This window comes from Chryseobacterium viscerum, assembly GCF_025949665.1.
GTDB classification, from domain to species: domain Bacteria; phylum Bacteroidota; class Bacteroidia; order Flavobacteriales; family Weeksellaceae; genus Chryseobacterium; species Chryseobacterium viscerum_A.
On record NZ_JAPDFT010000002.1, the window covers coordinates 345,770 to 576,455 of the forward strand.

Sequence of the window (230,686 nt, forward strand, 5' to 3'; positions counted from 1 at the left end):
ACTGTAAGGCTTGAGCTGTAAGTAATTGAGCTTTTCCCTGCACGCCCTTTTTTAGTCGTAATCAAAATAGCACCATTCCCTCCGGCAGAACCATACAGTGCAGAAGCAGAAGCTCCTTTCAGGAAGTTGATGCTTTCAATATCATCAGGATTGATGGAGCTCAGTACATCTCCCGGATCCGGCATATTGGAATACTGTCCGATATCTGCAGATTTTCCTGTTCCATTGATAATAGGAATTCCATCAATTACATACAGTGGTTGAGCATTGTTTACAGACTTATTCCCTCTCATGATCACCCTTACGGAGCTACCTACACCATTGGTTCTGTTGATCTGTACGTTGGAAACTTTTCCATTGATCGAATTTAATAGATTGGGAGTCTTCACTTCTGTAAGCTCATCCCCGCCAATCTGCTGACTGGAATACGTCAAAGAGCGGGCCTGCCTTTTTATCCCCAAAGAGGTGACTACGACCTCCTCAATAGTGTTTGTCTTCGTAGTGTCGGCTGATTTTTTCTCCTGTGCATTCGCAGTAAGTGAAAAAACAAACAGAACGGGTATAACTGCTTTTCTCATAAGGTATAGATTCGTTAGATTTAATTGAGAATCAATTACATTGCTTTATTTTTCAATACAAAAAAAATTATTGTTTTTTCAACAAAATTTTGCCGTTTATGTATTAAATTATTTAAAGTTTTGTTAAGATTTAATTCACATTCACAAATCTAAATTTTGTAACCAGTCTGATATAATACTATTTTATCATAAAACGATATTATTTTTTCAGCAATTTTATTTAAACCCGATTAAACCTTTAAATATCAACAAAATACACCTGTTTAAATTCTATCAAAAAAAGAGGATTTATCTTACTTTTTTATCGAAAAAACCGGATATAAATACCCGGTTTTTTATTTTTTTTTTGAATTAATCATGCATAGAAAGCGAATTTTAAAAGCGTGTTATTCAATTTTTTTCACTCCTTTAAATTGCTCTTTAAATTCAGTAGGAGTTGTCTTTTTGATAGACTTAAATACTTTATTGAAGTTGGCAATATTATTAAACCCTGCTTCAAAAGCGATTTCAAAAACGGTAAGGTTTTTTTCCATCAGCCAGCGTGCTGCATAGCTGATTCTTATTTCATTCAGATAGTTAATAAATGTTTTCCCAGTTCTTTTTTTGATAAATCTGTTGAATGTAACATTGCTCATATTCACCAATGAAGCTACTTTATCCAGGGTTATCTTATTTTCAAAATTTTTGTGTACAAAATCATGTACAACTTTCATTTTATCATTATCAGCAAAGGTTTCAAGTTCAATGCTATATGATGACAAAAGCGTTTTATTTTCTGCAACTGCCAGCTCATTCAGAATCTTCATAATTTCTATGAAAGATTCAAAACTGTTCATTTTTGATAAATTGAGAAACGAATCTTTTAGTTTCTCGGCAGTTTCGGAAGAAAAAAGTATTCCTCTGATGGAGTCTTTCATCATATTGTTAATGGGTTTCAGAATATTTTTCTCCATCAGTGACTGTTGAAAGAAATCCTGGTTAAATTGTATTGTGATTTCGTGGGTTTTCCTGTTTTTGCATCTGTAATTGGCCCAGCAATGTGGTAAATTGGGTCCTACCAAAACCAATTCAATGTTTCCTATTTCTCCGGTGTGATCTCCAACCATTCTGCGGTATCCTTTTCCTTTGTAGATAAAGTTGATTTCAATTTCCGGATGATAGTGATACGGAAAGTCAAATGAAGCCTTGATCCTGTCAAACACAAGAAAACTGTCCTCAGGAGATAGTGGAGTTATTTCTCTCAGAATATTTTCTAATTCACTCATGCAGGCAGTTTTGAAAAAAGGGTTAATAATATAGGACGTAGTACAAATCTTTGTAAAAATGATAAAATAATATCAATGTAAAAATATATTTCCGATTTATTTTATTCCAATTCCGCATGATTGGTTTCAGAAATTTACGTTTCAATAATTTAATAGAGTCAAAATCATGCTTTTTTGTATCTTTAAACTAAAGTTAAAGTATGCCGCAACAGCTTATTTTTGAAGATCACTATAAAAGACTCGGACTGGAAATATTTTCAGAAGAAAACCTGGAGAACTTCAATGGAAATCATTTCAGAACTGATATCAAAGTATTTTTCATTCCTTCAGGATACGAGCTTACGGTAGACTTTAATCATTATAAAACCAAGAAACCTTCACTGTTGTTTCTGACCAATCAACACCTAAGCATCCAAAAAGGTAAAGATGAATCTATTCTTCTTTTCTACAACCGTGATTTTTACTGCATTCAGATTCATGATAAGGAAGTAGCCTGCGATGGACTTCTCTTTCATAATGTATTTGAAATTCCTTTCGTAGAGCTTGACCCTTCCGAAACGACTCTTATAAAAGGTCTGTTTCAGAATATTAAAGATGAGCTTGAATGGAAAGATTCGTCTGCGGAAGAAATGATCAGAACCTATGTAAAACAGATCATCATCCGGGCTACCCGAAAATGGAAAAAACAAAATTTAGATAATGACACCCTCAGAATACCAGGCAGTGAACTTGATATTTTCAGAGATTTCAGCAGACACCTGGAAATTCATTTCAGAGAAAAGCATAATGTAGCAGAGTATGCTGAACTGCTTCACATAGCTCCGAAAACCTTAACTCATAAATTTAAAAACTTAAACCTGGATTCTCCCAATCAATTTATCATCAACAGAATTTTATTAGAAGCAAAAAGGCTACTTTTTTATACAGATAAACCTGTGAAAGAAATTGCCTACAATCTCGGATATGAAGATCCGGCCTATTTCAACCGGCTTTTCACCCATAAAACAGGAAGTACACCTTCTAATTTCAAGAAAAATTATTCGTCGGGAAAAAAGTACAATATTTAAGTCTTTTTATCTATTGAAAACACCCCATCACCGACATACCTTTGTAACATCAAAATCAAACAATACTAAATACAAAAACAAACATTATGAGACGTAACGCAACAGCCGTTTGGAACGGTACCATCAAAGAAGGAAAAGGACACTTAACTACTCAAAGTACAACTTTAAATCAGACTCAATATTCTTTCAACAGTCGTTTTGCGGATGGTGTAGGGACAAACCCTGAAGAATTATTGGCCGCAGCTCATGCAGGATGCTTTACTATGAAACTGGATGCAGAATTATCACAGGCAGGCTACAACCCTGAAGAATTAAAAACAACTTCTGTAATCACTCTTGACCCAAACATCGGAAAGATTACAAAATCTGAACTGACTTTAACGGCTAAAGTTCCGGGAATCTCAGAAGAAGAATTCCAGAAATTTGCGAAGATTGCTGAAGAAGGATGCCCTGTAAGCGCAGCATTCAACTTTGAAATTACATTGAGTGCTACTTTAGAAAATTAAGATTCAAAGCATTTATATCAACAGGAGCGGGCTTTGGCCCGTTTTTCTATTTTAAAAACCCACCTATTGGCTTTAGCCAAAAATTAAAGATCAAACTATTTTACAATCTAAACTTTTCAAATAAAATATACCGAGTGGTATATTTTTGTATATTTGCATAGTATTTAAACATTTATAATGTCGAAGGCAGAAAAAACAAAACAGCATATCATCGAGAAAACAGCAACTCTTTTTAATACGAAGGGTTATATTTCCACATCGCTGTCCGACATTACACAGGCAACCGGACTAACGAAAGGCAGTATTTATGGAAATTTTGAAAATAAAGATGAAGTAGCAATTGAAGTTTATAAATATAACGCAGGATTACTGGGCAAAACCCTTAGTCGCTCTTTTAGTGATGAATATCCTAAATCCCTGGATAAGCTTCATGCTTTTGTAGATTTTTACCGGAAAAACTGGAAGTTTGTCTTTTCCAACGGCGGATGCCCATTAATGAATGCTGCAACAGAAGCTGATGATTCTTTTCCTGCATTAAAAACTCAGGTTAAAAGGTCCTTCGAACAATGGATGACTAAAATTTCAGGCGCAATTGCTGAAGGACAAAATAATGGTGAAATTGATAAAAAAATCAATGCTGAGCAATATGCATCCCTATTCATCATGCTCATTGAAGGCGGAATTCTGCTCTCAAAAACAATGGGTGATCAAAGCTTTCTAAACCATGCATTAGATAAAATCACCCACATGATTGATCATGAACTCAATATTCTTCCATCATAAATTATACAATATGGAAACAAAAAAAGTGGCTATTGTAGGATACAACAGAATTCCTTTTGCCAGAATGAATACTGCTTATTCAGAGCAGGGAAACCAGGCTCTACTACTCGCCTCTCTGAATGGGCTGATAGATCGTTATCACCTTAAGGGAAAAAGACTCGGAGAAGTTGCCGGCGGTGCAGTGATTAAGCATATTTCAGAAAGTAACCTCATTAGAGAAGCCGTTATGAATACGACTCTTGATCCAGCAACTCCTGCATGTGATCTTCAGCAGGCATGTGACACAGGCATTGAAGCAGCTATTTATATAGGAAATAAAATTGCGTTAGGCCAGATAGAATGTGGTATTGCATGCGGAGTGGAAGCAATGAGCAACATCCCATTCGAATCTTCACCAAGATTAAGAAAAGCCTTGTTAAAGGCCAATAAAGAGAAATCGGCATTTGGAAAATTAAAACAATTGCTAAGCCCAAGACTGAAAGACTGGATGCCTATTCCATACAAAGGACAGGAACCTAAAACAGGTCTGGTAATGGGTGAACATACAGAAATTACAGCAAAATATTACAAGATATCAAGAGAGGAACAGGATCAATTAGCTTTGAAAAGTCATCAGAATATGGCAAAAGCTTATGATGAAGGATTTTTTGATGATATGATGACTCCAGCCTTTGGCTTAGATAAAGATAATAACCTGAGACGTGACAGTAGTTTTGAAAAATTATCCCAGTTAAAACCTGCTTTTGATAAACAGAACGGAACTTTGACAGCAGGAAATTCAACACCATTTACCGATGGAGCTTCAGCAGTCTTGTTGGCCAGTGAAGAATGGGCAAAAGCCAACAACCTTCCCGTTTTAGCATATATCAGTTTTTCAGAACTTGCAGGAATAGAATATGTAGAAAATAAACAGGACTTACTTCTGGCACCAGTTTTTGCCGCAGAGAGAATGCTGAAAAAAGCAGGTATGAATTTATCAGACTTCGATTATTATGAAATTCATGAAGCATTTGCTGCACAGGTTTTAGCCACCATAAAAATCTGGGAAAATGATGAGCTTGCGCAAAAATTCGGATTGGAAAAAGCCCTCGGAAAAATAGACAGAAGCAAACTGAATGTAAAAGGAGGAAGCCTTGCAGCAGCCCATCCATTCGCAGCAACAGGAGGAAGAATTATTGCAACACTGGCCAAATTACTTCATGAAAAAGGCAGCGGAAAAGGGTTTATATCCATTTGTGCTGCGCGTGGACAGGGAGTAACCATGATTTTAGAAAAGTAAAAAGCTCAAATATGGATAGATTAGCACAATTACAACAATTCATAGGAAAAGAATTTGACCAGTCACCATCACCTTTTATGAAATGGCTCAATCCTATTGTTCTTTCCGTAGAAGAAGGACAACTGGAATTTCAATATACCATAAGACCGGAATGGCTGAACCCAATCGGAAATCTTCATGGTGGAGTTACTGCAGCCATTATAGATGATGTCATCGGTGCCACTATGTTTTCTTTAAATGAAAATTCTTTCATTACCACTATAAATAATGTCATTGATTATTTTTCAACTGCAAAAGAAAATGATAATATTGTAGCTGAAACTAAAATCATTAAAAGAGGTAAGCAATTCGTAAACGCACAATGCGAGATATGGAATGCAGACAAAACACGATTAATCGCAAGAGGAACCTCTAATTTATTCAAAATCAATAACTAAATATGAAGAGAGTTGTCATTACAGGTCTTGGCGCAGTGACGCCTTTGGGAAATAATGTCGAAGAATTTTGGCAAAACAGTATCAATGGAGTGAGTGGAGCAAACAAAATCACCCATTTTGACACAGAAAAGTTTAAAGTACATTTTGCTTGTGAGGTTAAAAACTTTGATCCAAAGGTTCATTTGACACACAACGAAATCAAAAGAAGTGATTTATTTTCACAATATGCAATGTACTCCACTGCGGAGGCATTAAAAGATTCCGGGCTTGAACTGGAAAATATGGATCCGTTTGATATAGGTGTTATCTGGGGAACAGGACAAGGTGGAATGTGGACTTTCGAAAGTGAGGTTATGAATTTCGCGGCTGGAGACGGAACGCCAAGATTCAATCCTTTTTTTGTACCGAAATTCATTGCCAATATGGCTTCGGGAATGATTTCCATGAAATATGGTCTTCAGGGAATCAATTACACAACGGTTTCAGCGTGTGCAACAGGAAATACGGCATTGATGGATGCCTTCAACTATATCCGTCTTGGAAAAGCAAAAGTAATTGTGAGCGGCGGTTCTGAAGCGGCTATTTCTCCGGCTTCAATAGGAGGTTTTTCCATTATGAAAGCCATGTCTACAAGAAATGACGACTTTGCAACAGCCAGTCGTCCTTACGATGCAGAAAGAGATGGTTTTGTAATGGGTGAAGGTTCAGGAACTCTAATTCTGGAAGAATATGAGCACGCCAAAGCAAGAGGAGCAAAAATCTACGCAGAATTGGTAGGTGCAGCAATGACAGCAGATGCCTATCATATGACAGCACCTCATCCTGACGGTGTTGGAGCAATCAAAGCAATGCAGCTTGCTCTTAACGAAGCAGAGATCAATGTAGATGATATTGATTATATTAATCCTCACGCAACCTCTACTCCTCTTGGAGATCTTGTTGAGCTGAATGGGATTAATAAATTGTTTAAAGGAAGTAAAAATCTTGACATCAGTGCAACTAAATCCATGACAGGCCACCTGTTGGGAGCTGCCGGAGCTGTTGAAGCAATTCTTTCTATTAAAGCCATTCAAAACAGAATTATTCCGCCAACCATCAATCTTCATTCTATAGATGAGAATATTCCGCAGGATATCAATATTGTTTTTGGAGAAGCAAAAGAAAAAGAGATTACCTATGCTTTAAGTAATGCTTTTGGGTTTGGAGGACATAATGCTACATTAATTTTTAAGAAATTCAGCTAATCCTGAAATCAAAATAAATTGTAATCCCTGTGTTTTTAAAGCACAGGGATTTTTTATGTATAAAACTTTTTGTAAGTTAGCTTCATTACAAAATATTTTATGAAGAAACTTCTCTATGCATTATTAATTCTCATTTCAAATTGTATTTATTCTCAGAATAATTTTGAAATTGATCTCAGGTCAGATTCATACATTAATGACAGCCTCATGTTGGGTGCTCCAATGACGAGAAACGGATTTGGAGATCTTTATACATTCAAAATACAAACGAATGATAATGTTTCTGATTTTGGTAAAAAAATCAAGATAGCTCATTCAATTTATTATTTTAAAATTCAAAAGAAAAATATTGTCAATGGTTTTATAGAATATCCTCAACCCGTAGCATTTGGCTACATAGGAAAGAAAGGTGAGCCCATTTATAATACAAAAATATTTTTCTTAGAAAAAGGAAAATATAAAATTGACTTACCTCAAAACATTAACAATATAGAACTTAATATAAATTCCCCGGCCAATAGAGAATATAAGACTTTACAAGCATCATTGGAACAGTTTTATATAAAATCAAAAACTCCTCATCAGCGTGATAGTTTGATCAACATGAACAAGAAACAGGAATTTTTAGGAGAATATATCAGGAAAAACCCTAATTCGTATATCGCATTATGGGAGATTGTGAATGATTATACCCTTGAGGATTATCATCCTGCTTATTTGAAAAACTTAAATTTATTTTCAGCAAAATTTAAACAAAACAAATTATACAAAGATGTTGAAGCTCGTTTAAAAGCAGAACAATCTACATCCATCGGACAAAAAATACCTGATATTTATTTTGACAAGCAGAATAAATTAACTTCGGAAGACTTTAAGAAATATAAATTAACCTTTATTGACTATTGGTCAACCACTTGTGCTCCCTGCATAAAAGGTATGCCTGAAATTGTGAATCTGTATTATGAATATAAAGATCAAAATGTAAATTTCATCACGATCACAGACGAGCAAAAACCCAATAGAATGGAGGTTGCCAGGAATATTTTAAAGAAAAACAATGCAAATTGGATGAATTTCTTTGATACAAACAAAGACTTCCAAAAGAAAGTGAATGCTACAAGCTACCCTCTTCATTTTATCATCGACGAAAATGGAAAAATAATTGCCCGAATCAGCAATAGTATTGAGGAAGCCAGAACTATTATTAAAGAATATTTACAATAATTTCTTCAAAAGAAAAAAAGCAGCTAAAACTGACTGCTTCAAAACATAACGGATTATATATTCTCTACGAAAAGAGCCTTATATTTAAAATTATTGAGCGTCCGGAATAAAAAAATCATCTGCATTTTCCGAAATCGGGATATAAAGTCTTTCCCATTTCTTACCTTTCACCATATCCCAGCTATGTCCCGCACCTTTAAGATCTTCAGCTAAAAGGATGATGCCTGGTTTAATAATAAATGTAGTACCATCTGTTACTTTAAATCTTATATTCCCTTTGATGGTAATTACATATTGCCTTCTGGGTGCTGGATGGTCATTTTTTTCCCACTCTTCCGTTTCATTACTTATCCAGAAACCCTTTGCATTTATATATTTAAGAGTGGACATTTTACCTTTCTCAAAAGTACATGAGCCATCAGGATTATTAATCAGCCTTATGGCTGGAATGAATCCTATAGATGTTTCCAGAGCTACACTTATATTTTTGTGATTTTCATTTTTTCCATTCATCATTCTATTATACTTTAAGGCAAAAGGTTGATATAAATGTAATTTTTATTTTCGAATTGCAGGAGACTTATTTTAAAAGAAAAAGAGCAGTCAAATCTGACTGCTCTTTTAATCTTTACGCTTTCAACCATTCTGAAGAAGAAAGATAATTCTGATCAGGATAATAGATGAACAGACAGTTTTTTCCTTTAATCGTATTGATTATAGACTGCGTCAGTTCTCTTGGGACGGCAGGGCATCCCCAGCTTCTTCCAATTCTTTTGTGCATCGAAGCAAATGCATCACTTACATAATCCGCACCATGCATTACAATTGCTCTTCTGTATGCAGCATCATTAAAGCCCTTATCCATTCCCAATAACTTCAGAGAATATCCGTTATCACCCTGATATGTTGCATCCGTGATATAAAATCCCAGACTGCTCTGCAGCGAACTTTCCTTGTTTGAAAAATTCGTCGCAAATTCTTCGCCGGTATTTTTTCCGTGTGCCACTAATGAGTTGAACAGAACTTTTTTATCTTCCAGATCAATGATCCAAAGTCTTTTTGTGTTGGAAGACATAGAAAAATCGCAGATAGTCAATAAATGTGAGTCTTGGGTAAGCAATCCTGCTTTTTTTAAATTTTCATAGCCAGTCAATGCTTTGGAGAACACTTCATAATTAAGTTCATGTTCCGGGTCAAATGCAATAGATTGGTACAATGCTTCTGATGAAGACACGGTAGTTGCGCCCTTCTCAGATTTCGTTTCAGCTACTTTTTCAGTTTTCGTTGTTTTTACATTCTCACTTTTCGCCGCTACTCTTGGGGAAATGTAGAATGAAGTCGTCACCATGTAAACAAGGCCTAATACGCTATAAAATCCTTTCATTCAATACTGTATAAATCCAAATTAGTGGGGCAAAATTATAAAAACATAATTACCAAGGGGTTATAACTCTAAAAAGTTTAACGCTATTTAAGAAACTTTAACGTCCTGATTCTGTGAATTAAAAGTCTTATTTTTGAGTATCCGCTACAAATTCCAGGCTTACAGAATTCATACAGTATCTCAATCCTGTAGGTTTCGGACCATCATCAAAAACGTGTCCCAGATGGGAATCACATCTTTTGCAAAGCACCTCTACACGATCCATTCCATAAGACTGATCTCTTACATAATAGACTCCTTCTTTATCAGCTTCAAAGAAACTAGGCCAGCCGCAACTGCTGGAAAATTTTGATGTAGAGCGGAACAAGTGGTTTCCGCACACCGCACAATAATATTCTCCTATCTCATCAAATTCATTATATTTTCCGGTAAAAGCTCTTTCTGTTGCAGCTTCTCTGGCAATTGCATACAAGTCAGGAGCCAGTATTTTTCTCCATTCATCATTGGAAATATTAAGTTTTGCAGTATCAGTTCTGGAATAGTATGGATTGTTTTTTGCTTCTGTATTTTCCATAGAGGAGGTTTTAATAGATTCGTATTTCTGCGTACAAGCCTGCAGAAAAAATAATAGGGTGATTGAAACTAAAAATTTCATCGTAAATTTCATTCTTTAACCGCAAAAGTTTTGAGGTTTAAAAGCTTTTATTAAGATTAAACGGTTTCATAACCAAATTTAGTAAATTTGAGAATATGAATGACGAAGCAAAAAGAAAACAACTGAGAAAATATAAAGCATTTGCCACAGGATTATTTGTTCTGATGGCCGTTATTTTCATTGTTACCACTATTTTACAGAAGTCTAACAGCTCTCATTGGATCGGTTATGTTCGGGCCTTTGCTGAAGCGGCGATGGTAGGTGCCCTTGCAGACTGGTTTGCTGTAACAGCATTATTCCGTCATCCGCTCGGGCTTCCAATTCCCCATACCAATCTTATTGAAAACAGTAAACAAAGACTGGGAGACAACCTTGGAAATTTTGTAGTGGGTAATTTTCTTTCTCCTCAAAATATACGTCCTTACATCCAGAAGCTGAAAGTTTCCAATTTTGTAGGAGAATGGCTGGCAAAAGAAAAGAGTCAGGAAATTTTGATTAAAAACCTTTCAGATATTGTACTTGATATTCTTAATAAACTGGATGATTCCACAGTAAGCCAGTTTATCAGCAAAAAGGTGTCTGAAATGACGGATGATATTAAACTTAATAAAGTAGTTGGAAACGGGATAGGTTATATTCTGGAAAAAAATGATCATCAGAGAATCATCACCAACCTTTCAAAACAGATCAAGGAATATATTATTGAAAATGATGAAATGATCCAGGAACGAGTAAAGAAAGGCAGTTATTCATTCATTCCATCTTTTGTAGATAATAAAATTGCGGATAAAATTGCCGACGGACTTTCTGATTTTTTCAAAGAAATAGAAGAAGATCCTCAGCATGAAGTAAGAGGATTGATTACGCAGAAAATTCATGAATTCTCCGTTGATCTGAAAGAAGATCCGAAATGGGATGAAGAATTTAAAACCATCAAAAACGGACTTCTGAAAAATGACAAACTGGATGAATATTCCAATGACATCTGGGTTTCCATCAAAAACACATTGATGAAAGAACTCCAGGAAGAACATTCCGCTTTGAAAAATTACCTTTCTAAAAACCTGAATGAGTTTGCACAAAACTTAAAGACAGATGAAAACCTTCAGAACAAAATTGACCATTGGGTTCGGGTGACGGCTTATAAATATATCCTGAAAAACACCCATCAATTCGGGAGCCTCATCAGTACTACCGTTGGGAACTGGCAGGGAAAAGAGCTCAGTGAAAAACTGGAGCTGGAAGTAGGAAAAGATCTTCAGTTTATCCGGGTCAACGGAACACTGGTCGGCGGTCTGGTAGGGCTTATTATCTACACCATCGCCCATTTCTTCCTCTAAAAAACTAAGACAGCCAACCATGAAAAAAATATTTACTTTATTATTTTCTTTAAGTCTCACATTTTTTCTCAGTCAAAAAGTTGAATTAAAGAAAGTAACTGATTCTTCACAGATTTTCACCGGAGAGATTGGAGGAATACCTATCACCATGCAGCTCAACTACACAGGAATGGTAGATTGTGACCAGTATCAGCATTACGTTGACGGATGGTATTATTATGATAAATACAAAAAGAAAATTCCGCTCACCGGAATATATGATTATTATGGTGATTTGTCTTTATATAATTTCGGGGCAAAGCAGAAACAAAATTCCAGAATTCTAAAAGAGCAGATCACTTCCCTCCAAAAAGTAGAAAAAACGAATGAAACGGTACAAAAACTAGCTCCCCAGGAGTATATTATATTGGAAAAAATCAGTATGAAAAATAACCCTATTCTTGGTCATTTTTATCAGGGTAAAAAAAATATGCCTGTACAATTATTCACCGGTAACGCAATGATCTACCGTCTCAATAATTATCTGTTTCTACCCAATAATAAAAAGATCAATACATTTGATTTCATTAATAAAGCCGGAGGAAATGAACTGGTTTCCTATTCTTCAGGAGAAAATGGAAACAGGGTTCTGCTCTATTTTGAACAGACTTCAAATTTTAATGCCTGCGGACAATGTGGAGCCAGTGATGGTGAAAAAGGTTACAGAGTTCTTTATTTTACAAAAGACTGGAATTATAAAAATTATGAAGAATTCCTGACCGAAAGCTGCTGGGAAAACATTTATGATACTAAGAAAACGAAATCAAAGGACAAGGAAACAATACAATATAAAGTAAGTAAATCTTACTCTTCTCCGGCGTATACATTTACTGTGGATCTGAAAAATGCTTCCATTGTAAAATCAAAATAAAAAAGAGAGCTGTGTAAACTCTCTTTGTATTTTTATCTTGGTAATCTGCTTGCTCTTTTCAGAAGTTCCTGATTGATTTCGTTGATCAGTTCCGGACCTTCATAAATAAAGCCTGTATACAGCTGAACCAGTGTAGCTCCTGCATCTAGCTTCTCCATAGCATCTTTTGCAGAATGTATTCCACCTACTCCAATGATCGGGAATGCTCTGTTACTTTTATCGGAAAGATATTTGATCATTTTTGTACTTCTTTCACGGATTGGTTTTCCGCTTAATCCTCCGTTTCCGATCTGTTCTAAAACTTCCGGAGAGGTTTTCAGACCTTCTCTGTTCACTGAAGTATTGGAAACTACAATACCATCAATTTTTGTTTCAGCAATCAGTTCAATGATTTCATCTAATTGATTGTTATTAAGATCCGGTGCAATTTTCAGGAGTATAGGTTTCTGTACGGATTTTGATTGGTTTATTTTCTTTACTTCAGTAATCAGCTCTCTCAGATATTCTACATCTTCAAGTTTGGCGTGGCTTCCTACATTCGGGCAGCTCACATTCAGTACAAAGTAATCTACATGAGGATGAAGACCTTCGAAACAATCCAGATAATCCTGGGTATAATTTTCCGGGCTTGTATCTGTATTTTTTCCGATGTTTCCACCGATGATTATTTTTCCTTTGTTGGATTTCAGTTTTTCAATAGCTGCTTCCAGACCGTCGTTGTTGAATCCCATTCTGTTGATAATCCCGCCATCTTCTATCAAACGGAACAATCTTTTTCTGGGATTTCCAGCCTGAGCTCTTGGGGTTACCGTCCCGATTTCTACAAATCCGAAACCTAAGTCTCCCAATTCGTTAAACAAAACTGCATTTTTATCGAAACCGGCAGCCAGTCCTACAGGATTTTTAAATTTCAATCCGAAAACTTCTCTTTCCAGACGTTTGTCTTCAACAGGTTTTGGGAAAAATAATTTAGTGATAAATCCAAAATTCTTAAGCATTGAAAATGTAAAGTGATGAACATCTTCAGGATCAAATTTGAAAAGAATCGGACGAATGAGCGATTTGTACATTGAAAAAAAGTTTTACAAAATTACTCATTTTAAAATTAATGCTCGATTGATGTATGATATTTTATCAAAATGTCTGATATATAGTATCTATAAGATAATCAACAACTGTAAATTTCTAAAATCAGTGAGATTTTTTAATGCTACGATCGCAAAGAAATATGACAATCCTGAAAACATTTTGTTCGCAAGGGCGTTTCACTAAGCGAAGTACGCGCTATCAGCCTTGCTGAACGAAATGTCTTTGCGATCGGAAATAAAAATCATTAATTAAACTTTGCGAACATTGCGTTAAAGCAATAGAAACAGAGAAATACCTCCATCATCTTTGTCAAGGTTTAAAACCTTGACAAGGGTATTTATATTTAAAATCTTAAAGTTTTAATGAAGAGTATGCACTCAGATCCAATTTCAGAATATCTCCTACTCTTTTAAATTCATCATCTATAGCAGCATTTACGGTAATTCTTTCGTTAGAAATAGGATGATTAAAAATCAATTGATGTGCATGAAGCGTCATTTTGCTGATCTCAAATGTTTGAAGCCACAATTTATTTTGTTTATTACAACCGTGTTTTCTGCAGCCTAAAATAGGATGCAGGATATGTTTAAAATGTTTTCTCAACTGGTGAAATCTGCCCGTTTCAGGAATAGCTTCCACTAAACAATATCTCGAAGTCTGATGTTTTAAAAAAGGTAAATCTATTTCCGAAGTCTGCAAACGGCGATAGTAGGTAACTGCATTTTGTTTAACTTCATTTTCATTAACCAAATCATAGTCAATTGTTTCTTCTTCTTTTGCCCAGCCACGAAGAATTGCCAGATATTTCTTCTCCACTTCGCGTGATGCAAATTGTTCGCTCATGATTCTAAGGGTATCTTTATCTAAAGTAAACAGCAAAACCCCTGAAGTTTTTCGGTCTAAACGGTGTACGGGATATACTTTTTGCCCAATCTGTTTCTTCAATTCCTGAATAGCATAAGTATCGGCTTCTCCCGCATAGAATGATTTATGAACCAGTAATCCGCTGGGTTTGTTGATGGCAATAAGATGCTCGTCACGGTAAAGAATTTCTAACATCCGGCAAAAGTAAAGATTTTCGACTGATATTATATGCTGCTATCTTTGTAAACCTAACAGGTTTTGAAAACCTGTTAGGTTTAGACATTCCTTTATCAATAGCCCCGATCTAAGAGAAAATCCCGCAGTGAGGCGGCTGCGCGAAGCAGAGCCGCCGAGCGAGGAATTGCAACGGAGAGCGGGTTCCCGGCTCCTTAAAAATTAAATTGTAAATATTTGCCTGTTTATGAATGCTTTTTTTATTGAATCTCATGATTTTGGATCCAAATTGCTATTTTTGCATTTCAGACGTTTAAAAAAATTATGGCAAAGCAAGAAGATGTTTTCAAGAAAGTGATTTCTCACGCTAAAGAATATGGTTTTATTTTCCCATCAAGTGAGATCTATGATGGTTTATCCGCTGTTTATGATTATGGACAGAACGGGGCCGAACTTAAAAATAATATCAAACAATATTGGTGGAAAGCTATGGTACAGCTTAACGAGAATATTGTGGGTATTGATTCGGCAATTTTGATGCACCCAACAACATGGAAGGCATCAGGCCACGTAGACGCTTTCAATGATCCATTGATTGATAATAAAGATTCTAAGAAACGTTTCAGAGCAGACGTTTTGGTGGAAGACTATTGTGCTAAAATTGAAGATAAAGAGAACAAGGAAATCGAAAAAGCAGCAAAAAGATTCGGGGATGCTTTCGATAAGGATCAGTTTGTTGCTACGAATCCAAAAATTCTGGAATACAGAGCAAAAAGAGAGGCTATTCTTTCAAGACTGGCAAAATCTCTGGAAAATGAAGACCTTGCTGATGTAAAAGCTTTGATTGAAGAGCTTGAGATTGCAGATCCTGATACAGGTTCTAAAAACTGGACAGAGGTAAGACAGTTCAACCTGATGTTCGGAACAAAACTGGGGGCTTCTGCAGACAGTGCGATGGATCTTTATCTGAGACCTGAAACGGCTCAGGGAATCTTCGTTAACTTCCTGAATGTACAGAAAACTTCACGTCATAAGCTTCCTTTCGGTATTGCACAGATTGGTAAGGCATTTAGAAATGAGATTGTTGCAAGACAGTTTATCTTCAGAATGCGTGAATTTGAACAGATGGAAATGCAGTTCTTCGTTGCTCCGGGAACCGAACTTGAATTCTATGAGCAGTGGAAACAAAAACGTCTGAACTGGCACAGAGCTTTAGGTTTAGGAGATGATAACTACAGATTCCATGATCATGAGAAATTGGCTCACTACGCGAATGCTGCTGCTGATATTGAGTTTAACTTCCCATTCGGATTTAAAGAACTGGAAGGTATTCACTCAAGAACAGATTTCGACTTAAAGGCGCATGAAGAATTCTCAGGAAGAAAGCTTCAGTTCTTTGATCCAGAAAGAAACGAAAACTATGTTCCTTATGTAGTGGAAACTTCAGTAGGTTTAGACAGATTATTCCTTTCTATATTCTCTCACTGCTTAAAAGATGAAGTATTAGAAGACGGTTCAGAAAGAACGGTTTTATCTTTACCTCCGGCATTAGCGCCAATTAAAGCGGCTATTCTTCCATTGATGAAGAAAGACGGTCTGGCTGAGTATGCAGAAAAAATCTTCAATGATCTGAAATACGACTTCAACTTATTCTACGAGGAGAAGGATGCAATTGGAAAACGTTACAGAAGACAGGATGCTATCGGTACTCCATACTGTATCACTATTGATCACGACTCTCTTACGGATCATACGGTAACCATCAGAGACAGAGACACGATGCAGCAGGAAAGAGTTCCTGTTTCAGAGTTGAGAAGAATCATTGATGAGAAAACGAACTTCAGAAATTTACTTTCTAAAATATAGTTGAAAAGCCCCAAGATCGGGGCTTTTTTATTTTTCGCAACATATGGGTTAATTTATTACATTTATCCCTCAAATTTTAACCATGAAAAAAATAACTCTGATCATGTTTGGACTCATCCAGACATTTGCATTTTCCCAAACCCAGGATCTGACAACACTTGCCGCTGGGGATCATGTGGGAATGAATGCTTTATTCGATGATAAAGACAACCTTTACGGTTACGTTTCTCTATATTCTTACGGAAAATCCGGTGATAAAACCAAAAAGTTTGAGTATGTAATCCTGGACAAAAATCTCAACCCTGTTGCCAATAAAGAGTTTGAAGGAGATATCACTGCTGCATCTTATTTAGGATATGTTGATTTTAAAGGACAGATTATCTTAAAACCTTCCATGATGGATTATTCTCTGGTCAAAAGCAGAGAAGTATTCACTCCTGTTTCTATGGTGATTGACCCTAAAACAAACTCTATTACCAGAAAAATATATTATGACTATCTGGAAAACGGCACTTTCAAAGAAATCAACGAGCCGAAGAGCTGGAAAGAACAGCGTAAGGAAAATCGTGAGGAAAAGAAAGATAAAGGATACAACTATGTTTCTGCCGTAGGGGAGCTGAAAGAAGGTGGTTACTTTGCTGTAGAGTATAAAGATTACGGAAAGTATGAAAATAACAACAGCCTTATGAAGTTCGATGAAAACAAAAAGGAGGTTTGGAGATATAAATACAATACTGACGGAAGCAAGAAAATCTACACCACCCTGTCTGTGCTGGAAAGAGATGAGAATTATATGTACTGCATCATGAAGAAAGTGAATGAAAAACAGAAAACATTCAGTCTTCTTGTTCTTGATATGAAAACCGGAAAAGAGACTTCCAACAAACCGGTAACCGGGTTATCTGATGATACCATAGACAATATTGAATCCTTCTACTCCAATTACAGAAAGATTGATAATGATAAAGATTTTGATGATAAAGTGGTTCTGCTGGGAAGAAACTATGATGATTCTGAGTCAGTGGGATTTGCAAGAATGATGGTAGACAAAAAAAACTTTACTGCAGATACCAAAACAATCAATTATGAACCGAATATCTCAGCCTTCCTTCCAAAAGTGAATAAAAATGGCATGGTGGAAAACGGATATATGCTTCAGACTAAGGATATGTATTTTATGAATGACGGAAGCGTAGGAATCTTATCTGAAAAATATAAACCTGCAGGACAATATAATGCCCCCAAAACAACAGACCTTGTTTACATCTACACAGATAAAGATTTCAAAGTGAAAAATGTACAGGTTTTTGAAAAAGAAAAATCAAAATGGGTAAACAGCGATTATCTCTTTTCGCAGTACCTCAACGGTGGAAAAGACGTAGTATTTTTCTACCGCGACTATCAGAAAGATGAAGTAACAAAGCAGAAAAGATGGAATTTGTTCATCAATACCATTATTGATGGAAAATTCAAACAGGAGATTATTCCTATTTCTGAGAAAGATAATTATGCAGTCACGCCATATGTAGGAAAAGAAGGCTATATCCTGCTTCGTGAGTATAATGAGAAAGAAAAATTCAATAAGATCCGTTTGGAGAAATTGAATTACTAATACAAAGAAGAATCCTGATGCAGATCAGGATTCTTCTTTTTTAAGTTTTGGCTAAAGCCCGTTCCTATTAAAATCAGTTTGCTTTTGCTATAGTTTCATTTGTCTGGTAAAAGTCTGCAATATTTTTTATTTCATCCAGACTTAAGTTCCACATAAAGTTCAGAAACTGCTGGTAACTTTCACTCTGATTTTTGGGTTCTATACGATCCAGATACCGGTTCAGATTATAGTTTTTTCTAGCTTCATATATTTTGGAAAAGCATCTTCCCAGCCAGCTTTTATAATATTTTTCTTCTTCTTCATCCTGCAGAAACTGCATAGCTGCATAAATTCCCTGTCCATAGTCTTCCGAGTGGAAATAGTTGGGCAAAATTTCCATTCTTGCTGTTTTCTTTAATGTTACAAACAGATCCGAAGGTTTTTCCGGAGCCATTGGGCTTTTAAGTTCTGTAAATGTTTTTTTTAGCATTTCAATTCTTCTGGACACTTCCGGGTGTGATGCAAGGGAATCTTTGTTCAGCTTTTCTTTGTAAAAATTATAATTGTACAGTGAAAAATCTTCCTTCTTCATCCATTTTTCATTAAAGGCCTGCTTTGGAAGGTTAAAAAGCTTTTTATACGTTTCCATCTTCAGCTCTCTTGGTGAAATAGTATCAAAATCCTGCAGTCTTTGAAGCGCATTTACAAATTCTGTTTTCTTAAAATCACTGTTTTTAAAAATAACATATCCCAAAGAATCCGCCTGCATTTCGCTTTGCCTCTTTTCCACACCTTTTTTATACACTGTATTTTTAAAGATATCGAAAGCTTTCTGATTCTGGCTCTGACTGCGGCTTGTAGTGGTTGATTTTATATTTTCAACCACAATTTTATCCAATTTATCCTGTTGGATAATTTTTAAAAAGGTCTTCAGGGAATGTTCTTCTATTTTATGCCCCAATTCATGGGAAATCACAGCTGCAATCTGCTCTTCATTATTGAGCCAGCTGTAAAGCCCCATATTGATTACAAAAGTTCCGTCAGCAAGGCAGTAAGCATTGGGAGTATTGTCTTTTGCGATCAGAATTTTCAGGTCCTGAGGGATTGTAGGGTTATTCTTTTTAAGACGCTGGATCACAGACTGTATGCTGATTTCAAATTCAGATTTAAAGATAAAATCCTTATTCTTCACCTGCTTTTGAAAATCAGTTCCGAATTCTTTATAGATTTTGGATAATTCAGAGCCCGTTTTCCCGGAATACTGAGATTTTAACCTCTTTACAGTCGCTTCATTATTCCCTTCAAAATTCTTTAAAAATGCTTTTCTCTGTATATAATCTGCGGTATCTATCGGTTTATAAATCTGGGCTGTTTGCATGATTGAAAATAGGAAGCATCCCAATACAATAAGTTTTCTGGTCATAGTTTTCATCAAATAAGAACAAAAATAACTTATTTGATGATTCATTTTAATTTTTATAGTCAAATTATTCTAAATTTGTTAAAGACCCATTTATGAAAAAATGAGAATACTAAAGTATATGATAGGCGGAGCTGTAGCCGGTGCGGCAGCGGCTTATCTTCTGGGATATGATTATTTATTTAATGGTATTTCCAAAACCTATCTTAAAGGAAAATCAAGTGCACATATTGATGACGGAAATCTTTTCCCAAGCAATCCTATTGCCACAGAAGAACCTAAACTCTGGGAAGAAGATCCGGATTATAACAAAAAAGATTTACCTAAACATTTAGTTGAAAACTTAAAACACTCCAGGACAGCAGCTTTTGTTGTAATACGGAATGGTAAAATTCTTCATGAGCAATATTGGAATGGTTATAATCAGCTTTCACAAACCAATTCTTTTTCGATGGCAAAAGCAGTGACTGTGATGCTGTTGGGAAAAGCTTTGGAAGAAGGTATTATTCCGGCTATTGATGAAAAGCTATCTGATTTTTATTCTGAATTTAAAGATAAGCCATTCGGAAATGAAGTAACTCTTAAAAACCTTGCCCAAATGGAATCCGGGCTGGACTGGGATGAAAATTACAATAATCCGTTTCTTCCCAATGCCAAAGCTTATTATGGAAAAAGCCTTGTAAAAGCTGTATTCTCAAGAAAATTTAAAGAAGAACCGGGAACAAGATTCGAATACCAGAGCGGTTCTACACAGCTTCTTGGTTTTGCCTTACGAAAGGCTCTGAATCAACCATTAGCGAGCTATTTATCAAAAAAATTCTGGATTCCTTTGGGAATGGAACAGAATGCTAAATGGAGTACGGATGATTATGGAATGGAAAAAACGTATTGCTGCATTCATTCCAATGCAAGAGATTTTGCTAAGCTGGGGCAGCTGTTTCTGAATGATGGAAAAGCCGGGGATCAACAGATTCTCAATGCTGACTTCATTGAACAAATGAGAACTCCTACTGAAAAGTCTGAAAACATTTATGGAATGGGACTGTGGATCAACCATGACAACCCTATCAAACATTATTATTTCCTGGGATTAAAGGGACAGTATATTATTATGGTTCCTGAACACAATATCGTTATTGTAAAAACCGGAAGCTACTCCAACAACCCTAAAAATGACAGAGGAAGACCTGATCAGGTGAAATTCTTTGTGAATGAAATTGTACAATTATTCCAATAAACACTATGGATAAACACAGCATAAAAGTTGATGAATACATTGAAAAATCTCCGGATTTTGCAAGGCCTATCTTAAATTACCTCCGTGAAACGATTCACGAAGTCTGCCCTGATGCGGAAGAAGCGATCAAATGGAAATTTCCTACGTTCATGTATAAAGGAAAAATTCTTTGTTCCATTACGGCTTTCAAACAGTATTGCAGTCTTGGATTCTGGCTGCATCAGGAGATGAAAACATTAAAGGAAATAGAAACAACTGCTGAAAGAAGCTCAATGTTCAGCTTAGGAAAAGTAACAAGGATTGAAGATCTTCCGTCAAAACCTCAGCTAAAAAAAGCCATTAAAGAAGCAATGGAGCTTACGGAAATGGGAGTTACAATGAAGAAAGCTCCTCCCTCCAAAACAGAAATGGAAATCCCTGGTTATTTTCAGTCAGCTTTAGATGCTCATCCAAAGGCTCTCGATATTTTTGAAAAGGCTTCACCATCCTTCAGAAAAGAGTATATTGCATGGGTTATAGAAGCCAAAACAGATGCTACCAGAAATAAAAGATTGGAACAATCTTTGGAGTGGATAGCCGAAGGTAAAAGCCGTAACTGGAAATACCAAAAAAATAAAACACAAAAACACAATGAAGAAAAAAATTATTCTCTTTTTCTTCCTTATTATTTCGATTTCCGCATTCTCTCAGTCATTTGATTTTGAGGGACAGTACAAGTATGCCCGTACTCTTTCATCCAAGAATCCGGACAGTTCGGAAATCGTTCTGAATAGGATTATAGATTCAGCACAGAAAAGAAATCTCCCTGAATTTCTTGCAAAAGCTTATTATTTGAAATCATTCAACAGCTATTTAAAATCTGATGCTGAGAAAAGTCTTGATTTTGCAGATAGAGCCCTTAAAATATCTACCCAAAACGATTATACTATCGGGAAAGCTCTGGCTTACAGGATGCAAGGTACCCAATATGCAAAGATCGGACTGCTTAAAGAATCTTCCAAGAGCCTTCACAACGCCCTATCTGAGGTAAAAAACAATAATACAGAGGAAGGACATGAGCTGAAGGGAATGATCTTTAATTCTTTTTTGATCCTTCTTAATCAGAATCAGTATAAAGAGAAAGAGTTTTACTCTAAAAGTGCCATTCAGGAATTTCAGAAGCTTAAAAATGCAGCCCGGCGAAATGAACTGCTGATCTCCGCTTATACCAATATGGGGTATAACTTATCAGAAGTAAAAAGATTTAAAGAGGCTAAATATTATTTTGTAAAAGCCCTTTCTTTGGTTAGAGAAAACAATTATTATCTGCGGTCTACTATACTGAATGATATCGGATTCTCTTTCTCAAAACAGAATAAGCCGGACAGTGCTGTGCTTTATTACCAGAAAGCATTAGCTATTGTAGATCAGTATGGTTTCAACGAAAAAAAGATTGAAGTCACCAAAAACCTTGAGGAAGCCTACACCCAGCTTCATGACGAACCCAATACGGAGAAATATAAACTTGAAAATCTTAAATTAAAAGACAGCATCGCCTATAACAAAGCAATGGCTGTGAACAAAACATTATCCAAAAAAGAGGAATGCTTTGATCAGCAGCTCAATGAAAGTCATTCCATTTCAAAAAGGCTTATTATAGCTTGTCTGGCTCTGATCATTGTTTTGGGGATTGTTATTTTTAACAGCATACGTCTCCGCAAAAAACATAAAGAAGCTGTTTCCAAAATTTACAGAGAAGGTATTTCTCCAGTGGTTTATGAAGAAGATCCTCAGGAAATTTCTGATGATATCCAAAATAAAAATACCCCTACTCCCACAGAAATAAAAATTTCACCTGAAGTAGAGGAAAATATTTTGAATGGATTAAAAACCTTTGAAGAAAGTCTTGAGTTTAATAACAAGAACATTTCACGTTATAATCTTGCAAACACTCTGAATATCAACACAAAATACCTTTCAGCGGTCATTAAAAAACACAAGAAATTCAATTTCAACCAATACATTAATCATCTGAGGATCAATTACATTGTCAACCAGTTGAAAAACGAACCACAATACAGAAAGTATAAGATCAACCATCTTTCTGAAATCACAGGATATTCATCCCACAGTGCTTTTTCTCTTGAGTTCAAAAGAATCACGGGCCTGCATCCGTCAGCATTTATCAAAACGCTGGATGAAATCACCTGATTTACTGTTCTGCAATGGTAAGATTATTATAACCACCTGTATTATTTAATGAGAAATTAGCAACAATTGAATTATTTAAATTAAACCAAATGTAAGGCATCAGCCTCTGCCCTGCAGTCATGTAAAATGAGGCAGTACAATTACTTCCTGCATCAATATTTCCTACACTGTTTGAGGACATGGTATTAACGCACTTTACCGTATTTACAATATTGGTAACTGCCAATCCTGCCGTATTATCATAGAGCTGCCAGATCGCTTCTATCTGAATAGGATTTAAAGGATCTGTAGTATAATTAATTGCTAATGGAGCCAGATCTGTAGTGAAAGAAGCTACATAAATTCCGTTTCGGGGTGCAGTAAAAATACCTGTGGCAGCATTGAAATTTGTACCGGAATTACTTTCAAATGTTTTACTCCAGTCTACAAGATAATTACTTGCCCTGTTCTGCAATCCTGTAGTTACCGTCGGAATAGACGGAGTGGCCAGTTTTACATTATTATTGGTTTTAGCTGCAATAACAATTACTTTATTATTTGTGGGTTGTGCTGTGAGCAAAGGAAGCCATTCATTTCCATTAGAATATTCCACTCCGTTGTTATAGCGTACTGCTCCCTCATCAGCGGCAAGCGCAGTTAGTGAAGAAGTTCCAAAGCCAATGGCTCCGTTTCCGGAATTTCTGGCATCAATTTTTGCAACCGGGATGAGAGTTCCCGCTCCTATTTTTCCGGTACTATTCACAAGAATATCATTACTCTGCTGAGCTGGGGTAAATGTTGACCCTGAAACAGGATTATCTTTTTGTCCGTCAATATGCAGAATACCTTGTGGATTTGGAGTATTGATTCCAACCTGTGAAAATACACAGTGGAAGCTTAAAGTCATTAAAATCAGTAAACAATTTTTTTTCATCATCTGTCTTTTTATAATCCGAAAATACTTAAAGAAGTAAGTGTAGCATCAGTATCCAAAGTTTTTGAACTTCCCAGTTTCTGATTCAGGCTTACTGTAATATTATCCCCCTGGTTCAGGTTAAAAATTCCTGAACAGTTTCCCGCAACACGGTTTCCAATGGTATTGGTTCCGGGATAGCTTCCTACACACTTGAACACTTTATTGGTAGTGGAAGATGTTGAATTGGTTTGAATCAAAGTTTCATACCTTGAATCATTGGCAATGCTTCCGGATGCTAATGAAAAGGTAAAGGACACAATATATACTCCTGTTTTTGAGGCTGTAAAGATTCCTGTACCAGCATTAAAGCTGCTATTTACATCCGTTTTTTTAGTCCAGCTGGTAACAGCGGTCTGCACTCCATCACCAAAACTTTGTGTCGAAGAGTTTTCTGCATCTACAAAGTCATTAGAGGTCTTATGAGCCAGAATGATCCATGAGGTTCCATTAGAATAGCTCAGATCCTGTGTTCCGGAGTTATACCTCAGCGCTCCGGCCTTAGCTGCAGAAGCAGATTGTGAAGTTCCCCCAATTCCGATTGCATTTAAACGTTCATTGGATCTAAGATCCAGTCTTGTTTTGGGAGATTTTGTTCCTGCTCCTACATTTCCTGCAGGAGTAATCACTATATCATCATAATAACTGGAAGGTATTGAAGCATTTGTGTTTTTCTGTCCGTCTATATGCACCGTTCCTTCCGGGGCAGACATATTGATTCCTATCTGAGCCTGCATCCACATGCCGCAGCCCATACATAAAGCCAGTCCTAATTTTTTTCTCATATCAAAGTGTGTTATTGTTCTAAAATAGAAAGATTTACAAAGCCATAATCATTGCTTGCAGAAGATAGATCTGTCCTCAGACTTAGATTACCATTATAAACAGACTGGTAGATATATGGCTGAAGAGTATCTCCCTTATTCAGCTGAACTCCGGCTACACAAGAACCTGCAACCTGTGCCTGTTTTGAAATATTGGAGAAAGATTTCACACATTTTTTAACAGTATTGTTTCCGTTCACTACATATCTCGCTTCCGAAAAATAGCCTGAAACTATAGGGATTCTCACAAAGTCATAGGTAAAAGAGACAAGATATACTCCGGTTCTTGGCGCTGTAAAAATACCTGTTCCGGGAGTAAAGTTTGCCGTAGGATCAGAAATCTCCGTCCATCCGGCAATACCTGTAGAAACCTGATAAGGAATTTTAACAGCAAAGTTCGCTGCCTGAATATTAGCTACCACTACAGCTTTGGTAGGGGAAGAAATAAGATCCTGCCACACAACGCCATCTGAGTACTGCATTTTTCCGCCATTCAGAGGGTTATATCTTACAGCACCTCCACCTGCTGATGAGGCCGTCTGGCTGGTCTCACCTATTCCTATTGAATTATCTGTGTTGACTGCAGACCGTGTATCTATCTTAACAGCAGGAGATAATGTTCCAATCCCTATTTCTCCTGTAGAAGTTATGACAACATCATTAGCAGCCTGTGTGGTAGAAGGAACTCCGGAGGTGGGATTATCTTTTGCCCCATCCACATGGAAAGTGGATTGAGGATTTGAAGTATTAATACCAACCTGCGCTTTTGAATAGCTGATAAAGCACAAGGGAATCAGTATTCCTTTCATCCAAATACTTAGATTTTTCATTTGATTTGTGGTTTAAAACGTGTACAATTCTCGGCCAAAGATAAATGTAAAAGCACATCATGTACAATAGCAGCCTTTAAAACAAAAACACATAAACCACTGAAAACAAGATAAGTAAGCACTTATTCCACATTATCAAAATACGGAATTTTACTATTTAAAATAAAACTACCCTTCTATTTTATGGGAAATTTTTAAAGTATTCTTATTTTTTAAAGAAAAATATTATTTTGAAGGCGCCATTAGAAAAAAAATCAGAAAGTCATGAATAAGTTCGTGGTATGATTTTTTGTCTCCCGATTTCAATATTTTACCTGTTTCGAGTTCTTCAATAATAATATCATAATGATTGCTTTTAGAATAGCTGAATGTTGAAATATAGACAACAACATTTCCTTTCTGCAATCCTAACGCTGTAGTATCTGCATCCCAATAATCAACAATCTTGTATCCGGAAAGATTTTCCCGGGATAATTGCTGTAATAGATTATTGATCTCAGTCGTTTTATTTTTCATTCAGTAAGAATGACGAAAATAAACAGAATTTTTGAATTAGGAATGGCTTTAATGAAACCTGAAATTAGCTTCCGGCAATGTATTTTTTTTCAGGAAAGCTTCATATTCCGGAGACAGTTTTGCACGTCCAAAGGTGTTTTCACCACTCATGCTTCCAAGGCGGACTTTATCCTTCCCAAATTTTCGGTTCATGGCATCCATGGCTTTCATCACGGGAAGATGCTGGTTTTGTATATCTTCTTCGAAAAGGCTGATTTGTCTCTGATCTTCGGGTACAAAATCATTCACCATCACCCCTGCCCTTTTATAATGAAATCCGTCTCTGTAAATAACTTCAAAAAGTTCATTAACCACTCTTCCTATTAAGATTGAGGAATTGGTAGGATTGGAAAGAATCCGGGTCATTGCATTTCTGTATTCAGGCAGATCTTTCCTAAAACGGTTGGTCTGCACAAAAACCGTAATCATTTTACAACAGGTATTCTGCTTTCTTAATCTTTCTGAGCAGTACATTCCAAAAGTTTCTACCCTTTCCCTTACTTCTTCTTTTTTTGTAAGCATCTGCATAAAACTTCGGGTAACAGCAATAGATTTTTTAGGAGAAGGAGCGTCCAGTTCCAGCTGACGAATTCCCTTCAGTTCATTAATCATCCTTACGCCATGAATTCCCATCATCTTCCGAACCCATATTTCAGGTTTCTGAAGAAGATCCCAGGCTTTATAGACGCCACTGTCGTTCATTTTGACGGCCAGTCTTCTTCCGATTCCCCAAACATCTGCGATATTAAGCCACTTCAATGCTTTTTCAATTTTTTCAGGAGAATCCAGAATATAAACGCCATTAAAATTATCCGGAAACTCTTTTACAATTCTATTCGCAACTTTACATAAAGTCTTAGTGGGAGCAATTCCGATACTTACGGGAATATTTTCTTTCTCATCAATCTCTTTTTTGATTTTAGAACAATATTCATGAATATCGATATACTTAAATCCTGTTAAATCAAGAAAAAGCTCATCAATACTGTAGACTTCATAATCAAGAACATAGGATTTGGCAATATTGATCACCTGCTGGCTTTTATAATTATACAATTCAAATTTTGCAGAAAAACTTTTCACATCATACTTTTGAAAAAGCTCCTTGTACTTGAATGCCGGGGCTGCCATAGGAATTCCAAGATCTTTTGCTTCTTTACTTCTGGATACAACACACCCATCGTTGTTGGAAAGAACCACAACGGGCTTGCCCTCAAGATCAAGATCTAAAGTCCTTTCACAGGAAACAAAAAAGTTATTACAATCTACAAGTGCATACATGACAGTTGTATGATAAATATCTACACAAAATTAGAGTTTTTAAAGAATAAAATAATCTTTTATACCATAATTAACATCATATTTAACAGTCTGAAAAACAAATGAATAAAATTATTAAATACGACACATTTTGTCGCATTAGTGTTTTAATTTTGGATTCAAAAACATTTATTTAATCCTATTCCACAGGCCTGGTCATTCTCAAACACTCAGGAACATCTCACACAAAAAATTAAATAAAACACGTCAAGTTTCGTCGCTTCCGCTCTATACTTTTGTATTATAACAAAATAGGAAATATGGACAAAGTAACCTTGGAACAAATTCAGAAACTTCATCCGCTGGTAAGAGATGAAGTGAAGCAAATTATACAAGAATGTAATGAAGCCCTTACCGGAAGGGCCAAGATAAGAATCACCCAGGGATTAAGATCTTTTGAAGAGCAGGAAAAGCATTATGCGATCGGAAGAATTACTTCCGGAAAAAAGGTGACCAATGCTAAAGCAGGGCAAAGCATCCACAATTATGGTCTTGCCGTAGATATCTGCCTGGTGATTGACCGAAAAACGGTAAGTTGGGATACAGTAAAAGATTGGGATAATGACAAAGTTGCCGATTGGTATGAGTGTGTAAAAATCTTTGCCCGCCATGGCTGGGACTGGGGTGGAAGCTGGAAAACCTTCAAAGACCTTCCCCACTTTGAAAAAAAGAACATTCCCTCTAAAAAAGGTTCCGTAAAAACCAGATGGAGAACACTCTTAAAGATGCCTAGAGATAAGCAGAATTATGTTGTTTTTTAACTCTCATTTATCAAACCATTAAAAGACTAACTCTCTGATTTGAAGCTCCATTTTTTTGATAAAATTAATTAAAATCATTTATAATACGACAAGTTCTGTCGCTTCCTCCGTCTATCTTTACTTTATAAGAAAACACCAAAAGCAATCCTTATAATAAGCTGAAACCAATAGATATTTTTCGGAAATCTATTGGTTTTACTTGTCTAAAGCTGCTAAATGTTTCTTTAAAAAAATGAAAAAATAACATGAAAAAGACAACCATTCTTTCTTTGGACGGAGGTGGAATAAGAGGAATCATCACCTGTATTATTCTGCGTTACATAGAAGAGCAGCTCCAGTATTATGATAAGCCAACAGCTAAGCTTGGGGATTATTTTGACCTGGTGGCAGGCAGCAGCACCGGAGGTCTGATTGCTTCTATTATTCTATGTCCCGACGAAACCCGAAAAGCAAAATATTCTATTCAGAAAGGATTAGAATTATATGCAGAAAAGGGCGGCGATATCTTCCAGGTTTCCTTTTGGGAAAAACTGGTTAATCCATTCGGATTATTGAATGAAAAAATTCCACAGGAATCACTTGAAAGGAATTTAAATGACTTTTTTGGAAATTTAGAATTAAAAGAATTAATAAAACCATGTTTAATAACAAGTTATGACATTGAGAACAGAAGAGCAAAACTTTTCAATTCATGGAATGCCAACCTCAGCACAGATAACTTCTACGTAAAAGATATCTGCAGGGCAACTTCAGCCGCACCTACCTATTTTAGTCCGGTACAGATCAAATCCATGTATGGACAGATCTTCAGCCTGATTGACGGAGGAATGTTTGCCAATAATCCTGCCCTTTGTGCTTATGCAGAGGCAAGAAAAATTCCTTTTGCCGAAATTTTAAAGAACCATCAGAAAGCCAACCATCCGAGTGTAAATGATATGATTATTGTTTCTATCGGAACAGGAATTGAAGCCAGACCTTATCCTTTTAAAAAACTGGAAAAAGCCGGGAAAATTGGCTGGGTAAGCCCGATTATTGATATTTTAATGTCTGCCAATGCAGAAACAGTAGATTATCAATTGGAACAGATGTTTCAGACACTGGGTTTGAGAAATCAGAAAAACTATTACCGCCTGAATCCCTCACTGAAAAACGCATCTCCGGCAATGGATAACGTAAAAAGGTCTAATATTGAAAACCTTATACAGGCCGGATTGAGCTATATTGATGACAACAGAGAAATCCTGAATCAGATTGTTCAAAAACTCATTAGAAATAAAATATAAGCCCTGAACCTTATAACTATCTAATATAAGCTTTAAAGATTATATTTTAAAACTGGAAAATATTTTTTAAACACGTCAAGTTTTGTCGTTTTGCCCCGATATCTTTGGAGTATCAAAAGATACAAAACAAGAATCCATAAAACTTTAAAAAGCCTTTGAATTCAACATTCGCCTATGCTGAACAACCTGAAGTATGTTCAGAATGTAACCAACATCTTATAACACAAAACATGGAAACACCCGATACCAAATTACTCTTTGACGCAAACCTCTTTACAATAGAATGGAGCGACATAGAAAATGCTGAGATAGATTATGAAAACTATCTGAACGACATTGACAACTTCCTCAGAGAAGATTTTGAATAAGATACTTTTTAGATAAAAAATAAAACACGACACGTTTTGTCGCATTAACCGCATATATTTGTCTTATAAAACTTTATCATGAAACGCAGTTCTGCTGCATCCTAAAAAAAGAGAAATGAAGAAAGATTTTTATCTGACAAGATATGCCTTAATAATTAAAAGATTAGAAAGTTCTCCGGCTACCTATTCCCAGCTGGAGGACTATCTTTTAAATTCTTTTGAATTCCAGGATGCCGGAATCAAGAGCTACTCTATCCGTACCCTGCAAAGGGATATCCGGGAGATTTCCGATCTTTTTAATCTTTCTATTCACAACAAGAAAAAGGGGGATAACCGATACTATATCGAGAGCCGACCAATCATGGAAGTGGATGAGTACAACCAGAAATTACTGGAATCTTTTCAGGTAAGTAACGCTCTGAATCTTCATCCGGATTTTTCAGATTTTATATTTTTTGAAAGCCGCAAACCAACCGGTGTGGAACATTTTTATGATCTGTTCTTTGCCATCCGAAATAAAAGGGTTGTAAGCTTTGAACATTACAATTATAAAAACAAACTGATGACCTCCAGAAAAGTTCATCCTTTAGCCTTAAAAGAATCCAAAGACCGATGGTATCTTATTGCTATTGACACCAAAGATAAAGCTTTAAAATCTTTCGGGCTTGATAGAATCAACTATCTTGACGTAGCCAAAAATCAGTTTAGAGAGAAGTACAAATATAATTTCAGAGAGCATTTCAAAAATGCATTCGGAGTAATGAATCTGACGGAGCAGAAACCACAGAATATTGTATTGAAATGCAGCCGCCATCAGGGAGAGTACATCAGAAGCTTTCCTCTTCATCAATCGCAGAAAGAGACCAAAGAAACTCCGGAAGAGATTTATTTTGAGTTCTTCCTTCATCCTACTTATGACTTTATGCAGGAAATTCTTTCTTATGGAAAAGAAGTAACTGTTCTGGAACCTAAAGGTTTAGTTGATGACATCCGTAATCATTTACAGGAATCTTTGAACCGTTATCTTGAAAGCTGATCATAAAAAACACATTTCATATTTTTTGTTATATTTACATAAATATACCCTTATTGAAAACTTTATTTGTTGGCATCAGCTGCTTTATTTCCACCTTTTTTCTGGCACAGCAGAAAGAAGAATTCAGGCTTGTAAAGAGCTATTATAACCAGCACAGAAATATGCTGAATAAAGAGTTCAAAAAAAAGTTTGATGCTGAATCCAATATGGATAAAAAAGTGGCAATAAAAGGAGATTTTCTCTTTTTCATGAAAAAAATGGACAGCATTGAAAACAATGCCTTGATCGGGGCTTTATTAAAGGTTAGAAACCTGGAAGACCTCCAAACCATCAGGAATCCTAAATTAAATCCATCCGAAAAATTTTCTGATGCAGAAAAGGTTGCGGATTATCCCGGAGGGCTTAATTCTTTGAGACAGGAAGTTGCCAATCTGCTATACGTTGATGGGGTTTATTCCTTAGAAAAAATGATAAAAACAGATGTTGATTTTATTGTAGAAAAAGATGGTACAGTAAGCAATGTTCATGCACAGGGCGATAATTTCACCTTCAACAGACAGGCAGAAATTGCATTATATTCTCTTGCAGAAAAGTTCTCTCCGGCAATGATAAAAGGAGATCCTACCACTTATCGTTTTAAATTACCTTTAACTTTAACGATCACCGATTAAAAAATGTTTACTGACGAATATTACATGAAAATGGCCCTGCAGGAAGCAGAAGCCGCTTTGGAAAAAGATGAGGTTCCTATTGGATGTGTAGTAGTTTCCAATAACAGGATTATCGCAAGAGCCCACAATCTTACCGAAACCCTGAATGATGTTACTGCTCACGCAGAAATGCAGGCCATCACTTCAGCGGCCAATTTCCTTGGAGGAAAGTATTTAAAAGACTGTACATTGTATGTAACAATGGAACCATGCGTGATGTGCTCAGGTGCACTTTCCTGGTCTCAGATTTCAAAAGTGGTGATTGGCGCACGGGATGAACAAAGAGGGTTTATCAATAAACATCTTTCTCTGCACCCGAAAACAGAAATCATTACAGGCATCATGGAAGCCGAATGTTCTTCTATTGTTAAAGATTTTTTTAAAAGTAAAAGATAACCTTTTCATTGAAAGAATTTGATTCGTGTCTTGGTGGACTTTAACCTTTTCCCAATAGTTTAGATAATAATAGTATAAAAAGCCAGAGAAAATTAAAATATTCTCTGGCTTTTGTTTTTATAGAATCAGGAATGTATTCATATTCCTTACAATCAGTCTTTAAAAATAGAGTATCTCACTATATCAAAATATTCTCCATCTTTCTTCATTTCCTGCTTTAAAACAGCTTCCTGCTCCATTCCTATTTTCTCCATTATTCTTCCGGATGCCGGGTTGTGAAGAAAATGGGTAGCAAAGATCTTATGGAAACCCAGGTCCTTAAAACCAAAATCTACAATTGCTCCTGCTGCTTCAGTTACATATCCTTTATTCCAATAAGGTATTCCTATCCAGTACCCAAGCTCCGCTTTATCATCATCCCTGTCATGCAGTCCGATAGCACCTATGATATGTCCTTCTTTGTTCCTGATAGCAAAAGTATATCCTGTTTGATTATCAAAAGCTTCCTTTGACATTTTCAGCCAGGATCTGGCATCATTTTCTACGTAAGGATACGGAATATTAGAGGTAAGATCAGAATAAATCCTATGTTGAAGATATTCAACAATAAAAGGAACATCCTTTTCTTCCAGTTGTGAGAGAATAAGTCTTTTGGTTTCTATGATGGGAAATTTTTCCATTGTATTAAGGTTAAAGTTAAGTGTAAGATAAGATATGACTTGAGCTCAACCCAGCCTTAATCTTTTAATTTATAAATCTTTCCCCAGGAAATAAAGGCCTTTCAATGTATGAAGCCTGTCCATCACATGAATCTTATCTGTCAGAGGTTTATAGATATGGGAGACACCTCCCGTTGCTACTACGAAACAATCGTCATTTACCTCCTCGTTGATGCGGCTTACAAAGCCTTCTACCATTCCCAGGAAGCCATATACCATTCCGCTTTGCATACAGGTTACTGTATCCAATCCCAAAACAGATTTTGGCTTTTTCAGTTCAATGTCCGGAAGCTGTGCGGTCTGGTTGATCAATGAATTTAAGGAAGTAACAATTCCCGGAGCAATAATCACTCCCAGGGTTTCCCCTGTTTCTGTCACACAACTGGCTGTAAGAGCGGTTCCGAAATCTATAACAATTTTCTTCCTGTTAGGGTACAGATTGTGTGCCGCCACAAGATTTGCATAAATATCTGTTCCCATCTGCTTAGATTTCGCCTGGACTCCTGAAGGAGTTGACCTATCAACAATTACAGGAGTAGTTCCGTGAATCTTTTTGATACCGGAGCTCATTACTTTGGTAAGCTGAGGTACTACTGACCCAATAATTACTTTGTCGATTTCTGTTGGCTCAATTTTATAAGTTTGATAAAGCATCAGCATCTGTACGTAAAGCTCATCTGCCGTTCTGTAAGGTTTTGTATTGATTACCCACGAAATATCACAATTATCACCATTGAAAAGACCAAATCTGATATTGCTGTTTCCTACGTTTATTACGATTGAATTCATTGATATATTTTTCAGAAGAAATTCATGATTTATAATTGAAATTCCTGCTTGATTTTGAGGGACTAAATTTAATCATTTTTATAAAAACTAGCCTTGGATCTCTTATAAATTAAGTCTATCTTAAAAATATATCTGTACATATCAACATGTGCCAGCCAGTCCTTTCTTTACAATAAACGGCGCGGAAATTTTATTTCCGCGCCGTTTATTGTATTATTTTGTATTCATTATTTTACTTCCACAAAATTATCTTCCATATTTACATCTGCAATTCTCTGGCTGAAATCAATTCCAAGAACAGATAATTGAGATTTGGTGTAAGGAATGGTAAGAGTATATTCTTTTTGCGTCCAGGGCCAGTAAGGCATTGTTTTAAGATCACCATAAATATCTTTTTGTTTCCATGTGTGAGTCATATTCAGCGGGATCTGATAAGTCACTATTTTCTTATCGGTTGTCATCACTCCGAAATCTATCGGCATTGGAACCTGACCATTGTTGATTAAGGTAATAGTTGTAGATTTTGCATCGTATTTTACATCTTTTATTCCGTAATCAATTGTTTTTGTAGTGTTGATCCAATAATTATGGAACCATTTCAGATCCATTCCGGAAACTTTTTGTGCAATGTGAAGAAAATCCCTGTCAGAAGGATGTTTCATACTCCATTGGTCATAATACTGTTTCAAGGTTTCTGCAAGGTTCTGTTCTCCCATAATATATCCAAGCTGCACCAGGTATAATTCTCCTTTTACATAAGATGCATATGTATAAGATGTACCATTATCATGGTGATCCCCCAGCCATACTGCAGGTTCTTCTATTCCTTTTTTAATAAATTTTCTGTAGGCATCCAATCTTTCCATAAAAGGATTCGGCAGATCTTCAGGAAATAGCTGATACATGGTATATCCTTCCGCATAGCTTGTAAAACCTTCATCCATCCATGGACGTACAGATTCATTGGTAGCCAGCATCTGCTGATACCATGAGTGAGATCCTTCGTGAGCCATTAAGCCCATTAAATCTTTAACGTTTTTCGCTTCACCTAAAATCATGGTACACATTCCGTATTCCATTCCGCCGTCACCTCCCTGAATGAATGCATAAGTAGGATATACATATTTTCCAAAGTGGGCATTCATAATCTGGAAATACTTAGTGATATAAGGCTGTGATTCGCCCCATGCTTTTGTTTTATCGTTTTTCTGATATACCAGATAGACTTTCGGACCTTCCGGAACATTGAAGCTTTCTACAGAATAATCTCTGTCTGCACTCCACGCAAAATCAAGAATGTTTTTTGCCGTCCATTTCCAGATTGCTTTTTTGTCTTTTTCAGTTTTTATTTTAGCATTGGCATCATATCCTTTTACTTCTGTTGGGTTTTCAAGGATACCTCCTGCTCCTACAACATAATCTTTGTTGATTTTAATAGTAACATCAAAGTCTGAGAACGGAGCATGAAATTCTCTTCCCAGATAATCAAAGGTTGCCCAGCCGTCATAATCGTACTCAGCAATTTTCGGATACCACTGCGTCATTGTCATGTCTACTCCTTCCCTGTTATTTCTTCCGCTTCTTCTGATCTGCTGAGGAATCACGGAATCCCAATCCATTGTAAAAGTAGTTGTAGAATTCGGTTTTATAGGTTCTGCCAGGTATACTTTCATAATGGTTTCCTGAACTTCAAATTTCAGGTCTTTCCCATTTTGTTTAATCCAATGGATATTCTGAGCTCCTTCCTGATCTTTTGGAATAGAAGCAAGCCTTGAGATCCCATCTTTCTGCAACCTTCCGTCACCATTCTTGCCTTGGGAAGCCACTCTTTGATCCATCATGGAATTAGGTTTGAAAGCATTCCAATATAGATGGAAATATACCACATTCAGCTCATCCGGCGAATTGTTGGTGTATTCTAAAGTCTGTTTTCCCTGATAGGTAAATTTTTCAGCATTGACATCAATATCCATCTTGTACTTCGCAGCCTGCTGATAATAAGCTCCTTGCTGAGCCTGAAATTGTGAAATGATAAACGCAAAAATGATTGCAGCCGATTTTCTCATTTAAAATTTTATTTTTTTTTAAAGGTAGTAATTTAAACAAGATCCTCAAATAGGAGTTATTTTGAGATTTTAGTCTGTTTAATATAGCTTTAGATGAATATTAATCGAGATTGTTAAACTTTTTAGGGGCTTTATTTGAACATCACCTTGCCAAGGTTTAAAACCCTGACAAGGTGATGTTATTTTAAAAGTAATTTTTACTGGTTCTTCAACAGTTTTTTGATTAGAGTAATCTGTCCCAGGTGATAGTAGCTATGTTCGATCATTCCGTCTATATTTCTGCGGTAAGACCCATATTTTTCATCAACAAAAACTTCATCAAGTTTAGAATCGGGCATCTGTTCAAGTAATGCAGCAAACTTTTCAGAATCTATCCAAAGTTTATTTAACAGATTTTCCCATTGTTCCCGGGATTCTATGGGAGGAAGATCAAAACTGAATTTATCTTTAATCTCGAGATCTCCTCCTTCAAAAACATTGACAATTCCTGCAATATAATAATCGATGTGAAAAGTGAGCATAGCAATCGTATTTAAAGAATCTACCTTCTTCACAGCCTGTTCCCAGGTTACATCTGAAAGCTGATCCTTAAAATTGGTATTGGCAATCCAGAAACCGTCAAGCAGCACTTCTCTGAATCTTTTTGATAATTCTGATACTGAACTCATTGTGTAGTATTTTGTTTTCTAAAGATAGGCAATTGGATAATCATTTTTAAACTTCCTTCAGGTTTTGCAGATAACACAGAGGCTCATAAGTTTTCTCAATATAAAAAACCTCAAATGCAAAATACATCTGAGGTTGATATTATACTATTGAATTACAATTATTTTTTAGTTGAAGCTTCTTTCTTTCCGCTTCTTAGAATTTTCTCAAGGATTCTTAAAGTAATCAGATAAGTTGGTTTTACTCCTGTAAGCCCAAGCCCTCCTGAAGATAATGTACTTCCTGTTTCCAATGGATTATCAGAAGCGTAATAAGCATACATTACAAACAGATCCGGTGAAATATGGTGTCTGATCTTCGACGCTACCTGAATCGCTTTCTGATAATGTGCTCCTTCCATTTCCAGACCAATCGCTTTCCATGAAGTATTCATAAAGTAGGATAAAATATCTCTGTTTTGCAGTGAAGTTCCTAAAACAGTAATCATTGGGCCTTCAAAAGCTTTTAATTCATCATCTTTGAAATCTTCCAGCTTCAATGCATTCTCAAATGGATAGTTGTCCGCAGTTCCTTCAAAAATATGAGAAGTAGGAATCATAATATCTCCTTTTTCTCCTGTAAGAATTCCTGCTTTCCCCATAATAGAGACAGATTTCACTTTCATCATATAGATTTCCCCTTTGTGCTCAAAAGGTCTTAAAAGCTCATCCATTACCTCAAAAGCCTGCTCTCCGAATGCATAGTCAAAAACCATTACTACATCATCTCCTCCGAACTTGCAATCTGCAAATGGTGTATTCTTTAGATCTGTTTTGCTGAGGTCTATAATCTGAACATCTATATTACTTCCACTTTTATCGGCAATATGAATCATCCCTTCATCCAAAGCATACTTTAAAACTTTATCACGAAGTTCTTTTTTGTTCGAAATATCTTCGTACAGTTTATAATCCACTTCATGATGCTGTTTCTTTTTAAGTGCATTATTGGCATACAGCATATTTTTCACAGAGTGCATATTGGCAGAAATAATATGCAGCGGACGCATGTGAAGATTGTTTTCAAATAAAACCTCTTTCACTTTATTCGCCCATTTCTCACCAAAATAATGATGCCCTACTCTTTCCTTTAATATAGAACTGAAATGAATTTCTCTTTCTCTGCTGCTTTTAGCATCTTCAAGACTTACCTTTCCTAAGTTGTAGATAATTTTGAATAAACGGTCAGGATTATGATCATCACCAAAAGTATTATAAGCTCTTAGCGTTTCATCAAAAGATCTTCCTATTAAAGAAGAAAGATGAATAAGTGCCACTTCTTTTTCTTTTCTGCTGTATTTCTTTTCACCCTTCACCACTTCTTCAATAATTTTGAAGGCACGTGTCGGTTTCCAGTTTTCGTCCTGGATGAATGCCAGGTTACGGATTTTATCAGCTTCTATAAAAAGGAAGGTAAGATGGGTAAGAATGTCATAAATTTCGGAACGGCCCAAAAGAACCTCAATATTCATCTGGTGTTCGTCTATTCTATAACAGTTTCTTCTTCTTTTCTTAGGAACAATAGGTTCGAAACTTCCTTTATCAAACCCTTCATCTGATGTAAGATGAATAAAAGCACATTCTTCAATCCCTTCCGGAAGTCTGTCTAAAACATACATCAACCCGTCAAGTTCCAATTTGCTTGGAATATTCATGGTACCATAAATCTCTGGGTTGATTGTCTTCAGCAAACTTCTGATGCTCTCTCCTGAAACTCCTCCTGGCTTGAAAAATCCTCTATAAAATAAGTGTCTCATAGAAATGTACAGTCTTTCAATAGCCTCCGTTGTTTCTCTTGCTCTAGAATTTGTCATAAAATAAATTTCACACAAATATACAAAATCTCCACTCAACTTATTTTAACTATCTTTTAATAAGTTGTTTAAAACCTATAGATAAGCGGGTTTTATTTTGGAATATTTTAACCCGTTCTATTATTTTGTCTGATACTTATTGTAGTATTATTTTGAACCTGTACTGTATTCACTTTCCATTTCTCTTTCATCTTTTCACTTATTTCAGAAAAAAATCAAGAATTAGTTTAAAATAATTGTAATTTTAATGCTATACAATTCCATACACCATCGGATTGTATATTCTCTTTTTGCACGGCTAAAGTTAATATCTCTGGTTTTTCAAGCCTGCGAATGTTAACTTTTAACCACAAATCAGCAACACACCCCAACAAAAACACCCAAACAAGCGTTTAAATTATATAAATTTTCAAAATACCCCTAAAATTTTTAGGGTTAAAATATTTTCAATTCATTTTTTTTGTAAATTTGCCCTGTAAAAAATCAACCCAATTATGTCAACCTTAAGATTCAAAGCATTAGAAACCCTTCCATTTAAGGATTTCAGAAAAGACAACTCTGTTGAAATCCCTGCGAAATTATCAGAGCTATTCTGTAAAAATGTTTTCTCAGAAGAAACAATGAGAGAATATTTAACTAAAGAAGCATTCGGTTCTATTATGGATGCTATTAAAAAAGGAACTAAAATCCAGAGACACATTGCAGACCAGGTAGCTGTAGCAATGAAAGACTGGGCAATGAGCAAAGGTGTAACACACTACACTCACTGGTTTCAGCCTTTGACGGGTACTACTGCAGAAAAGCACGACTCATTCTTCACTCCAATTGAAGGAGGTAGAGCTATCGAGAGATTCAGTGGAAACATGCTTATTCAGCAGGAGCCTGATGCATCGTCTTTCCCGAACGGAGGTATCAGAAATACTTTTGAAGCAAGAGGATATACAGCTTGGGATCCTACATCTCCGGCATTCATTATGGGAACTACATTATGTATTCCTTCCATCTTCATCTCTTATACAGGAGAAACATTAGATTACAAAGCTCCTCTTTTAAGAGCTTTAAACGCTGTAGATGAAGCTGCAACTAATGTAATGCAGTATTTTGACAAAAACGTAACGAAGGTAACTCCTACTTTGGGTTGGGAGCAGGAATATTTCCTTGTAGATTCAGCATTATATCAATCTCGTCCGGATCTTGTATTAACAGGTAAAACATTACTTGGACATTCACCGGCAAAAGGACAGCAATTGGATGACCACTATTTTGGTTCTATTCCTACAAGAGTAATGAACTTCATGAAAGAGTTGGAAATCGAATGTATGAAATTGGGAATTCCTGCAACAACAAGACACAACGAGGTTGCACCAAATCAGTTCGAGCTTGCACCAATGTTTGAAGAAGTAAACGTTGCTGTAGACCACAACTCATTGTTGATGGATATTATGGCAAGAGTAGCTCACAAACACCACTTCCACATTCTTTTCCACGAAAAACCATTCGCTGGAGTAAACGGAAGCGGAAAACACAACAACTGGTCTTTAGCTACAGATACTGGAGAAAACCTTTTAAGCCCAGGAAAAAATCCAAAGAAAAACTTACAGTTCTTAACATTCTTTGTTAACACCATTAAGGCGGTTCACGAATATGCAGATCTTTTAAGAGCAAGTATTGCTTCTGCAAGCAATGACCACAGACTTGGCGCCAATGAAGCTCCACCGGCAATTATTTCCGTATTCATCGGAACTCAGCTGTTCAGCGTATTGGAAGAACTTGAAAAAGTAACGAACGGAAAATTATCTCCGGAAGAGAAAACAGAATTAAAATTAAATGTAGTTGGAAAAATTCCTGAAATTTTATTAGATAATACTGATAGAAACAGAACTTCCCCATTTGCATTTACAGGAAATAAATTTGAAATTAGAGCGGTAGGTTCTTCTGCAAACTGCGCAGAGTCTATGACTGTAATGAACACTATTGCAGCAAAACAGCTTAATGATTTCAAGAAAGAAGTTGATGCTTTAATTGAAACTGGTCTTAAGAAAGATGAAGCTATCTTTAATGTATTGAGAGAATACATCAAGCAATGTAAAAACATTATGTTTGAAGGAGACGGATATTCTGATGACTGGGCTAAAGAAGCTAAAAAAAGAGGATTGAACAACCTTAAAACAACTCCGGAAGCTTTAAAGCAGGAAATGGATAAAAAATTCTTAGACCTATATGAAGAGATGGGAATTTTCAACCATAGAGAAGTAGAGGCAAGAAATGAAATTAAATTAGAGAAGTACTCTACTGTTATTGATATTGAAGCAAGAGTGCTGGGTGATATCGCAAGAAACCACATCATTCCTTCTGCATTAAATTATCAGAACAGATTAATTGAAAACGTAAAAGGTCTTAAAGAAATCTTTGGTGACAAAGAATTCAAATCGCTAGCTAAAGAACAGATGAGTTTAATTACAAGCATTTCTGAAAATGTTTCTAAAATTAAACTTGGTGTTGAAGATCTTCTTAAAGCAAGAGAAGCAGCAAAAGGTATTTCAGACAGCCAAAAACAGGCAGAAAGCTATTGTAACAAAGTAAAACCATTATTCGATCCTATCAGAGAGGCTTCTGATGCATTGGAAATGATGGTAGACGATGAGCTTTGGCCAATGACAAAATACAGAGAAATGTTGTTTACAAAATAACGTCCTGTAAAGTTCCATATTAGTTTAAATTCCTCGGTTTTCCGGGGAATTTTTTTGTTTTATTAACAGTCTTGAAAATGAGAGTTTTAAATTACAAAACCTGATATATAGAAGAAAATCGATTTAGTTTGTTAAAGAATCTTAATAAAAAAAACCGCACACTTACCAAAAATAGGCCGTTGCGGTTTATTTTTCTTTAACATATGCAAATTATATGTTAAAATGTGTTAAAATAAGATCCTGACAATTATCATATCAGGGGTCTTTTATTCGGAATCTCTACTTTTGTATTGCTTTTGAAAATAAATATTCCTTTTTAACACGGATAATCAAATATATATGAAGAAAAGAGTTTTGTTTTATTTAGTTGCTTTAGTTACTACAGTTTCATTGCAATCGTGCGCTACAAATTATGTGGTTTCAAAACCAGCAACTTACACAAAAGAATACAAAACAGATGCCAAACTAGCTTCTATAGATAACAAAAGAATAGAGCAGGATAAGCAGAAACTTATCGACTCTTTCCTTGCTGAAAAAGCAGCATCTATCGCTAGTGCTAAAAAAGCAGTTAAGAATTCTGAGATTGCAAAAGCAATCAAACATAATAAAACCATTGATGGTATCCTTGAAGAAGCTGAAACGTACCTTGGGACTCCTTACAGATACGGAGGAACTACAAGAAACGGTATAGATTGTTCAGCTTTTGTTCTTTCTGTATTCGGAGCAGCAGCAGGCCTTAGCTTACCTAGAGTAGCAGCATCTCAGGCTCAGGAAGGGGAAAGAATTGAAAAAGGAGAACTACAGAAAGGAGATTTGATTTTCTTTTCTCACGGAAGAAGAATTTCTCACGTAGGTATTGTAGAAAGTGTTTCTGAAGAGGGTGAGATTAAGTTTATCCACGCAGCAACATCAAAAGGAGTAATGATTTCTTCACTGAATGATTCTTATTGGGGACCTAAGTTCAGATTCGCAAAGAGAGTAATCAACGAAGAAGGAGACGCTTACAATAACTTAGCAGCAACTACTCCCGCTACACCAGCAAATTTTTAATTTTATAAATAATTGATTTAAATAATGAAGCCATCAGAATTCTGATGGCTTTTTTATATGTTTGAAGTAAGGCTAAGTTTCGGCTAAAGTCAAAGGAATATGTATTAAAAATAAAATCGGCTACAACCCACTCCTACTGAATCAATATTTATATCTTTTATAAGCAATCGTTATACGGCCAAAGACATCAGCTATTCTTATCAATTTCAATATCCAGCTTATACAAGAGTCCATATATTTCAGAAAGCGAAAATTTGGCCTTTTTAAGCCTGTTTAAAGCCGGATCTATTGAATAGTTAACCGAAGTCCTGAAATCTGCCTTTTCAAGGTTTGCAGCATCGAAAACAGCGCCTGAAAAATCACAATTATTAAAGATAGCATTTGATGCATCGCATTCTGTGAAATCTGCTTCAATCAATCTGGAATTTTTGAAAACCGTTTTCTTAATGGATGTCTGGTAGAAAACTGAATTATTCAAAGCACATCCTTCAAATGCAAAAGATAATCCGAATGCATTACAATCAGTAAACTGAAGACCAAACATTTTACATTCTTTGAAAATCACATTATGAAAAGCCGTCCTCACAAGCTTTGCCATGCTGAGGTTACATTCTATCCATTCACAGTCTGTAAAGCTGAATCCCGAAAGGTTTGCATACTCAAAATTACAGTTCCGGAAAGTACAGTTTTCGTACTCTCCTTTTTCTAAAGAATGCTGTGTGAAATCTTTGTTCTCGAAATTTTCGTCGGAGAAATATGACTGTTTCATAAAAAATTGTGTTGATGAGTGTTATTTTTCTCTCACTGATTTTGCAGATTCCGCTGATTTATTTTGAAACGAATTCAAGCAGAAAAATTGTAACCCTCCACCAACCAGCTTCTAAATTCCGTATTCTACACCAAACTGTTTTTATCAGAATAATTAAGTTTAAAGAAAATAAAAGTCATCATAGAGAATGCCAGCAAAGAACTTCCTCCATAACTAAAATACGGAAGAGGAATCCCAACTGTAGGAAAAAGTCCCATAACCATCCCTAAATTGATTGAAAAGTGCATTAGCAGAATTGAGGCAAAACAATATCCGAAGACACGGTTAAAAGTAGATTTCTGCCTTTCTGCGAGATAATATATTCTTCCGATATAAATCATGTAACATAAGATAAGAATTGCACTTCCTAAAAAACCCCATTCTTCTCCTACTGTACAAAAGATATAATCCGTTTCCTGCTCGGGTACAAATTTTCCCTGGGTAACTGATCCTTCACGGTATCCTTTACCCCAAAGCCCACCGGATCCGATAGCTGTTTTGGAATATAACAAGTTGTATCCTGAAGTATCTCTAAATGCCTTTTCACCTTTATAAAGAACATCAATTCTTTCTCGCTGGTGTTTAGGAAGTTTTTCTAAAATAGTTGGAGATGCAAAAGCCAGTCCGCACAGTAAAAGAACAGATCCTGAAATCCCTGAAATAGAAATTACATCCCAGGACATTCTATGATAATTCATCGCTATCAGAATACCGGCAATTACCAGAACAGCCACTGCAACATAAACAGGAGGAACTGCTAATGAAATCAGAAATACTCCGGCAAAAAGGAATCCTATTCCAAACAAAAGACCACTCAGTCCTTCTCTGTATAAAGCAATGAAAAATGCAATAAATACAAGCATGGAACCTACATCCGGAATAGCAAGAACAACAACCGCCGGTACACCAATAATGGCTAAGGTAGTCCATAATGACTTCCGGTTTTTAAGGTTAAAATCAGGTCCGGAAACATAGTTGGCAAGCATCAGCGCAGTTCCTATCTTCGCAAATTCTACAGGCTGCATGGTAAAACTTCCAAATTTATACCAGTTTTTCTGTCCCAGAATTTCTTTTCCAAAAGGAAAAAGTCCTATAAGCAACAAGACTCCGCCAATGTAAATAATCCCGGCCATATTTTCAAAGAACTTACTTCTGCTGAAAAATATGATAAGTCCTACAAATAATGAAATACAGAAAAAGATCAATTGCTTTTCCCCTAGTTTCTGGTCAACACTGTAAATATTTGCAATGGCAAAAACACAAAGCAGGAAATACAGCCCAAGGCCTAATTTATCTATTCCTTCAGTCCATTTCATTGCTTGACAGTTTTTTTAGCCGTGTTATTCTTTTTAGTTTCCTCTTCTATTTTTTTCTGTAGTTTGGCTTTTTGCTGTTTTACCAGCTCCAGACTATCTTTTATTCTTTTTTGCTTAATTGAATCCGGTTTAGGATCAACGTATAACCCTTTACGTTTCAAATCTGCAATCCACTGCCTTTTATACTCTGGCATGAAACTCGAGGTGATCATTTTTTTATAAAGATTTTCTCTTTTCAAATCACCAGTAATATATTTTTCAGCAATTACCGTACAGGCCGGCCCAGCCCATGTTGCCCCGAATCCTGCATGCTCCATTACTGCTACTACAACAATTTTCGGCTTTTCAGCAGGAGCAATCAATACAAAGATAGAGTTATCCTTTCCTTGCGGAACCTGTGCTGTACCTGTTTTTGCTAATTGTGTAAAGTCATTGGATTTCAAACCTCTTGCCGTTCCTCTCAAAACTACAGCTTCCATCCCTTTTAAAACGGGCTCAAAATGTTTTGGATCAACCAGCGTTTGGTGTTTAACCTTAAATCTTGGATCCGGGTTTGCCTTTCCGTCAATTGCTTTTACGATATGAGGCGTATAATACCATCCTTTGTTAGCAATAGCTGCTACATAGTTGGCCAGCTGAATAGGAGTTACCAAAACATCTCCCTGCCCCATCCCATTATAGATAGCACCAGTTGACATTTCATCCCAGTTTTTAAAATCAGTTCGTTGAGAACCGCTTGCTTTCATGATAGCTTTAAACCTTTTTTCGTAAAAATCTCCTGAAGGTATTCTTCCTTTTGCTCCCACAGCAAAATCATTATTCAAAAATTCTCCCACTCCAAAGCTGCTCATGATCTTTTTCCATTCATCAACACCTTTTGAAGGATTTCCTGGATATTTCTTGATAATAGCAATAAATGCATAGGTAAAGAAACAGTTACTGGAAACCTGAATGGAAGGAATTAGCGGATCAGCTCCACCATGCCCCTTAATTCTTTTCCCTTTATAGAAAAAACCGCCACCACAAGGGAAAATAGTCTTTTCATCCATTACTCCCATTTGCATTGCCGCCAGAGCAGTCAATAATTTGAATGTTGACCCCGGAGGATATCCTGCCTGTAAAGAACGGTCAAAAGTGGGCTTATTTTCGTAAAGCGTATCTTTTGACAGGGCATATAAATTTTTTGATTTGTAGGGTCCGGTGAAAAGATTCGGATCAATATCCGGTCCGGTAGCCGCAACCAGTACTTCCCCATTATTAGGATCTAAAGCTACAATTGCACCATGTTTGTTTACAAGCATTTCTTCAGCTGTTCTCTGAAGATCATAATCAATAGTTAATGTAATATCTTTACCGGTAATCACATCTTTATCCAAAGACCCGTTTTTATAAGAACCGATATTTCGGAGCCTGATATCTTTTTGGATGTATTTCACTCCTTTTACTCCACGAAGTTCTTTCTCGTAGGATTTTTCAACCCCTGTTTTTCCGATAAAATCTCCTGGTAAATAGTATGCAGAGTCTTTTTTTATTTCACGTTCATTTACTTCGCTGGTATATCCCAGAAGGTTACCTGAAGTAGAAACTTCATATTGACGCTGAGGTCTTTGTACAATATTAAAGGCCGGGTATTTAAAAATAATTTCCTGAACTCTTGCTATGTCTTCTCTGCTCAGATCCTTCAGGAAAGTCATTGGAGTCAGTTTGGAATAATATTTTTCCTTTTTAATAACATCAATTCTTTTGATAAAATCTGCCTTGGAGATCTTCATCAGACTGCAAAAACCAAGAGTATCAAAATCCGGTCGCATTAAGGCCTGTGTAAAAGAAACTTCATAAGCAGGCTGGTTTCCCACCATAATTTTACCATTCCTGTCAAAAATGACTCCACGCTGTGGAATAACATATTCGGTTTTGATGGAGGTATTTGCAGCATTTAATGCATAACGGTCTGTAAACAACTGTAAATAGGCGAGTCTCGCCACAAAAATAAGGGCGATGACAACGAGGATGGAAAAAATTTTAAAATAACGTGTGTTCAAACTTTTTGTTTGATTTTAAATATTAATGCGTAAATGACTATAAATATAAATGAAATTACACTAGTCACCAACACATTAAACAATATTTCGAAAAATCTGCTAAACTTGAAGAATTCTATATACTGTACCAAAAGCTGGTGCAGAAAAATACTAGAAAATAAAAACAGTAAAAACTGTGCCCATTGAAGGGACTGAAAAGAGAAAAAGTCCGTAGACGTATCGGTAGAAGTTCTGAAAATCAGCGTTCTGAAATAAGCAATCAACGTTGTCGCAAATGCATTGATCCCCCACGAATACAGAAAACCGTCAATAGACAATCCTATTAAAAAGCTCAATGCCAGGAACTGAAATTTATTCCTGAAAAAAGGATAAAACATGACAAATACGGGATATAATACCGGAGTATATTTCCCGAAAAGCGTAATCCTGTTCAATACAAATATCTGTAATGCCACAAGAAAAATCATGATCAATATATCAGTAAATAAAGTCCTGCTAATCATTTTCTTTTTTTATTACAGCCTGCATAGTGTCCTGAATCTTCTGCACTTCTGCTTTCTTAAGATTCTTCACTACATACACTTTATTCAACGCTCCCATTTTTTCACTCAGCTCAACGGAGATGTCCCAGAAGCCGGTTTTATTATCTACAGAATATCCTGCAATAGTACCAATAGTTACTCCCTTAGGGAAGATTGCAGATTTACCGTCTGTAACAACAGTATCACCTACTTTTAACGCAACATACTTTGGAATATCTGCAAGGTGCATCACTCTGGAGTTATCACCATTCCACGTTAAAGTACCGAAATATCCTGAATTTTTGAGTGCTGCATTAATTCTGATCTTGTTGACACTTAAGACCGACTGAACTAATGCATAACTGTCTGTAGAATTAATTACAATTCCCGCAATACCTCTTGGCGCCATTACCCCCATCTGAGGAAAGACTCCATCTCTACGGCCGCGGTTGATTGTAAAATAGTTGTTCCTTCTGTTGATACTGTTGAAAACAATTTCTCCATCAACAAAAGTATAGATCTGCCCACCACCAATGGTATCATGAACTCTTTTGAAAACAGGATTCTTTGATCCGTCTTTTCCGTAGAGTTCAGTCATAAGGGCTTTATTCTGAACCACAAGATCTTCGTTGATCTGTTTTAGTTTCAGATAAGAAACTCCTTCATCAATATATCCTGAAACCCAGGAATTGAACGCAGCTGTCTGCCCCGCTATCCAGGATTTCTGCATGGCATTTCTGGAGAATATCAAAACCAGAGCAATAATTTGCAGAAATATAAAGAAGACGAAAAGAGTATTCTTCGAAAATAATCTCAGCAAAAATCCCATTCAGATATAAAGTCGTAAAAAGTTAAAATTATTTAATTAAGAAATTGAACTTATCCATATTCTTAAGGGCAATACCTGTTCCGCGAACTACAGCTCTCAACGGATCTTCCGCAACGAATACAGGAAGACCTGTCTTTTTGTGGATCCTGTCCGCAAGACCTCTTAATAACGCTCCTCCTCCGGCAAGATAAATACCTGTTTTGTAAATATCAGCTGCAAGTTCCGGTGGTGTAAGAGAAAGAGTTTCCATTACAGCATCCTCGATTCTGATGATCGATTTGTCTAATGCTCTTGCAATCTCTTTGTATCCAACCATAATTTCTTTAGGTTTACCTGTAATAAGGTCTCTTCCCTGTACCGGGATATCCTCGATGTCTACATCAAGATCTTCTACTGCAGAACCTACTTCAATTTTGATTCTTTCAGCAGTTCTTTCTCCGATATAAAGGTTATGGTGAGTTCTTAAGTAATAAGCAATATCATTAGTAAATACATCTCCTGCAATTTTCACAGATTTATCGCATACGATACCTCCTAAAGCCACTACAGCAATTTCTGTAGTACCTCCACCTATATCGATGATCATATTTCCTTCAGGCTTCTGTACGTCTATCCCTACCCCAATTGCTGCTGCCATTGGTTCATAGATCAATCTTACTTCTTTTGCATTTACTTTTTGAGCAGAGTCTCTTACAGCTCTTTTTTCAACTTCAGTGATACCAGAAGGGATACAGATTACAATTCGTAATGCCGGTTGAATGAATTTACCTTTGATTCCGGGAATTTTTTTGATAAATTCCTTGATCATGTGTTCAGAAGCATGGAAGTCAGCAATAACACCATCTTTCAAAGGACGGATAGTCTTGATATCCTCGTGAGTTTTACCTTGCATATGCTTAGCCTGTTCCCCTACAGCAATGGGTTTACCCGTAGAACGTTCAATTGCAACAATTGACGGTTGATCTATAACAATTTTATTATTATGGATAATAAGGGTATTAGCCGTTCCCAGGTCTATCGCAATTTCTTGCGTAAACATATCAAATAAACTCATATTTTTCTTCTGATTTTAAGATTACAAAGATATAAATTTAAGACTACTAAAGAAATTTCCCATCAACTTAATTTGGTTAAAATTTTATTAAAATTTATAATTCTTTATTAACTTTGAGTTTAGATATTTACAGACTTTGAGTTAAACTAAAATTAATGGGTTGTTAAAAGGGTGAAAAAGCGAAATCACGGAAGGATGAAAAAGCAGAGACAGAAGAGACAAACGGGCTTTTAAGCAGCCCAGCCTTACATTTAAAAATTTTTATTTACTTCTTAAAAAATCAATTAATAAAAATAATTAATAGTAAAACTTAAGAAACTCCCCCTAGTAGAAGTAAATTCACTTTTTATCACTCTGCCCCTTCATCTTTAACTACCTTATAGTTTTTTACGATAATTATCATATACACTATCTGAGAGTGATTAATTAAAAAAAGCGTAAATTTGCGACTGCTTATGTTACAGTATTCCAACATTCATCGAACGTCAAATTTTGCCGTGCTTTCTATAAGTTACGAGAAAGCCGACGTAGAAACGAGAGGAAAGTTTGCATTCTTTGATGAAAACATCAAAAACTTTGTTTCCAGAGTCCACCAGGAAGATCTTGGAGATGCATTTGTGGTTTCCACCTGTAACAGGACCGAAATTTATACTACTTCTCCCAATTACCTTTTAGTTGCTGAAGAATATTGCAAAACCATTGGAGTACATCTTACGGATTTTCTTCAGTTTGCCAATATTCTCACCAAGGAAGAAGCTCTGATCCATCTTTTCAGAGTTGCAGCGGGACTTGAAAGTCAGATTATCGGAGATTTTGAAATTATCGGACAGATCAAAAAAGCATACAGCCGTTTCAAAAAAGAGAGACAAAATTCTAATCCTTATCTTGAAAGAGCTATCAATGCAGCTATTCAAATCTCGAAAAGAATAAAAAACGAAACCGGCATCTCCAATGGTGCAGCTTCTGTTTCCTATGCAGCGGTTCATTATATTTTAAACAGCCAGAAAAGAATTGCCGAAAAGAACATTCTTCTTTTGGGAGTAGGTGAGATTGGACAGAACACTGTTGAAAATCTTGTAAAGCACGTCTTTCAGCCGAAAATTAAAATTGCCAACAGAACTCAGGAGAAAGCTGAAAAGATTTCCCAGAAATATAATATTCCTCATGTTGATTATTCTGATTTTGACAAGGAATTAAAAAACACCGATATTCTTATTGTGGCAACAGGAGCCAAACATCCTATTGTCAACCAGTCTCATTTCCCGAACGGAAAAGAAACACTGGTCATTGATCTTTCTATTCCGCATAACGTCGAAAAGAATGTTACCGAAAATGAGAACGTAACATTGATTGATGTAGATGAGCTTTCAAAACAGATCCAGGAAACGATTCAACAGCGTGAAAGAGAAATCCCGAAAGCTGAAAAAATCATCAAGGAACTGATGAAAGACTTTATTGAATGGGAGAAAAAGAGAAAGCTTGCACCGAATATCCACCATTTCAAAGCCGTTTTAAAGAACATGGAACGCAATGAAATGCATAATTTTTATAAAAAAAATAAATACATAAACATCACGGACATGGAACTTTCTGATAAAATGATCCAGAAAATCACCAACCGTTTTGCAAAATATATCATCGATAACCCTTTAAAAGCCGAAGAAATTAGTAAATTAATGCACGAAATATTAGTTGAACAACCAAACAACGAATTCAATGAAAAGCATTAGAATCGGAACGAGAAATTCCGCACTTGCACTTTGGCAGGCAAGAGAGGTTGCAAGGCACCTTCAAAACAACAATTATTTAACGGAGATTGTTCCTATCGTTTCTTCTGGCGATAAGAATCTCAATCAACCTTTATATTCTTTAGGAATCACCGGGGTTTTCACAAGAGACCTTGATATTGCCTTATTGAATGACGAAATTGATATTGCTGTACATTCTTTAAAAGACGTTCCTACTCAATTGCCTCAAAACATTGAGATGATCGCTTATCTTGAAAGAGATTACCCGCAGGACATCCTGATCAGAAAAGAATCTGCAAGGAATAAAGAATTCCATGAGCTTAAACTGGCTACCAGCAGCTTAAGAAGAAGAGCTTTCTGGCTGAGAAATTATCCGACTACTGATTTTTCGGATATCCGTGGAAATATTCAAACCAGACTTCAAAAACTGGAAGACGGAAATTTTGATGCGACCATTCTATCTTTGGCCGGAATCAAAAGAATGAAAATGGAAATCGATTACGAAATGCTTCCATTAATGATTTCTGCTCCATCACAAGGAGTAATTTCCGTAGCAGGACATACTGACAAACCTGAAATCAACGAGATTGTACGTCAGATCAACCACAATCCAACCCAAATCTGTGTAGAAATTGAAAGAAATTTCTTAAGTACTTTGGAAGGAGGCTGCACTGCCCCTATCGGAGCTTTTGCAGAAATCATCGGGGATCAGATCCGCTTCAAGGCAGCACTTTGTTCTTTGGATGGAAAAAACTGCATTGCTGTGGATGAAAACTTTGTATATACTCCGACAGAAAATTTTGGAGAAAAGTTTGCAAAAGTTGTTCTTGAAAACGGAGGAAAAGAATTAATGGCAGAAATCAAAAGCCAGATCTGATATTTCAGATTATAAATTCTTTCTGCTCATCTTTTTCATCTTCTTAATTTTACAGACATGAAAATCTTATTTACCAAAAATATAGACCAGACGATTATATCCAAAGAATTAGGAGAGGATATTTTGGCCGACTGTGTTGAGGTAATTAAGACCAAACCTATTATGATCAGTCCTTTTGATCTGAAAAATTACTCATTGATTTTTACAAGTGCAAATGGAGTCATTTCATTTTTTAAAAACAGATTTAAACCTAATGAGGATTTTACAGCCAGGAATTATAATAAGATCTATTGTGTTGGTGAAAAAACGAAGAGAGAATTAAGAAAACACGGCTTCGGAACATTTAAGGTTTTGAAAAATGCTGATACTCTTTCCCAATTCATTATCGGAAAATGCCAGCATGAGCAATTTCTTCATTTCTGCGGCAACCTTGCCATCAACGTTCTGGATAAGGAACTTCCCTTACAAAATATTAAGTACAAAAAAGTTACGATATATAACACTGAGGAAACTCATCCTTTAATAAATGAAAAATATCATGCTGCAGTATTTTTTAGTCCGAGCGGAGTTCGTAGTTTTGCAAGGCGAAATTCTCTGGAAGGCATGAAGATATTTTCAATTGGCGAAACTACTTCCGGTGAGTTGAGAAATTATACGCAGGAAGAAATTTTTACTTCTGAAGAAAATACACTGACTTCGATTTTTGAACTGATAAGAAGAGAAATCAGAAGTAGAAATTAGAATATTTGTTACCAAAATATTGACGGTAATATTAGTTTAAATAGATTATGATAAAAAACGACCTATATTTAAAAGCACTTCGCGGAGAAACCGTTGAAAGACCTCCTGTCTGGATGATGAGGCAGGCTGGAAGATATCTGCCGGAATTCATTGCCTTGAGAGATCAGTATGATTTCTTTACAAGATGTCAGACCCCTGAACTTGCGGCTGAGATTACTCTACAGCCTATCCGCAGATTTCCTCTAGATGCAGCGATTCTGTTTTCTGATATCCTGGTAGTTCCACAGGCAATGGGGATTGACTTCAAAATGAAAGAATCTGTTGGACCATGGTTAGATACTCCTATCAGAACAATGGAACAGGTTCAAAATATTGAAACTCCGGACGTGAATGATACTTTAGGCTACGTTTTTGATGCTATTGAACTTACTCTTCAGAAACTGGACAATGACATTCCATTGATCGGTTTTGCAGGTTCTCCATGGACTATCCTTTGTTATTGTGTGGAAGGAAAAGGAAGTAAGGCGTTTGATATTGCAAAATCTTTCTGTTTCCAACAGCCTGAAGCTGCTCATTTATTACTGCAAAAAATTACAGATACTACGATTGCTTATTTAAAGAGAAAAGTAGAAAAAGGAGTTTCTGCAGTACAGGTTTTTGATTCATGGGGAGGAATGCTTTCTCCTACAGATTATCAGGAATTCTCATGGCAGTATATCAACCAGATTGTTGAGGCACTAAGTCCGCTTACTCATGTGGTGGTATTTGGAAAAGGATGCTGGTTTGCATTGGAAGATATGACTATGTCTAAAGCTTCTGCTCTTGGTGTAGACTGGACTATTAAGCCGGAGTTTGCAAGAACACTGACAAACCATACAATGACTCTACAGGGGAACTTTGATCCTGCAAGACTTCACTCAACGCCTGAAACGATTAAGAAGATGGTGAATGAAATGATCAACCGTTTCGGAAAAGACAGATATATCGCCAACTTAGGCCACGGAATTCTACCAAACGTTCCTGTTGAAAACGCTGAGGCATTCATCAGAGCAGTCGTTGACTGGAAACCGAATTTATAAGATTATTTCTTTTGAAAATATACAAAACCTTATAGGATATTCTATAAGGTTTTTTTATGGCTAAGTTTACTATTTGATTCTAACTATTTCTTGATAATCTTCTTCTTCAGAACTTCTTTTTTATTATTTGTGATCATGATAATATAAGTCCCTTTAGGTATATCTGATAAATCATATGCATCGGATTCCTTATCAAAGATTTTAACAAGTTTCCCTGATATATCAACAACGCTGACTTTTTCAAGCTTACTTTGAGAGCCCAGTTTAATATGAATATTGTCTCTTACCGGGTTTGGGTATACATTTATATGATCAGCATGTAAAGCCTCTGAGGTTGCCAAAACCCCACCTGTTATCGTCACATTGTCTACGATAACACCGAAAGAATAATCTCCGACGTCATCATAAACAAACCTGAGCTTAAAAGCAGCGTTGGCATATGGCGCCAAATCTATATTGGATGCTGTCGCATACGCGATTAATACGTATGACAGGGTATTTAAATCAATATTCCAAACTCCGGCTTCGCCTGAAAAGGTAAAAACCTGAATCCAGGAAGTGCCATTGAAAACTTCAACTTTTAAAGTAGAATCCAGATTATAAATCATATTGGCATAATTAAACGAAAGTTTTGGGCTCGCAACCCCCGTAAGATTAACCACAGGAGAAACCAGCCTGGCATTCGTATTAATTCCGGTTGGTCCTGCATTATCATCATCAAAAAAAGCCGCCCCATCAGGAAAGCCCGCAAAACCGTTCTGTGTACCCACACCCCAGTTATAAGACGTATCCGGATTTTCTACCGTCCATCCGGTTGGCAAAATATTACCGTTGAAGTTTTCAGAAAAAACTTGTGCATGACATATTCCATAAATGGATAAAAATAGAATAAATAGTTTTTTCATAATAAAATATTTGTTGTTTGTATAAAATTAACGAATTATATTTCACAAAATATAATTATACATAAAATCAATACATTACATAAATTTTAAAAAGAATCAGAATTTCTATCTATAATTTATATCTTTATATTTAACCAAAAATCATTTCATATGAAAAAACTAAACAAAGAAAAAATGAAAAGCATTATGGCAGGAGGAGAAATCTGCCTTGAGTGCGCTATTGGATATTATCAGGTTATTATTGACGGCCGGTGTTATTGCATTCCATGGGAATAATAAAAAAAGCAGCTCAACAGCTGCTTTTAGTTTATATGATAAAGAATTAATTAGCTCAACATCCGTTGTGCTTTCTTCACTCCTTCTACCAGAATATCAATTTCCTCAAAAGTATTGTAAACGGCAAAGCTTGCTCTTACTGTTCCTGCAATATTAAAGAAGTTCATGATTGGTTGTGTACAGTGATGTCCTGTTCTTACAGCAATTCCCATTTTGTCAAGGATCATTCCTACGTCAGAAGCAATCCCCACTCCTTCCAGATTAAAGGAAACAACGCCGGTTCTGTTTGCTTTTTCACCATAAATTTTAATCCCTTCTATTTCCAAAAGCTGTCTTTGAGCATACTCCAGCAACGCATTTTCATGATTCTGAATATTGGCATGACCTACTTTATTCATGAAATCAACAGCTGCCCCTAAAGCAATATTTCCACCTACATTGGGTGTTCCTGCTTCATATTTAAATGGAAGACCTGCATAAGTAGTTCCTTCGAAAGAACATGTTGCAATCATCTCCCCTCCTCCATGGAATGGTGGCAAAGCTTCCAGTATTTCACGTTTCCCATATAAAATGCCTGTTCCCATCGGAGCATACATTTTATGACCTGAGAATACAAAGAAATCACAATCCAGTTTCTGAACATCAATATTGAAATGCGGAGCAGACTGAGCACCGTCTATTACAATGTAAGCATCAGTATTCTTTCTTGTTTTGGCTATAATCTCTTCAATAGGATTCACAATTCCTAACGCATTAGAAACCTGGTTTACAGAAACAACCTTTGTTTTTTCACTTAAAAACTGATCAAAATGGTCCATCTGAAGAATTCCGTTTTCATCAATTGGAATCACTCGAAGTTTTGCTCCTGTTCTTTCGCAAAGCATCTGCCACGGAACAATATTAGAATGATGCTCCAGATATGAAATGATGATCTCATCATCTTTCTGCAGTTTCTGTGTTAAAATATAAGCGATAAGGTTCAACCCTTCTGTGGTTCCTTTTGTAAAAATCACTTCAAAATCGTGCTCAGCATTAATGAATTTCTGAATCTTTCTTCTTGAAAGCTCCATTTCTTCCGTTGCCAGCTGGCTTAGGGTATGAATTCCTCTGTGAACGTTGGCATTAAGTTCTGTATAATATGCGTGACAGACTTCCAAAACCGAATTTGGCTTTTGAGATGTAGCTGCATTATCCAGGTAAACCAATGGTTTACCATTCACTTCTCTGTCCAATATAGAAAACTGGCTTCTTATTTCCTGAATGTCAAACATTTATTTATTTTTTAAATTAAGACGTTCTTATTTAGAACACTTCAAATTTACGGCTTTTTTTCCGAAAGGAAGCATGAGGCTGAGAGCTGATAGTTGTCAGTTGATAGAAATATTCAATGGTATATAGTGGAAAAGCCAATAAATGATGAAATAAAGATCATTTATAAATCCTCTTATTTTTCTGACATCCTACAAAAAAACCCGTCAAAAAATGACGGGTCTTATATTGTTTAAATAAGCAATTCTTATTCTGCTGCAGTTTCTTCTGCTGGAGCTGCTCCTTCTTCAGTTGCAACTTCTTCTTCATCTTCATCATCCATTGCTGCTGCACCTCCTTTCATTGCATTTCTAGACATCTTAACAGCAACTACTACTGCATTGTCCGGGTGCATGAAAGAATATCCTTCTGTTTTGATACCTCCGATGTAAAGTTTGTTACCAATTCTTAATGGAGTAACATCTACAACGATCTCGTCTGGCAAGTTAGCAGGAATAGCTTTTACTTTTAGCTTTCTGAAAGACTGACGTAAAACACCACCAGCTACAACACCTTTTGAACGTCCAGTAATTCTTACAGGAACCTCCATAACTACTGGCTTATCGTCAGATAGCTGATAGAAGTCAATGTGAAGAATTTTGTCAGTGATTGGGTGAAACTGAATGTCCTGAAGAACAGCTGGAATTGTTTTTCCGTCAACCTCAATAGATACCGTGTGTGCTTCAGGAGTGTATACTAATCCTTTAAAAGCTTTCTCTTCAGCAGAGAAGTTTAAAGGTGCTTCACCTCCATAAACAACACAAGGAACTAATTCAGCATCACGTAAAGCTTTTGTAGACTTTTTGCCCACGTTTTCTCTTTTTGTACCTTGAATTGTAATAGATTTCATTTATAATAAATTTAAAAAATTATTCTTATTTGATTTGCAACTTATTTAAAATCAATTAAATAACAAACTTACTGCTAATTGATTTATGCTCATGAACCATGGTCATAACATCTGCAAATAACGGGGCGCAAGATAGCACTTTTATTTTAGATGACAAATTATTTTTAACAGGAATTGAGTCAGTTACAATAACTTCCAACAATTTTGAGTTCTCAATATTCTCGTAAGCCTTTCCTGAAAGTACTCCGTGAGTTGCCATAGCTCTTACTGTTTTCGCTCCTTTTTCAATCAGGATATCTGCAGCTTTGCAAAGCGTCCCTGCAGTATCAATCATATCATCAATAAGGATAACGTTTTTACCTGTAACATCACCGATAAGGAACATTTCTTCTACAACATTCGCTTTTTTTCTTTCCTTATAAGCAATTACTACTTCAGCACCTAAGTGACCTGCATAGTTTTTAGCTCTTTTCGCACCTCCCATATCCGGAGAAGCAATAGTAAGACTATCAAGATTTAAAGATCTGATATAATCTACGAAAATACTGGAAGCATATAAATGATCTACCGGAATTTCGAAGAATCCTTGAATCTGATCCGCGTGAAGATCCATTGTCATTACTCTTGTTGCTCCTGCTGCTGTAAGAAGGTTTGCAACTAATTTAGCACCGATCGGCGCTCTTGGTTTGTCTTTTCTGTCCTGTCTGGCAAGTCCGAAGTAAGGAATTACAACGGTAATGCTCTTTGCAGAAGCTCTTTTTGCTGCATCAATCATTAGAAGAAGTTCCAAAAGATTGTCTGCAGGAGGGAATGTAGATCCAATCAGGAAAACTCTTCCTCCTCTTACAGACTCATCCAAAACAGGCTCAAATTCCCCGTCGCTGAACTCCTGAAAGTTGATTTTTCCTAATTCTTTCCCATAATTCTGGGCAATTTTCTCTGCCAAGTCCCTGCTGGTTCTTGTACAAAATAGATAACTTAACTGATCGGCCATTTTTACTTTTTAAAAGATTTTGCAAATTTAAAAAAAAACCACAAGATTTACTCCTGTGGTTTCTAAGTTTTTATTTTATCAATTATTAAGGGAATTTAACTCCTGAATATTTGTTCGGATCTACCTGTGGAAGTGTAGACTTGTATTTTGCATTAATAGACTTAATAAATTCATTAGCAACAACACCATATCCGCGTCCTGTCAGGTGAACTCCATCCAGAGAGAAAGCACCTCCTCTTACAAATTGCGCAGTATATTTTACTCCGTCAAATATGATTCCTGACTGTGAATTCAGCTCAAGCATCTTAGCGTTTGCATCGACAAAGGCAAGGCCATAAGAATCAGCAAGCCCTTTTATAGAAGCATTATATGCCGTTGTTGCGGTTTTCACATAGCCGGCTTCTGTTTTTGTTAACACATGTTGGTTTTGTAACGGATAAGAAATTCCATAAATATTTACCGGAGCAGGAACACCTGCAGCAGTGCTTCCAATCACAGAACTTGTAGTAAGCAAAATATAATCATCTGCCGTTGCCTGTCTTGCCTGACCAAAGATTTGTCCAAAAGCAGTAGCCATAGGCAATCCTAAAGAAGGAGTAAGTGCTGCTGTAAGCTGAGCGGATAAATCTGTTAAAGCTACATCTTTAATTAAAACCGGGTTTGGTCCAGTTGCAGAAAGTAAATTAATTCTATCTCCAGCTCCAAAAGCGGTAAGCGCCTGCTTCAAAGGACCGTATAGACTTGTATTAAGAGTGGTTAAATTCGAGCCTAAAAGTTCAGGTGTCAAAGGATTGTAAGGTACCGTAGTAAAGAAAGGCACTGAAGTAACAGATGGAATATTGGCAATAACACCTTTTGTTGTTCCTACACTTTTAAGACCATCTAAAACTGCCTTAATAGACCCAGCCAAAAGTGCAGGATCGGAGATATCATTTGATTTATAAGTTGCAGGATTTGTATTTCCTGTCTGAACTGTAGCAATTGAATATGTTGTAACTCCTCCTACAGTCTGAGAATTTGTTCCTCCGTTGGTAGCATATGACAATACATCATTATTTCCTATCCAAAGAGAGAAGAACGTAGCTTTCTGAGTCATAGCATCTGCCAGCACACTTGTTGTAGCAGAGGAAGCAAACCTTACAAAATAAGGATTGGCAGTACCGGTTGCAAGACCTGCTTGACTACCGTATCCAGGAGCTACTAAATGGAATGACTTTGCACCAGGTACCCCCATATTATTATAAGTACCACCACCGGATAATACATCCAGTGCTGCTGCTGCCCCACTTGGCACAGGAGTCAAAGATCCGTTAACAACCTGAAGAGTTAATTTTCCAGGGAAACCAGGCAGATTATTGAAACCACCCACATCATTAGGCATTAATGGCTGTTTAAAGTCTCCGCCGCCTGCAAGTTTCATCTGTGCGGCAATCATGCTTGGATAAGATTCATTTTGACCGCTGCTGTACAGCGCCCCATCACGATATCCTGAAGTAAGGGAGTTTCCTAACGATATATATTTTGAAAAGTCTGCGTCTCCTTTTGTTACCGGGATATCTTTCACATCCGTATCGAAATCCGTATTACAGCTTGTTACTGTAAAAAGAAGTGCAGAAACTGCAATTGTCGATATTATAATTTTTTTCATAGTCTTCTAAAATTAAAATGGATTATAAGAGAAACCTAGACCAAAGTAGAAAGCTGTTGCTTTTGACTGTCCGTTAAGCCCTATATTAACATTGTTTACCTTTCTGTACTGAGGCATTGCATATCCTCCGGCAACATCAATTCCGAATTGTTTCAGCTTGAAGCCCACCCCACCTGTCACTACATAAGTATCATATGAAGGGGTTTCCGGGATAAAGTTATCCGTAGTATAAGGTGCTTCATCATAATAAGCTCCCAAACGTCCATAGATCATATTAGTGAACGCATACTGAGTTCCCAATCTGAAAGTTTTGGAGTTTTTGAAGTTCTTAGGATTGGTAAGAATAGTAGCATCCGACGGATTGTTTCCAATAGGAGCATTGTCGAAATCTAAAGTAAGCTTGCTATATCTTTCCCATCCGTGGTAGTTAAAGTCTGCAGAAACCTGCCATTTCGGTGTCACTTTATAGGTTAAACCAATTGTATACTCTTCAACCAATGGAAGAACTGCTGAGAAACCATCTTGCCCTGCTGCATTCAGTTTCAGCTGTGTATAAACAGATTGTGATGGAAACTGGAATGTAGCCGTTCCTTTTTTAGCTTTCATATCTATTGCTGAACGGTAGGCAATACTCACGTCTAATTTCGGATCAGGTCTGAAATAGAAACCGAATCCATATCCGTGTCCGGTTGCATTGTCATCATTAATATTAACTTTCCCGTCGAATTGCGTCACCGCTTTGTCCCAATCTACTTTCCCTCTTGCGTAGATATAGCTAGCACCAAAAGACACCCAAGGAGCCAGTTTTACAGAGACCATTGGCTGGAAATAGAAACTTTTCAATTCCATTTTCTGAACCAATTCTTTACCCTCCCAGTTTTCAGGCCATTTTATTGTACTTCCAAAAGGTGTTGTAACACTAAGACCTACGGTAAGTTTCTCTATTGGTCTATAAGTAATCGCCGCATAGAAAGGAGTCCCTATTGGGTTATCTGTTTCTGCACTTTGTAAAGTATTGAAGTTTTGAAAAGTAACTTTATTACTTGCACCAAACCCTCCTGCCACTACACTCAGTTTGGAAGGGATAAATGACATACCCGCAGGGTTAAAGAATGTCACACTCGCATCTTCGGCATGAGCACTAGTATGCGCCATTGCCAATTGTTTTACCCCTTGCAGGGAAACTCTGAAGCCTCCTGCGTAAGATAGAACTCCCGCCAATAAAGCAGTTGATACTAATATTTTTTTCATAGACTATTATTATATAAGCCAAATATAAAATTATTTTGAATACGTCTGTTAATATTTCCTAATATTTTAAACAATATATCAAAAGAAAACTATGTTTAAAATAATACCTTCAATTAAACAAAAGCCAAAATTTTCATTATTAAACATTTAAGAACATTTTAAAACAATCACTGTTTCAGTGTTTAACATTAAACAGTTGTTTAACTTCTAAGTTATCTTACCTCTGCAATTCAGAAAAAGGAATCAAATGATAATAAATGTTAAAGTTAAAAAATCTCCTATTCAATTATTTCCTTTATAATAAGCCTCCATAAGTCTCCAGCTTTCATTCTTGCTTAAAAAACATTAATGTTTTGTTCCGAATTCAGGTTATTTAAGTATTTTAGAATTGCATAAAGATAAAAATACATAAATTTGCAGATTATAAATAATAATAATAATATGAGTTGTGGATGTAAAACATCCGGCGATTCTGCACATTCTTGCGGCCCTAAGAAAACCGCAAATGGCTGTGAAAGTGTAAATACCTGCGGGAATAGTTATAAATTAAGTGTTTTTGACTGGCTATCTGACATCAACAATCCAGCGCCTAACAGGTGTGATTTTGTAGAAGTTAGATTTAAAAATGACAGGAAATCGTTTTATAAGAATGTAAATAATATTCCTTTACATATTGGTAGCGTAATTACAGTAGAATCAAGTCCGGGACACGATGTAGGCGTTGTAAGCCTTACGGGAGAATTAGTAAAGATTCAGATGAAAAAGAAAAAGTTTTCTGAAGAATTGGCACTCAAAATATACAGACAGGCCAACCAAAAAGATCTTGAGGTATGGCAGGAAGCAAGAAAAAAAGAAGATGGTGTAAAACTTGAAGCAAGAAAAATTGCTCAGAGAATAGGCCTTGAAATGAAAGTTACTGATGTGGAATACCAGGGTGACTCTTCAAAGATCACCTTTTATTACACCGCTGAAAACCGAGTGGATTTCAGACAGTTAATTAAAGATTACGCCGGAGCATTCCGTACCAAAATCGATATGAAACAGATCGGTTTCAGACAGGAAGCTGCAAAAGTAGGCGGAATTGGTTCTTGTGGACGTGAACTTTGCTGTTCTACGTGGCTTACGGATTTCAGATCTGTAAATACCAATGTGGCAAGATATCAGCAATTGAGCATTAATCCTCAAAAACTAGCCGGACAATGTGGCAAGCTTAAGTGCTGTCTTAACTATGAGCTTGACAGTTATTTGGATGCTTTAAGCAATTTTCCTTCTTCTTCAACTACTTTAGAAACAGAAAAAGGGAAAGCATTTTGTATCAAAATTGATGTTTTCAAAAAGAAAATGTGGTTTGCCTATGTAGACAGCTCCATTGCATGGTATGATTTCGATATAGATCTGGTGAAAAAACTGATTTCAAAAAATAAAAGAGGAGAAAAAACACTTCCTCTGGAAGACTTGAAACAGCCGGAAGCTTCTGCTCAAAATATTGATTTGATCCAGGAAAACAGCGTGGATCGTTTTGAAAAGAAAAACAGAGGAAACAGGAACAAAAACAACCAAAACAGGCAAAATCATAACCAACAGGGGCAACAAGGACAAAAAAGAACCAGACCGGAGAGACAAGACAGACCGGAAAGATCTGAAAAACCAGAAAATCCTAATGCTCAATCTGGAAATCAGCCCAGACCTCAAAAACAACACCCGCAGCAAAAAGCACCTGTGGAAAAAGTAGAGGGTAATTCTGATGCTGACAAGAAGCCACAAAACAACCCGAACAAGAAGAAATTTAAAAAGAAATATCCTCCAAAAAAAGATAATAATGCGTAAAATTTTAGGATTATTTTCCCTTATCCTTTTCTTTAGCTGTAACTCTTCCTCAGGAGGAGATGTCATCATGAATTCCGTTGACAACAAATGGAATAAGAAAAATGAGCAAAAATTTAATCTTGAAATTTCAGATCCGCAGAATCCTAAAAATATTATATTTGTCGTAAGAAACAACAATAGTTATCCCTACAGCAATATAAGATTTATTGTAAATTTCACCAATCTCCAGAACAAAAAAAAGGAAACTGACACCTTGAATTATGTACTGGCAAAACCCAATGGAGAATGGCTTGGTACAGGGTTTGGTGACACAAAGGAAACTTTGTTTCAGTATAAATTGAATTATCAGTTTCCGGGAAAGGGAAAATATGAAATCAGTCTGACCCAGGCGATGAGAAATGACAACCTTTCAGGAATTGAGGATATTGGGGTAAAAATAGAAACGGCTAAACCGTAACCATAAATGGAAGAAAACAAAAAAAATGCAGGAAATAAGGGGAAAACATTTCCTCTGCCTCCTAAAAAAAAGAAAGATACCTCCTGGAAAAAATGGGTCTCATTTATTTGGATTGGACTTGTTGCGGTAGTTTTGGGTATTTCGGGACTTTTCTTTGCGGTTTCTCAAGGATTCCTTGGGGAAATGCCTGATGTAAAAGAACTTGAAAACCCTGATATCTTTGTCGCTTCAGAAATCATTTCTTCAGACGGAGTTATGCTGGGTAAATTCGAAAAGGAAAAAACACAGCCTATCGTTTATAAGGATCTTCCTCCTTACCTGATCTATGCCCTTCAAGCTAAGGAAGATGAACGTTTTAAAGAACATTCAGGAATCGACTTATATTCTATTGCCAGAGCCGTAGCCTATGGTGGTGGCCGTGGTGGGGGTTCTACAATTACCCAGCAGCTGGCAAAACTTCTTTTTACAGGAAATGCTTCTCAAAATAAAATTGAAAGAGCATTCCAGAAATTAAAAGAATGGGTAGTAGCGGTAAGCCTTGAGAAAAGATATACCAAAGAAGAGATTGTTACTCTTTATTTCAACAAATTTGATTTCCTTTTCAATGCTAACGGGATTGAAATGGCTTCCAGAGTTTATTTTAACAAAAAAACTTCGGAACTTACATTACCTGAAGCTGCAACATTTGTAGCAATGCTTGAAAACCCAAGAAAAAACAATCCTTACAGATACCCTGAAAAGGCAAAAGAAAGAAGGAATGTTGTATTGGATCAGATGCAGAAAACAGGATATATTGATGCCGCCACCTATGAAAAAGCGGCCAACACTCCTATTGAAGTAGACTTCCACCCTATTAAAAGTATTACTGACGGGTATTCGGCTTATTACAAATTCTATCTGAGAAAAGAGATCGACAAGTATCTTGAAACTCATGAAAAAGAAACCGGTAAAAAACTTAACCTCTATAAAGACGGGTTAAAAATATATGTTACTCTTGATTCTAAAATGCAGAAGTATGCAGAAGAAGCAATCAAAGAACACTTAACGGACCTTCAGAAAAGATTTGATGCAGAACAAAGAGGAAGAAAGAACAGACCTTTCTACTATCTTAATGACAAACAGATCAAAGATGTGATGCTTCAGGCCATGAAAAGAACCGGACGATACAAGCTGTTAAAAGCTGACGGAATGCCAGAAGACTCCATTATGATGGAATTCAAAAAACCTATCAAAACTTCAAGATTCACATGGAACGGAGAAGAAGAAGTTGAAATGTCTCCTTGGGATTCTATCAGGTACCACAAACAAATTGCACAGGCAGGACTAATGTCTATGGTTCCGGGAACCGGAGAGATCAAAGCTTGGGTAGGTGGTATCGACTGGCAGCACTTCCAGTATGACCACATTAAGCAAGGTAAGAGACAGGTAGGATCTACATTCAAACCTTTCGTGTATGCCACTGCGATCATGAAACTGGGAATGACTCCTTGTTCAGCTGTTTCTAACGGAACTTATGATCATAACGGATGGCATGTACCGGGAAGAGGAGGAATGCTTACTTTAAAAGATGCATTAGCACACTCTCAAAACCCTGTTGCGGCAAGATTAATTGAAATGACAGGAGTAGATGCTGTAATCCAGACTGCAAGAGATCTTGGAGTAACAGAAGATATCCCGAGAAACAATACAATTGCTTTAGGTTCATCAGACATTACTATTTATGAGATGTTAGGTGCTTATAGTACTTTTGCCAATTATGGTAATCACAATAAGCCGGAAATGATCTGGAGAATTGAAGATGCCAACGGTAGAGTAATCAAGGAAGTAAATGTAGAACCAAAAGAGGTCATGAACCCAATGTACGCCTACACCATGATTGAATTGATGAAAGGTGTGGCACAGTATGGAACCGCTTCCGGAGAATTAGGAAGAAGAGGAATCTCAAAAGCAGTAGAAATTGCAGCCAAAACGGGAACAACTCAGAACAACTCCGACGGATGGTTTATGGGAATCACGCCAAAATTAGCAACCGGAGCATGGGTTGGATGGGAAGACAGAGCAACCCACTTCTTTGGAACCGGTGAAGGTCAAGGGGCAAAAATGGCATTGCCAATATGGGCAATTTTCATGAAGAAAGTCTGGGCAGATAAGAGTTTAGGAGTTACTCCTGATGATAAATTTGTGAAACCTTCCGATTGGAAAGACGGCTGTTCAAACCTTAAAGGCTTAAGCGGGGGATATGGTGATGACGGAAGTCTTCAGACCATCGATGAGATCAAAAATCCAAGACCGGTAGATCCTGCTCCTAAAAAACCTACAGAAAAGAAAGAGGACAACATCAATGAAAATCTTCACTCTAATGATGAAGTAGATTTTAATAAATAAATTCTCTTTTAGAAATACACAAGACCTTTCAATAATTTGGAAGGTCTTTTCTTTTATAATTAATACCTTTGAAGTATGAATATCGAACGTATCAGACAACCCTTTATAGAGCATTTTCCAGGTGATTTTTCAAATAACTCTATGCAGAGAAACACTCCAAAAGTTTTATTTGCCACCATCAAACCTGCCGGCTTTGATAAACCTGAACTGATTGCTTTTAATGAAGTTCTTTCCAAAGAAATAGGATTAGGAAAATTTGAAGATAAAGATCTGGACTTTCTGGTTGGAAATAACCTTCCGGAAAATGTTCAAACCTACGCTACCGCTTATGCAGGGCATCAGTTTGGAAACTGGGCAGGACAGCTCGGAGACGGGAGAGCAATACTTGCCGGTGAAATCACAAATGAAGCAGGAAAAAAAACAGAAATTCAATGGAAAGGTGCCGGAGCAACCCCATATTCCAGACATGCCGATGGAAGAGCCGTATTAAGATCTTCTGTACGGGAATATCTGATGAGCGAGGCAATGCATCATTTAGGAGTTCCTACAACAAGAGCACTCAGCCTGGCTTTTACGGGCGAAGATGTAATGCGTGATATTATGTACAGTGGAAATCCTCAACTTGAAAAAGGCGCAGTGGTTATCAGAACTGCTGAAAGTTTTTTACGGTTCGGACATTTTGAACTGATGTCTGCCCAAAGAGAATACAATACACTACAGGAACTGGCTGATTTTACTATTGAAAACTATTATCCGGAAATCACATCATCAGACAATCAGAAATACAAAGACTTTTTTGAAAATATCTGTACCCGTACCGCTAACTTAATGGTGGAATGGTTCAGAGTAGGATTTGTACATGGAGTTATGAATACAGACAACATGTCTGTTCTGGGATTAACTATTGATTATGGACCTTACTCCATGATGGATGAATATGATTTGAATTTCACCCCTAATACCACAGACCTTCCGGGAAGAAGATACGCCTTCGGAAAACAGGGACAGATTGCCCAATGGAACCTTTGGCAGCTCGCTAATGCACTTCACCCCCTAATTAAAGATGAAAAGTTTTTAGAAGATACCTTAAATAATTTTGGAACTTATTTCTGGGAGGCCCATGATCAAATGCTGTGTAAAAAATTCGGGTTTGATCAGCTTCAAAAAGAAGATGAAGATTTTTTCACCAACTGGCAGGGATTAATGCAGGAACTTCAGCTAGACTACACCCTGTTTTTCAGTCAACTGGAGAAAATAACTCCGGACACCGATATAAAACAACATTTTAAAGAGGTTTCCTATATCATGTTAAATGAACAAATGCTGACAAAGCTCAACAGCTTCATCAAGAATTATAATGCAAGATTAGAGTTAAATTCTATTCCAAGAGAGACTTCATTGGCCATGATGGAAAAAGCAAACCCAAAATTCATTCTTAGAAATTATCTTCTTTATGAATGCATTGAAGAAATCAGCAACGGCAAAAAAGAAATGTTAGAGAAGCTTACTAAAGCCCTTGAAAATCCATATCAGGAAGTATACTCTGAGTTCTCTGTTAAAAGACCATCCGGCTATGATGATACTGCAGGATGTTCTACACTTTCATGCAGTTCGTAATAAATTAACAACCAAACAGATACTTTATTAGTAAATGATTATCATATTAAATATTTTTACTACATTTAGAAAAATCTTTAACATGAAAAAAATTGTACTTTCTTTAGCATTGGCATCATGCTTTTACAGCAACGCACAGACCTTACTTTCGGAAAGTTTCGAAGGGGCTACATTTCCTCCAACAGGATGGACCAAGTCTAATACAAACGCATCAAGAGCATGGGATTTAACCAGTTCTGTTTTTTCCGGAACTTCAGCATCATCTATTGAGCTAAAAACGAGGTTTACAATTGCCGGAACTAATTCCGCCACTATTGATTGGATTTCAGGAGCCAACACAGCAAATCTTGTGAGCCCTTCATTCAGCTTAGTAGGAGCTGCAAGTCCAACTTTCAGCTTCAAGGTAAAAGTTGGCTGGGGTTATATGATAAGCCTGAACAAGGGCAACCTTCTTGCACAGATCTCAACAGACGGAGGATCCAGCTGGACTACTCTTTGGAATGAAGACAGCGAACCTGGTTTTACTGATGATGGTGACGGTAATATAGATACTGATTTTTATAACACAGTTACCGTACAGAAAAGCCTTAGCACATATATAGGACAAGCAAACGTAAAAGTAAGATTCCAGTATATTGCAAATGATGCTGATGCAGTTTCAATTGATGATGTACAGGTTATTGCTAACGGAACTCTTGGCACCAATGAGATTTCAAAAACAAAGAATAACAATCTTTCCGTTTATCCTAATCCATCAAAAGGAGAGGTAAATATTAAGACTGATAAAAAAATCAAATCAACATCCGTTATTGATATGTCGGGTAAGACCCTTAAGACGAACGATTCCGGAAATACAGATATTATTATGCTTCCAAAAGGAACTTATCTGTTAAAAATAGACTTCGCAGACGGAACGTCTACCACAGAAAAAGTAATCAAACAATAACAACGTTTATACAATCTTTACACAACCACCAACTTTGGTGGTTTTTTTATTTTACTTTTGCAAAAAATCCGACACGTGTCTTTTATCAAAACAAAAATCATCAATTTCTTTAAACTGATTTTTCCTTCCACTTATACCGAACTGGCAGTTTTTCTGTTTTTTATAATCTGTTATGGCATTTTAGGTTCATATATTGCCCTTCATTACAGGATTATATTTGACAGCAGAATTCCATGGGATGCTTATTTCAGTTTTGATAACAAATCTATCCTTATGACAGGGGGAAGTTTTGAAAGACATCCTCTATCCTATTATTTTTTCAACTGGGTAAGAGAATTTTCATTATTGATTTCAGGTGGAAAAATGGACGCTAACTTCAGACTTACACTGGCTTGGCTTAGCAATATTATCATCAGCTTAAACATTGTTCAGGTTTTTAAATATTTAAAGAATATTATATGCCTTCCTCTCTGGTTAAGTACTTTAATTGTCTTGTTTTTTGGAATTTTTTCAACCAATATCATATTATCCTTTACTCCGGAAAATTTCACCTACACGCTGTTTTTACTCTCATTATACAATTATTATGCAGCAATAAAACTCAGAAAGGAAGAAAAAATACCCGCTATTGCCCTTTCGCTCGCAGGAATTACTATTGGCGGACTTACTATTACCAATTTTGTAAAAGTTTTTGTTCCCCTTCTTTTTGAAAAAAATATTTTCAGAGATTGGAAAAAATTCGGAAATGTAGTGTTTAGAGTTGCAGTTGCAGTCATTTGTTTTGTACTGCTGTATTTGAACAGAATTGATTTTAAATATCAGAATATCTTTTCCAAAACCAACCAACAGTACGAAAAATTCTCTAATGTAGAATCAATGCCCACCTGGGACATGATTCTCTCCTTCTTTTTCGGGGGTAATATTCTTTTCCCTGGATTTATTATTTCGGATAAACATAATATGAAAGGATTTGACTTTAAAGGGCTTTATATGGACCTTTATTCATCTGCTTTTCCTTACTTTTTTACAGCTATATTACTGATCCTGATAATGTGGAGTTATTTTAAAAATTTCAGAAACAAATGGGTTCAGGTTATTGCCATTTCTTTTTTCGTTGACATTGTTATTCATTGTGTAATGAGGTTTGGACTTCATACTTCTTCTATCTACGGAGGACATTTTGTTTTCGTATACCCAATTCTTTTAGGATGGCTTTTTTACGCCTACAGGTCATCCCCTAAAATGATGTCAATCTTAACATTAACAGTGATCTTACTATTTGTATATCTACTGGCTAACAACCTGTTTCGAATGACTGAATTTTTCTGGTTTATGGAAACTTATTATCAATAAAAAAAGCTGAGAAAAATTCTCAGCTTTTTGTTTTTTATGTTGAAATGAGTCAATTCTATTTTGCTTCTGCACAGAAAATTCTGTACTGTACTGCTACTGCAGATTTGAAATATTCTCTGATTCTCGAAAGATCACTCGCTGCACTTTGTTTTGTGAAATAACTTCCTGCTAAAATCTTATAATTAGGTCTTAAAGAGGCATCTGTTTCCACTTTAAGGTTAGGGAATCTTTTTCTGAAATAAGACTTTACTTCATTGGCTTCCTCATTACTTTTCACCGTTGTAATCTGAATCTTAAAACCTAAAATTCTAGGATTTTTCTTACAAATTTCAGCATTCGTAAGTTCTCGGTTCGGCACAAAGATTCTCGGAGGTTTTGTATTTATCCCTGTAGAAACTCCAATATCGTTAGAACCGGAATCTTTAGAAGAATTTGCAGGAGTAACTTTAGCACATTTTCCTTCAATTCCTTCCAAAGCTGCATTTATTTTGGAATCCATTGTCATAACAAGCTCCGTACCCGAAAGGGTATCTTTTTTAACAACTTGCTGGGCTTCAATACTATAAAAACCAAATAGTGATAATATTGAAAATATTTTAATCAAATTTTTCATTTAAACTTGTTTTCGCAAATTTATACAAATTAAAAAACTATACCAAACAGGTTATTTAGAATCAATACAAATTAAACGTAAATGATATTTTCCCTTTTCGATATACCGTTAAATTCCTGTTAAAAATATTATTTTTGCCGAATTGATTGAATGTTCAATAATTTACTAACATAAGATAATTTAAATGATTAGTTGGAGAAAGCATTATAAAAAAACGTTGATCGCGATAGGCTTATTGCTATCAACCAGTGCTTCATTTTACGGGCAAGACGGCGATCCTAAAAACGGAGAGAAACTTTTCAAAGCGAATTGTACTGCATGTCACGCGCTGGACAAACAAGTTGTTGGACCACCATTAAAGGGGGTTGTAGAACGAGTAAAGACAGAAGGTGGTGTAGACAAAGATTGGCTTCACAAGTGGATCAAAGACAACAAAGCTCTGAGAGCTTCTGGGGATAAATACGCCAATGAGATTTTTGAAAAGTTTAACAAGACTGAAATGCAGGTCTTTCCAAATCTTACAGATAAGGATATTGACGACATTTTAGCTTTCACTACTAATCCTCCGGCTCCGGAGCCGCCAAAGGCAGATGATAAAGCAACTGCTACAGCGGGAGCAACTGCAGCACCTGCAGACAAAACTACTACAAACGTTGTTATCATTTCACTTTTAGCGATCGCAGGTTTATTGGTTTGGATCTTGGTAAAACTGAGACAATTGGTAAAACTGGGTCAATCTGAAGATTTAGCTGGACTTAACGAAACAAGAGTTCGTTCTTTCAGTGAAATGTATGAGAAGTTCCACTACATTGGTAAAGGTTTATTAGCAATCCTTGCTATCCTAGCGGCCTATGGAGTATGGAACTGGTTGATGTGGATTGGGGTTTACAAAGGGTACAAACCTGAGCAGCCTATCTACTTCTCTCACAAAATTCACGCTGGAGAGCAAAAAATTGACTGTCAGCTATGTCACTCTAGTGCTAAATACGGAAAAGTATCTGAAATTCCTTCTATGAACGTTTGTATGAACTGTCACAGAACAATTTCTGAATACAACGCAGATCACTACATGGAGCCAGGAAAAGATAAGGCATTCTATGATGGAGAAATCCAGAAGATCTACGCTGCAACAGGTTGGGATCCTGCAAAACAACAGTATACAGGAAAAACACAACCGGTTGAATGGACAAGAATCCACAATATGCCAGATTTCGTTTACTTCAACCACTCTCAGCACGTAATTGCTGGAGAACAAGCAATCATCAATTCTTTCAACAAAAAGAATCCTAACAACAAAATTGATGTTGTATGTAAAGCTTGTCATGGTAAAATTGATACAATGAATGTTGTTCAAATGGCTAACGACTTTACTATGGGATGGTGTATCGAGTGCCACAGAACGACTGAAGTTGATATGAACAACGGTTATAATAAAGAGTACTTCAAAAATCTACATGACAAGTTGAAAAAACAATATCCTCAAGATGGAGGTAAGATCACTGTAGATGCAATTGGAGGTCTTGAGTGTGGTAAATGTCATTATTAATAACTAAAAAATTAGAAGTATAAATGGCTTCAAACAAAATACAATTCAGAAGTATTCATGAACTTAAAGATCCAGCTTTGAATAATAAGCTGGCTCAGAAAGAGTTTCAGGAAGAAATTCCGGTAGAAGATTTCCTTGGAGATGCTGAGAAAAACGGATCAAGTACTTCAAGAAGAGATTTCCTGAAATTATTAGGATTCTCTACAGCAGCAGTTACATTAGCTGCCTGCGAAGCTCCGGTAATCAAAACGATTCCTTATGTGGTAAAGCCGCATGATATTATTCCGGGAGTCCCTAATTATTACGCTTCAACATATTTTGACGGTTTCGACTTTGCTAGTGTTTTAGTAAAAACCCGTGAAGGTAGACCAATCAAAATTGAACCAAACCCAGCTGGTGGTGATTTAGGTAAAACTAACGCAAGAGCTCAGGCAAGTGTACTTTCTCTTTATGATAATGATAAAGTAAAGCAGCCTAAACTAGATGGTAAAGATGAAACTTTCGATAAAGTAGACAGTTTCGTGATTAAAGGTTTAGAAGAAGCTAAAGCGTCTGGCAAAAAGATTGTTGTTTTATCACACTCTTTTGCTTCACCAACTTTCAAAAAGTTATTCGCTGAATTTAAAGCTAAATATCCTACAGCTGAATTAGTAACTTATGATGCTTTCCCTTATTCTGCAGGATTAGATGCAGCTCAGGAAGTATTCGGACAAAGAGCATTGCCTGTTTATGACCTTAAAGGTTCTGAATTGGTAGTTTCATTCCAGGCTGATTTCTTAGGAGACTATAACGCTTCAAGCTTAGAAACTTCTTATGCAGCAGCTAGAAAACCGGGAGCAAGCATGTTGAGACACATCCAAGTGGAATCTAACATGTCATTAACTGGTGCTAACGCTGACTCAAGATACAGATTAAAGCCAAGTGCTGTAAACAAAACATTAGTTGAAGTTTACAATGCTATCGTAGGAGGTGGTACTTCTGATAAGACTGCAACTGAAATTGCTAACGAATTGAAAGCAAAAGGCAGCAAAGCTGTTGTTTTTGCTGACGGTTCTAAAGGAGCACAGGTTTTAGCACACTTAATCAACCAGAAATTAGGTTCAGTAGCTTTCACAGGTAAAGCAAACTTACTGAAAGAATTTAACGGTACAAGATACCAGGAATTCTTAGGATGGGTAAACGGTGGACAAGTTGGTGTATTGGTTACAAACAACGTAGACCCTATCTACTCTCATCCAAAAGGAGAAGATTTCAAAAAATCTTTATCAAAAGTTCCTTATGTAGTTGCTGTAGCAGATAAGAAAAATGAAATGTACAAAGCAGCGAAAGCTGTAATTCCTGTAGCTAACTGGCTAGAATCTTGGGGAGATATCGAACCACAGACAGGGGTATATTCATTGATGCAGCCTACTATCCAGAAAATCTACAAATCAAGACAGATTGAAGAATCTCTATTGGTTTGGAAGAATGGTAAAAACAATGCAGCAAACAACTACTACGATTATTTAAAAGCAAGCTCTGCTTCACTTTTAGGTGGTACTTCTTTCAACAAAGCATTGTACAACGGTATTAACGCTTCTACAAACGCTGCAACTTTATCTTATGGAGGCGGAAACGCTGCGCAAGCTGTTGCTGAACTAGGAAACTTCAAAGCTTCTGAATTAGAATTAGTATTATACACTAAGACTTCAATGGGAGACGGTACTCAGTCGAACAACCCTTGGTTGCAAGAATTACCTGACCCAATTACAAGAATGTCTTGGGATAACTACCTTACAATTTCTCCTAAAGATGCAGAGAAATTTGCAATTGACAACGATCTTAACGCGAGAATGCAGTTAGATGGTTCTATTGTAAACCTTACTGTAAACGGAGTAAAAATAGAAAACGTTCCTGTATTTGTACAGCCAGGACAAGCTGAAGGATCTGTAGGTCTTGCGCTTGGTTATGGTAAGAAAAACTCAGGAGCAACTGCAGATACTGGTGTAAATGCTTATCCTTTATTCGATGGTTCTAACCTTGTTCTTTCAGGTGTTAAAATCGAGAAAACAGGAGAAGATCACGAATTTGCAGGGATCCAGCTTCAAAACACATTAATGGGCCGTTATGAAATCGCGAAGGAAGTTCCTTTAGCTGAATTCATTAACGTTGCTTTTGATGATGAGCACAAAGGATGGAATAAGCCTTTGGAATACCACACGATCAGCGGAGCACTTCCAGCGAGAAAAATTGATCTTTGGGATGCTTTCGATGATACGGATGGACCTCACTTCAACTTATCTATCGACTTGAACTCTTGTACTGGTTGTGGAGCATGTATTATTGCTTGTCAGGCAGAGAACAACGTTCCTGTAGTAGGAAAAGAAGAGGTAAGAATGTCTAGAGATATGTACTGGTTAAGAATTGACCGTTACTATTCTTCAAGACAAAAAGTAGAAGTATACGAAGGATTGAAAGAAGGAATGGCTGTACCTGAATTGTATGGTACTGCATTCGGAGACGGAGGTGCATTAAACCACCCTGCAGACAACCCGGATGTAATCTTCCAACCTGTAATGTGTCAGCACTGTAACCACGCTCCATGTGAAACTGTATGTCCGGTAGCGGCTACTTCACACGGTAAGCAAGGTCAAAACCATATGGCTTACAACAGATGTATCGGTACAAGATATTGTGCAAACAACTGTCCGTACAAAGTAAGACGTTTCAACTGGTTTACTTATAACCTAAATGACAAGTTCGATTTCAACATGAACAACGATTTAGGAAGAATGGTACTTAACCCGGATGTAGTTGTAAGAACTAGAGGGGTAATGGAGAAATGTTCAATGTGTATCCAAATGACTCAGAATACTATTCTTGAGGCTAAGAAAGAGGGAAGAAAAGTGAAGGATGGAGAATTCCAGACTGCTTGTTCTAAAGCTTGTTCTACGGGAGCAATGACATTTGGAGATATGAATGATAAAGATTCTGCAATTAGAGAGCAATATGCTTCTAACAGAAGATATTATTTACTTGAGGAGATCGGAACAAAACCAAACGTGTTCTATCACACTAAAGTAAGAAACAGAGTAGAAAAATAAAGTTTAAATAATAAATAGGTAAAAAATGTCAGGACATTACGAAGCTCCGATAAGGGAACCTCTAATTATTGGTCACAAAACTTATCACGATATTACAGAAGATATCGCACGACCTATCGAAGAAAGAGCAGGTAAATTATGGTGGATCTCACTATATGCTGCACTAGTTCTATTCCTCTATGGATTCGGCTGTATTGCGTACACTATCGGGACAGGTATTGGAGCATGGGGGCTTAACAGAACTATTAACTGGGGTTGGGATATCACCAACTTTGTATGGTGGGTAGGTATCGGTCACGCCGGAACCCTAATCTCAGCAGTATTATTATTATTTAGACAGAGATGGAGAATGTCTGTAAACAGATCTGCAGAGGCGATGACGATCTTTGCGGTTGTACAGGCAGCAATCTTCCCTGTAATCCACATGGGTAGAGTTTGGGTTGGATACTGGGTATTCCCTTTACCAAACCAATTCGGTTCTCTTTGGGGGAACTTCAACTCTCCTCTACTTTGGGACGTATTTGCGATCTCTACGTATTTCTCAGTATCAACTGTATTCTGGTTCATGGGACTAATCCCTGACTTTGCAATGATCAGAGATAGAGCGAAAACGCCTTGGACTAGAAAAATTTATACATTCCTTGCATTCGGTTGGGGTGGTAAAGCAAAACACTGGCAAAGATTCGAAGAACTTTCTTTGGTTCTTGCAGGTTTGGCAACTCCACTTGTATTCTCAGTACACACTACCGTATCTTTTGACTTCGCAACTTCAGTTATTAAAGGATGGCACTCAACAATCTACCCTCCTTACTTCGTAGCTGGTGCGATCTTCTCAGGATTTGCAATGGTACAGACACTATTGTTAATTGCAAGAAAAGTTTGTCACTTAGAAGAATATATTACAATGTATCATATCGAAATTATGAACATCGTAATCGTTCTTACAGGTGGTATGGTAACCGTAGCTTATGCTACTGAATATTTCATCGGATGGTACTCAGGATCTAGATTTGAAGATTTTACATATCTTTCTCCAGGTGCTGCTGTAGGACCTTACTGGTGGGCATTCTGGTCATTGATTATCTGTAACCTTGTAATTCCGGCTTCATTCTGGTTCAAAAGAGCAAGAACGAACATTATCTGGACATTCATTGTTGCATTAATCATCAACATCGGTATGTGGTTTGAGCGTTTTGATATCATCGTTATCAACCTTTCAAGAGACTACTTACCAGGATCATGGACAATGTTTAAGCCAACGATCATTGATGTAGGTGTATATTTGGGAACTATCGGATTCTTCTCTGTATTATTCTTATTATACGCAAGAACATTCCCTGTAATTGCACAGGCTGAATTAAAATCGATTTTGAAAATCTCAGGTGAAACTTATAAAGCAAAAGAAGGAGATGAGCACCACTAAAATTGTATACGGACTTTATGCCGACGACGACGATTTAATGAACGGCGTTAAGGCATTCAACGATAAAGGAATCGCTATAAACGAAGTATATACTCCGTTTCCGGTTCACGGGCTAGACAAGGCTTTAGGGTTAAAGAAAACCAGAATTTCTGATGCTGCATTCTTATATGCTCTTTACGGTGTTACTATCGGTGCTACTGTAACTTGGTATGTGATGAACCATGACTGGCCTCAGAATATCGGTGGTAAACCAGCTTTCGACTGGGCACACAACATGCCGGCATTCGTAGTTCCAATGTTTGAACTAATGGTATTCTGTGCTGCTCACATGATGTCTTTAACTTTCTTGGTTAGAAACAAAATGTATCCGGGAGCTCCTGCTCAGAACCCAGACCCGAGAACTACTGATGATAAATTCATGATGGAATTTGTAACTGAAGATGTAGAATCTGTAAAACAGTTGCTTATTGAAACTGGAGTTGAAGAAATAACTGTTAAAGACGCTTAAAATGAAAAAGAATGTATTAAAAATTACAGCAGTTTTAGGTTTAACAACGGTTTTACTTAACTCTTGCGGACCAAAGGAGAATACTCCGCTGGTATATTTCCCGGACATGTATTTTCCGGTAGCTTATGATCCATTGATGAAAGCACAGGATGCTTATTCAGATCATGAAAATGAAATTCCTGCTTTTGTTAAAAATAGTGGTGCAACAGGTCTTTCTCCGGTAGAAGGATCAGTTTCTCAAAATAAAGATGGCGTTTTTGAAGAAAGCTTACTACCTAAAAATGTTGACGAGTACAACGCTGGGTATGATGCTTCTAAAAAACTTACAGTATCTCCTCTAAACCCAGCTAATGCAGCTAAGGATATTGAAAGAGGAAAAATATTGTTTGATCACACTTGTGCGGCATGTCACGGAACAGGAGGTGATGGACAAGGACCTATCGTGCAAAGTGGGGCATTCTCTGGAGTACCTAACTATGCAGACAGAGAAATTACTGTAGGATCTGTTCATTATGTATTAACAAACGGTAGAAATGCAATGGGATCTTATGCGGGACAATTGAATGCAGGAGACAGATGGAGAGTAGCATTGTATGTGATGAGTGCTTTCAAAAAAGGAGCAGCAGCACCGGCAGCAGCTACAGCGGCGGCACCAGCAACAACTGAAACGACTACCGAAACTAAAAAATAAGAAAAGAAATGTATAGTTTTTCACCAAAATTAAAATCAACTTCTATAATACTTCTTGTTGTAGGTTTAGTTCTTTTCGGTATTGGTTTCTTTATGAACAAAGGAATTTCTACTGAGAAAATAGAACAAATGATGGAAGCTGTTCATGCTTCTGGTCATGATGCTCCTACACATTCAAGTGAAATGGTTGGACCACAGGATCACGCAGCTCATTTAGAGCATGCTGAACTTCAGGTTCACAACCAGCCATTAGCATCGCTGCACTTTGTAGCTGTCTTTTTCTTTGGAGTAAGTTGCGCTGTACTGTTTTTCTACTGTATTCAGCACGCTGCTCACGCAGGATGGCCTATTATCATCACAAGAGTAATGGAGGCTATTGCATCTTATATTCCTTACGGTGGTGCAATCCTGGTTATCTTGATGATCTTAAACATCACTCATAATGGCCATTTATTCCACTGGATGGATCCTGAATTGACAAACCCGGAATCGGCACATTTTGATGTGATCCTATTTGAAAAGAAAAGATTCTTAAATATTCCTTTCTATGCAATAAGAACTTTAATCTATGTGATTGGTGCTTCTTTCTTTGCTTGGAAATTAAAAGCTCAGTCTAAAAAAGTAGACGAGACAAAATCAAAAGTAGAATATCAATTCCTTTACAGATGGGCAGTAGGATATATCGTATTCTTCGGATTTGCTTCTGCAGCATGGGCGTGGGATTGGTTGATGTCTATTGACCCTCACTGGTACTCTACAATGTATATCTGGTATTCAATGGTTAGCTGCCTTTCAAGTGGTATTGCTGTAATCATTTTACTAAGTGTATATCTTAAGAAAAACGGATTCCTTCCTCAGTTCAATGACAACCACTTACACGATTTAGGAGTTTTCCTTTTCGCTACAAGTATGCTTTGGACATATACATGGTTCGCTCAGTTCATGCTTTACTGGTATGCAAACGTTCCGGAAGAGGTTAACTACTTCTTCGGTAGATTCCAGCACTATGGTACTACATTTTTACCAATGCTGATTGTTAACTTCTTATTACCACTATTGGTATTAGTAAGCAGCAGCATCAAGAGAAATTACAAAGTAGTTACCACAATGGCTGTAGTAGTTATCTTAGGACACCTTTTAGATTACTTCAACATGGTAATGCCGGGAACGGTAGGACCATACTGGAACACTCCTGAAGTATTCTTGTTAATCCTGGGAGCAGTTCTATTCGTAGCTGGACTATTTATGTTTACTGTTCTTTCAGCTTTATCTAAACTGAAGTTGATTCCTACAGGAAACCCATTCTTACACGAATCTGAAATTTATGAGTATCCTTTCTAAGGAATTGTAACAAAATAAAATTACAAAAGACTGATTGTTAAACAATCAGTCTTTTTTTATGCCATGACGTAAATAAGAATTTTCAGGCAACCATTTTCTGTTTTTCTCGTCTTTATATAAAGTCTGTTTTACTATTAACACCGAAAATAACGTTCTGCTATGAAAAGAATTCACCTTTTTTACCTTCTGTTCTCTCTGATCTCCGTATTCACAAATGCACAGGTCATTACTTTTGTTTCTGAAAAAAACAATAGCCCTCTTCCCCGAGTTTCCGTATTTGGCAAAGACGGAAGTATACTCGCCTACTCTGACATTGATGGTAAGATTGACAAGCAGTCTCTGTCACCCTCTCAGGAAAAATTTCAGCTGGTCTATAATAATTTTCCCGTTGCCACTCTATCCTATTCCGATTTTGATCAGTCGGTCATTAAGATCAATGACCAGGTAAAAGAAATTGAAACGGTTGTTATTAAAAATAATAAGCCTGCCAAATACATTTTCATCAAGGGAAATTTTAACACTTATGTAACGGTAAACAATAAGCTGAATAGTTATGCAGACGGAGTTGTAACCTACATTTTTGATAATAAATCCAAAAAACTGAAAAGCACCAATGTAGAACAGTACAGAGTTTTCAGACTGACAGAACCTAAAAATGAGAAAAAAGAAACTTCATCATGGGATTATGGCAATTCTCTTCAGATTCCAAAGCTTAAAAATGTAGGAAATCCGGAAGAATATAAAACAACAAAAAATAACATTAAAGAATTAAAAGGTGACCGCAAAGATCAGATTGAGGTAACAGGCGGCGTACTTCAGGAAAAAGAATTTTCATTCTTTGGATATAGATTTTATGATCTAAGGACAATACTAAATATCTCTTTTGAAAAAGGATCAGAAAAAACGCTTAAAGATTTCCTGGAATATAATGAGCTTGCTTTTGTAAAATTGAAACATAAAAGTGAACCCAATTACAATCAGCTAGCAGTATATACTAATTTCTATCCAACAGAACTTAGCTTCAGTAATGACAATGATGTTGAGAAAGTGAAGTTTGATAAAGACAATAGCAATTACCAAACCTCTTACTGGCAGGATTCGTCATTTCCGAATATGCAAACTATTTTCAGCAGTTTTTTCAAAGGTGATTTAAAAGAACAAACCAATAAAAAATAATGAAAACTCTGCTCAGACTCACTTTCCATATTATTAATATCACTATTGAATTCTAAAATTAAAAGAACAGCATCTATTTCCGGAAAACAACAACAAATAAGCAAAAAACATAAAGTAAAAAATAAAATCCAGTATTAATAAAGGTTTTATTAAATTTGCAACAAACCAAATAAAAATGAAAAAGTTTTCTTTTCTACTTGTTTTCAGTCTGTTGCTTTTTACAGCATGTAAGAAAGATCATGTAGATGCTACGAATACTAAAACACTGCAGTCAAGTATCAATGATATGACTTCCAGTTTACCAACCATTAAGCAGATTAAGTTTAATGAGGCTCTTTATATCCTTAAAACATTTGGCGTAGAAGCAGATGGTGATGTAAACGAGCTAAAAGCCCTTGGAAAACTGATCAATGGAAAAAAAGTTCCTGAGATTATGTCTCTGGCAGACGAAGTTGCACAGAAAAACGGAATAGAATGGGCAAGTACTGCCCCGCCATCACTTGGAGAAATGAATATTTTTGGGGATGATAAAGCTAAAGAAAGCGATCCTAATGATGTAAAAGCAGGATCATTAAGCCTTATTACAAGACCTACAGGAGATGACGGTTCCGGAGCTCCTACTGCCATTCAAATCGTACCAAGACTTGTAGATGCTGCAGGAAACCCGGTATCATTCACAGGAGCAGGTTTGGAAGCAACACTTGAAGTATTCAGTAACGGAGTAAGACTTGCTACAGCTAAAAACCTGATGCAGGATAATAACTTTAAAGGATTCAACCTGAAGTTCTCCTCTATTCCGGCAGCAAAAGTTGTAGATAACAAAATTGACATCACTGTTTCTGTAAAAACAACTGCAAAAACTTTCAAAATGTCAAAAATCGGTCTTGATGTGAACGCAGCAGCCCTGAAAGTTCCTGCAATTCCTAAAACCGATACAACAGCTGTACCGGAACAACCAAGCGCAGTTATTGATCCAAACAATCCAAATGCAACTACTGGCACAACTACAGATCCTGCTGCGACAACTCCTTCAGCACCAGCTGCTCCAAAACAGCCAACTGCTGATCCTAAAAATACAGTAAGCAAATTTTTGAACAGTGTAAGTTCACAGAACTTAAAAGCGGCCTACGAAACAGCCAGCAATCCAAGCTGGGGAAGCTATGAATCTTTCTCAAACCCTACCTCAGGTTTCGGATCTGTGAAAAATGTAAGCGTAAAAAATATTACTACAAGTGGCACTACAGCCAACAGCGCAAGCGTAAATGCTACCTACGATGTAACGGATAAAAGCGGTAAGACAACTTCATTAAAAGTAACTTTCGGGCTTAAAAATGTAAACGGAGACTGGAAAATTTCCAGCTATAAAATCAATTAATAAATGGCTTCAGCAGAACTGATCAAAAAATTAGAAGAAACAATTGAAAACATCCCTGATTTTCCGATTCCGGGAATACAGTTTAAGGATATTTCACCCATCTTTTTAGATCCAAAACTTTACGAAGATGTGATTGCAGATCTTGCAGCCTTCAGTAAAGGAAAAGTAGATGCAGTCTGCGGAATTGAAAGCCGTGGTTATTTGTTTGGAATCGCTATTGCCGTAGCATTGGAAGTTCCGTTCATTTTAATCAGAAAAGCCGGAAAACTTCCACCTCCTGTCATTTCAGAAAAATATGATCTGGAATACGGAAGTGCGGTAATTGAAACTCGTGAGGGACAAATAAAACCGGGACAAAGAGTTTTGATTCATGACGATCTTTTGGCAACAGGCGGAACGACAGAGGCAGCGGCAAAGTTGGTTGAAAAACAAGGAGCAACCGTTTCCCAGTTCAGTTTCCTTATCGGCTTAAAAGGCTTGAATGGTGATGAAAAGCTGAAAAAATTTGGTGCAGAAGTGTATCATATTTTAGGATATTAAAATTCAATTTATATAATAAATTTCGGCTCCGCTCAGTGTGTCAATCATTATAAATGCTTGCCATACCAAGCGGAGCCGATCTGTTTTTAAGAGAAATAACAACAAATTCACAACATTTACATAATAATACCAATAAAGTATTTTGTAAATCTCTCAGAAACAATTAAATTTGCATTTCAATTTTTAAAAACTTATGGCAAAATTGGGAAAGAGTGCTCAGAACGAGCAAGAAGGTAAAGAAACGGTTGAGTTCTTTAAAGACCTTGATAGAGAAGCTTTAAACACTGAAAGATTTGTTGAAAAATATTCAAAGCCTCTAGGTTTTGTATTTGGAGCACTAATTTTAGCTGTTTTAGGATTCTTCGCTTACAAGCAATTTGTAGTTGCTCCAAAGAACGCTGAAGCTGTGAAAAGTTTCCTTTCTGCTCAAAAAAGTCTTACTGAAGGTAAAGATAAAGATGCTTTGGGAGGAAAATCTGCAGCCAACCCAGGTTTTGTAGGTACATATAACGAATATTCTTCTACTAAAATTGGTAAACTTTCATCTTATAATGCAGGTTTATTAAAGTTCAAAGAAGGAAAATTCCAGGAAGCTTACGATCTTTTAGACCAATTTTCATCTGATAACAAAACTTTAGTAGCACTTAAATTCGGAGCTATGGCAGATGCAAAATCAGGACTTAACAAAAACGATGAAGCTTTAGCTTTATTAGACAAAGCAGCAACAGCTTCTGATGATCCGTATACAACATACTATTTCACAAGAAAAGCAGGTATCGTTGCTTTAGGATTAAAGAAAAATGCAGAAGCTAAAAAATACTTCTCCGCAATTAACGAGAAATATCAGGACTACGACAATGGAATGTCTGATTCTTATATTGAAATGACTAAATATTACTAAAAAATGGCAACAGTTAATCTTTCCGATTACAAGCCACTTCATATAACTAATGCCGAAGATTTTTCTATCGGCATTGTTTTTTCTGAGTGGAATGATTTTGTAACGTACAATCTTCGTGATGCAGCTTTGGAAATCCTTGAAAAAGAAGGGGTAAAACCTGAAAACATCAAACTTTTCCCTGTTCCCGGAGCTTTTGAACTCAACTATGCAAGCATGCAGCTTTGCAAAGAGAGAAAATATGATGCAGTAATTTCTATTGGATGTGTGATCCGCGGGGAAACTCCTCATTTTGATTATGTATGTTCTGCCGTGGCACAGGGAATCAAAGACTGTAACATTATGACGGACACCCCTACTATTTTCTGCGTACTAACAGATGACACTAAAGAGCAGTCTATCGCAAGAAGCGGTGGTGACCTTGGAAACAAAGGTGTTGAAGCAGCTGTTACCGCTTTAAGAATGATTGATTTCAAAAAGAAATTATCTGATAAAAAAGGAAATATCGGTTTTGGACATTCTTAACCGCAGATTACTTTAACAATATACTGGGACTATTTTTTAATAGTCCTTTTTTATTGGGTCTTGTAAATCATAAACCTTACTAATAAAAAGGATGTTTTTATTTTTTTCTATCAAAAGTTCTGTACAAAAACTATCTTTGTGAAAACTAATAAAAACAGTACATACATGTTTTTAAAAAAAATAAAACCGTTCCTATATTTAGGAGTTTTCTATCTTATTATTTCATTGATAATAAGAACAGTATTCTTTTTTCACCCTATTACCACAGCTAGTTTTGGGGTTTTCGAGGTCATAAAAGTCCTGTTAATAGGTCTGGTAAATGATATTTTCGTTTTCATATTGGCCAGTTCTATTCTTGCGCTTTACTTCCTCTTTCTGTCCAATTCGAAATATAAAAAACCTTATGGTCCCATTATTTTGGGGGTATTGGTTCTATTCTTTCTTTATATCTGGCTTGTTCCGAACAACATTTTCAAGCAATATGGAGGTTCTATCATGGAGATAGCACTTGTTTTTGTAGGAATAAAGACCCTTTTCTTCGGATTGATGCTTTTCCTTCCTACTCAAAGAACTAAGATTCGTAACATCTTATATTTCATTACATTATTATTGTACGTTCTTCTGATTATTTTCAACGGGGTAAGTGAATACTTCTTTTATAATGAATTCGGGGTTCGTTATAACTTTATTGCAGTAGATTATCTTATCTATACGAATGAAGTCATTGGAAATATCATGGAAAGTTATCCTGTGGTTCCCTTGTTTTCAGGAATAATGATCGTTACGCTTGCCATCACATGGTTTATTTATAAGAAAACCAAAGATGAATTGCTGGAACTTCCTGATTTTAAACAAAAAATGGTCCTTCTGGGTAGTTTTATGGTACTTTGTGCTCTTAGTGCACTGGCAATACCATCTTTAATGCAAATCAGGTCAGACAATGTTTTTGCTGACGAAATTGAAGCCAACGGACTTCCTAAGTTCTACTGGGCCTTTACTCATAATGAGCTGGATTACTTCCAGTTTTACTCACAGATCAATCAACAGCAGGCTGAAAAGAATTTCCTGAGCCAGTATCCACAGCAGACATTATCAAGAAACATTGTTGCTGAGCAACCTGAAATGAAGAAAAATGTCGTATTGATTTCTATTGAAAGTCTTTCCGCAGATTTTATGGAACATTATGGTAATACGCAAAAAATCACTCCTTTCCTGGACAGCCTTGCAGAGAAATCATTGATGTTTACCAATCTTTATGCTACCGGAAACAGAACAGTACGCGGTCTTGAAGCCTTGACTCTATGTATTCCTCCTACAGCCGGAGAAAGTATCATCAAAAGAGATGACAATAAAAACAAATTTACAACCGGAAGTGTTTTCAAATCCAAAGGCTATGATGTTAAGTTTTTATATGGCGGATACAGCTATTTTGATAATATGCAGGACTTCTTTGGCGGAAATGGCTACGGTATTGTAGACCGGAATAACTTTAAACCTGAAGAAATTACTTTTGCCAATGTTTGGGGTGTTGCTGATGAAGATATGGCTAAAAAAGCGATTCAGGTGATGAATACTGAAGCTAAATCTGGGAAACCATTTTTCAATCACTGGATGACTGTTTCCAATCACAGACCTTTTACTTATCCTGACGGAAGAATAGATATTCCGGGAACAGCAAAATCCCGTGAAGGCGGTGTAAAATATACAGACTACTCTCTTAAACTGTTCTTTGATATGGCTAAGAAACAAGACTGGTATAAAAACACTGTTTTTGTCATCATTGCAGACCACTGTGCTTCGAGTGCCGGAAAAACAGAACTTCCTATGGATAAATACAGAATTCCTGCGATGATCTTCTCAGAAGGATTTGTTCAGCCTCAGAAATTTGATGCGCTAATGTCTCAGATAGACGTTATGCCTACCGTTCTAGGATTATTAAATTTTAGCTATCAGTCTAAGTTTTTAGGTCAGGATGTCTTCAAACAGGAGTTCCAGCCTAAAGCTTATGTTGCAACCTATCAGGATCTTGGATTTATAAAAGACGGACATTTAACCATTATCTCCCCGGTAAAAAAGGTAAAACAATATTCTTTGGAACTGGAAAAAAGTGATCTGGCTCCAGCTTTTAAGTTGTATTACGATGAAAAATTATTAAAAAATCCGGAGCAGAAACTGGTAGATGATGCTGTATCAGCCTATCAGTCTACCTCATACTGGTTAAAAACTAAACAACTAAACAGATAAATATCTAAATATTTTTCACTTATAGTTTGATTTAAAATATTTAAATTAACCAATAAATTTATTAGTATGAAATGGACAGACGACAGAGGCGGAAACGTTGATGACCGCCGTGGTTCCGGAGGTGGAAGTGGTGGTATGATTGTAGGTGGAGGACTTGGAACTTTAATTATAGCAGCCATTGTATTCTTTTTGGGAGGTGATCCATCCGGTATTTTGAATTCCGGCAGTATGCAGCCTTCTAGAAATCCGGGAGAACAAAGAGAGCTTACAACCGGTGAAAAACAAATCGGGGAAATGGTAAAAATGATGGATGCATGGAATAGCCAGACGTGGAATCAGATTTTCACAGAAAATGGAATGACCTATACTGATCCGGGTATTGTTCTTTTTGAAAACACAACTTCTTCAGCATGTGGTACAGCCCAATCTGCCATGGGGCCATTCTATTGTCCGGCTGATCAGAAAGTTTATATGGATATGAGTTTTTTTGGTGAACTTCAGCAAAAATTCGGAGCTAAAGTAACGGAATTTACGGTAGCCTATGTTCTTGCCCATGAAGTAGGCCACCATGTTCAGACTCTTTTAGGAACTACTCAGAAAGTAGATCAGCTAAGAAGAAGCGGAAGATATTCTGAAGAACAGATGAACAGAGTATCCGTTGCTACAGAATTACAGGCAGATTTCTATGCCGGAGTCTGGGCAAAGAGGACCAATGAGAGTAAGCATATCCTGGAACCTGGAGATATTGAGTCTGCCATAGACGCTGCAGAGGCTGTTGGAGATGATAACATTCAGAAAAGGGGTCAGGGATATGTTAATCAGGAAAGCTTCACTCACGGATCATCCGCACAGCGTAAAGAATGGTTTATGAAAGGTTACAACACCGGAGATATAAGACAGGGAGATACTTTCAATCAACTTTTGAAATAACTCTGAACCATTAGCAATTAAGAATCTTAATGTTTTTAAATAGCATATAAAATGCGGTCTCAGTGTGAGACCGCATTTTTATTTATTGCAATTCTATAGGGTTAGAATTTTTCTTGGCTTCTTCTTTCACTCTTTCTTCCATTCTTTTCCTCATATCGGCAGGATTTTGATTTCCACCACCGCCAGAGCCTCTTCCTCCCCCTCCTATTCTCACAGTAGTCGAAAATCCACCTTGTCCTCCACTTTGACTCATGAATGACATGGGATCTGTTTTGAATTTTTGCTGCTGTTTTACATAATCTGTTCTTTTCACTTTTAATGTATTTCCAAACTGATTCAAAGTAGGGAATTCAGCAATCTTATAGTTTTTCATTAAATCAAAGGAATACTCTCCTTTATCATCTTCCACTTTTACGATTAATCCCGGAAGTCCGCCAAACTTGTAAGGACCATCCTGATAAGGAAGATCTGTAGTAAACCAAGCCGTCCATTTTCTTCCTCCAAAATCAGTTTCCGCCTTCTGAACTTTATATTCTCCTATTTTTCTTGTTTCCGATTCAATTTTCCAGTTCAGAGGCCTGTCCTCTTCATACGAGTAGATATCACGCCCTATTCTGTCTTTGAAATATGTCTTTTGGTTTGTTTTATCTTTTTCTACAGAATAATTGATATTAGTTCTCAAACCTTCCATCTGATCTCTGTTAATACTTCCTCTTCCACCGCCACCCTGAAATGCCTTTTGCATGATAGAATCTCTTTTAATCCTGTTTTCAGAATAGAATACAGATTTTTCGGGAGAAATATCCAGGTAAGCATTTTCAGTCTTGACATCTGTTTTATTTTCGGCATCAGGCTTCATAGTCACCTGATACACAAACCTGTTTGTCTGTGCAGAAACATTCTGTATGAAGAGTGCCAATGCGATAATACCTAATTTTTTCATTTATATTTTCTTTTATTTTAATTCAATTGGATTCTGATCTATACTTCCAGCAAAAGAATGGTTTTCTGTAGAAGAATTCTGCTGCATGGGAAAACTCTGGTTTTCGTTACTCATTCCCCGATGCATTCCACCACCGCCATGACCTCCGCCTCTCATACCACCTCCATTCATTCCGCCACTATGTCTTCCTCCTCCTATATTAATATTTCCTTCACCACCGCTATTTCCTGCCATTGCCTTTCTGTTTTTACCAAACTCCAGTTCCAAGGCTGCTTTATCACCATGAAAATTAACTCTTGTACTTTGTTTAGCATCAGAACTGATCTGCTCTTCAAAAGCATTTTTAATGGTAATTTTTTTAGCAAGATCGAATTTATAATCTCCTTTGTCGTCTTCCAGCTTTACAATCAGTCCCGGCAATCCTGAGAATTTATATGGCCCGTCAGAAACAGGGATATCTTTTGTAAACCATGCTGTCCAGACTCTGCCAGCAAATTCGGCTACTGCTTTTTGGGCAGAATATCCATTTTGTTTCTCCACAAGATTTGTTATTTCCCATTTTACAGGTCTGTCTTCCTGATAGTAAATTTGTTTTCCGGCTGCTCTTTCATAATAATATACTTTCTGATCCGGAATATTTTTAGAAATAAAATATTCAAAGAAAGTCGGTTCAAAATGTTTCTTTCCTTCAAGCTTTGAAAAATCTTTTCCATCTTTTTTATCATTTTCTTTCGCTTCTGATCTCTGAGAAGTAAAAAGAGAGTCTCTTTTCAATTTATTTTCGCTGATAAATAAGGAACGGTCTCCTTTAATATCCAGAAAGGTTCTTTCATTTTTCATACTTACCAGATTGATGGAATCCGGGTTTACCAGTGTTTCGTACACAAATCTTGTTGTCTGTCCGTAAGACACTGCAGTGAAAAGCAACACAAAAAAAGCAGTTATTTTTTGTTTCATTACCAATTTTATTTATAGATATGAAATACGTTTCAAGGTTAAAATGAGAAATGAAATCTTCACATAAGCAAAACAATTTTATCTAATTTTAACAGAAATACCCCCTTTCAATCTTGCTATTAATATCAGAATCATTAAAATAGATATCTTCGATTTGAGATTGCGGAAATTAGTTCGTATTTTTGCATCATTAAATCATTCTAAATAAATACAATGATAAAAGTATCAGACTATGCAAAGGAGAAAGCCATCCAGTTAATGACGGAAGATGGTTTTAACCCTGCTGAAGATTATATAAGAGTAGGGGTAAAAAGCGGCGGATGCTCTGGTTTAGAGTATGTTTTAAAGTTTGATAACCAAAAAACAGACACAGATCAGATTTTTGAAGATAATAACATCAAAATTATTATAGATAAAAAATCCATCCTTTATTTGGCAGGAACAACTCTTGAGTATTCAGGAGGATTGAACGGAAAAGGGTTTGTTTTTAACAACCCGAATGCATCCAGAACATGTGGATGTGGAGAATCATTTAGTCTTTAGAGAAAAGACCTTAGATCCTAGATTGCAGACCTCAGAACCTTTCTGAATTTTGGAATCTAAAATCTGAAATCTAAAAAAATATAATGAGTAAATATACAGAAGACGATTTAAGAGTCGATCTAGAAAATAAAAAATATGAATTCGGTTGGGAAACGAAGATTGATTATGAAGATTTCCCGATCGGTTTAAATGAGGATATCATCCGTGCCATCTCTGCTAAAAAAGAAGAGCCGGAATGGATGACTGAATGGCGTCTGGAATCTTTCAAAATCTGGTTGAAAATGGTAGAACCTAGCTGGGCAAATATCAAGTATGAAAAACCAGATTTTCAAGCAATCCGTTACTATGCTGCTCCTAAAGTAAAGCCAGAACTGGCAAGCCTTGACGAGGTAGACCCTGAATTATTGAAAACATTTGCAAAATTAGGGATCAATATCGAAGAGCAGAAAAGACTTTCAGGTGTTGCCGTAGATATCGTAATGGACTCAATTTCTGTGAAAACTACTTTCCAGGATACATTGGCAGAGAAAGGAATTATTTTCTGCTCAATTTCTGAGGCTATTAAAAACCACCCTGATTTAGTAAGAAAATATCTTGGAAAAGTAGTTCCGAGAGGAGATAATTTCTATGCAGCATTAAATTCCGCAGTATTCTCTGATGGAAGTTTCTGCTATATTCCTAAAGGTGTAAAATGCCCAATGGAGCTATCCACTTATTTCCGTATCAATCAGGCAGGAACAGGACAGTTTGAAAGAACGCTTCTTGTAGCTGATGAAGGAAGTTATGTCTCTTATCTTGAAGGCTGTACAGCACCATCAAGAGATGAAAACCAGCTTCACGCTGCGGTAGTGGAACTGATTGCTTTGGACGGCGCTGAGATCAAATATTCAACAGTTCAGAACTGGTATCCTGGTAATGAAGAAGGTAAAGGAGGTGTATTCAACTTTGTAACGAAGAGAGGACTTTGCGAAAGAAATGCAAAAATCTCATGGACACAGGTAGAAACAGGTTCGGCAGTAACATGGAAATATCCTTCTTGTATCCTTAAGGGAGACAATTCTATTGGGGAATTCTACTCTATTGCGGTAACCAACAACCACCAGTATGCAGATACAGGAACAAAAATGATCCACATTGGAAAGAATACCAGATCCACAATTATTTCAAAAGGTATTTCTGCAGGAAAATCTCAAAACTCGTACAGAGGACAGGTGAAAGTAATGCCTTCAGCAAAAGGGGCAAGAAACTTCTCTCAATGTGACTCTCTATTGATGGGTAATGAATGTGGAGCTCACACTTTCCCTTATATTGAAATTAAAGATCCTACTGCGCAGTTAGAGCACGAAGCAACGACTTCAAAAATTGGAGAAGATCAGATTTTCTACTGTAACCAGAGAGGAATTGATACAGAAAGAGCAATCGCTCTGATTGTGAATGGTTTCAGTAAAGAAGTTTTGAACAAGCTTCCGATGGAATTTGCCATTGAAGCACAAAAACTACTTGAAATTTCATTAGAAGGTTCAGTAGGATAAAAAAAAATATGATAGCTACAGAAAGATTAATTTTAAGAAAACCCGCAAAAGAAGATTTTGAAAGTTTCTTTGAAATTAATCATGACCCTGAAACCAATATTCATAATCCAAGCGGGCCCATGAGTTTTCAAAAAGCAGAAAGCACATTTGCAAGAATGCTTGATCATTGGGAAAAATATAGTTTTGGAAGCTGGGTGATTGTTGAAAAAGATGATCCAGAAAATATAATAGGTTTTGGAGGGCTGAGCTATAAACTCTACGGAGAAGAAGAAAAATTGAATTTAGGCTATCGTTTTGCTTCCCAGGCATGGGGGAAAGGATATGCCACAGAATTCACAAAGAAGACTATAGATGTTGGTTTAAATCAAGACGATAAAGAAGAAATATTCGCAATTGTCCGTCCCAGCAATATAGCTTCTGTTAAAGTTTTGGAAAAGGCAGGTATGATCAAAATCGGGACTCTTAATGATGTTCCGGGTCAACCTGAAAGTTTAGTATATAGAATTCAAAAATAATTTGTTTAAGCAAATAAAATGTTAGAAATTAAAAACCTTCACGCCAAAATTGAAGATGGCGCAGAAATATTAAAAGGTATTAATCTTGAAATAAAGCCAGGCGAAGTTCACGCTATCATGGGGCCGAACGGAGCCGGGAAATCTACCCTTTCTTCTGTAATCGCAGGAAAAGAAGATTACGAAGTGACTGGTGGAGAGATCCTTTTTCAGGGAGAAGACATCAGTGAAGACGCTCCTGAAGATAGAGCTCACAAAGGAATTTTCCTTTCTTTCCAGTATCCAGTGGAAATTCCGGGAGTTTCTGTAACGAACTTTATCAAAGCTGCTTTAAACGAAACAAGAAAAGCAAACGGATTGGAAGAAATGCCTGCAAAAGAAATGCTTGCATTAATCCGTGAAAAATCTGAAAAACTGGGTATCAAGAAAGATTTCCTTTCAAGATCATTAAACGAGGGATTCTCCGGAGGTGAAAAGAAAAGAAACGAGATCTTCCAGATGATGATGCTTAATCCTAAATTGGCTATTCTTGATGAGACTGATTCCGGATTGGATATTGATGCTTTAAGAATCGTGGCAGATGGAGTAAATCATTTTAAAAATGAAGGAAATGCAGTTCTTTTGATTACACACTATCAGAGATTGCTTAACTATATTCAACCTGACTTCGTTCACGTTTTAGCAGATGGAAAAATCATCAAAACAGGTGATAAATCTTTAGCATTAGAACTTGAAGAAAAAGGTTACGACTGGCTTCTTAACTAAGAAGAAAATATATTATTTCAGAGATTAAAATTTTTCGCATTCATTTATAAAATACAGCAAAAAAGAATCTCTAGTATTAAAAATTGGGTTCCCTATTCCTCGGAATAACAATATTTTAGTTAATAAAAAAAGAAAAAATGGTGCAAACCACAGATATACCAGTAATGGCATTAAAAGAACAAATTATAGAGAACCATAATGAATTTTTGGAGAGTCTTCGTCACAGATTTCTGGATGACAGTAGAAAAGCAGCTCTTCAAAGGTTTCAAACCCTTGGTTTTCCGACAAAAAAAAACGAAGAATATAAATATACCAATCTAAAGGAAATCACGGAAAAAAGCTACAACTTCTTCCCGAAAGAGAGCCACAATATCACTAAAGAGCAGTTTGATGAACTGCATCTTGGAGAAGAAAATTTTGATTGGATTGTTTTTGTAAATGGTAAACTTCATAAAGAACTTTCAAAAGTTTCTATTGAAAATGTAGAATTCCTTTCATTCAACTACGCACTGAATGACGAGAAGCACAAAGAAGTTTTTGAAAAGTATTTCAACACCATCGCTTCTAAAGAACAAGCTTTTACAAACTTAAACCTTGCTTACTGCAAATACGGATTCTTTTTGAAGGTTCCTAAAAATGTAGTGATTGAAAAACCAATCCATATTTTTTATATTTCTCAGAATCAGGAGGAAAACACATTCTACAATACCAGAAACCTCTTGATCGTAGAAGAAGGAGCAAAAGTAGAAGTGATTGAAAGCCACCATAATTTTGACAGCACTTATGTGTTGACAAACTCTGTAACGGAGATTTTTACCTATCCCAATGCAAAAGCTGACTGGCATAAGCTTCAAAATGATAACAACACAACCTATCTTATCGACAACACATTCGCAAGACAGGAGAAAGACAGCTTAACCACTGTAAATACATTCTCTTTCGGAGGTAAACTGGTAAGAAACAACCTTGATTTTATTCATAATGGATCAAACATCAATTCATTCATGAATGGAATCACAATCATCGGAAAAGATCAATTGGTAGATCACCATACGGCGGTTCACCATAACTTCCCGAACTGTGAAAGTTATCAGAACTACAAAGGAATCTTTGATGGTAATGCACATGGAGTTTTTAATGGAAAAGTTTTTGTTGACAAAATTGCTCAAAAAACAAATGCTTATCAGCAGAATAACAACGTATTGCTAAGTGAAGGTGCAAGTATTGATACAAAACCTCAGTTGGAAATCTTTGCTGATGATGTAAAATGTTCTCACGGATGTACCGTAGGTCAGCTGAATGAAGACGCTTTATTTTACCTGAGAGCAAGAGGAATTTCTAAAAAAGAAGCACAGGCATTACTTTTATATGCTTTTGCTAATGACGCCATGCAAAACATTGATATAGAGCCTCTAAAAGAGAAAATATCAAAGCTATTGGCAGAGAAACTAGGAGTAGATATAGAATTCTAAGACTTATATATATTGATACACAAAAGCACTTCAAAAAGAAGTGCTTTTTTATTTTTTACAGGTTATCTCGTTTATTTCTTTAGCCAGCCCTGGTTATCCTTATTATCTGAGCGTTTCTTCCCATTATCGAAATTATAGGCTAAACCTACACCTAATGTCTGCTTCAGCTGTGTTTTCCAAATCTGATTATGATCATACAGCAGATCCAGGGTAATATTGGATGAAATATATTTATTGATTTTCATATTTAAGATCGCTCCATAAGCCAATACCAATCTATCCGGATGATCCAGATAATTTGAAAATACAGACGCGGTATTGGTTAGGTTTATATTCTCCATGATTTTGATTTTATAAATAGCTGTCCCAAGAAAACCAAACTGGAAAAGTGATGAATCCCCATCATTCTTAAGTCCATAAGTTCCTGCTGTTTGAAGATCCTTATCCAAAACAAAAGTCCATCTTGCGTTAGCCGGACGTAAAGTTACTGTCAGATTATCATTAGGACGGTAGGTAACCCCTGCACCCACATTCAGGTATCCCGGAGCCATGAAATTGGAGATTTTTTTAGCATCGGGATTATTCCCGTCTTCATATCCCGGAGCAAACTGAGTCTGAAGGCCGGCTCCTGTTGAGAAATACCAGCTTTCGGCAAATTTTCTACCATAGTTTGTAGAAAGGTTGATAACATCCTGAGTTTTTCTTACACCCGTTCCCTGGGTATTATTCTGTCCGTAGCCCAAAATAATAATATTTTCCCAAAGATCTTTTCCTTTTTCATAAGTCAGGTTATAATTGACACCGGCAAGCCATCCTACGTTGTTGGCTCCACCTCCAACCCAGTTTGAAAAGGCGGCCTGATTAAGCATTAATGTATTTTGTCCCTGAATAGACCAGGCTTTAATGGTGTCTGCTGCCGGAGCATCTGTTTTAGTTTCTTGCGCCAAAGCCATCGCTCCAAAAGAAATGGAACTGATCAATAAAAGTTTCTTCATAATAATGATTTATTACAAATGTATAAATAATAATCTATGCCTAAATAAAATTCACTATAAAATGAATTTAACATAGTTGATTTTTTGCTTATAATACAATGAAAACAAATCATTTAAGTAACCCCATATTGTATTCCAAACTTAAATCAACTTAAAACTACAGTATTTTAATGACAAAAAAACACCTCATTCCTGAAGTGTTTTTCTATTAGAATTGATCTAGTTATATTATTTTTTTATCCACCATTGGCTGTCTTTACGATCAGAGCGTTTTACCCCATTATCAATGGTATAAGCGAATCCGATTCCAAGGGTTTGTTTCAGCTGCGTTTTTTCGATTTGACTGTGATCATACAACAAATCAACCGTTACATTGGATGAAATATATTTGTTTACTTTCAGGTTCAATAGGGCTCCATAAGCCAATACCAATCTATCCGGATGATCCAGATAATTTGAAAAGACCGATGCGGTATTGGTCAAGTAGATATCTTCCATTATTTTCAGCTTATAAATTGCCGTTCCCAAGAAACCGAACTGCAATAAAGAAGAATCACCATCGCTTTTCAAACCGTAGCTTCCCGCTGTCTGAAGGTCTTTATCCAGTACAAATGTCCATCTGGCGTTGGTAGGACGTAAAGTTACCGTCAGATCTTCATTAGGTCTGTACGTGATACCCATCCCGACGTTCAGGTAACCTGGAGCCATAAAATTTGAGATTTTTTTGGCTTCAGGGTTGTTTCCGTCTTCATATCCTGCAGCAAACTGAGATTGTAATCCCGTTCCTAAAGAGAAATACCAGCTTTTTGAAAATTTTCGCCCATAGTTGGTAGAAACATTGATAACATCCTGAGTTTTCCTTATTCCTATTCCTTTGGTATCATTTTGTCCATAACCTAAAATAATGATATTTTCCCAGAGATCATTATTTTTCTCGTACGTCAGGTTGTAATTGACACCGGCAAGCCACCCCACGTTATTAGCCCCACCTTGTACCCAGTTTGAAAAGGCAGACTGATTGATCATTAATGTATTTTTCCCTATCACAGACCAGTATTTTACTGTGTCTACCACAACAGAATCTTTCTTCAATTCTTCTTGTGCACTTGCATAAATCCCAATAAAAAAGGAAAGAATCAATAAAAACTTCTTCATTACTCAAATAATTTTCACTGCAAAAATATTAATATAATTTTTTTTAAAGGTAAATTCAGCTTTAAAGAATTAGGATTCTTTAAAGTTTAAATGCCTAACAATAAGATATCTCTATAAAATCAATGCCAAAATAATAAGTCTGAAAATAAATTTGACACCTTTTGTCTTAAAATCAGATGGATAGAAATTGATTCATCGCCAAATTTTCCGAAATTTATCATTGGCTTTTGATTTGACGTAAAATCCTCATGTTTAAAAATGCAATTTCAAAAAGAGCGATTATATACCCTTTGCTGATGCTTTCTGCAATGTGGTTCGGGTATTTTTTACAAATGCAGGGATTTTTTCAAAGCTGTTTTGGAGCGATTATACCGCTTTTACCTGAAGGACTGCTGGGTATAGTTACCTCCCCTCTTTTGCATGGAAATATCGATCATATTATAGGAAACTCTATTCCCATAGCGGCACTTATGTTTTTGCTCTATCAGTTTTACCCTTTAGTTGCAAACAAGGTTTTTATTATCGGCTGGCTGGCAACAGGGCTTTTGGTATGGCTTCTTCCTCCCATCGACATTTTTTCCGGCGAATATATGTACACCTGTACAATCGGAGCCAGTGGCGTGGTCTATGTTCTTGCCTTCTTCCTTTTCTTCAGTGGAGTATTCAAATGGAATACAAAGCTTCTTACCATTTCAATGCTAGTGGTACTGTATTATGGAAGTTTAGTCTGGGGAATGCTTCCGGAAGAACTGTTCTACAATATGCAGGAACCCAGTAAAATTTCATGGCAGGCCCATCTTTCCGGTGCTGTAGTAGGTAGTGTCATTGCATTTGCTTTTAAAAATGTTGGAGAAAAAAAGAAAAAATTTATCTGGGAATTCCCTAATTATTATAGTGAAAAGGATGATAAGCTGTGGCAGGAATACAAGGAAAATCATCCGGAAGATTTTATGGAGCTTCCCTATAAAAAAAGAGATGATATTTGGGATCATTTGGATGAATTAAGGAAAAGATAAAAACTTATTTCATTACATTTGAAAAAAAACACACATGATTTCCGAAGAATACTTTTACGCAATCGCCCTCCGCGAATGCAGCCAGATAGGTGATATTCATTTTCATAAACTTGTCCATACTTTTGGGAGTGCACAGGAAGCATGGAAAAGAGCAAAGAAAGAGTACAAAAAACTGGAAGGAATAGGACAAAAAACAGTTTCAGATATTGGAAATAAGTCTCATTTGGAATTCGCAGAAGAAGAATTAAATTTTTGCGAAAAAAATAATATCCGGATCAGGCTGAAGCATCTTAGTGAAACTCCTTTACTGCTTAATGAATGTAATGATGCCCCTGCTATTCTTTATCAGAAAGGAAAGATTGATGATACACAATCAAAAGTAAGTATTGTAGGAACCCGAAATATGACGGGCTATGGCCAAAAATTTATTGAAGACTTCTTTGAAACAACTCAATCTTCAAGATATACATCAGTAAGCGGACTTGCTTTGGGTGTTGACAAAGAGGTTCATGAGCAGTCTATTCTTCACCGAAAATCTACTGTAGCGGTTCTTGCACATGGTTTCCAATATTTATATCCATCAAAGAACAGAAAACTTTCAGAGAAAATTTTGGAGGAAGGAGGCGCATTAATCACAGAGTTTAGTTCTTCCCGGAAACCAGACCGTGAAAACTTTATCCAGAGAAATAGAATTGTAGCAGGAATGTCTCCCGCAACCATTGTGGTGGAAACCGGTTTTGGAGGAGGGTCTGTAAGTACTGCTGCTTTTGCCAATGATTATAACCGTGACGTCTTTGCCCTCCCGGGAAAAATTACAGACATCTGCAGCCAGGGATGTAATCAGCTGATTTTCCATAATAAAGCGACAGCCATTTCTACCATAAAAGATCTTGTAAACATGCTAGGGTTTAATGATCCTAAAGAAAAAATAGAAGAGTTATTTCCTTACAGCGAGACATTGATGCAATTATCTGATAATCAATATTTAATATATCAATCTATTAAAGATCAACCTCAGATTTCTCTGGATGATCTGGCGCAGAAAATTAATATTCCCACCCACAAAATCTTACCAATAATTTTGGAATTGGAACTTTTAGGGAAAGTAAAATCATTTTCCGGGAGGCAATTCATCGCAATTTAAGATTTAATGATTTCTTAATATTGCATTATTTCACACATAACATTTCATTTTTAATAAAATTTGAACACAAATTATCAATTTAATAATATTACGAAACATTATTATTTAATTTTTAACAATGTTGAAATACAGTGTTGTGAATCTTGAAAAAAAAATTAAATTTGTTGACAATAATATTCAACCTTAATATATGGAACAATATAATATTGACCAGAAAATCCAAGAGTTTATTGCAAAAATTGAAGCAAAAAATCCTAACGAACCGGAATTCTTACAGGCTGTAAAAGAAGTTGCCGTAACAGTAATTCCATTCATTGCTACTAAAAAAGAATATACCGGAATGAAGCTGCTTGAAAGAATGGCTGAAGCTGAAAGAATTATTATTTTCAGAGTTCCATGGGTTGATGACAAAGGAGAGATTCAGGTTAACAGAGGTTTCAGAATTCAAATGAACTCTGCTATTGGACCATACAAAGGAGGGATTCGTTTCCATCCTACTGTAAACTTATCAGTTCTTAAGTTCTTAGCTTTCGAACAAGTATTCAAAAACTCTTTAACAACTCTTCCAATGGGAGGTGGTAAAGGAGGTTCAGATTTCGATCCACAAGGAAAATCTGATATGGAAGTAATGCGTTTCTGCCAGGCTTTCATGACAGAACTGTGCAAGCACATTGGTCCTGAAACAGACGTACCTGCGGGAGATATCGGTGTAGGAGCAAGAGAAATCGGATATTTATTCGGACAGTACAAGAAAATCAGAAACGAATTTACCGGAGTTCTTACAGGAAAAGGTCTTGCCTATGGAGGTTCATTAATCCGTCCTGAAGCTACAGGATACGGCGTAGTATACTTCGCTGAGCAAATGCTTAAGACTATCGGACAGGATTTCCAAGGGAAAACAGTAACGGTATCAGGTTTCGGAAACGTAGCTTGGGGAGTTATCAAAAAAGCAACTGAACTTGGCGCTAAAGTAGTAACAATCTCTGGACCAGATGGATACATTTATGACAAAGATGGTATCAGCGGAGAAAAGATCGATTATTTATTAGAGCTTAGATCTTCAGGAAACAACAGAGCTGAAGATTATGCTAAAAAATATCCTTCTGCTGAATTCCATGCTGGAAAACGTCCTTGGGATGTGAAATGTGATGTAGCGTTCCCTTCTGCAACTCAAAACGAATTAGATTTAGATGATGCAAGAAAACTAGTTGAAAACGGATGTGTTTGTGTAACGGAAGCGGCTAACATGCCTTCTACACTAGACGCCATCAACTATTTCTTAGATAATAAAGTATTATTCTCTCCTGGTAAAGCTTCCAACGCTGGAGGTGTTGCTACATCAGGATTAGAAATGACTCAGAACTCTATCCGTCTTAACTGGACTTCTGAAGAGGTTGATGCAAGATTAAAGGAAATCATGATTGGTATCCACAAAGCTTGTAGAGACTACGGAAAAGACGAAGACGGTTATGTAAACTACGTAAAAGGTGCAAATATTGCCGGCTTCGTAAAGGTAGCAGAAGCAATGTTGGCTCAAGGAGTTGTGTAACAGAAAAACAAAGGTTGGGAAAAATTCCCGACCTTTTTTGATATAGCCTGTTCCCGGGATAATGGGAAAAAAGTAAAAAGTGAAAGGAGAAAGCGCTGCTATATGCAGCGCTTTTTTTATTTTTATATCATGAAAAACACTTTTAAAAATATTGATGAATATATCCTTCTATTCCCGATGGAAGTGCAGGAAAAACTGCTTGAACTTAGACAAGCCATCCATTCACAGATTCCGGATCTGGAAGAATATATTGGATATCAGATGCCTGCTTTCAGGTATAAAGGAAAACCTTTGGTATATTTTGCCGGATATAAAAAACACATTGGTTTTTATCCCGGAGCTGAAGGGATCAGTAATTTTGAAACAGATTTTGAGCAAAGAAAATATACATTTTCCAAGGGAGCTGTACAGTTTCCGATTTCCGGTGATCTCCCGCTGGATTTAGTCAATAAGATTCTCCGGTTTAAAGTAGGAAAAATTGACCAAAAAAAATCCTGAAATACGAGATTTCAGGATTCCGACTAGTGTTTGCTAAAGTACTTTTACTTTTTCTTCTTTTTGTCTTTCTTTTCCTCTTTAGGTGCATCTGCTGGCTTCGTTGCATCTGTAGGTGTTGTACTTACCGTTGGGTCAGTTGCAGGAGATGTTTCCATTGTAGTTGCAGGGGTTTTTTCCTGTTGAGTTTTTGGATCCGAAGGACTTGTAGTCTGTGTATTCGGTTGTTGGGTTTGAGTTGTCGTTGGATTATTAGTAGAAGTATCCGCCGGCTTTTGTGGTGTTGATTGTGCTGATACTGCGATTACTCCGACTAATGTAAACGCTGCCGTTAAAAATAACTTTTTCATAATGTAATATTTAAATGATTGTTTAACTTAAACGAAGCATCATTTATAAAATTATGTGTAATAAGCTTATTTAACGTACTTTATAATTATTTAAGAGGAATTAGTAAAAAATAATTCTAACGAATTGGACTGAAGGACCGAAGCTTGAAGCTAGAAGTTAATCTCAGTTGAGCCATCATTTTTTTGTGTAACAGCTTCACGCTCCATCTTCTCACTTCCTGCCTACAAAACTACTTTGCTACATTCTTCATCATTTTTTCCACGAATTCAAAAGCGGCCGGACAGATCACTGTATTTTTCAGCATCAGGTTATTAATCTGATAAATCTTCTTCCGGTCTGTGTGAGGGTATTCACGGCAGGCCTTAGGTCTTACTTCATAGATAGAACAGGTATTATCACTGTTCAGGAAAAAGCATGGAAGATGCTGCAGTACCTTATCATTATCTTCATCTATCCTTAAAAATTTGGCCTCAAAGTCTGCAGGCTTCATACGAAGATGCTTGGCAATACGCTCAATATCCTTTTCCGTGTACAAAGGGCCGGTTGTTTTACAGCAATTGGCACATTGCAAGCAGTCTATTTCAGAGAAAACTTCATCATGGGTTTCCTGCACAATATAATCAAGGTTTTTGGGCGGTTTTTTCTTTAATCCGTCCAGAAATTTCTTATGCTCTTTCTGCTTTTGTATTGCTTGTTTTTTATAAAAATCTAAATTCATTTATTCATTATTTCTTACAAAATCTGGAATCTCTTCTTTCTTATACTCATTGATTTTATCGAGATCCAGGACTGTCGTAAGGTTTTCTTTGCTTGGATAATACATCGGAACAAATTTAGCTCCGTATACAATTTCTCTGGTAGTATAGGAGGACCGCTGAACTACAGTGTTTGAAAATACTTCATCAAATGCCCGTACCTGTACAATAAGCTCGATATCCGTATTTTTAAAATCATCTTCGGAAAAGCCATAAAATGGAGAGTTTTCATCAATTTTATGCACCACGGTCCAGTTGAGTGCCAACGTATTAATTTTGCTCATTTGGGTGTCCAGTCTGTAAAAATTACTTTTGGCAATTCCATTTTCTATGACTTCAATAGCCGCCGAAAGAATCACGTCAGCATCTGTCAGTGCATTATTTTTATAAGGGGCAAGCCTGAACATCAATGCTGGAGAGTCCTGAAAAGGAGCAATAACTGCTATATCAGAAAATCTGAGGTATGCTCTCGGTCTTGAAAATCTTCCGTAAAAAAGTCCTGTTGCTATGGCAAAGGTAAGCAATCCCAAAAAAGCTTCAAAAGTAGCCACAAGGCTGGCCAAAAATCCCACCGGAGCAATTCTTCCATATCCAACTGTTGTGAAGGTCTGGGAACTGAAGAAAAAGACGTCGATAAATTCGTTCAACGGATCACTTTTATCAATTCCGGTCAGGTGCTCAACACCTATCAGGTAATAGATCATTGCAAAAAGAAGATTGATGAGAATATAAGCTATGACTAAGTAAGAAATAAAGCGAAATGAAGAAAGATTCAGCATGGTATGATACCAGCTTAGCCTGTTGAAGACATTCACTCCTCTTCTCTGAACATTCGGAAGACCGTCTTTATTGATAAATCTTCCGGATGCATTAGTCCCGAAGCCACTGTTCTCCGCATTTTTCTGACGGATCTTTTTTCTGAATCCTCTTGTCATTTTTATAGCATTTATTTTTGAACAGCTTAAATTACAACAGCAAATTGAGGGATTTGCTTATCTTCTTTCTTACCGTTTCTGGTGCAAAGATAAAATATTGTTTTGATGAATTTTATCAATTGATTCATTTGAGTTTTAATTTGATTTTGGAGTACATTTGAGGTATGAAAAAACTGGAGTCAAGAGAGGACATTGAGCACCTTGTCAACTCATTTTATACAAAGGTCATTAAAGATGAAACCATAGGATTTTTCTTTAATGATGTTGCTAAAGTAGATTGGGATAAACATCTTCCTAAAATGTATTCTTTCTGGGAATCTATTCTTTTCGGGCAGATGTCTTATAAAGGAAATCCAATGGGCGTTCATTTCCCGATTAATGAGATACAGGCAATGGAACAGAAGCATTTTGACAGATGGCTGCTTCTTTGGCGTACTACTATTGAAGAAAATTTCGTAGGAGAAAATGCAGATATGGCAGTCTACAAGTCTGAAAACATAGCAAAGCTTATGGCTTTCAAGATGGATTTGGCGAGGAGATTGTAATGTGTTTCGAGGTGCGGGATTTCGGGGTACGAGGTACAAAATCCCAGATTTATTTCAAATAATAATTTCTCTTTTAAGGCACAATTACCGTAAAGATATAAGCTGCCAGATTCACCAATAGAACAGTTCCGTAGAGGACATTTGTTTTTCCGCGGCTTAATGAAAGCATTACGATAAATACGGATAAAGAAAGCAAAATAATATCCTTTTTGTCCAAGCCCAGAACCAATGGAATATCGTACATGATGCATACCACGGAAACCGCTGGAATAGTCAATCCAATACTAGCCAGTGCAGAACCCAATGCAAGATTCAAACTGGATTGGATTTGATTGGCTCTTGCCGCTCTGATTGCCGCAACCCCTTCCGGAAGTAATACTACGGCTGCAATGATGACCCCAACAAGGGATTTTGGAGCACCAAGGCTTTGTACCATCCCTTCTATCGTGTCTGATAATCCTTTTGCCATCAATACAACAATAACAAGGCAAACCACAAGAAAAGCAAAGCTGATAAGCGTTTTTGTGAGTGAAGGAATATAATGTTCTTCCGGATGTTCATCAGGAACAATAAAATAGCTTCTGTGGCGCACAGTCTGTACCATCAGGAAAACTCCGTAAATAACAAGACATGCGATGGATATAAAAATAAGCTGAGCTTCGTTATAGAAAGGTCCGTTGACACTTGAAGTAAAATTAGGAAGAACAAGGGTAAGTACAAGAATAGAAACAATACTTACCAGATAAGTAGTTGCTGAGGTTCTTGCGAAGAATTGCTCATGATATTTAACACCGCCTACAAGAATACATATTCCCAGAATTCCGTTAAGAATAAGCATTACAGCGGCAAAAACCGTATCCCTGGCCAGCGTGATCGCCTGATCTCCGCCGGCCACCATCAGCGAGATGATGAGCGCAACTTCAATAATGGTGATACAAAGAGCCAGAATAATGGTTCCGAAAGGCTCCCCTACTTTATGAGCCACTACTTCGGCATGGTGTACTGCTGATAATACACTTCCGATCAGTAAAACACCTGCAAAAATATCATAAAGAACCCCAGATCCCATCAGTCCGGAAAAGTAGTACCCTACCGCAAGGAGAGGAAAAACATAAGTATAATGTAAGAATTCTTTAGGTCTCATAAGTGACTACAAAATACAAAAAATCTATGAAATTTTAAATATCAAAAGAAAATATTAATAATATTTTAATGCGGCCAGAAGTTAAAGTCCTGATAATCTGTAAACATATGAAACAGAAGTCCAATTCCTATAATTCTGATATCTCCTTTAAAAAACAGCAGCAAAAAATACACCGCAATGGCATAATATGAATGTAAAAAATGAAAACCTATACTTCCCCGCGACGGATCAAAAATAGGATTGGCAAAAAGATGGTCCAGATCTACCAGCATGGTAGCCAGGAGAATAAAATAAGCTTTCTTCCAGTTTTTACGGTAAAAAATCAATGCAATAAAGACCGGAAAAACGAGATGCAAAAAATAATGGGTAAAGGTTTTTAGCAATGCGATGTCTGATGGAGCCATTAATAGATAATTTTATTCGGTTTCTATGCTTACCACCGTAAAATTAAGGGTAATTCTCCATTTTTTGCTTTTATTTTTATCCAATAATCCTGTGATTTATTCCCGTAAAGTATATAATCTATATCTGAAATAATTCTTTTTTCAGTGTTACCAAGCATTTTAAAAGAAGAATACAGCAGAGCAGTGTTTCTGATGAAAATATAATTTTCTTTTAACTGAGGTGATAATGATACTGGTTTTCGGGTTGATTTGATCGCAACACCGTTGTTATTTCGGCTGATTTGATTCGGCTGGAAAGGAATTGCTGTGAATTGATTTTCGTTATTGATCCACTTTTTAGACTGGAAATATTCCCATGTTCTTTCAGGATCATCACTTTTAATATCTATAGTATAATTGGGTTGGGTTATTTTTTGAAAGGTCTTTTTTTCAACTTCATTGAAATTGTCATCATATTCATAGCTGATAATCGTATCATTGACCTGTTCAAGATCTGCCGTTGCTTTCAGATAAACAGCTTGTGAAGAATCAGCAATACTTTTATTGAAAAAACGGCTAAAATTCCTGATGTTTTCTTTGTCTAATTCCAGATCAAGAAAGTGATTTCCCTTCTGAAGTTTGGAGGTTATCGAATTAAAAATTTCAGAGCCTGAATTATTCTTTATTTCAATTTCATCATCATTTAAATCAATAGAAAAGTTTTGAATTTTCTTTCCTGAAATGAAAGAAATGCTTGCAGCTGTATAATGAATAAACTGATCTGCATCCCAAACCGGATTTGAAGAAGTCTTGAGAAGCTTTTTCTGAATGTTTTCAAAAGCCAGATCTGAAGTCCCTGCAACACAATGGTCTCCATTGATTATAATAAAAATATTATCCTTCTGAAAATGATTATTCCCTTTCTCTACAAAATTTTGTTTCTTTAAAAAAGTGATCAATTTTTGTGGGTCTTTCAATTCTAAAACACTGTACCATTCGGAGAACTTTGTGTCTTTAAGATGGAAGATCTGCAAAAAATCAGGAATTCTGATTCCCGCCTCTTTCAATGAACCTGAATTCTTGCCTTTAGCTTTGTTTCCGGACCAATGTGAAGGATGTGTTATCAGGCTGAAGAGATATTGTCCCGTTAGTTTCTTGACATCAATTAAAACTACTGCATCTGCATTTCCAGGAATATATTTGAGGTTCTTATTCTTATGAAAGGCCACAAAATATACTGCAATAGCGAGCAATACAATTAACGGGACAATAATCTTCTTTTTATTCATCTATAAAATTTGTGGTTTCTCTTCTGTTTCTTTTGTTTTAAAAACCTGATCGAATACATCAAAGAAATACATTAAACTGTTTTCCGAAGAATCTTTAATATTATAATTCATTTCTGTCTGGATACTCTCTCCCTTCACTTCTGTTTTATAATACATTTCACCAACATTTTTTCTGACAGCATCCAGTGCTTTTCTTTCTTTAGGACTTTTAAATTCTTTGTCTAAACCTGTTAAAAGTTTTTGGATATCCAATCTTCCTGATAATGGATATTTAGCTGAATCTTTCGCCCATTTTCTGGAAATGTCAGATTGATTTACAGGTAAAATATTGTCCGCTGAACTCATCAGATAAACAACACCATCATTTACTGTGAAGAACAGCTGATCTATATATCCTCCATCTTTCTCTTCCTTAAAGGTGTACAGATTTCCTTTTTTAGAGAACCTTTTAGAGAATTTCTTGTTGGTGGCCAGTAAATCAAAAATACGGTTCCAGTAGCCTTCATTCTCTGTTGCAAAAGCAAAAGTGAAATTAGGCACAGCAATTTCTTTGGTTTTCTTCACTTCTTTTTCGTTGAAATCAGCATCGTATTCGTAATCCGTGTACTCTACTGTTTTGGATTTCAATTCATTTAAAACAAAGATTCCGTTTCCGGGTGCAATTTTGGTAATAGCTTCTTCATCCAGAACAATTTTCATCGTTTCCATGACCAGCTCCATTTCCTTTTTATACTCGTTTTCTCCGGAATTCTGAAGCAGGCTGTACATCAAATCAAAACATTTGGCTCCATTCACATTCATTGCATAGTAGCCAACGCTTTTTTCATTGATTAATTCCAGCAGTTTTTTATTCTTCTTTCCTTTATAAATAGCTGATATATTCTTTTGAAGGTCAGCATTTTTGTGCTGGTAATTATTAACAAGCCTTACTTTATCTTTATCAAAATACAGATTGTAAGAATAGTTGGAATTGTACATATTTTTAAAGAACTGCCCATAGCTGTAGAACTTCGTCATCTTACCATAGATTCCTTCATTCACTATTCTTCCATAGTCTGTATAGACAAAAGCATCAGAATTAGTGTCTCTGAATGTTAGCATTTCTTTAGGAACTTCAATTTCCAGATTTGAGCTGAAATATTGGTCAAAATGATCTTCAGCATTCTTTTTAACGATCTTAAAGTTTTCTCTGCGGATAGAGTCCTGCTCTTTTTTGTATGCTTTATCCTCTTCTTCATCGTAAGCATAAGCATCATCAGGCATTTCCTCTCCGTTTTCGGGGTTCTCAGCACTTTCCTTCTCTGCAGGATATTTATGATGTTTCTGCAGGTATTTGATGTCTTTCTGGATTCTTGCAATCTCGTTGTTGTTATCTTTGATGCTTTCCTTCAGATATTTAATATCATCCTTAAGGTTTTTGATTTCTTCTTTGTAATCAAAAGGCTTTTCCGGCTCATCAGTATAAGCTGTATCTCCTTCTTCTGCGTAAACGCTGTCAACAGCTACGGCAGTACTGTCCGCAACGGCTTCTGTTGACCAAAGATCTTTGTAAGGTTTGGTATAGCTTATCATCCTAAGAACCGCGCGGCTTCCGTTCCAGGCCACAAAAATATCATCATTGATATCTACGTAAGAATAGTTCTTTTTATTAGAAACTTCCTGTCCTTTTTTCTTAACAGAATTGATGAATTCCTGAAACTTCTCCTTATTATCAATGATAAAATGAGTATTGTATGCCTTAATGGAGTCATTAAAGCTTGCATAATGGTACTGAACAGCGTCATATTTGATTCCGGTTTTGGAATAATCTGTCCAAGAAAGGTTTTCTTTATTATTTTTGCTCAGTTCGTGCAGCAAAGGATTCAGTTTATTCCAGTTGATTTTGTTGTTAAGCTGTTTCCCGTTGACTTCCATATAAAATACAGCATCAGTGGGGATTTTCATACTATTTTGGGCAAAAACCAGTGTAAAACCAAAGAGTACAAAAAGGATTTTTTGTGTTTTTAATAAGATAGATTTCATGACTATAGTTTAGAAATTTATTGAAAAAGAATTGTGTTATGTATTTGTTTTTTCTGAAGGATCAGATCCAGAATATCAGCTTCCAGTTTGAGCGCTTTTTTATTGGGAGAAAGCACATACGTATTGTTTGTTTGTGATTTCACTGTACTTTCAAACTGCATAATGGAAGTATATCTCGCATTGTTAAAAACTTCCTTATCCGCTTTACTCATCTTGTCGTAATCTGCTTTGAATGTATTGACTTTATTCCTTGTCAGCGTCTTTTTTTCAAGATTCTGGCTGTAAACCTGCGTTGGAACCATTTTACCCAATATATTCTGAGCCTTCAGTTTTTCCAGGCCGGCATTGATGTTTTCAATTTTCTTAAAATTACAGCTCAGTTTAATGATGTAATTATCAAAATCCATGGATGTTTTCACATTGCTTATTCCGGGAGTTCCTTTGAAAATTTTTGCCGCTTCATTGATTTTATTTTCAATTTCGGTCTTTTTCGGAACTTTTTTCCCGTTGATAGTTTCCATTTTTGAGATGGATGCCAGCCTCGTTTTGCTTTTACTGGCGTTAAGAATAATGGTATATTCTCCTGTTCCGTCAGCCTTTACATTCACTTTATCAAGGATATCGAAACAGCTTGTAAGAAATAGTAAAGGAAAAAAAAGAAGAAATAATCTGAGGAAATTTTTCATGATTGGGTTTAAAGCCACAAAATTACTCAATTTTGGACTTAAAACCTTATAATCTCCGATTTTTTGGGCATAAATAGCTGTTTCCCGGTACTTTTTTAGGGGAAAACACGGTACTATTTCCGTATATTATTTTTTAAACACGTCCTTTCAGATAGTCCTGACGAAGATCTTCGTCCAGCTTTTCAATAGCATACCGAAGGCAGGTTCTGGGCATTTCATTGTAATATAAATTCAGATAACGGATTAATTCTCCTTCATTCTTATTTCCCATTTCCCTTAATAGCCAGCCATTGGCTTTATGCATCAGATCATGCGGGTGCTTCAGGTTTCTGGTTACGAATTCCTTAGTAAGATCAAATGATCCCTTTTTTATATAATGCATCGTCCCTACAACAGCCACTCTTTTGTGCCACATTTCTTCAGATTCAGAAAGCTTCCTAAGAAGGCTTTCCTTCTGATTTTCAAAAGCATACCTGCCAAGAATTTTATAACAGGTAGAATCTACAAGATCCCAGTTATTAACATAAGGAAGATGGTCAAGATAAAAAGCTGCCACTTCTTCTTTTACCGCTTTATCTTTTGTTTTTTCAAACTTTGAAATCAGCATAAAAAGAGCCGTCAGCCTGTGTTCGTGGTATTTTGAAGAAAGTAATATACTGAGTTCTTCCAAATTGATTTTCGAATAATACTCTTTAGCAACAGAGCGCTGATCCGGAACTTTTACTCCCAGAAACAAATCGCCTTCCCCATATTCTCCTTTTCCTGTTTTGAAAAATCTCGGAAAGAATTCTGCCTTTTCAGGAATGGAAAGAATGGCTAGTGCTTCCTGTATTTCTTTAACAATGCTCATATTACAAGCGTTTTTAAGCTTTTTCTTCTAAGGCAGTATTCTCCTGCTCTTCCTCTTCTTTTGCAATCTTATTAGGGTTCGCCACCTTGGCAATGGTAAGCCCCTGAACAATGATCGAGAATACTACTACACAATAGGTAATACTTAAAATAATCTCACTGTATTCACTTTTAGGAATAGACATCGCCAGTGCAATGGAAACTCCACCTCTGATTCCTCCCCAAACCAGAACTTTTACAGTCTGCGGGCTGAAACTTCTTCTCAAAGAGGTAAATTTCGTAGGTCCCCAGATAGAAATAAATCTTGCAAACAGAACTACCACAATAGCAGCTAATCCAGGAATCATGAAGTGTCTGAGATCTTTAATCATTAAAAGTTCAAATCCGATGAACAGGAATAATACAGCATTCAGAATTTCATCAATCAGTTCCCAGAATTTAATCAGATAATCCTGAGTAACGGATTTCATTTTGAAACTCCTGTTGAAATTCCCCATAAATAATCCTGCTGCCACCATTGTCAACGGTCCTGAAATATGCATCTGTCTTGCAATAAGATAACCTCCCATCACTACAGAAAGCGTTACTAATACGGAAATAATATAATCATCCACTTCACGCATCAATCTTGATGTAACCCAACCAAGGAGAACTCCAAGTAAAAGACCACCTCCAGCTTCTTTAAGCAAAAGCAATCCGATGGTTTCAACACTCAGATCCACTTCTTTCCCGACTGCCAGCTGTAAAATCACTGTAAAGACCACAACCGCCATACCGTCATTGAACAGAGATTCTCCGGCCACTTTTGTTTCAAGTGATTTTGATACATTTGCCTGTTTCAGTACACTCAGAACCGCTACCGGATCAGTAGGTGAAATCAGGGCACCAAAAACAAGACAGTAGATAAAAGGAAGCTTAACGCCCACATAAGGAAGCAGATAAAACATTCCGAATCCTACCACAAAAGTAGAAATCACAACGCCTACTGTGGAAAATATTACTACAGGCCTGAACTGTTCTTTCAGATCATTAATATTAATATGAATTCCTCCTGCAAAGAGCAGAAAATTAAGCATAGCTCCCATCAAAACCTCGGTAAAATCAATACCGTTCATTAGATTGTGAAGATGTCCGAAAGTTCTCGGAAGCACTGTTTCTCCAAACATTACCAGAAAAATAGACACCACAATGGCAATCACCATAATTCCGATGGTGCTTGGAAGTTTTAAAAACCTGTAATTGAGATAGGCAAATATTGATGCTAATACGATTAATGCTGAAAATGAATAATATAATTCCACTAAGTGTTTCTTATTTTATGATTAATTGGTGAGTTCCAAATAGAGTATTTTAATATAGAGCTGCTGCCCCTCTTTTTCCCAAACATCAAACATGCCATCCTTAGCAGGTTTTGAGCTTCTCGTATAGTCCTGTCCTATATTCAGAATGTTTAGCAGAATGTATTCATCTCCTACGGAATTGACGATATAGGCGGTTTTTTCAGATTTCCCGTCTCCTGAAAGTTTTATTCCTTCAGTAAGTGAACGAAATTGATTCAGATGATGCATAAAGTTGCTGCCGTCCTTCACAGAATCATATGCTCTGAGAAGGATCAGCAAAATATCCAGATTCGTAAGGTCTTTATAATACAAAGCTTTTCCCTGCCTGATACAGTCTGCAAAATTGTTTTGCTTAAAGGCTTCAGCAAGACTTTTAAAGCTATCATCTGACGTATTTACTTTATCTTTTATGAAATTTCTTCCATAGTAAAGATATTGCGACTCTATACTGTCCAAAGACTTCGGATATCCTTTATATTTAAAAATAAGCTTCTCATAATTGTAAGGAGAATCAGAATTTTTGAGACTTTTCTCAATAACTTTTAAATCAAGTTTTGATTTCTGGCTGAAGCCAAAAACTGAAAACATGATGAATAAAAGGAAAAAGTGATACTTCATTAATTATTGATTTCTTCTTCCTCGTCGTTATCGAAATATTCAAAAAGGAAATCATTGTATGGAAATCTGGAAATATGAATCTTCATTACCTCATCGTAAATCATTTTCTTCATTTCCGGGAAGTTTTCCTTCGTTAAAGCAGAAATGAAAACCGTTGGATATTTTGATTTCCCCATCCATGTTTTCTTCCATTCTTCCAGAGAGATATTTTTACGGGTTGAAGGGGTAAGATCATCTTCGTCCTTTTTCTCATAACTGAAATCGTCAATCTTATTGAAGATCATAATCATTGGTTTCTGATGGGCATTGATTTCCATCAAAATATGGTTTACAGATTCTATGTGATCTTCAAAACTTTCGTGCGAAATATCCACTACATGAATCAAAAGATCAGCTTCACGAACCTCATCCAGAGTAGACTTGAATGATTCTACCAGCTGAGTAGGTAATTTTCTGATAAACCCTACTGTATCCGTAAGCAGAAATGGTAAGTTTCCGATCACCACTTTTCTTACTGTGGTATCCAGAGTAGCAAATAGTTTATTTTCTGCAAAAACCTCAGATTTTGAAATAGAATTCATCAAAGTAGATTTTCCAACGTTGGTATATCCTACCAAAGCTGCACGCACTACTTTTCCACGGTTATTACGCTGGGTCGCCATCTGCTTGTCAATCGTCTTCAGTTTTTCTTTCAGCAATGTAATTCTGTCACGGATAATACGACGGTCAGTTTCAATTTCCGTTTCTCCGGGACCTCTCATTCCAATTCCCCCTTTCTGACGCTCAAGGTGAGTCCACATTCTCGTCAATCGTGGCAAAAGATATTGATATTGTGCCAGTTCTACCTGGGTTCTTGCATAAGAAGTCTGAGCCCTTTGGGCAAAAATATCAAGAATAAGATTGGTACGGTCCAAAATCTTAACCTCCATCTCTCTTTCCAGATTTTTAAGCTGTGAAGGTGAAAGTTCATCATCGAAAATTACAGTTCCGATCTCGTTTTCTTTTACATATTCTTTTATCTCAATTGCTTTTCCACTTCCTATAAAGGTTTTGGAATCCGGCTGAGTCAGTTTTTGGGTAAAACGCTTTTGTACGGTTGCTCCGGCTGTGAAAGCTAAAAACTCAAGTTCATCTAAATACTCTGTCAGTTTTTCTTCGTCTTGATTTTGAGTAATAACACCCACTAAGACTGCTTTCTCATAGTTATGTTCTTTCTTTTCTAACATTAAGTTCTGTCTATGTTTATGATTTTTACAAGTTAATATTTTTCAGAAAAAAAACAAAATCAATTTTTATTTAATAACATATTTTAATATAAATTTAAGTTTACTGATGAAAGGTTTATAAAAAATCAATAACTTTATGTAATAAATTTCTGATTTTTAAATATTTAACTTAAAAACTAATCTCCGGAATATCATGATTACCCATATCAGATGTATGATTATTGATGATGATGAACTGGACAGACTGGTTCTTCAGCATTATATCAAACAATATCAAAACATTGAAATTGTTGCCTCTTTTGACTCTGCTGAAAAGGCAATACCCTACCTTGACGTTCCCGCCGATCTCCTGATTATTGAGACTAATTTGCAGGGCATGAGCGGACTTGAATTCCGGAGACTGGCCCATAAAATACCTGCCTGTATTTTTGTAAGTTCCCATCCTGAGCTGGCTGCCGGGGCTTTTGAGATCAGTACTTTAGATTTTATCACAAAACCCCTTACTGCAGAACGCTTTCATTACTCTATGGAGAAGCTTTTTGATTTTTTTGAAGTGAAAGAAAAATGTGAATGCTATGATGCAATGGTAGGAGAAAACTGCATCAAAATAAAAGAAGGAGGGCAGGTTTTTCAGATTAATATGAAAGATATTCTGTATCTGGAAGCTCTGAAAGATTACACCAGAATTATCACTCTTGAAAAAAATCACTGTATTTTAAATTCTCTGGGAAATCTTCTGCAAAAAAAAATCTTTGACTCTTTTGTCAGAATACACAGAAGTTATGCTGTTCCACGCCACCTTATCCGTGGAAAAAGCTGTCATGAGATAGAACTTGCACATCACATCAAACTTCCTATCGGCAGAACTTACAAGGATAATCTTTCTTTTTTCAATCCTTAAAAAATCCCGAAAAACATTCAACAATAATTCACAAAATGCCATTGGTCGATTATTTCTGCCGTTGGTCTATTTTCCTGTTATTTGATTGAGATAGGTGGTAATTTAGTCTTCCCAAATTCCCCAAGAAAAACACATCTATTAATCACCAAAACTGTTATCCATGGAAAGAATATCTATTTATTGTATTATTCTGTCTGTCTTTTCCGTCCCCATACTGCACGCACAATCTGCAGTTTTGGCAACCGGACTGGATGCTTCAGCAGCTAATGGTTTTGTTTCTTACAGTGTAGGCCAAACGACCTACCTCGAAAAAGGAACAGGACAGGTTCTCGAAGGTGTTCAACAGCCTTACGAAATTATCACTCTTACTTCCCTTGAAACTTCTTCTGAACTCACAGGCATTTTGCTATACCCTAATCCTTTCAGAGATTATTTGTATTTAGATTTTACCTCAAATAATTTTAAAGGATCAGAGTATCAGTTATTTGATGCCCAAGGTAAGCTGGTAAAAAAAGATAAGATTTCACAATCAAAATCTGAGCTTAATTTCTCCTCACTTCCTTCTGCTATGTATATCATCAGGATTACTCAAAACGGAGAAAATATTAAAACATTCAAAATCATCAAAAAATAAAATGCCATGAAAAAAATATTATTACTGTTTTGGATCCTGACCGGTTTCTTTATGGGACTTTCTCAGGCTCCGGAAAAAATGAGCTACCAGGCTGTCATGAGAAATGGCTCCGGACAACTCTTAATCAATCAAGCTATAGCCGTGAGAGTAAGCATATTACAGGGATCTCCTGCCGGCGCCGCAGTCTATTCAGAAAGGCTCACCGGAAATACCAATGCCAACGGGCTTGTCAGCCTTGAAATAGGAACAGGAACTGTACTTACAGGAACATTTGCCACCATCGACTGGCCTACAGGAAGCTATTATTTAAAAACAGAAACTGACCCTGCCGGAGGAACCAGCTATACTATAGTAGGAACGAGCCAGCTCCTAAGTGTTCCTTATGCTATGTATGCCAAATCTGCAGGTAGCGGAGGCGGAAGCTTTACAATTCCCTATACTAATACAGTCAATAATGCCTCAACTTTATTTTCATTAACCAATGATGGTGATGGAACTTCAGTGGAAGGAATTAATAGTACAACAACATCAAGTATCGCTTCCGTAAGAGGAATTGTAAGCAATACTGCTCCAGGCGGGTTTTCTTCAGCAGTACGCGGTGTCAATAACGGAACCGGCGGGCTGGGAATCGGAGTCTGGGGAAGCCAGGCAGGAAGTGGCTGGGGAGTATATGGTGTTACTCCAAACGGTTTAGGAGTGTACGGAAATGCCAGCGGAAACGGATATGGTGTTTATGCAAACAGTAATACAGGAACGGGTTTAAACGCAACCAGTACCAATGGTATTGCCGCTAATATTTCTATCACCAATAATGCAAATGCCAATAGTGTTCTTACAGCATCTACTGTAGGCAACGGTACCGTCATTAACGTTTCAAGTACAGGTACTGGCGCTGGGATACTCAGTTCCACAGCTGGAGGCTTTGGAGTTCATGGCATCACTTCTTCCCAATCTTCCGCAGGGGTTATAGGAGACAATACAGGAGCTGGTGAAGCGGTGGTGGGTAGAACAACCAGTGATATTGCCGGAGCTGTTGTAGGTCGTAATGATGGAGGTGGATATGGAGTAAGAGGATTTGTGGCTACCAATACATCCGGAACCGGTATCGGTGTTTACGGACAGGTAGGTTTAAATAACAGTACTGGACGTGCCGGAAGATTTGAAAATTTTAACCAAACAAATACCACGGGAAATACCTTTGAGGTAGAAACCAATGGAAATGGAAATATCCCTGATGATACACAGGGAAATGCCGCTTCTTTTATTGTTGACAACACCAATAGTGTTGCTGCTGCAGTAAGAGGGGAAGTAAACACTATTTTCGGGAATTTTGGCGCAGCCGCTATTTATGGAATTTCTTCAGGAACAGGAGGGCGTGCAGGTTTATTTTATGCATCAAATCCTGCAGGAAACGGAGCCTCATTGATTGCTCTGACTGATGGTAACGGAAATGCGATCACAGCCAATGCAGGAAAAGACGGAAACGGTGTTGAAACCAATATTGACGGAGCTGGAAATGCACTCTATGCATGGGTTCCTTCTTTTTCTACTGGACGCGCCGGAAGATTTAATATTTTTAACGAATCCAACACCAGCGATGTTATCACTGTAACTACTGTAGGAAATGGTATTGCAGGAAATTTTAAAGTAGATAAAGTGACCGGGACTTCAGCAGCGGTGAGAGGTGAGGTTAACTCTCAGTTTGCCAATTTCGGCACCGCGGGTATTTATGGGATATCCTCAGGGACAGGAGGATTTGCCGGATTATTCCACGCCAGTAATCCTTCCGGAAATGGTCCTGCACTGATTGCTATTGCAGATGGTAATGGTAACGGTATAACAGCTAATGCATCAAACACTGGGGACGGCGTAGAAACTACTGCAGACGGAACAGGAAATGCTATCTACGCATGGGTTCCTAATTTCGGACAAGGACGTGCCGCTAGATTTGTAAATTACAATACCGGCAATACCAACCCACCTCTTACAGTAGAAACCCACAGCAACGGATCTATTGCTTTATTTAAATCCGGAAATCCGGGTACAGTGAATGTGGCCAGAATCAATTCTGCCGGACGTGGATTTTTTAACGGAGGTACACAGAACAGCGGTGCTGACGTTGCAGAAGTGTTTGATGTAAACGGAAGCATTTCTGAATATGAGCCTGGTGATATTCTTGTCATCTCAACCAAAGCAGATAGAACAGTTGAAAAATCTTCAACGCCTTATTCAACTCTTGTTGCGGGAGTGTATGCTACAAAACCTGGTGTACTCCTCACAGAGGAACATATTGATACTGATATTTCCAATAAAGCGCCAATGGGTGTCATTGGTGTTATTCCAACCAAAGTATGTCTTGAGAATGGAAAAATAAAAAGAGGAGATCTTCTGGTAACTTCATCTAAAGCAGGTGTTGCCATGAAAGCCAATATCAAAAAGGTAAAAATTGGACAGGTAATCGGAAAAGCACTTCAGGATTATGACCAAAAAGAGACTGGAAAAATTCAAGTATTAGTCAACATAAAATAAACCGTCATGAAAATAGCATATATTATCCCGTTATTATTCCTAAGCACTATTATCTATGCTCAGGAAAATAAGAAGGCCGCTCCGAAAGAAGAAGATCAAACACTGGTTGTAAAACAGGCACAGGAACAACAGGCAAAACTAATGCAGGAAGCTAAGGAAAACAATGAAAAGAAAACGGCCAACTCAGGTCTTGTTTCCGATCATGGACTTGAAGTAAAAAAACAGGATTCCAAACCCAAAGCAGCAGCTGACAATTCAGGAAAGCTTCTCCCTAATACCGCAAGTCTTGAAGATATAAAGAAAACAATCCCCAACCGACAGGCATATCACAATACTATAAATTCTAGGAACACAAAAATGACAGTTACCGGGCTGCCTAACACAGCAACCCTGGAAGACATAAAAAAGACAATTCCCAAAAACTAATGACTCTCAAAAGCTAATAACCGCAAAAAGCTGATAACCAAACTAGATTTTTCAAACAAAGAAGTCCGCTGTAAGGCGGACTTTTGTATTGTAAAAAGGTATTATTAATCCCAATCAGCAGCTACAAACTTCATTATATTTCCCTGATCATCGGATAAGGTAAGAAAATGTCCTTCAATAGAATACTTAGTCATCGTCTCAATTTTTTTCTGAAAAGATGTTTCAAGATTCATATCCTGACAGGCTTTCATCGTACTGATTCCGTTTGAAATCTTTACTTTACCTCCTTTTTTAAATTCGGAAACAAAAGACATCTGATTACATCCCATATAAGCGCTTCCTTGAATTTTACCATCAACCATACTGGCTGTCAGGTTCATTTCAGCTTTATTAGCAATCAGCTGATCTTTTGAAAAACCAGCAAAAGAAACCAGCATCCACTGCCTTTGAAGAGCAGGATTTTTATCCGGCACAGAGGAACAATTTAAAACGATTCCTAAAAGTAAAACTGCAAAAATGGACAATAGTATCTTTTTCATGTGGGTTATCATCCCATTTTCATACCAATCCGGGACAGAATCTCGTAAAAATTAGTAAATTAGCGACACAAAAATTATTTTATAAAATGAAAAGACTATTTCTACTATTCACTTTCTTACTGGGCTTTGCTCAGATGAGGGCGGATGAGGGGATGTGGCTGCTAATGCTCATCAAAAGACTTAACGGTGTTGATATGCAAAAAGAGGGTCTACACCTTACGCCTGAAGAAATTTATTCTGTAAACAATTCAAGCTTAAAAGATGCTATCGTAAGTTTCGGTGGTTTCTGTACAGGTGAGATTGTTTCTGATAAAGGACTTATATTCACAAACCACCACTGTGGTTACGGTGCTGTAGCTGCGGCTTCTACACCAGAAAAAGATTATTTGAAGAACGGTTTCTGGGCTATGAAGCAGAAAGACGAATTCAATGCAAAGGATCTTTATGTAAGATTTTTAGTAAGAATGGATGATGCTACGCAGAGAATCACTTCTAAACTAAACAACAATATGACCGGAGCTGAGAGAAAAGCTGTTATTGATGCAGAAACAAAAGCCATCCAGACAGAAAACTCTGAGAACGGAAAATATACTGTAGTGGTGAGAGATTTCTTCAACGGAAATGAATTCTACTATTTCGTATATCAGGATTATAAAGACATCAGATTAGTAGGTGCTCCCCCTTCATCATTAGGAAAATTCGGAGGAGATACAGACAACTGGGAATGGCCAAGACACACTGCAGACTTCACTGTTTTCAGAGTATATGCTGATGCTGCAGGAAACCCTGCTGAATATTCTCCAAGCAATACTCCTTTGAAGCCTAAACATTTCCTTCCGGTTTCTCTTAAGGGAATTAAGCCTGGTGATTTTTCAATGATCTTAGGTTACCCTGGAAGAACAAACCGTTACCTGACTTCTTACGGAATTCAGCAAATGGTAAACAAAGACTACCCGGCTTGGGTTGAGGCTTCTAAACTTGCCATGGATGTAATGAAAAAGTACATGGATAAGGATAAAGCAACTCAGCTTAACTATGCTTCTCAATATGCTTCAGTAGCCAACTACTGGAAAAACAGACAAGGAACTATTGATGCCGTAGAGCAAAACGGAACAATCACTGACAAACAAAAAACTGAAGAGATCTTCAAAAAATGGTCAATGATGTCTGGAAATGAAGCTTATGATGGTATCTTAGAAGATATTGGAATGTATTACAAGCAGGTTTCTGAAAGAAATGTTGAAAGAAACTATGCTTCACAATTCTCAAGAAATGTAAAATATATGTCTCTTGCTCTGCAGGTAGGTTCTGTATTGAAAGCTTATGCTGCTCAGGATATGCAGGGAAGACTTGCAATGAAGGCTAAAACTGAAGCCGCTATCAAAGCTGCTTATGAGAACTTCAGCCCTTCTTTAGAGGGAGATATGCTTGCGTCTATGACCGGACTTTACCAAGCAAGAGTTAAAAATCCAGAGGTTGCTTCTGCTACTATTTTAGGATTGGATGCTAAAACAGTTTCTAATTTAGCTTATTCTTCAATCTTTGCTAACAAAACTTCTGCAACGAACTTCTTATTGAATCCTGATGCATTGAAACTTGATGCTGATCCACTTTGGAAAGTAGCTAACGGTATCGTTGCTGATCAAAAAATGAGCGCAGAAAGATATGTTAAAGTAGACGATAATTTTGCAAAAAATAACCGTTTGTTTTTAGCAGGTCTTATGAAGGCTATGCCTGAGAAAAAATTCTACCCGGATGCTAACTCTACTATGAGATTAACTTACGGTACTGTAGATAAATTACCTATCAGAAATGACAGAAACTATTTCGGTATTACTGATAACTATTATACAGACATGACTGGTCTTGTTGGAAAATACAAGAAAGGTGATGAAGAGTTTGATCTTCCTCAAAGAGTAATCGACCTTTACAACCTTAAAGATTTCGGACAGTATGCTGATGCAGCAGGTTATATGCCTGTAAACTTCCTTTCTAACAATGATATTACAGGTGGGAACTCTGGTTCTCCGGTAATTGATGGAGACGGAAACCTTATCGGTATTGCTTTTGATGGTAACAGCGAAGCATTAAGCGGTGATATCGTATTCGAGCAGGAATGGCAGAAAACTATCAACGTAGACGTTCGTTTTGTTCTTTGGACAATTGATAAGTTTGCCGGTGCAAGAAGATTAGTTGACGAGTTGAAGCTTGTAAGAGGTGAAAACACTCCAGCTGATACAAAAACTAAAAACTCAGGTACTACAACAACGCCTAAGAAAGTTAAAAAATAATTATCTTATCTGATATATTTTTGAAACCGTGAAAGTAAATTTCACGGTTTTTTTATTTTTGACTATTAAAAATATTTTATCATGAACCCTAAGCCTATTGAATTCACAGCTGTTATTCAGCAAAACGGAGAGATGAATGCGGCGTTTGTAGAATTTCCTTTTTCTACAGAAGAACTGTTTCATAAAAAAGGACAGGTAAAAATTAAAGCCGTTTTTGATGATAAAGTTGAATACCGCGGAAGCCTTGCCAAAATGAAATCAGATTGTCATATTTTAGGACTTACACAGGAGATCAGGAAACAGCTTGGGAAAACTTTCGGAGATAAGGTTTCCGTTTCCCTTACTGAAGATAAAGAAGAGAGAGTGGTTGAGATTGCTGAAGATGTCGTTTCTGTTTTTAATGAAAACCCCGAAGCAAAGGCATTGTTTGACAAGATGAGCTATACCCACAAAAAGGAATATATCCGCTGGATAGAAGAGGCTAAAAAACAGGAAACAAGAGAAAACAGAAAGATTAAAATGATTCAGATGATTTTAGATGGGAAAAAGGGGATATAAATCATTCTGTTTTCACTCCCGAAAGCTGTACATTAAAAAAATTGAATAAAAGAAAATATTTTTTGTCAGGTTCTCAAAAAGTAGCCGACTATAGTTACAGATATCATTTATAACTATAAAAAATTTACTTTTATGAACAAGTTTATTTTCAGAACATCGGTTTTAGTGGCAGCTACTCTAGCTGCATTTACTCTTTCTTCATGCAGTGATTCGGATAATGACATGATGACGGATATGTCTTTTCAAAGAACTATCACGTTTGAAAATGTGGTAACTCCTAAAGATTTTGTAGAAAGCGGAAGTTTTCAGGGAACAGGAACTTCTCCTATTATTTTGCCCGGACAATCTGTTTCTGTTAAATTCAGCGCAGGAAAAACACAGGCCTTAATGTTTGCTACCATGTATGGTGCTTCAAAAGACTGGTTTTTTGCTTCCCAACAGCCTGGTATCAAACTGTTTGACACTAATGGAAATGCCATTACCGGGGATGTTTCTTCAAGTGTACGACTGTGGGATAACGGAACCAAAGATGACACAACGGGACAGGCAGAAAGCAAGCCTATTATGCAGGTTCCTAACGTAAATGCTTCACAGCTTATGAAGCTCAATCTTGCTTACAATGATGTAACCTCAGAGTTTACCCTCACCATTACCAATACATCTGGCGGAACAGCTAATGAAACTCCTTTTTCTCCCGGAGTATGGGCTGTTTCCAACTACAATGGCTCCCAGCTGCTGAACAACGCTCCTTTTTTTACTCCTAATGCTTTATCAAATCCGGAAATCACGGATATTGCCCAGATGGGGAATATCAGTAAAATGATGACAAAACTGAATGTCAACACAGGAATTATGACCGGCCTTTCTCCTGCTTTGATAGTTGTTTACCGTGGTGACAAAAATCCTATTTATGAATTAGGTCAACCTGACAGCGGAATGGGATTGAAAGATATTGCACAGTTTGGAAATGTAACCAAGCTTCAAAACAGCCTGAAATCTCTCTCTGCTATAAGAGGTGTATATGTTGCCGGGAACGCTCCTGTAGCACCAGGAAGCAAAGTAACAACAAGCTTTAATGCTGAACCCGGGGATAAAATAGCTTATGTAACCATGTTTGGATTTTCCAATGACTGGTTCTATGCCAATGAACAGAGCATTGATGCAAATACCAAGGGAGATATTAGTTCAAAAACTTCATTATTTGATTCCGGAACAGGGATTGACCAATATCCGGGAGCCGGAAATCATCAGGCATTATTCGGTGGCACTCCGCAGAGTGAAAATAAAATTATTTCAAAAGTAGGAAACCAATATTCTGTTCCTGCTGTTCAGAATGTGATTAAAGTAACCGTGAATTAATTTTCAGATTTAAAAGATCATACAATTAAAAATTCCAGGCATAACTGCCTGGAATTTTAATAATCTGTAATATTATTCGACTGGAATTCCAAGATATTTCAAATAGGAATCCAGTACTTTTTTATCAAATACGGGTTCCTGAATACCTGAACCCTCCAGAAACTGAATTACATTGGAACAATCCCAGATGTAGGTATTCTGATAAAGCTCTACGGTGGATAAGCCTTCATGCATATTGTCCCTGAAAAGGCTTGTCAGTGGATACAACCGATTTTTACTGTCATCTTCCCACTGCTTTCTCCACTCTTTATAAGGAAGATCTTTCAGGGTAAAAGGATAATACTTTTTCATAAGCCCAAAGAAGCCTTCCAACGTAAGATTGGTTTCCGGGCGGGCTATCAAATTAAATTTTTTCCCTATTGCCTCTTTATTTTTTGTGATATGAGCCATAGATTTCGTCATATAATCTACCGTGATAAGACCTTCTCTAAGCTCAGTCAATGCAGGATAAGATTTGAATTCTATACAGTTTTTCACCAATCCGGACCACCACTGGTAGGAAGCACTTGCTCCTGTTTCACTGTGGCACATTGCATATCCAAGACGATAAGTAATCAATGGCAGACCTTCTTTTGCAGCTAGATCTGCGACGGCCTCCATTACCCATTTGCTTCTTACATAACCAATGTCTTTGCTTACAGACATTAAATTCTGCTCAATATCATCAGACTCCAGCATCACTGTTTTTCCTGTAAACACATGCCCCCAGCTGTATACTGAAATGGTGGATAATAAGGCAAGACATTTGGTCCTTTCTGCTCCGGCCAATTTGATGATTTCTCTTAATCCTTCTACATTGGGAGCTTTCATGTAAGAATAAGGTTCAATGAAGTTTACGGAACTTCCGGAATGGTAAATCAGATCAGTCTGTTTTGCCAGTTTTGTGAATATTTCTTCTGACAATCCTAAAGCCGGCAACGCCAGATCTCCGATTACGGGAATAATTCTCGATTTCTGTTCTTCTTTTTGAGTAATGTGGTATTGTTTAAAACATCTCTCAATCTTTTCCATCGCATGAAATTGATCCTGAGCTCTTACAAGACAGTAAACATCAGCATTTGTAGTATCCAGAAGCTCCTGTAAAAGATGAATTCCTACAAATCCCGTAACTCCGGTTAAAAATATTGTGGCGGGATTTTCTATCTGTTTAGGATCAAATCCGCCTGCAAAAACAGTTCCCGGAGCAAGATAAACATCCTTCTGCAAAGCAACATAAGGTTCTACATCTTCTACCGGCATGGCTTCCCTCATTTCTCTGGATCTGGTTATAAGAGCTTCTGAGAGCTCCTGCAATACCGGAAACTGATAAATATCCCGCAGATATACTTTTACATCCAGTTTTCTTTGCAATGCTACAGCAACTGTTGCCACCAACAGCGAGTTTCCACCAATATCAAAGAAATTATCTGTAATATTAATCACAGAACGTTCCAGAGCTGAAGACCAGATATCTGCAACAATCCTTTCTGTCTCGTTGGTTGGCGGTTCAAATGAAACAAGTTCTTTCGCTTCTTTATCTGCCAGATCTTTTAAAGCCTGAGCATCTGTTTTGCCATTTGCCGTCAACGGAATTTTATCTATAAAAATAATCTGGGCAGGAATCATATAACCCGGAAGTTCTTCTTTCAATGCATTTCTAACTGTTGAAATGTCTTTTTCAGCTTCAGGTTTGGAAACGATAAAGGCAATCAGATATTTACTGTTTCCTTCTGTATCTCTGCTAATGACCACCGCCTCTTTAACATCTTTCTGCTGAAGCAATGTGCGTTCTATTTCTCCTAATTCAACCCGGAACCCACGGATTTTCACCTGATTATCTATTCTTCCAAGGAATTCAATATCTCCGTCCGGCCTCCATTTGGCAAGATCTCCGGTACGATACAGTTTTTCGGTTTCCCGGAATGGATTATCAATAAATTTAGAATCTGTAAGTTCTTCATTATTAAGATATCCATTCGCTAAAATATTTCCTCCGATACATAGCTCTCCTACAGCTCCTACTGGCAGCAATTCCATATTCTCACCTAAAATATAGGCTTTTGCGTTGGCAATGGGTTTCCCTATTGAAGAGACATATTTTCCATTGATATCTTTCACTTTTTTAAAAGTTGCAAATACAGTACATTCCGTTGGCCCATAATAATCTATCAACTCATAACTTAGCTCAGTAGTAAGTACGGGCTTCAGTTTTTCACCTCCGGTAAAGAGATATTTCAATTTCAGATCAGGATAATTTCTGGTATCATTAACAACCGGCGGACCTAAAACAGAGGGAACAAAACCATGTGTAATCTGATTTCTCCTGTAGAAATCCACCAATGCATGAGCATCTGTTCTGTCTTCATTATCTGCAATAAACAGAGTTGCCCCAGAAGTAAGTGCCGACCAGGTTTCCCATACAGATATATCAAATGCCAATCCTGCTACAAGAGTCAGTTTTGAACTTTGATCCACGTGAAAATGATGATTATGCCAGGTTACCAGGTGCTGAATAGCCTGATGGCTTACCATTACTCCTTTCGGTTTTCCTGTAGAACCTGAAGTATAAATTGTATATGCCAGGCTGTTCTGATGAATTTTAATTTCCGGGGCATCTGAAGATAAATGATTAAGATTCTCCATACTGCTCAGATCAAATACTTTTGTTCTTTCTGTTCCAGATAAAAGGGTTTCAAGATTTTGATTGGTAAGAATAATATCGGCAGCGGTATCTGAAAGAATAAATTCTACTCTTTTAGCGGGGTAAGCAGGATCTATAGGAACATACGCTGCTCCTATTTTGATCACGCCTAGAACTGCAACAATCCATTCTAAAGAACGGTCCAGCCAAATAGGAACATACTTGCCTTCTTTGATACCATGGCTCAATAATAGATTAGCAATCTGGTTACTTCTCTGATCTAAGTCACGGTACGTGATCTCCTGATCCTGATAAACAATGGCAGTTTTATCGGGATAAAGGAGTGCCTGCTTACGGAAAAGAGATTCTAATGTTTCTTCATGATGATAGTCCCAGCCTGTTTTATTGAACCTGTTGAGTAACTTATCTCTATCTTCAGAGGACAATAATACTGGTGAACCCGATGATAGATTTTCTAATGAGGGAATTGTGTTTGACATAATAATAATTTGATTTGATTTAAAAATTTGCAATCAATGGCTTTAACTCTATGTAAAGTTGTTTTAATCTCTGTGAAACAAAGAAACAACAGGACGCAAGGTATAGCCACAGCTTATTTAATAAATGTGTTTTCATAAAAATTTTAAAAACGGAATGATGCAGAATCTTAAGCGATCTACTCCATAAGCAGAACGGGAAACAGCACTCAAAACGTTATTTATTGCAGTCGGAAAGAAGAAAGAATATATTGCAGATATCTTTCAGAAATTAGAAGTAAATTTTTATTCTGAATTTAAAAATTTTATTTTCATAATGTAATATTTTTAATAATTTGGCAATCAAACTTAACATAATATTTTAACCTATGCGTTACATAATTACTATCATCTACCACATTCCGGAATTGATATTCTGGAAGAAATGGAAAATAAAAAACAGAATTACAATTTATTGCATCATCAAAAACAGCATTCTTCTGTATCCGTTTTTAATACGGCCACCGTATTGGAATATTCTCTAAATTTGTGAACAATAAAACACACTTCATTTTAATATGGATCAAAACCTGAAAAGAAACCATGGATTCATACATATTCCATGCAATGAACTGGATATTTTTATACTTTCTGACGGCTATTTTGGTATTGGCTATCACCAGCCTATTTTAGCTCCCGATATTCCTGAAAATAGGGTAAAAAATGAACTCCGAAATCTTTATTTATCAGACTCTTATTATGAAGCTCCTATTAATGTAATGCTTGTCAAAAAAGCTGACCGTATTATTTTAATAGACACCGGAGAAGGGTTTTATGATGATGAAAACGCAGGACAATTATTACACAGCCTTACAGCAGCCGGATTTACACCGGAATCCATAACAGATATTCTGCTTACCCATGCTCACAGAGATCATATCGGAGGAATTCTTTCTAAGGATAATGAAGCTGTATTTCCGAATGCAGATTATTATATTTCCAGGCAGGAATTTGAATTCTGGACGAGTAATGAACCGGACTTTCAGAAAAGCAAAAACCCGGAAGGTGGAAAGCCAAGCATTCCTTTGGTTAGAAAAGTCCTTTCTGCTATAGACAGCCGACTTACGAAATTTGAAATGGGAGATCAATTATTCTCCTGTATTCAGACACATGCTGCTCCGGGACACACTCCGGGACATATTATTTATACAGTGAATGATGGGGATATATCCATTACCAATGTAGTAGATGTTTTCCATTCTCCTCTTCTTATTGCAAAACCTGACTGGGGAACACAATGGGATATTGATTTTGAAACAGGCGTTGAAACCCGTAAGAAAGTTCTTGAAAATTGCTTTAAAAACAGAACACTTATTTGCTCCGCTCATCTTCCATGGCCGGGTATTGGGTATATTAATAAAGTAAATAACCAGTTTCAATGGGTTCCTAAAGTTTACAACCATCCTTTTTTGATCAACCTTAAAATAGATCAGGAAATAAATGCCCTGTAACATTATTTCACCAACAGAAGTCTGAATCTGTTATCCATTCCAGAATTCCCGGTCCAGACTTCTGTATTGTATGGCTTCGGAAATATGGTGAGACAGTATATTCTCAGATTCTTCAAGGTCAGCGATTGTTCTTGCTACTTTCAGGATTCTGTCATAAGCTCTTGCCGAAAGATTAAGTTTTTCCATCGCCAGCTTGATGAGTCCGAAAGAGTTTTCATCCAATTCGCAAAATTTCTCAATTTCTTTAGGTCCTATCTGGGCATTACTGCTGATATTGAGGCTTTGGTATCTTGCATTCTGAATATCTCTGGCTTTCAATACCCGATTTCTGATATCCTTACTTTTTTCCCCTTTTCTTTTTTCAGAAAGCTGCTCAAACTCCACTTTCTGCACTTCAATATGAATATCAATCCTGTCCAAAAGCGGTCCTGAAAGTTTATTCATGTACCGCTGCATTTCATAAACAGATGAGGTATTGTTTGGGTCATCGGGAAAGAATCCGCTTGGGCTGGGATTCATAGAGGCTACTAACATAAAACTTGCAGGATAATTCACTGTAAATCTGGCTCTTGAAATGGTCACTTCCCTGTCTTCCAGAGGCTGTCTCATCACTTCGAGTACCGTTCTTTTAAATTCAGGCATCTCGTCAAGAAATAATACACCGTTATGTGCGAGGGAAATCTCACCGGGCTGCGGATAGCTTCCGCCGCCCACCAGGGCAACATCAGAAATTGTATGATGGGGAGATCTGAAGGGGCGAACGGTCATTAATGAAGCTTCGGTTCCTATTTTTCCAGCTACAGAGTGAATTTTTGTTGTTTCTAAAGCTTCTTTCAGAGTCAATGGAGGTAAAATACTGGGAACCCTTTTAGCCAGCATGGTCTTTCCGCTTCCGGGGGGGCCTATGAGAATGATATTATGTCCTCCTGCGGCAGCCACTTCCATTGCTCTTTTGGCTGTTTCCTGGCCTTTAACTTCAGAGAAATCGAAAGGAAAATCATTAATTTTCTCATGAAATTCTTTCCGGGTATCCAGCGTAATCCTGTTAAGAGGTTTTCCTTCATTAAAAAAATCAATCACTTCTCTTATATTTTCTACTCCATATACTTCGAGATCATTTACAATAGCGGCTTCTCTGGCATTCTGTATAGGAAGAATAATTCCTTTGAAACCCTCTTCCCTACTCTGGATAGCAATAGGCAAAACTCCTTTGATAGGCTGCAGGCTTCCATCAAGAGAAAGTTCACCCATAATAATATAATTTTCAATTTCCTCCGCCAAAATCTGATCTGAAGCTGCTAAAATACCAATCGCAATACTCAGATCATAGGCAGAACCTTCTTTTCTGAGATCCGCAGGAGCCATATTGATGGTGATTTTCTTTCCGGGAATTTTATATCCTACATTTTTCAATGCGGCAGAGATTCTATAGCTGCTTTCTTTAATGGCATTATCAGGAAGCCCCACCAGATGGTATCCTACTCCGCCGGTATCTACATTCACTTCAATTGTTATTGTCTGTGCAGCCACTCCATGAATGGCACTTCCATAAATTTTGATCAGCATGGTGTGTTTTTGAAGTAAAAATAATGAATATACTATTTTGAAAATCTGATATTTACATGAATGATATTCTAGTTGAATGGATATATTGAAAAAGATATTACGAAAAACAGATATTGAAAAGACCCTTCCTATAAAAAAAGAGCAGCTATTAAATAACTGCTCTTTGAATGTATTTCTCATAAATTATCAATTGTTGCAAATTAATAATCCACTTGTAAAGTTTTTCTTTTAATAGGCTAAAGAAATTCCTGCTCCCCATCCCATATCACTGTCATAGTGTGCACGAATACTCACATTTTTATTAAGAATATACTTTAATTCGGTCATGTACTCTTTGTCGGTATTGACCATAAAGCCACCTCTCAATCGTTTTGAGATCGGAATATCTTCTCTCATCAACTGTAAACGAACGATCCCGTCATGGTATACTTCTGCCTGAAAGTTGACCAGCATCGGAAGGGTATATACAAAACCTAAGCTAACTGCTCTTCGGGTATCTTTTTCATTTTTTTGTCCAAAGATATTTTTTTCCTGTTCATCAATTCCCATTTTCCTATAACGCCAGTCAAATCCCACAAACGGCATAAACCACTGCATTTTACCAATATATCTTCCCAAATGGGTTTCTACTTCATATCCATGCATATTATTGTATCCTAAACGCCATTCTGTAGAGAGGTTCCATCTTGCATTCTGAAGCATTGCATCTCCGTCATTTCCATTGGTTGCAAAGTCGTTCTGAATCATGAAATGGGGCATGTTACTTTCTTTTTGAAGCATATTATATGCCTCTTTTTTGTCTGGCAAATAAGGGTTTTTATAATCATCTACAGCGAAGACCCTATTCATTCCTGCCATCATATGATAAAGAATATGGCAGTGAAAGAACCAGTCTCCTTCTTCATTGGCCAGAAACTCAATAGTATCGGTTTCCATGGGCATTACATCCAGTACATTCTTCAGAGGCGACTTCTCTCCCTTTCCATTTATTACCCTGAAATCAAAACCGTGTAAGTGCATCGGATGTCTCATCATCGAATTGTTATAGATCGTGATCCGTAATATTTCACCTTTCTTCACCGGGATTTTATCCGTTTCTGATAAAATTTTGTTGTCCATACTCCATACATATCGGTTCATATTTCCTGTAAGGGTAAACTTTAATTCTTTTACAGGAGCATTTTTGGGAAGTTCCGTGTTATAAGGAGATTGCAGCATGGCATAATTCAGGGTTTTAATATCACCTAAGGCATTAGCATTATACTTGCTGGCATTAGTATCCATGTTCATTTCCTTATCCATTTCTTTATCTGCCTTCATATTATGCTGGCTGTGATCCTGTTTCCGGCTTCCGTCTCCTGTGATTTCAGGATACATAACCACATTCATATCCATTTGGTTGAGGCTCATTTTCATTCCCATATCATTCAGGTCTCCATTCATTTTCATCATATCATTCATCATTTTCATTCCTTCAAAATATTTAAGTTTGGGAAGAGGAGAAATGAGCTGTTTTATTCCATTACCTACAAAGTAGCTTGCAGACTGGGTTCTGTCTTCTGTAGTAGCTAAAAATTCATAGGCAACACCATCCTGAGGAATCGTTACTACAATATCATAGGTTTCGGAAACAGCTATGATCAGTCTGTCTACTTCTACAGGTTCCACATCATTACCATCATTGGCTACAACGGTAATTTTACCTCCAGCATAGCGCAGCCAGAAATAAGAAGAGGCTCCGCCATTTGATATTCTTAACCGTACTTTATCTCCTGCTTTTAGTTCTTTCCCATCTACAGTTTTTAAATCTGTACTATTGTTTCCATTGATTAATACCTTATCATAATATACATCACTTACATCCATTGCCAGCATGCGCTTCCACTCATTGGTAAGTTTTGTTTTAAAATGTCCTTCTTTAATGGCTTCCACATAAGACTGCGTAGCATTTTTCTTAATTGCCGCCCAGTCGTTAGCGTTATGCAGCATCCTGTTGATATTATCTGGGTTCAGGTTCGTCCATTCGCTTAAAATAATGGGAACAGTGGGCAGATCATCAATTCCTTTTCTGAAGGTTTTGTCATCTTCTCTTTTTTTCATGATGAAACTTCCGTACATCCCAATCTGCTCCTGAAGCCCGGAATGTGAATGATACCAGTGTGTTCCATGTTGAATAATCGGGAAACGATAGGTATAGGTGGCTCCCGGTTTTATAGGCTTTTGTGTCAGCCATGGTACCCCATCTTCTTTATTGGGTAAAAATATTCCATGCCAGTGTAATGATGTGCTCTCTTTCAACTGATTGTGTACCACAATCTCAGCGGTATCTCCTTCTGTAAAAGTAAGAGTAGGCATTGGAATTTGCCCGTTGACCGATATGGCTCTTTTTTCTTTCCCGGCGTAGTTGACCAGTGTATCTTTTACATACAGCTCATATCTTACTACTTTTTGTGCAAAAATACCCTGCCAGCAGAGAAGTATCAAAATTGCCTGAAGTAACTTTATTATGATATTCTGAAGTATATTCATTGTTCTATTTTTATTCATAAACTTTGTTCTGCGCGTTTAGCCAATCGGCTATTGTTTTAATTTCATTATCATTCAGTTTTGCTTTCCTGTGCATTACTGTATAGGATGACAATGGCATTTTTCTGTTTACAATCTGTTCTTTTATTGAATTCAGCAATCTTTCCTGCTTTCGGTTTGAGTAAGTATCCCATTCACTGAAATTCAGATCATTTTTTGCGTTTTTAATATGATCTTCTACAAGTATCCTTGCGGGCTGTATGTAATCGTACCAGGCGTAATTGGTATTGTTACTATGGCAGTCATAGCAAGAATTCTGAAACAAAGTTTTTACTTCAGCCGGCATTTTATAGACTTTTGTAAAATCTTTTGTAACAGCCTCACCTTTATCTGTATTAAAAGCGGGCTGATAAAACTGTATTGCAATAAAAATAAACAGGGCAAATACCAAAATTCTTTTTAGTATCTGCTTCATTTTCAGAACTCTCTTTTCACAGAACCACAACTTAGCATCTGATTTCCATAATAAGGGTTTTTAATTGCTTTGGTTTCACTGATCCACACAGCTCCTTTACCGTCATTAAACATCGGGCAATGATCCTGATACAGCTTTTGTGAACTGCCAAATAGCGCGATAAGGTCTGAAACATCTTTACTTAAAAAAGCAAGATGCTCCCGCTGATGATCAATCTTTCCTGCATTATCACCGATATGTTCAGCATTTTCTTTAGCATCATCTGCTATTTCTTTATATTCTTTTTGCTTAGCAGCGGGAATACTGTTAATATCAATATTCTTTAAGGTCGTCAGTAATTGTTTAGCTGCACTGGCTGCACTTTTATCATTATCCGCTACAAGTGCATTTTTAAGGGCTAAATAATCTTTAACAGTAGATTCAATGCTAAAATTTTGGGACTGATCCTGCATTTTAGGAGTTTCAGTTTTCTGAACCGGAGCAGTTACCTGTTCTGCAGAAACCACTGAATCATGTTGCGGTAATGTTTTTGTTTCAGATAAGGATGTGCTGTCCTGTACCTTTAATTCACTGTTTTTATTTGGGGATTTTTTGCAGGAAACAACTGTTAATGCAGCAGTTGTTGATACGATGATTGATAAAACTATATTTTTCATTGTATTGATATTTACTTTTAAAGCTCTTTGTTATTTGTTATTGATAGTTTCCTGAACACTTCCACAAGTAAGCATTTTGGACCCATAAAAAGGATTCTTGATGGTCTCTTCTTTACTAAGCCAATTAGCTCCTTTTCCGTTATTAAACATTGGACAATGCTGGTAATACACTGGTTCTTCCTGTTTTGAAACTTTTGCAAGGGCATAAATATTTTCAGACAGAAGCGCAAAAAAGTCTCTCTGTTTTGAGATGTCTTTGGCAGCTGCAATCTTTTCTGCCTGCGCTGTAAGTTCTTTTAAAACTTTCATCCAAACAGTATGTTCTTCGCTGGATAGTTTCCCCATTTCAACATTTTGAATAGCTTTTTCCAAAGAGGCAGCTTTAGTTGATGATGTTCCTGCATCAGTATTTACAAGAGCATCTTTTAAGGAAAAATAATTGTCGAAAACTGCCTTAAGCTGAGAGTTGTTTTTATTTTCAGTACTACTGGCCTGAGTCATTTTGCTGTGATCATGATCTCCATGTTCAATATTCATATTCATTCCTTGATCTTTGCTCATACCGGCAGGTTTTAGCTCTCTTTTGTATTGGCAGCAGCCTGCTAATTTTTGGTAGGCATCATCTGGTGCTAAGAATTTTTCACTGTCATAGCCGGCTAATGCAATGCGCTTAAGTATTTCCTCTTCATTTGTTTTTTGGGCATCATAACTCAGTGCAGCCATTTTTGTGTCCTTATTCCATACTACTGATGAAATATTCTTTAGATTTCCTGCTTTTTCAATATTGGCTTTACACATATCACAGTTGCCCAATATTTTTACAGTCTCTTTCTTTGCGTTTTTTATCTGTGCAAAGCTTATGGTGTATGATAGTAATACAGCAATTACCATCAATATTTTTGATAATGATTTCATTTTTTGATTTTAAAAAATTAATAATGGGAATACAACAGATTGTCCGAAAACAAAAAATTTGCTTTCGACAAGACGTATTTCTGGCTGTAAAACCAGATTGTTATCCTATTTTGGGAGGTTGCCAGATAGAAGAAAAACCTGAAGAATAATAGGTCTGACTAAAACTAAATTTAAGTTTCTTTTCTTCTCTGAAATGATTTTTAATTTTCAGATCGGCCATAACAGGAAGCCCTACTAGTGAGATCACAGTTCCGCATCGGCAGGAATTGTGTTTACATTTGCCATTGCAGTCACTATGGTCCCTGTCTTTTTTACAATAACCCGGTTCGCAGCAGAATTTATTAGAAAAATTACTGGTTGCGCACTTATAACCTAAGGTTTCATCCTTTTTTATATTTTTCTTGGTACACGCAAAGCCTAAGTTTGGTACTAGGAAAAGCACCAGACATAGGATAAAAATGTGACCAATATGTTTGTTATAAGTTTTCAACAAAACAAAGTTACAATATTTATCATTTAGATCTTTTTATAAAATTATTTTTTGAGAAATTTTCTGCAGAAATCTCAATTATTTATGAAAAAAAATCATGTTAAAATGGGCCACAAAACCCCACAACAAAAAACTCTGCCGGTTGTAAAATAAAAAAATCGGCACAAAAAAATTGTACCGATCCAACCATTATTAAAAACTAACGAAAGAGATTATTTCATCTGAATTCAGGATAAAATACCCAATGTGAGTCAGGAAGCGGATGCCCGAAAGAGAGGGCTCCTTTTGGGGTAATTATGACCGTCATTAGATTAACAAGGATGAAACTTTATCTATTGAGCGTAAAGTAAAAAATACTTTAGTTCTTCTTCAATACAAGGAACATCCCTCTTCTGACATCCATTCTTCCTTCCCACAATCAATATTTTAACACATTCAGACTATGTAATCCTATTTTTTTATAAATCTGTTTTTATACTCTTTTCCATCTGTGCTTTTAGAAACAATGATATAGTTTCCTGGCACAAGCTGACTTACATCAATCGCCTGATTGTACTGATGGTCATTTTTCTTCAGAACAAGCTTTCCGGACATATCTATAATGGTAACTTCCTTATACATTTTATCTGATTCTTTTCCGATATAAAGATGCTGCGCCGTAGGATTAGGGTAAATTTTCAGATTATTATCCTTACTCTTCACCTCTCCTGTTCCCAGATTATTGCAGAAGTCCCAATTTCCGAAATTCACTTCCACAAAGGCAAACGGATCCAGCATCTGACATTGATCCGGGCAGTATTCTGTACAGGCATAAAACCCATATTTTCCGGAACTTGTCGCAACATAAGTATCTCCTACCACTCCAGGGATGATACAAGGATCTCCCAATACCGGAGGATTACTGCTTGGCACACATCTGAACCAGGTATGTTTGCCATATACAACCGGAAATATATTATCAAATTGTACAGAAGCCCCGTTGCACACATTCACTATTCCCCCATTATCCTGATAAGTTCCGGGAGTATAAGTAGTCATCATTGCCGGCAGACCATAGACAAATCCATCTGCAAATACTGCAGTACTTTCCGCGGTACAGTCTCCGTCTGTAACTTTAACTTTAAAATAATTCAGTTGGTCATTACCACTAACGGTTAACTGCTGTGATGTGGCTCCCGGAATGGCTACCCAAGGGTTGTTGTTAGGTGTCTGCCAGGTCCATTCCTGCTTGTACCATTGGTAGCTTCCATACGTCTGTGTGGTAGAAATTATTTCATCTTCCACATCACAGAACAAGATGGTTCCCGGATATTTCTGTCCAAGCCTCGGACTGGTAATTGTAGGGGTACACTGTGCTTTTATATCCAGAATACTGAATAATAAAAACACTAAAAAAATTAGTTTTGTTTTCATATATAGATTATTAAGTGTGATTTTGGTCTTAAAAAGCCTCTACATTAATCCAACAGTACTCTGATCCCGAATTTCATGTTAAAATGAAGCGGTTTCTCTTTATAAATGGTATTAGGAGCATTTTCCTCCTTAAAATGATATCCTATTCCCGGTTCTGCATAAATTCCAACTTTGTCTATGACCTTCAGCTGAAATCCTACTGCAGTGTTAACAGAAAACTGCAACGGTTTGTGATCAAGACTTTCCTTTGAAGTCTCCTTTATTTCATCATTCACTACGTAGGTTGTTGTAACACTTCCCGATACAGGTTTTTCCAGGAGTGCCCCACCTGTAACATATCCTGTAAACCGGCCTTTCTGAATGACATTATAATTAACCTGAACAGGAATTCCTATATAATGAACCGTCTGATCTCCTTTAATATAATTGTTCTCAGTTCCGGAATGCAGTTCAGAAGACAGTTTGGTATAGTTCAGTCCCGTTCCTATTCCCCATCTTTTTCCTAAATTGTAGTAAAGTGATAACCCAAATGTTACCGGCACTTTATGCCTGATTCTCGCTTCTACCGGCTGGCTCTGATTGGCAAGCAATATGGCTGTAAGGGGATCATCATGATGCTCGGATGTAGTAAATACCTGCTCAACATTCATTGCTTTTCCAGTAATGGAAGCATAGCCCGGGAACTGCTGTTCTGCAGAGTTGGAAGCAACATTTCCTGTAAGCATACTCAGCATCCACGACTTTTTATCGCGGGATTTTGATCTATTTAGTTTTGTATTTTCAGCATAGATTTCTTTTGGCTTCTCCTCTTTAAAAAGAACCTCATCAGAAGTCTGCTGTTCTGTAGATTCTTTTACTGTATCATCAACAGAAGGGACTTTCTGAGCAATTCTGCTTTCCTGTTGAAAAGATTCTGATGCTGTGGGAAGTTTGAAAATATCCTGGATTTTTTGATTATTTTCCGCTTGATTTTCCGCTCTTCTCTCAGCATATCTCTGTGCTGTAATTTTCTCCGAATATCCTGTATTTACTATATTGTCTGCTAAAAAATCTCCTGTTCCTGATTTCGGTTCTCCGCCTGAATTATGTTCAGTTTCTATAGGTTTTAAAGAATTTCTTTCCTTTTCGTTTACTATATCTGCCGGTTTCTGAGACATTCTTTTTTCTGTATCATCCTGTGGCAGTATTTTTATGAGCAAAAATATCAGTGCAATGGCTGCTGCAATACCTCCAATCTGATAAAACAAAGATTTTCGGCCTACATTTATTTCCTTTTCTTTCTTCGTAGCACCTTCATGAATTTCAGGAATAAACCCGGGAATGCTGTTATTTTCTTCCCCGGCGAATAGTTCATCTTTGATGTCATCCCACAATTCCTCCGGAACGTCCTCTTCATGGTCATCCATTCTGCTTCGCAGGTTATTTAGCCATTCGTTATTCATATTGTGCTTTTTTTGACATTTTAAATTCTTTTATTTGCTGAACAAGCAGTCCTTTTGCACGGTGAAACTGAGATGCAGAAGAATTTTCTGCAATTCCCAGCAGTCCGGCAATCTCCTTATGGCTTTTTTTCTCGAATACATACAGGTTAAAAACAGTTCTGTACCCTTCAGGAAGAGATTTTATCATCATCATAATATTATCACGCGGAATCTCTTCAAAGTCTGGTTCTTCTTCATTAGGAATATCCGGAAGATCATCTACTTCCACCGCAGATTTAAAATCTCCTTTTTGTTTGATATGTTTCAAAGATTCATTGACAGTGATACGGGTCATCCAGGCTTTTAAAGAACCACTTCCCCTGTACTCAAAAGATTCTATCGAACGGAACATTTTGATAAAACTGTTTTGCAATACATCATGAACATCTTCTTTCTCAGCTATATAACGGGAGCAGACATAGGCCAGATTTCCGGAATAAGCTCCAAAAAGCTCTTTCCAGGCAGCTTCCTCCTTCTTCAGAAGGTGCTTTACCAAAATCTGTTCTTTACTTTCTTCCATATAATGCCGCCATACCCAGTGGGATGTTATAAACTGTCAAGCAAAAATAGATTGCATCTTAGTAATAAAGCGCAATCCATTGATGATAATATCTATTAATTAATTTTTTATACAGAATGGAAAATTATAATCAATTACCTCATAAGGGGTAACCAATGTACCATCTACTGTAATTTTTTCTGCTGTTATAGCATACCTCAGCGTCTGGTCCAATCCTACATAATATCCTTTTTGTTTTGCTACAAATTCTACAACGGTCTTTTTATTCACTCCGTCTACAGGGATCTGAAGTTCCATAACTTTTGGGGCCAAAGTAAGTTCTATCACATTATTTGCAGTGTTAATTACTGCGGCATACTTAACCTCATACTTCACTTTTCCCATTGTCTTCAAGGCAGCTTCTGCTTTTGCCGGGTCCTTCACTACTGTTTTTACAATTTCGGCAACCGGAAATTCAGCAAATGAGATCGTATCTTTTTTTACTTTAAACTCTTTTATTCCTTCTCTTTTACTATTTCCCTGTACAATAACCAGCTTACCTTTATAGTTTCCTTTTAAATCTTCTATTTTTACAGGAGGGATGTCCGGACCATCATTATCGTTACATGAGGATAGAGTAAATCCTATTAAAACCATTAAAACTGTTATAAAAAATCGGGGTACTGTCAATCTTTTCATTGCATTATTTTTTTCGTTAAACATTAATTATTTTCGAGTACTCATCTATATAAATCTCACTTTTCAAAAATCTTGCATCTATTTTTGAAAAAAAGATAAAATTTTTCATAAACCATTGATTTAATGAATATAAAATTTCATCACTTCTCTGCAAATTTCGGACCTGATGTTAAAATTAAATGGTATTTACCTTCAGAAATAACAAAAAAGGAAGCTATATGATGTAGCTTCCTTTATTATTTATCATTTTTACATTTTATTCTACTCCACCGCCCAGTGATCTGTACAGGTCTACTTCTGCATTTAACCTTTCAAGGGTTACATTAATGGTTTCCAGATCATTCTGAAGTTTATTGTTCTGAGCTGTAATGACTTCAAGATAGGTTGCCATTCCACTTTTATAAAGTTTCAGGGCATCATTGATTCCTTTATCAAGAATAGCGGTTCTCTGCTCTAAAAGCTGCAGTCTTTCTGAAGCGCCTTTAGACTTGGCCATGGCATCGGATACCTCTCCAACAGCGGTCATTACAGACTGTTTAAAATTGATGGCTGCTTTTTCCTGTTCAAGCAATGCGGTCTCATAAGCCGTTTTCAGTTGTTTTTTCTGAAAAATGGGAGCTGCAAGATTCGCTGCGATTGCCTTGGTAATAGAGCCCGGGATGTCAAACCATGAACTGAATTTATTGGAATTTACTCCTATCTGCGGGCTCAGGCTTATGCTTGGATACATTGCTGCTTTTGCCAGCCCGGTTTTAGAATTCAAACTGATTACGTTAAATTCTGCCACCTTCAGATCCGGTCTGCGGCTCAGTAGCTGTGCGGGTAATCCTTCTGACAATTTGTTTTCAGGAATCATTGTTTTAAGGTTTCCTTCTCTTTCTATTTTAGCCGGATATTCTCCACAAAGAATACTCAATGCATTTTCCTGAATGGAAATATTCTGTTTTGCCAAAGGGATCAACAGTTCCGCAGTTTTCTTTTGCGCTTCTGACTGCTGAACAGCCAGTGAATTAATCTGGCCTGCTGTAAACTGAAGATTCATCATTTTAAGGGTATTGTCACTAAGTTCAATATTCTGCTCAGCTATTTTCAGCTGTTCATCAAGACTGATAAGGTTATAATAAGCCTGAGCCACCTGAACTACAATCCTGCTTTTGATGGCATTCAGATTTTCTTTTTGCCCAAAATATTCTGCTGCAGCGGATTCTTTCTGCATTTTAGCTTTTCCCCAAATATCTATTTCCCAGGAAAGCTTTAGGGCAGCATTAAAATCATCCATATATTTGGTCCCTACAAACTGTTCATTAAGAGAGCCGTTAAGGGTATTTTTGGAAGCCCAGCTTCTATTCGCTCCGGCAGTTAAATCCAGTGTTGGCATCAGACCCAGCTTAGCCTGTTTATAGATCAGGTCCAGCTGTTCTATGTTTTTCAGGGCTACATTCACTTCATTATTTCTGGAAAGAGCTTTATCTATTAATCCTATCAGCTTAGGATCTTTGAAAAAGGTTTTCCATGGAAGCACTACAGTATCTCCTGTTACCTGTACAGATTCTTTGTAGGTTTCGGGAACCTGAAGGTCTGTTCTTGTATATTTTTTCCCTACGGCACAAGACACCAGAAGTGATGCCATTGCGCCTGAAATAAGGAAATTCTTTATATTAAATATTCTCATTTGTCAATTGATTTTCTATCGTATTATACTTCTTTTTGGCAGAGAATTTCTCATCCAGATATTGAAAGAACATGTATAGTACAGGAATTACAAAAACTCCTAAAACCACGCCGCTCAGCATTCCCATGGCAGCACTTGTACTGATTGATTTGTTTCCTGAAGCCATTCCTCCTGTAGAAATCATCAGCGGAATCATCCCTACAATAAAGGCTAAGGAAGTCATGATAATGGGACGTAATCTCGCCTTTGCTCCTTCCAGCGCGGAATCCAGAATGGAAAGACCTGCTTTTCGCCTTTGTATGGCAAATTCTACAATAAGAATTGCATTTTTGGCTAATAAACCAATAAGCATGATCAATCCAACCTGTACATAGATATTATTATCCAGTCCAATCGCTTTTATTCCTAAGAACGCCCCTACAATTCCCGTTGGGATGGAAAGCATTACGGCTAAAGGAAGAATATAACTTTCATATTGAGCTGCCAGAAGCAGGTATACAAAAAGTAAACACAGTCCAAAGATGGCAATCGTTTGATTTCCTGCGGATTTTTCTTCTAAACTCAATCCAGTCCATTCGTAGCTGTAATCAGACGGTAATTTGCTTAAAGTTTGTTCCAGTTTGCCCATCAACTCTCCGTTACTTACTCCTGGCTTTGGAGATACGTTGATATTTAATGAGTTATAAAGATTGTAACGCTGAACAGATTCCGGACCGTAGACTTTTTTCAAAGTAATAAGGGTATTCGCCGGCACCATATCTCCTTTGTCATTCTTTACGAATATATCATTGAAAGCCTGCTCATCCATTCTGAAAACTCCATCCGCCTTAATATTCACTCTGTAGAATTTCCCGAATCTTGAAAAATTCTGAGACTGGTCTCCTGAGAAATAGGTCTGAACAGTTCCCAACAAGTTTGAAATGCTTACTCCAAGCTGTTTTGCTTTATCTTCATTCACTTCAAGCTCCATTTGGGGATAATCCGCCCTGAACATTGTGTAGGCAAATGCTACTTCGGGAACCTGCATTAGCTGACCGATCAGTTCGTCCGCTTTAGCTTTAAGAACCTGAGGGTTTCTACCCATACGGTCCTGAAGCACAATTTCGGCATCGTTCGTCATTCCGTATCCTTCTACCGGAGGTGATCTGAAAGTCATTACACTTCCTTCTCTGATCGCTCCTAATTTTGCATTCGCCATATCTACAACCTCCTGGATATCCTGAATCTCACCTCTTTCCTTTTTAGGTTTCAGCTTAACAAACCCCATTGCGTAAGCCGGTCCTGCACTATTACTAAGCAGGTTGAATCCTGTAATGGAAGTATTTTCCTGAACTGCATCTACATCTTTTAAGATTTTATTAATCTTATTGGAAACTTCCGTAGTTTTTGTCAATGCTGTTCCAGGAGGCATGCTTAAAGTGTACATAAAGAATCCGTCATCTTCCATCGGCACAAAACTTTTAGGCGTGCTTGACATCAGCCATCCTGCAACACCGATAACGGCTACGATTAATCCTCCTGCAATCCATTTTCGTCCTATTAAGAAACGAACTCCTTTTGCATAACGGTTGGTCATATTATTAAATCCTGCATTGAATGCTAGCGCAAATCTTTGCCCGAATCCTTTTGGCTTTTTACCTTCTCCTGAATGATTGTTTTTCAAAAACACAGCACATAAAGCAGGGGTTAAAGTCAATGCGTTAACCGCTGAAATGATGATCGCTATTGCTAATGTATAGGCAAACTGCTTATAGAATAATCCTGCCGAACCGGACATAAATCCGATTGGAATAAATACCGCTGACATCACTAATGTAATAGAAATCACCGCTCCTGTAATCTCACTCATCGCCTTGTGGGTAGCCTCTCTTCCTGAAAGATCTGTTCCTTCCATATTACTGTGGACGGCTTCCACCACTACAATGGCATCATCCACTACAATCCCGATGGCCAGTACAAGGGCAAAAAGTGTCAAAACATTAATCGTAAACCCTAAAACCAGAAGGAAGAAGAATGTACCGATAATGGCTACCGGAACCGCCACTGCCGGAATAATCGTAGATCTGAAATCCTGCAAGAAAATAAATACAACGATAAACACCAGAATAAATGCTTCTATCAAAGTAGATTTTACCTGTCCTGTGGCCTCATCCAATCTTTCTTTGGTGCTCATTACCTTCGTATATTTAATACCCGGAGGGAATGATTTCGATAATTGATCAAGGGCTTTGTTTACTCCTATTTCAATCTGATTGGCATTGGATCCTGTAGTCTGCATAATAGCTACAGTAACCGCATTCTTCCCATTAGAAAGGTTATCTCCTGTATTGGAAATGGCTCCGAATTCTACACGGGCTACATCTTTTAACCTTATGACCTGGCTTCCGGTATTTTTAACGATAATATTTTCATATTGTTCCGGCTTGTTCTTTTTTCCTTTATATCTGATTACATATTCTAACGCAGCATCAGATTCTTCTCCCAATTTACCCGGAGCAGATTCTAAACTGTGGTCTGCTATTGCTCTGGAAACATCTGCCGGTTCAAGTCCGTAGGATGACATTTTCTGAGGGTTAAGCCATATTCTCATGGAATAATCCTTCAACCCGAAAACCATGGCCTGCCCTACTCCTTTCACCCTTTTAACCTGCGGAATAAGGTTGATATTCGCGTAGTTCTGAAGGAAAGTTTCATCATATTGTTTGTTATCTTCAGTATAAATATTGAAAATCAACACCATACTGTTCTGCTGCTTGGATGTGGTTAATCCCATTCTCACTACCTCCTGCGGAAGTATCGGAGTGGCCTGCTGTACTCTGTTCTGTACGTTTACAGCTGCTTGATCGGCATTAACTCCCTGTTTGAATATAATGGAGATGGAGAATGTACCATCATTACTCGCTGTGGATTTCATGTATTCCATGTCTTCCACTCCATTGATCTGCTCTTCCAGCGGCGTTACCACAGAACGGATCACCGTTTCGCTATTTCCTCCCGGATACGATCCTGAAACAGTAATCGTAGGCGGAGAAATGTCCGGGAACCTAGTCACCGCCAGCTGGTTTAATCCTATAATCCCTAAAATAACGATGATAAGGGATATTACCGTCGCCAGTACCGGACGGTCTATTATCTTTTTTAACATTTTTGAATTTTCTAAGAATGGTTATACAACTATTTCAAATGAACTGTTGTCGCAACAACCTGAGCTCCGTCTGTAAGGGCATCAATTCTATTGATAGCGATCTTGTCTCCTGCATTCACGCCTTCTTTGATAAAATAATCCTGAGACGTACTTCCTGAAACAGTAATCTGAGTCATTTTCACCTTATCCTTACCATTCAGTTTATAGACAAAGAATCTGTCCTGAATATCTTTCACGGATGTTTTCGGAAGTTTGACTACTCCATTCAGCGCATTGTGAATCATCACTCTAGCTGTTCCTCCGGCTCTTAATAACTTATCAGGATTTTGAAAAACAGCTTTCATCTGGATACTTCCTGTGTTTCTGTCGAAGTTTCCGCTGGCATTTTCCAATTTTCCTTTAAGAGAATAGGTGGAGCCGTCAGCAAGAATAAGCTCTACATTTTCTGCTGTATTTCCTGATGCAGACGCTTTGCTGTGTGAAATAAAATCAGCTTCATTCATTGAGAAATACACATTAACACTGTTGATACTTGAAAGAGTTGTCAAAGGTGATGCATCTGATGGGCTGATAAGGTTTCCTACTCTATTTGGAATTCTTCCTATGTATCCGCTCACCGGTGCTTTGATGTACGTAAAATTGGCATTGATCTTTGATGACCCTAATGATGATTGTGCCTGTGCTACCTGTGCTGATGCCGCTTTATAACTTGCCTGTGCTGTTTTCAACTGCATATCAGAAACTACTTTTCCTTCTACAAGGGGTTTCAGCTTTTCCACTTCAAGTCTTGCTGTTTCCTGTGCTGCCATAGCCGATTTCAAAGCAGCTTCATTGGTATTCACCTGCTCATTGTACACGGATGGATTTATTCTGAAAAGGGTCTGTCCTTTACTTACATACTGTCCTTCTTTGATATATACGGCTTCCAGATAACCTGTCACCTGCGCTTTAATATCTACATTGTCCTGTCCTTCTATGCTTCCCGGGTATCCTGTAGACACTTCTGCATCTCCGGATTTCACCTGGATAAAATCTGTAGGCAGCGCCTGCTGCATTTGCTGAGTATTTTCCTGGCCGGAACCGCACGAATACAATATTGCTGCTGTAAGTGAGAGAACCAGATATCCTTTTCTGTAATTCATAACATTTGGTTTTAAATTTTACAGGAGCAAAATAACTTCATCTTAGAGTGATATTCATTCAGAAGTTGGGTGAAGCGTCGTTAATCGCAGGTGAAGCGTATGATACCAAAAATGAAAAGAAAACGGCTGTTTTTCCTTATAATTGTGATAAAAAAGAGATTTTCCGGAAAAATAAGTGTTAAATCACTAAATAATATCTCTCACAGGTAAAACAAAAAAAGATTGCTTTGTGTAAAAGCAATCTCGTTTGTATTTTTATGAAATTAATAATCCATCCAGGATTTGAAAATGGAAGCTTTTTCACGGCTTACAATGACTTCCATATCAGGCTGATTTCTGAGTTCCAGCTTCAGCTTTCCATTAAAATGATTAAAAATCTGCTTTACAGAATTGATGTGAATGATAACCTGTCTGTTAGCCCGGAAAAAGAATTTGGGATCCAACTGTTTTTCAAGCTCTTCCAGTGTTTGTGGAACATTTTCTACCACTCCGGTATTCAGCATGGCTTTACTGATTCCCAACTCGGTATAAAAGTATAAGATGTCTTCTGCCAGAACAGTTTTATATCCATCTCTATGAGCTATGAGAAAGCGTTTTCTGTAATCTTTCGGCTGGAGATAATTCAGCAGACCTTCAATGGCAGTTCCCACTACCGGAACGGTTTCCATAAAGGTTTCGTAACGTTTTAATGCTGCATCCAGCTCTTCTTCCTCGATAGGTTTCAGAAGGTAATCTACACTGTTGTATTTGAATGCCTGTACTGCATATTCATCGTATGCTGTGGTGAATATGACTGCACTTTTAATTTCATGTTTGTTAAAGATTTCAAAGCTGAGTCCATCTGCAAGGCGCACATCCATCATAATGACATCCGGAACGACATTATTTTCCAGCCAATGTACCGTTGAGGTAATTGAGTCTTCTACAGACAGGATTTCGATATGGGGTCTTAATTTCAACAACAGCCTTTTTAATCTATCTGCATTAGGTCTTTCGTCTTCAACTATTAAAACTTTATTAATCTTCATATCAATGGGAGTTTTACAATAAATTTATCTTCAGTTTTTTCAATCACAGGCTTAGGATATCCAAGGATTTCGTAACGTGCAATGATATTGGTAAGTCCTACTCCTGAGGAATCCGGCTTATTGATCAAAGGCAGAAATGTATTAGAAACAACCAATTCTCCTTCAGTGTTTGTATAAATATGGATTTCCAGAGGATTTGCTTTAGAGGTCTGGTTATGCTTAATGGCATTTTCAACCAATAATTGTAAAGACAGCGGAAGAGTAAATCTGGATCTGTACTCTTCCTGAATATCTATTTTGAATATAACACCTTCGCCAATTCTTTTTTCAATCAGAAAGATGTAGGATTCTAAAAATTTGAGCTCCTCTTCTAATGCAATAATATCTTTTTTGGAATTGACTAACAGGTACCTGTATACTCTCGCAAATTTTTCGGAATAATCATACCCTAGCTGCTGATCTTCCAGGATGAGTTCTGACAACACACTTAAGTTATTGAAAATAAAATGAGGATCTATCTGAAGCTTAAGTGCCTGAAGTTCAGCCGCCATAGCTACCTGTTTGTGTTTGGAAGCCCTCAGTTTATGCTGGGCAGCTTCTACTGCTGTTTTTTTCCAGTTTTCAAGTAAATAATCCACGGTATTAAAAGCACTGATAATCAATGATATTATAATATTAGTTGCAATCCACTGCCCAAGAAGTGTATATTCTCTCCGGGAATCCATATCAGGTAATGTCACAGAGGTACAGGAACCTACAATTCCATTGATAATAATCACAATCATGACACTTCCCACAATTTGCAGTAAGCATTGGATGAGCAGTCGCTTTACAGTTCTGTCTCTCCAGGGAAGCAATTTATTGAGCGTTCTGTCTATAAATATACTTACCTCTGAAATAATGATGGAAAAAAAGACAATCCAGGTGCCATCTTCCAGAATCATCTTCAGCGGACCATTCAGATATTCTTTCCAAACAGGGTCAAAGGGATCAATAAGGTAGGAAAAAACACAGAAAGTAACCACTGCCAGTGCCCAGATCACGAGCCTTCTTTTCATGGTGGAAAGAATCTTCTTATTCCGTACTATATTTTTTCTGATGGAAGAAATCCTATTCATATCAGGGACTTTGTGAATGTAAATATAGAAATAGATTTTATATGAGTATCCTCTATTTTAGACGAGACCGCCAAAACAGTACCTGAAACGTAAAATAGGAACGTTAAAATGGAAGTGACGGTTCATCACCTGAAAAAGACATTTCATCATCATTTTATGCAATGTCACCCTATTTTTATGATCAGTGAGCAGCTGTATACTATAGTTTTGCAGCATTAAATCCGGTACAATGAAAACAATAATTGTCTGCACAGATTTTTCCCAGGAAGCTGAAAATGCCACTCATTACGCAGCATCTATAGCCAAAGAGAATAAATACAGGATCATACTTTTCAATCTGCAATCCATTTCTATTCACGCTTTGAATGCACAGGTTTCGGCAGATTTTTTCTATACTCAAACACTTAAAAATCAGAAAAAGCTGAAAGATAAAGCGAGTGAACTAAAGACTCTTTACTCTATAGAAACCGGACATCATCTGGCTTCCGGCAATTTCATGGAAGAGCTTGAAAAGTGTATACTGCTCCACGAATGTGATTTGATTGTGATGGGTATGGCTGAAAAAACTCTTGAGCAAAAGCTTTTAGGAAATAGTGTAACAAGGGCTATTCATAAAATAAAGAAACCCATATTAATTGTTCCTTCTCATATAGAATATACAGGAATCCGGAAGATTCTTTTTGCTTATGATACTCACAAAAGTATGACCTGGTCTGCAATGAACGATATTTATTATTTTATTAATGAATTTAATGCTGAAGTTGAGGTATTCAATGTAAGTGAAAGTTTGGAGGATTTTGCAGAGGTTATTCATGATATTGACCTGAATTCCGGATATAATCTGGATGATATTAAGTATAGTTTTAAAATGATTCAATCTATCGAAGTCATTAAAGCCATTGAAGAGGAAATAAAGCTTACCAATCCTGACCTTCTGACTATGGTTCCCTACAAATATAATCTTGTGGAGTCTCTTTTTCATCGCAGTAAAACAGCTATTATGGCCTATAAAAATAAGATACCATTACTGTCAATTCCCTTAAACATAGATTAAGAATCAATAAAAATCTGTTCATATTTGAATTATCCTTTTTGCCTTTAAGGGCTAAATTTTACACTTAATCTTGTTTGACAGGACCGGAAATTTCTTTCCGGTCCTGTTTTTCATACTCAGTTTCGGAATCAAAAATGAATTACCATTTTAATAATCATAATTAATATTTTTTTTTAAAAACAAAAACAAACTGATAATTTAAATTCACATGAATATAAAAAAGCCGTAAATTTAGTAAAGGATAAAAAACAGTGTTTTCCCTCTTTTTTATAGTTGTACCGTTAGCTAATTTTGTTCAATAAAATTAAAAACCATAAAAATGAAAACTTCCTTTTTTACTAAGACTTTAAGTCTGCTCTGTGCAGCATTTATTCTAACCCTCTGTCTGCTAAGCTGCACCCGCTGCTCCGAACCACCTCAGGAACCCGTTAGTAACAGTTATAAAAAGAAACTGATCAGCTACCGTGAAGGCCGGGTCCTTTTTGATGAATACACCAGGACTAATCATGAAGTTCTTATGAAATACAGAAACGGTGAACCTGACTCCCGATGGTACTGGTTTTCGCTGGAAGACATGGAAGGATATATTAAATACGTAAAAGAAAATGCAAAAAAACAAAAATTAAAAAATCCGGGAATCAGGATTTACATGGGAAAATATCCGATGAATCATCCTAAAAACAGAATGGCAAAACCGGAATATGCAGGTTATCAGACTATATTTTTAGTTCCTACTGCTCAAAAAAGAGAAAGAACCAACGCAGTGTCCAGATCAGCCACCACCGAGGAAAATACAGATGTTCCTTCTATAGAATCTATGAACATGACCAATCTGGCACCACCTCCAAAAACACTGTCAGGAACAATGCCTTAAAAACACAAAATTATGAACTGGAATATTGAAACAGGGAAACAGATATCGATGATCCTATCCATCATAGTGATGCTTTTAATGATCATAAAATATAGAAAAACCGGAAAGGAGAATTTATTTTTTATCATTGGATATCTGTTGTTTTCCCTGATTGATATTTTCTGTTATTTCTACTTCCGGCTTACCAATCTGCCTACGGACATATTTTATGTAATTGGGTTTTTAATGATCGTATTCTTTTTATATTTATTTTATTATCACCAGTTATTATATGTTCCGCTGCTCAAAAAGATACAGACTATCATCCTGATTCTTTTTGTCCTCAATATTGCTGTCATGTTTTACACAGAAGATGATCTGCTCCATCATTTTTCTTTTAATATGCTGTATGTAGATATTCTTTTGTTGTTATTTTCAATTATTTTGTTCCTGTACCAAACCTTTAACTCTGATAAAATACTGGAAATCAAAAGCTATTTACCATTCTGGATATCAGTGGCTTTACTGATCTTTTTTATTGGAAGTATTCCGATACTCTTTTTCAGGACTACTGTTTCGGAGACTATTTATTTCTTCATTTTATTTATGCTGAATCTGATCAGTAACGGCATACTCATACTAGGCTTAATTTGGAACAAACAAGAAAAAATCAGATAAATGCTTTTCAGATATGGAAGAGAATAATTTGGTCATCATCTTTACGATTACTTTATTCATCGTTGTTTTAACAATGATCTTCATTTATGCTGTTTTCATCAAGAAAAAGACAACCCTGCTGATAGAGCAAAAAGAAAAAGATTTGCGGTTTGAAAAAGAGCTGGCTACTTCACAGGTAGAAATGAAGGAACAGACCTTGAACTACATAGGTCAGGAATTACACGATGATCTTGGACAAAAACTTTCCGTGGTCCGATTGCGGCAAAACCAACTGATTACCAAATTAAAAAACAATGAAAAAGAAGACCTGATTGAGCTCAATGAACTATTGGGTGAATGTATACAGGATATAAGAAACCTGTCTAAAACATTAATTACTGAACAGATTATTCATTTCGGACTGGCAGAATCCGTTGAAAGAGAAGTTCAGCGGATCAAAAAGCTGAAATTATTAAAAATAGAGTTCATTACCCAGAAACAGGATATTGATATTTCCCCAAAACATGGTCTGATCCTTTTCAGAATTATCCAGGAAAGTATCAACAATATTCTGAAACATTCCAAAGCCAAAAATGTTTCCATACAAATGGAAGATGATTGTGAAAAACTGCACATCAGCATTTCCGACAACGGAAGAGGCTTTGATACCAACAGTATTCAGGACGGTTCAGGATTAAAAAACATGGAACTGAGAGCAAAACTGATTCATGCCGAACTGTCTATACGCTCAGAATTGAATAAAGGAACACAAACTTTGATAACCTATCATAAAAATTTATTATGAAAACTATCCCCATAGCGATCGTTGATGATCATACCTTAATCTCCAAAGCTTTGGAAAATATGATCACAGAAAACACTCAATATCGGGTAATTATGAATCATCCCAACGGAGAAGAATTTATTGCAGGTGTGGAAAAAGCTTCTGAATTACCCGCCGTAGTACTGATGGATGTTAATATGCCTTATAAAAATGGTATAGAAACTACAGAATGGCTTACCGAGCATTATCCCGACATTAAAGTCATTGCCCTGACAATGGATGATGATGAAAAAGTTCTGATTAGAATGCTGAAAGCAGGTGCTAAAGGATATTTATTGAAAGATATGCAGCCTTCTATCCTATTCCAGGCCATAGACACCGTATTTGAAAAGGGCAGTTTTTATACTGATTTTGTGGCCCAGAAATTATTGAAAGTAAAAACAGAGGAAATGAAAAACGCCTCTCTTCTTTCCGAGTTGAAAGACAGGGAAAAAGAGTTTATAAAGTGGGCATGCAGTGAACTTACCTATAAGGAAATTGCTGACAAAATGTGCCTGAGTCCTAAAACAATAGACGGCTACCGGGATTCGGTTTTTGTAAAACTGGATATAAAAAACAGAGCCGGGCTGGTTCTTTTTGCGTTGAAACATGATCTGTGCTGACTTAATTTTAATCTTACTTCTTAGCCTATACAATAAACATCTTTACATTCTATTTACGTATCCGGCAGCTTTTCAAGCTGTCGGATTTTTATTTCATAACAATCTCATATACAATTAAAAAGGTGTTTTTCCTTTTTCAAAATACGGTTTTCGCCTCTGTTTTTGCCTTTCGGAATGACGGAAATTTGTCATAGAAAAAAATACAGAAAGGCGGTACCTGAAAAGCCGAAACAGAGTAGGGAATATTTTTAAAACTAATACAATGAAAAAAGCACTTATCGTAGGTATTAATGATTATGCACCCATCGGATACGGAGGTCCGGACCTTAATGGCTGTGTAAATGACGCAAGAGATATGGCAAATACATTGGTTATTTGTGGTTTTAGTCCGGCAAAGATTAAAATCCTGACCAATCAGAATGCCACAAGAGCGAATATATTAAACTATCTGAAATCCATGATCAGCACCAGTGTAAAAGGTGATTCTCTGGTTTTTTATTATTCAGGACACGGAACCAGAGTAGCCAATATCGGATCCGATCTTGAACTGGATGGTCTGGATGAAGCCATTTGTCCGCACGATTATGCCAATAACGGAGTCATCCGGGATGATGATTTCAAAACAGTTCTCAGCAAGCTAAAAGCCGGAGTGAATATGGAAGTGATCTTCGACTGCTGTTATTCCGGAACAGGAACCCGAAAAATGGATCTGGGACTGGAAGCGGATCTCCTCAACGAAACCGCCCGTTATATCCCGCCAATGCTTGAAGATGAATTTTATCTAACGTATGCCAGTGAAATGGAGGCTTCTAAAAGTTCAAAAAAATCAACCGTTCTTACTAAGGCTCTTGTCCCAGTTGCCGGAATGAATCATACGCTATGGGCCGCTGCGAAGGACAACCAAGTCTCTATGGAAGGTACTATCAGCGGACAAATACGAGGATATTTCACCTATCATTTCTGTAAAATACTGCGTGCTACCAATGGAAATATCGTCCGAAAAACACTTGATAAGCAGGTTGCCATCGCATTAGCAGCTATGGGAGCAGCCCAAATTAACCAAACGGAAAGCATCACTGCAGAATTTTCACAAAAAATATTCACTTAATCATAAAACCATTATCGGCGGAATCCGAAAAGCCATCAAAAGAGTAGGAACACACTAGATTAAAAATAATAATCATGTCTAAAATTGAAAACAACAACCCAATGACCGCTGAAGAGATTCTAAGACTTAGAACTGTTAAAGCAAAATCAACTGAAAAACCGGCAGCAATTGAAAAATTATTCAGCCAGGCTCCCGCTATGGAAACCATTAACGGAAGAACTTTTCCGAAAGGGATGAAAACAATAGGAATGCCTATGGATGAAAAAACAGCTGAAAACCGATCTCTGGAAACTGACCATTTTTATCCTACCCATGCTGATTTTGAATACAATCCAAAGCTGGAACCTAAAAAAGACCGTAAACCCAAATTCATTGAAAGAGATTCTTTCCTAACTCCGGAAAATGCGAGAACAATTTTCGGAGCAGACCAAAGAAAAGTATATAATTCTACAGCCTATCCATGGAGATGTGTTGGCAGAGTGGAAAGTTCTTTAGGCTCAGGAAGCGGTGTCATGATCGGCCCAAGACACCTTCTTACCTGTTCTCATATTGTAGACTGGCAGCCTAATAATACTACAGGATGGCTTAAGTTTACACCCATGTATTACAACGGAAGCGCTCCTTACGGAACAGCTTGGGGAACATTAACTTATTACAAATATAAAGTAGCAGGTCCTACTATCGACTCTACTGAGATTCAATACGATTATGTAGTGATTGTATTAGACAGACCTATCGGAAACAGCACAGGCTGGTTAGGCTCAAAATCCTACTCAGATTCATGGGATGGAGGAGCTTACTGGACCCATGCAGGATATCCGGGAGACCTTACAGGAACGCAAAGACCTACCTACCAAACAGGTATCGCACTGGATGGAGATTTCTGGAGTGCTGATGACAACGAAAGCATGAGCCATAAAGCAGATATATGGCCTGGACAAAGCGGAGGTCCTTTTTGGGGATATTGGGACGGTTCTCCGTATGCTGTGGCTACTCAAAGCGCGCATAATCCAAGTGATAATTTTGCAAGTGGCGGCTCAGATTTAGTCAATCTGGTCATCAGAGCAAGAAATGAACATCCTTAATTTATTTTTTTAGTTTCAATAGAATCCTGTCTTTTAAGGCAGGATTTTTATGTTATCCAAATTTAGTTCTGTTATAATTTTCATTTTTAAGTAATCTTTCTGTGTATTCTCAATATTTTAATACATTTGTTATTAAACATATTTCAGATGAATTTTGAACAGATCAATTTACACCTTGAGGCTTACAAAGAGCATGATCAGATTCTGGATGCAGCAAAATACCTGATCCATTCTTTTGATCTGGAACATGAAAACTTTGCAGGGTTTGGATTTAGGCAGGAATTGTCTCCTACCTCGATGCTTCTTACGGCAGAAGGTGAATTGGGTAGCCCGCAGACGGTCATGATTCCCAAAAATTTATTTGATTTTGACCTGAATCTTGTTCTTAATATGGTTGCTCATGAAATGCTTCATGTGCGGCAGAAAGCTCCCGGACAGGTGATTGAAGACAAAAATGAAAGAGAGTTTCAGGCATATTATGAAATGCTTTTTCACAAAGTGTTTCCACAGATCCCTGAGGTTTCGGATTTCCATAAAAAATTCTTCGGCGGGAAGGCTTTGGAGTATTATAAAAGAATGGGTGAAGGATCAGTATTACAGCAAAAATATGCAGAACAGAAAACAGAAGTAGAACATTTAATCAACGAATTACCATGACAGTAAAACCAGACATCACCTGGGCAGATTTTGAAAAAATAGACATCAGATGCGGAACCATTATTTCAGTAAATGATTTTGAAAAAGCAAGAAACCCGTCTTATCAACTGGAGATCGATTTCGGAGATTTAGGAATCAAAAAATCATCAGCACAAATTACTTCTCTTTACGAAAAAGAAGAACTGATAGGAAAACAGATTTTAGCCGTTGTGAATTTCCCTAAAAAGCAGATTGCCAACTTCTTCAGTGAATGTCTTGTGCTAGGATTATATGGTGAAGACAAAAAAGATGTCACTCTTTTAGCTCCTTCATTACCTACGAAAAATGGAATGCAGGTAGGATAGATACCCAACAAAAACACATATGATACAGAACATACCCTTAGAAAGAGTTTTATTCCTTGATATTGAGACCGTTCCACAGGCCGAATCCTGGGAAGAACTGTCCGAAACAGAACAATACCTGTGGGATAAAAAAACAAAATTCCAGAGAAAAGAAGATATCACAGCAGAAGAATTTTACGACAGAGCCGGTATTATGGCTGAGTTTGGAAAAATCATCTGCATTACTATCGGAATGGTTGAAAAGAATGATACGCTGAAAATAAAAAGCTTTTCCGGACATGATGAAAAGAAAATGCTTCAGGAATTCGGAGAAATTTTCAACAGCCCAAGGCTTCACAATATTATTCTCTGTGCACACAACGGAAAAGAATTTGATTTTCCCTGGATTGCCAGACGATACCTTATTAATGGGATACAACCCCCAACTCCCTTTCAGATGTTTGGGAAAAAGCCCTGGGAGGTTCCTCATATAGATACAATGGAACTTTGGAAATTTGGGGACTATAAAAGTTTTGTATCTCTGGAATTACTGGCGCATGTCTTTGGAATTCCTACTCCGAAAGATGATATTGACGGCTCAATGGTTTCATCAATTTACTACATAGAAAAAGACTTGCAGAGAATTGTTGACTATTGTGAAAAAGATGTCTTAACTTTGGCAAATATTTTCCGGCGCATGCGTCAGGAAGATTTGTTGAAAAGGAATATCAATCTAGATTAAAAAATGAAATTTACAGACGATCAAATTGCTGACATTGGTGAGGAAATCATTGGTGTACTGAAAACCGTATATGACCCCGAAATTCCGGTAGATATTTACGAATTAGGGCTGATTTATGATGTCCAGATCTCCGATGATGCTGACGTAAAAATTATAATGACACTTACTACTCCCAACTGTCCTGTTGCAGAAACTCTTCCTCAGGAGGTAAAAGATAAAGTAGCTGAAGTAGAGCATGTAAACAGTGTAGATTTAGAGCTTACTTTTGAACCGAGCTGGAACAAGGATATGATGAGTGAAGAGGCGAAGTTTGAGCTGGGAATGCTTTAAATATTACTCTTAACAATATAAAACCCCAAAGAATTATTCTTCGGGGTTTTTGTTTTTAAATATCTTTTGCTATTTCCTTTCCTTCTCTCCTGCTCCACTCACTCCAGGAACCTACATACAAATCCGGAATGGGGAATCCGGCATAGTCCAGCGCTAAAATAGTATGGCAGGCAGTAACGCCCGATCCGCAGTGAATAATCAGATGTTCAGGTTTATTTTCTAATAACTTTCCATATTTTTCTTTTAAAACTTCAGGACTCAGAAAGTTTCCGTTTTCATCAAGATTTTCAGAAAAAGGAATATTGATCGCTCCCGGAATATGCCCGGCAACCAGATCAATAGGTTCTGATTCTCCCTTGTACCGGTAAGCATCTCTTACATCAATAACAGTAGAAGAATTATTATTCAAGTCACTTTCAACAATTTCAAGACTGGAAACAGGAAGACTCCAGTGATCTTTCTTGATTGAAGACACCTTATCAAATTTCTCTTCTCCCGAAGAAAACTCTAAACCAGCTTTTTCTGCAGCCTGCATTCCGCCATCAAGAACCTGTACGTTTTCAAACCCGAAAGATCTTAACATCCACCATGCTCTTGCCGCTGCATTTGAAGCATTTTTGTCGTCATAAACAACGAGATGAGCTCCTTCATAAATTCCAAGATCTGAAAGCGTTTCTGAAAACTTTTCTACAGAAGGAAGCGGGTGTCTGCCGCCAAAAGCTGCATTTTCTCCAATTTCAGCCAAATCTTTATCCAGATCAATGAATCTTGCTCCTTTAATATGTTTTTCAAGGTAATTCTGCTTTACATCTTTTCCGGTTCTTGCATCAAGAAGGATAAGATTTTCTACTGGAAGATTTTTTAGATCGGATGGGGAGATGATTGGAGACATTTTGTTGATTTTGGGGTTAATTTAAGTATGTTTTGGCTAAAGCCATATGTATTTCAATATAGTAAAGCGGGCTAAAGCCCGCTCCTATTGATTTTTATTCTTCACATCTATTTAAAAATGAAAAATATCCTTCGCTTTATTATAAGAGCTTTCAAAGTTCAGAAGGTTCAGTTTATGTTCTGCTTTTTCAACGCTCATAAAGTTGATCACCTGTTCTGTAGGCATATTTCCTACAAGATCATCCTTAGCCATAGGGCATCCTCCGATTCCTTTGATGGCACTATCAAATCTTCTGCAGCCTTTATCATAAGCCGCTTTTAATTTTGAATAGGAATCTTCATAACGGTTATGAAAGTGTCCTCCAAAGTTAATTTCAGGGTATTTTGAAGGTATTTTTTCAAACAAAAGAGCAATTGTTTCGGGAGTTGCCACTCCGGTAGTATCTGACAATAAAATATCTTTCACTCCGATATCTGAGAATCTCTGTGCCCACTGGTCAACATCTTCCCACTTCCACATTTCACCATATGGATTTCCAAAAGCCATAGAGAAATAGATATTAAGTTGTTTCCCTTCACTTTTTACCAGTTCAAGCATTTTAATGATTTCATCAAACGCTTCTTCCTGACTTTTATTGGTATTTCTGTGCTGAAAAGTTTCGGAAATAGAAAACGGAAAGCCCAGAATATCCACTGACTGGTGTTTCAATGCTTTTTCAGCACCTCTGTAGTTGCCAATAATTGCGGAAACTTTGGTTTTGGAGCGTGATTTATCAATATTTTTTGCCACCTCATCAGAGTCAGCCATTTGCGGAATTGCTTTCGGGGAAACAAAACTCAGACAATCCAATACATCAAAGCCAACATCCATCAAGGAGTTGATATAATCTATTTTTTTATCAGTAGGGATAAATTCTCCCCATCCCTGCATTGCATCTCTAGGACATTCGGTAAGAAACATTTTTACTTTTTGATTTTCTCAAATATAATAAAACTAAACTACTTAGTATACTGTACACACAAAGCTAACACTATTTTGATTTTCAAAGTTTTATATCTGATTAATAATTTCAATAACTGATATTAAATCGCAAATAACATATTCTCAGCATCAAATTTGCTAACTTTGTTAAAATTTATGATATCTGATGAGTACAATAGAATTCAACCCATTGTGGAAAGAAAAATTACTGAACCGTTTTCTTAGCTATGTAAAAATATATTCAACCAGCGATGCAGAGAGCGAAACAACACCTTCTACTCCTCGCCAGTGGGATATTGCCAATTATATTACTGAAGAGCTGAAAACCATCGGCCTGGAAAATGTTTCAATTGATGAGCATGGTTATATTATGGGATATGTTCCTTCTAACCTTGAAAATGATGACAGACCTACGATCGGATTTATTTCACACTATGATACTTCACCAGACTTCAGCGGAGAAAATGTAAAACCTCAGGTTTGGGAAAATTATGACGGCAATGATCTTCTTTTGAACCAGGCTACAGGATTCACATTATCCCCTTCAAGATTTGAAAGTTTAAAAAAATATATTGGCCAAACGTTAATTACTACTGACGGAACAACTCTTCTGGGTGCCGATGATAAAGCGGGTTGTGCAGAGATTGTAACAGCTGCAGAATATCTTATCGCCCATCCTGAAATCAAACACGGAAGAATTGCTATAGGATTTACTCCGGATGAAGAGATCGGAAGAGGAGCACATAAATTTGATGTAGCTAAATTTGGAGCAGAATGGGCTTATACTATGGACGGTGGGGAAGTTGGAGAACTGGAATATGAAAACTTCAACGCTGCCGGAGCTGTAGTAAAAATTCATGGATTGAGTGTACACCCAGGTTATGCTTACGGAAAAATGATCAATGCAGCGCTTTTAGCAGCTGAGTTTGCTCAAATGCTTCCGGCTAATGAAACTCCGGCAACGACAAAAGGTTTTGACGGGTTTTATCATTTAATGGAGATTACAGCTGATATCTCTGAAGCTAAACTTCAATACATTATCCGTGATCATGATGCAGATAAATTTGAAGCCAGAAAGAAATTCTTAGAAGGAAAAATCGCTGAATTCAATCAAAAGCATGGTGAAGGAACTGCTGAAGTTGAAATCAAAGAACAATACAGAAACATGAAGCAGCAGTTTGAAGGTAAAATGCATATTGTAGATCTTGCAGCAAAAGCAATGACTGAAGCAGGTATTGAGCCTAAGATCAAAGCAATCAGAGGAGGAACTGATGGTGCTCAGCTTTCTTATATGGGACTTCCATGCCCTAATATTTTCGCAGGAGGAATCAACTTCCACGGGCCATACGAATATGTAGCTCTGGAAAGCATGGAAAAAGCAACTGAAGTAATTATTAATATTGTAAAAGCTTAATAAATCATGAAAAAGGTCTTAGCATCAGCATTCATTTTCACTTTTATTTTCGGCAGTGCCCAGATTTCTGAATTTCAAAGGGCAGATTCACGCTATGAAAGAAAGAAAACGGCTCTGTATAATAAATATCCTAAGCCTAATGATTTAAGAACGAAGAAAGAATGGCTTTTGACGGAAGATAAAATAGCTGCGTACAAAGATGCTTTGGATAAGGCTTCTCTTGAAGATCAGAAAATGATCGCTGCAGATCCTCCCACAAAAGCAAAAATCACCAAAGAAGCTGAATACGATAAAGGCAAAGCAGCCTTTCAAAAATTATTATATGAAGCTGTGGATCTTGATTTTTTAAATTTTTCTTCGGAAACCTACAAAGCAACAATAACTTTTGTAGTTGATTCAAAGGGAAATGTTCTGGACCCTAATGTAAAAGGAAATAATGAAGATGTAAATGCATTTATTGAAGCTGCTTTTTACAGGATTAAAGATAAAGGCAAATGGAAACCTGCAGAAGACAAAGGAAAACCGGTCTCTTCCAATGTTTCTGTTCCTTTAACATTAACTTTTAAAAAATAATACATAGAACCCGCTACGATGGTAGTGGGTTTTTCTTTTTTATATTTAAAAACATTACTAAAATTCATTATGTTATTGACACTAATTTAACACTATCCTTTTGTAAACCTTAAAAAATTCACCTAATTTAGAGAAAACTTAAAATCACTGTATATGAAAATGAAATCTAGCCACTTCAAAATCAACAGAAAATTTTACTTTTCTCTTCTTTTATCTTTTTTCTGTTTCTTTCTTTTAACGTCTTGTTCTCAGGATGATCTCGCGGATGCACCTGTTGAAAAACCTGCAGAGTCTGTTCAGATGAAGACTTTGGGAAATCTGACCTTACAGAAGAATGTTATTATTCTGAATGATGAATCGGTAAATGCAATTTCCACTCATAATGACGGAGAAATTACATTTAGCCGAACAACTCCGCAAACAGACAGTATTTCGGTAGGAACTGTTATTGTAGGAACTAAGATAGAAGGTGATCAGGTGAATACCATTCTTTCAAAAGTAAGTTCTGTTTCTACATTGAATAACCAGTTTAAAGTACAGACTTCCAGTGCAAAACTTGAAGAATTTATCTATAGCGGAACATTGAGCGGGGTTTATGACCCATCAGGTAAAGCACCTGTTAATATTGACGGAAGAATGGTAAACTATGTTCCTGTAGAAGGTATGATTTCTGAGCAAATCAATCAAAAAATACTTTCTATTGAAGCAAAAAACATTCAAAACCAGAAAATAATTGCTTTCAACCGTTTTGATTTTAATAAAACCTTTTCATTCCCTCTATCTTCAGCGGGTACATCCAGTGTAAATGTAAACGGTGGATTTACTCCAAAAATTGATTACAATATTACTTTCTCATGGGGGCATTTGTCCAATTTTTATGTTAACCTCATCATGGATGATATTAAACTTCAGAGCACAGCAAGTATTGTAGGAAGTCTTGGCTATACGGCAAGTACTACAGACTACCTGAATATTCCTATTGTTCCTATCGTTTTAGGACCTACCGGACTGATCTTAAGCCCTACTCTTTCTGCCGGACCATTTCTGGGAGTACAGGCAACAGGAAAAGTACAGGGACAACTTTTGGATCTTGAAGGAAATGCTAACTTTTTGGTAAGCAAAACTCCAGCGATTAACATAAATCTTCAAAAGAAATCAGATCCCGCCATCACAGGAGCAGAAGGAAACTTATCTGCTGAAGCAGGTTTAGAAGCTAAGGGAGCAGTAGGGCTGATGTTTATTTCTATTCCTATTGCCAATTCCGGATTAAGAGGAAGAGCTTCTGCTCTTTCATCTTTAGGGTTAACATTCATACCTGAAAGAAAAGGTGTGATCTCTGTAAAAGGCAAAATTCAGGCTGATATGTTCTATGGTTTTGGAATAGCTCCTCTCAGATATGAAGGAACGATTCCTCTTTTCAAAAAAGAATATATGCTGTATCAAAAGGATTTCAGTTTCTAAGACAAAACGTTTAACTATCATAAGAAAGCCGCTCTTGTAGTGGCTTTCTTCGTATAATGCATCTGCATGCAATTCATTTACAATCCATTAAGACAATTTTATTATATTTACAAGGATGTACAATTTTAAACAATAACATTTAACACCAAATTAATCATGAAAACAATGAAAAAACTTTTGAGAAAGGACTTATCTGTAATTCTGGGCAGCGGAATAGACGGCTGCCATATGGGAGGCAACTCTTACAATTGTCAGGACGACTGCCAATGTGCCTGGGGATATGCATGTGAAATGTATGAAGACGGAAATCCGGGACAATGCATCGCTGTAGGAGGAGGTGGAAACCCTGGCGGAGGCGGTGGTGGATGCAACCCTCCATCTATTTGTGAAGAACAACCGTATTAGTAATAGCAAACCGGGAGTAGTGATACTTCCGGTTTTTTATTTTTCATCCTAAAACAGAGTCTTGTCAAAGTATCTTTGCCGTTCATCAAATAAAATTTCACTCCCCACTTCATAGTTGTTGTTTTGCATCAGATTTTTAACACAATTAATTATGAAGCAGCAATTTTTCGCTCTAAGTACATTGTTATTATGTATTTTTTGCGGTATAGAAACGAAAGCACAACAAGCTCCGGCTTTTCACATTGGGGTCAAGGGAGGGGCAAACTTTACAAAAACCTCAACGGAATCTTCTTTGGAAGGGAAATATGGACTCGGCTATCAGGCAGGAGTAATGACAAGAGTAGATCTCGGAAAGTTATATGTACAGGGAGAAGCTCTGTTCAACAAAAGAAAGACATCATACACATCTCAAGACGGGAACTCTTCAAAACTTTCCTGGAACGCTATTGATATTCCTGTAGTAGTAGGATATAAACTGATTAAAGCAGATGATTTTAATGTAAGAGTATTTGCCGGAGGTGTTTACAGCTACGCCTTTAACAATAAAGTATCTACTTCTCAGGCTTTTCAGGAGGGATTTAAAAATTTTGACAAATCCAATATTGGCATTACGGGAGGTGTTGGAGTAGATTATAAGAACTTCACGGTAGATCTTAGGTATGAAACCGGTCTTTCAAGCATCAGTAAAGACTTTAAGTCCAAACCCCACAGTTTTTCCCTCGGAATAGGTTATTTCCTGTTCTAAAAAACTTAAATTATCTTTACCTGTTAGAAACTGTTTCCCTGCAGTTTCTAATTTTTTTATCAACCTATTTCCATTTCCATGACAAAATCTTTTGTTTTAAAAGAATATATATTCACTTTTATTTTCTGGCTTGTTCTCGCTATTGTATTGTGGTTTAATTTCCAAAGTACAACAGAAAAATATCTTGCAATGACTCAGGCTGCGATTATTGCAGTCTTCTCATTTATATTGACTCATTTTTTAACCAATAGATTTTTACCGAAAGCACTTCTGGAAAAGAAAATGAAATTGTTTCTGGTACAGGCGGTACTTGTTATTTTCCTGCTCAGTCTGGTATTCTCTTTTGTCTTCACTTATCTTGAAGTTGCACCCAAAGATCAGCTTCCAAAGAATTTTTCAGACCAACTTCCTTTTTTGTGGAAAGGCTTTTACATGTCTTTACCAGCTTCTTTTCTGATCAATGGAGCAGCATGCGGTATAAAATTTTATAAAGAACACGGAAGAATAGAACGTGATCATATTCTTCTCCAGCAAGCGCATCTGGAAAACCAGCTTAAACTTTTACAGGATCAGATCAACCCTCATGTTGTATTCAATATTCTGAATCATATTCACATTCTGATGAAAACGGATACACAGCTTGCGGACTTTTTACTGATGAAGTTTTCGGATATTCTCCGGTATCAGCTGTATCATTGCAATCAGCCACTGGTACCTTTGGATAAAGATATTGAATACCTTCAGAATCTTGTTGAGGTAGAAAAATTGAGATGGGGAAATGAACTGGATGTAAAAGCTTCATGGGAAATTGATAACAGGAAAGCTTTTATTGCTCCGTTACTGCTGGTTCCTTTTATAGAAAATGCCTTTAAGTATGTCTGCAGGCTTCCCGGACATAAAGGGTATATAAAAATCTCCTGTAAAGAAAAAAGCAATAACCTCTATTTTTATGTTGAAAATTCCTATTCTGATATGGCAACCTATAAAAAGAAAGACGGAGCGGGCGGAATTGGCCTTCAAAATGTAAAAAAACGTTTAAAACTGCAATATCCTGACTCTCACGATCTAAAAATTGAATCAGATCATCATACCTTCAAAATAACTTTAATTTTAACTTTATCTGACTATCATGAGCTCTAATATTCCTAAAATGAAATGCCTGATTATAGATGATGAACCTCTGGCCAGATTTCATCTTAAAGAACTGGCCGGTCAAATTGACTTTTTATCTGTTGAAGGTACATGCGCTACAGCACTGGAAGCAGATGCCAAAGTAAAAGAGAGCGAAATAGATCTACTTTTCCTTGATATCAATATGCCTTATCTTACCGGTCTGGAGTTTCTGGAACAGCTGGAAAATCCTCCTTTGTGTATTCTTACCACGGCTTATTCTGAATATGCTCTGGAGGGATTTCGTTTGCAGGTTGTAGATTATCTTTTAAAACCCATTGCTTTTAACCGTTTTTATCAGGCAGTGAATAAGGCACAGCAACAGTTTATCATCAGTGAAAAATTGAAAAAGAATACTTCTCTGGATGATCCTTTTTTGTATGTGAGGCAGTCTGACTCATTTATTAAGGTTTCCTGGGTAGATATTTTGTACATTGAAAGTATGCAGAATTACACCAAGCTTCATTTTAAGGATAAATCTCTGATTATTCATCAGACGATGAAAGCCATTGAGGAATCTCTTCCTTCAGATCATTTTTTCAGGATTCACAAATCTTACCTCATCAATATTACCCATATTGATATGATCTCGGGAGGACGGCTTTTCATTAATAAAATTGAGCTTCCGATTTCCCGTACCCGAAAAGAAGAATTGCTTAATCAGGTGGTGTATAAAAAATTAATAAGTAAGTAGCTGGAAGAAATAAGCCGGAAGCTGGGAGTTATAAAGTACAATGAATAATTAACTCATTGTATTCAATATTGTATGTTCTCAGCCTCCAGTTTATTTTTTCTTATGGCAGATTCCAGCGTAGCGATACTGCAGCGTAGAATGTACTTGCAAATCTTGGATCCGCTACTTTTTTGTCTCTGAAAATATTTTTGATCTTACGGTCATTTTCGTTGAAACTTCTCAGTATTGCCGTTCCACCTGTGAGACGCAACGTAAGTCTGTCATTGATTTTCAATTCTGGTCTGAGGCCCGCAGTGATCTGCTGGTAGCCCAACAGCATAGATTTTCCGCCTACATTTCTCTCTACCGTCATCCCGTTGAGATCTACAACAGCTTTTAAAGCAAATTTATCTGAAAACAGATAACCGGCTTCCATCCCTTGCGGGAAATTGATGTTGAACTTAATTTTTCCATTGGTCTTCCAGTCAAAATAAATCCATGGTAAAATCATAGGAACTCCAAAGGCAGTGGTAAGAACAGGCCCTCCACCCAATGAAAGATTAGGATTAAAATGTCTGATAAATAAAAGTCCTCCCTGTCCCAGCACATCATCAAAACTGACTCTTTCAAGGTCTGTATACACTCCCACCGATGCTGTCATCATCATACTCCACTTTTTACCTAAAGGTCTTAAATGCTGTATCCCGACCTGCGCATTCAGCATCTGATCCGGAAATAACTGGGTTTCGTAATTTTTGTGTGCCATCTTTGCGTAAGATCCGCTCAACAGCATAGACCACGACCTTACTTTCCCGTCGGTATCTTTTTTTACAGATAACGGAATACTGAGGTTAAGATCTATTCTTTTAAAATCACTTTTGGAATTCGTCTTTGTACTGTCTTCAGGGCGGATATAGTTTGAGCCCGGAATATATTCTGTTTTCAGTTCTGCAGAGATTCCGGATTGTGCACTTACCCAATAACCTAATGGCAATAAACAGCATAAAACCGTCGAAAGGGTTCTTTTCATATTTTAAATTTTATGCAAAGAGAGCCCTTTGGTTATTTTTTACAAAAATTACTTGATTAAGTGTCTGGATTGTATGACAACAGGATCAAATAAGAGGATGAGTTTCCGGATTAGAACTGGTATTTAAATTTTCTCTTTTTTGAGCTTTAAAAATGTGATATCCGAACCACACAGCAATCAATGCCATAGCAGAGCGTGTTACCACCATTGGAATTATAGAATCTGCTTCTAAAAACCCAAGTAATGCTGACATTAAAAACGTAACCATCAGCTGCATGAATCCAAGCAAAGCCGCCGCTGTTCCTCTTCCTTCTTTAAACGGAGACAACGCATGGGCAGATGTAATAGGAAACAAAATACCGATAGCCAGTAATGAAAGATAAAGCATCGCAATTTCCAGGGCTACAGAAACATTTTCAGCGGCAATCAGAATATGAAGAGAACATACAACCAGTAATACAATGGTAGCCGTAAATAAAAGCGATGAATTGCTTATCCTTTTGATCAGTTTAGGCGTAATATAAGCTGCTGTTATCAATGCCAGGGAATTAAAAGCAAATATAAAACTGAACACGCTGCTTGAGAAACCATGGATTTCCATAAATAAAAACGGCGCATTCGAGATGTAGATAATAAGGGAAGCAAACGCAATACTTCCCACCATCGTACTGTTGATAAAATCTTTATTGGAAATGATCATTTTCAGCTGGTCTTTTAATCCTTTTTCATTCATCAGATCCTCATCGGGAAGGTTGATTCTGCTATTCGTTTCCGGTACATATCTGTATACCATGAAAAGCGTTATCAGTCCCATAATGCATAAAAATCCAAAAGAACTGTTCCAGCCCCAGAATTTAAGGAAAACACTTCCCAGTAACGGAGCTACAATGGGAGCGATACCACTGATCTGAGACTGCTGGGAAAAGATGGTTACCGATTTCTGTTTATCATAAAGATCAATAATAATTGCCCTTCCGATAACAATTCCGGCACTTCCTCCGAACGCCTGCAGAAAACGCATTGCCCATAACACATAAATATCTGAGGTAAAATAGATAGCCGTTGCTCCTATAATAAAAAGTAAAAGCCCGCAATACAGCATGGGTTTCCTTCCTTTTTTATCGGATAAAGGTCCCCATAACAATTGCCCGAAAGCAAACCCGGCAAAGAACACCGAAATGGATATCTGAATATGTCCGATATCGGTATTAAAAATTTGGGCCATACTTGGGAAAGCGGGAAGATAAAGATCTATACTTAGCGACTCCAATGTGTTGAGCAGTGCTAAAATAAACACCACAATATTCAAATTCTTCTTCATAAAATACATAAGCCTTCACAGGCGGTTTTTCAGCTGCAAAGTTGATGTAAAAAGCATCATATTTCAATAAAAGAACTGAAGGAAGTATAGGACAAACTGAAGATTCAAATACAATAATAAATCAAAATTACTAATTTAAGCACATCATTACAGTAAATATTGAAGATTACCGTTTTTCATTATTCTTAAAGTTGTCAGGATTTTGGTTCGTATGTTTCTTAAAAAACCTTGAAAAATATGAAGCATCGTTAAAACCAAGTTTAAAAGCAATTTCCTTTACTGTGAGAGCTCCAAAGCTGAGTTCTCTTTTAGCTTCCAGGATAAGACGCTGGGAAATCATTTTTTTTACCGTTGTTCCTCTCAAAAGGCGCACAATATCATTAAGATGATGCGTACTTATCTTCAACTGATCAGCGTAGAAACCTGTTTCTTTATGTCCTATATAATGCCTCTCAATAAGTCCCACCAGTTCCTGAATGCGCTGACGGTCATTCAATAAAGGTTCCTGAGGGTTGATTTGCTCTCCGATGATGATACAAAATGCTTTCAGGTATGCCTTTAAGAGTTCAGTTCTTGATAATGTTTTATATTCCTGCTCAATCAGTGATATAATTGTACTGCAGGTTTTTTCGTTTTTCGGATTTAAAAAAAAGGGAAGTTCTCCTCCTGTGAGTACAGATTCTATATCACAGGCTTCGTTGAAAATCTCTCTGCTTATGGCCATTGCATACCCTTCCTCTCCTTCCAGTTTCATATTGAATGCCTGTCCCGGTGCAATGATACAGATCTGATTGTTTTCAAGTTTATAGCTTTCAAAGTCCAGTTCTAACCGGCTGTTTTCATACACCTCCCTGAACCAGATAATTTCAAAAAAATTATGCCGGTGAACATCGTGAAAATTCTCCGGGCCTGCCGCGCTCAGAGTACTCATCTGAAATTCTTCAGAAGTCAGATGGTGAACCGGGATTTCTTTTTCTGGTGTAATCATTACTGTATGATAAAGTAATTAACGATAAACAAAAACCACAGCAAAAAAAGTGCTGCGGTTTTCTTACAATATTTAAAATTAAATATAATTTTCGGTTTTATTGGTTTAAAAAAGCGTCCCAACCCTGAGCAGTAAGTGCTACCAGCTGGTTTGATCCTCTCGCTACCATAAAGTTTCCTTCTTCTTTGTCTACAGCATGTCCTATAATGGTAAAATCCGGGTGGTTTTTAATTTTATCAAAATCATCCGGTGAAATCGTGAACAGAAGTTCATAATCTTCACCACCACTTAAAGCAGTCATTACCGGATTCAGATTCATTTCATCTGCAGTAGAAATCGTAAGATTATCCAATGGTACTTTTTCTTCATACAACCTGAACCCTACTTTCGACTGATCTGAAAGGTGAAGAATTTCGGAAGCCAGACCATCTGAAATATCGATCATAGAAGTTGGCTTTATATCCAGTTCTTCCAGAATCGTTTTAACGTCTGTTCTTGCTTCAGGCTTCAGCTGTCTTTCCAGGATATAGTCGTATCCTTCCATTTCCGGCTGCATGTTCGGATCTGCAAGATACACAGCATGTTCTCTTTCCAGAATCTGTAAACCCATGTAGGCGCCGCCTAAATCTCCTGTTACCACAAGAAGATCATTAGGTTTTGCTCCGCTTCTTTTTACGATATTTTCTTCATTTTCAATCCCTACAGCAGTAATGCTCATTACCAGCCCTGAATTGGAACTTGTAGTATCTCCTCCAATCAGATCAACTTTGTATCTTCCACAAGCAGCTTGAATTCCGGAATAGATTTCTTCTAAAGCTTCCACCGGAAAACGGTTAGAAACGGCAAGAGAAACCAGTATCTGTGTAGGAGTTGCATTCATTGCTGCAATATCACTAAGGTTTACCACGACAGCTTTATATCCTAAGTGCTTCAACGGCACATACCCCAGATTGAAGTGCACTCCTTCCGCCAGTACATCTGTTGTAAGAACTACTTTTTTGTTATCAGGATTGATTACTGCCGCATCATCTCCCACTCCAAGCTCCGAAGACTCATTGGATAGCGGAAAATGTTCTGTCAAATGCTTAATAAGACCGAATTCTCCTAATTTTGAAATGGGCGTCAGCTCCTGTGATTTATCTTCAAACATGATTGTTTTGTATTAATGTCTAATGTAAAATGTATTAATGACTTTGAAAATCATCATCACCTTGAATTTTAAACTTTGAATTATTGAGTAAGTTCTGCCGGGTCTATGTTGTGTGGGTGGAAAGGAAATTTTTTAAAGTCTTCTTTTGACAATACAACAGTTTCCGGGCTTTTATACTTATTCATTGCTTCCACTACATCATCCGGCGGAGTGGTCATTTTTCTAAGCATCATATCAATCCATACTCCTGTAGCCTCTGCAGTAGCACAGTGCATTCCATCCGGTGTATAGAATTTATGTACGAAACGGTAGATAGAAGAATCTTCTGCACATCCGTCTATTTCTACACTTACAATGACGATCTGATCTGCGTAGATTTCTTTGAAGAAAGAATATCTTTCATGCAGGATCACAGGACCAATTCCCCATCTGCTTAGCTGGGTTACTCCCATTTTCTCTTTAGTCATAAAAGCCATTCTGGCTTGCGCACAATATTGTACATATGATGAGTTGGCTAAGTGCTTATTAGCATCAAGATCGCTCCATCGCACTTCAAATTTATGGTAGAAAATCATTTGAAAATCGTTTTTGGGTATTATAAAATAATAATCTTCAAAAATACTCAAATAAGATGGTTTATAAAAATTGTACTTTTGAAAAAATAATCTTCCGCATAGGATTACATATACATGAAACAGATCATTATTATCGGAGGCGGTGCTGCAGGCTTTTTCTGTGCATCCAATCTTGACGAAAAGAAATATACAATTACGATTTTAGAACAGAACTCGGATGTCCTTCAGAAAGTTAAAATTTCCGGAGGCGGACGTTGTAATGTGACTCACGCATGCTTTGACCCCAGAGAACTTGTTCAGTTTTATCCTCGTGGAAACAAGGAACTATTAAGTGTTTTCAGCAAATTTCAGCCCGGAGATACAATGGAATGGTTTGATCAACGTAATGTTCCGTTGAAAATTGAAAATGACAACAGAACTTTTCCTGAAAGCAATTCTTCTCAGACTATCATTAATACTTTTCTGAATGAAGCCCAAAAGAAAAATGTCTCTGTAAAAACAAAATGTACGGTAAAAGAAATTGAAAAGCAGGATGAAAAATATATTGTAAAAACCAATTCAGGGGATTTTGAGGCAGATTATATTGTTTATACTACCGGAAGCTCTCCAAAATCTTTAAAAATAGTTGAAAATCTGGGTCATAAGATTGTAGACCTTGTTCCTTCCCTTTTTACTTTTAATATTAAAGACGAATTGCTGAAAGATATTCCGGGAACAAGTTTTGAAAATGCAGGAATTTCAATCCCGAAGCTGAAAACCGAGGAAAGTGGGCCGCTGCTTATTACCCACTGGGGACTTTCCGGGCCTGCTGTTTTGAAAATTTCTGCATGGGAGGCTATAAGTCTGGCAAAACTCAAATATAACTTTGAAATTGAAGTAAATTTTATTTCGGTTGAAACGGATGAAGCAGAAGAAATTTTTAATAATTTTAAACAAAGCAATCCTAAAAAAACCATCGGACAGTCTAAGATCTTTGATATTACCAACAGATTCTGGCAGAAGATCTTAGATATTTCAAAAGTTGACCTCAACAAACAGGTGGCTAATATTTCCGGAAAGGAAATGCAGAAAATCCTTGAAAATCTTTGCAGGAAGAAATTTCAGGTGACCGGAAAATCAACTTTTAAAGATGAGTTTGTAACGGCCGGAGGTGTTGATTTAAAGGAAATTAACTTTAAAAACATGTCTTCAAAACTACTTCCAAATTTCTATATTGCCGGAGAAGTCTTAAATATAGATGCCGTAACGGGCGGTTTCAATTTTCAGGCATGCTGGAGTGAAGGATGGCTTATTGCACAGGATCTCAACACCTTATAAAAAAGTATTATTTTTACTAAAAACTATAAACATGAAAAAAAATCTCGGTTTCTTTCTTTTATTCTGGTTCTTTTTAGGATACAGCCAGGAAAAAACGATTGTCTCTGACTGGACTTCACTTACACAGGCTGTCAATATAGAAAATAAACCTAACTGGAACTTCCGTATAACAGCAAAAATCAGAAAAGATAATGAGGATAATGGTTCCAATTGCGGGTTATGGTGCAGAATAGATAATAAAGATGAGTCTACTAGTTTCTTTGAAAATCAATATTATGGAATCCAAGTAACCCATGAATGGAAAACCTACGAAATAAAAGGAACCGTCAATCCATCTGCGAAGACCATGAATATCGGAGCTTTTGCACAAAGCAACGGGGATTTTTATTTTGACGATTTTAAGTTGGAAGTCAATGATGGAAAGTCAAAAAAATGGACTGAAATTCCGCTGGAAAACTCAGGTTTTGAAAAAGAGATTGCATCTTCAAATGGTTGGTTTGAAGGAATCCGTTCTCAGAAAATAAAGCACGTAAAACATTTTACAATTGAAGCTTCAGATTACAAACCATTCAGTGGTAGCAAATCTTTGTTGATCAGAGGCCGTGGTATTATCGGAGCAATGCCGGAGGGAAAATTTATGGATGTTAATGGTATCAGATTATACTATGAAGTCTATGGAGAAGGTGAGCCGGTTCTTATGCTTCATGGCAATGGCCAATCCATCAGTGCCTTTATGAACCAAAAAGATACATTTGCTAAAAAATATAAAGTGATCATTATAGATTGCCGTGAGCGGGGAAGATCTACTTATGACAAAACGAAAGAACTTACTTTTGATATTCAGACAGAGGATATTAAGCAGTTTTTAGAAAAGCTGAACATCAAAAAAACAAAAATTCTTGGCTGGAGTGACGGAGGAATTCTCGCACTGTCTATGGCCATGAAATATCCGGAGATGGTAGACAAAATAGCATGCTCAGGAGCCAATATTTTTCCGGAAGGAGTTAAAGATAATGATTTAAAATCCATGAAAGAAATGCTCGTGGGCCTTACTAAAGAGAATAAAGACCATAAAAATGATATCTTTATTGATCTTCTCAATCTGGATTTGAAGTATCCTCAATGGAAGTATGAAGATCTGAATAAAATTCAGTGCCCATCATTGATCATTGCTGGTGATAGTGATCTTATAAAAACGGAACATACGGTAAAAATCGCAGAATCTATCTCAAAAGGACAATTAGCTATTATCCCCAATGCAAATCATTATGTTCCCGAAGAAAAACCAGAGCTGTTCAATGAATTGGTCATAGAGTTTTTTGAAAATAAATAACCAGAATACAAATTAAAGCATGAAAAAAATATCAGCATTCATTTTATGTCTTGGGTTTGGGCTCGTCTTTGCTCAGACACAGGAGGCCAAAACACAACCTGCAGAAAATCATTCCAGAGATAAGTATATGCCTGAACAAAGTAAACAGGCAGAATATCCCGGCGGGCTTTCAGTATTTATGCGGGAGGTAACTCAAAAAATTGATTCTAACCGAATAAAAGGGCCAAAAGGTAAATCCCATTCCAATGCAAAGTTCTCCGTTAATGCTAAAGGTGATATAGAAACGATTCAGATAACCGGAGACAATGAATCCCTTAATAATGAAGTGGAAAGAGTGATGAAATCTATGACCGCAAAATGGAAACCAGGAGAATATAAAGGAAACCCTGTACTTATTTGGTTTAATCTTCCTTTCATTGTCAATTTTGAATAATCAGGATGCTCTCGGCTAAAAGAAATATTTCTTCTTTCTTTAGAATCCTTCTTATCATAGGATTTGTATATTTCTTTTGGCTGATGTTAAAAATTACCTTAGAGTATATTCCATTGAATCCTGAGGTCAGTTTTCTGATGATTAAGCAGACGGAAGTTGTAGAAAGATCTGAATATCTTATATTTTTCTATACTCACGTATATACAAGTATTTTTGTCCTTCTTTCAGGATTTCTGGCTATTCTCAGACGGAATTTCGGACTGAAAAATTTCCATCGGAATATGGGAAAAGTGTATATTTTTCTCATTCTGATCTCTGCTGCACCTTCAGGAATTTATATGGGAATCTTTGCCAACGGAGGCCTTCTATCGAAGATTTCTTTTGTCATTTTAGGCTTTTTATGGTGGTTTTCAACGTTTAAAGCATATCAGCTGGCAAGACAGAAAAAATTTAAAGAACACAAACAATGGATGTGGCGCAGTTTCGCTTTTACATTATCTGCTATTACCCTGAGAATGTGGAAAGTTATTATTGTATATTTATTTCATCCCAATCCTATGGATGTGTATCAGATCATTGCATGGCTGGGCTGGATTCCCAATATCCTTATTATTGAATATTTAATCACAAAAAAACATCTATGAAAATTGTAAATTACACATTGATTTCCTTACTGGCCGTTTCTTTGGCAAGCTGCAAAAAAGAGGGGAAGACCAATGAATCAGGGAAAGATTCTCTCACCGCAAAAAAGGACTCTGTTGTTGTTCCTGAGGTTCACAAAGAATATTACGGAATTTATACCGGTGAGTTTGCCGGAATGGAAAAAGTAGTTGACGAGACAGACGGTTCAGAATATGATGTAGATAACTATAAAAGAATTTCTTTAAAGATCAACAGAATCACTAAGGACAGTGTTTACGGACAAAGTATCGTTAATGGCAATCAGCGTCCGTTCAGAGGAGTTTTCAATGAAGCATCAGCGTCTTTTGTACTGGATGAACCGGGAAATGACAAAACAGATGGAAGGTTTGAAGTAAAACTGAAAGGCGACAGCTTAACCGGAAAGTGGAATGCCTTTGATAAAACAACGGTTAAAGCGCCTTCAAAAACACTTAAACTGACTAAAAAAGAGTTTGTTTACAACCCTAATTTTATGTTGGATAAAGATTCTGATCTGGTAGACTGGTCCAATCCTAAGGAGTTTACAGAAAAGTACAAAGATGAAGATACCGGAAAGACAGAAAGCTATAAAACGTCTAAAAACCGTATAGCCTCAGAGGCAATTTTCAAGCTGAATGCATCCAAACAGAAACTGACTGAAAAAGATCTTAAAAATTTAAGAAAACTGGATCTTGAGATCATCAAAAATTCCGTATTTGCAAGACATGGCTACTCTTTCAAAAAAGAAACCTACAGAAATTTCTTTGAACAAACAGACTGGTACATTCCGGTTTCCAGCAATGTAGACAATGATCTTTCTCCTATGGAAAAGGAAAATGTGGCTTTACTGAACCGCTTTACCAAATATGCAGAGGATAAATATGACAGTTTTGGGAGATAGGTGCTAGGTTGCAGGTGTTAGGGATTAGGGGTTGAGGTTAAGTTTTCAGTTTTTGTCATCCTTACAATAAGATAGAGAATCAGGCAGCCTATGGCATAGCACAGGTTATCTATCCATGAGAAAGAATTACCGATAACAATATACATCAGGCTTCCAGGACGGAAGCCTAATTTTTCCGCAATATTGAAATACTGAGCAAATTCTATCAAAAAGGAAAAAATAAGAATCCCCAGAATCAGCTTTTCATTATTTACTTTTACAAAGCTCTTTACGAAAGTATAAAGAAGCATCACCACAATAACATCTCCCAGATAAGCTCTTACGAAGAAAATATGACTTAGTTTGGTGGCAATCAACACCTCTACAAGAAAAATAAATACGGTTAGAAGAAGATATTTCAGGCTGAATTGTAATTTCATTTCAAAATGGATTAGGCATAAAAAATCGGTGCTCAAAGAACACCGACTTATCTTTAGGAAAACAAATATATTATTTCTTTACTTTAATTGTACATCCGATGGCTACTGTTTTTGTCATTTTTACAGGATCTCCTTTGATCAGAGCATTTACGGCATCCTGAGCATAATATTCGGATACATCATTCGGATTATCATAATTATTGTCGATAGCACCAATATATTTCACGATATTCTTTCCGTTCTCTTTCTTCAGTACAAAAACATGTGGCGTCTTTGTGGCTCCGTACTGCGGATAAATTTTCTGCCCTTCATCTACCAGATACGGGAAAGTAAACCCTTTTTGCTTTGCTCTTTCTATCATCTGCTGATAGCCGTCTTCAGGCTGTACATTAGGATCATTGGGATTAATGGCGATTACCGGATATCCCTGAGCTTTATATTTTTTATCCAGCTCAATAATTCTATCTTCATATTTCTTGGCGTATGGGCAATGATTGCAGGTAAATACAACAATAAATCCTTTTGCACTCTTAAAATCGCTTAAAGAAACCATTTTGCCATCAATATTTTTAAGCTTAAAATCCGCAGCTTCATCTCCTACTTCATAGCCTTTTGCAGAAATATTCTCTTTCTTAGCTTTGCTTTTATCATGATCTGTTGTTGTAAAGCTCAGTAATCCAAGCCCAACAATCAGTGCAGTTACTAAAATTTTCAGGTTTTTCATAATAGATTATTTATTGTAGATTTTCTTTAATTGTTTTTTCAAGATCTTCTTTGCTCATTTCACCGTCATTGAAATGAAGTTTCACCCCGTTTTTATAGAACAGTGTTACAGGAATATTCCCATCCCAGTCTTTTTCAAACTTTGGAATCCAGGTATTCATTCTTTTAATATCATCCAGTAAGAGGACCTCAGCAGTAAGATTTTTATTTTTAATGAATTTTAATACTCTTTCTTTATCTGCCAGCCTGTCCAGTGAAACCAAAATCATTTTAAATTTCTGATTATCTGCATATTTCGTATTCACTTCAATAAAGTGAGGCAGCTCTTTCACACATGGGCCACAGGTTGTAGACCAGAAGTTGACCACAAGCAATTTATCTTTTTCCTGTTGAATTCTCTTCTCCAGATCTTCATATTTTAGTACAGGAACTTCAGTCTGCTGGGCTTTACAAACCATACCAAACAGAAGTATAGTGAATATTTTTATTAAGTCTCTCATATTAAAAATATAAGCTATTACATTTCAACAATATACAAAAATGAAATTTACCTATCTCATAAATCATTGACAAATGAACAACTTATTTTCATCAGAAAACATTTTTTTAATATTTTTACAGACTTAAAATTAAAACCATGAAAAAAACTTATTTGCTTCTGCCAATTTTCTTTTTGGCATCATGCTCAAGCAGCAACGATGATAATGATTCATCCAACAACAATGGAAACAACAATGATAACAATCCGGTTCTGGTAACGAAAATGACGATGGACGGAGATGTTTTGACGTTTTCTTATAACGGTTCAAAAATTAATCAGATCAAAAATCTTACTGAAGGAAGTGTAACTACATTTACCTATTCTGGTGATCTTATCTCACAATCTGTAGTTAATGGTTCAAATACCTCTCTTACAACTAAATATACTTATGACGGAAGTGGAAGATTAACTAAAAAAACAATTAACGGGATTGATTTCGGCGGAGCATGGAATTCAGAGTCTAACTACACTTATCAGGCCAACAACAATGTAAAAATAGTATATACTGCATCTACTTCAGCATCAACAAGAAGTGAAACAAGAAATGCTGTACTGAATGCTGATGGCTCAATGAGCAGTTGGACCGGTACTCTTTCAAGGACTCAGAATAATACTACTGAAACAGCAACTTCTACCTTAAAGACTGTGGTATATGATACAAAAAATGCTCCTTTGAAAAATATTACCGGATACCTGAAAATTGTTGATAATGAAGATGAAAGCGGATCTGCTCATAACACGCTAAGCTACAATCATATCATCAGTTACAATAATGGAACCGGAACTGAATGGACAATATTTAAATCTATTTTTGAATATAATACCAGCGGCTATCCTACAAAAGAAACCCGAAGCTATTATGATAAAACAGGAACCACAGCTACAGGTTCCACAGACATTAATACTTACGAATACAATCATTTATAATACAAGAGAGCCTCTAAGGCTCTTTTTTTTGCAGATATGTTAATTTTTTCACAACTAATAGAATTATATAAATCATTTTTATATATTTGAATTCAATCAAACTAAAAATACCATGAAAAATTCAAACACTCAAAAGAGAAAGCTTGTAAAAAGCGAATTGAAAGAAATTAACGGAGGGGCACTTCCTCCAAGATGCCTTCGCGGGTTCTGTATGCAGCCTGATTCAGGAGAGATGGTACCAGGTCTTGTAGGAAAAGACGGATTCTGCTGCTAATCAAAAAATTTCAAGAAAAATCAAATCAAAACTAAAATTACCATGAAAAAATCAAACATTCAAAAAAGAAAATTAACAAAAAGCGAATTGAAAGAAATTAACGGAGGTAACGGACCTATCGTATGTCCGGAAGGACTTTGTGATAGAGGTGACGGCGAGTTTGTAATCGGACCTGTAGGAAGAGACGGATATTGCTGTTAATATCAAAAAAAGCTTTGTTAGATAATAAAGGATTGAGGCAGCCCCTCAATCTTTTTTTGAATTAATATTTTAAACTAAAAAAAATATAACAATTTGACTCACAATATTTTGAACATAATAAAATAACTTGTAAATTAGCTTTTACCAAATTAAAATTATTATGAAAAATTTAAAAAATCAGAAAAGAAAATTAAACAAAACAGAACTGAAAGAGATCAGCGGTGGAGCTAACAGACCAATCTGCCCAAGAGTCATAAGCTGTACAGATCCGCGTACCGGAGAAGATCGGTATGGAGTTCCTGGTATGCAGGATGGATTCTGCTGCTAGTACAAAATAATAGTAAAAAAAAATGATTGGATTACCCTCCAATCATTTTTTTTATCGAATTAAGCTTCATCAAAGCTTCAATTGGTGTCAGCGTATTGATATCTATTTTCGTCAGCTCCTCACGGATATTTTCCAGAACAGGATCATCCAGCTGGAAGAAGGAGAGCTGCATATTTTCCTCAGTCACTCTTTTGATACTCTCAGAAGTATCTCCGCTTCCCTGAGTTCTGCTCGCTTCCAGGGTTTTAAGAATTTCATTTGCTCTGTTGACTACTTTAGCAGGCATTCCGGCCAGTTTTGCCACATGGATACCGAAACTGTGCTCGCTTCCACCCGGAATAAGTTTTCTCAGGAAAATGATATTTCCTTTATTTTCCTGAATAGAAACGTGAAAATTTTTCACTCTTTCAAAATTGACTGTCATCTCATTCAGTTCATGGTAATGAGTTGCAAACAAAGTCTTCGCCTGCGTTGGATGCTGATGAAGATATTCTGCAATTGCCCACGCAATAGAAACCCCGTCATAAGTGGAAGTTCCACGACCGATTTCATCCAGTAAAATCAGGCTTCGCTCTGAAATATTGTTCAGAATATTGGCTGCCTCGTTCATTTCTACCATGAAAGTAGATTCTCCTGCAGAGATATTATCTGTAGCTCCTACTCTTGTGAAGATCTTATCCAACATTCCTATTTCAGCATGTTTTGCGGGCACAAAACTTCCTATCTGAGCCAAAAGACAAACAATAGCCGTCTGGCGCAGAATTGCCGATTTACCGGCCATATTCGGCCCCGTCACCATAATGATCTGCTGGGAATCTTTATCCAGGAAGATATCATTTGGGATATATTTTTCACCCAGTGGGAGTGCATTCTCAATGATCGGATGTCTGGCTTCTTTTAAATCGATAGCATAGCCGTCATTTAAAACAGGCTTTGTATAACTCTCAGAAACTGCCAGTTCAGATAATCCGGCAGCCACATCAAGCTGAGCAATAATATTGGAATTCCCCTGAATCTGATCAATATAAACCATCGTTTCTGTACATAAGTTTCTGTACAGCGAAGTTTCCAGAACCCCTATTTTTTCTTCGGCACCCAGGATCTGGCTTTCATATTCCTTTAATTCTTCGGTAATATATCTTTCAGCATTCACTAAGGTTTGTTTTCTCAACCAATCATCAGGAACTTTATCTTTATGCGTATTTCGAACCTCAATATAATATCCGAAAACGTTATTAAAATCAATTTTAAGACTTGTAATACCTGTTCTTTCAATTTCTCTCTGGCACATTTCATCCAGAAAACCACGTCCCTTATTCTGTAAATTTCTCAGTCTGTCCAGCTCTTCAGAAACACCTTCTTTAATGATATTTCCTTTGGCAATGCTTACCGGAAGCTCTTCATTAAGATGATTCTGCAGGAACTTAATCAGTTCTTCAAGATCAAACAAGGGTTCCAGCCACGCCAGTACATCCGCATGAGGATGCAATAACGCTTTGATTTTATGGATATTGATTAAACTTTGGCGAAGATATCCCAGTTCCTTAGGTGAAATTTTCTCTGCAGCCAGTTTACCCATTAATCGGTCAAGATCAGAAATCGACTTCAGAAGCTGGCAGATCTCATATTTAAGATGGTCATTTCCATTTAAGAAATCAATCAGGGAAAGCCTTCTCATAATCTCATCCACTGATTTTAAAGGAAGAATGATTCTTCTTCGCAACAATCTTCCCCCCATTGGTGTAGAGGTTTTATCAATGATATCCAACAGTGATTTCCCTTGTGGATTGCTTGGATAAACAATTTCCAGGTTTCTAAGGGTAAAATTATCCATCATCAGATAATCTTCCTGTGGAATGATCTGAAGTTTTGTAATATGAGCCAGCAGGTTATGGTGCGTATCTTCTACCAGATACGCAAAAATAGCTCCTGCTGCAGTAATAGCCAGCGGAAGGTTTTCTACGCCAAATCCTTTTAAAGAATTGGTTTTAAAATGATTCGTTAATTTCTCGTAGGCAAAATTATATTGGAAAGCCCAGTCTTCCAGTTTAAAGGCACTCTTGTTCTTAATCTGCTCCGGAATCTGTACACTTCTCTGGTAAATGATCTCACTGGGATCAAAAGTATTGACAATATGCAGCAGCTTTTCCAGGTTTCCTTCACTTACCAGAAACTCTCCTGTAGAAATATCCACTAAAGCAATTCCATATTTCTCTTTTTCTTTGTGTAAAGAAAGCAGGAAATTATTCTTTTTTGAATTTAAAACCTGATCATTGAAAGTAACTCCTGGCGTAACCAATTCGGTGACTCCTCGTTTTACAATCCCTTTCACCATTTTAGGGTCTTCAAGCTGATCACAGATTGCCACCCTCATTCCCGCTCTTACCAGTTTCGGAAGATAAGAATCTATTGAATGATGCGGAAACCCTGCCAGTTCCACACTTCCTTCCCCATTGTTTCTTTTGGTAAGAACAATGCCCAGGATCTGGGATGTTTTCACAGCATCCTGCCCAAAAGTTTCATAAAAGTCCCCTACCCTGAAAAGTAAAAGCGCATCCGGGTATTTACCCTTGATGGTATTATACTGTGTCATTAATGGGGTTTCCTTCTTCGATTTTGCCATAGTAAAAAATGAGCCCCAAATTTAGAAAAATAAATTCAGGGTAAGAGAATTGTTTAGGGGTTAATCTTCTATACTTTTCTTTATCAGTAATTAATTGTATTTTCACCATCAAATCACATCATTCATGGAATTTCCTGTTTTAGAGACTGAAAGGCTTATTTTACGTCAGCTTACTTTCAATGATACCCAAGACCTGTTCGAGTATTTTTCTCTGGATGAAGTCATGGAATATTATGATCTGGAAACCTTCAAAACAGAAGAAGACGCCCGGCACATTATTCAGCACTTTAACAGTGAATTTGAAAAAGGGAAAGGATTCCGATGGGCGCTTGAACTTAAATCCAGTGGAAAAGTCATCGGAACCTGCGGCTTTCACAACTGGTACAGGGAACATTTCAGAGCTGAAATCGGCTATGAGCTTAATCCAATATTCTGGCAGCAGTCTTATATGAAAGAAGCCATCCTTCCCATTCTGACTTATGGGTTTGAAACCATGAGGCTTCATCGTGTAGATGCTTTCATTGATCCTTCCAATATTTCTTCTGAAAAGCTGCTGTCTTCATTAAACTTCAGCAAAGAAGGAACGTTAAAAGATTATTTTTTTGAAAAAGGAAAATTCGTAGATGCAACCATCTTCGGGCTTATCAATAAATAAATTGATCTTAAATTTAACGCGAAGAGACAAAGAGAATTGGTTCTTCCTATTTTTCGTTCGCTAAGGCATTTCATTTAGCTATTGAATGCTTGTTCCGCTGAGTGAAACGACTTTGCGAACGTTTATCAGCAGATAGCCCTGAGCCTTGCGTTTAATGCGTTAAAATTGACAAAATTTCTTCGCTGAGTGAAACGCCCTTGCGAACCTTTATCAGCAGGTATCCCTAAACCTTGCGCTCATTGCGTTAAAATTGTCAAACGTATAATATTTTATTTGTCTGAAAGGTGTTTTTCCAAAGCATCTGAACTTTTCTTGTAGGCCCATTTCTGCTTGTAATCCACCCATTTGGCTTTAAAAAGTTTACGCATGAGTTTATCCGTGTATCGCATAATGAAAACGTGATACAGCATATTGGCAAATACGTTCGGTTTATTGGGAAGAGCTCTTAATGATAGTGAAAAACCTGGTTCCAGATATCTGTTGAAGTGCCAGAAAGCTCCCGGAATAAAAAGTGCATCGCCGTGTTCCATAAAAATCTCATATCCTTTTGCATATTTCAGTGCCGGAAATTTTTCGTAATCAGGATTTTCATAGTCTACCTCATAAACCGTATGAACTGATAAAGGAACCTTATATAAAAATGGAGACTGTTTCTGATCAAACAAAAGAATTCTTTTCTTTCCTTCAAAATGGATATGCATAAAATCACCTAAATCAACATCATAGTGCATTAAAACATGGGCTTCACTTCCCCCGAAGAATAACGTTGGAAGTCTTTTAAAAAACTTTATTCCAAGATCCGGATAGGTGAAATTTTTCAGCAGCTCGGGAAGTCTGTCTGTAATGATATAGAAAAAGATACGCAGATCTGAGGGTTTACTTTTTATGGTATCAATATAGTCCCTCATTTTCATTTGGGCTACCGGAGCATCAGAGCTTTTGGCTGCATCTGCAGGCTTATTGTCATACAGCGGAACTTCCTGATCTCCCGCTTTTTCCCGGATGTAAGCCAGGTTCCATTTATCAAAAGCATCCCATCGGCTGGCAAAATTCTTAATCAAAAGAGGTTTTTGCTTTTTAAAATAATTCTTCTGAAAATCTTCTTTACTAATATCATTTACAGTATCTACGTTTTCGAGGATCATGTACTTTGTATTTAATGCGAAATAAAAATAGTGTTTTTTTGAAACTTGTAAAAATTTAAAAAGAAGAGAAATAAGCTAAAGAAGAAAATTAGTGCAATTCCACAGTACAAAAAACAACGCCTTCTTACCATTTTACTCAAAGCTTAGGCAATAGATACATTATGATAGAGATAATTCCTCCCAAAACAATAACTGCGCAGCCTTGCGGGCCTTTAGAGCTTCTTCTGCCATATTTATTCACATAATGACCGCTTACCCAGGTTCCGTTTTTTTTAAAGTGTCCTTTTCTATAATATCCCATATTTTAGTTTTAATACAAAATAAGGAGGTCTCTCAAAATAAATATTACGGTTTTCCGTAAATCAGCACTAAATGAAAAAAAATTATATTTGTGGTAACAAGTGAATTTATGAGAGTCTACAATACCAAACATTTCCTTAAAATTCTTTTCAGTTTACACAAAAGTGATACGTTGAAAATTCTTTTTCCAAGTATGCTTCTTATAGGATTGTACTCCTGGGGAATTCAGTATCTGGAAGTAGAATATCTGCACCTTACCTCAAAATCAGGAATCAGTAACGTGGGAATGATTCACTCTCTGCTGGGTTTCGTACTTTCGCTTTTATTGGTTTTCAGGACCAATACGGCCTATGACAGATGGTGGGAAGGCCGAAAGCTTTGGGGAAAATTGGTAAATGATACCAGAAATTTCGCGGTAAAAATAAATACTATTCTTGGTGACAACCGTCAGGATGCCGAGCAGATTGCAAGATATTTAAAATATTTCCCTCACTTTTTAGCCAAACATCTTTCAAAGGAATCTACAAGGCTTGCTTTGGATGGAGATTATTCTGAAATTGAAAATTCTTTAAAAAATCACGGCCCCAGTGAAATGGTTATCCTTCTCACTCATAAATTGAACCAGCTAAAAAAAGAAGGAAAAATCTCAGAGATTGAAATGCTGTATCTAGATACTCAACTTTCAGGATTTCTGGATGTATGCGGAGGCTGTGAAAGAATCAAAAACACTCCGATTCCTTATTCTTATTCTTCTTTCATCAAGAAATTTATTATCCTGTATGTTTTTGCCCTGCCTATTGCTTACGTGATCACCATTGGTCTTTTCATGATTCCGCTTACGGTTTTTGTATACTATGTTTTAATGAGTCTTGAGCTTATTGCAGAAGAAATTGAAGATCCTTTCAACAATGACGAAAATGATATTCCTATGGAAACATTAGCGCAGAATATTGAAAAAAATGTGCATCAGATTATGATCAGAAAATAAAAAATCAAGCTTTTAAAGCTTGATTTCTTTGAGTTCGCCGTCCTGTTTTATCTCTACAAATTTACTCTCTCTGTTGGCAGCAGAATATCCGTAGAAAAACGTGCTGTATATAGGAGTAGAATATAAATAGGCTCCATATCCGTTATAAGCATTTGAAGTCCCGGTCTGTTGCTGGTAACTTGCCGTCGCCGTAAAATTTACGATCGTTTCAAGATAATATTTCCCAGGTTTAAGTTTTTCGAATTTAAATCTGCCGTGATCATCTGTTAAAGCTTCTACTCTGTATTTAAAAGCTTCTTCAGACATATATACCGTTGTTTTTTTATTTTCATATTTCTTTCTCATGTCATAAAATTCCTCAAAATAAGGAGTTACAGGAAAAAGCATGACAACAGTTCCTTTGGGTGCATAATGTTTTTCTCCAAGCAAAGGTTTGATACCCCAATTATTTTTTTGTTTTGTGGAAGCAACGCCTTCAATCGTGGAATTTCCGAATCCCAGCATGTCTCTGGCTAATTTTTTATCGAAAAATGCTTGAGGATAATACGTATTTTGTGCTTCCAGATACATAAATCCCCACATCAACATGAATAATGTGAATAATTTTTTCATAGTATATTTTTGAGTCAAATATAAGTATTTTACTATTTTTGAAATAAAAATAGCTATGAAGTACATGTTTCTATTGTTTTTTTCCACTTCTGTCATGATTACGGCACAGAAACCTTGTGGATATAAAAACGGATTGCAGGAAGGTTCCTGCAAAGAATTCTATGACAACGGACAGGTAAAAAATACAGTAGAATGGGAAAAAGGAAAGCTGGACGGAGATGCTGTTTTTTATTATGATAACGGAAAAGTACAGTCTAAAGGAGAATACAAGAAAGGATTCAAAGTAAAAGAATGGTCTTATTTTGATAAGAATGGAGTACTTACTTCCAAAGAGGCTTTCAGAAACGGAGAAAAGAATATTTATGATAACAGTCTTACAGCTACTTTTTATTCTCCAACCGGAAAAATAACTGAAATTTCGAATTATAAATTCAATAAATTACAGGGTGAAAGCAAAACCTTCCATGAAGATGGAAAATCAGTGAAAGACATCGGCCAGTATGACAACGGCCTTGCTACCGGAAAATGGAAAGTGTTTTATCCATCAGGAAAGTTACAGCGCGAAACTGAGCTTGCCAACGATAAGAGAAACGGCAACAGAGTTCATTACCGTGAAGACGGAAGCATAGAAAAAACAGAAGTCTATAAAGACGGAAAATTAATCTCAACAAAATAATACAATTGGTACAGAAACTAAAACTGGAAGAACTTAACAGAATAGATGTAGAAACATTTAAGAAGGTTGAAAAAATTCCGTTGGTCATCATTTTAGATAATATAAGAAGTATGCATAATGTAGGTGCAGCCTTCAGAACAGCAGATGCTTTTTTAATTGAAAAAATCGTTCTTTGTGGAATTACACCGCAGCCACCCCATCGTGAAATTCATAAAGCGGCATTGGGAGCAACAGAAAGTGTAGACTGGTCTCATGAAGCAGAAACCAATACAGCGATTTCTGATCTGAAAAGCAAAGGATACGAAATCATTGGAATTGAGCAGACTACCGGCAGTCAGCTTATCACTGAATTTACGATTGACAGATCGAAAAAATATGCCTTGATTTTAGGAAATGAAGTAGAAGGAATCAGTGATGAAGTACTTCCTAATATTGATGTGTTTTTAGAAATTCCGCAGCTTGGAACCAAACATTCTCTTAATGTAAGTGTGTGCGCCGGAATTGTGATGTGGGAATTTGCTAAAGCATTAAAATAAAAAAACTGCATATGTCATTAGTAGACAGTGCAGTTTGAAATAAATCTAATAAAAAGTAAAAATGAAAGGCGACAAAGGTACTTTATTTTTCTTTACAAACAAATTTTGATGGCATTTTTTTTGTTTCAGCTTAAAAAAAGTCGGGTTTTCAGAAAAAGTTTCATTTAATTTTTTATAAATTAGCACAATGTTTATCAAGGACTATATCTCAAAAGACTTTCCATGTTTTAGCCTGTCTGACTCCATAGAGTCGGCCAGAAATATGTTGGAAGATTTTGGATATTCTCATGTTTTCATCAAAAAATCCCACCACTTCTACGGAGCTCTTGCAATGGACTTTTTGTATGAAGAAGATGGGGGAGCTTTGAAAGATCTTGAACACCAGATTGAACGGTTCGCTATCCTGGAAGACAGTAATATAATGGACAGTATCCGTCTGTTTTATACCTTCAGCAGCAATGTGATCCCGGTGATTAATAAAAACGAAAAATATCTGGGGTATATTACCTGTGAAGATGTTTTTCAGGACCTTTCCCGTTATCCTTTATTTTCAGAAACAGGAGCTATTCTTACTGTAGAAACTCCTGCCAGAAAATATTCTATGACGGAAATTACCAATATCGTAGAAAGCAACAACTCGAAGTTTTATGGAGGGTTTATAAGCTTTATGTCTGAAGAAGTGGTCCAAATCACAATTAAGATCAGCAATGAAAACCTGGCCTCGATAGACTCTACATTTGACCGGTATGACTACAGAATTGTTGAAAAATATTATTCTGATGAGAAATCCGATCTGTTTAAAGACCGATTTGGTTTTTTACAAAAATTCATAGAAATATAACATGAAGGCAGCCATATATTCTCAGAAAAAAGATCTTGATACTTTTTTATATTTAAGCAAGTTTATCTCTGAACTTGAAGCCAGAGATGTAAAATCTGTTCTGTATGATGAAATGGCTGAAGCGCTTCAGTTCTCAAAAATTTTTGAAACTTTCAACTGTAAGCAGGATCTTCTCGATAAGGAAGTTGATCTGTTTTTTACTTTCGGTGGAGACGGAACCATTGTAAATTCTTTAACGTTCATTGAAGATCTTGAGATTCCTGTCGTAGGAGTGAATACCGGAAGACTTGGTTTTTTGGCTTTTTTCACTAAAGAGGAAGCTTTTAAAGAACTTGATTCCATTTTAAAAGGAAATGTGAAGACGAGCCGCCGTTCGGTCATTGAAGTCGTTTCTCCAAAGCTTGAAGGATCTTTTCCTTATGCCCTGAACGACGTTACCGTTTCAAGAAAAGAGACAACCTCAATGATTACGGTAGATTCTTACATCAATGATGAGTTTCTGAATGTATTCTGGGGTGATGGTGTTATTATTTCCACTCCCACCGGTTCTACCGCCTACTCTTTGAGCTGCGGAGGACCCATCATTTCTCCAAACAACGAAAATTTTGTCATTACTCCCATTGCCCCTCACAATCTGAACGTGAGACCTTTAGTAGTAAATGACAAAGTAGAAATAAAATTCAGGGTAGAAAGCCGTGTTCCTCAATATTCGCTTTCCCTTGACTCCCGACTGATACATATAGAAACCGATAAGGAAATTATCATCAAAAAGGCAGCATTCCAGCTTCTTCTGGTACAGCCCAACAGTTTAAGTTTCTATGAAACGATCCGTCAGAAGCTACTTTGGGGAAGAGATAAAAGAAATTAGTCATTTCTTAAAAATGATTACCTTTACACGAAATTAAAACACCTAATAAATTTATAATAAAAAGTAAAACATGAGCAGAATTTTTCCGGCAGGAGTTGCCACAGGTCAGTTAGTTACTGATATTTTTCAGTATGCTAAAGAAAACAAGTTTGCATTACCTGCAGTAAACGTAATTGGATCAAGCAATGTAAACGCTGTGATGGAAACTGCAGCGAAATTGAACTCTCCTGTAATTATTCAGTTTTCAAATGGTGGAGCTGCTTTTAACGCAGGGAAAGGATTAAGCAATGACGGACAAAAGTCTGCAATCTTAGGAGCAATTGCTGGAGCAAAACATATTCACACTCTTGCAGAAGCTTACGGAGCAACAGTAATACTACACACAGACCACTGTGCAAAGAAATTACTTCCTTGGATCGACGGATTGATGGATGCTAACGAAGAATTCTTCAAGCAGACAGGAAAATCTCTTTACTCTTCTCACATGTTAGACCTTTCTGAAGAGTCTTTAGAAGAAAACCTTGAGATTTCAGCTCAGTATTTCGAAAGAATGGCTAAGCTTCAGATGACTCTTGAAGTAGAAATCGGAGTAACAGGAGGTGAAGAAGACGGTGTTGACAACTCAGACGTTGATAACTCAAAATTATATACTCAGCCTGAAGATATAGCTTACACTTATGAAAAACTAAAAGCTATTTCTGACAACTTTACCATTGCTGCGGCTTTCGGTAACGTACATGGAGTTTACAAGCCAGGAAACGTAGTTCTTACTCCAAAAATCCTTGACAATTCTCAGAAATATGTTCAGGAGAAATTCGGAACGGCTGCTAAACCTGTTAACTTTGTATTCCACGGAGGTTCTGGATCTACTTTAGAAGAAATCAGAGAAGCTATCGACTACGGAGTTATCAAAATGAATATCGATACTGACCTTCAGTTTGCATATACAGAAGGCGTTAGAGATTACATGGTAAACAATATTGATTATTTAAGAACTCAAATCGGAAACCCTGAAGGAGAGGAAAAACCTAACAAAAAATTCTATGACCCAAGAGTTTGGGTAAGAAAAGGTGAAGATACATTCTCTACAAGATTGGTGAAAGCATTTGAAGATTTAAATAACGTAAATACTTTAAAATAAGAACTGTACATTTGTACCAATGTAAAGAGTATTCATGAGGAATACATTTACATTGGTACATTTTACATTTATACATTAATACAAGCAAAAATGGCATTCGACTGGTTTAAAAGAAAAGCAAAAAACATTACCACTTCTACTGATGAAAAAAAGGACGTTCCCAAAGGCCTGTGGCATCAGACTCCATCCGGAAAAGTTGTGGAACATGATGAACTAAAGAGAAATAACTATGTTTCTCCTGAAGACGGATTTCATGTAAGAATAGGAAGTGCGGAATTTTTTGACATCCTTTTTGACGGTGGTAAATTTACCGAACTGGATGCCAATGTTGAAAGTATTGATATCTTAAACTTCAAAGATACAAAGCCTTACAAAGACCGTCTGAAAGAAGTAAAAGCTAAGACCAAGCTTACTGATTCTATCAGAAATGCTGTAGGAACTGTAAAAGGAACTGAAATGGTAGTTTCTTGTATGGATTTTGCTTTCATCGGTGGATCTTTGGGTTCTGTAATGGGAGAAAAGATCAGAAGAGCAGTAGATTACTGTATCCAGCACAAACTTCCGTATATGATTATCTGTCAGTCCGGAGGTGCAAGAATGCAGGAAGCCACTTACTCTTTGATGCAGCTGGCAAAAGTTCAGGCTAAATTGGCTCAGCTTTCTGAGGCAGGACTTTTATACATCGCTTATCTTTGTGACCCTACATTCGGAGGAATCACAGCTTCTTTCGCAATGACTGCTGATATCATCATGGCAGAACCGGGAGCATTGATCGGTTTCGCAGGACCAAGAGTAATCCGTGAAACAATCGGTAGAGATTTACCGGAAGGATTCCAGACATCAGAATTCTTACAGGAAAAAGGATTTGTAGATTTCATCGTAAAAAGAACTGAAATTCAGGATACTGTGGCTAAAACAGTTAATTTATTAGCTGTAAAAGCATAGTATCTGTAACAAAAACAATACAATCTCTCTCTAATTAGGGAGAGATTTTTATTTATGAGGACCTTTAAGATATTTTTCAATACCATCAGAAGTATGAGTTTCAAAAAGATTATACGTCTTTTATCACTTGTCCTTCCCCATCCTCTTTTTGCCCTGTTGAGCTTTCATGCCACCGTAAAGGCATTTACCATTGCTCAGAAAAAATTCCCTGAAACTGCCTCCAACAATGGAATTGGAAATGCTTTCAGACACGCTCTCTGGTGCTGTTTCATTATGATGTACTGCTGCAAGGTATCTTCTCCTAAAAAAGCGCTTGATTTCTGCAAAAGAATAACAGATATGCATGAAGAACTATTCCCGAACGAGCCTTTGGAAACCAAAATGGATCTCCATAATAACAAAATCGGAATGGATTACTTCATGGAACTCTTACCCGGAATTCACCGCCAGTTTTTTGAAAAAAGCTTTTTTGTAGAGTCATTGGTCAAAAAAATGGATGATGCCAAAGTTCTTAAAAATCTGAATGACAATTTTGAGGGACATCTTGTTTATCTGGAAGAGTAATTCTTCTATTTAAACGCTAAGGATCGCAAGGAAAATCTAAAAGCTTGACGCATATTTTTTGCTCGCAAGGGCATTTCATTCAGCAATGTTCTCTAATTTAAATTCTCTTTGCTTAGTGCGAACGCCTTCGCGAACGAAAAAATCAAACTTCATCATTAAAAACCTTTGCGTGCATTGCGTTAAAATGGCTTTAAGGTCTGAAGCTATCATTAATTCTATTTCGCAACAGAATAACAAAAGGCTTTAGTTATTTTTGTGGTTTAAAGTATTTTTGATAAGTTTAAACAATTAAATCAATCAGATGGTTCTCAGCAGAATTTGGTCGGCTTTCATTATCATTGCCATTGCCATTGCCAGTATAAAATACGTTTCGTCAGGTCATTACAAAACCATTTTCAATGATATGGTAGTAGGAAAAGGAGGTGATACGGTGAAGATTGCATCCCAGCCAATGAACAGCCTCTCCCCCGTTGTAAGAGACAGCCTGATGAAAAAGAATGATTTTGCAGACAGCAGAATTCACTATAAAACAGATTCTTTAAAACAAAATGTAAATGTTTATCGTGTTCAGGAAGCAGATGGAGTGATCGGAACATCTGAAACAGCAGTGAAGATCTGTCTTGGCCTTATCGGGATCATGACCTTATTCATGGGATTCATGAGTATTGCAGAAAAGGCAGGGGGAATCAATCTTTTAAGCCGTCTGATTCAACCATTTTTCTCTAAGCTATTTCCTGATATTCCTAAAAACCATCCCGCATTTGGGCATATGCTGATGAATTTCAGTGCCAATCTTCTGGGACTGGATAATGCAGCAACTCCTTTTGGGTTAAAAGCAATGGAAAGCCTCCAGACTTTAAATCCCAATAAAGACACAGCCAGTAATTCACAGATCATGTTCCTGTGTCTCCACGCCGGAGGAATGACTTTGATTCCCGTCTCGATTATTGCTATCAGAGCATCTATGGGATCAAAGACACCTACTGATATTTTTCTGCCATGTATGATTGCTACTTTCGCGGCTACTTTGGCAGCAATGATCATTGTTTCTCTCTATCAGAAGATCAATCTGCTTCGCCCTGTAGTTATTGCTTATGTAGGGGGAATTTCAGCAGTTATTGCTTTATTGGTAGTATACCTTGTACAGCTGAGTAAAGATCAGTTGGATGACTTCAGTAAAGTACTAAGCAATGGTTTAATCCTTTTCATTTTCCTGGCTATTGTGCTTGGAGCCGTTTACAAGAAAATCAATGTTTTTGATTCCTTTATTGAAGGAGCAAAAGAAGGATTCACTACTTGTATTAAGATTATTCCTTACCTGGTTGGGATGCTGATCGCGATTTCATTATTAAGGACTTCAGGAGTTTTTGATGTGATCATTGACGGAATGAAATGGGTTGCGAATGTCGCGAATATGGATCCAAGATTCGTAGACGGGCTTCCGACAGCTTTAATCAAGCCTTTATCCGGTTCCGGAGCCAGAGGAATGATGGTGGATACAATGGCAACGTTCGGAGCCGACAGTTTCCAGGGGAAATTGGCAGCAGTTCTTCAGGGGAGCTCTGATACTACGTTTTACGTAATCGCAGTCTATTTTGGCGCCGTTGCCGTTAAGAATACAAGATACACGGTAATCGCCATGCTTTTGGCTGATTTAGTCGGTGTTATTACTGCAATTGCGTTAGCTTATTTATTTTTTGCTTAATTAAAAAGTTGCTGGTTTCTAGTTTTTTTAACCGTAAAAAAAGATATTAATGAGCTACGAAAAACTTGATATTTATAATATTGCTTTTGAATTGTTTATTGAAACACATAAATTATCGCTCAAACTACCCAACTATGAATTATATGAACTAGGAAGCCAATTGAGACGTTCTGCAGATTCCGTTGTTACGAACATTGCAGAAGGTTATGGAAGAAACAATTACAAAGGTGACTTTATCAGATTTCTTACTTACTCTCAGGCAAGTTGTGACGAAACAGTTTGTCACTTGTCAAAAATCAACCGTCTATATCCGGATTTAAGCTCAGACTTTAAAGAAAAATCAGAACAATACAAACTCTTAGGAGGAAAAATCAATAACTTTATAAAATACGTCCAACTAAGCTGGCGAACCTAATCAAAACCAGCAACCAGCAACAAAACTATCCATTATGATTACAGATAAAGAATTCACCCTAAGACTCATCCGCCAATTAACCCAGGCATTGGAAAAACTGATTCTCGATAAACCTGAAGAAAGTTTAATGCAGAAAGAACTGGATTTTGATACGTTGATGAGAGACATTTTCAAGATGAGTTTCACAGAAGTTTCTTCTAAAACCAAGGAAGAAATAATTGCTATTGTTAATGAAAGACAGGAAAGAGATCACAAAGATTATTATGAAATGCTGGGAAATCTTTTCTATTTCAACAGCAGACATGATCAGAACAAAGATTTTCAGGATAAAGCAAAGACTTTCTATGAGCTGTATCTCCAGACCAGCGGTATTTTTGCGCTTCCAGTTATTAACAGAATAAATGAATTAAAAAAAGCACTTGAATAAAGTGCTTTTGTATTTTAGAATGTAATTTTATAAGTTCCGGTAGAAGAAGTACTGGCTTTCTCTGCCTTTACATATTTCTTTACCCAGGCTACTGATGTGGATGATACACAAGGATCTGAAACACCTCCTAATCTTCTTGCAGACACCACATTACCCGCTTTATCCACAGTATAGGCAATGGTAATTGATCCGCTTGCCGTACAGCTGTGAGACGGCTGTGCTCCACCTCTTCCCATTGTTCCGGGAATATATCCAACCAGCTTTCTGTCGATTCCTACTTTGCTGTCTCCATTTCCATCTCCTCCTAAAGGATCTCCCGCATTCCCTATACCTTCTCCTGTTCCCTGGCTTCCGGCTTTTGTTCCTCTTCCTTTGATCAGGTTTCCAATAGCGGCATTCCCTTTTCCGTCTCCATTTCCTGTTTTTGAATTGGCTGTGGCAGCTCCGGATTTCTTAGTATTTTTAGAAGCACTGGTACTTGTTGCTTCCTTTTTTACAGCTTTTTTTGATTCCTCTTTTTTAGGAACTGTTGCTTTTGAATTATTTCCTGTGATGACCTTCTCCTTTGTCTCTACTTTCTTTGGTTCAGGGGTCGGTTCTGGTTTTACAATGGTTTTTGTTTCCGGAACAGGTGTTTCTGCAGGCTCAGGAGTCACTTCTTCTGTTGCTGCTGCAAGACTTCCCGGCTGTTCGGCAGGTTCCTCAATCCCTTTTCCGTTTCTATTGTCCCCGAAGTTGACCAGCATGGTCGTAACTACTTCAGGATCCTTATCAAGCTCAGGTTTTAATTTATACAAAAAAACAAAAAGCAGAATAGCAGCCCAGATAAGAACAGAAAGCAGAGCGCTCTTTATCCTATCTTTGTTTTCTTCGTTTCTGTTTGCTGTATAGCTTCTCATCTTAAAAAGTAATTCTTTCCGGAAATCCGGATTTGTTATTTATCTTTAACAGTTGCAATCGCAATGTTAAATTTATGTTTTTCAGCAATTTCCATCACAAAAACAACATCCTTATGCAATGTATTTTCGTCAGCTCTGATTGTGAATGATTGATTGGTCTGACCGGCCAATTTATCTACAATCATCTTCTCCAATTCTCCTTTATTGACAGGATTATCATCTACAAAGAATGAACCGTCCGGTTTGATGCTTACCGTCACAGGATTGGGTATATTATCGTCAACAGCTCCGGCTTTCGGCAGATTCACATCAATAGCACTTTGATTGGCTGCAGAAGATGTGATCATAAAGAAAATCAGCATCAACAGGATAACATCTGTCATCGCTGCTAAACTGAATTCCGGGTTTGCTTTATTTCTTCTCTGAATTTTCATCTTAAGAAAGATTTATAAAGGTTTGTTGATAAGGTCTAAAAATTCTCCTGACATATTCTGAGCCTTCAGTACAAATTTATCAATCCTTGTCAAAAGGATATTGTAGCAGAAGTTAGCTGGAATTGCCACAGCCAAACCTACAGCGGTTTGTCCCAAAGCGGTATAAATACCTTCTGAAAGTGTTTTCGGAGAGAAAGATCCTGTAGCATGGGATAAATTAAAGAAAGCAATAATCATCCCGATTACCGTACCCAAAAGCCCCAACATTGGCGCAATACTCGGCACTACAGCCAAAAGGTTCAGGTTTTTCTCCATATTGGCAACCTCTACCTGAGCCTGTGCTTCCATAGCACTTACAATATCAGAAACAGGGCGTCCCAATCTTGAAATTCCTTTTTCTAAAATTCTGCCTTCAGGAGAATTTTGTGTTTTACAATAATCTGTCGCAGCCTCTATTTTTCCTGCTTTGATAAAGTCTTCAATATTATTCATGAAGTTGGAATCCGTTTTTGAAGTCAGCCTTTTGATAAAGAAGAATCTTTCAAAAAACAGATATAGAGAAAAAATCCCCAACAGCAATACCGTGACCATCACTATTTTAGCGAACGCTCCTCCATGGAACATAATTTTCCAGAATGAGAACTCTAAGTTGTCTGCAGCAACTGCAGGTGTAGCGATTTGTGCAAATAAAATCTGAGAAAGTTCCGTTAACAGCATTAAATGTAAATTTTATTAAATTTTCAACGACAAATGTAGTAGAATATTATGAATTGAACTCTTAAAAATTGCTTAAAAACAACTTAAAATTTGTTACAATTCTATCAATAGCAAATTTCTCTCCAAAAATAATTTTGAAAAGAAATACGGTATTAAAAAAGATAGAAACTTTTGTTAGTCCTCGTCTACCTCAATATCATCCTGCCTGAATTCGCATTTTAATCTAAAAGGAATCGGTGTATCTGATCCGGTATAGAAATCATCAATGGTGCCCTTCCAGATGACCTGAAGCTCTCCTTCTTCATTTTTTTCGAAAAGAAGCTCATTGTCATAGATATAGGCCTCTTCGTCATCGAAAAGATCTACTTCTGTGTAGGTTTCCTCATCAGAGTCATTGATTGTGATAGTTTTTCCTTCTATTTCCGCTGATTCGATAGGAAAATCAAAAACTTCAAGTGAAAGCTGCGGAAAGTTGTACTGTAATGAATCATCATCTACGTGATCCAAACTGTCATCCGTAATAACTTCAACCTCTAAAAAATGTTGTTGGTTGCTGTAAACTGCCTTACAATAAGTATTTCTGATATTGTATTTTAGCGTCTCCTCCGGATGGTAAATTTTTAAAATCCCTTTCATTTTTTCTTAAAAAAGAACTGTAATAATATGATTGTTAAACGTTTTAGACAAAGATAAAAAATTGATTTAAAGTTGAAAGGATTTTGAAAATAATTTTTTAAAATCACCTCATACCATAAGTCTGAATATCCCAATAATACTTACTTTTGTTTTCATAAAGATTCTGAAAATGAAAAACATTATATTGAAGAGTATTCTAGGATTGGGATTGATAGTCGGTCTTGCTTCATGCAAAAAATCTGATTCTCCCCTTACGAAAGTGACTCCCAGCAATCTGGATTCTATTGCTTCCAACTATTATGAGCAGTATCTTAAGCTCTATCCTTTAGATGCTACTTCTCAGGGAGATACAAGATATAACGACCAGCTACCGATCAATATAGACAAAGATTTTATCTCAGGAGAAGTCGCGTTCTACAATTCTGTACAGAAACAGCTGGAACATGTAGATTACAAAACTCTTTCTGATGAAGATAAAGTGGTGTATGATGTGCTGGATTATACTTTAAAAGATAAAATTGAGGCCTATGCCTATCATCCGGAATATATTCCTTTTACTCAATTTGGGGGACTTCCTCTTACTTTTCCGTTGTATGGAAGCGGACAGGGCAGCCAGCCTTTCAAAACCGAAAAAGATTACAGCGACTGGCTGAAGAGAATGGAAAAATTCCCGGAATGGATGGATGCAGCAGCAGATAACTTCCGTGAAGGAATTAACAATAAAGTGGTACTTCCTAAAAAACTGGTGACCAAAATGATTCCTCAGATGAAAGCCGAGGAAATCACAACGTCTGATATGGAAAAAAACATTTTCTACGGACCGATAAAAAACTTCCCGAAAAATTTCACGCAGGAACAGAAGGGCAAATTTTCAGCACTTTATAAGGATGCGATTACAAAAAAAATTATTCCGGCTTATACCAAAATGGGAGTCTTTTTAGAAAAAGACTATCTTCCAAAAGCAAGAGATACAGACGGATATAACAGTCTTCCTAATGGAAATGAAATCTACAGCTATTATGTAAAAAGCTGGACAACTACCAAGAAATCTCCTGAAGAGATCAATAAAATCGGACTGCAGCAGGTGGCTATGCTTCGTGCAGAAATGGAAAAAGTAAAGCAACAGGTTGGTTTTACCGGAACATTGGAAGAGTTTATCACTTTTGTAAAAACGGATCCAAAGGCAATGCCTTATAAAACCTCCAAGGAAGTTTTAAATGCCTTCAACGGTATTCTGACGAAGATTACTCCGAAACTGAAAACGATGTTTAACGTAACTCCAAAAACAAAGTTTGAAATCAGACAGACGGAGAAATTCAGAGAGGCAAGTGCCAGTGCAGAATATATCCCGGGAACTCCGGATGGTAAAAGAGCGGGTATTTTTTATGTTCCGCTGCCGGATCCTACGAAATTTAATGTTACTTCAGGAATGGAGTCTCTTTTCCTTCATGAAGCGATCCCTGGTCATCATTATCAGGTTTCCTTACAGCAGGAGAACACCAAACTTCCTAAATTCATGAGATTCGGATGGTTTGGAGCATATGGTGAAGGATGGGCTCATTATTGTGAAACATTAGGCCCTGAATTCGGTTTATACACGGATCCTTATCAGAAAATGGGATATCTGAGTGATCAGATGCTGAGAGCTGTAAGATTGGTAGTAGATACAGGACTTCATACCGGAAAAATGTCACGTGAAGAGGCCATCAAATATTTCTTAAGCAACATTTCTTATGATGAAGGATCTGCCACTGCAGAAGTAGAGCGATATATGGCTATGCCGGGACAGGCTTTAGGCTACAAAATAGGTTCTTTAAGAATTCGTGAGCTGAGAGAAAAATATCAGAAAGAACTTGGAAACAAATTCAATCTGGCAAGCTTCCATGATGAAGTTTTAAGCCAGGGATGTCTTCCTTTGGATGTTCTGAACAGAAAAATGGAGCTTTGGGCTCAAAAACAAAAATAGTTTCATATGAAACTATTTTTGTTTTTCGCAGTTATTTTATTGACTACCCTAAGCTGTCAAAAGGATCAAAATTTTGAAAAAATTACTGTTGATCAAAACTTACCCACTCAAGATACAATTCGGCAGCTTTCCAAATATCCAGAGCTGAAGCTGTATAACAGTGAAATTGTTGAAAGTAAAACAAGAACAGCTTATATTGTTCAGAAAGCATTTTATTATGATGGTCTTCTTAAAGGATCATTCCTTTTCGATGACTATAAGTGCAAAGCTCAATATCAGAACGATACTCTAAATATTTTACTGAACAACAATAATGGATATTTTGGAAATGGAGTTTTGGTAAAGGTATTCAATAATCAATTTTATATAAGAGATATTGATCCTAAAACATTAAAAGGCGAAAAAAAATTCATAAAATCAAAAGTTTCGGAACAGAAACTGATTTTAAACACCAACACTTTCAACAAAAATGATAGTATTTATGGCTTTATAGATTATAAATGCAACATTGATAGTTTGGTTTATAAACACTTCAGAGGATATTTTAAAACTATAATACAATAAAACTGATATGATCACAGAAAGCCTAAGATCTCTTTTCAACAGAGATTTGAATAAATTAAAAACAGAGATTGAAGCCTATCAAAATGAAGAAAATCTCTGGAAAATAGAGAAAAGTATAGCCAATTCTGCGGGTAATCTCTGTCTTCATTTAGTCGGAAACATCAATCATTTTATAGGAGCACAACTCGGAAATACAGGCTATATAAGACACCGTGAGCTGGAGTTTTCACTAAAAGATATCCCAAGAGCTGAGCTTATTGAAAAAATTGAAGCTACTATAGCTATGATAGATTCCGTTTTGCCACAATTGTCTGAAGAAGATCTTAAAAAAGAATATCCTCTGGTTGTGTTTGAAAGCAAAATGACCACAGATTACTTCCTGATCCACCTTATTGCTCATCTGGATTACCATTTGGGACAGATTAATTATCACAGAAGGCTGTTGGATAATTAATGCCATTCCCTATTTTTACAAAAACTAATTAACCCACCGAAACCCAATCATGTTATGAAGAAAATTTTTGTTTTCTCTTCTCATCCTGAAAAGTCATCCAATGATTTTAAACAATATGAAGAAAGACATTTTGAAACTGAATTTATTTTTCTTGATAAACAGGAAAGCTTCTTAAGTACGCTACAAAATGTTATTAAAAGAAATCATGAAGAAGACTATGTGATCATTTCTACTTCTCAACACCATTTCAGTCCTTATTACACAGATGAATATATTCAGAATTGTATTAATCAAGTTAAAAAATTGGATGGAGATGTACTGCTTGGAGGTGTTTTAAGCTTTGAAAAAGTTATTGAGGTTGCTGACCATATTTTTTGGATTGACGGTTTTAAAGGAGCACAATTTTTTATTATTTTCAATAAAACGTTTCCACTTTTCTTACAAAATGATTGTAATGATCAAATTCCTCTTGATGTATTTCTGTCATCAAACCTGGAAGATGTTTTTCTGATACACCCATTCATTTCTCTATATAAAAATGATGGAAACACGCACTCCTTTGAAAATACTATTGATTTTCAAAACCTTAATGAAAATCCGGAAGATCTTCTGGAGGAGCTTTCTCAAATAAAAAAATACTACAGCTATGAGTCATAATCATTTTTCAGATATAATGATCCCCACTTATATTATTAACATGAAACACAGGGAGGATCGAAGGGAAAGTATTGTAAAAGAATTTGATGGGAAACCTGAATTTGACTGCCGTATTGTAGAAGCCTGCGTACACGAGAAAGGAAATATAGGACTATGGGAAAGCATTAAAAAGACAGTAAACATTGCGATTCAAAATGAGGATGATGTCATTATCATTGTAGAAGATGATCATGTTTTTACAAAACATTATAGCAGGGATTCATTTATAGAAAACATTATAGAATCTAATGAACAGGGAGCCGATATCTTATCCGGAGGTATTGGAGGAGGCTTTAGATTTGTTGTCCCTATTACAGAAAACAGATTTTGGATCAATCATTTCTGGTGTACCCAATTCATGGTGATATACAGCCGTTTTTTTGATCAGATTCTTAATGCTGATTTTGGCCCGGAAGATACTGCAGATAACTTTTTATCACAGCTTACAGCTCATAAAATGGTTTTATATCCTTTTGTTTCTGTTCAGAAAGATTTTGGGTATTCTGACATCACAGCAGAAAATAATATCAGTGGAAATATTGAGCATTATTTTAAAACTGCAGATATTACCCTTCAGCTCTATCAGAAAAAATACAAACAATTGGTATTAGTTCAATAAAAAAGAGAGAACAAAACATGTTCTCTCTTTCTATATTCTCACTTTAAAAGAAGAATCTAACAGCATTGATAATAACCCGGAGAGCTGCAGTATGCGAGTTCATTTCCTCTTGATGCACAGGCCGCAGACTTGCAGTTACATGATGATGGACCTGATCCTGCTTTAATAATTCTCATTTCACTTCTGCTCATGTTATTTTTCATAACATTCAGACTTATCTTTTGTAATTTTTTCATGGTCTTTTTTTTAATTAATAATTATCGTGATTACCAATAAATTCTAGTAGGACTTACATTATAGGTGTTCGGGATTTTTGAAGGTACTTTTTCGGGGTTGTATACTTTTTTAAGCCAGAACATGTGAAACATAATGGCTTCATATTTATTTTTATAAATAATTTTTCCGTTATCAAACTTTACTCTGCCAGTGTAGCCTTCCATCAGAATAAAGTCAAAATGGGTTCTGAGAAGTCCGTCTCTTTCAGCATTTTTCATGATATGGGTAAAGCTTTCAATCTCAGTTTCAATCTCAAAAATAGGCATTCCTTCTGCAAGATCATCCCAAACAAAGTTGCATTCATCAAAACAGAAGTGGTCTGACATAGAAAATACCTTTTTAAAATCCTTACTTCTTTTGAAAAAAGTATTCAGCAGTTCATTATTCCTGTACAGTCCAAAACAACCGGTAGTATAATCATCTCTTACGCTGATATAGTCATAGCTGCCAAGAAATTCATTGGTAAAAAAAGCTCTTATATCTCCATAAATAAGATCGAGATCGCAGTGTCCCCAGAAGTCATATCCTTCTATCAATTCAGGGAACATGAAGCCGTAAGCCGGCTTAAAATCACACAATTTATAAGGATAATCAATATTAATTGTAAACCCGAGCTTATTTGAGGTTTCATCAATGATATCATTCAGGCTTTTATGAACTATTTTAACATTATCAGGAACATTTTTTACCGGTTCGGCATTATCCGTAATAATGATAAAATCTACACTTGGATTAAAAGCACAGGAATGCAGGTAATAGGGCATATACCAGGGATATTTACCATACCAGCAGGTAATTAAAACTAAACTTGGTGTTTTCATAGGCTAAAAAAATTCTGTAATTGCAGAATTGCAATTACAGAAAAAATATAAATTATTTTTGTTTGACTAGCAGCATTTTGCCGGCCATCCACCACCACATACAGCTCTCATACCGTTCATATAGCAGTATTGTGAGTTACAGTTACAAGTTCCCGGCTCACCTCCAGAACCAGCTTTGATAACTCTCATTTCGTTTCTGCTCATTTCGTTTTTCATGGCATTTAAGCTCAACTTTTGTAATTTTTTCATAGAAATTTGTTTTAATTTGTTTGCCTACTCTTTAGATTTTCGGCTTCCTCTTTGTATAATTATTATAATAATTTCGTCTGTTATCTGTATTCTACTTCCAGTTCTTTTACAGAATCAAGCTGTTCATTCCATTCATCTTCAATAAGATCTGGCATAAATACTTCCATATACTTTTTATTGAGTCTTACAGGATATGCATAATTGTTGATAAAGTAATGCGGTGTGAAAAACAGGTTATTCTGTAAATTTTCATAAGAAACAGAAACCAGCTTATTCAATAAAAATGTTCTGTTTTCCAGGGTAGTACTGTATTTTTTCAGCCATTTTTCTGCATTTCGGTGGCTATACCAATCATGAAGAGCCTCAATAAATTTCTGTTCGTTTTTTGTTTGGTATATGTTCAGTAATTGAATCAGCATTTCTTCTACTTCTGCTGTTACAACTCCTGTCATATTAAACCTGATTTTGATGTTAACCTGATCTTTATATCGATTGTAAACTCTCTGCAAAAAATCATGCGCTTCTCTGCAGTATCCACATAAAGGGCTTGTAATAAAAGTAATGGTTACCGGAGCATTCGGATTCCCCAGTAAGATAGGATCTGCTTTTAAAACAAGAGGTTCTGTACTTGTCAGAATATTTTTGAAATAAGGATAATGCCTAATGTATCTTGAGTCAAACTCCGCGTCTTTCTTTAATTTTCCGTAGTTTATTAAAGATTTCTTAATTAAAAAGTAAGTTCCTGCAAACGCAATTATTACCGCAGCCAAAATCAAAACTATTGAAAGATCAAGGTTCATGTTATTTAGAATTCCTGTCGTATTAAACGCCAGATAAATAAGCTGTGCATAGATTACCCCAATAATGCTTAAACATATCGGGCACCATTTCTGCTCTACTTTCATCTGAAAATAAACAGAATACAAGGTAAATGGAATGCATGCCAGCAAAGAAACGGCAATCAGAAAATAATAGTTATTGATAAGCTCCTGATTGAAAACAAGCAATGAAAAAAGTTGGGTTCCAAAAAGAAAAACACTGAGATCACTCAATTTGAATCCTGCAATCTTCCCTTTTTCAGAATTGATGATCTGGCTGCAGCTTGACTTCTCACTACCATCACAAAACTGTGAAGAAAAGCCTGACTCCAGCCCTAATTCTGTTTTTATAGCTTCAAAGGATAAGAATAAGCCCACCATGGTAATCGCTCCAAAACCACTTAAAAACCACCCGCCGATAAAATATAATATCACCAATACTGCACAAAAGATAAATGCTGGTAAAAGTTTGTTATAAAAAGAATTAGTTGATTTTGAGATCTCCCCATTATTTTCAGCAGCCAGTACTGCTCCTGTCCATAAACTTTGCATTTCAGAAAGGAGAATATTTTTTTGGACTCCTTCATGATCAGTATATAAAATGCTTTGTCCCTTTTTTTCAATATAGGATAAAATCAAATGTTTATTTCCTACATCTAATATGGTAAGAAAAGTATCCGGTAAATGATCAAAATCTTCAAAGCCAATTGTAAAAGCCCCATTTGGAATACCAAAAAAGCCAAGAGCATCACTGAAAGCCAATAGACTCGGCGTTTCCGGGTGAGATTCTACCTGATAGATATAATCATTCTTATCATTCTTATCAATCTTTATATCAATTGATTTCAGATATAAAAAAACTGCATTAATTTCTTTTCGTAGTTCCATGGTTATAGTTTGAGTTATTTATACTATCTCTCTATAGTATTATCATTATCCCTGTAATATTTTTTTATTGATTCGGCCTGATGATTCATTTTACTCATCATCTCTTCATTTTTAGAGACATCAGACATACTTTGCATTAGAACAGACAGTGGATCTTTAATGAAGTTTGTTTTATTTTTAATGTAGGCTTCTTTTGACATCACAGCCTCATCCATAATTGATTCGGTGAACAGCTTGTCCCGTACATTTTTTTTACTTCCCACCAATTTCCAGTGATATTCATTATCCGCATCGCTTAGTTCTACAATAAACCCTGGAAGCCCCATAAAAATATAGGGACCATCAAAAACAGGAATCTCCTGAGTAAACCAGGCTATCCAATGTCTACCACCATAATCTGCCTCTGCTTTTTGTGTATGCAGTCTTCCTGTGATTCTGTTCTCTGATGAAAGTTTCCAATGAATATCAACGGGCTCTTTATAAGAAACAGTCCCTATGAACAAATCATCTTTTACAGTAACGGATGGAGTTTCGAGGTCTTTTACCACTTTAAAATTCATGGTTTCCAATGATAAAAAGGGTAAATAAGCCTGTGCGGCCAATAGAGAGTCTGACTCGAATTTTTCCTTTCGCATGAAAACGGATCCTTTATCAAGGCTGTCCAGATAGAAAAGATCTTTCTTAAAGGTTTTATTTTTTGTAGAAGGTTTATACGTAAGCTCATAGTAAAAACGATGAACCTGCCCAGCACAGGTGCAGGAAAATAAAACTACAAAAAAAACGAAAAGATTAACTTTTTTCATTTAAGTCTTCATGGTACTGAGCCAAATATATCTCTTTTTATGGAAATACAATACTTCTGAAATTATTTACAGCAAAGAAAAATTTGAAAACAACACTATTGTCTCTAAATGATATTATAAATCAAACAGATAACATCTTTTTATCAAAAAAAATATTTTTTTAGAGAAATTTATAAATATCCTTTATCGGTGAAAAAAAACAGCAAAAACTAATTTATGGAATAAAAAAAAACACCACTAAATGGTGTTTATATGACCCGATTGTCAACTAAAAACAGTTGTAAAAATCTTAAATAATGTTAAACCTTATTTTTCAAACATCATTTTTGTAATAAAATCCTTCTCTCCTTTTCCTCTTGCCGGAGAATATTCTCTTCCATAGAAAATGATCTGAAGGTGAAGTTTATTCCATACTTCTTCTGGAAATAAGCTCTTTGCATCACGCTCTGTTTCCACCACATTTTTTCCTGAGGTAAGCTTCCACTGTGTCATCAGACGATGAATATGTGTATCTACCGGGAAAGCAGGAAACCCAAACCCTTGGCTCATTACTACTGATGCTGTTTTGTGCCCTACTCCCGGAAGGGCCTCCAGTTCCTCATAAGTCTGAGGAACAATACCATTGTGTCTTTCCAACAGAAGTTCAGCCATTCTTTTCAGGTTTTTGGCCTTTGTATTGGATAGTCCTATTTCTTTGATCAGTTCTTTGATTTCAAATTCTTCCAGCTTAGCCATTCTTTGTGGCGTTCCTGCAACGGCAAAAAGGTCGGGAGTAACCTGGTTTACTTTTTTATCTGTGGTTTGTGCAGAAAGTGCTACAGCAACCATCAAGGTATACGGATCGGTGTGATCTAACGGAATAGGCGTTGTAGGATATAATTTATCCAGTTCTATCTGAACGAGCTCAGCTCTTTGTTTTTTTGTCATGTAACGCTTAAATTTGAACAAAATTAAATCATTATGCTGAAAGTTGGAGATAAATTACCTGAATTTGAAGAACTCAATCAAGACGGAGAAACAGTAGCCTCATCAAAATTAATTGGAAAAAAACTAGTGGTTTTCTTTTATCCACAAGCGAATACACCCACCTGCACAGTGGAAGCCTGCAACCTGAGCGATAATTATACTCAGCTTAAAAAAGCGGGATTTCAATTATTGGGAATAAGCGGTGATTCTGTAAAAAAACAGAAGAATTTCCACAGCAAATTTGCTTTCCCTTATGATCTTATTGCTGACGAAAACCGTAATGTCATCGAAAAGTTCGGGGTATGGCAAGAGAAAAAAACATTTGGAAAAACCTATATGGGAATTGTAAGAACCACTTTTATTTTTGATGAAAATGGCATTTGTACAAGAGTAATTGAAAAGGTGACTTCAAAGACTGCCGCTGAGCAGATTCTGGAAGGTTAATTTTTTAACACAAATATCACAAAGGCTTTCACAAATAACACTATTTAAAATATTATTTGTGAAAGTTTTTTATTGTTATTTATTCTGTTTCGTAATAGTTTAATTCTTCAGTTTCTCCAGGTAGAGTTACATATTTTTTAAATCTTAATCCCAACTTTTCGATCAGTTTTTGGGATGAAACGTTATCTTTTGAAATAATAGCAGATATTTTTGATAATCCAAACTCATCCATCCCAATAGATTTGACCTTCTGAGCTGCTTCAAAAGCATATCCTTTACCTTCAAATTCTTCCAGTAGAGAATACCCGATATCTACAATATCAAGCCCTTCTCTTTCGAAGATTCCTACAGCACCTACTTTTTCGTTTCCATCTTTAGTTACCAAAAGATAGTTTCCGAATCCAAGTCTTTCAATCTGTGGAGCAAATCTGTTCAGGATATAATTTTCGGCATCTTCAATGCTATTAACATTACGATTACCGATATGTTGAATAAATTTTGGTCTGTTATAAAGTTCAAAGACAAAATCTTTGTCTTCACTGGACATCGGACGAAGTATTAGTCGTTCAGTCTCATAAGTATTATCTGCGTTTGGGTGTTTTTTTGGACTCATCTTTCTTTGGTTCTTCTTTTTTTTCGATTTTTAAAAGTCTCGGGTTATTAGCACATTTTTTATTGTAAAGCTCAATATAGGTTCCATTGTCCTTTACATTGCTTACAGCACCTGTAGATTTATTTACAGTCACAGTATAATGTGTTTTCTGATAAGGACATTCCTTTGAGGTCAGTTTTCCAAGGTCCAGATAATAATTCGATTGGTCTTCATGATAGTTACCTGCAAGGTCCTTGAACTCCTCATCTACCATATATCCCTCAGCAGCCAGCATTACAGCAGCTTCCTGAGCATTATCAATCCGGTCTATGAACTTCTTAAGTCCCTCAACATCGGTAACATAATTTACTTTACCACCTTCTGAATAAGCTATATAATAAAAGCTGTCTTCACTGGGAAAAAGATTAAATCCGGAGAACTGAGGAGTATAATTCACCTTACCCGAAATTTTTATTTCTTCACCTTTTCCATAGCTGTTGTATACCAATATCCATGAGTCTACCCTATTGCCAGGGTTGATCTGCTGTAAAATATTCGGAATGCCTGAAAATTTTTTCTTCTCCTGAGAATATCCTAAGGTTCCCAAAAGTAAGAATGTAAGAATTATAAATTGGGTTGCAGCTTTTATCATAATTTAAAAATCAGCAGAAAATATACCAAATATTACATAAACTTATCTCCTTTCTTAAAGTTTTTTAAGTCAAGGACATAATCCTTTATAAGCTGGTCATTATCTCGCGGGCAGATAAGAAGTGCTTTATCAGTATCTACAACAATGTAGTTTTCAAGACCGTCAATGATTACCGCCTTGTTGTTATTTCTAAGACGGATAATATTTCCTTTTGAATTATAGGAAAGCAAATGCTTTAATTTCACTGCATTTCCGTCTTTATCTTTTTCAGTATTTTCGTAGACAGAAGTCCATGTTCCCAGGTCACTCCATCCCAAATCTGATGGAATCACATATACATTCTTTGCTTTTTCTAAAATTCCGTTATCAATTGAGATTTTCTGAACTTTTGGATAAATGGTTTCAATACAGCTGTTTTCCTTTTCTGAATTGTATTCACAAGCCATAAAATGCTGCATCATTTCCGGAAGATAAAGGTCAAAAGCATGATGAATACTTTTTACGCTCCATATAAAAATACCCGCATTCCAAAGGAAATCACCACTTTCTAAGAAGCTCTGGGCAATTTCAAGGATTGGTTTTTCTGTAAATGTCTTGACTTTAAAATAATCAGAACCTTTTTTTTCTACAAACTGAATGTAACCGTAGCCAGTATCAGGCCTTGTGGGAGTAATCCCTAATGTTACCAGATAATCATGTTTTGAAGCTACTTCAAATGCCAGCTCCACTTTTTCCAAAAATACGTCCTCTTTAAGGATCAGATGATCTGCCGGAAGCACAATCATTGTTGCATCCGGATTGATCTCAGCAATCTTGTTGGCCATATACAGGTTACATGCAGCTGTATTCTTCATAAGCGGTTCACCCACAATATTTTCTTCAGGAATCTCCGGAAGCTGTTGATGGGAAAGAGCCACATATTCTTTATTCGTAATCACGAATATTTGCTCTTTAGGAATTACCTTGCTGATTCTGTCATAGGTCTGCTGAATCATAGTACGCCCGGTACCTAAAATATCCTGAAACTGTTTTGGAAATTTCTGCGTGCTCATCGGCCAGAACCGGCTCCCGATTCCTCCCGCCATTATAACGCAGTATCTATCTGATTTTAACATTCTTAGCTACATTTTTCTACCCTAGCTAAAGGCTTGAAAGAATACTTCCTTCCAGTAGCCAGGTTCTTACAAAGATAGTTTTTTTTAACTAGACCTTCCAATAAATACTTTTCGTTGCGGTATATAAAAAACTCACCCTTCTGAAGTTCCTCGATAAAATGAAGAGTATCATCTTGTTTCTCAGTATGAAAATACCTTACCAGATCAGGGCTTGCCATGAAGTTTGCTTTGGGTGATTTTGAAAACTTTACAATGATAGGTTTTAGCTCTTCATCATAAATTTCAAGGCTTTCAAGAAGCATATTTCTGAAGGTTTCTTTCCATTCGTTGCCATGAGGAGAAATTTTTCGTCCATATTTTTCAAACGCAATCAGGTGTGCAAGCTCATGAGTCAGTACAAAGAAAAAAAGCTGTGGGGTAAGCGTGGAGTTTACCGTTATTTCATGGGAATTATCCGGAAGTCTTCTGTAATCTCCCAGTTTTGAATTCCTGTTTCTTGTAACTTTTATGTGTATATAGTAATCTGAAAACCAGATTCTTAAATATTTAAGAGTATTATTTTGAGGTAAATATTTTTCTAATGATTGAATTGGCATTTTACAAACTTAATGGAATTCCTGCATAGAAATTCAATAATTTAAGACTAAAAAGATAATTATATTTTGCCTGCGCTACTGATCCCTGTGCATTTGCATAATTATTTCTTGCCACATTTACGTCATAGATCGTAGATCTTCCTGCAGCATAACTTTTGTCAGCAAAATCAAGAGCTAGTTTGGAGCTTTTTTCTGCTTCTACAGCGGCCAGATAATTTTCATAATTGGCATCTGCATCAAACTGAGCTTTCTGAACATTTTGTCTTACTGTCTGCTTCTGTTGTTCTAACGTATTCTTGGCTATACTTTCGTTTATTTTAGACTGCTCTACCTGAAGCTTTGTTTTCCCTTTATTAAAGATAGGGATATTAAGGGATAACCCTACATTTTGTCCAAACTGATCTTTATATTGTTCAAAAAAAGTTCCCTGCACAGTACCCGGCATAGGATCAAACTGTCTGTTATAGAAAGTATTAAGACCCGCACTCGCTGTTAATGTAGGCCAGAACGCTGTTTTGCTTACCTCAGTTTGCGCTTCTGCAGATCTTATTCTGCTTTCGGCTGCTTTGATCTGCGGTTGTATTTCATACGCAGTAGTAAGCACTTCATCCACTGAATTAAGCTGTAAATCAAGTTTTTCCGGAACATTTACATCTTCCACATCGAAACCTTTATAATCTGAAAGCTGCAATAACTGAGCGATGGCAAACAAGGCACGTCCAACGTTGACTTCTGCTGTTTTAAGGTTTTGTTTTTCTCTTGCCAGTGCAGCTTCAGCCTCTGCCAAGACTGTCTGAGCAGTCGTTCCAACCTGAGTCGTGATTTTAGCTCTGTCAAACTGTTTCTGAGCATTTCCCACAGCACTCTGAGAGATTTTAACGATCTCTTTATTCAACAGGGCAGTCAGATATTGCTGAGCAATCTGAAGAGAGATATCATTTTTAATGGTTTCAATGTCATATTGACTTGCTTCTACATCAAACTGGGCCTTTCTTACATTCTTCTCTAACCTCCCGTTATTATAGAGCAAAACATCAGCACTCAGACCAACATTGTTATTGAATCTATCGTTTCTAAAGCTTCCGGCTCCTAATGACCCTTGCCCGAAACTCACCCCATTCGTCATACTTCCCGATACAGAAGGCAAATATTCTTTTTTGGCCGCTTTAAGGCTGTATTCCTGATTTTGTTTGTTATACTGATTTTGGATAACCTGAAGATTATGCTCCACTGCATAGCTTACACATTCTTTTAAGGACCATTTCTTCTGAGCGCTTAAACCCAGACAGCTTAGTCCAAAAACGATAATCCAAACTTTTTTCATATTATGTAGATGTTTATTTGTTTTTTTAATGGTCATATGGAATCACGTCATCTTCATTCAGTATTTGTATCTACAAATCACAGCGATTTCATATTAAGATTTTTCCCTATTAGACGAAGTAAATATAAAAAAGTTACAGATTGAAAAAAATAGTTTCATTTTAATAAAACTTTTGAGAATTTTGCATCATGACAAATGAACAATATCAGGAAGCTATTGACTGGCTTTTCGTGCAGATGCCCAACTATCAGATAGATGGACAGAAGGCTTACAAACCTGGACTTGACAATATCATCAAGCTTTGCGCTTTCTTTGGAAATCCCCAGGATAAAATAAAGTGTATCCACATTGGCGGTACCAATGGAAAAGGTTCTTCAAGCAATATGCTGGCATCGGTTCTTCAGGAGGCTGGTTATAAAACCGGATTATACAATTCTCCGCATTTGATAGACTTTACAGAGCGTATCAAGGTTAACGGAAAAAACTGTAATAAGGAATTTGTCTTTGAGTTTATCCAAAAATTAAAAAACCTTCCAGAAGATATCCGCCCCTCTTTCTTTGAATTTACAACAATCATGGCTTTTGAATATTTTTATCAGCAGCAGGTAGATTTTGCCATTATTGAAGTTGGATTGGGAGGAAGACTGGATTCAACAAACATTATTAAACCCCTGATCTCTGCAATTACAAATGTTCAACTGGATCATCAGAATATTCTTGGAGATACCATCGAAGAAATTGCAGCGGAAAAAGCCGGAATTGTTAAACACAATATCCCTGTTATCTCTGGTGATGAAAATGAAATAGTCAAAAATATCATCAGAAATAAAGCAACAAAAGAAAATGCTTCTTTTATAGATGCAACTCTTATTGAGACACCCCTTACCTCTGATCTGAAAGGAAATTATCAGAAGAAAAATATCCGAGTTGTACTGGCTGCCGTAGAAGAATTAAGAAAACTGGAAATACATATTTCTGACAATGATCTTGAAAATGGACTCCTCCATGTTCATCAGAATACAGGATTTATAGGCCGCTGGTTCGAATTTTCAAATAATCCGCTTACAATTTGTGATACGGGACACAATCAGGCAGGTTTGGAGTATGTTTTTTCACAATTAAATTCAATTGACAGACACAAGCATGTCATTTTGGGGTTTGTGAATGATAAAAAAATAGATGATGTGATGAAATTACTTCCTGAAAATTCTGAGTTTTATTTTGCAAAACCATCTGTCAACAGGGGCAGACACCCGGAAGATTATGAAAATCTACTTCAGGAGGCAAAAATTTTTTATAAAATTTTCGATTCCGTACAGGAAGCGTATCTGTCTGCAAAAGAACAATGTACAAATGAAGAAATGATTTTTATCGGCGGAAGCAACTTTGTAGTGGGAGATTTTTTAGAAAAAAATTTGGAGATTAAAGAATAAGTCGTATATTTGCACCACTCTAAACAAGAGAACAAGTCTAGAGGGTTCTTAGCTCAGTTGGTTCAGAGCATCTGGTTTACACCCAGAGGGTCGGGGGTTCGAATCCCTCAGGACCCACAGAAAAGGAAACGAAACCTTTCAAAAAAATTCGGGTTCTTAGCTCAGTTGGTTCAGAGCATCTGGTTTACACCCAGAGGGTCGGGGGTTCGAATCCCTCAGGACCCACAAAAAATCTCTCAGATTTCTGGGAGATTTTTTTATTTTTATCCTAAGTAATTAATAAAGCTTCCCTCCACTTTTCCTTATATTTATCTACCTTTGCTTGCATTTGAATTTCGCTTGACATGAAGGAACTCCATATCATATCATTCAATTACCCCTACCCTCCTTCTTATGGTGGAATTATTGATGTATATTATAAGATCAATGCTTTGTCTGATCTGGGAGTAAAAATCCACCTTCACTGTTTTGTAGATCAAATCCCTGATAAGATTGATCCGGAAGTCAAAGACATTACGGAAAATGTCTTTTTTTATGAAAAGAAAAAAAACATTCTTCTTTATTTCCTAAAAACGCCTTTCGCTGCTATAATAAGAGATTCCGATCTACTTCTTAAAAATCTTGAAAAGATTAAAGCTCCTGTATTGTTCGAAGGCTTACAAACAACCCATATTATGCGGTTTATAAGAGGCAATAACCACAAACTCTACCTCCGTTACCATAATAACGAAAAAGAGTACTATAAAGGGCTTTCTGTCTCAGAGAAAAATATCTTCAAAAAGATAGTCTACAAAATTGAATCTTTAAAGTATGCAGGATATCAGAAAAAGCTTTTAAAGAAGTTTGAAACGGTGTTCTGCCTGTCTGAAAAAGAATATAATGAAGTGAAGACTTATTCAGGAAATGCCCAGTTAATCCACATTTTTCATGGTAATCAGTCTGTAAAGCAGCTAGATAAAAAGGGAAAATATTTTCTTTTTCATGGAGATCTCACTACGGCTGATAACAAACAAGCACTGGCTGAGACTCTTACTTTATTCAAGACTCTTCCTCAGTATAACCTGATTGTTGCCTCCGATCGTGCCAGTGAAGACATAAAAAGAAAAATATCTGCAGTGGAAAATATCAACCTCGTTCCTATTCGTACTTCAGAAAACCTTTGCCACCTTCTGGAAAACGCCCATGCCAATATTCTGATTTCTTACCAGAATTCAGGAACCAAAGTGAAGCTTTTCAACACCCTTTACAACAGTCGTTTTGTGATTATTAATGGGAATATTACAGATGATCCTGCTTTAACGGATTTATGCCTTTATGGAGCTGATATGCCTGAAATCCGCCAACAGATTATCTCCTCTGCTGAAAAAGACTATGATGACACTGAAAAAAGAAAGCAAGTCTTAGAAAAAATACACTCGGATCATGCTAAAGCCGGACAGATTATAAAGGTTATTTTTAAAAATTAACCCGATCTACCACTTTCTGGATATTAAATTCCTCAAGACAAGCCCAGTCTCCCCTGTAGCATTCTTTATCTCCAAAAACAGAACACGGCCTGCAGGTAAGATCTTTTACCTGAACAACATCTTCTTCACTCTGTCCGAATCCTAGAAACCCGGCATATGGATGGGTAGCACCCCAAATAGAAACACATCTTGTTCCTACAAGACTGGCAAGGTGCATATTCGCAGAATCCATGGAAATCATCAGTTCCAGCTTCGCAATATGATTAAGTTCTTCCGTAAGGTTTAATTTTCCGGAAAGATTTTTGGTGTTGGGAATTTCACTTTCCCATCTTTCAAGGGTTTCTGTTTCTTTTTTACCTCCGCCAAAGAAATATACCGTATGTTTCTGAGCCAGAATTCTGACCAGTTCATAGGATTTTTCCAGAGGAAGCATTTTTCCTTTGTGTTGAGCAAAAGGGGCAAAACCAATCCCTGATTTTTGTTCCGGAGTTGGTCTGAGCTGATGTGAAAGCTCAACTTTGAATCCCATTTTCCTGAATACATCAGCATAACGCTCCACTGTTTTCTTCAGCTGTACTTTCTCGAGATTCCAGACATCCGTAAGATGTTCTTTTTCCTCTTTCCCTTTATCTATTTTAAAAACTTTAAGTCCTTTTCTTCTGTATATCCGATCTAAAACCTTGGTTCGGATCACGTCGTGAAGATTGGCAATACAATCCGGATTAAACTCTTTGATCAGTTCATTGCTCAGTTTCCTCAATCCAAACAGACCTTTATAATCATCCAGATCAATCCCTTTAAAGGTCACATTAGGAACTCCCGCAAACAGGCCTTCAAAATTCTTCCTGGACACCATAATAATTTCCACACCGGGGTTCTGCTCCAGAAATTCTCTGAAAACAGGTACAGTCATCGCAACATCTCCGAATGCGGAAAAACGATATGCTAAAATTTTTGTCACGGCTATGATTTCAGTTGATAGGCAACTGCATAAAACTTGATCTGCTTGGTCATTGCCATCAATCCGTTAGCTCTGGATGGCGAAAGAAATTCCTGTAATCCTATTTCAGCAATAAAATCAAAATCAGAATCCAGAATTTCCTGAGTGGAATGCCCACTATAGATACTTACTAAAAGAGAAACGATTCCTTTGGGTAAAATACCGTCAGAATCTGCATTAAAGAAAAGTTTCCCATCTTTAAATTCAGCATCAATCCAAACTTTACTCTGGCAGCCTTTTATCAGATTTTCTTCAGTTTTTCTTTCTTCCGGCAACCCTTTCAGTTCTTTTCCAAGATCAATAATGTACTCGTACTTTTGCTCCCAATCGTCAAGAAAAGCGAATTCGTCGATTATTTCCTGCTGTTTTTCTTTAATGGTCATTTTTAATAAAATTTCTTTTGCAAAGATAACCAATTTTGTAAAATTTATTACCGGGATGCTTTTTCAAAAAGCTGAAGGATTTTTGTTTCTTCGTTCTCCCAGCAAAATACATCTGCGGCTTTATTAAGTTCGCTCTGATAATACAGTCTTCCTCTTTCAAGAACCAGATTAATCGCTTTTTCAATCGTTTCAGGCTGATGATCTGTAATGATTTCACCTACATTAAACTGATTCTTTATACGCTGCATTTCCGGAAAATTTATCATGACAAGCGGTACTCGGGATTGGATATAATCACAAACCTTATTGGGGAGTGAAAAATAATAGCTTACTCCGTTATTTTCTTCAAGACTGAATCCAGCATCAGCAGTTTTGGTTATTTCCCTGAGATTTTCAGGTTTCAGCTTACCAAGGAAAAATACTTTATCCTGAAGTTTCTCCTGAATGACAAGATTTTCGTATTCTTTTTTCTTTGGGCCGTCGCCTGCAATTTTCAAAACAGCACCTTTAATATGATGCATTGCCACAATCATTTTTTCTATTCCTCTGGATTGATTAATCGCTCCCTGGTAGAGAATAATTTTAGGGTGGTTTTCCGGAATTTCGGGGGCAGAGAGGATTTTCCTCGGAATATTTCTGACAACAATGGGATTTACATTATATTTTTCATGAAACCATTCGGCATAGCTTTCACTTTCCGTCATCATCAGTTTCATATGAGGAACCAGTTTTCGTTCAAGCACTCTCCAGAATTTCTGGGAGAATCTTTTTTGAACCGATGGCATTTCTGTAAAAATTTCATGACTGTCAAAGACCAACGGAATGTTCATTTTTTTGGCAATGAGATAATTTGGCAGAAGTGCATCAATGTCATTGGCATGAAGGATAGTATCTTTGTCCGCTTTTTTCTTAAGTTCATGGTATAATTTCCAGTTGAACTCAAAATAAGCTGTCTTCAGGCTTTTTGACGTCAATCCTATTCTTGAAAAAGGATAAGGACGTTCCATTGCCTCATTTCCTTCCCAATCGTTTCCGATCAGTTCAATGGGATATCCGTTGTCAAAAAGGGTTTTGCATACTTTTTCTATTCGCTGATCGGTATACAAACTGCTAAAGGCAGACACTAGTATTTTTTTCTTCATTAATTTTTCTTGTCTAATATTAAATAATAGATCTGAATGAAACAAATGAGCCCGTTTGGAATGATAACCGGCCAAAGCATTCCATTGAAGATACCATAAATGACAAAACAAATACAGCCGATCATGTTGACTACTCTGATTTTTCTTACATCTTTCAGTATGAAACTCAATACGATAAAAAGAGAAGCAGAATAGCCGATGTAGGTGGTAATTTCAGTATTCATGGGGGAAATTTAAGGATAACAAACTTAATCATTTTCAATAAGATAATAAAATTTTTTCTGCCATAAAGTCATTAATTGATTTTTGGTAAAATATTTGTAATTTAGATAATGAATAAAAGGTAATGTTGCCTTTGTTCTAATGAGATATATTATGGATTATAAGTTTTCACAAGGTTTGAGCCAGGTGTTCAAACAAAGCAAAAGCGAAGCTAAAAGGCTGAAAAGTGAATTTCTTAATACAGAACATCTACTTTTAGGTATTATAAAAACGGAAAACTCTGCAAAAGAAATCCTTCAAAACCTTAATGCGGATTTAACACAAATCAGAAGAAAAATTGAAACTTTAAATACAGCGAGTCTTAATCCTATTTCTGAAGAGGTTACCAATATTTCTTTCACTAAGATGGCAGATCATGCCATTAAACGTGCAGAGTTAGAATGCCGTCAATATAAAAGCAATGAAATTAATACCGTTCACCTGCTTTTGGGTATTCTTTATAAATATGAGGATCCTACTTCAAATATTCTGGGAGCTTATGACATCGACTATGAAGGAGTTTCAAGAGAATACCAGACTATGCTTAAAAATTCAGGCCAGTCTCCACAGATGAGTGCTTACGATGATGATGATGAGAGAGAAGAATTTGAGCAAATGAGAAAGCCTACAGGAAATCTAGGTTCTGCAAAAAGTAAAACGCCTACATTGGATAACTTTGGTAGAGACCTTACTTCTTTGGCAAGAGATGGAAAACTAGACCCGGTAATCGGGCGTGAAAAAGAAATTGAGAGAGTTTCTCAGATCTTATCCCGCAGAAAGAAAAACAACCCACTTCTTATTGGGGAGCCGGGAGTTGGTAAATCTGCCATTGCTGAAGGTTTGGCATTAAGAATTCAACAGAAAAAAGTGTCAAGAGTTCTTTACGGAAAACGTGTGATCACTTTGGATCTGGCAAGTTTAGTTGCCGGAACTAAATACCGTGGCCAGTTTGAAGAAAGAATGAAGGCCATTATGACGGAACTGGAAAAAAACAGAGATGTCATCTTATTTATTGATGAGCTTCATACCATTGTGGGAGCGGGAAGTTCTACTGGAAGTTTAGATGCTTCCAATATGTTTAAACCTGCTTTGGCAAGAGGAGAAATTCAATGCATCGGGGCAACGACTCTGGATGAATACCGTCAATATATTGAAAAAGACGGTGCTTTAGAAAGAAGATTCCAGAAAGTAATGGTGGAGCCTACTTCTATTGATGAAACTATTCAGATTCTGAATCAGATCAAAGATAAGTATGAAGAGCACCACAATGTAATTTATACTCCTGAAGCTATTACAGCGTGTGTGAATCTGACATCGAGATATATTACAGACCGTTTCTTACCGGACAAAGCGATTGATGCGATGGACGAGGCAGGATCACGTGTTTATATCAAAAACATGAAAGTTCCTACAGAAATCATTGATTTTGAAAAGAAAATTGAAGATATCAAAGAACTGAAGCAGAAAGCTGTAAAAGCTCAGGATTACCTTGAAGCAAGAAAGCTTAAAGATGAAGAGGAACGTCTTCAAATGGAACTGAATGCAGCCCAGGAAAAATGGGATAAAGATGTAAAAGAGAAAAAAGAAACCGTAACGGAAGAAAATGTAGCGGAAGTGGTTTCTATGATGAGTGGAGTTCCTGTAACGAAAGTTGGCAAAAACGAGCTTGACAAGCTTGCCCAGATGGATGAAAAACTGAACGGAAAAGTAATCGGCCAGGAAGATGCTGTGAAAAAAGTTGTGAAAGCAATTCAGAGAAACAGAGCAGGTCTTAAAGATCCGAACCGTCCTATCGGTACATTTATTTTCCTTGGAACAACCGGGGTTGGTAAAACCGAGCTTGCTAAAGTAATGGCGAGAGAGCTGTTTGAATCTGACGAATCTCTGATCAGAATTGACATGAGTGAATACATGGAGAAATTCGCAGTTTCAAGATTGGTGGGTGCGCCTCCGGGATACGTAGGATACGAAGAAGGTGGTCAGCTGACTGAAGCGGTAAGAAGAAAACCTTATGCAGTGGTTCTTTTGGATGAGATTGAAAAGGCTCACCCGGATGTATTCAATATTCTGTTACAGATCCTTGATGAAGGACACGTTACAGACAGCTTAGGCAGAAAAATCGACTTCAGAAATACGATTATCATCCTTACATCCAACATCGGAACGAGAGATCTTAAAGACTTTGGAGATGGCGTAGGGTTCGGAACTTCAGCTAAAAAGACAAGCTCAGATACAAGAGCGAGAAGCACCATTGAAAGTGCCCTTAAGAAAGCATTTGCTCCTGAATTCTTAAACAGAATTGATGACATTGTGATCTTCAACTCTCTTGTTCAGGATGATATCAAGAAAATTATTGATATTGAATTGAACAAATTGTATAGCAGAATTGAAAAATTAGGATATAAAGTGGATCTTACTGAAGAAGCGAAAGACTTTATTTCTGAAAAAGGATGGGATAAAGATTTCGGTGCAAGACCATTGAAACGAGCAATCCAGAAATATATTGAAGACTTATTGGCAGAAATGCTGGTAAACAAGCAATTGAATGAAGGAGAAACCGTGGTTCTTGATCTTAATGATGCTAAGGACGGACTGATTGGAAAAACGCAGAAAGCGAAAAAATCAGCTGCTGAGAAGTCTTCTCAATCATAATTAAATAAATAATTTAATTTCAATAGAAAATCCCCGGGAAAATTCCCGGGGATTTTTGTTTTTATAAGTTTTGTCTAGGGCCAATATTGTATTAAACGGGATAAACGATACAAAATCAATTTAAAGCCCCACTACGAAACCGATATTCGGGATCAGGCCGCTTGAAAACACACTGGAATTCTCCTTCCAAAGCACATTATACATTAATCCCAGCTGCATAAAAGAATTATTTCCGATTCTCTGCATATATCCACCTCCCAGATATAATGCATTTTCTTCCGTATTGTATTTATAATCATAGTATTTATCTTTATAATCTACAAAATAATGCTGATAGTTTGCTCCCACATAAAATGATCTGGCAAAATAGTAATTCACAAATGGTCCTACTCCAAACATTGTAGATTTATAATAATTGGAAGTCTGCCAGGATACACTTCCCACAACTCCCGCTTCGAGATCATCCGTAAGCCTGTAACCCACTCTTGGGGAAGCAGACAGGTTAAAAGCGCTGTTACTCCCAAATCCTAATCCAATTCCACCTCCAAAGGTCCATTTGCTGTTTTCTTGCACCGGAGTTCCTACCGAAACCTGGGAAAATGCTGATCCTGATCCTATCAGCATCATAGAAATAATAAACTTTTTCATATGTAGATATATTTTTTTTGATGGTATTACCTCCTTTCATCACTTGCTATTATCGTCTTACGATGGGGTTTACGATTAACATCGTTTTTATCAATGTTTAAAATTATGGTTTTTTTACGAATTTATTTAGTTGTATTTTTGCCGCATCAAACTAAGAACTCCCGTTAAGAGTTTCGTAAAATTGAAATACAATGAAAATAGTAGTAGGCCTCTCCGGAGGTGTAGATTCTAGTGTTACAGCGTATTTGCTGCAGCAGCAGGGCCATGAGGTAGTGGCTTTGTTTATGAGAAACTGGAATGATGCTTCCGTAACCCTGGAAGATGAATGTCCCTGGATAGAGGACAGTAATGATGCCCTTATGGTGGCACAAAAGCTTGGAATTCCCTTCCAGGTGATAGATATGAGTGAACTTTACAAGGAACGTATTGTTGACTATATGTTTGCAGAATATGAAAAAGGAAGAACTCCCAACCCGGATGTATTGTGTAACAGAGAAGTAAAATTTGATGTTTTCATGAAGACCGCAATGTCATTAGGAGCAGATAAAGTAGCAACAGGACATTATGCAAGGGTAAATTCTACTTTTGACGAAAGCGGAAAAGAAATTTTCCATCTTCTTGCCGGAAAAGACAATAATAAAGATCAGTCTTATTTCCTTTGCCAGCTGAGCCAGGATCAACTTTCAAAAGCACTATTCCCTATCGGAGAACTTACAAAGCCTCAGGTAAGAGAAATCGCAAAAGAGATCGGATTGGTAACTGCAGATAAAAAGGATTCCCAGGGATTATGTTTTATCGGGAAAGTGAGCCTGCCACAGTTTTTACAGCAGCAATTAAAACCTAATGAAGGAGAAATTGTAGAAATTTTCAAAGATTCACCTTTATTTTCGGAAGAAAAACCGGAATTCACCTCTAAAGAAGAGGAACTTGAGTTTTTATCCAGAAAAATCAATTATAAAAAATCTGACGGAAAAGTAATCGGGAAACATCAGGGAGCCCAGTTTTTTACGATTGGACAAAGTAGAGGTCTTGGTATAGGCGGTCATAAAGAAAGCTGCTTTATCGTTTCAAGAGATATGGAAAACAATATCATTTTTGTGGGAGAAGGAAGTCATTTCCCAGGACTTCACAAAAAAGCACTGAAAATTGATAATTCTGAGCTACACTGGGTACGTGAGGATATGAAACTTCAGAATGGAGAATCTATGGAAGTAATGGCCAGATTCAGATACAGACAGTCTTTGCAAAAAGCAACTATATTTCAGTTTGAAAATGCTTTATATGTTGAATTTGATGAACTTCAGTCTGCTATTGCAGAAGGACAGTTTGCTTCATGGTATATTGATGAGGAACTTATAGGAAGCGGTGTGATTGCGTAAGGAATATCCTGATCGCTAGTATCCGCAGTTTTCGGTTATAATTTCTATCAGTCAATTGTTCATCCGGAAAACTCGAATATTGCTATCAGCCTTATTTTAGTAGTTATCACCTCCGTTATGGTCAGAAAGTATGGCTACCAGCCCATAAAAGAAAAAAAGTGAGAGATTTGATCTCAACACCTTACTAATAAAAGCCCGGAACAGTTTTGTTTCGGGTTTGTTTTTACGAAACTTTTATTTCATTTTCTTATTGATGTGGCTCATGATAAGCAACACTGCCACAATACATTCCAGAATTAAAATCATAACCAGAAATCCAACGGGTTTTCCCAACATGATTCCTCTTATCAGTTTTATTATTCCCAGTAAAAAAATGAAGCCTACAAAATAAAATGTAGTTTTCGAGATAGCATCTGTCATGGAATTTAAAATAAAAACTGAAGCATAGAATCCGAGAACCAGGATAAGATAAAATTTTAGAAAATCCGGACCTTTAAGAATAATTGGATTCAAAGTCTGGCATACTGTTATAAGCCATATAAAGCTTACTACAATGGGAGCTGAATGAATGATTAGTTTTTTCATATTGATTAGTTTTTATCCACCACATCCCCCGCAACCGCCACAGCCTCCGCCACAACCTCCTCCTCCGCTGCAGCCCGATCCCCCACAACTTCCGCCTCCTCCATCACCGCTTTGCTTATCCTTCCTATTGGGATCGGAGACTTCATTATCTCCTATAATTGAGGTTATTGTTCCCAAAATAAAAATAATGGCAAAAACTACTGCTGTAACCAGTAATCCAGTGAAACTTGTTCCTTCTGTACAGGAGAACAGCAACAGTAAAATAAAAATCGGAGCAAAAAAGGTCATTTTCTTCATCCATAGTCTTACTTTAGATTTTTTCCTCATCCCTTTCCAGATTTCTTCAGGTGCTTCCTGCTGAAATATGTTTCTGTAGCCTGACATTGTATCTGCAAACCAATTCTCGTGCTTCACTCTTTCCGTATTTCCTCCTTTAGAAGGGTGATGATGGAGCGGTCTTTTTAAAATATTCGGGCAGAATTCTTCCCAATAATTCTGAGTATAGATCAGGTGCAGATGCCATACTTTATCTACTATTTCGCTGGGAGAAGCTCCATTGGGAAGAATACAGCAGAGATAAACAAACTTTTTATATTCTTCAATTGCTTTTTTTGCAAAATCAAGGCTCCAGCTTTCTTCTTTTGCCAGCTTTTTTGAAAAAGGGAAATCAACACCCGGAGTATCCAGAGAAAATCCCTGTATTCGGTTCCAAAGGGATTCATCTTTTAATAACATTCTTGTTTCCATTGTTTTAAATTTTGTTTTTCTATTCAAATATCAATGGATTTTAAAATATAAAAGTCCCTCAAAAGTCTTTTTTGGTTTGATAAAAATCTTAAATTAGTCTTATAAAATTAATCTGACCATTAAAAATAAACAGATGAAAAAGGAAGATATACTGCACCTTGAAAAACTAATGAATTTCTTAAGCCACCACTTTTTAAAGAAAAACCATTGGGAAGATGTTACCAAAACCGAATGGTCCTATATCAGTGCAGAACTTAATGAGCTCATTATCAATGACCTTTCTGAGAAAGAAATTAAAAAAGAACCTGATCTTCTGGGGACCAATTACCTGTATGAGCATCTGATTATCAATAAACTGAAAAAATTCAGGCAGAATGAAAATGCTGCTCTGAGCAGACCGAACCTTGCAAAACTGAGCCTCATTGTCAAAGTTCTGGGCTACGCCAATTATATAGATTTCATTAATTCCACTACAGAGTCATTCAATTTTAATGACCTGAAAATTGATCTCAATAATGTAAATCTGAATACAGCTCTTCTAGACCGCCTGGTAGGCTGTTGGTATTCTTATAACAGAAATCTTCCTGACAATCCTTTAATGGCAAAGGAAGACCGTATATGGCGCTCCGCGATGGAAATTTATAAGTCGGAAACAACAGGAGAATATTTTATTGAAAGGAGCGGCGGTGACCATCATAAGTATTTTGGTAAGGTTACGGCGTATTCAGATTATGTTTTTATCATCATGAACAGCAATACTTTTATCCGCCAGCGCCATTTTATTTCAAGAATAAAAGACATTAAAGAAAAGCTTAAGAATCCGGAATATAAACTACACGAAATCCACTTCATAAGCACCTGCATCAGTTTCAATCAGGAGCCGATTGCTTTGTTTGAAATCTTCAGGAAAGCAGAAAGGAAAAACTTTATTTCAGACTCTATCAGCTTCCCTATTGACAGCGATGAAATTCCAGAATCTATCCTTAAACAACTTGAAGACACTGAATCTAACAGGATTGATTACAGATAGTTAGTAAATTTAAACTGAAAGACCAAAAGTTGAAAATCTCTAATACTTGGGAATAGCTGATTATTTTTAAAAATTGTTGTAACGTATTTCTTATTCTCATACTTACTGAGTAAATAACAAAAAAAATTATTATGAAAACAACGATTAAAAATCAATATTCATCCGCTAACAACGTCCTTATCTTTTTTGTATCAATACTTGCAGGGTATAATATTTACCAGGAAATCTTTCACCCTGAAAAGGCAGATCTTATCCTATGTATTATCATGATAACCCTTACAGGGATCACCGTTCAGAAACATAGAGAAAACCCAGAAGCAAAAGAATAAACATCCTTATCAATTTATATATCTGCTGCCTCGGAATAAGACTGTTTCGGGGTTTATTTTTTCTCCTATGCCTAGAATACATTTAACTATTAAAAATCAACCGATTACAGTAATAATTCTCTAAATTGATAGTTCATAAATAGGAACCCTTCAATTGTCTTACTATGGAATATTATGAATTGTATGAAGTTTTGAAAAGTAATTTTGATTCCGGAGAAGGCAGGGTTGAACTCAAAGAACTGAATATAACCATTGAATCTTTTCCTTTTGAATCGAAGGTTTCTGATCTGCTTTATGGCTCGGAACATCAACATTGCAGCAAACATCAGCAATCATTGGAAGTCAACGAAAAAGGGTATCATTTTTATGGCCAGCCCGCTGTAGACACCAAGGATTTTGATATTGAATGTAATAAAAAGTTTGAATATTATATCCTGAAAAGAGCAGATATAGAAACCGCCAAAGGATGTATTTTTCTCTTCCATGGCCTGAACGAAAAGAAATGGGACAAATATCTGCCATGGGCGTATGAATTGGCCCAAAGAACACAAAAAGCCATTATTCTGTTTCCTATTGCCTTTCATATGGATCGTGCAGAGCCAATCTGGAGTGACCGCCATCACATGATGGAAGTAGTTCGTTTCAGGAAGAAAAAATATCCTGAAAATATGAATTTCTCCTATGTAAATGCTGCGATAAGTTCAAGATTGGAAGCTCATCCTCAAAGGATTTTCTGGTCCGGACTACAGACCTATTCTGATATTACCGAAGTAGTGAAAGATATTAAAAACCATAAGATAAAAGGAGTTTCTCCGGAAGCAGACCTGGATTTATTTGGATATTCCATAGGAGCTTTTCTTTCAATGATTATTAAAATGGCAGATCCTAACCATCATTTTACCCGCTCTAAAGTTTTCTGTTTTTGTGGAGGAATGACTATTGACCGGATGTTTCCAATATCCAAATACATCATGGATACCCAGGCAACTATTAAAATGCAGTCTGTCTTCACAGAGCTTTTGAGTTCTGATTTTAAATCAGATACCCGTTTGAAGCATTATCAGAATGATGATCTGCATCCGCAGGAAAGCTGGTTCAAAAAGATGCTTCGTTACAATTATTTTCAAAAGGAAAGGGAAGAAAGAATTCATGAAATTCAGTCTCAGATAAAAGCTTATGTATTGGAAAAAGACAGTGTTGCCCCTCCAATGGAAGCATTGAATACCTTACAAGGAGGCTACAGGAATATCAATGTAGATATAGAAATCAAAGATTTCCCGTATGAATATTCCCATATGGTTCCGTTTCCTCTTGCTCACAAACATAAAAAAGAAGTTACAGAAGCCTTTCACCAGTTTGTACAATCTGCCAGTGACTTTTACAACTCCTGATTGCTTCTGTTTTCAGGTATAAAAAAGTGAAAGGAACAATTTAAAAATCAACAGTATAAGATCCATGGTATTTGTTTTTGGTATGGTGAGGAAGTCAGTTCATGATCGAATGTCTTCCTTTTTTATCAACTGACAAGCCAATCTTTGAAGTCTTTAACACGGTCTCTACTTACCGTAATTTCTTCTTCGGGCTGAAACTCCATATCCACTTTATAGTAAGGTGAAGTATGAATATTTTTAATGTAGTCTGAACTGACAATGAACTGTCTGTTCACTCTGAAAAACTTTTTTTCATCCAGAACATCTTCCAACTCATCCAGCGTAAAATCTGACGGATATGTACGGTCTTCTGTCTGAAGATAAACGATTTTATTTTCACTGAAAAAACAGCTTATTTCCTGGGTCTGGATAATTTTAAGATTATACCCTATTTTTACCAGAATTCTGGACAGCGTAGATTTTTCTTTTCTGATCAGCTGTTTGATATCCTGAGAGCCATTGGTGTTGTTGGCAGGAATAAAAGATTTAAACTTCTCCACCGCTCCCTCCAGATCTTCATCAAGAATAGGTTTTAAAAGATAATCGATGCTGTTCAGCTTAAATGCTTTCAGCGTATACTGATCAAAAGCCGTGGTATAGATAATGAATCCTTTCGTCGGAATTTTTTCAAAGATATCAAAAGACAGTCCGTCACCTAAAACAATATCAGAAAAGATCAGCTGTGGATGTTCGTTTTCAGAAAACCAGGCAACTCCTTCTTCTACTGATTCTATTTTCGCAACAATCTCAATTTCAGGAAAATTATTCAACATACGTTCTAATTTCCTTGAAGCAGGTTTTTCATCTTCTATAATGACAGTTTTGATCATTGAGCTTTAATTTTGGTTTTCAGATTTTAGGAAATAAAGGTAAATAAAAGCGGACAAATTTTAAAAGTTTATCGGTTTTTTCTCTTTTTCAAGCTCTTTTTCGATCATACGTCTTTCCCATTCAGAATCAAAAAGGAACAGTTTTACAGCTTTTACAAGAATAATAAATCCCCAGATTCCCAGGATAGTATATCTGTCAAACAATCGAAAATTAATCATCTTTTCGCCAAAAATGTCATCAGGAATGATAAGAACAGCAAAGATGGCGAATATAAAAATGCTTTTATAGAATTTTCTGATTTTGTTTGTTCTTTCGCTTGCAGTTTCGTAATTCATGATCATAAGTTTTAGGTGTTATTATATTTTAAAATTTTTTGATGCTACTTTTTTCCTCCTTCTCCATCAGTTCTTTTATTTTTCTTTCTTCCCAGCTTTTTCCAATTCCGAATACACTTATTGCATGAAACGCAATTCCTATTCCCCAGCCCAGTGCCGGCCATAAAAACCATAAATATCCGGGAGCAGTCACAAAGTTCAGTATTGCCAGAAATGGAATAACAATACCATAAGAAGTAAGATTTCCATAGAATTCTTTTAGTTCTTTTACTCTTCTGGATGCTTTTCTGTAAGCAATCGTCTCTTTATTTGGTAAAATTTCCATAATGTTTTGTTTTAAAAAGGTTAATTTGTTTTTTCTGAATCAAAGGTAGCTCAGGAAAAGGGCTCAAATCAATTTTATATTACCGAATGGTAGATTATGTTATCCGAATCGTAAAAACGGGTAATTAATAGATAAACGGGATCAGTTTCTTTGTACTTTTTCTGTATTCAAGATATTCATCACCAAACTGTTCTACCAAAGCCTGCTCTTCGATTTTAATCCTGTAGGCAAAAGCTAAAAACGGAGGTACAAAAGCAAAGATGAATGACAGCCAGTTATTCAGGTACAAACCCAGCCCAAGAGAGGTCAGCAGAGAAAAGGCATAAGAAGGATGTCTCAGGTATTTATAAAACCCCTCTTTTTTGATTTTATGATCCTGTCTGATGGTCACATCTACCGTAAAATATTTTCCCAGAGATCTGATAATCATATATCTGAATATAATTCCGATAAGAATAAGGAGCTCTCCAAGATAAAGAATCCAGCTTCCTTCAACAATCGTAAAATGAGTATTATAAGATATGAATATCGAACTCATGATAGAAAAAGGAATGGCTAGCCATAAGATATTCAGAGTGGATTTATCTTTGTTCTTTTGATCTTCTTTACCGGATTTTAGTATGTTTTTGTAAAGAAATTCAGTAACAAACCAGGCACCCATTGAAATGTAGAACAGCGTTGATAAAGTATTCATTTTTAATGAGTTTTTAAAGTTAAAAGTATTTTGATTAAAAAATTGGCAATCCCCTTACTGATCTTTCTGTTTATCCATAAGTTCTTTTACCTTCTTATCTTCCCATTTTCTGATAAAATTAACACCTGGTAAAAAAACTGTAACAGCGTGTGCTGCAAGTCCTATCCCCCAGAAAGTGGCTGTAAAAAAGTTTTTAAACTGAAAATAACTTTCACCGGGCTTCAGATTCATACAGTTATACACAACAATCAGAGCATTCACTGCAATATAAGCGAATAAGTGTCCGTAGAATCCACGTAATCTTTCTACCTGTCTTCTGGCACGCTGATATTCAATATCATTTTCGTCAAATCTTTCCATCGCTTTATTTTTTTTGTTTGTTCATAATTTCACGAATCTTTTTTTCCTGCCATGATTCTCCTACTCCAAATACCTGAAATGCATGAGATGCAACTCCAATTCCCCATCCCAATACAGGAAACCAGAACCAGTGATTTCTGCTGCTTGTAAAGAGATTAATAAAGATTAAAAAGGCGCTTACGGTACAGTAAGAAATCAGGTTCATATAAAAGCTTTTAATCTCTTTTACTCTCTTTTGCGCACGTTTGTAAGCAGCAGAATCATCCTCAGGTTTTGAGGTGGAAACTTGTGGCTTAGCCATCAGCATTGGAAGCTTTACTTTAAAATGATCCTCAGATTTTTCTATGAAAACATTTCGGTCGGTAAGCAGAGAATAACGCTGTACAATATTAGCAAGACCAATCCCCGAGCTTTCTTTAATCTGTTCTCTTATCTGAAGATTATTTTCAATGCAGAGGGTATTTCCTGCTGAAAAGATTCTTATGACCAACGGTTTTGATGATGTAGCAAAATTATGCTTGATACAGTTCTCCAGCAGCAGCTGCAAAGCCAATGGAACTACATATTTCTGATAGTCTTCCTCGGCAACATCAAAAGTAAAATCTACACTGTCTTCAAACCTTGTTTTCAAAAGATCACAATATGTTCTTGCAAATTCTATTTCATCTTCCACCGTTACCAGCTCTTTATCTTTCTGTTCAAGTACATAACGGTAAATCTTTGACATTGAAGCAGTAAACTTTTGGGCCTGCCGCGGATTTTCATCAATCAGGGAACTTAAAACATTCAGAGAATTGAAAAGAAAATGGGGATCCAGCTGGTTCTTCAGACTTTCAAACTGAGCATTTGCCGATTTGGCGATAAGCTTCTGCTCTACCACTTCTTTTCTGGAAGTCTTCTTCAGCTCTTCCATAAAACTCTTAGCATGAAGGAAAGCTGAAATAAGAAGAGCAATATTGATCATGAACCAATTGGTAACTCCATATTTTGATGAAAAAAACTCTTCAGTGGTTGCCGTTTTCTGAATCACCACATAGTTCATATAATTGCAGAAATAGACCAGAATAAAGTTGCCAATGATGATAGAAATGATACTTAAAACAGCTCTTGTTCTGGTAGCTTCTGACCAGGGAAATTTCCTGTTGAGAAATTCATTGATAAATCCGTTTCCAAATCCCAATACAAAAGAATACATCGTTGAAAGAAGCAGGGTGATCAAAAAAGTCTGCAAAGTCTTTTCATCATTAAAAAACAAAAAGAAAAACAAGGTGGTTCCTAATGAAGTCCAAAGTAATGTGGTAAAGTATTTCCGTTTCATGATCTGTTTTCTTGACTCAAAATTAGTTTTTATTAAAGGTATCAAAAATTAATTCTTACCGAAGGGCTGATTTTCTTTCCTGAGCGGTATAAAAAAACCTTCACGAATGAAGGTTAATTTATATGTAAAGTAGAGAATGTCCTATTTTGCTTTTTCTGCTGGAAGACTTAGAAAATAATCAGCTTCACCTCTTCCCCAGTTAGGATCTAAACCAGTTTTAGGTTTGTAGGTCTTAAATTTAGCCTGTGCATCTTTGAACATTTCCAATCCTTTGGTTTTGCTTCCTCCATACTGTTCAGGAGTAAAATAAACATCTTCTGCCTTGATCAGGGCAATTCTCGGATTTGCAGGCTCTAATTTTTCTGCAATATTAAGTTCTTCGGCAGCTCTGGCTCCGTCTGTCATATAACGCTGTGCCGGATTTACCATCATTCTCAGAGAATAAGACATTTTTCTTAACAGATGAATTTCTGCATTATCTGCTCCGGCAAGATTCTGCGCCATTGATAACTGTTTCTCGGCCTGATCTGCAATAGCATCCAATTCCTGCATTTTTCCGTCTCTCATCAATGTTCTTCCTTTTTGGATATAAGAAAATGCCGAATAGTATGCCGGAAGCCATTTTGTGCTTTCCTTACTTCCTATTCTCTGAAAATCATTGGCCAGAGTCTGGAAATCTTCCGCTGTTTTACAGACTTCTATTTTTCCAATTTTTTCAGCCATTATTTTGTCGTAATCTGCCTGTGCAAAAGCTGTTAAACTCATAAAAGCTAAAGCAAAGCTTAAAAGGTATTTTTTCATGATATCAAATTTTAAAAGTTAGTTATGTTTGTTTGCCCTAAGGTATGTTTTTTATAAATTATTATTGATGGCATCATCCGTTTTATCTACTCCAAAACTTATAAATGCTCCTATGAATACAAAAGTATTGACTGGCGGAACGATTGCAGAGTTTCTGGAACCATCCGCTGAGAAATTATAGCCATATACATTTTTTGATCCTAAAATATTGCTGACACTCAATACAAATACCGGAAAAGCTTTCGCATCTTTTTTACCGATATTCGGAAGATAATTGACGCTGAAATTCAACGCGTTATAATCTTTTAACCTTCCTTCATTCCGGGTATAATTAATGGCTTTTCCATTCTCAAATGTAGAGGCAATGTCATAATAAGGACGCCCTTTGGCATAGGTATATGATAAGTTTACTCCAAGTTTCCATTCCGGGATAAATCTTTTTGCTACTGCAGAAAGGGTGTGTTCAGCGGCAAAACTTGGCTGCAGGCTGACCGGGTAATTAAGAAAATCTCTTTTGGAATCCAGATATGAGTAGCTGATCCAATAATCAATATTTTCAAACGTTTTTTTATTGTCTCTCCAGAAAAATTCCACTCCTTTTGCATATCCGTATCCATTGTTGTTTAATGCAGTCTGAGTCTGCTGATTCTGTTCTTTATCCGGTGTAACATTAAATGTTTTAATCAATTGGTCATATTTTTTATAAAATGCTTCAAAACGTAATGTTCTGCCTTCCGACGCTCTCTGAACCTGAAAAATATAATGCTGAGACTGCTGGAAGCCAAGGTCTGCAGGACCATTGATATATTTACTTTCCGGATTCTGATAAAAAAGACCGTAAGCTAAGGAAGTTGTCCAGTCTTTTGCCAGACGGTAAGCAATAGCAAAACGTGGAGCTATATTATTCTTTCCTAAAAAAGAAGAGTGCTCTGCTCTTACTCCTATTTTTGCTGATAAGGCATTGCTGAAACCCAAATCTGTTTCAAGAAAAGCGGAAGAAATCAAATCTTTATAATGTTTCTGCACCGTTTCAAAGTTCAGGTTTTCATCAGTATTGTTCAGTTCAAATCCTCCTCTTACAGCACTGATTCTGTTGATCTTTCTTTCAAGAACTGCTTTGAAGTTAATGTAATTTCCATCTGTAAGAAGCTGGCTTCTGTTGGATTCAATATCATTGGTTTCTGTAGAAAAATGAAGATCAGATCTGTTGTAAGAGTAAGATCCACCTACATTCAGGAGATATTTCCCAAATTTCTGCTTAAAAGAGAGATTATGAAAAGTGTTTTTACCGTTAAGCTTTACCAGACTGAAATCATATCCGGGTTCAAGGCTTTCTGACCTTACTCCCATTTTATTGGAATTGAACATCCCATAGTATTTGAAAAAGCCTCCAGATTTTGTTTTAAATCTGAAATTCAGATCTCCATTAAGACCTTGTGGTGCTTCAACAAAATCTGTATTAAAATTAAAGACTTTCTGCATCAGACTTAAAATAGAATATCCTGCTGTAGCACCGTAGGAATAGTTTTTACTATCTCCAAGCTTTTGAAATCCGGCACTAAGGAAAATAGGTGAAACACCTAAACTGTAAGAACTCTCATCCGGAAGATCAACACTTTCCAGCATCAAAGCACCTGAAAGAGCCTGCCCGTACAACGCCGAATATCCGCCACTTGAAAATATATTTCCTTTGAAAAGAGAGGTATTGAACTGGTCTCTTCCTGCAATTCCCGGAACAGAATTAGAAAAATAATTATTGATAAGACTTCCGTCCATAAAAATTTTAGACTCTGTTCCTGTACCACCACGAATGAACAGCCCTTCGGTTCCACCCACCTTTTGTACTCCCGGAAGATAGGTCAATGCTGAAGAAATCTGTCCGTCCGCACCAGCCGTAGTATAAATATCTATGGGAGTAAGTAATGCTGTTGCTCTTTTCTTATCACTTGCTTCAATGGATCCTGCAGAAACTACTACTGCATCAATTTCACTGATCTGTTCTTTAAGATCAATATTCAAAGAGATATCTTGGTTTTCAATAGTGACAGCCCTTTCTACGTCTTCATATTTCGGATGGGTAAAAGTGATTTTGTGAGTTCCTTTTTCTGAAGTTTCAAATGTAAAATTACCCTGAGCATCTGTGGTGGTACCGTCATAGGTATCTTTCAGGGTGACGTTTACTTCAGCTACTCCTTTGTTTTTGAAAGATACTTTTCCAGATATTTTTATCTGTGAATATCCCATGATGGAAGCGAGAAGGAGAATCAGGAACAGTATGTTTTGTCCTTGTGTTTTCATTTTTATTGTTTTCTGGGTCAAAAATAGTACAAGAAATGCCCTTCTGTAAAAAATTTATTACCGAAAGGCATTCTTTTGCTACCGAATGGGAAATTAATGAATCGGAATACAAAAATCAACGATCATTTTTCCTTCCGGATGCTCTTTAAAATTAGAGTGATAGATTTCGTAAGGAAAGGTTCTTCTGGTAGTGTAATTGTTCTCATTCATCCATAAAAACAAAGAAACCCAGCATTGCTCGAAGTCGTTGAGCGTTATTTCCCCGCTTCCAACAATATATTTTCCGGCTTCTATGGTTTCTGAAAAAACTTCTCCCTGTGTTTCATTCAATTTTTCATCCAAAAGCATACATGCATGAATCCTAACCTTATCGGCAGGAGTTACCTTGAAACTGTCATGATAAACGGAAATCATTTTGACTTTTTCCCGCGGAAAAAGATTTTTTCTGATAGCCCAGTCTATTAATACATTGAAAGAAGATTCCACATTGGCAATTCCAAGGCTCATCACAGATGCCAGATTCATTTCCGGCATTTCTTTTACTTCGATTTTTAAATTCATATTGGTCCAATTTAATAGGTTTTCAATATTGCAAATGTATTGGCTGAAAACCGTATCAATTTGTCCGTTCTTGCTATGTGTTTGTAAAATCTTGTGAAATTTTTCCGGAGCTGATCTGCGAAATTCTGTAGGAGGCAGACCGTAATGTTTTTTGAATGTTTTGCAAAAAGCTGAGTGGTTTGAAAATCCAAGATTCCAATAAATTTCTTTGATCTCCATGTTCTTATGCACCGCCAGATGAAGGGCACTTTTTTCTATTTTCTTTCTGATAATATAGCTCTGAAGGGTCTCACCGGTAACGAGTTTAAATATTCTGTGAAAGTGAAACGGTGAATAGGCACTGATCTCTGCAATTTTTTCAAGAGAAAGATCAGCGTCAAGATTCGAATCAATGTATTGTATTGTTTTTACAATCCGTTTTTTATATGCTTCCAAAATAAAAGGTGTAGAATCACAAAGGTATTGATCCTAAACACATTTCAGTTGTCTATTATTGCTAAATAATGCAGTGTCCTATTCTATTAATGACCTCTTTTCATTGCGATATATATACAAAAACTACCGATTACTGCTAAAACAGCTCCTAAAATAAATGGCGCTCCACTGTAAAAAACGGGTGACTGAGGAGAGGTAAAATAAGCAAATACCCAGGTCATCAGCAATGGTCCGAAAATAGAGGTTAAGCTAAGGACACTGGTGAGGCCTCCCTGCAACAGCCCCTGTTTATTATCTGGGACTTTTGAGGAAATCATGGCCTGAAGTATTGGAGATGCCATTCCTCCCAAGGCATAAATAGCAATTACCACAAACATCATCCATCCTTTGTTGGTTATTCCGAATAGCAGCATGCTCAGACAAAAGAATGCCAGGAAAATAATTACTGATTTCTTCTGGCCCAGCTTATTGATAAAGAGTCCAATTAATCCTCCCTGGAAGATAACCATCAACAGTCCTAAAAATCCCATTGAATAACCTATCATATCCTCTTTCCAGTTAAATTTATCCATGACATATACACTCCATGAGCTTTGTACGGAGTGTCCCGCCAAGGCAATGAGAATAAAGGCAATGATAAATGAGGGTGCTAAAATCTCTCTATCCAGACTTTTTATTACTCCAATCGGATTGGCTGTTTTCCAGGAAAATGGGCGGCGGTTACTTTCTGACAAAGACTCTGGGAGAACAAAAAAACCATATACCAGATTCAGTAAGCTTAATCCGGCAGCGGCATAAAAAGGAATTCTTTCTCCATATTGTCCTAGAGCTCCTCCTATAACCGGCCCAATAATCATCCCTACTCCGGCAACGGCACTCATAATGCCAAAATATTGTCCTCTTTTCTCTGGAGTACTGATATCTGAAATATAGGCTGCCGCTGTTGTCATACTGGAACCCATTATTCCATTGATGATTCTTCCTACAAACAACCAAGCAATATCAGGTGCCAATGCAAGAATGAGATAATCTATTCCAAGTCCCAACAATGAACATAAAAGCACCGGTCTCCGTCCATATCTATCACTTAAGCCACCCAAAACAGGGGCAAACAAAAACTGCATTAAAGCATATATGGATATAAACCATCCAATATACTGGGCAGTGATACTGATATTATCTGCATTTGACAGTTTTGTAATCAAAGTAGGCAGTACAGGCCCAATGATTCCTATCCCAATGATATCAATAAGGACTGTAATGTAGATAAAGGTTAATGCGTGTTTTTTTCTTCCAGGCATAGGTAAGGTTTTACTTTATGAATGAATTAGATATTTATTATTTAGCTGCTGCAGTATTCATGAGGTTTTTGATTACCTGCGACAGATAGTTGAAATTCTGATTGATAAAGAAATGGTTTCCGTTGACGATCTGACATTCACATTCTGCTTCAGTATAATTAGCCCAGTTTCTTATATTCAGTGCGTATTTTTCGCTCTTCCCCATTACTGCATAAATGGGAGTTTTTATTTTTATGTTAGGAATCTGGTTACTTTTACTTTCCAGAAGTCCGAAATCTCCTCTCAAAACAGGTTCAAAAAAGTCTAATAATTCTTCATATTGCAGCACCTCATCGGAAATTCCACCCAGTTTTCTTACTTCAGCAAAAAATTCTGTTTTAGGAAGATGTGCAATTGGTGTACTTTCTTTTATTCCTGGGCCCGGATATCCCGTAGCTACAAAATGTACGGGTGCATCGCTATCTTTTTCTAGGGCTCCGCAAATTTCAAATCCCAATATAGCTCCCATACTGTGACCGTAAATCAAATAGGGAACATTTTTATTCCGTGCTTGTTTTATTTGTTCCAGTATGTCCGTTAAAGCTTCATTCTTATTTTTCAAAGGAGGTTCTGACATTCGGTCTCCTCTTCCCGGAAGTTCCGGAGTTTCTACCTGAAAATGAGGCTGCAAATTTTCTATTAAAGGGCGAAAAGAGTTTCTGTCTCCGCCGGCATAGTGCAACAAAAATATTTGTGGTTTTAGTGATGTGGTTCTGTTCATGGGGTTTTCTTTTTATTCTCCAATTGTTTTATTAATAATATCAATGATTTCTTCTTCTTTCTCCAACATAAACTGGTGTGTGGCATCAATAGGATATACTGATAACAACTTCTGATCTTCTATGACTGAGTCTACATTATTGTATGTACAGCCCATTATATAGTTGTTAAATGATTCATCAACTCCATCTCCGCCTAACATGGCTTTTAGTAAAACTACTTTTGTAAAGCTTAGATTATTAGAGACTCTTTCTCTGGCAATGGTGAATTCTGCTGACATAAAGCTCTTAGTCGCTATAAAACGGCTGTGATCTACAGGAACCTCCAGTTTGCTGCTCAATTCTTCATCTGAAGGGAATGAAAGGAAATTGACCAACTGCTGATCTGAAGCGTAGAAAATGGTATCTAGCAGATAAACTTTGATCTTTTTACACCCTCTTTTTTCAAGCTGGGAAGCAATTTCCAAAGCTATATTTCCTCCAAGAGACCAACCAAGCAAAATATACTCTTCCTGTTGAGTTTGTTGTTGTATCCGTCCAATATGATCCAGATAATACTCTGCAAGCTTGTTCAGATTATCAATCTTTTCTTCATGGTAGAGATTATAAGAATCCACACCATAACAGTCATAGTTTGTTTTCAACCGTTCTGCCAAGGACTGATATACTTCACTTCCTCCATTCCCTGGGTGAATAAGGAATATATTCGGATTGTTATTAACTGCATTCAGAATGGATACAGTTCTGTATTCTTTGCCATATTTTCCAATAAGAGCAGCTAGTTTGCTGATTGTTCTTTCTTTGAAAACATCTACAATCTTCACTTTAACATCTAATACCTGCTGTATTTTGCTAATCAGCTTTATAGCCATGATACTGTTTCCTCCCAATCTGAAGAAATCATCATGAATACTGATAGATTCAGGACCAAGGTTTAATATTTCACCGTAGATTACCGCCATCTGTCTTTGAAGTTCATTTTCCGGAGCGGCATATTCTGATATTCCTGTAAATTCAGGTTCTGGAAGTTGTTTTCTATCCAGTTTGCCATTAATAGTTAATGGTAAGGCCGTTAAATGAACAAAAACATTCGGCACCATATATTCCGGAAGTGATTTCAGCAAGAATTCTGACAATTGGCGTGGATCAATTACCGAATCGGAAATATAGTATCCGACAAGGTATTTCATATTTCCTTTGTCTTCTTTCACTACAACTGCAACCTGACGAATACCGTCATATTGAAGCAGAGTATTTTCAATTTCACCCAGCTCAATTCTATGACCGCGAATCTTTACCTGGAAGTCATTTCTTCCTATATATTCCAAGTCTCCATTGGCTAATCTGCGAACCAAGTCTCCCGTTCTGTATAAACGGTTGTTTTCTCCTCTTTCCTTTTGGTCTTCCGTCTGGAATGGGTTTAGCATAAAGCGTTCTTCGGTAAGCTCGGGTCTGTTCAGATAGCCTCTGGCAATACCCGCTCCTCCAACATACAGCTCTCCTACCGCTCCTGTTGGGACAAGACGACATTGATTATCAAGAATATATAAACTTGTATTCGCAATAGCTCTACCAATATTCAACGGGTTTTTATCTTCCTTATAATGATGAAGCGTAGCACATACTGTTCCTTCTGTTGGCCCATATTCATTGATGAGGGTAATGTTCTCAATATTTTTATCCAGAGCCGGGAAGCTCTCTCCTCCTGCATGAATCAATTGTAAACTTGTTCCGTTATCTACAACATCCCTCAACAAGACTGGTGGAATAAAGGAAACCTCTATAGTATTAGATTTGATATACTCATTAAGTTCATTTACTGAGGTTCTAAGCTCATTACTATATAACCAAAGGGTATTTCCGTTGCATAAAGACGGGAA

At 36.7% G+C, this 230,686-nt stretch carries 227 protein-coding genes and 2 tRNA genes (2 of these 229 cut by a window edge); 118 read left to right on the forward strand and 111 right to left on the reverse strand.

From position 1 onward, the window contains the following. Positions 1 to 578: the 5' end (the start) of a SusC/RagA family TonB-linked outer membrane protein gene (locus tag OL225_RS15660; protein ID WP_264518868.1), read on the reverse strand. The gene continues 2,383 nt to the left of window position 1, outside the view; the window shows 578 of its 2,961 coding nt (coding positions 1–578); it begins with the start codon at positions 576 to 578; its stop codon lies off the left edge, out of view. A gap of 386 nt (positions 579 to 964) precedes the next feature. After that, complete coding sequence (locus OL225_RS15665; protein WP_264518869.1) at positions 965 to 1,843, reverse strand: AraC family transcriptional regulator; 879 nt, start codon at positions 1,841 to 1,843, stop codon at positions 965 to 967. Between the two features lie 200 nt (positions 1,844 to 2,043). Between OL225_RS15665 and OL225_RS15670 the strand changes: the two genes are divergently transcribed. The 7 genes from OL225_RS15670 (at position 2,044) to OL225_RS15700 (ending at position 8,383) form a co-directional block, all read left to right on the forward strand. Continuing rightward, on the forward strand, positions 2,044 to 2,910 hold the full coding sequence (locus OL225_RS15670) for a helix-turn-helix domain-containing protein (protein WP_264518870.1): 867 nt from the start codon (positions 2,044 to 2,046) through the stop codon (positions 2,908 to 2,910). Between the two features lie 86 nt (positions 2,911 to 2,996). Beyond that, positions 2,997 to 3,416, forward strand: a complete 420-nt coding sequence (locus tag OL225_RS15675) for an OsmC family protein (protein WP_047376298.1) — start codon at positions 2,997 to 2,999, stop codon at positions 3,414 to 3,416. 177 nt (positions 3,417 to 3,593) lie between these two features. Continuing rightward, complete coding sequence (locus tag OL225_RS15680; RefSeq protein ID WP_047376296.1) at positions 3,594 to 4,199, forward strand: TetR/AcrR family transcriptional regulator; 606 nt, start codon at positions 3,594 to 3,596, stop codon at positions 4,197 to 4,199. A 10-nt stretch (positions 4,200 to 4,209) separates the two neighbouring features. Beyond that, positions 4,210 to 5,478, forward strand: coding sequence for an acetyl-CoA C-acetyltransferase (locus tag OL225_RS15685; RefSeq protein WP_264518871.1), 1,269 nt, complete (start codon positions 4,210 to 4,212; stop codon positions 5,476 to 5,478). An 11-nt stretch (positions 5,479 to 5,489) separates the two neighbouring features. Continuing rightward, positions 5,490 to 5,915, forward strand: a complete 426-nt coding sequence (locus OL225_RS15690; RefSeq protein WP_264518872.1) for a PaaI family thioesterase — start codon at positions 5,490 to 5,492, stop codon at positions 5,913 to 5,915. Positions 5,916 to 5,917: 2 nt separating this feature from the next. Continuing rightward, positions 5,918 to 7,159: a beta-ketoacyl-ACP synthase II gene (fabF, locus tag OL225_RS15695; protein ID WP_264518873.1), complete on the forward strand. Its 1,242-nt coding sequence runs from the start codon at positions 5,918 to 5,920 to the stop codon at positions 7,157 to 7,159. A gap of 99 nt (positions 7,160 to 7,258) precedes the next feature. Further along, positions 7,259 to 8,383: a TlpA family protein disulfide reductase gene (locus tag OL225_RS15700; RefSeq protein WP_264518874.1), complete on the forward strand. Its 1,125-nt coding sequence runs from the start codon at positions 7,259 to 7,261 to the stop codon at positions 8,381 to 8,383. 90 nt (positions 8,384 to 8,473) lie between these two features. Here the strand turns inward: OL225_RS15700 and OL225_RS15705 are convergent, their stop codons facing one another. From OL225_RS15705 to msrB, 3 genes are all read right to left on the reverse strand, one after another. After that, positions 8,474 to 8,899 carry a hypothetical protein gene (locus OL225_RS15705; protein ID WP_264518875.1) on the reverse strand — a complete coding sequence of 142 codons (426 nt, stop codon included), beginning with the start codon at positions 8,897 to 8,899 and terminating at the stop codon, positions 8,474 to 8,476. Between the two features lie 112 nt (positions 8,900 to 9,011). Continuing rightward, a complete protein-coding gene (locus OL225_RS15710) occupies positions 9,012 to 9,767 on the reverse strand; it encodes a murein L,D-transpeptidase catalytic domain family protein (protein WP_047376285.1) in 756 nt (251 codons plus the stop codon). 127 nt (positions 9,768 to 9,894) lie between these two features. Beyond that, positions 9,895 to 10,434: a peptide-methionine (R)-S-oxide reductase MsrB gene (msrB, locus tag OL225_RS15715; RefSeq protein WP_413541854.1), complete on the reverse strand. Its 540-nt coding sequence runs from the start codon at positions 10,432 to 10,434 to the stop codon at positions 9,895 to 9,897. 83 nt (positions 10,435 to 10,517) lie between these two features. Here msrB and OL225_RS15720 point away from each other — a divergent pair, with 83 nt between their 5' ends. Then, complete coding sequence (locus OL225_RS15720; protein WP_047376282.1) at positions 10,518 to 11,762, forward strand: DUF445 domain-containing protein; 1,245 nt, start codon at positions 10,518 to 10,520, stop codon at positions 11,760 to 11,762. A gap of 19 nt (positions 11,763 to 11,781) precedes the next feature. Next, complete coding sequence (locus tag OL225_RS15725; RefSeq protein ID WP_264518877.1) at positions 11,782 to 12,672, forward strand: hypothetical protein; 891 nt, start codon at positions 11,782 to 11,784, stop codon at positions 12,670 to 12,672. Positions 12,673 to 12,704: 32 nt separating this feature from the next. Here OL225_RS15725 and OL225_RS15730 read toward each other — a convergent pair whose 3' ends face one another. Both OL225_RS15730 and OL225_RS15735 read right to left on the reverse strand, forming a co-directional pair. Beyond that, a complete protein-coding gene (locus OL225_RS15730; protein ID WP_264518878.1) occupies positions 12,705 to 13,742 on the reverse strand; it encodes a quinone-dependent dihydroorotate dehydrogenase in 1,038 nt (345 codons plus the stop codon). Positions 13,743 to 14,112: 370 nt separating this feature from the next. Continuing rightward, positions 14,113 to 14,820 (reverse strand): pseudouridine synthase, encoded by a 708-nt coding sequence (locus tag OL225_RS15735; RefSeq protein ID WP_264518879.1) that lies wholly within the window; start codon positions 14,818 to 14,820, stop codon positions 14,113 to 14,115. A 303-nt stretch (positions 14,821 to 15,123) separates the two neighbouring features. On the opposite strand from OL225_RS15735, the gene OL225_RS15740 reads away from it, so the two are divergent. Together OL225_RS15740 and OL225_RS15745 are read left to right on the forward strand one after the other, a co-directional pair. After that, positions 15,124 to 16,665 (forward strand): glycine--tRNA ligase, encoded by a 1,542-nt coding sequence (locus tag OL225_RS15740; protein ID WP_047376275.1) that lies wholly within the window; start codon positions 15,124 to 15,126, stop codon positions 16,663 to 16,665. A gap of 82 nt (positions 16,666 to 16,747) precedes the next feature. Then, positions 16,748 to 18,277, forward strand: a complete 1,530-nt coding sequence (locus OL225_RS15745) for a hypothetical protein (protein ID WP_264518880.1) — start codon at positions 16,748 to 16,750, stop codon at positions 18,275 to 18,277. Positions 18,278 to 18,350: 73 nt separating this feature from the next. Here the strand turns inward: OL225_RS15745 and OL225_RS15750 are convergent, their stop codons facing one another. Further along, complete coding sequence (locus tag OL225_RS15750; protein ID WP_264518881.1) at positions 18,351 to 19,679, reverse strand: M48 family metalloprotease; 1,329 nt, start codon at positions 19,677 to 19,679, stop codon at positions 18,351 to 18,353. Positions 19,680 to 19,779: 100 nt separating this feature from the next. Between OL225_RS15750 and OL225_RS15755 the strand changes: the two genes are divergently transcribed. Genes OL225_RS15755 through OL225_RS15765 form a run of 3 tightly spaced genes read left to right on the forward strand, consistent with a single transcriptional unit; the run spans position 19,780 to position 23,103 of the window. After that, entirely contained in the window at positions 19,780 to 20,913 is a 1,134-nt protein-coding gene (locus tag OL225_RS15755; RefSeq protein ID WP_264518882.1) for a serine hydrolase domain-containing protein, read from the forward strand. A gap of 5 nt (positions 20,914 to 20,918) precedes the next feature. Then, positions 20,919 to 21,611 carry a YdeI/OmpD-associated family protein gene (locus OL225_RS15760; protein WP_264518883.1) on the forward strand — a complete coding sequence of 231 codons (693 nt, stop codon included), beginning with the start codon at positions 20,919 to 20,921 and terminating at the stop codon, positions 21,609 to 21,611. Beyond that, positions 21,544 to 23,103: a helix-turn-helix domain-containing protein gene (locus tag OL225_RS15765; RefSeq protein WP_264518884.1), complete on the forward strand. Its 1,560-nt coding sequence runs from the start codon at positions 21,544 to 21,546 to the stop codon at positions 23,101 to 23,103. Before OL225_RS15760 ends, OL225_RS15765 begins: the two co-directional genes overlap by 68 nt. A gap of 1 nt (position 23,104) precedes the next feature. On the opposite strand, the gene OL225_RS15770 is transcribed toward OL225_RS15765, so the two are convergent. The 5 genes from OL225_RS15770 to OL225_RS15790 form a co-directional block, all read right to left on the reverse strand. Continuing rightward, a complete protein-coding gene (locus tag OL225_RS15770; RefSeq protein WP_264518885.1) occupies positions 23,105 to 24,019 on the reverse strand; it encodes a hypothetical protein in 915 nt (304 codons plus the stop codon). Between the two features lie 8 nt (positions 24,020 to 24,027). Further along, positions 24,028 to 24,840 (reverse strand): hypothetical protein, encoded by an 813-nt coding sequence (locus OL225_RS15775; RefSeq protein WP_052184630.1) that lies wholly within the window; start codon positions 24,838 to 24,840, stop codon positions 24,028 to 24,030. A gap of 11 nt (positions 24,841 to 24,851) precedes the next feature. Continuing rightward, complete coding sequence (locus OL225_RS15780) at positions 24,852 to 25,709, reverse strand: hypothetical protein (RefSeq protein ID WP_047376268.1); 858 nt, start codon at positions 25,707 to 25,709, stop codon at positions 24,852 to 24,854. A 225-nt stretch (positions 25,710 to 25,934) separates the two neighbouring features. Next, positions 25,935 to 26,225: a hypothetical protein gene (locus tag OL225_RS15785; RefSeq protein ID WP_264518886.1), complete on the reverse strand. Its 291-nt coding sequence runs from the start codon at positions 26,223 to 26,225 to the stop codon at positions 25,935 to 25,937. 48 nt (positions 26,226 to 26,273) lie between these two features. Continuing rightward, on the reverse strand, positions 26,274 to 27,545 hold the full coding sequence (locus OL225_RS15790) for a Y-family DNA polymerase (protein WP_264518887.1): 1,272 nt from the start codon (positions 27,543 to 27,545) through the stop codon (positions 26,274 to 26,276). A 299-nt stretch (positions 27,546 to 27,844) separates the two neighbouring features. On the opposite strand from OL225_RS15790, the gene OL225_RS15795 reads away from it, so the two are divergent. The 6 genes from OL225_RS15795 (at position 27,845) to OL225_RS15820 (ending at position 32,138) form a co-directional block, all read left to right on the forward strand. Then, a complete protein-coding gene (locus OL225_RS15795; RefSeq protein WP_047376265.1) occupies positions 27,845 to 28,345 on the forward strand; it encodes a M15 family metallopeptidase in 501 nt (166 codons plus the stop codon). Between the two features lie 245 nt (positions 28,346 to 28,590). Beyond that, positions 28,591 to 29,628: a patatin-like phospholipase family protein gene (locus OL225_RS15800; RefSeq protein WP_047376264.1), complete on the forward strand. Its 1,038-nt coding sequence runs from the start codon at positions 28,591 to 28,593 to the stop codon at positions 29,626 to 29,628. A 230-nt stretch (positions 29,629 to 29,858) separates the two neighbouring features. Then, positions 29,859 to 29,996 carry a hypothetical protein gene (locus OL225_RS15805; protein WP_264518888.1) on the forward strand — a complete coding sequence of 46 codons (138 nt, stop codon included), beginning with the start codon at positions 29,859 to 29,861 and terminating at the stop codon, positions 29,994 to 29,996. 115 nt (positions 29,997 to 30,111) lie between these two features. Further along, a complete protein-coding gene (locus OL225_RS15810; RefSeq protein ID WP_047376261.1) occupies positions 30,112 to 31,032 on the forward strand; it encodes a helix-turn-helix transcriptional regulator in 921 nt (306 codons plus the stop codon). A gap of 53 nt (positions 31,033 to 31,085) precedes the next feature. Continuing rightward, complete coding sequence (locus OL225_RS15815; protein WP_264518889.1) at positions 31,086 to 31,703, forward strand: hypothetical protein; 618 nt, start codon at positions 31,086 to 31,088, stop codon at positions 31,701 to 31,703. A gap of 3 nt (positions 31,704 to 31,706) precedes the next feature. Then, complete coding sequence (locus OL225_RS15820) at positions 31,707 to 32,138, forward strand: nucleoside deaminase (protein WP_047376259.1); 432 nt, start codon at positions 31,707 to 31,709, stop codon at positions 32,136 to 32,138. A gap of 152 nt (positions 32,139 to 32,290) precedes the next feature. Here the strand turns inward: OL225_RS15820 and OL225_RS15825 are convergent, their stop codons facing one another. The 5 genes from OL225_RS15825 to OL225_RS15845 form a co-directional block, all read right to left on the reverse strand. After that, complete coding sequence (locus OL225_RS15825) at positions 32,291 to 32,818, reverse strand: GNAT family N-acetyltransferase (protein ID WP_264518890.1); 528 nt, start codon at positions 32,816 to 32,818, stop codon at positions 32,291 to 32,293. A 69-nt stretch (positions 32,819 to 32,887) separates the two neighbouring features. Beyond that, on the reverse strand, positions 32,888 to 33,646 hold the full coding sequence (locus tag OL225_RS15830) for a type III pantothenate kinase (RefSeq protein WP_047376255.1): 759 nt from the start codon (positions 33,644 to 33,646) through the stop codon (positions 32,888 to 32,890). Between the two features lie 227 nt (positions 33,647 to 33,873). After that, positions 33,874 to 35,712, reverse strand: a complete 1,839-nt coding sequence (locus tag OL225_RS15835) for a M1 family metallopeptidase (protein WP_047376253.1) — start codon at positions 35,710 to 35,712, stop codon at positions 33,874 to 33,876. Between the two features lie 197 nt (positions 35,713 to 35,909). Then, the gene (locus tag OL225_RS15840; RefSeq protein ID WP_264518891.1) at positions 35,910 to 36,380 is read right to left on the reverse strand and encodes a DUF1572 domain-containing protein; all 471 of its coding nucleotides are present in this window, start codon (positions 36,378 to 36,380) and stop codon (positions 35,910 to 35,912) included. 158 nt (positions 36,381 to 36,538) lie between these two features. Next, a complete protein-coding gene (locus OL225_RS15845) occupies positions 36,539 to 38,230 on the reverse strand; it encodes a DUF6909 family protein (RefSeq protein WP_047376249.1) in 1,692 nt (563 codons plus the stop codon). 494 nt (positions 38,231 to 38,724) lie between these two features. On the opposite strand from OL225_RS15845, the gene OL225_RS15850 reads away from it, so the two are divergent. Both OL225_RS15850 and OL225_RS15855 read left to right on the forward strand, forming a co-directional pair. Beyond that, positions 38,725 to 40,920, forward strand: a complete 2,196-nt coding sequence (locus tag OL225_RS15850) for a glutamine synthetase III (protein ID WP_047376247.1) — start codon at positions 38,725 to 38,727, stop codon at positions 40,918 to 40,920. 339 nt (positions 40,921 to 41,259) lie between these two features. Then, positions 41,260 to 41,970 carry a C40 family peptidase gene (locus tag OL225_RS15855; protein WP_047376246.1) on the forward strand — a complete coding sequence of 237 codons (711 nt, stop codon included), beginning with the start codon at positions 41,260 to 41,262 and terminating at the stop codon, positions 41,968 to 41,970. Between the two features lie 187 nt (positions 41,971 to 42,157). On the opposite strand, the gene OL225_RS15860 is transcribed toward OL225_RS15855, so the two are convergent. The 6 genes from OL225_RS15860 to OL225_RS15885 all read right to left on the reverse strand — a co-directional run bounded on the left by OL225_RS15860 (position 42,158) and on the right by OL225_RS15885 (position 48,540). Then, positions 42,158 to 42,739: a pentapeptide repeat-containing protein gene (locus tag OL225_RS15860; RefSeq protein WP_047376244.1), complete on the reverse strand. Its 582-nt coding sequence runs from the start codon at positions 42,737 to 42,739 to the stop codon at positions 42,158 to 42,160. A gap of 125 nt (positions 42,740 to 42,864) precedes the next feature. Further along, complete coding sequence (gene rodA, locus OL225_RS15865) at positions 42,865 to 44,094, reverse strand: rod shape-determining protein RodA (RefSeq protein WP_264518892.1); 1,230 nt, start codon at positions 44,092 to 44,094, stop codon at positions 42,865 to 42,867. Next, positions 44,091 to 46,136, reverse strand: coding sequence for a peptidoglycan D,D-transpeptidase FtsI family protein (locus tag OL225_RS15870; RefSeq protein WP_047376241.1), 2,046 nt, complete (start codon positions 46,134 to 46,136; stop codon positions 44,091 to 44,093). Before OL225_RS15870 ends, rodA begins: the two co-directional genes overlap by 4 nt. Continuing rightward, complete coding sequence (locus OL225_RS15875) at positions 46,133 to 46,639, reverse strand: hypothetical protein (protein ID WP_002982456.1); 507 nt, start codon at positions 46,637 to 46,639, stop codon at positions 46,133 to 46,135. The genes OL225_RS15870 and OL225_RS15875 overlap by 4 nt, the downstream gene beginning before the upstream one ends. Continuing rightward, complete coding sequence (gene mreC / locus OL225_RS15880) at positions 46,632 to 47,486, reverse strand: rod shape-determining protein MreC (protein ID WP_047376236.1); 855 nt, start codon at positions 47,484 to 47,486, stop codon at positions 46,632 to 46,634. The genes OL225_RS15875 and mreC overlap by 8 nt, the downstream gene beginning before the upstream one ends. 28 nt (positions 47,487 to 47,514) lie before the next feature. Further along, positions 47,515 to 48,540: a rod shape-determining protein gene (locus OL225_RS15885; protein ID WP_045491741.1), complete on the reverse strand. Its 1,026-nt coding sequence runs from the start codon at positions 48,538 to 48,540 to the stop codon at positions 47,515 to 47,517. A 455-nt stretch (positions 48,541 to 48,995) separates the two neighbouring features. On the opposite strand from OL225_RS15885, the gene hemA reads away from it, so the two are divergent. The 4 genes from hemA to hemE are packed head-to-tail and all read left to right on the forward strand — an operon-like array spanning position 48,996 to position 52,985. Continuing rightward, positions 48,996 to 50,270 carry a glutamyl-tRNA reductase gene (gene hemA / locus OL225_RS15890; RefSeq protein ID WP_047376233.1) on the forward strand — a complete coding sequence of 425 codons (1,275 nt, stop codon included), beginning with the start codon at positions 48,996 to 48,998 and terminating at the stop codon, positions 50,268 to 50,270. Next, on the forward strand, positions 50,257 to 51,165 hold the full coding sequence (gene hemC / locus OL225_RS15895) for a hydroxymethylbilane synthase (protein WP_047376231.1): 909 nt from the start codon (positions 50,257 to 50,259) through the stop codon (positions 51,163 to 51,165). The genes hemA and hemC overlap by 14 nt, the downstream gene beginning before the upstream one ends. A 57-nt stretch (positions 51,166 to 51,222) precedes the next feature. Further along, positions 51,223 to 51,906 (forward strand): uroporphyrinogen-III synthase, encoded by a 684-nt coding sequence (locus OL225_RS15900; protein WP_264518893.1) that lies wholly within the window; start codon positions 51,223 to 51,225, stop codon positions 51,904 to 51,906. 47 nt (positions 51,907 to 51,953) lie between these two features. Further along, a complete protein-coding gene (gene hemE, locus OL225_RS15905) occupies positions 51,954 to 52,985 on the forward strand; it encodes a uroporphyrinogen decarboxylase (protein ID WP_047376227.1) in 1,032 nt (343 codons plus the stop codon). An 83-nt stretch (positions 52,986 to 53,068) separates the two neighbouring features. Here hemE and OL225_RS15910 read toward each other — a convergent pair whose 3' ends face one another. Then, on the reverse strand, positions 53,069 to 53,890 hold the full coding sequence (locus OL225_RS15910; protein WP_264518894.1) for a T9SS type A sorting domain-containing protein: 822 nt from the start codon (positions 53,888 to 53,890) through the stop codon (positions 53,069 to 53,071). Positions 53,891 to 54,040: 150 nt separating this feature from the next. Between OL225_RS15910 and OL225_RS15915 the strand changes: the two genes are divergently transcribed. Continuing rightward, positions 54,041 to 54,166 (forward strand): hypothetical protein, encoded by a 126-nt coding sequence (locus OL225_RS15915; protein ID WP_047376214.1) that lies wholly within the window; start codon positions 54,041 to 54,043, stop codon positions 54,164 to 54,166. Positions 54,167 to 54,216: 50 nt separating this feature from the next. Here the strand turns inward: OL225_RS15915 and OL225_RS15920 are convergent, their stop codons facing one another. The 5 genes from OL225_RS15920 to OL225_RS15940 all read right to left on the reverse strand — a co-directional run bounded on the left by OL225_RS15920 (position 54,217) and on the right by OL225_RS15940 (position 60,217). Continuing rightward, a complete protein-coding gene (locus OL225_RS15920) occupies positions 54,217 to 55,437 on the reverse strand; it encodes an aminotransferase class V-fold PLP-dependent enzyme (protein WP_264518895.1) in 1,221 nt (406 codons plus the stop codon). Positions 55,438 to 55,682: 245 nt separating this feature from the next. Continuing rightward, positions 55,683 to 56,324, reverse strand: a complete 642-nt coding sequence (locus tag OL225_RS15925) for a 50S ribosomal protein L25/general stress protein Ctc (RefSeq protein WP_142717310.1) — start codon at positions 56,322 to 56,324, stop codon at positions 55,683 to 55,685. A 55-nt stretch (positions 56,325 to 56,379) separates the two neighbouring features. Continuing rightward, complete coding sequence (locus tag OL225_RS15930; RefSeq protein ID WP_047376208.1) at positions 56,380 to 57,318, reverse strand: ribose-phosphate pyrophosphokinase; 939 nt, start codon at positions 57,316 to 57,318, stop codon at positions 56,380 to 56,382. Between the two features lie 85 nt (positions 57,319 to 57,403). Next, positions 57,404 to 58,966, reverse strand: coding sequence for a G-D-S-L family lipolytic protein (locus tag OL225_RS15935; RefSeq protein ID WP_264518896.1), 1,563 nt, complete (start codon positions 58,964 to 58,966; stop codon positions 57,404 to 57,406). 12 nt (positions 58,967 to 58,978) lie between these two features. Then, positions 58,979 to 60,217: an OmpP1/FadL family transporter gene (locus OL225_RS15940; RefSeq protein ID WP_047376204.1), complete on the reverse strand. Its 1,239-nt coding sequence runs from the start codon at positions 60,215 to 60,217 to the stop codon at positions 58,979 to 58,981. A 441-nt stretch (positions 60,218 to 60,658) separates the two neighbouring features. Here OL225_RS15940 and OL225_RS15945 point away from each other — a divergent pair, with 441 nt between their 5' ends. The 6 genes from OL225_RS15945 to OL225_RS15970 all read left to right on the forward strand — a co-directional run bounded on the left by OL225_RS15945 (position 60,659) and on the right by OL225_RS15970 (position 68,802). After that, on the forward strand, positions 60,659 to 62,044 hold the full coding sequence (locus OL225_RS15945) for a stage 0 sporulation family protein (protein WP_264518997.1): 1,386 nt from the start codon (positions 60,659 to 60,661) through the stop codon (positions 62,042 to 62,044). Further along, the gene (locus OL225_RS15950) at positions 62,037 to 62,501 is read left to right on the forward strand and encodes a gliding motility lipoprotein GldH (RefSeq protein ID WP_047376199.1); all 465 of its coding nucleotides are present in this window, start codon (positions 62,037 to 62,039) and stop codon (positions 62,499 to 62,501) included. Before OL225_RS15945 ends, OL225_RS15950 begins: the two co-directional genes overlap by 8 nt. A gap of 6 nt (positions 62,502 to 62,507) precedes the next feature. Continuing rightward, the gene (locus OL225_RS15955) at positions 62,508 to 64,886 is read left to right on the forward strand and encodes a transglycosylase domain-containing protein (RefSeq protein ID WP_047376197.1); all 2,379 of its coding nucleotides are present in this window, start codon (positions 62,508 to 62,510) and stop codon (positions 64,884 to 64,886) included. A 75-nt stretch (positions 64,887 to 64,961) separates the two neighbouring features. Continuing rightward, positions 64,962 to 66,503, forward strand: coding sequence for a protein adenylyltransferase SelO (locus OL225_RS15960; protein ID WP_264518897.1), 1,542 nt, complete (start codon positions 64,962 to 64,964; stop codon positions 66,501 to 66,503). Positions 66,504 to 66,585: 82 nt separating this feature from the next. After that, entirely contained in the window at positions 66,586 to 67,449 is an 864-nt protein-coding gene (locus OL225_RS15965; RefSeq protein WP_264518898.1) for a T9SS type A sorting domain-containing protein, read from the forward strand. Between the two features lie 75 nt (positions 67,450 to 67,524). Further along, a complete protein-coding gene (locus OL225_RS15970) occupies positions 67,525 to 68,802 on the forward strand; it encodes a DUF6080 domain-containing protein (RefSeq protein WP_264518899.1) in 1,278 nt (425 codons plus the stop codon). A 55-nt stretch (positions 68,803 to 68,857) separates the two neighbouring features. Here the strand turns inward: OL225_RS15970 and OL225_RS15975 are convergent, their stop codons facing one another. Further along, positions 68,858 to 69,415, reverse strand: coding sequence for an SPOR domain-containing protein (locus OL225_RS15975; protein WP_047376192.1), 558 nt, complete (start codon positions 69,413 to 69,415; stop codon positions 68,858 to 68,860). A 184-nt stretch (positions 69,416 to 69,599) separates the two neighbouring features. Here OL225_RS15975 and OL225_RS15980 point away from each other — a divergent pair, with 184 nt between their 5' ends. The 13 genes from OL225_RS15980 to OL225_RS16040 all read left to right on the forward strand — a co-directional run bounded on the left by OL225_RS15980 (position 69,600) and on the right by OL225_RS16040 (position 85,694). Continuing rightward, complete coding sequence (locus OL225_RS15980) at positions 69,600 to 70,961, forward strand: c-type cytochrome (protein WP_047376190.1); 1,362 nt, start codon at positions 69,600 to 69,602, stop codon at positions 70,959 to 70,961. A 23-nt stretch (positions 70,962 to 70,984) separates the two neighbouring features. Continuing rightward, positions 70,985 to 74,044, forward strand: coding sequence for a TAT-variant-translocated molybdopterin oxidoreductase (locus OL225_RS15985; protein ID WP_264518900.1), 3,060 nt, complete (start codon positions 70,985 to 70,987; stop codon positions 74,042 to 74,044). Positions 74,045 to 74,069: 25 nt separating this feature from the next. After that, positions 74,070 to 75,467 (forward strand): NrfD/PsrC family molybdoenzyme membrane anchor subunit, encoded by a 1,398-nt coding sequence (gene nrfD, locus OL225_RS15990; RefSeq protein ID WP_047376187.1) that lies wholly within the window; start codon positions 74,070 to 74,072, stop codon positions 75,465 to 75,467. Then, on the forward strand, positions 75,454 to 75,975 hold the full coding sequence (locus OL225_RS15995) for a DUF3341 domain-containing protein (protein ID WP_047376185.1): 522 nt from the start codon (positions 75,454 to 75,456) through the stop codon (positions 75,973 to 75,975). The genes nrfD and OL225_RS15995 overlap by 14 nt, the downstream gene beginning before the upstream one ends. Before the next feature lies 1 nt (position 75,976). Beyond that, positions 75,977 to 76,666 (forward strand): c-type cytochrome, encoded by a 690-nt coding sequence (locus tag OL225_RS16000; protein WP_264518901.1) that lies wholly within the window; start codon positions 75,977 to 75,979, stop codon positions 76,664 to 76,666. Positions 76,667 to 76,674: 8 nt separating this feature from the next. After that, on the forward strand, positions 76,675 to 78,006 hold the full coding sequence (locus OL225_RS16005) for a hypothetical protein (protein ID WP_047376181.1): 1,332 nt from the start codon (positions 76,675 to 76,677) through the stop codon (positions 78,004 to 78,006). Between the two features lie 159 nt (positions 78,007 to 78,165). Next, a complete protein-coding gene (locus OL225_RS16010) occupies positions 78,166 to 79,182 on the forward strand; it encodes a hypothetical protein (protein WP_264518902.1) in 1,017 nt (338 codons plus the stop codon). Between the two features lie 175 nt (positions 79,183 to 79,357). After that, positions 79,358 to 80,557, forward strand: coding sequence for a hypothetical protein (locus tag OL225_RS16015; RefSeq protein WP_264518903.1), 1,200 nt, complete (start codon positions 79,358 to 79,360; stop codon positions 80,555 to 80,557). A gap of 3 nt (positions 80,558 to 80,560) precedes the next feature. Beyond that, entirely contained in the window at positions 80,561 to 81,097 is a 537-nt protein-coding gene (locus OL225_RS16020) for an adenine phosphoribosyltransferase (protein ID WP_264518904.1), read from the forward strand. A gap of 193 nt (positions 81,098 to 81,290) precedes the next feature. Then, positions 81,291 to 81,998, forward strand: coding sequence for a hypothetical protein (locus tag OL225_RS16025; RefSeq protein ID WP_047376173.1), 708 nt, complete (start codon positions 81,291 to 81,293; stop codon positions 81,996 to 81,998). A 3-nt stretch (positions 81,999 to 82,001) separates the two neighbouring features. Then, on the forward strand, positions 82,002 to 82,520 hold the full coding sequence (gene ribH, locus OL225_RS16030) for a 6,7-dimethyl-8-ribityllumazine synthase (protein WP_034734563.1): 519 nt from the start codon (positions 82,002 to 82,004) through the stop codon (positions 82,518 to 82,520). A 165-nt stretch (positions 82,521 to 82,685) separates the two neighbouring features. Next, entirely contained in the window at positions 82,686 to 84,764 is a 2,079-nt protein-coding gene (locus tag OL225_RS16035) for an alkaline phosphatase family protein (protein WP_264518905.1), read from the forward strand. Between the two features lie 66 nt (positions 84,765 to 84,830). Then, positions 84,831 to 85,694, forward strand: a complete 864-nt coding sequence (locus OL225_RS16040) for a neutral zinc metallopeptidase (protein WP_264518906.1) — start codon at positions 84,831 to 84,833, stop codon at positions 85,692 to 85,694. 82 nt (positions 85,695 to 85,776) lie between these two features. Here OL225_RS16040 and OL225_RS16045 read toward each other — a convergent pair whose 3' ends face one another. Next, entirely contained in the window at positions 85,777 to 86,637 is an 861-nt protein-coding gene (locus OL225_RS16045) for a GLPGLI family protein (RefSeq protein ID WP_047376166.1), read from the reverse strand. 12 nt (positions 86,638 to 86,649) lie between these two features. Continuing rightward, a complete protein-coding gene (locus OL225_RS16050) occupies positions 86,650 to 87,594 on the reverse strand; it encodes a GLPGLI family protein (protein ID WP_264518907.1) in 945 nt (314 codons plus the stop codon). A 213-nt stretch (positions 87,595 to 87,807) separates the two neighbouring features. On the opposite strand from OL225_RS16050, the gene OL225_RS16055 reads away from it, so the two are divergent. The 5 genes from OL225_RS16055 to sufD all read left to right on the forward strand — a co-directional run bounded on the left by OL225_RS16055 (position 87,808) and on the right by sufD (position 92,418). Further along, the gene (locus OL225_RS16055; protein ID WP_027372006.1) at positions 87,808 to 88,137 is read left to right on the forward strand and encodes a HesB/IscA family protein; all 330 of its coding nucleotides are present in this window, start codon (positions 87,808 to 87,810) and stop codon (positions 88,135 to 88,137) included. 83 nt (positions 88,138 to 88,220) lie between these two features. Continuing rightward, positions 88,221 to 89,669 carry a Fe-S cluster assembly protein SufB gene (gene sufB, locus OL225_RS16060; protein WP_047376164.1) on the forward strand — a complete coding sequence of 483 codons (1,449 nt, stop codon included), beginning with the start codon at positions 88,221 to 88,223 and terminating at the stop codon, positions 89,667 to 89,669. 8 nt (positions 89,670 to 89,677) lie between these two features. After that, positions 89,678 to 90,184 carry a GNAT family N-acetyltransferase gene (locus tag OL225_RS16065; protein WP_047376163.1) on the forward strand — a complete coding sequence of 169 codons (507 nt, stop codon included), beginning with the start codon at positions 89,678 to 89,680 and terminating at the stop codon, positions 90,182 to 90,184. A gap of 18 nt (positions 90,185 to 90,202) precedes the next feature. Beyond that, positions 90,203 to 90,946: a Fe-S cluster assembly ATPase SufC gene (gene sufC, locus OL225_RS16070; RefSeq protein WP_047376159.1), complete on the forward strand. Its 744-nt coding sequence runs from the start codon at positions 90,203 to 90,205 to the stop codon at positions 90,944 to 90,946. Between the two features lie 164 nt (positions 90,947 to 91,110). After that, complete coding sequence (gene sufD / locus OL225_RS16075) at positions 91,111 to 92,418, forward strand: Fe-S cluster assembly protein SufD (protein ID WP_264518998.1); 1,308 nt, start codon at positions 91,111 to 91,113, stop codon at positions 92,416 to 92,418. A gap of 71 nt (positions 92,419 to 92,489) precedes the next feature. On the opposite strand, the gene OL225_RS16080 is transcribed toward sufD, so the two are convergent. Next, on the reverse strand, positions 92,490 to 93,413 hold the full coding sequence (locus OL225_RS16080) for a DUF3078 domain-containing protein (RefSeq protein WP_047376157.1): 924 nt from the start codon (positions 93,411 to 93,413) through the stop codon (positions 92,490 to 92,492). Positions 93,414 to 93,641: 228 nt separating this feature from the next. After that, positions 93,642 to 94,568, reverse strand: a complete 927-nt coding sequence (locus OL225_RS16085) for a DUF3078 domain-containing protein (RefSeq protein ID WP_047376154.1) — start codon at positions 94,566 to 94,568, stop codon at positions 93,642 to 93,644. 248 nt (positions 94,569 to 94,816) lie between these two features. Here OL225_RS16085 and OL225_RS16090 point away from each other — a divergent pair, with 248 nt between their 5' ends. The 4 genes from OL225_RS16090 to OL225_RS16105 all read left to right on the forward strand — a co-directional run bounded on the left by OL225_RS16090 (position 94,817) and on the right by OL225_RS16105 (position 98,775). Beyond that, entirely contained in the window at positions 94,817 to 95,584 is a 768-nt protein-coding gene (locus OL225_RS16090) for a rhomboid family intramembrane serine protease (RefSeq protein WP_047376152.1), read from the forward strand. A 34-nt stretch (positions 95,585 to 95,618) separates the two neighbouring features. Next, complete coding sequence (dprA, locus tag OL225_RS16095) at positions 95,619 to 96,728, forward strand: DNA-processing protein DprA (protein WP_264518908.1); 1,110 nt, start codon at positions 95,619 to 95,621, stop codon at positions 96,726 to 96,728. A gap of 190 nt (positions 96,729 to 96,918) precedes the next feature. After that, positions 96,919 to 98,277 carry an NADP-specific glutamate dehydrogenase gene (gdhA, locus tag OL225_RS16100; protein WP_047376148.1) on the forward strand — a complete coding sequence of 453 codons (1,359 nt, stop codon included), beginning with the start codon at positions 96,919 to 96,921 and terminating at the stop codon, positions 98,275 to 98,277. 129 nt (positions 98,278 to 98,406) lie between these two features. Then, positions 98,407 to 98,775 (forward strand): iron chaperone, encoded by a 369-nt coding sequence (locus OL225_RS16105; RefSeq protein WP_047376146.1) that lies wholly within the window; start codon positions 98,407 to 98,409, stop codon positions 98,773 to 98,775. 44 nt (positions 98,776 to 98,819) lie between these two features. Here OL225_RS16105 and OL225_RS16110 read toward each other — a convergent pair whose 3' ends face one another. From OL225_RS16110 to OL225_RS16120, 3 genes are all read right to left on the reverse strand, one after another. After that, positions 98,820 to 99,122 carry a hypothetical protein gene (locus tag OL225_RS16110; RefSeq protein ID WP_264518909.1) on the reverse strand — a complete coding sequence of 101 codons (303 nt, stop codon included), beginning with the start codon at positions 99,120 to 99,122 and terminating at the stop codon, positions 98,820 to 98,822. A 230-nt stretch (positions 99,123 to 99,352) separates the two neighbouring features. Then, positions 99,353 to 99,841, reverse strand: coding sequence for a YkgJ family cysteine cluster protein (locus OL225_RS16115; RefSeq protein WP_047376141.1), 489 nt, complete (start codon positions 99,839 to 99,841; stop codon positions 99,353 to 99,355). Then, positions 99,842 to 100,813: an ion channel gene (locus OL225_RS16120; protein WP_047376139.1), complete on the reverse strand. Its 972-nt coding sequence runs from the start codon at positions 100,811 to 100,813 to the stop codon at positions 99,842 to 99,844. It lies immediately after the preceding gene. Between the two features lie 164 nt (positions 100,814 to 100,977). On the opposite strand from OL225_RS16120, the gene OL225_RS16125 reads away from it, so the two are divergent. Further along, positions 100,978 to 101,358 (forward strand): group III truncated hemoglobin, encoded by a 381-nt coding sequence (locus OL225_RS16125; protein ID WP_047376134.1) that lies wholly within the window; start codon positions 100,978 to 100,980, stop codon positions 101,356 to 101,358. Between the two features lie 73 nt (positions 101,359 to 101,431). Here the strand turns inward: OL225_RS16125 and OL225_RS16130 are convergent, their stop codons facing one another. From OL225_RS16130 to hflX, 9 genes are all read right to left on the reverse strand, one after another. Continuing rightward, the gene (locus OL225_RS16130; RefSeq protein ID WP_264518910.1) at positions 101,432 to 102,502 is read right to left on the reverse strand and encodes a calcium:proton antiporter; all 1,071 of its coding nucleotides are present in this window, start codon (positions 102,500 to 102,502) and stop codon (positions 101,432 to 101,434) included. A gap of 65 nt (positions 102,503 to 102,567) precedes the next feature. After that, complete coding sequence (locus tag OL225_RS16135) at positions 102,568 to 102,906, reverse strand: DUF6122 family protein (RefSeq protein WP_264518911.1); 339 nt, start codon at positions 102,904 to 102,906, stop codon at positions 102,568 to 102,570. A 29-nt stretch (positions 102,907 to 102,935) separates the two neighbouring features. After that, the gene (locus tag OL225_RS16140; RefSeq protein ID WP_264518912.1) at positions 102,936 to 104,174 is read right to left on the reverse strand and encodes a hypothetical protein; all 1,239 of its coding nucleotides are present in this window, start codon (positions 104,172 to 104,174) and stop codon (positions 102,936 to 102,938) included. Further along, on the reverse strand, positions 104,175 to 106,196 hold the full coding sequence (locus OL225_RS16145; protein ID WP_264518913.1) for a hypothetical protein: 2,022 nt from the start codon (positions 106,194 to 106,196) through the stop codon (positions 104,175 to 104,177). It abuts the gene before it with no gap. Positions 106,197 to 106,213: 17 nt separating this feature from the next. After that, positions 106,214 to 106,882 (reverse strand): hypothetical protein, encoded by a 669-nt coding sequence (locus tag OL225_RS16150; protein WP_264518914.1) that lies wholly within the window; start codon positions 106,880 to 106,882, stop codon positions 106,214 to 106,216. 133 nt (positions 106,883 to 107,015) lie between these two features. Next, entirely contained in the window at positions 107,016 to 107,732 is a 717-nt protein-coding gene (locus tag OL225_RS16155) for a DNA alkylation repair protein (protein ID WP_264518915.1), read from the reverse strand. A 13-nt stretch (positions 107,733 to 107,745) separates the two neighbouring features. Beyond that, positions 107,746 to 109,032, reverse strand: a complete 1,287-nt coding sequence (locus tag OL225_RS16160; protein WP_047376118.1) for a cation:proton antiporter — start codon at positions 109,030 to 109,032, stop codon at positions 107,746 to 107,748. 21 nt (positions 109,033 to 109,053) lie between these two features. Then, the gene (locus tag OL225_RS16165; protein WP_264518916.1) at positions 109,054 to 109,689 is read right to left on the reverse strand and encodes a DUF4919 domain-containing protein; all 636 of its coding nucleotides are present in this window, start codon (positions 109,687 to 109,689) and stop codon (positions 109,054 to 109,056) included. Beyond that, complete coding sequence (gene hflX / locus OL225_RS16170) at positions 109,689 to 110,915, reverse strand: GTPase HflX (protein WP_264518917.1); 1,227 nt, start codon at positions 110,913 to 110,915, stop codon at positions 109,689 to 109,691. The genes OL225_RS16165 and hflX overlap by 1 nt, the downstream gene beginning before the upstream one ends. A 193-nt stretch (positions 110,916 to 111,108) precedes the next feature. On the opposite strand from hflX, the gene OL225_RS16175 reads away from it, so the two are divergent. The 4 genes from OL225_RS16175 (at position 111,109) to OL225_RS16190 (ending at position 115,405) form a co-directional block, all read left to right on the forward strand. Continuing rightward, the gene (locus OL225_RS16175) at positions 111,109 to 111,816 is read left to right on the forward strand and encodes a LytR/AlgR family response regulator transcription factor (protein ID WP_264518918.1); all 708 of its coding nucleotides are present in this window, start codon (positions 111,109 to 111,111) and stop codon (positions 111,814 to 111,816) included. 160 nt (positions 111,817 to 111,976) lie between these two features. After that, positions 111,977 to 112,450, forward strand: coding sequence for a T9SS type A sorting domain-containing protein (locus tag OL225_RS16180; RefSeq protein ID WP_047376109.1), 474 nt, complete (start codon positions 111,977 to 111,979; stop codon positions 112,448 to 112,450). 6 nt (positions 112,451 to 112,456) lie between these two features. Further along, positions 112,457 to 114,979 (forward strand): beta strand repeat-containing protein, encoded by a 2,523-nt coding sequence (locus OL225_RS16185; protein ID WP_047376106.1) that lies wholly within the window; start codon positions 112,457 to 112,459, stop codon positions 114,977 to 114,979. A gap of 6 nt (positions 114,980 to 114,985) precedes the next feature. Then, positions 114,986 to 115,405: a hypothetical protein gene (locus OL225_RS16190; protein ID WP_047376105.1), complete on the forward strand. Its 420-nt coding sequence runs from the start codon at positions 114,986 to 114,988 to the stop codon at positions 115,403 to 115,405. A gap of 104 nt (positions 115,406 to 115,509) precedes the next feature. Here the strand turns inward: OL225_RS16190 and OL225_RS16195 are convergent, their stop codons facing one another. Further along, entirely contained in the window at positions 115,510 to 115,944 is a 435-nt protein-coding gene (locus tag OL225_RS16195) for an META domain-containing protein (protein ID WP_264518919.1), read from the reverse strand. A gap of 86 nt (positions 115,945 to 116,030) precedes the next feature. On the opposite strand from OL225_RS16195, the gene OL225_RS16200 reads away from it, so the two are divergent. The 3 genes from OL225_RS16200 (at position 116,031) to OL225_RS16210 (ending at position 120,152) form a co-directional block, all read left to right on the forward strand. Next, complete coding sequence (locus OL225_RS16200; RefSeq protein WP_052184661.1) at positions 116,031 to 118,235, forward strand: S46 family peptidase; 2,205 nt, start codon at positions 116,031 to 116,033, stop codon at positions 118,233 to 118,235. An 81-nt stretch (positions 118,236 to 118,316) separates the two neighbouring features. Beyond that, on the forward strand, positions 118,317 to 118,793 hold the full coding sequence (locus tag OL225_RS16205) for a YdeI/OmpD-associated family protein (protein ID WP_264518920.1): 477 nt from the start codon (positions 118,317 to 118,319) through the stop codon (positions 118,791 to 118,793). A 132-nt stretch (positions 118,794 to 118,925) separates the two neighbouring features. Then, positions 118,926 to 120,152 (forward strand): spondin domain-containing protein, encoded by a 1,227-nt coding sequence (locus OL225_RS16210; RefSeq protein WP_264518921.1) that lies wholly within the window; start codon positions 118,926 to 118,928, stop codon positions 120,150 to 120,152. Positions 120,153 to 120,224: 72 nt separating this feature from the next. Here OL225_RS16210 and OL225_RS16215 read toward each other — a convergent pair whose 3' ends face one another. Then, a complete protein-coding gene (locus OL225_RS16215; RefSeq protein ID WP_264518922.1) occupies positions 120,225 to 123,332 on the reverse strand; it encodes a non-ribosomal peptide synthetase in 3,108 nt (1,035 codons plus the stop codon). 554 nt (positions 123,333 to 123,886) lie between these two features. Between OL225_RS16215 and OL225_RS16220 the strand changes: the two genes are divergently transcribed. Further along, entirely contained in the window at positions 123,887 to 124,819 is a 933-nt protein-coding gene (locus OL225_RS16220) for an MBL fold metallo-hydrolase (RefSeq protein ID WP_264518923.1), read from the forward strand. A 30-nt stretch (positions 124,820 to 124,849) separates the two neighbouring features. On the opposite strand, the gene OL225_RS16225 is transcribed toward OL225_RS16220, so the two are convergent. The 14 genes from OL225_RS16225 to OL225_RS16290 form a co-directional block, all read right to left on the reverse strand. Further along, positions 124,850 to 126,385 carry a YifB family Mg chelatase-like AAA ATPase gene (locus OL225_RS16225; RefSeq protein ID WP_264518924.1) on the reverse strand — a complete coding sequence of 512 codons (1,536 nt, stop codon included), beginning with the start codon at positions 126,383 to 126,385 and terminating at the stop codon, positions 124,850 to 124,852. Positions 126,386 to 126,613: 228 nt separating this feature from the next. Continuing rightward, positions 126,614 to 128,914: a multicopper oxidase domain-containing protein gene (locus tag OL225_RS16230; RefSeq protein ID WP_264518925.1), complete on the reverse strand. Its 2,301-nt coding sequence runs from the start codon at positions 128,912 to 128,914 to the stop codon at positions 126,614 to 126,616. 10 nt (positions 128,915 to 128,924) lie between these two features. Beyond that, positions 128,925 to 129,386 carry a heme-binding domain-containing protein gene (locus OL225_RS16235; RefSeq protein WP_264518926.1) on the reverse strand — a complete coding sequence of 154 codons (462 nt, stop codon included), beginning with the start codon at positions 129,384 to 129,386 and terminating at the stop codon, positions 128,925 to 128,927. A 2-nt stretch (positions 129,387 to 129,388) separates the two neighbouring features. Continuing rightward, the gene (locus OL225_RS16240) at positions 129,389 to 130,042 is read right to left on the reverse strand and encodes a DUF3347 domain-containing protein (protein ID WP_264518927.1); all 654 of its coding nucleotides are present in this window, start codon (positions 130,040 to 130,042) and stop codon (positions 129,389 to 129,391) included. A 30-nt stretch (positions 130,043 to 130,072) separates the two neighbouring features. Further along, on the reverse strand, positions 130,073 to 130,957 hold the full coding sequence (locus tag OL225_RS16245) for a DUF3347 domain-containing protein (protein WP_264518928.1): 885 nt from the start codon (positions 130,955 to 130,957) through the stop codon (positions 130,073 to 130,075). Between the two features lie 940 nt (positions 130,958 to 131,897). Further along, complete coding sequence (locus tag OL225_RS16250) at positions 131,898 to 132,860, reverse strand: T9SS type A sorting domain-containing protein (RefSeq protein WP_264518929.1); 963 nt, start codon at positions 132,858 to 132,860, stop codon at positions 131,898 to 131,900. Positions 132,861 to 132,904: 44 nt separating this feature from the next. Continuing rightward, the gene (locus tag OL225_RS16255) at positions 132,905 to 134,302 is read right to left on the reverse strand and encodes a porin family protein (protein WP_264518930.1); all 1,398 of its coding nucleotides are present in this window, start codon (positions 134,300 to 134,302) and stop codon (positions 132,905 to 132,907) included. After that, positions 134,295 to 134,861, reverse strand: coding sequence for an RNA polymerase sigma factor (locus OL225_RS16260; protein ID WP_047376083.1), 567 nt, complete (start codon positions 134,859 to 134,861; stop codon positions 134,295 to 134,297). Before OL225_RS16260 ends, OL225_RS16255 begins: the two co-directional genes overlap by 8 nt. Before the next feature lie 99 nt (positions 134,862 to 134,960). Beyond that, entirely contained in the window at positions 134,961 to 135,539 is a 579-nt protein-coding gene (locus OL225_RS16265) for a DUF4840 domain-containing protein (protein WP_047376647.1), read from the reverse strand. 256 nt (positions 135,540 to 135,795) lie between these two features. Then, positions 135,796 to 137,211: an efflux transporter outer membrane subunit gene (locus tag OL225_RS16270; protein WP_264518931.1), complete on the reverse strand. Its 1,416-nt coding sequence runs from the start codon at positions 137,209 to 137,211 to the stop codon at positions 135,796 to 135,798. After that, positions 137,198 to 140,356, reverse strand: a complete 3,159-nt coding sequence (locus OL225_RS16275; protein WP_264518932.1) for an efflux RND transporter permease subunit — start codon at positions 140,354 to 140,356, stop codon at positions 137,198 to 137,200. Before OL225_RS16275 ends, OL225_RS16270 begins: the two co-directional genes overlap by 14 nt. Positions 140,357 to 140,385: 29 nt before the next feature. Continuing rightward, complete coding sequence (locus OL225_RS16280) at positions 140,386 to 141,498, reverse strand: efflux RND transporter periplasmic adaptor subunit (protein WP_264518933.1); 1,113 nt, start codon at positions 141,496 to 141,498, stop codon at positions 140,386 to 140,388. A 263-nt stretch (positions 141,499 to 141,761) separates the two neighbouring features. Beyond that, the gene (locus OL225_RS16285; RefSeq protein ID WP_264518934.1) at positions 141,762 to 142,526 is read right to left on the reverse strand and encodes a LytR/AlgR family response regulator transcription factor; all 765 of its coding nucleotides are present in this window, start codon (positions 142,524 to 142,526) and stop codon (positions 141,762 to 141,764) included. Continuing rightward, positions 142,523 to 143,644 carry a sensor histidine kinase gene (locus OL225_RS16290; RefSeq protein WP_264518935.1) on the reverse strand — a complete coding sequence of 374 codons (1,122 nt, stop codon included), beginning with the start codon at positions 143,642 to 143,644 and terminating at the stop codon, positions 142,523 to 142,525. The genes OL225_RS16285 and OL225_RS16290 overlap by 4 nt, the downstream gene beginning before the upstream one ends. Positions 143,645 to 143,873: 229 nt before the next feature. Here OL225_RS16290 and OL225_RS16295 point away from each other — a divergent pair, with 229 nt between their 5' ends. The 11 genes from OL225_RS16295 to OL225_RS16345 all read left to right on the forward strand — a co-directional run bounded on the left by OL225_RS16295 (position 143,874) and on the right by OL225_RS16345 (position 151,899). Then, a complete protein-coding gene (locus OL225_RS16295; RefSeq protein ID WP_264518936.1) occupies positions 143,874 to 144,698 on the forward strand; it encodes a universal stress protein in 825 nt (274 codons plus the stop codon). Between the two features lie 319 nt (positions 144,699 to 145,017). Beyond that, entirely contained in the window at positions 145,018 to 145,572 is a 555-nt protein-coding gene (locus OL225_RS16300) for a hypothetical protein (protein WP_052184625.1), read from the forward strand. A 12-nt stretch (positions 145,573 to 145,584) separates the two neighbouring features. Continuing rightward, entirely contained in the window at positions 145,585 to 146,229 is a 645-nt protein-coding gene (locus OL225_RS16305) for a hypothetical protein (protein WP_264518937.1), read from the forward strand. A gap of 13 nt (positions 146,230 to 146,242) precedes the next feature. Next, entirely contained in the window at positions 146,243 to 147,013 is a 771-nt protein-coding gene (locus OL225_RS16310) for a sensor histidine kinase (protein ID WP_264518938.1), read from the forward strand. Next, complete coding sequence (locus OL225_RS16315; protein ID WP_129038916.1) at positions 147,010 to 147,654, forward strand: response regulator transcription factor; 645 nt, start codon at positions 147,010 to 147,012, stop codon at positions 147,652 to 147,654. The genes OL225_RS16310 and OL225_RS16315 overlap by 4 nt, the downstream gene beginning before the upstream one ends. 262 nt (positions 147,655 to 147,916) lie before the next feature. Further along, a complete protein-coding gene (locus OL225_RS16320) occupies positions 147,917 to 148,762 on the forward strand; it encodes a caspase family protein (protein WP_264518939.1) in 846 nt (281 codons plus the stop codon). Positions 148,763 to 148,836: 74 nt separating this feature from the next. Next, on the forward strand, positions 148,837 to 149,847 hold the full coding sequence (locus OL225_RS16325; protein ID WP_264518940.1) for a trypsin-like serine peptidase: 1,011 nt from the start codon (positions 148,837 to 148,839) through the stop codon (positions 149,845 to 149,847). A 147-nt stretch (positions 149,848 to 149,994) separates the two neighbouring features. Then, entirely contained in the window at positions 149,995 to 150,504 is a 510-nt protein-coding gene (locus OL225_RS16330; RefSeq protein WP_264518941.1) for a hypothetical protein, read from the forward strand. After that, positions 150,501 to 150,848 (forward strand): tRNA-binding protein, encoded by a 348-nt coding sequence (locus OL225_RS16335; protein ID WP_264518942.1) that lies wholly within the window; start codon positions 150,501 to 150,503, stop codon positions 150,846 to 150,848. Before OL225_RS16330 ends, OL225_RS16335 begins: the two co-directional genes overlap by 4 nt. Positions 150,849 to 150,867: 19 nt before the next feature. Continuing rightward, positions 150,868 to 151,569: a 3'-5' exonuclease gene (locus OL225_RS16340; protein ID WP_264518943.1), complete on the forward strand. Its 702-nt coding sequence runs from the start codon at positions 150,868 to 150,870 to the stop codon at positions 151,567 to 151,569. Between the two features lie 3 nt (positions 151,570 to 151,572). Then, positions 151,573 to 151,899, forward strand: a complete 327-nt coding sequence (locus tag OL225_RS16345) for an SUF system Fe-S cluster assembly protein (RefSeq protein ID WP_047422116.1) — start codon at positions 151,573 to 151,575, stop codon at positions 151,897 to 151,899. A 55-nt stretch (positions 151,900 to 151,954) separates the two neighbouring features. Here the strand turns inward: OL225_RS16345 and OL225_RS16350 are convergent, their stop codons facing one another. Further along, positions 151,955 to 152,791 (reverse strand): sulfurtransferase, encoded by an 837-nt coding sequence (locus tag OL225_RS16350; RefSeq protein WP_264518944.1) that lies wholly within the window; start codon positions 152,789 to 152,791, stop codon positions 151,955 to 151,957. 111 nt (positions 152,792 to 152,902) lie between these two features. Beyond that, positions 152,903 to 153,751: a hydroxymethylglutaryl-CoA lyase gene (locus OL225_RS16355; RefSeq protein WP_105700371.1), complete on the reverse strand. Its 849-nt coding sequence runs from the start codon at positions 153,749 to 153,751 to the stop codon at positions 152,903 to 152,905. Between the two features lie 187 nt (positions 153,752 to 153,938). Between OL225_RS16355 and pepT the strand changes: the two genes are divergently transcribed. From pepT to OL225_RS16390, 7 genes are all read left to right on the forward strand, one after another. Next, the gene (gene pepT, locus OL225_RS16360) at positions 153,939 to 155,186 is read left to right on the forward strand and encodes a peptidase T (protein WP_047376043.1); all 1,248 of its coding nucleotides are present in this window, start codon (positions 153,939 to 153,941) and stop codon (positions 155,184 to 155,186) included. A gap of 6 nt (positions 155,187 to 155,192) precedes the next feature. Further along, positions 155,193 to 155,759, forward strand: coding sequence for an energy transducer TonB (locus OL225_RS16365; RefSeq protein ID WP_264518945.1), 567 nt, complete (start codon positions 155,193 to 155,195; stop codon positions 155,757 to 155,759). A gap of 153 nt (positions 155,760 to 155,912) precedes the next feature. Beyond that, complete coding sequence (locus OL225_RS16370) at positions 155,913 to 157,220, forward strand: hypothetical protein (RefSeq protein WP_264518946.1); 1,308 nt, start codon at positions 155,913 to 155,915, stop codon at positions 157,218 to 157,220. Between the two features lie 165 nt (positions 157,221 to 157,385). Then, positions 157,386 to 157,625, forward strand: a complete 240-nt coding sequence (locus OL225_RS16375; protein ID WP_255813335.1) for a hypothetical protein — start codon at positions 157,386 to 157,388, stop codon at positions 157,623 to 157,625. Between the two features lie 151 nt (positions 157,626 to 157,776). Then, positions 157,777 to 158,370 (forward strand): porin family protein, encoded by a 594-nt coding sequence (locus OL225_RS16380; RefSeq protein WP_047376034.1) that lies wholly within the window; start codon positions 157,777 to 157,779, stop codon positions 158,368 to 158,370. A 78-nt stretch (positions 158,371 to 158,448) separates the two neighbouring features. Further along, positions 158,449 to 159,510 (forward strand): sensor histidine kinase, encoded by a 1,062-nt coding sequence (locus OL225_RS16385; protein WP_047376032.1) that lies wholly within the window; start codon positions 158,449 to 158,451, stop codon positions 159,508 to 159,510. Then, the gene (locus OL225_RS16390; RefSeq protein ID WP_047376029.1) at positions 159,500 to 160,234 is read left to right on the forward strand and encodes a LytR/AlgR family response regulator transcription factor; all 735 of its coding nucleotides are present in this window, start codon (positions 159,500 to 159,502) and stop codon (positions 160,232 to 160,234) included. The genes OL225_RS16385 and OL225_RS16390 overlap by 11 nt, the downstream gene beginning before the upstream one ends. A gap of 100 nt (positions 160,235 to 160,334) precedes the next feature. On the opposite strand, the gene OL225_RS16395 is transcribed toward OL225_RS16390, so the two are convergent. The 5 genes from OL225_RS16395 to OL225_RS16415 form a co-directional block, all read right to left on the reverse strand. Beyond that, positions 160,335 to 161,243 carry a DUF6268 family outer membrane beta-barrel protein gene (locus OL225_RS16395; RefSeq protein ID WP_047376026.1) on the reverse strand — a complete coding sequence of 303 codons (909 nt, stop codon included), beginning with the start codon at positions 161,241 to 161,243 and terminating at the stop codon, positions 160,335 to 160,337. 85 nt (positions 161,244 to 161,328) lie between these two features. Then, positions 161,329 to 162,564, reverse strand: a complete 1,236-nt coding sequence (locus OL225_RS16400; protein ID WP_264518947.1) for a multidrug effflux MFS transporter — start codon at positions 162,562 to 162,564, stop codon at positions 161,329 to 161,331. Positions 162,565 to 162,730: 166 nt separating this feature from the next. Beyond that, positions 162,731 to 163,552 (reverse strand): helix-turn-helix domain-containing protein, encoded by an 822-nt coding sequence (locus tag OL225_RS16405; RefSeq protein WP_264518948.1) that lies wholly within the window; start codon positions 163,550 to 163,552, stop codon positions 162,731 to 162,733. Between the two features lie 97 nt (positions 163,553 to 163,649). Beyond that, positions 163,650 to 164,702, reverse strand: coding sequence for a thiamine-phosphate kinase (gene thiL / locus OL225_RS16410; RefSeq protein WP_047376017.1), 1,053 nt, complete (start codon positions 164,700 to 164,702; stop codon positions 163,650 to 163,652). An 80-nt stretch (positions 164,703 to 164,782) separates the two neighbouring features. Continuing rightward, entirely contained in the window at positions 164,783 to 165,277 is a 495-nt protein-coding gene (locus OL225_RS16415) for an acyl-CoA thioesterase (protein ID WP_047376015.1), read from the reverse strand. Between the two features lie 114 nt (positions 165,278 to 165,391). Here OL225_RS16415 and OL225_RS16420 point away from each other — a divergent pair, with 114 nt between their 5' ends. The 5 genes from OL225_RS16420 to OL225_RS16440 are packed head-to-tail and all read left to right on the forward strand — an operon-like array spanning position 165,392 to position 169,921. Continuing rightward, positions 165,392 to 166,594 carry an NAD(P)/FAD-dependent oxidoreductase gene (locus OL225_RS16420; RefSeq protein WP_264518949.1) on the forward strand — a complete coding sequence of 401 codons (1,203 nt, stop codon included), beginning with the start codon at positions 165,392 to 165,394 and terminating at the stop codon, positions 166,592 to 166,594. Between the two features lie 31 nt (positions 166,595 to 166,625). Continuing rightward, positions 166,626 to 167,927 (forward strand): alpha/beta fold hydrolase, encoded by a 1,302-nt coding sequence (locus OL225_RS16425; protein WP_264518950.1) that lies wholly within the window; start codon positions 166,626 to 166,628, stop codon positions 167,925 to 167,927. Positions 167,928 to 167,946: 19 nt separating this feature from the next. Next, positions 167,947 to 168,360 (forward strand): energy transducer TonB, encoded by a 414-nt coding sequence (locus tag OL225_RS16430; RefSeq protein ID WP_264518951.1) that lies wholly within the window; start codon positions 167,947 to 167,949, stop codon positions 168,358 to 168,360. Between the two features lie 5 nt (positions 168,361 to 168,365). Beyond that, positions 168,366 to 169,004 carry a DUF2306 domain-containing protein gene (locus OL225_RS16435; protein WP_413541855.1) on the forward strand — a complete coding sequence of 213 codons (639 nt, stop codon included), beginning with the start codon at positions 168,366 to 168,368 and terminating at the stop codon, positions 169,002 to 169,004. Then, a complete protein-coding gene (locus OL225_RS16440; protein WP_047376006.1) occupies positions 169,001 to 169,921 on the forward strand; it encodes a YARHG domain-containing protein in 921 nt (306 codons plus the stop codon). The genes OL225_RS16435 and OL225_RS16440 overlap by 4 nt, the downstream gene beginning before the upstream one ends. 17 nt (positions 169,922 to 169,938) lie before the next feature. On the opposite strand, the gene OL225_RS16445 is transcribed toward OL225_RS16440, so the two are convergent. The 3 genes from OL225_RS16445 to OL225_RS16455 all read right to left on the reverse strand — a co-directional run bounded on the left by OL225_RS16445 (position 169,939) and on the right by OL225_RS16455 (position 171,563). After that, positions 169,939 to 170,340 carry a DUF2809 domain-containing protein gene (locus tag OL225_RS16445; protein WP_047376004.1) on the reverse strand — a complete coding sequence of 134 codons (402 nt, stop codon included), beginning with the start codon at positions 170,338 to 170,340 and terminating at the stop codon, positions 169,939 to 169,941. A 70-nt stretch (positions 170,341 to 170,410) separates the two neighbouring features. Further along, positions 170,411 to 171,064, reverse strand: a complete 654-nt coding sequence (locus OL225_RS16450; RefSeq protein ID WP_264518953.1) for a thioredoxin family protein — start codon at positions 171,062 to 171,064, stop codon at positions 170,411 to 170,413. A 10-nt stretch (positions 171,065 to 171,074) separates the two neighbouring features. Beyond that, positions 171,075 to 171,563 (reverse strand): TlpA family protein disulfide reductase, encoded by a 489-nt coding sequence (locus OL225_RS16455; protein WP_264518954.1) that lies wholly within the window; start codon positions 171,561 to 171,563, stop codon positions 171,075 to 171,077. Positions 171,564 to 171,700: 137 nt separating this feature from the next. On the opposite strand from OL225_RS16455, the gene OL225_RS16460 reads away from it, so the two are divergent. The 4 genes from OL225_RS16460 (at position 171,701) to OL225_RS16475 (ending at position 173,334) form a co-directional block, all read left to right on the forward strand. Continuing rightward, positions 171,701 to 172,531: a hypothetical protein gene (locus OL225_RS16460; RefSeq protein ID WP_264518955.1), complete on the forward strand. Its 831-nt coding sequence runs from the start codon at positions 171,701 to 171,703 to the stop codon at positions 172,529 to 172,531. A 112-nt stretch (positions 172,532 to 172,643) separates the two neighbouring features. Beyond that, positions 172,644 to 172,805 (forward strand): hypothetical protein, encoded by a 162-nt coding sequence (locus tag OL225_RS16465; RefSeq protein WP_156118377.1) that lies wholly within the window; start codon positions 172,644 to 172,646, stop codon positions 172,803 to 172,805. A 42-nt stretch (positions 172,806 to 172,847) separates the two neighbouring features. Further along, positions 172,848 to 173,006, forward strand: coding sequence for a hypothetical protein (locus tag OL225_RS16470; protein WP_156118376.1), 159 nt, complete (start codon positions 172,848 to 172,850; stop codon positions 173,004 to 173,006). A 160-nt stretch (positions 173,007 to 173,166) separates the two neighbouring features. After that, positions 173,167 to 173,334, forward strand: a complete 168-nt coding sequence (locus OL225_RS16475; protein ID WP_156118375.1) for a hypothetical protein — start codon at positions 173,167 to 173,169, stop codon at positions 173,332 to 173,334. 31 nt (positions 173,335 to 173,365) lie between these two features. On the opposite strand, the gene mutS is transcribed toward OL225_RS16475, so the two are convergent. Then, positions 173,366 to 175,957 carry a DNA mismatch repair protein MutS gene (gene mutS / locus OL225_RS16480; protein WP_047375995.1) on the reverse strand — a complete coding sequence of 864 codons (2,592 nt, stop codon included), beginning with the start codon at positions 175,955 to 175,957 and terminating at the stop codon, positions 173,366 to 173,368. A gap of 124 nt (positions 175,958 to 176,081) precedes the next feature. Here mutS and OL225_RS16485 point away from each other — a divergent pair, with 124 nt between their 5' ends. After that, entirely contained in the window at positions 176,082 to 176,612 is a 531-nt protein-coding gene (locus OL225_RS16485; RefSeq protein WP_047375992.1) for a GNAT family N-acetyltransferase, read from the forward strand. Positions 176,613 to 176,881: 269 nt separating this feature from the next. Here the strand turns inward: OL225_RS16485 and OL225_RS16490 are convergent, their stop codons facing one another. Together OL225_RS16490 and OL225_RS16495 are read right to left on the reverse strand one after the other, a co-directional pair. Continuing rightward, positions 176,882 to 177,757: a cupin-like domain-containing protein gene (locus tag OL225_RS16490; protein ID WP_264518956.1), complete on the reverse strand. Its 876-nt coding sequence runs from the start codon at positions 177,755 to 177,757 to the stop codon at positions 176,882 to 176,884. A gap of 136 nt (positions 177,758 to 177,893) precedes the next feature. Further along, on the reverse strand, positions 177,894 to 178,058 hold the full coding sequence (locus OL225_RS16495) for a hypothetical protein (RefSeq protein WP_156118374.1): 165 nt from the start codon (positions 178,056 to 178,058) through the stop codon (positions 177,894 to 177,896). Between the two features lie 90 nt (positions 178,059 to 178,148). On the opposite strand from OL225_RS16495, the gene OL225_RS16500 reads away from it, so the two are divergent. Then, a complete protein-coding gene (locus OL225_RS16500) occupies positions 178,149 to 179,045 on the forward strand; it encodes a bestrophin family protein (protein WP_264518957.1) in 897 nt (298 codons plus the stop codon). Between the two features lie 12 nt (positions 179,046 to 179,057). Here OL225_RS16500 and OL225_RS16505 read toward each other — a convergent pair whose 3' ends face one another. Then, positions 179,058 to 179,657 (reverse strand): hypothetical protein, encoded by a 600-nt coding sequence (locus tag OL225_RS16505; protein ID WP_255813308.1) that lies wholly within the window; start codon positions 179,655 to 179,657, stop codon positions 179,058 to 179,060. A 55-nt stretch (positions 179,658 to 179,712) separates the two neighbouring features. Between OL225_RS16505 and OL225_RS16510 the strand changes: the two genes are divergently transcribed. The 10 genes from OL225_RS16510 (at position 179,713) to OL225_RS16555 (ending at position 187,775) form a co-directional block, all read left to right on the forward strand. Continuing rightward, positions 179,713 to 180,333, forward strand: coding sequence for a toxin-antitoxin system YwqK family antitoxin (locus tag OL225_RS16510; RefSeq protein WP_264518958.1), 621 nt, complete (start codon positions 179,713 to 179,715; stop codon positions 180,331 to 180,333). A gap of 5 nt (positions 180,334 to 180,338) precedes the next feature. Continuing rightward, the gene (locus OL225_RS16515; protein ID WP_264518959.1) at positions 180,339 to 180,869 is read left to right on the forward strand and encodes an RNA methyltransferase; all 531 of its coding nucleotides are present in this window, start codon (positions 180,339 to 180,341) and stop codon (positions 180,867 to 180,869) included. 187 nt (positions 180,870 to 181,056) lie between these two features. Beyond that, positions 181,057 to 181,710 (forward strand): CBS domain-containing protein, encoded by a 654-nt coding sequence (locus tag OL225_RS16520; RefSeq protein WP_264518960.1) that lies wholly within the window; start codon positions 181,057 to 181,059, stop codon positions 181,708 to 181,710. Position 181,711: 1 nt separating this feature from the next. Further along, positions 181,712 to 182,578 carry an NAD kinase gene (locus OL225_RS16525; RefSeq protein WP_047375982.1) on the forward strand — a complete coding sequence of 289 codons (867 nt, stop codon included), beginning with the start codon at positions 181,712 to 181,714 and terminating at the stop codon, positions 182,576 to 182,578. Positions 182,579 to 182,648: 70 nt separating this feature from the next. After that, positions 182,649 to 183,719 carry a class II fructose-bisphosphate aldolase gene (fbaA, locus tag OL225_RS16530; RefSeq protein WP_047375980.1) on the forward strand — a complete coding sequence of 357 codons (1,071 nt, stop codon included), beginning with the start codon at positions 182,649 to 182,651 and terminating at the stop codon, positions 183,717 to 183,719. Between the two features lie 90 nt (positions 183,720 to 183,809). Beyond that, positions 183,810 to 184,664 (forward strand): acetyl-CoA carboxylase, carboxyltransferase subunit beta, encoded by an 855-nt coding sequence (gene accD / locus OL225_RS16535; protein ID WP_027372091.1) that lies wholly within the window; start codon positions 183,810 to 183,812, stop codon positions 184,662 to 184,664. Between the two features lie 54 nt (positions 184,665 to 184,718). Further along, the gene (locus OL225_RS16540) at positions 184,719 to 185,228 is read left to right on the forward strand and encodes a DUF6973 domain-containing protein (protein WP_047375975.1); all 510 of its coding nucleotides are present in this window, start codon (positions 184,719 to 184,721) and stop codon (positions 185,226 to 185,228) included. Between the two features lie 301 nt (positions 185,229 to 185,529). Continuing rightward, a complete protein-coding gene (locus tag OL225_RS16545; protein WP_264518961.1) occupies positions 185,530 to 186,933 on the forward strand; it encodes a nucleoside recognition domain-containing protein in 1,404 nt (467 codons plus the stop codon). A gap of 49 nt (positions 186,934 to 186,982) precedes the next feature. Continuing rightward, positions 186,983 to 187,348 carry a four helix bundle protein gene (locus tag OL225_RS16550; RefSeq protein ID WP_264518962.1) on the forward strand — a complete coding sequence of 122 codons (366 nt, stop codon included), beginning with the start codon at positions 186,983 to 186,985 and terminating at the stop codon, positions 187,346 to 187,348. 34 nt (positions 187,349 to 187,382) lie between these two features. Then, complete coding sequence (locus OL225_RS16555) at positions 187,383 to 187,775, forward strand: hypothetical protein (protein WP_126653003.1); 393 nt, start codon at positions 187,383 to 187,385, stop codon at positions 187,773 to 187,775. Positions 187,776 to 187,789: 14 nt separating this feature from the next. Here OL225_RS16555 and OL225_RS16560 read toward each other — a convergent pair whose 3' ends face one another. The 4 genes from OL225_RS16560 to OL225_RS16575 all read right to left on the reverse strand — a co-directional run bounded on the left by OL225_RS16560 (position 187,790) and on the right by OL225_RS16575 (position 190,461). After that, positions 187,790 to 188,674, reverse strand: a complete 885-nt coding sequence (locus OL225_RS16560; RefSeq protein WP_264518963.1) for a ferric siderophore ABC transporter substrate-binding protein — start codon at positions 188,672 to 188,674, stop codon at positions 187,790 to 187,792. Positions 188,675 to 188,709: 35 nt separating this feature from the next. Further along, the gene (locus OL225_RS16565) at positions 188,710 to 189,108 is read right to left on the reverse strand and encodes an ExbD/TolR family protein (RefSeq protein ID WP_047375968.1); all 399 of its coding nucleotides are present in this window, start codon (positions 189,106 to 189,108) and stop codon (positions 188,710 to 188,712) included. Between the two features lie 12 nt (positions 189,109 to 189,120). After that, on the reverse strand, positions 189,121 to 189,825 hold the full coding sequence (locus OL225_RS16570) for a MotA/TolQ/ExbB proton channel family protein (protein ID WP_047422081.1): 705 nt from the start codon (positions 189,823 to 189,825) through the stop codon (positions 189,121 to 189,123). A 174-nt stretch (positions 189,826 to 189,999) separates the two neighbouring features. Beyond that, positions 190,000 to 190,461, reverse strand: a complete 462-nt coding sequence (locus OL225_RS16575; protein ID WP_264518964.1) for a hypothetical protein — start codon at positions 190,459 to 190,461, stop codon at positions 190,000 to 190,002. A 169-nt stretch (positions 190,462 to 190,630) separates the two neighbouring features. Here OL225_RS16575 and OL225_RS16580 point away from each other — a divergent pair, with 169 nt between their 5' ends. From OL225_RS16580 to OL225_RS16600, 5 genes are read left to right on the forward strand one after another with little or no spacing between them, the layout of a single operon-like run. Further along, positions 190,631 to 192,427 carry a DUF885 domain-containing protein gene (locus OL225_RS16580; RefSeq protein ID WP_264518965.1) on the forward strand — a complete coding sequence of 599 codons (1,797 nt, stop codon included), beginning with the start codon at positions 190,631 to 190,633 and terminating at the stop codon, positions 192,425 to 192,427. Positions 192,428 to 192,433: 6 nt separating this feature from the next. Next, on the forward strand, positions 192,434 to 192,991 hold the full coding sequence (locus OL225_RS16585) for a hypothetical protein (RefSeq protein ID WP_264518966.1): 558 nt from the start codon (positions 192,434 to 192,436) through the stop codon (positions 192,989 to 192,991). 7 nt (positions 192,992 to 192,998) lie between these two features. After that, positions 192,999 to 193,445: a DinB family protein gene (locus tag OL225_RS16590; RefSeq protein WP_264518967.1), complete on the forward strand. Its 447-nt coding sequence runs from the start codon at positions 192,999 to 193,001 to the stop codon at positions 193,443 to 193,445. Between the two features lie 54 nt (positions 193,446 to 193,499). Further along, positions 193,500 to 194,102, forward strand: a complete 603-nt coding sequence (locus tag OL225_RS16595; RefSeq protein WP_047375957.1) for a hypothetical protein — start codon at positions 193,500 to 193,502, stop codon at positions 194,100 to 194,102. Positions 194,103 to 194,142: 40 nt separating this feature from the next. Beyond that, on the forward strand, positions 194,143 to 194,760 hold the full coding sequence (locus tag OL225_RS16600; protein ID WP_264518968.1) for a hypothetical protein: 618 nt from the start codon (positions 194,143 to 194,145) through the stop codon (positions 194,758 to 194,760). Positions 194,761 to 194,816: 56 nt separating this feature from the next. Here OL225_RS16600 and OL225_RS16605 read toward each other — a convergent pair whose 3' ends face one another. From OL225_RS16605 to OL225_RS16630, 6 genes are all read right to left on the reverse strand, one after another. Then, positions 194,817 to 194,996 carry a TIGR04149 family rSAM-modified RiPP gene (locus tag OL225_RS16605; protein ID WP_047375954.1) on the reverse strand — a complete coding sequence of 60 codons (180 nt, stop codon included), beginning with the start codon at positions 194,994 to 194,996 and terminating at the stop codon, positions 194,817 to 194,819. A 30-nt stretch (positions 194,997 to 195,026) separates the two neighbouring features. Continuing rightward, the gene (locus OL225_RS16610; protein ID WP_264518969.1) at positions 195,027 to 195,857 is read right to left on the reverse strand and encodes a DUF6625 family protein; all 831 of its coding nucleotides are present in this window, start codon (positions 195,855 to 195,857) and stop codon (positions 195,027 to 195,029) included. A gap of 66 nt (positions 195,858 to 195,923) precedes the next feature. Then, positions 195,924 to 196,106, reverse strand: a complete 183-nt coding sequence (locus tag OL225_RS16615) for a TIGR04149 family rSAM-modified RiPP (RefSeq protein WP_047375950.1) — start codon at positions 196,104 to 196,106, stop codon at positions 195,924 to 195,926. Positions 196,107 to 196,186: 80 nt separating this feature from the next. Further along, the gene (locus tag OL225_RS16620) at positions 196,187 to 197,812 is read right to left on the reverse strand and encodes a vitamin K epoxide reductase family protein (protein WP_264518970.1); all 1,626 of its coding nucleotides are present in this window, start codon (positions 197,810 to 197,812) and stop codon (positions 196,187 to 196,189) included. Between the two features lie 23 nt (positions 197,813 to 197,835). After that, positions 197,836 to 198,615 carry a GLPGLI family protein gene (locus tag OL225_RS16625; RefSeq protein ID WP_264518971.1) on the reverse strand — a complete coding sequence of 260 codons (780 nt, stop codon included), beginning with the start codon at positions 198,613 to 198,615 and terminating at the stop codon, positions 197,836 to 197,838. A gap of 306 nt (positions 198,616 to 198,921) precedes the next feature. Then, the gene (locus OL225_RS16630; protein WP_047375946.1) at positions 198,922 to 199,542 is read right to left on the reverse strand and encodes an endonuclease III domain-containing protein; all 621 of its coding nucleotides are present in this window, start codon (positions 199,540 to 199,542) and stop codon (positions 198,922 to 198,924) included. 33 nt (positions 199,543 to 199,575) lie between these two features. Between OL225_RS16630 and bcp the strand changes: the two genes are divergently transcribed. Beyond that, positions 199,576 to 200,025: a thioredoxin-dependent thiol peroxidase gene (gene bcp, locus OL225_RS16635; protein WP_264518972.1), complete on the forward strand. Its 450-nt coding sequence runs from the start codon at positions 199,576 to 199,578 to the stop codon at positions 200,023 to 200,025. A gap of 79 nt (positions 200,026 to 200,104) precedes the next feature. On the opposite strand, the gene OL225_RS16640 is transcribed toward bcp, so the two are convergent. Genes OL225_RS16640 through OL225_RS16660 form a run of 5 tightly spaced genes read right to left on the reverse strand, consistent with a single transcriptional unit; the run spans position 200,105 to position 204,304 of the window. Further along, a complete protein-coding gene (locus OL225_RS16640) occupies positions 200,105 to 200,638 on the reverse strand; it encodes a GNAT family N-acetyltransferase (protein ID WP_047375943.1) in 534 nt (177 codons plus the stop codon). Further along, positions 200,607 to 201,269, reverse strand: coding sequence for a hypothetical protein (locus OL225_RS16645; protein WP_264518973.1), 663 nt, complete (start codon positions 201,267 to 201,269; stop codon positions 200,607 to 200,609). The genes OL225_RS16640 and OL225_RS16645 overlap by 32 nt, the downstream gene beginning before the upstream one ends. A 32-nt stretch (positions 201,270 to 201,301) precedes the next feature. Then, positions 201,302 to 202,384 carry a mannose-1-phosphate guanylyltransferase gene (locus tag OL225_RS16650; protein ID WP_047375939.1) on the reverse strand — a complete coding sequence of 361 codons (1,083 nt, stop codon included), beginning with the start codon at positions 202,382 to 202,384 and terminating at the stop codon, positions 201,302 to 201,304. Positions 202,385 to 202,386: 2 nt separating this feature from the next. Next, a complete protein-coding gene (locus tag OL225_RS16655; protein WP_264518974.1) occupies positions 202,387 to 202,980 on the reverse strand; it encodes a SprT-like domain-containing protein in 594 nt (197 codons plus the stop codon). A gap of 1 nt (position 202,981) precedes the next feature. Then, positions 202,982 to 204,304 carry a TolC family protein gene (locus OL225_RS16660; RefSeq protein ID WP_264518975.1) on the reverse strand — a complete coding sequence of 441 codons (1,323 nt, stop codon included), beginning with the start codon at positions 204,302 to 204,304 and terminating at the stop codon, positions 202,982 to 202,984. A gap of 188 nt (positions 204,305 to 204,492) precedes the next feature. Between OL225_RS16660 and OL225_RS16665 the strand changes: the two genes are divergently transcribed. From OL225_RS16665 to OL225_RS16680, 4 genes are all read left to right on the forward strand, one after another. Continuing rightward, on the forward strand, positions 204,493 to 205,737 hold the full coding sequence (locus tag OL225_RS16665) for a bifunctional folylpolyglutamate synthase/dihydrofolate synthase (RefSeq protein ID WP_264518976.1): 1,245 nt from the start codon (positions 204,493 to 204,495) through the stop codon (positions 205,735 to 205,737). Between the two features lie 42 nt (positions 205,738 to 205,779). Continuing rightward, positions 205,780 to 205,854: transfer RNA gene (locus OL225_RS16670), tRNA-Val, on the forward strand. A gap of 33 nt (positions 205,855 to 205,887) precedes the next feature. Then, positions 205,888 to 205,962, forward strand: a tRNA-Val gene (locus tag OL225_RS16675). 119 nt (positions 205,963 to 206,081) lie between these two features. Then, positions 206,082 to 207,203, forward strand: coding sequence for a hypothetical protein (locus tag OL225_RS16680; RefSeq protein ID WP_264518977.1), 1,122 nt, complete (start codon positions 206,082 to 206,084; stop codon positions 207,201 to 207,203). Here the strand turns inward: OL225_RS16680 and OL225_RS16685 are convergent. Genes OL225_RS16685 through OL225_RS16700 form a run of 4 tightly spaced genes read right to left on the reverse strand, consistent with a single transcriptional unit; the run spans position 207,193 to position 209,952 of the window. After that, complete coding sequence (locus OL225_RS16685; protein WP_413541857.1) at positions 207,193 to 208,116, reverse strand: glycosyltransferase family 9 protein; 924 nt, start codon at positions 208,114 to 208,116, stop codon at positions 207,193 to 207,195. The genes OL225_RS16680 and OL225_RS16685 overlap by 11 nt on opposite strands. Before the next feature lie 50 nt (positions 208,117 to 208,166). Next, positions 208,167 to 208,586 carry a SufE family protein gene (locus OL225_RS16690; protein WP_047375924.1) on the reverse strand — a complete coding sequence of 140 codons (420 nt, stop codon included), beginning with the start codon at positions 208,584 to 208,586 and terminating at the stop codon, positions 208,167 to 208,169. A 47-nt stretch (positions 208,587 to 208,633) separates the two neighbouring features. Continuing rightward, complete coding sequence (locus OL225_RS16695; protein WP_264518979.1) at positions 208,634 to 209,728, reverse strand: glycosyltransferase; 1,095 nt, start codon at positions 209,726 to 209,728, stop codon at positions 208,634 to 208,636. After that, on the reverse strand, positions 209,728 to 209,952 hold the full coding sequence (locus OL225_RS16700) for a hypothetical protein (protein WP_047375919.1): 225 nt from the start codon (positions 209,950 to 209,952) through the stop codon (positions 209,728 to 209,730). Before OL225_RS16700 ends, OL225_RS16695 begins: the two co-directional genes overlap by 1 nt. A 151-nt stretch (positions 209,953 to 210,103) precedes the next feature. Here OL225_RS16700 and OL225_RS16705 point away from each other — a divergent pair, with 151 nt between their 5' ends. Beyond that, positions 210,104 to 212,641, forward strand: a complete 2,538-nt coding sequence (locus tag OL225_RS16705; RefSeq protein WP_264518980.1) for an ATP-dependent Clp protease ATP-binding subunit — start codon at positions 210,104 to 210,106, stop codon at positions 212,639 to 212,641. Between the two features lie 120 nt (positions 212,642 to 212,761). Here the strand turns inward: OL225_RS16705 and OL225_RS16710 are convergent, their stop codons facing one another. After that, positions 212,762 to 213,289: a hypothetical protein gene (locus OL225_RS16710; RefSeq protein WP_047375914.1), complete on the reverse strand. Its 528-nt coding sequence runs from the start codon at positions 213,287 to 213,289 to the stop codon at positions 212,762 to 212,764. A 191-nt stretch (positions 213,290 to 213,480) separates the two neighbouring features. On the opposite strand from OL225_RS16710, the gene mnmA reads away from it, so the two are divergent. Next, entirely contained in the window at positions 213,481 to 214,668 is a 1,188-nt protein-coding gene (gene mnmA / locus OL225_RS16715) for a tRNA 2-thiouridine(34) synthase MnmA (protein WP_264518981.1), read from the forward strand. 234 nt (positions 214,669 to 214,902) lie between these two features. Here the strand turns inward: mnmA and OL225_RS16720 are convergent, their stop codons facing one another. Together OL225_RS16720 and OL225_RS16725 are read right to left on the reverse strand one after the other, a co-directional pair. Continuing rightward, positions 214,903 to 215,253, reverse strand: coding sequence for a hypothetical protein (locus OL225_RS16720; protein WP_264518982.1), 351 nt, complete (start codon positions 215,251 to 215,253; stop codon positions 214,903 to 214,905). Positions 215,254 to 215,265: 12 nt separating this feature from the next. Further along, positions 215,266 to 216,000: a glycine-rich domain-containing protein gene (locus OL225_RS16725; protein ID WP_264518983.1), complete on the reverse strand. Its 735-nt coding sequence runs from the start codon at positions 215,998 to 216,000 to the stop codon at positions 215,266 to 215,268. A gap of 133 nt (positions 216,001 to 216,133) precedes the next feature. On the opposite strand from OL225_RS16725, the gene OL225_RS16730 reads away from it, so the two are divergent. The 3 genes from OL225_RS16730 to OL225_RS16740 all read left to right on the forward strand — a co-directional run bounded on the left by OL225_RS16730 (position 216,134) and on the right by OL225_RS16740 (position 218,750). After that, positions 216,134 to 217,030: a hypothetical protein gene (locus OL225_RS16730; protein ID WP_047375902.1), complete on the forward strand. Its 897-nt coding sequence runs from the start codon at positions 216,134 to 216,136 to the stop codon at positions 217,028 to 217,030. A 131-nt stretch (positions 217,031 to 217,161) separates the two neighbouring features. Beyond that, positions 217,162 to 217,359 (forward strand): hypothetical protein, encoded by a 198-nt coding sequence (locus OL225_RS16735; RefSeq protein ID WP_047375900.1) that lies wholly within the window; start codon positions 217,162 to 217,164, stop codon positions 217,357 to 217,359. Positions 217,360 to 217,523: 164 nt separating this feature from the next. After that, on the forward strand, positions 217,524 to 218,750 hold the full coding sequence (locus tag OL225_RS16740) for a DUF6051 family protein (RefSeq protein WP_264518984.1): 1,227 nt from the start codon (positions 217,524 to 217,526) through the stop codon (positions 218,748 to 218,750). Between the two features lie 125 nt (positions 218,751 to 218,875). Here OL225_RS16740 and OL225_RS16745 read toward each other — a convergent pair whose 3' ends face one another. From OL225_RS16745 to OL225_RS16800, 12 genes are all read right to left on the reverse strand, one after another. Further along, positions 218,876 to 219,619, reverse strand: coding sequence for a LytR/AlgR family response regulator transcription factor (locus tag OL225_RS16745; RefSeq protein WP_255813272.1), 744 nt, complete (start codon positions 219,617 to 219,619; stop codon positions 218,876 to 218,878). A 60-nt stretch (positions 219,620 to 219,679) separates the two neighbouring features. Further along, positions 219,680 to 219,955 carry a 2TM domain-containing protein gene (locus tag OL225_RS16750; protein ID WP_185097817.1) on the reverse strand — a complete coding sequence of 92 codons (276 nt, stop codon included), beginning with the start codon at positions 219,953 to 219,955 and terminating at the stop codon, positions 219,680 to 219,682. A 28-nt stretch (positions 219,956 to 219,983) separates the two neighbouring features. After that, positions 219,984 to 220,280 (reverse strand): 2TM domain-containing protein, encoded by a 297-nt coding sequence (locus OL225_RS16755; RefSeq protein WP_047375895.1) that lies wholly within the window; start codon positions 220,278 to 220,280, stop codon positions 219,984 to 219,986. Between the two features lie 124 nt (positions 220,281 to 220,404). Next, on the reverse strand, positions 220,405 to 220,974 hold the full coding sequence (locus OL225_RS16760; protein WP_264518985.1) for a methyltransferase family protein: 570 nt from the start codon (positions 220,972 to 220,974) through the stop codon (positions 220,405 to 220,407). A gap of 54 nt (positions 220,975 to 221,028) precedes the next feature. Continuing rightward, a complete protein-coding gene (locus tag OL225_RS16765) occupies positions 221,029 to 221,334 on the reverse strand; it encodes a 2TM domain-containing protein (protein ID WP_047375890.1) in 306 nt (101 codons plus the stop codon). A gap of 4 nt (positions 221,335 to 221,338) precedes the next feature. Further along, a complete protein-coding gene (locus tag OL225_RS16770) occupies positions 221,339 to 222,652 on the reverse strand; it encodes a 2TM domain-containing protein (RefSeq protein WP_264518986.1) in 1,314 nt (437 codons plus the stop codon). 141 nt (positions 222,653 to 222,793) lie between these two features. Beyond that, positions 222,794 to 223,453 carry a hypothetical protein gene (locus tag OL225_RS16775; RefSeq protein WP_264518987.1) on the reverse strand — a complete coding sequence of 220 codons (660 nt, stop codon included), beginning with the start codon at positions 223,451 to 223,453 and terminating at the stop codon, positions 222,794 to 222,796. 51 nt (positions 223,454 to 223,504) lie between these two features. Then, positions 223,505 to 225,751: a TonB-dependent receptor gene (locus tag OL225_RS16780; RefSeq protein WP_264518988.1), complete on the reverse strand. Its 2,247-nt coding sequence runs from the start codon at positions 225,749 to 225,751 to the stop codon at positions 223,505 to 223,507. 93 nt (positions 225,752 to 225,844) lie between these two features. Next, the gene (locus OL225_RS16785; protein WP_264518989.1) at positions 225,845 to 226,747 is read right to left on the reverse strand and encodes an AraC family transcriptional regulator; all 903 of its coding nucleotides are present in this window, start codon (positions 226,745 to 226,747) and stop codon (positions 225,845 to 225,847) included. Between the two features lie 86 nt (positions 226,748 to 226,833). Further along, entirely contained in the window at positions 226,834 to 228,048 is a 1,215-nt protein-coding gene (locus OL225_RS16790) for a TCR/Tet family MFS transporter (protein ID WP_264518990.1), read from the reverse strand. Between the two features lie 37 nt (positions 228,049 to 228,085). Continuing rightward, entirely contained in the window at positions 228,086 to 228,808 is a 723-nt protein-coding gene (locus OL225_RS16795; RefSeq protein WP_264518991.1) for a thioesterase II family protein, read from the reverse strand. A gap of 12 nt (positions 228,809 to 228,820) precedes the next feature. Beyond that, positions 228,821 to 230,686, reverse strand: the end of a protein-coding gene (locus OL225_RS16800; protein WP_264518999.1) for a non-ribosomal peptide synthetase. 9,915 nt of this gene lie beyond the right edge of the window; the window shows 1,866 of its 11,781 coding nt (coding positions 9,916–11,781); its start codon lies off the right edge, out of view; it ends in the stop codon at positions 228,821 to 228,823.

Bases quoted from the DNA above. Each gene is read 5' to 3' on its own strand.
- hemE (WP_047376227.1), top strand. From the start codon at position 51,954: ATGATAAAAAACGACCTATATTTAAAAGCACTTCGCGGAGAAACCGTT.
- OL225_RS16050 (WP_264518907.1), bottom strand. From the start codon at position 87,594: ATGAAACAAAAAATAACTGCTTTTTTTGTGTTGCTTTTCACTGCAGTG.
- OL225_RS15725 (WP_264518877.1), top strand. From the start codon at position 11,782: ATGAAAAAAATATTTACTTTATTATTTTCTTTAAGTCTCACATTTTTT.
- OL225_RS15810 (WP_047376261.1), top strand. From the start codon at position 30,112: ATGAAGAAAGATTTTTATCTGACAAGATATGCCTTAATAATTAAAAGA.
- OL225_RS16045 (WP_047376166.1), bottom strand. From the start codon at position 86,637: ATGAAAAAATTAGGTATTATCGCATTGGCACTCTTCATACAGAATGTT.
- OL225_RS16750 (WP_185097817.1), bottom strand. From the start codon at position 219,955: ATGAATTACGAAACTGCAAGCGAAAGAACAAACAAAATCAGAAAATTC.
- OL225_RS15875 (WP_002982456.1), bottom strand. From the start codon at position 46,639: ATGATTAGCAGGACTTTATTTACTGATATATTGATCATGATTTTTCTT.
- OL225_RS16080 (WP_047376157.1), bottom strand. From the start codon at position 93,413: ATGAAGAAACTTTTATTGATCAGTTCCATTTCTTTTGGAGCGATGGCT.
- gdhA (WP_047376148.1), top strand. From the start codon at position 96,919: ATGGAACAATATAATATTGACCAGAAAATCCAAGAGTTTATTGCAAAA.
- OL225_RS16415 (WP_047376015.1), bottom strand. From the start codon at position 165,277: ATGATTTTCTACCATAAATTTGAAGTGCGATGGAGCGATCTTGATGCT.
- OL225_RS15700 (WP_264518874.1), top strand. From the start codon at position 7,259: ATGAAGAAACTTCTCTATGCATTATTAATTCTCATTTCAAATTGTATT.
- OL225_RS16325 (WP_264518940.1), top strand. From the start codon at position 148,837: ATGTCTAAAATTGAAAACAACAACCCAATGACCGCTGAAGAGATTCTA.
- OL225_RS16280 (WP_264518933.1), bottom strand. From the start codon at position 141,498: ATGAATTACAGAAAAGGATATCTGGTTCTCTCACTTACAGCAGCAATA.
- sufC (WP_047376159.1), top strand. From the start codon at position 90,203: ATGTTAGAAATTAAAAACCTTCACGCCAAAATTGAAGATGGCGCAGAA.
- OL225_RS15720 (WP_047376282.1), top strand. From the start codon at position 10,518: ATGAATGACGAAGCAAAAAGAAAACAACTGAGAAAATATAAAGCATTT.
- OL225_RS16600 (WP_264518968.1), top strand. From the start codon at position 194,143: ATGAAACACAGGGAGGATCGAAGGGAAAGTATTGTAAAAGAATTTGAT.
- OL225_RS16335 (WP_264518942.1), top strand. From the start codon at position 150,501: ATGACAGTAAAACCAGACATCACCTGGGCAGATTTTGAAAAAATAGAC.
- OL225_RS16540 (WP_047375975.1), top strand. From the start codon at position 184,719: ATGAGGACCTTTAAGATATTTTTCAATACCATCAGAAGTATGAGTTTC.
- OL225_RS16760 (WP_264518985.1), bottom strand. From the start codon at position 220,974: ATGAATACTTTATCAACGCTGTTCTACATTTCAATGGGTGCCTGGTTT.
- OL225_RS15670 (WP_264518870.1), top strand. From the start codon at position 2,044: ATGCCGCAACAGCTTATTTTTGAAGATCACTATAAAAGACTCGGACTG.
- OL225_RS16730 (WP_047375902.1), top strand. From the start codon at position 216,134: ATGAAAAAGGAAGATATACTGCACCTTGAAAAACTAATGAATTTCTTA.
- OL225_RS16065 (WP_047376163.1), top strand. From the start codon at position 89,678: ATGATAGCTACAGAAAGATTAATTTTAAGAAAACCCGCAAAAGAAGAT.
- fbaA (WP_047375980.1), top strand. From the start codon at position 182,649: ATGAGCAGAATTTTTCCGGCAGGAGTTGCCACAGGTCAGTTAGTTACT.
- OL225_RS15780 (WP_047376268.1), bottom strand. From the start codon at position 25,709: ATGAAAAATCTAAGTATTTGGATGAAAGGAATACTGATTCCCTTGTGC.
- OL225_RS16285 (WP_264518934.1), bottom strand. From the start codon at position 142,526: ATGAAGATTAATAAAGTTTTAATAGTTGAAGACGAAAGACCTAATGCA.
- OL225_RS16505 (WP_255813308.1), bottom strand. From the start codon at position 179,657: ATGAAAAAATTATTCACATTATTCATGTTGATGTGGGGATTTATGTAT.
- OL225_RS15925 (WP_142717310.1), bottom strand. From the start codon at position 56,324: ATGAAATCTATTACAATTCAAGGTACAAAAAGAGAAAACGTGGGCAAA.
- OL225_RS15950 (WP_047376199.1), top strand. From the start codon at position 62,037: ATGCGTAAAATTTTAGGATTATTTTCCCTTATCCTTTTCTTTAGCTGT.
- OL225_RS16445 (WP_047376004.1), bottom strand. From the start codon at position 170,340: ATGAAATTACAATTCAGCCTGAAATATCTTCTTCTAACCGTATTTATT.
- OL225_RS15800 (WP_047376264.1), top strand. From the start codon at position 28,591: ATGAAAAAGACAACCATTCTTTCTTTGGACGGAGGTGGAATAAGAGGA.
- OL225_RS16120 (WP_047376139.1), bottom strand. From the start codon at position 100,813: ATGACAAGAGGATTCAGAAAAAAGATCCGTCAGAAAAATGCGGAGAAC.
- OL225_RS16195 (WP_264518919.1), bottom strand. From the start codon at position 115,944: ATGAAAAAGATACTATTGTCCATTTTTGCAGTTTTACTTTTAGGAATC.
- OL225_RS15885 (WP_045491741.1), bottom strand. From the start codon at position 48,540: ATGAGTTTATTTGATATGTTTACGCAAGAAATTGCGATAGACCTGGGA.
- OL225_RS16525 (WP_047375982.1), top strand. From the start codon at position 181,712: ATGAAGGCAGCCATATATTCTCAGAAAAAAGATCTTGATACTTTTTTA.
- OL225_RS15785 (WP_264518886.1), bottom strand. From the start codon at position 26,225: ATGAAAAATAAAACGACTGAGATCAATAATCTATTACAGCAATTATCC.
- OL225_RS16700 (WP_047375919.1), bottom strand. From the start codon at position 209,952: ATGAATACTGAAATTACCACCTACATCGGCTATTCTGCTTCTCTTTTT.
- OL225_RS16240 (WP_264518927.1), bottom strand. From the start codon at position 130,042: ATGAAAAATATAGTTTTATCAATCATCGTATCAACAACTGCTGCATTA.
- OL225_RS16570 (WP_047422081.1), bottom strand. From the start codon at position 189,825: ATGCTGTTAACGGAACTTTCTCAGATTTTATTTGCACAAATCGCTACA.
- OL225_RS16135 (WP_264518911.1), bottom strand. From the start codon at position 102,906: ATGGCTCCATCAGACATCGCATTGCTAAAAACCTTTACCCATTATTTT.
- OL225_RS16460 (WP_264518955.1), top strand. From the start codon at position 171,701: ATGAAAAAAACTTATTTGCTTCTGCCAATTTTCTTTTTGGCATCATGC.
- hflX (WP_264518917.1), bottom strand. From the start codon at position 110,915: ATGTTAGAAAAGAAAGAACATAACTATGAGAAAGCAGTCTTAGTGGGT.
- OL225_RS16420 (WP_264518949.1), top strand. From the start codon at position 165,392: ATGAAACAGATCATTATTATCGGAGGCGGTGCTGCAGGCTTTTTCTGT.
- OL225_RS16490 (WP_264518956.1), bottom strand. From the start codon at position 177,757: ATGATCCTCGAAAACGTAGATACTGTAAATGATATTAGTAAAGAAGAT.
- OL225_RS15765 (WP_264518884.1), top strand. From the start codon at position 21,544: ATGAAGAAAAAAATTATTCTCTTTTTCTTCCTTATTATTTCGATTTCC.
- OL225_RS16425 (WP_264518950.1), top strand. From the start codon at position 166,626: ATGAAAAAAAATCTCGGTTTCTTTCTTTTATTCTGGTTCTTTTTAGGA.
- OL225_RS16210 (WP_264518921.1), top strand. From the start codon at position 118,926: ATGAACAAGTTTATTTTCAGAACATCGGTTTTAGTGGCAGCTACTCTA.
- OL225_RS15820 (WP_047376259.1), top strand. From the start codon at position 31,707: ATGTTTACTGACGAATATTACATGAAAATGGCCCTGCAGGAAGCAGAA.
- OL225_RS16090 (WP_047376152.1), top strand. From the start codon at position 94,817: ATGTTTAAAAATGCAATTTCAAAAAGAGCGATTATATACCCTTTGCTG.
- OL225_RS16405 (WP_264518948.1), bottom strand. From the start codon at position 163,552: ATGATTACACCAGAAAAAGAAATCCCGGTTCACCATCTGACTTCTGAA.
- OL225_RS15840 (WP_264518891.1), bottom strand. From the start codon at position 36,380: ATGAGTTCAGTATCAGAATTATCAAAAAGATTCAGAGAAGTGCTGCTT.
- OL225_RS16390 (WP_047376029.1), top strand. From the start codon at position 159,500: ATGAGCTCTAATATTCCTAAAATGAAATGCCTGATTATAGATGATGAA.
- OL225_RS16565 (WP_047375968.1), bottom strand. From the start codon at position 189,108: ATGAAAATTCAGAGAAGAAATAAAGCAAACCCGGAATTCAGTTTAGCA.
- OL225_RS16655 (WP_264518974.1), bottom strand. From the start codon at position 202,980: ATGCCAATTCAATCATTAGAAAAATATTTACCTCAAAATAATACTCTT.
- OL225_RS15665 (WP_264518869.1), bottom strand. From the start codon at position 1,843: ATGAGTGAATTAGAAAATATTCTGAGAGAAATAACTCCACTATCTCCT.
- sufD (WP_264518998.1), top strand. From the start codon at position 91,111: ATGGCATTAAAAGAACAAATTATAGAGAACCATAATGAATTTTTGGAG.
- OL225_RS16225 (WP_264518924.1), bottom strand. From the start codon at position 126,385: ATGCTGATCAAAATTTATGGAAGTGCCATTCATGGAGTGGCTGCACAG.
- OL225_RS16610 (WP_264518969.1), bottom strand. From the start codon at position 195,857: ATGAAAACACCAAGTTTAGTTTTAATTACCTGCTGGTATGGTAAATAT.
- OL225_RS16775 (WP_264518987.1), bottom strand. From the start codon at position 223,453: ATGAAAAAATACCTTTTAAGCTTTGCTTTAGCTTTTATGAGTTTAACA.
- OL225_RS16380 (WP_047376034.1), top strand. From the start codon at position 157,777: ATGAAGCAGCAATTTTTCGCTCTAAGTACATTGTTATTATGTATTTTT.
- OL225_RS16710 (WP_047375914.1), bottom strand. From the start codon at position 213,289: ATGAAAAAGTTTATTATTTCTATGATGCTGATAGGATCAGGATCAGCA.
- mutS (WP_047375995.1), bottom strand. From the start codon at position 175,957: ATGGCAAAATCGAAGAAGGAAACCCCATTAATGACACAGTATAATACC.
- OL225_RS16790 (WP_264518990.1), bottom strand. From the start codon at position 228,048: ATGCCTGGAAGAAAAAAACACGCATTAACCTTTATCTACATTACAGTC.
- OL225_RS16400 (WP_264518947.1), bottom strand. From the start codon at position 162,564: ATGAAGAAGAATTTGAATATTGTGGTGTTTATTTTAGCACTGCTCAAC.
- OL225_RS16650 (WP_047375939.1), bottom strand. From the start codon at position 202,384: ATGTTAAAATCAGATAGATACTGCGTTATAATGGCGGGAGGAATCGGG.
- OL225_RS16725 (WP_264518983.1), bottom strand. From the start codon at position 216,000: ATGGAAACAAGAATGTTATTAAAAGATGAATCCCTTTGGAACCGAATA.
- OL225_RS16190 (WP_047376105.1), top strand. From the start codon at position 114,986: ATGAAAATAGCATATATTATCCCGTTATTATTCCTAAGCACTATTATC.
- OL225_RS16430 (WP_264518951.1), top strand. From the start codon at position 167,947: ATGAAAAAAATATCAGCATTCATTTTATGTCTTGGGTTTGGGCTCGTC.
- OL225_RS15945 (WP_264518997.1), top strand. From the start codon at position 60,659: ATGAGTTGTGGATGTAAAACATCCGGCGATTCTGCACATTCTTGCGGC.
- OL225_RS16235 (WP_264518926.1), bottom strand. From the start codon at position 129,386: ATGAAGCAGATACTAAAAAGAATTTTGGTATTTGCCCTGTTTATTTTT.
- OL225_RS16550 (WP_264518962.1), top strand. From the start codon at position 186,983: ATGAGCTACGAAAAACTTGATATTTATAATATTGCTTTTGAATTGTTT.
- OL225_RS16155 (WP_264518915.1), bottom strand. From the start codon at position 107,732: ATGAGCATTGTTAAAGAAATACAGGAAGCACTAGCCATTCTTTCCATT.
- OL225_RS16035 (WP_264518905.1), top strand. From the start codon at position 82,686: ATGTTTTTAAAAAAAATAAAACCGTTCCTATATTTAGGAGTTTTCTAT.
- OL225_RS15900 (WP_264518893.1), top strand. From the start codon at position 51,223: ATGAAAATCTTATTTACCAAAAATATAGACCAGACGATTATATCCAAA.
- OL225_RS16125 (WP_047376134.1), top strand. From the start codon at position 100,978: ATGAAAAAACTGGAGTCAAGAGAGGACATTGAGCACCTTGTCAACTCA.
- OL225_RS15730 (WP_264518878.1), bottom strand. From the start codon at position 13,742: ATGTACAAATCGCTCATTCGTCCGATTCTTTTCAAATTTGATCCTGAA.
- OL225_RS16005 (WP_047376181.1), top strand. From the start codon at position 76,675: ATGTATAGTTTTTCACCAAAATTAAAATCAACTTCTATAATACTTCTT.
- OL225_RS15750 (WP_264518881.1), bottom strand. From the start codon at position 19,679: ATGACCAGAAAACTTATTGTATTGGGATGCTTCCTATTTTCAATCATG.
- OL225_RS16630 (WP_047375946.1), bottom strand. From the start codon at position 199,542: ATGACAAAAAAACAAAGAGCTGAGCTCGTTCAGATAGAACTGGATAAA.
- sufB (WP_047376164.1), top strand. From the start codon at position 88,221: ATGAGTAAATATACAGAAGACGATTTAAGAGTCGATCTAGAAAATAAA.
- OL225_RS16495 (WP_156118374.1), bottom strand. From the start codon at position 178,058: ATGGGATATTATAGAAAAGGACACTTTAAAAAAAACGGAACCTGGGTA.
- OL225_RS16040 (WP_264518906.1), top strand. From the start codon at position 84,831: ATGAAATGGACAGACGACAGAGGCGGAAACGTTGATGACCGCCGTGGT.
- OL225_RS16740 (WP_264518984.1), top strand. From the start codon at position 217,524: ATGGAATATTATGAATTGTATGAAGTTTTGAAAAGTAATTTTGATTCC.
- OL225_RS16780 (WP_264518988.1), bottom strand. From the start codon at position 225,751: ATGAAAACACAAGGACAAAACATACTGTTCCTGATTCTCCTTCTCGCT.
- OL225_RS16025 (WP_047376173.1), top strand. From the start codon at position 81,291: ATGGCAAAATTGGGAAAGAGTGCTCAGAACGAGCAAGAAGGTAAAGAA.
- ribH (WP_034734563.1), top strand. From the start codon at position 82,002: ATGGCAACAGTTAATCTTTCCGATTACAAGCCACTTCATATAACTAAT.
- OL225_RS15775 (WP_052184630.1), bottom strand. From the start codon at position 24,840: ATGAGAAAAAAATTAGGACTGGCTTTATGTATGGGCTGCGGCATGTGG.
- OL225_RS15680 (WP_047376296.1), top strand. From the start codon at position 3,594: ATGTCGAAGGCAGAAAAAACAAAACAGCATATCATCGAGAAAACAGCA.
- OL225_RS15995 (WP_047376185.1), top strand. From the start codon at position 75,454: ATGAGCACCACTAAAATTGTATACGGACTTTATGCCGACGACGACGAT.
- OL225_RS15755 (WP_264518882.1), top strand. From the start codon at position 19,780: ATGAGAATACTAAAGTATATGATAGGCGGAGCTGTAGCCGGTGCGGCA.
- OL225_RS15705 (WP_264518875.1), bottom strand. From the start codon at position 8,899: ATGATGAATGGAAAAAATGAAAATCACAAAAATATAAGTGTAGCTCTG.
- OL225_RS15710 (WP_047376285.1), bottom strand. From the start codon at position 9,767: ATGAAAGGATTTTATAGCGTATTAGGCCTTGTTTACATGGTGACGACT.
- OL225_RS16605 (WP_047375954.1), bottom strand. From the start codon at position 194,996: ATGAAAAAATTACAAAAGATAAGTCTGAATGTTATGAAAAATAACATG.
- OL225_RS16455 (WP_264518954.1), bottom strand. From the start codon at position 171,563: ATGAGAGACTTAATAAAAATATTCACTATACTTCTGTTTGGTATGGTT.
- mreC (WP_047376236.1), bottom strand. From the start codon at position 47,486: ATGGGATTTTTGCTGAGATTATTTTCGAAGAATACTCTTTTCGTCTTC.
- OL225_RS16340 (WP_264518943.1), top strand. From the start codon at position 150,868: ATGATACAGAACATACCCTTAGAAAGAGTTTTATTCCTTGATATTGAG.
- OL225_RS16185 (WP_047376106.1), top strand. From the start codon at position 112,457: ATGAAAAAAATATTATTACTGTTTTGGATCCTGACCGGTTTCTTTATG.
- OL225_RS15760 (WP_264518883.1), top strand. From the start codon at position 20,919: ATGGATAAACACAGCATAAAAGTTGATGAATACATTGAAAAATCTCCG.
- OL225_RS16580 (WP_264518965.1), top strand. From the start codon at position 190,631: ATGAAAAACATTATATTGAAGAGTATTCTAGGATTGGGATTGATAGTC.
- OL225_RS15735 (WP_264518879.1), bottom strand. From the start codon at position 14,820: ATGTTAGAAATTCTTTACCGTGACGAGCATCTTATTGCCATCAACAAA.
- OL225_RS16365 (WP_264518945.1), top strand. From the start codon at position 155,193: ATGAAAAAGGTCTTAGCATCAGCATTCATTTTCACTTTTATTTTCGGC.
- OL225_RS16320 (WP_264518939.1), top strand. From the start codon at position 147,917: ATGAAAAAAGCACTTATCGTAGGTATTAATGATTATGCACCCATCGGA.
- OL225_RS15805 (WP_264518888.1), top strand. From the start codon at position 29,859: ATGGAAACACCCGATACCAAATTACTCTTTGACGCAAACCTCTTTACA.
- OL225_RS16375 (WP_255813335.1), top strand. From the start codon at position 157,386: ATGAAAAAACTTTTGAGAAAGGACTTATCTGTAATTCTGGGCAGCGGA.
- OL225_RS15675 (WP_047376298.1), top strand. From the start codon at position 2,997: ATGAGACGTAACGCAACAGCCGTTTGGAACGGTACCATCAAAGAAGGA.
- OL225_RS16465 (WP_156118377.1), top strand. From the start codon at position 172,644: ATGAAAAATTCAAACACTCAAAAGAGAAAGCTTGTAAAAAGCGAATTG.
- OL225_RS16205 (WP_264518920.1), top strand. From the start codon at position 118,317: ATGAACCCTAAGCCTATTGAATTCACAGCTGTTATTCAGCAAAACGGA.
- OL225_RS15830 (WP_047376255.1), bottom strand. From the start codon at position 33,646: ATGAATTCAATCGTAATAAACGTAGGAAACAGCAATATCAGATTTGGT.
- OL225_RS16765 (WP_047375890.1), bottom strand. From the start codon at position 221,334: ATGGAAAGATTTGACGAAAATGATATTGAATATCAGCGTGCCAGAAGA.
- OL225_RS16585 (WP_264518966.1), top strand. From the start codon at position 192,434: ATGAAACTATTTTTGTTTTTCGCAGTTATTTTATTGACTACCCTAAGC.
- OL225_RS16705 (WP_264518980.1), top strand. From the start codon at position 210,104: ATGGATTATAAGTTTTCACAAGGTTTGAGCCAGGTGTTCAAACAAAGC.
- OL225_RS16310 (WP_264518938.1), top strand. From the start codon at position 146,243: ATGGAAGAGAATAATTTGGTCATCATCTTTACGATTACTTTATTCATC.
- OL225_RS16150 (WP_264518914.1), bottom strand. From the start codon at position 106,882: ATGAAAAATTTCCTCAGATTATTTCTTCTTTTTTTTCCTTTACTATTT.
- OL225_RS16615 (WP_047375950.1), bottom strand. From the start codon at position 196,106: ATGAAAAAATTACAAAAGTTGAGCTTAAATGCCATGAAAAACGAAATG.
- OL225_RS16255 (WP_264518930.1), bottom strand. From the start codon at position 134,302: ATGAATAACGAATGGCTAAATAACCTGCGAAGCAGAATGGATGACCAT.
- mnmA (WP_264518981.1), top strand. From the start codon at position 213,481: ATGAAAATAGTAGTAGGCCTCTCCGGAGGTGTAGATTCTAGTGTTACA.
- OL225_RS16355 (WP_105700371.1), bottom strand. From the start codon at position 153,751: ATGTTTCTTACCGAATGTCCTAGAGATGCAATGCAGGGATGGGGAGAA.
- OL225_RS15860 (WP_047376244.1), bottom strand. From the start codon at position 42,739: ATGAAACAGTCATATTTCTCCGACGAAAATTTCGAGAACAAAGATTTC.
- OL225_RS16620 (WP_264518970.1), bottom strand. From the start codon at position 197,812: ATGGAACTACGAAAAGAAATTAATGCAGTTTTTTTATATCTGAAATCA.
- OL225_RS16055 (WP_027372006.1), top strand. From the start codon at position 87,808: ATGATAAAAGTATCAGACTATGCAAAGGAGAAAGCCATCCAGTTAATG.
- OL225_RS15795 (WP_047376265.1), top strand. From the start codon at position 27,845: ATGGACAAAGTAACCTTGGAACAAATTCAGAAACTTCATCCGCTGGTA.
- OL225_RS16165 (WP_264518916.1), bottom strand. From the start codon at position 109,689: ATGAAGTATCACTTTTTCCTTTTATTCATCATGTTTTCAGTTTTTGGC.
- OL225_RS16545 (WP_264518961.1), top strand. From the start codon at position 185,530: ATGGTTCTCAGCAGAATTTGGTCGGCTTTCATTATCATTGCCATTGCC.
- OL225_RS15740 (WP_047376275.1), top strand. From the start codon at position 15,124: ATGGCAAAGCAAGAAGATGTTTTCAAGAAAGTGATTTCTCACGCTAAA.
- OL225_RS15825 (WP_264518890.1), bottom strand. From the start codon at position 32,818: ATGGAAAAATTTCCCATCATAGAAACCAAAAGACTTATTCTCTCACAA.
- OL225_RS16130 (WP_264518910.1), bottom strand. From the start codon at position 102,502: ATGAGACCTAAAGAATTCTTACATTATACTTATGTTTTTCCTCTCCTT.
- OL225_RS16745 (WP_255813272.1), bottom strand. From the start codon at position 219,619: ATGATCAAAACTGTCATTATAGAAGATGAAAAACCTGCTTCAAGGAAA.
- OL225_RS15980 (WP_047376190.1), top strand. From the start codon at position 69,600: ATGATTAGTTGGAGAAAGCATTATAAAAAAACGTTGATCGCGATAGGC.
- OL225_RS15920 (WP_264518895.1), bottom strand. From the start codon at position 55,437: ATGTTTGACATTCAGGAAATAAGAAGCCAGTTTTCTATATTGGACAGA.
- hemA (WP_047376233.1), top strand. From the start codon at position 48,996: ATGTTACAGTATTCCAACATTCATCGAACGTCAAATTTTGCCGTGCTT.
- OL225_RS16795 (WP_264518991.1), bottom strand. From the start codon at position 228,808: ATGAACAGAACCACATCACTAAAACCACAAATATTTTTGTTGCACTAT.
- OL225_RS16350 (WP_264518944.1), bottom strand. From the start codon at position 152,791: ATGTCTCCAATCATCTCCCCATCCGATCTAAAAAATCTTCCAGTAGAA.
- OL225_RS15965 (WP_264518898.1), top strand. From the start codon at position 66,586: ATGAAAAAAATTGTACTTTCTTTAGCATTGGCATCATGCTTTTACAGC.
- OL225_RS16625 (WP_264518971.1), bottom strand. From the start codon at position 198,615: ATGAAAAAAGTTAATCTTTTCGTTTTTTTTGTAGTTTTATTTTCCTGC.
- OL225_RS16735 (WP_047375900.1), top strand. From the start codon at position 217,162: ATGAAAACAACGATTAAAAATCAATATTCATCCGCTAACAACGTCCTT.
- pepT (WP_047376043.1), top strand. From the start codon at position 153,939: ATGAGTACAATAGAATTCAACCCATTGTGGAAAGAAAAATTACTGAAC.
- OL225_RS16680 (WP_264518977.1), top strand. From the start codon at position 206,082: ATGAAGGAACTCCATATCATATCATTCAATTACCCCTACCCTCCTTCT.
- thiL (WP_047376017.1), bottom strand. From the start codon at position 164,702: ATGTTTGAAGATAAATCACAGGAGCTGACGCCCATTTCAAAATTAGGA.
- OL225_RS15835 (WP_047376253.1), bottom strand. From the start codon at position 35,712: ATGAGAAAATCGGCTGCAATCATTTTTGCGTTTATCATTTCACAATTT.
- OL225_RS15975 (WP_047376192.1), bottom strand. From the start codon at position 69,415: ATGAAAAATTTGATTAAAATATTTTCAATATTATCACTATTTGGTTTT.
- OL225_RS16020 (WP_264518904.1), top strand. From the start codon at position 80,561: ATGGCTTCAGCAGAACTGATCAAAAAATTAGAAGAAACAATTGAAAAC.
- OL225_RS15955 (WP_047376197.1), top strand. From the start codon at position 62,508: ATGGAAGAAAACAAAAAAAATGCAGGAAATAAGGGGAAAACATTTCCT.
- OL225_RS16290 (WP_264518935.1), bottom strand. From the start codon at position 143,644: ATGAATAGGATTTCTTCCATCAGAAAAAATATAGTACGGAATAAGAAG.
- OL225_RS15940 (WP_047376204.1), bottom strand. From the start codon at position 60,217: ATGAAAAAAATATTAGTATCAACTGCTTTATTGGCGGGAGTTCTATCT.
- OL225_RS15855 (WP_047376246.1), top strand. From the start codon at position 41,260: ATGAAGAAAAGAGTTTTGTTTTATTTAGTTGCTTTAGTTACTACAGTT.
- OL225_RS16105 (WP_047376146.1), top strand. From the start codon at position 98,407: ATGAAAAACACTTTTAAAAATATTGATGAATATATCCTTCTATTCCCG.
- OL225_RS16645 (WP_264518973.1), bottom strand. From the start codon at position 201,269: ATGATAAAAGCTGCAACCCAATTTATAATTCTTACATTCTTACTTTTG.
- OL225_RS16385 (WP_047376032.1), top strand. From the start codon at position 158,449: ATGACAAAATCTTTTGTTTTAAAAGAATATATATTCACTTTTATTTTC.
- OL225_RS16370 (WP_264518946.1), top strand. From the start codon at position 155,913: ATGAAAATGAAATCTAGCCACTTCAAAATCAACAGAAAATTTTACTTT.
- accD (WP_027372091.1), top strand. From the start codon at position 183,810: ATGGCATTCGACTGGTTTAAAAGAAAAGCAAAAAACATTACCACTTCT.
- OL225_RS16015 (WP_264518903.1), top strand. From the start codon at position 79,358: ATGAAAAAGTTTTCTTTTCTACTTGTTTTCAGTCTGTTGCTTTTTACA.
- OL225_RS15910 (WP_264518894.1), bottom strand. From the start codon at position 53,890: ATGAAAAAACTATTTATTCTATTTTTATCCATTTATGGAATATGTCAT.
- OL225_RS16560 (WP_264518963.1), bottom strand. From the start codon at position 188,674: ATGAGAAGCTATACAGCAAACAGAAACGAAGAAAACAAAGATAGGATA.
- OL225_RS15770 (WP_264518885.1), bottom strand. From the start codon at position 24,019: ATGATGAAAAAAAATTGTTTACTGATTTTAATGACTTTAAGCTTCCAC.
- OL225_RS16590 (WP_264518967.1), top strand. From the start codon at position 192,999: ATGATCACAGAAAGCCTAAGATCTCTTTTCAACAGAGATTTGAATAAA.
- fabF (WP_264518873.1), top strand. From the start codon at position 5,918: ATGAAGAGAGTTGTCATTACAGGTCTTGGCGCAGTGACGCCTTTGGGA.
- OL225_RS16660 (WP_264518975.1), bottom strand. From the start codon at position 204,304: ATGAAAAAAGTTTGGATTATCGTTTTTGGACTAAGCTGTCTGGGTTTA.
- OL225_RS15690 (WP_264518872.1), top strand. From the start codon at position 5,490: ATGGATAGATTAGCACAATTACAACAATTCATAGGAAAAGAATTTGAC.
- OL225_RS16215 (WP_264518922.1), bottom strand. From the start codon at position 123,332: ATGTCAAACACAATTCCCTCATTAGAAAATCTATCATCGGGTTCACCA.
- OL225_RS16265 (WP_047376647.1), bottom strand. From the start codon at position 135,539: ATGAAAAGATTGACAGTACCCCGATTTTTTATAACAGTTTTAATGGTT.
- OL225_RS16435 (WP_413541855.1), top strand. From the start codon at position 168,366: ATGCTCTCGGCTAAAAGAAATATTTCTTCTTTCTTTAGAATCCTTCTT.
- OL225_RS16690 (WP_047375924.1), bottom strand. From the start codon at position 208,586: ATGACCATTAAAGAAAAACAGCAGGAAATAATCGACGAATTCGCTTTT.
- OL225_RS16275 (WP_264518932.1), bottom strand. From the start codon at position 140,356: ATGTTAAAAAAGATAATAGACCGTCCGGTACTGGCGACGGTAATATCC.
- OL225_RS16245 (WP_264518928.1), bottom strand. From the start codon at position 130,957: ATGAAATCATTATCAAAAATATTGATGGTAATTGCTGTATTACTATCA.
- OL225_RS16345 (WP_047422116.1), top strand. From the start codon at position 151,573: ATGAAATTTACAGACGATCAAATTGCTGACATTGGTGAGGAAATCATT.
- OL225_RS16555 (WP_126653003.1), top strand. From the start codon at position 187,383: ATGATTACAGATAAAGAATTCACCCTAAGACTCATCCGCCAATTAACC.
- OL225_RS16755 (WP_047375895.1), bottom strand. From the start codon at position 220,280: ATGGAAATTTTACCAAATAAAGAGACGATTGCTTACAGAAAAGCATCC.
- OL225_RS16685 (WP_413541857.1), bottom strand. From the start codon at position 208,116: ATGACTGTACCTGTTTTCAGAGAATTTCTGGAGCAGAACCCCGGTGTG.
- OL225_RS16330 (WP_264518941.1), top strand. From the start codon at position 149,995: ATGAATTTTGAACAGATCAATTTACACCTTGAGGCTTACAAAGAGCAT.
- OL225_RS16085 (WP_047376154.1), bottom strand. From the start codon at position 94,568: ATGAAGAAGTTTTTATTGATTCTTTCCTTTTTTATTGGGATTTATGCA.
- OL225_RS15985 (WP_264518900.1), top strand. From the start codon at position 70,985: ATGGCTTCAAACAAAATACAATTCAGAAGTATTCATGAACTTAAAGAT.
- OL225_RS16230 (WP_264518925.1), bottom strand. From the start codon at position 128,914: ATGAATATACTTCAGAATATCATAATAAAGTTACTTCAGGCAATTTTG.
- OL225_RS15935 (WP_264518896.1), bottom strand. From the start codon at position 58,966: ATGAAAAAAATTATAATATCGACAATTGCAGTTTCTGCACTTCTTTTT.
- OL225_RS16485 (WP_047375992.1), top strand. From the start codon at position 176,082: ATGGAATTTCCTGTTTTAGAGACTGAAAGGCTTATTTTACGTCAGCTT.
- OL225_RS16300 (WP_052184625.1), top strand. From the start codon at position 145,018: ATGAAAACTTCCTTTTTTACTAAGACTTTAAGTCTGCTCTGTGCAGCA.
- OL225_RS15960 (WP_264518897.1), top strand. From the start codon at position 64,962: ATGAATATCGAACGTATCAGACAACCCTTTATAGAGCATTTTCCAGGT.
- OL225_RS16640 (WP_047375943.1), bottom strand. From the start codon at position 200,638: ATGAGTCCAAAAAAACACCCAAACGCAGATAATACTTATGAGACTGAA.
- OL225_RS16315 (WP_129038916.1), top strand. From the start codon at position 147,010: ATGAAAACTATCCCCATAGCGATCGTTGATGATCATACCTTAATCTCC.
- OL225_RS16770 (WP_264518986.1), bottom strand. From the start codon at position 222,652: ATGAAACGGAAATACTTTACCACATTACTTTGGACTTCATTAGGAACC.
- OL225_RS15915 (WP_047376214.1), top strand. From the start codon at position 54,041: ATGAAAAAACTAAACAAAGAAAAAATGAAAAGCATTATGGCAGGAGGA.
- OL225_RS16595 (WP_047375957.1), top strand. From the start codon at position 193,500: ATGAAGAAAATTTTTGTTTTCTCTTCTCATCCTGAAAAGTCATCCAAT.
- dprA (WP_264518908.1), top strand. From the start codon at position 95,619: ATGATTTCCGAAGAATACTTTTACGCAATCGCCCTCCGCGAATGCAGC.
- OL225_RS16110 (WP_264518909.1), bottom strand. From the start codon at position 99,122: ATGAAAAAGTTATTTTTAACGGCAGCGTTTACATTAGTCGGAGTAATC.
- OL225_RS16220 (WP_264518923.1), top strand. From the start codon at position 123,887: ATGGATCAAAACCTGAAAAGAAACCATGGATTCATACATATTCCATGC.
- OL225_RS16115 (WP_047376141.1), bottom strand. From the start codon at position 99,841: ATGAATTTAGATTTTTATAAAAAACAAGCAATACAAAAGCAGAAAGAG.
- OL225_RS16665 (WP_264518976.1), top strand. From the start codon at position 204,493: ATGACAAATGAACAATATCAGGAAGCTATTGACTGGCTTTTCGTGCAG.
- nrfD (WP_047376187.1), top strand. From the start codon at position 74,070: ATGTCAGGACATTACGAAGCTCCGATAAGGGAACCTCTAATTATTGGT.
- bcp (WP_264518972.1), top strand. From the start codon at position 199,576: ATGCTGAAAGTTGGAGATAAATTACCTGAATTTGAAGAACTCAATCAA.
- OL225_RS15745 (WP_264518880.1), top strand. From the start codon at position 16,748: ATGAAAAAAATAACTCTGATCATGTTTGGACTCATCCAGACATTTGCA.
- OL225_RS15790 (WP_264518887.1), bottom strand. From the start codon at position 27,545: ATGTATGCACTTGTAGATTGTAATAACTTTTTTGTTTCCTGTGAAAGG.
- OL225_RS16270 (WP_264518931.1), bottom strand. From the start codon at position 137,211: ATGAGAATATTTAATATAAAGAATTTCCTTATTTCAGGCGCAATGGCA.
- OL225_RS15930 (WP_047376208.1), bottom strand. From the start codon at position 57,318: ATGGCCGATCAGTTAAGTTATCTATTTTGTACAAGAACCAGCAGGGAC.
- OL225_RS16720 (WP_264518982.1), bottom strand. From the start codon at position 215,253: ATGAAAAAACTAATCATTCATTCAGCTCCCATTGTAGTAAGCTTTATA.
- OL225_RS16395 (WP_047376026.1), bottom strand. From the start codon at position 161,243: ATGAAAAGAACCCTTTCGACGGTTTTATGCTGTTTATTGCCATTAGGT.
- hemC (WP_047376231.1), top strand. From the start codon at position 50,257: ATGAAAAGCATTAGAATCGGAACGAGAAATTCCGCACTTGCACTTTGG.
- OL225_RS15850 (WP_047376247.1), top strand. From the start codon at position 38,725: ATGTCAACCTTAAGATTCAAAGCATTAGAAACCCTTCCATTTAAGGAT.
- OL225_RS16175 (WP_264518918.1), top strand. From the start codon at position 111,109: ATGATTACCCATATCAGATGTATGATTATTGATGATGATGAACTGGAC.
- msrB (WP_413541854.1), bottom strand. From the start codon at position 10,434: ATGAAATTTACGATGAAATTTTTAGTTTCAATCACCCTATTATTTTTT.
- OL225_RS16180 (WP_047376109.1), top strand. From the start codon at position 111,977: ATGGAAAGAATATCTATTTATTGTATTATTCTGTCTGTCTTTTCCGTC.
- OL225_RS15845 (WP_047376249.1), bottom strand. From the start codon at position 38,230: ATGACAAATTCTAGAGCAAGAGAAACAACGGAGGCTATTGAAAGACTG.
- OL225_RS16470 (WP_156118376.1), top strand. From the start codon at position 172,848: ATGAAAAAATCAAACATTCAAAAAAGAAAATTAACAAAAAGCGAATTG.
- OL225_RS16510 (WP_264518958.1), top strand. From the start codon at position 179,713: ATGAAGTACATGTTTCTATTGTTTTTTTCCACTTCTGTCATGATTACG.
- OL225_RS16250 (WP_264518929.1), bottom strand. From the start codon at position 132,860: ATGAAAACAAAACTAATTTTTTTAGTGTTTTTATTATTCAGTATTCTG.
- OL225_RS16475 (WP_156118375.1), top strand. From the start codon at position 173,167: ATGAAAAATTTAAAAAATCAGAAAAGAAAATTAAACAAAACAGAACTG.
- OL225_RS16145 (WP_264518913.1), bottom strand. From the start codon at position 106,196: ATGAAATCTATCTTATTAAAAACACAAAAAATCCTTTTTGTACTCTTT.
- OL225_RS16010 (WP_264518902.1), top strand. From the start codon at position 78,166: ATGAAAAGAATTCACCTTTTTTACCTTCTGTTCTCTCTGATCTCCGTA.
- OL225_RS16520 (WP_264518960.1), top strand. From the start codon at position 181,057: ATGTTTATCAAGGACTATATCTCAAAAGACTTTCCATGTTTTAGCCTG.
- rodA (WP_264518892.1), bottom strand. From the start codon at position 44,094: ATGAAATGGACTGAAGGAATAGATAAATTAGGCCTTGGGCTGTATTTC.
- OL225_RS16260 (WP_047376083.1), bottom strand. From the start codon at position 134,861: ATGGAAGAAAGTAAAGAACAGATTTTGGTAAAGCACCTTCTGAAGAAG.
- OL225_RS16440 (WP_047376006.1), top strand. From the start codon at position 169,001: ATGAAAATTGTAAATTACACATTGATTTCCTTACTGGCCGTTTCTTTG.
- OL225_RS16575 (WP_264518964.1), bottom strand. From the start codon at position 190,461: ATGAAAGGGATTTTAAAAATTTACCATCCGGAGGAGACGCTAAAATAC.
- OL225_RS16305 (WP_264518937.1), top strand. From the start codon at position 145,585: ATGAACTGGAATATTGAAACAGGGAAACAGATATCGATGATCCTATCC.
- OL225_RS16695 (WP_264518979.1), bottom strand. From the start codon at position 209,728: ATGAAGAAAAAAATACTAGTGTCTGCCTTTAGCAGTTTGTATACCGAT.
- OL225_RS16000 (WP_264518901.1), top strand. From the start codon at position 75,977: ATGAAAAAGAATGTATTAAAAATTACAGCAGTTTTAGGTTTAACAACG.
- OL225_RS16200 (WP_052184661.1), top strand. From the start codon at position 116,031: ATGAAAAGACTATTTCTACTATTCACTTTCTTACTGGGCTTTGCTCAG.
- OL225_RS16450 (WP_264518953.1), bottom strand. From the start codon at position 171,064: ATGAAAAACCTGAAAATTTTAGTAACTGCACTGATTGTTGGGCTTGGA.
- OL225_RS16140 (WP_264518912.1), bottom strand. From the start codon at position 104,174: ATGAATAAAAAGAAGATTATTGTCCCGTTAATTGTATTGCTCGCTATT.
- OL225_RS16295 (WP_264518936.1), top strand. From the start codon at position 143,874: ATGAAAACAATAATTGTCTGCACAGATTTTTCCCAGGAAGCTGAAAAT.
- OL225_RS15685 (WP_264518871.1), top strand. From the start codon at position 4,210: ATGGAAACAAAAAAAGTGGCTATTGTAGGATACAACAGAATTCCTTTT.